The sequence below is a fragment of the Catellatospora aurea genome (genome assembly GCF_042663325.1).
Lineage (GTDB): Bacteria > Actinomycetota > Actinomycetes > Mycobacteriales > Micromonosporaceae > Catellatospora > Catellatospora aurea.
The window spans coordinates 1-209,809 of record NZ_JBHTAC010000009.1 but is presented as its reverse complement, the minus strand read 5'-3'; the positions used below and the strand labels follow the sequence as shown (position 1 = coordinate 209,809).

Annotated in this window: 204 protein-coding genes and 3 pseudogenes; 104 read left to right on the top strand and 103 right to left on the bottom strand. The window is 71.5% G+C overall.

Annotation, left to right across the window (positions count from 1 at the left end):
* The first annotated feature begins 282 nt into the window (after positions 1 to 282).
* The 4 genes from ACFQO7_RS12070 to ACFQO7_RS12055 are packed head-to-tail and all read left to right on the top strand — an operon-like array spanning position 283 to position 4,193.
* Complete coding sequence (locus ACFQO7_RS12070) at positions 283 to 1,014, top strand: NUDIX hydrolase (protein ID WP_376806448.1); 732 nt, start codon at positions 283 to 285, stop codon at positions 1,012 to 1,014.
* Positions 1,011 to 1,994, top strand: coding sequence for a lipopolysaccharide kinase InaA family protein (locus tag ACFQO7_RS12065; RefSeq protein WP_376806447.1), 984 nt, complete (start codon positions 1,011 to 1,013; stop codon positions 1,992 to 1,994). Before ACFQO7_RS12070 ends, ACFQO7_RS12065 begins: the two co-directional genes overlap by 4 nt.
* A gap of 10 nt (positions 1,995 to 2,004) precedes the next feature.
* Positions 2,005 to 2,970, top strand: coding sequence for a hypothetical protein (locus tag ACFQO7_RS12060; protein ID WP_376806446.1), 966 nt, complete (start codon positions 2,005 to 2,007; stop codon positions 2,968 to 2,970).
* Positions 2,967 to 4,193, top strand: coding sequence for an adenylosuccinate synthetase (locus tag ACFQO7_RS12055; protein WP_376806445.1), 1,227 nt, complete (start codon positions 2,967 to 2,969; stop codon positions 4,191 to 4,193). The genes ACFQO7_RS12060 and ACFQO7_RS12055 overlap by 4 nt, the downstream gene beginning before the upstream one ends.
* Here the strand turns inward: ACFQO7_RS12055 and ACFQO7_RS12050 are convergent.
* A complete protein-coding gene (locus ACFQO7_RS12050) occupies positions 4,180 to 4,383 on the bottom strand; it encodes a hypothetical protein (RefSeq protein ID WP_376806444.1) in 204 nt (67 codons plus the stop codon). The two genes, ACFQO7_RS12055 and ACFQO7_RS12050, sit on opposite strands and share 14 nt — an antisense overlap.
* Before the next feature lie 114 nt (positions 4,384 to 4,497).
* Between ACFQO7_RS12050 and ACFQO7_RS12045 the strand changes: the two genes are divergently transcribed.
* From ACFQO7_RS12045 to ACFQO7_RS12020, 6 genes are all read left to right on the top strand, one after another.
* Positions 4,498 to 4,899 (top strand): VOC family protein, encoded by a 402-nt coding sequence (locus ACFQO7_RS12045; RefSeq protein WP_376806443.1) that lies wholly within the window; start codon positions 4,498 to 4,500, stop codon positions 4,897 to 4,899.
* Between the two features lie 143 nt (positions 4,900 to 5,042).
* A complete protein-coding gene (locus tag ACFQO7_RS12040; protein ID WP_376806442.1) occupies positions 5,043 to 5,693 on the top strand; it encodes a tetratricopeptide repeat protein in 651 nt (216 codons plus the stop codon).
* Between the two features lie 59 nt (positions 5,694 to 5,752).
* A complete protein-coding gene (locus ACFQO7_RS12035) occupies positions 5,753 to 6,373 on the top strand; it encodes a GNAT family N-acetyltransferase (protein ID WP_376806441.1) in 621 nt (206 codons plus the stop codon).
* A gap of 302 nt (positions 6,374 to 6,675) precedes the next feature.
* Positions 6,676 to 7,176, top strand: coding sequence for an Hsp20/alpha crystallin family protein (locus tag ACFQO7_RS12030; protein ID WP_361051162.1), 501 nt, complete (start codon positions 6,676 to 6,678; stop codon positions 7,174 to 7,176).
* Between the two features lie 76 nt (positions 7,177 to 7,252).
* Positions 7,253 to 7,594 carry a MerR family transcriptional regulator gene (locus ACFQO7_RS12025; RefSeq protein WP_360535753.1) on the top strand — a complete coding sequence of 114 codons (342 nt, stop codon included), beginning with the start codon at positions 7,253 to 7,255 and terminating at the stop codon, positions 7,592 to 7,594.
* 50 nt (positions 7,595 to 7,644) lie between these two features.
* Entirely contained in the window at positions 7,645 to 8,004 is a 360-nt protein-coding gene (locus ACFQO7_RS12020; RefSeq protein WP_376806440.1) for an STAS domain-containing protein, read from the top strand.
* A gap of 7 nt (positions 8,005 to 8,011) precedes the next feature.
* On the opposite strand, the gene ACFQO7_RS12015 is transcribed toward ACFQO7_RS12020, so the two are convergent.
* The 4 genes from ACFQO7_RS12015 to ACFQO7_RS12000 all read right to left on the bottom strand — a co-directional run bounded on the left by ACFQO7_RS12015 (position 8,012) and on the right by ACFQO7_RS12000 (position 11,571).
* A complete protein-coding gene (locus tag ACFQO7_RS12015) occupies positions 8,012 to 8,344 on the bottom strand; it encodes a YciI family protein (protein ID WP_360535757.1) in 333 nt (110 codons plus the stop codon).
* 168 nt (positions 8,345 to 8,512) lie between these two features.
* Positions 8,513 to 8,872: a gamma-glutamylcyclotransferase family protein gene (locus ACFQO7_RS12010; protein WP_376806439.1), complete on the bottom strand. Its 360-nt coding sequence runs from the start codon at positions 8,870 to 8,872 to the stop codon at positions 8,513 to 8,515.
* 9 nt (positions 8,873 to 8,881) lie between these two features.
* Positions 8,882 to 9,943: a cobalamin B12-binding domain-containing protein gene (locus ACFQO7_RS12005; RefSeq protein WP_376806438.1), complete on the bottom strand. Its 1,062-nt coding sequence runs from the start codon at positions 9,941 to 9,943 to the stop codon at positions 8,882 to 8,884.
* Positions 9,940 to 11,571: a SpoIIE family protein phosphatase gene (locus ACFQO7_RS12000; protein WP_376806437.1), complete on the bottom strand. Its 1,632-nt coding sequence runs from the start codon at positions 11,569 to 11,571 to the stop codon at positions 9,940 to 9,942. The genes ACFQO7_RS12005 and ACFQO7_RS12000 overlap by 4 nt, the downstream gene beginning before the upstream one ends.
* Positions 11,572 to 11,865: 294 nt before the next feature.
* On the opposite strand from ACFQO7_RS12000, the gene ACFQO7_RS11995 reads away from it, so the two are divergent.
* A complete protein-coding gene (locus ACFQO7_RS11995) occupies positions 11,866 to 12,000 on the top strand; it encodes a hypothetical protein (RefSeq protein WP_376806436.1) in 135 nt (44 codons plus the stop codon).
* A gap of 17 nt (positions 12,001 to 12,017) precedes the next feature.
* On the opposite strand, the gene dhaK is transcribed toward ACFQO7_RS11995, so the two are convergent.
* From dhaK to ACFQO7_RS11970, 5 genes are all read right to left on the bottom strand, one after another.
* On the bottom strand, positions 12,018 to 13,013 hold the full coding sequence (dhaK, locus tag ACFQO7_RS11990; protein WP_376806435.1) for a dihydroxyacetone kinase subunit DhaK: 996 nt from the start codon (positions 13,011 to 13,013) through the stop codon (positions 12,018 to 12,020).
* 17 nt (positions 13,014 to 13,030) lie between these two features.
* The gene (gene dhaL, locus ACFQO7_RS11985) at positions 13,031 to 13,672 is read right to left on the bottom strand and encodes a dihydroxyacetone kinase subunit DhaL (protein WP_376806434.1); all 642 of its coding nucleotides are present in this window, start codon (positions 13,670 to 13,672) and stop codon (positions 13,031 to 13,033) included.
* Entirely contained in the window at positions 13,669 to 14,454 is a 786-nt protein-coding gene (locus ACFQO7_RS11980; RefSeq protein WP_376806433.1) for an HAD-IA family hydrolase, read from the bottom strand. The genes dhaL and ACFQO7_RS11980 overlap by 4 nt, the downstream gene beginning before the upstream one ends.
* Positions 14,448 to 15,308: a class II fructose-bisphosphate aldolase gene (locus tag ACFQO7_RS11975; protein WP_376806432.1), complete on the bottom strand. Its 861-nt coding sequence runs from the start codon at positions 15,306 to 15,308 to the stop codon at positions 14,448 to 14,450. The genes ACFQO7_RS11980 and ACFQO7_RS11975 overlap by 7 nt, the downstream gene beginning before the upstream one ends.
* A 61-nt stretch (positions 15,309 to 15,369) precedes the next feature.
* Positions 15,370 to 16,428, bottom strand: coding sequence for a LacI family DNA-binding transcriptional regulator (locus ACFQO7_RS11970; protein ID WP_376806431.1), 1,059 nt, complete (start codon positions 16,426 to 16,428; stop codon positions 15,370 to 15,372).
* A gap of 83 nt (positions 16,429 to 16,511) precedes the next feature.
* Between ACFQO7_RS11970 and ACFQO7_RS11965 the strand changes: the two genes are divergently transcribed.
* Positions 16,512 to 17,729: an MFS transporter gene (locus ACFQO7_RS11965; RefSeq protein WP_376806430.1), complete on the top strand. Its 1,218-nt coding sequence runs from the start codon at positions 16,512 to 16,514 to the stop codon at positions 17,727 to 17,729.
* A 240-nt stretch (positions 17,730 to 17,969) separates the two neighbouring features.
* Here the strand turns inward: ACFQO7_RS11965 and ACFQO7_RS11960 are convergent, their stop codons facing one another.
* Both ACFQO7_RS11960 and ACFQO7_RS11955 read right to left on the bottom strand, forming a co-directional pair.
* Entirely contained in the window at positions 17,970 to 18,392 is a 423-nt protein-coding gene (locus tag ACFQO7_RS11960; protein WP_376806429.1) for a hypothetical protein, read from the bottom strand.
* A 59-nt stretch (positions 18,393 to 18,451) separates the two neighbouring features.
* Positions 18,452 to 18,682 carry a hypothetical protein gene (locus tag ACFQO7_RS11955; protein WP_376806428.1) on the bottom strand — a complete coding sequence of 77 codons (231 nt, stop codon included), beginning with the start codon at positions 18,680 to 18,682 and terminating at the stop codon, positions 18,452 to 18,454.
* A 142-nt stretch (positions 18,683 to 18,824) separates the two neighbouring features.
* On the opposite strand from ACFQO7_RS11955, the gene ACFQO7_RS11950 reads away from it, so the two are divergent.
* Positions 18,825 to 19,301 carry a hypothetical protein gene (locus tag ACFQO7_RS11950; protein ID WP_376806427.1) on the top strand — a complete coding sequence of 159 codons (477 nt, stop codon included), beginning with the start codon at positions 18,825 to 18,827 and terminating at the stop codon, positions 19,299 to 19,301.
* Between the two features lie 4 nt (positions 19,302 to 19,305).
* Here the strand turns inward: ACFQO7_RS11950 and ACFQO7_RS11945 are convergent, their stop codons facing one another.
* On the bottom strand, positions 19,306 to 20,808 hold the full coding sequence (locus ACFQO7_RS11945; protein ID WP_376806426.1) for a metallophosphoesterase family protein: 1,503 nt from the start codon (positions 20,806 to 20,808) through the stop codon (positions 19,306 to 19,308).
* Between the two features lie 173 nt (positions 20,809 to 20,981).
* Between ACFQO7_RS11945 and ACFQO7_RS11940 the strand changes: the two genes are divergently transcribed.
* Both ACFQO7_RS11940 and ACFQO7_RS11935 read left to right on the top strand, forming a co-directional pair.
* The gene (locus tag ACFQO7_RS11940; protein ID WP_376806425.1) at positions 20,982 to 21,611 is read left to right on the top strand and encodes a DUF5317 family protein; all 630 of its coding nucleotides are present in this window, start codon (positions 20,982 to 20,984) and stop codon (positions 21,609 to 21,611) included.
* Between the two features lie 89 nt (positions 21,612 to 21,700).
* Positions 21,701 to 22,567, top strand: coding sequence for a sulfotransferase domain-containing protein (locus tag ACFQO7_RS11935; RefSeq protein ID WP_376806424.1), 867 nt, complete (start codon positions 21,701 to 21,703; stop codon positions 22,565 to 22,567).
* Positions 22,568 to 22,688: 121 nt separating this feature from the next.
* On the opposite strand, the gene ACFQO7_RS11930 is transcribed toward ACFQO7_RS11935, so the two are convergent.
* Complete coding sequence (locus tag ACFQO7_RS11930) at positions 22,689 to 23,897, bottom strand: RNA-guided endonuclease InsQ/TnpB family protein (RefSeq protein WP_376806423.1); 1,209 nt, start codon at positions 23,895 to 23,897, stop codon at positions 22,689 to 22,691.
* A gap of 38 nt (positions 23,898 to 23,935) precedes the next feature.
* On the opposite strand from ACFQO7_RS11930, the gene tnpA reads away from it, so the two are divergent.
* The 4 genes from tnpA to ACFQO7_RS11910 all read left to right on the top strand — a co-directional run bounded on the left by tnpA (position 23,936) and on the right by ACFQO7_RS11910 (position 27,225).
* On the top strand, positions 23,936 to 24,352 hold the full coding sequence (tnpA, locus tag ACFQO7_RS11925; RefSeq protein ID WP_376806422.1) for an IS200/IS605 family transposase: 417 nt from the start codon (positions 23,936 to 23,938) through the stop codon (positions 24,350 to 24,352).
* 91 nt (positions 24,353 to 24,443) lie between these two features.
* Entirely contained in the window at positions 24,444 to 25,394 is a 951-nt protein-coding gene (locus ACFQO7_RS11920; RefSeq protein ID WP_376806421.1) for a hypothetical protein, read from the top strand.
* 150 nt (positions 25,395 to 25,544) lie between these two features.
* Entirely contained in the window at positions 25,545 to 26,003 is a 459-nt protein-coding gene (locus ACFQO7_RS11915) for a cupin domain-containing protein (protein WP_376806420.1), read from the top strand.
* Between the two features lie 145 nt (positions 26,004 to 26,148).
* Positions 26,149 to 27,225: a M20 family metallopeptidase gene (locus tag ACFQO7_RS11910; protein ID WP_465252383.1), complete on the top strand. Its 1,077-nt coding sequence runs from the start codon at positions 26,149 to 26,151 to the stop codon at positions 27,223 to 27,225.
* A 16-nt stretch (positions 27,226 to 27,241) separates the two neighbouring features.
* Here the strand turns inward: ACFQO7_RS11910 and ACFQO7_RS11905 are convergent, their stop codons facing one another.
* Entirely contained in the window at positions 27,242 to 28,042 is an 801-nt protein-coding gene (locus ACFQO7_RS11905; RefSeq protein WP_376806419.1) for an SDR family NAD(P)-dependent oxidoreductase, read from the bottom strand.
* Positions 28,043 to 28,123: 81 nt separating this feature from the next.
* Here ACFQO7_RS11905 and ACFQO7_RS11900 point away from each other — a divergent pair, with 81 nt between their 5' ends.
* Positions 28,124 to 28,705, top strand: a complete 582-nt coding sequence (locus tag ACFQO7_RS11900) for a TetR/AcrR family transcriptional regulator (RefSeq protein WP_376806418.1) — start codon at positions 28,124 to 28,126, stop codon at positions 28,703 to 28,705.
* A gap of 7 nt (positions 28,706 to 28,712) precedes the next feature.
* On the opposite strand, the gene ACFQO7_RS11895 is transcribed toward ACFQO7_RS11900, so the two are convergent.
* Positions 28,713 to 29,021, bottom strand: a complete 309-nt coding sequence (locus ACFQO7_RS11895) for a hypothetical protein (RefSeq protein WP_360535793.1) — start codon at positions 29,019 to 29,021, stop codon at positions 28,713 to 28,715.
* Positions 29,022 to 29,258: 237 nt separating this feature from the next.
* Between ACFQO7_RS11895 and ACFQO7_RS11890 the strand changes: the two genes are divergently transcribed.
* The 9 genes from ACFQO7_RS11890 to ACFQO7_RS11850 all read left to right on the top strand — a co-directional run bounded on the left by ACFQO7_RS11890 (position 29,259) and on the right by ACFQO7_RS11850 (position 36,562).
* Entirely contained in the window at positions 29,259 to 29,648 is a 390-nt protein-coding gene (locus ACFQO7_RS11890; protein WP_376806417.1) for a response regulator transcription factor, read from the top strand.
* A complete protein-coding gene (locus ACFQO7_RS11885) occupies positions 29,645 to 30,805 on the top strand; it encodes a sensor histidine kinase (protein WP_376806416.1) in 1,161 nt (386 codons plus the stop codon). The genes ACFQO7_RS11890 and ACFQO7_RS11885 overlap by 4 nt, the downstream gene beginning before the upstream one ends.
* A gap of 149 nt (positions 30,806 to 30,954) precedes the next feature.
* Positions 30,955 to 31,542 (top strand): hypothetical protein, encoded by a 588-nt coding sequence (locus tag ACFQO7_RS11880; RefSeq protein ID WP_376806415.1) that lies wholly within the window; start codon positions 30,955 to 30,957, stop codon positions 31,540 to 31,542.
* A complete protein-coding gene (locus tag ACFQO7_RS11875) occupies positions 31,539 to 32,591 on the top strand; it encodes a peptidoglycan-binding protein (protein WP_376806414.1) in 1,053 nt (350 codons plus the stop codon). Before ACFQO7_RS11880 ends, ACFQO7_RS11875 begins: the two co-directional genes overlap by 4 nt.
* Before the next feature lie 2 nt (positions 32,592 to 32,593).
* Positions 32,594 to 33,289, top strand: a complete 696-nt coding sequence (locus ACFQO7_RS11870) for an ABC transporter ATP-binding protein (RefSeq protein ID WP_376806413.1) — start codon at positions 32,594 to 32,596, stop codon at positions 33,287 to 33,289.
* Positions 33,286 to 34,488 (top strand): ABC transporter permease, encoded by a 1,203-nt coding sequence (locus ACFQO7_RS11865; RefSeq protein WP_376806412.1) that lies wholly within the window; start codon positions 33,286 to 33,288, stop codon positions 34,486 to 34,488. Before ACFQO7_RS11870 ends, ACFQO7_RS11865 begins: the two co-directional genes overlap by 4 nt.
* Before the next feature lie 82 nt (positions 34,489 to 34,570).
* Positions 34,571 to 34,918 carry a hypothetical protein gene (locus ACFQO7_RS11860; RefSeq protein ID WP_376806411.1) on the top strand — a complete coding sequence of 116 codons (348 nt, stop codon included), beginning with the start codon at positions 34,571 to 34,573 and terminating at the stop codon, positions 34,916 to 34,918.
* A gap of 148 nt (positions 34,919 to 35,066) precedes the next feature.
* Positions 35,067 to 35,651 carry a ribonuclease FAU-1 family protein gene (locus tag ACFQO7_RS11855; protein ID WP_376806410.1) on the top strand — a complete coding sequence of 195 codons (585 nt, stop codon included), beginning with the start codon at positions 35,067 to 35,069 and terminating at the stop codon, positions 35,649 to 35,651.
* 176 nt (positions 35,652 to 35,827) lie between these two features.
* A complete protein-coding gene (locus ACFQO7_RS11850) occupies positions 35,828 to 36,562 on the top strand; it encodes a DUF4241 domain-containing protein (RefSeq protein WP_376806409.1) in 735 nt (244 codons plus the stop codon).
* A 249-nt stretch (positions 36,563 to 36,811) separates the two neighbouring features.
* On the opposite strand, the pseudogene ACFQO7_RS11845 reads toward ACFQO7_RS11850, so the two are convergent.
* Positions 36,812 to 36,892, bottom strand: a pseudogene (locus ACFQO7_RS11845) (short-chain dehydrogenase); the annotation flags it as partial.
* Positions 36,893 to 37,006: 114 nt separating this feature from the next.
* Positions 37,007 to 37,438, bottom strand: a complete 432-nt coding sequence (locus ACFQO7_RS11840) for a glutaredoxin domain-containing protein (RefSeq protein ID WP_376806408.1) — start codon at positions 37,436 to 37,438, stop codon at positions 37,007 to 37,009.
* A 127-nt stretch (positions 37,439 to 37,565) separates the two neighbouring features.
* Here ACFQO7_RS11840 and ACFQO7_RS11835 point away from each other — a divergent pair, with 127 nt between their 5' ends.
* From ACFQO7_RS11835 to ACFQO7_RS11825, 3 genes are all read left to right on the top strand, one after another.
* Positions 37,566 to 38,360 (top strand): DUF6585 family protein, encoded by a 795-nt coding sequence (locus ACFQO7_RS11835; protein ID WP_376806407.1) that lies wholly within the window; start codon positions 37,566 to 37,568, stop codon positions 38,358 to 38,360.
* Positions 38,361 to 38,526: 166 nt separating this feature from the next.
* Positions 38,527 to 39,630 (top strand): hypothetical protein, encoded by a 1,104-nt coding sequence (locus ACFQO7_RS11830; RefSeq protein ID WP_376806406.1) that lies wholly within the window; start codon positions 38,527 to 38,529, stop codon positions 39,628 to 39,630.
* Positions 39,630 to 41,159, top strand: coding sequence for an alkaline phosphatase D family protein (locus ACFQO7_RS11825; protein WP_376806405.1), 1,530 nt, complete (start codon positions 39,630 to 39,632; stop codon positions 41,157 to 41,159). The genes ACFQO7_RS11830 and ACFQO7_RS11825 overlap by 1 nt, the downstream gene beginning before the upstream one ends.
* Before the next feature lie 15 nt (positions 41,160 to 41,174).
* Here the strand turns inward: ACFQO7_RS11825 and ACFQO7_RS11820 are convergent, their stop codons facing one another.
* Positions 41,175 to 41,816 (bottom strand): suppressor of fused domain protein, encoded by a 642-nt coding sequence (locus ACFQO7_RS11820; RefSeq protein WP_376806404.1) that lies wholly within the window; start codon positions 41,814 to 41,816, stop codon positions 41,175 to 41,177.
* A gap of 63 nt (positions 41,817 to 41,879) precedes the next feature.
* On the opposite strand from ACFQO7_RS11820, the gene ACFQO7_RS11815 reads away from it, so the two are divergent.
* The 3 genes from ACFQO7_RS11815 to ACFQO7_RS11805 all read left to right on the top strand — a co-directional run bounded on the left by ACFQO7_RS11815 (position 41,880) and on the right by ACFQO7_RS11805 (position 44,801).
* On the top strand, positions 41,880 to 42,221 hold the full coding sequence (locus ACFQO7_RS11815; RefSeq protein WP_376806403.1) for an ArsR/SmtB family transcription factor: 342 nt from the start codon (positions 41,880 to 41,882) through the stop codon (positions 42,219 to 42,221).
* Between the two features lie 3 nt (positions 42,222 to 42,224).
* Positions 42,225 to 42,710 (top strand): SRPBCC family protein, encoded by a 486-nt coding sequence (locus ACFQO7_RS11810; RefSeq protein WP_376806402.1) that lies wholly within the window; start codon positions 42,225 to 42,227, stop codon positions 42,708 to 42,710.
* Positions 42,711 to 42,782: 72 nt separating this feature from the next.
* Positions 42,783 to 44,801 (top strand): hypothetical protein, encoded by a 2,019-nt coding sequence (locus ACFQO7_RS11805; RefSeq protein WP_376806401.1) that lies wholly within the window; start codon positions 42,783 to 42,785, stop codon positions 44,799 to 44,801.
* Positions 44,802 to 44,832: 31 nt separating this feature from the next.
* On the opposite strand, the gene ACFQO7_RS11800 is transcribed toward ACFQO7_RS11805, so the two are convergent.
* Positions 44,833 to 45,267, bottom strand: coding sequence for a Rid family hydrolase (locus tag ACFQO7_RS11800; protein ID WP_376806400.1), 435 nt, complete (start codon positions 45,265 to 45,267; stop codon positions 44,833 to 44,835).
* 212 nt (positions 45,268 to 45,479) lie between these two features.
* Between ACFQO7_RS11800 and ACFQO7_RS11795 the strand changes: the two genes are divergently transcribed.
* Positions 45,480 to 46,220 carry a class I SAM-dependent methyltransferase gene (locus ACFQO7_RS11795; protein ID WP_376806399.1) on the top strand — a complete coding sequence of 247 codons (741 nt, stop codon included), beginning with the start codon at positions 45,480 to 45,482 and terminating at the stop codon, positions 46,218 to 46,220.
* A 26-nt stretch (positions 46,221 to 46,246) separates the two neighbouring features.
* Here the strand turns inward: ACFQO7_RS11795 and ACFQO7_RS11790 are convergent, their stop codons facing one another.
* From ACFQO7_RS11790 to ACFQO7_RS11775, 4 genes are all read right to left on the bottom strand, one after another.
* Entirely contained in the window at positions 46,247 to 46,873 is a 627-nt protein-coding gene (locus tag ACFQO7_RS11790; RefSeq protein ID WP_376806398.1) for a VOC family protein, read from the bottom strand.
* A gap of 57 nt (positions 46,874 to 46,930) precedes the next feature.
* On the bottom strand, positions 46,931 to 47,296 hold the full coding sequence (locus ACFQO7_RS11785) for a hypothetical protein (protein WP_376806397.1): 366 nt from the start codon (positions 47,294 to 47,296) through the stop codon (positions 46,931 to 46,933).
* A gap of 40 nt (positions 47,297 to 47,336) precedes the next feature.
* Entirely contained in the window at positions 47,337 to 47,570 is a 234-nt protein-coding gene (locus ACFQO7_RS11780; protein WP_376806396.1) for a DUF6158 family protein, read from the bottom strand.
* Between the two features lie 84 nt (positions 47,571 to 47,654).
* Positions 47,655 to 49,289, bottom strand: coding sequence for a serine/threonine-protein kinase (locus tag ACFQO7_RS11775; protein WP_376806395.1), 1,635 nt, complete (start codon positions 49,287 to 49,289; stop codon positions 47,655 to 47,657).
* 213 nt (positions 49,290 to 49,502) lie between these two features.
* On the opposite strand from ACFQO7_RS11775, the gene ACFQO7_RS11770 reads away from it, so the two are divergent.
* Positions 49,503 to 50,126: a hypothetical protein gene (locus tag ACFQO7_RS11770; protein WP_376806394.1), complete on the top strand. Its 624-nt coding sequence runs from the start codon at positions 49,503 to 49,505 to the stop codon at positions 50,124 to 50,126.
* A gap of 32 nt (positions 50,127 to 50,158) precedes the next feature.
* The gene (locus ACFQO7_RS11765; protein ID WP_376806393.1) at positions 50,159 to 51,103 is read left to right on the top strand and encodes an NAD-dependent epimerase/dehydratase family protein; all 945 of its coding nucleotides are present in this window, start codon (positions 50,159 to 50,161) and stop codon (positions 51,101 to 51,103) included.
* 15 nt (positions 51,104 to 51,118) lie between these two features.
* Here the strand turns inward: ACFQO7_RS11765 and ACFQO7_RS11760 are convergent, their stop codons facing one another.
* Entirely contained in the window at positions 51,119 to 51,901 is a 783-nt protein-coding gene (locus ACFQO7_RS11760; RefSeq protein ID WP_376806392.1) for an aminoglycoside adenylyltransferase family protein, read from the bottom strand.
* A 387-nt stretch (positions 51,902 to 52,288) separates the two neighbouring features.
* Here ACFQO7_RS11760 and ACFQO7_RS11755 point away from each other — a divergent pair, with 387 nt between their 5' ends.
* The gene (locus ACFQO7_RS11755; protein WP_376806391.1) at positions 52,289 to 54,826 is read left to right on the top strand and encodes a malectin domain-containing carbohydrate-binding protein; all 2,538 of its coding nucleotides are present in this window, start codon (positions 52,289 to 52,291) and stop codon (positions 54,824 to 54,826) included.
* Positions 54,827 to 54,898: 72 nt separating this feature from the next.
* Here the strand turns inward: ACFQO7_RS11755 and ACFQO7_RS11750 are convergent, their stop codons facing one another.
* From ACFQO7_RS11750 to ACFQO7_RS11740, 3 genes are all read right to left on the bottom strand, one after another.
* The gene (locus tag ACFQO7_RS11750) at positions 54,899 to 55,963 is read right to left on the bottom strand and encodes a WxL protein peptidoglycan domain-containing protein (protein ID WP_376806390.1); all 1,065 of its coding nucleotides are present in this window, start codon (positions 55,961 to 55,963) and stop codon (positions 54,899 to 54,901) included.
* A gap of 73 nt (positions 55,964 to 56,036) precedes the next feature.
* Positions 56,037 to 58,013 (bottom strand): purple acid phosphatase family protein, encoded by a 1,977-nt coding sequence (locus ACFQO7_RS11745; RefSeq protein WP_376806389.1) that lies wholly within the window; start codon positions 58,011 to 58,013, stop codon positions 56,037 to 56,039.
* Between the two features lie 127 nt (positions 58,014 to 58,140).
* Positions 58,141 to 59,349 carry a HupE/UreJ family protein gene (locus tag ACFQO7_RS11740; RefSeq protein WP_376806388.1) on the bottom strand — a complete coding sequence of 403 codons (1,209 nt, stop codon included), beginning with the start codon at positions 59,347 to 59,349 and terminating at the stop codon, positions 58,141 to 58,143.
* A gap of 178 nt (positions 59,350 to 59,527) precedes the next feature.
* Between ACFQO7_RS11740 and ACFQO7_RS11735 the strand changes: the two genes are divergently transcribed.
* Positions 59,528 to 60,205, top strand: a complete 678-nt coding sequence (locus tag ACFQO7_RS11735) for a type 1 periplasmic-binding domain-containing protein (protein WP_376806387.1) — start codon at positions 59,528 to 59,530, stop codon at positions 60,203 to 60,205.
* A 4-nt stretch (positions 60,206 to 60,209) separates the two neighbouring features.
* Here the strand turns inward: ACFQO7_RS11735 and ACFQO7_RS11730 are convergent, their stop codons facing one another.
* The 15 genes from ACFQO7_RS11730 to ACFQO7_RS11660 all read right to left on the bottom strand — a co-directional run bounded on the left by ACFQO7_RS11730 (position 60,210) and on the right by ACFQO7_RS11660 (position 76,643).
* On the bottom strand, positions 60,210 to 61,763 hold the full coding sequence (locus ACFQO7_RS11730; RefSeq protein ID WP_376806386.1) for an ankyrin repeat domain-containing protein: 1,554 nt from the start codon (positions 61,761 to 61,763) through the stop codon (positions 60,210 to 60,212).
* A 331-nt stretch (positions 61,764 to 62,094) separates the two neighbouring features.
* Positions 62,095 to 62,859, bottom strand: coding sequence for a hypothetical protein (locus ACFQO7_RS11725; protein WP_376806385.1), 765 nt, complete (start codon positions 62,857 to 62,859; stop codon positions 62,095 to 62,097).
* Positions 62,852 to 63,301 (bottom strand): hypothetical protein, encoded by a 450-nt coding sequence (locus ACFQO7_RS11720; protein ID WP_376806384.1) that lies wholly within the window; start codon positions 63,299 to 63,301, stop codon positions 62,852 to 62,854. The genes ACFQO7_RS11725 and ACFQO7_RS11720 overlap by 8 nt, the downstream gene beginning before the upstream one ends.
* 1 nt (position 63,302) lies before the next feature.
* Positions 63,303 to 64,412, bottom strand: a complete 1,110-nt coding sequence (locus ACFQO7_RS11715) for a PASTA domain-containing protein (protein WP_376806383.1) — start codon at positions 64,410 to 64,412, stop codon at positions 63,303 to 63,305.
* Positions 64,409 to 64,870, bottom strand: a complete 462-nt coding sequence (locus ACFQO7_RS11710) for a phage tail protein (protein WP_376806382.1) — start codon at positions 64,868 to 64,870, stop codon at positions 64,409 to 64,411. The genes ACFQO7_RS11715 and ACFQO7_RS11710 overlap by 4 nt, the downstream gene beginning before the upstream one ends.
* Positions 64,860 to 67,394 (bottom strand): putative baseplate assembly protein, encoded by a 2,535-nt coding sequence (locus tag ACFQO7_RS11705; protein WP_376806381.1) that lies wholly within the window; start codon positions 67,392 to 67,394, stop codon positions 64,860 to 64,862. The genes ACFQO7_RS11710 and ACFQO7_RS11705 overlap by 11 nt, the downstream gene beginning before the upstream one ends.
* The gene (locus ACFQO7_RS11700; protein WP_376806380.1) at positions 67,391 to 67,786 is read right to left on the bottom strand and encodes a GPW/gp25 family protein; all 396 of its coding nucleotides are present in this window, start codon (positions 67,784 to 67,786) and stop codon (positions 67,391 to 67,393) included. Before ACFQO7_RS11700 ends, ACFQO7_RS11705 begins: the two co-directional genes overlap by 4 nt.
* Positions 67,783 to 68,121 (bottom strand): hypothetical protein, encoded by a 339-nt coding sequence (locus ACFQO7_RS11695; RefSeq protein ID WP_376806379.1) that lies wholly within the window; start codon positions 68,119 to 68,121, stop codon positions 67,783 to 67,785. Before ACFQO7_RS11695 ends, ACFQO7_RS11700 begins: the two co-directional genes overlap by 4 nt.
* Positions 68,118 to 69,602 (bottom strand): phage baseplate assembly protein V, encoded by a 1,485-nt coding sequence (locus ACFQO7_RS11690; RefSeq protein ID WP_376806378.1) that lies wholly within the window; start codon positions 69,600 to 69,602, stop codon positions 68,118 to 68,120. Before ACFQO7_RS11690 ends, ACFQO7_RS11695 begins: the two co-directional genes overlap by 4 nt.
* Positions 69,599 to 70,237: a CIS tube protein gene (locus ACFQO7_RS11685; RefSeq protein WP_360532866.1), complete on the bottom strand. Its 639-nt coding sequence runs from the start codon at positions 70,235 to 70,237 to the stop codon at positions 69,599 to 69,601. Before ACFQO7_RS11685 ends, ACFQO7_RS11690 begins: the two co-directional genes overlap by 4 nt.
* Positions 70,225 to 71,580, bottom strand: coding sequence for a hypothetical protein (locus ACFQO7_RS11680; protein ID WP_376806377.1), 1,356 nt, complete (start codon positions 71,578 to 71,580; stop codon positions 70,225 to 70,227). The genes ACFQO7_RS11685 and ACFQO7_RS11680 overlap by 13 nt, the downstream gene beginning before the upstream one ends.
* Positions 71,561 to 72,049 (bottom strand): phage tail protein, encoded by a 489-nt coding sequence (locus ACFQO7_RS11675; protein WP_203691588.1) that lies wholly within the window; start codon positions 72,047 to 72,049, stop codon positions 71,561 to 71,563. Before ACFQO7_RS11675 ends, ACFQO7_RS11680 begins: the two co-directional genes overlap by 20 nt.
* 1 nt (position 72,050) lies before the next feature.
* Positions 72,051 to 73,271, bottom strand: coding sequence for a phage tail sheath family protein (locus ACFQO7_RS11670; RefSeq protein ID WP_376806376.1), 1,221 nt, complete (start codon positions 73,269 to 73,271; stop codon positions 72,051 to 72,053).
* A gap of 2 nt (positions 73,272 to 73,273) precedes the next feature.
* Complete coding sequence (locus tag ACFQO7_RS11665) at positions 73,274 to 73,966, bottom strand: hypothetical protein (protein ID WP_376806375.1); 693 nt, start codon at positions 73,964 to 73,966, stop codon at positions 73,274 to 73,276.
* A gap of 124 nt (positions 73,967 to 74,090) precedes the next feature.
* On the bottom strand, positions 74,091 to 76,643 hold the full coding sequence (locus ACFQO7_RS11660) for a CHAT domain-containing protein (RefSeq protein WP_376806453.1): 2,553 nt from the start codon (positions 76,641 to 76,643) through the stop codon (positions 74,091 to 74,093).
* Positions 76,644 to 76,790: 147 nt separating this feature from the next.
* Here ACFQO7_RS11660 and ACFQO7_RS11655 point away from each other — a divergent pair, with 147 nt between their 5' ends.
* Genes ACFQO7_RS11655 through ACFQO7_RS11645 form a run of 3 tightly spaced genes read left to right on the top strand, consistent with a single transcriptional unit; the run spans position 76,791 to position 78,975 of the window.
* Entirely contained in the window at positions 76,791 to 77,969 is a 1,179-nt protein-coding gene (locus tag ACFQO7_RS11655; RefSeq protein WP_376806374.1) for a S8 family peptidase, read from the top strand.
* Complete coding sequence (locus ACFQO7_RS11650) at positions 77,966 to 78,535, top strand: RNA polymerase sigma factor (protein ID WP_361048891.1); 570 nt, start codon at positions 77,966 to 77,968, stop codon at positions 78,533 to 78,535. Before ACFQO7_RS11655 ends, ACFQO7_RS11650 begins: the two co-directional genes overlap by 4 nt.
* Positions 78,535 to 78,975: a hypothetical protein gene (locus tag ACFQO7_RS11645; protein WP_376806373.1), complete on the top strand. Its 441-nt coding sequence runs from the start codon at positions 78,535 to 78,537 to the stop codon at positions 78,973 to 78,975. Before ACFQO7_RS11650 ends, ACFQO7_RS11645 begins: the two co-directional genes overlap by 1 nt.
* Before the next feature lie 108 nt (positions 78,976 to 79,083).
* Here ACFQO7_RS11645 and ACFQO7_RS11640 read toward each other — a convergent pair whose 3' ends face one another.
* The 4 genes and pseudogenes from ACFQO7_RS11640 to ACFQO7_RS11625 all read right to left on the bottom strand — a co-directional run bounded on the left by ACFQO7_RS11640 (position 79,084) and on the right by ACFQO7_RS11625 (position 84,778).
* Complete coding sequence (locus tag ACFQO7_RS11640; RefSeq protein WP_376806372.1) at positions 79,084 to 80,223, bottom strand: hypothetical protein; 1,140 nt, start codon at positions 80,221 to 80,223, stop codon at positions 79,084 to 79,086.
* A gap of 170 nt (positions 80,224 to 80,393) precedes the next feature.
* A complete protein-coding gene (locus ACFQO7_RS11635; protein ID WP_417281896.1) occupies positions 80,394 to 81,716 on the bottom strand; it encodes a cellulase family glycosylhydrolase in 1,323 nt (440 codons plus the stop codon).
* Positions 81,717 to 81,803: 87 nt separating this feature from the next.
* A pseudogene (locus tag ACFQO7_RS11630) lies at positions 81,804 to 82,268 on the bottom strand (CBM35 domain-containing protein); the annotation flags it as partial.
* 65 nt (positions 82,269 to 82,333) lie between these two features.
* Positions 82,334 to 84,778: a PQQ-dependent sugar dehydrogenase gene (locus ACFQO7_RS11625; protein ID WP_376806371.1), complete on the bottom strand. Its 2,445-nt coding sequence runs from the start codon at positions 84,776 to 84,778 to the stop codon at positions 82,334 to 82,336.
* Positions 84,779 to 85,124: 346 nt separating this feature from the next.
* Between ACFQO7_RS11625 and ACFQO7_RS11620 the strand changes: the two genes are divergently transcribed.
* From ACFQO7_RS11620 to ACFQO7_RS11575, 10 genes are all read left to right on the top strand, one after another.
* Positions 85,125 to 85,637 (top strand): hypothetical protein, encoded by a 513-nt coding sequence (locus ACFQO7_RS11620; protein ID WP_376806370.1) that lies wholly within the window; start codon positions 85,125 to 85,127, stop codon positions 85,635 to 85,637.
* 112 nt (positions 85,638 to 85,749) lie between these two features.
* Positions 85,750 to 87,006, top strand: coding sequence for a helix-turn-helix domain-containing protein (locus ACFQO7_RS11615; RefSeq protein WP_376806369.1), 1,257 nt, complete (start codon positions 85,750 to 85,752; stop codon positions 87,004 to 87,006).
* A 123-nt stretch (positions 87,007 to 87,129) separates the two neighbouring features.
* Entirely contained in the window at positions 87,130 to 90,561 is a 3,432-nt protein-coding gene (locus ACFQO7_RS11610; RefSeq protein WP_376806368.1) for a ThuA domain-containing protein, read from the top strand.
* Positions 90,562 to 90,697: 136 nt separating this feature from the next.
* Positions 90,698 to 91,120 carry a PH domain-containing protein gene (locus ACFQO7_RS11605; RefSeq protein ID WP_376806367.1) on the top strand — a complete coding sequence of 141 codons (423 nt, stop codon included), beginning with the start codon at positions 90,698 to 90,700 and terminating at the stop codon, positions 91,118 to 91,120.
* 46 nt (positions 91,121 to 91,166) lie between these two features.
* The gene (locus tag ACFQO7_RS11600) at positions 91,167 to 91,631 is read left to right on the top strand and encodes an SMI1/KNR4 family protein (protein ID WP_376806366.1); all 465 of its coding nucleotides are present in this window, start codon (positions 91,167 to 91,169) and stop codon (positions 91,629 to 91,631) included.
* 13 nt (positions 91,632 to 91,644) lie between these two features.
* Positions 91,645 to 92,571 carry a TolB family protein gene (locus ACFQO7_RS11595; RefSeq protein WP_376806365.1) on the top strand — a complete coding sequence of 309 codons (927 nt, stop codon included), beginning with the start codon at positions 91,645 to 91,647 and terminating at the stop codon, positions 92,569 to 92,571.
* Between the two features lie 156 nt (positions 92,572 to 92,727).
* On the top strand, positions 92,728 to 93,261 hold the full coding sequence (locus ACFQO7_RS11590; RefSeq protein ID WP_376806364.1) for a suppressor of fused domain protein: 534 nt from the start codon (positions 92,728 to 92,730) through the stop codon (positions 93,259 to 93,261).
* A gap of 41 nt (positions 93,262 to 93,302) precedes the next feature.
* Positions 93,303 to 93,725: a hypothetical protein gene (locus ACFQO7_RS11585; protein WP_376806363.1), complete on the top strand. Its 423-nt coding sequence runs from the start codon at positions 93,303 to 93,305 to the stop codon at positions 93,723 to 93,725.
* A gap of 150 nt (positions 93,726 to 93,875) precedes the next feature.
* Positions 93,876 to 94,244 carry an antibiotic biosynthesis monooxygenase family protein gene (locus ACFQO7_RS11580; protein WP_376806362.1) on the top strand — a complete coding sequence of 123 codons (369 nt, stop codon included), beginning with the start codon at positions 93,876 to 93,878 and terminating at the stop codon, positions 94,242 to 94,244.
* A gap of 179 nt (positions 94,245 to 94,423) precedes the next feature.
* Positions 94,424 to 95,080, top strand: coding sequence for a YdcF family protein (locus tag ACFQO7_RS11575; RefSeq protein WP_376806361.1), 657 nt, complete (start codon positions 94,424 to 94,426; stop codon positions 95,078 to 95,080).
* A gap of 22 nt (positions 95,081 to 95,102) precedes the next feature.
* On the opposite strand, the gene ACFQO7_RS11570 is transcribed toward ACFQO7_RS11575, so the two are convergent.
* The 11 genes from ACFQO7_RS11570 to ACFQO7_RS11520 all read right to left on the bottom strand — a co-directional run bounded on the left by ACFQO7_RS11570 (position 95,103) and on the right by ACFQO7_RS11520 (position 106,700).
* Entirely contained in the window at positions 95,103 to 95,675 is a 573-nt protein-coding gene (locus tag ACFQO7_RS11570; protein WP_376806360.1) for a hypothetical protein, read from the bottom strand.
* 47 nt (positions 95,676 to 95,722) lie between these two features.
* Complete coding sequence (locus tag ACFQO7_RS11565; RefSeq protein WP_376806359.1) at positions 95,723 to 96,235, bottom strand: PH domain-containing protein; 513 nt, start codon at positions 96,233 to 96,235, stop codon at positions 95,723 to 95,725.
* 83 nt (positions 96,236 to 96,318) lie between these two features.
* Positions 96,319 to 97,035, bottom strand: a complete 717-nt coding sequence (locus tag ACFQO7_RS11560) for a hypothetical protein (protein ID WP_376806358.1) — start codon at positions 97,033 to 97,035, stop codon at positions 96,319 to 96,321.
* 45 nt (positions 97,036 to 97,080) lie between these two features.
* Positions 97,081 to 98,508 (bottom strand): rhamnulokinase, encoded by a 1,428-nt coding sequence (locus ACFQO7_RS11555; RefSeq protein ID WP_376806357.1) that lies wholly within the window; start codon positions 98,506 to 98,508, stop codon positions 97,081 to 97,083.
* Between the two features lie 8 nt (positions 98,509 to 98,516).
* Positions 98,517 to 100,547 (bottom strand): bifunctional aldolase/short-chain dehydrogenase, encoded by a 2,031-nt coding sequence (locus tag ACFQO7_RS11550; RefSeq protein WP_376806356.1) that lies wholly within the window; start codon positions 100,545 to 100,547, stop codon positions 98,517 to 98,519.
* On the bottom strand, positions 100,547 to 101,722 hold the full coding sequence (rhaI, locus tag ACFQO7_RS11545) for an L-rhamnose isomerase (protein ID WP_376806355.1): 1,176 nt from the start codon (positions 101,720 to 101,722) through the stop codon (positions 100,547 to 100,549). Before rhaI ends, ACFQO7_RS11550 begins: the two co-directional genes overlap by 1 nt.
* The gene (locus ACFQO7_RS11540; RefSeq protein ID WP_376806354.1) at positions 101,719 to 102,051 is read right to left on the bottom strand and encodes an L-rhamnose mutarotase; all 333 of its coding nucleotides are present in this window, start codon (positions 102,049 to 102,051) and stop codon (positions 101,719 to 101,721) included. The genes rhaI and ACFQO7_RS11540 overlap by 4 nt, the downstream gene beginning before the upstream one ends.
* A 19-nt stretch (positions 102,052 to 102,070) precedes the next feature.
* Positions 102,071 to 103,123, bottom strand: coding sequence for a rhamnose ABC transporter substrate-binding protein (gene rhaS / locus ACFQO7_RS11535; protein ID WP_376806353.1), 1,053 nt, complete (start codon positions 103,121 to 103,123; stop codon positions 102,071 to 102,073).
* 46 nt (positions 103,124 to 103,169) lie between these two features.
* Positions 103,170 to 104,177 (bottom strand): ABC transporter permease, encoded by a 1,008-nt coding sequence (locus ACFQO7_RS11530; RefSeq protein ID WP_376806352.1) that lies wholly within the window; start codon positions 104,175 to 104,177, stop codon positions 103,170 to 103,172.
* A complete protein-coding gene (locus tag ACFQO7_RS11525) occupies positions 104,170 to 105,204 on the bottom strand; it encodes an ABC transporter permease (protein WP_376806351.1) in 1,035 nt (344 codons plus the stop codon). Before ACFQO7_RS11525 ends, ACFQO7_RS11530 begins: the two co-directional genes overlap by 8 nt.
* A complete protein-coding gene (locus ACFQO7_RS11520) occupies positions 105,201 to 106,700 on the bottom strand; it encodes a sugar ABC transporter ATP-binding protein (protein ID WP_376806350.1) in 1,500 nt (499 codons plus the stop codon). The genes ACFQO7_RS11525 and ACFQO7_RS11520 overlap by 4 nt, the downstream gene beginning before the upstream one ends.
* A 221-nt stretch (positions 106,701 to 106,921) precedes the next feature.
* On the opposite strand from ACFQO7_RS11520, the gene ACFQO7_RS11515 reads away from it, so the two are divergent.
* Genes ACFQO7_RS11515 through ACFQO7_RS11500 form a run of 4 tightly spaced genes read left to right on the top strand, consistent with a single transcriptional unit; the run spans position 106,922 to position 110,796 of the window.
* A complete protein-coding gene (locus tag ACFQO7_RS11515) occupies positions 106,922 to 107,662 on the top strand; it encodes a (Fe-S)-binding protein (protein ID WP_376806349.1) in 741 nt (246 codons plus the stop codon).
* The gene (locus tag ACFQO7_RS11510) at positions 107,659 to 109,128 is read left to right on the top strand and encodes a LutB/LldF family L-lactate oxidation iron-sulfur protein (protein WP_376806348.1); all 1,470 of its coding nucleotides are present in this window, start codon (positions 107,659 to 107,661) and stop codon (positions 109,126 to 109,128) included. The genes ACFQO7_RS11515 and ACFQO7_RS11510 overlap by 4 nt, the downstream gene beginning before the upstream one ends.
* Entirely contained in the window at positions 109,125 to 109,766 is a 642-nt protein-coding gene (locus tag ACFQO7_RS11505) for a LutC/YkgG family protein (protein WP_376806347.1), read from the top strand. The genes ACFQO7_RS11510 and ACFQO7_RS11505 overlap by 4 nt, the downstream gene beginning before the upstream one ends.
* 13 nt (positions 109,767 to 109,779) lie before the next feature.
* Entirely contained in the window at positions 109,780 to 110,796 is a 1,017-nt protein-coding gene (locus ACFQO7_RS11500) for a LacI family DNA-binding transcriptional regulator (protein WP_376806346.1), read from the top strand.
* A gap of 5 nt (positions 110,797 to 110,801) precedes the next feature.
* On the opposite strand, the gene ACFQO7_RS11495 is transcribed toward ACFQO7_RS11500, so the two are convergent.
* From ACFQO7_RS11495 to ACFQO7_RS11480, 4 genes are all read right to left on the bottom strand, one after another.
* Positions 110,802 to 111,716 (bottom strand): hypothetical protein, encoded by a 915-nt coding sequence (locus ACFQO7_RS11495; RefSeq protein WP_376806345.1) that lies wholly within the window; start codon positions 111,714 to 111,716, stop codon positions 110,802 to 110,804.
* Between the two features lie 95 nt (positions 111,717 to 111,811).
* Complete coding sequence (locus ACFQO7_RS11490; RefSeq protein WP_376806344.1) at positions 111,812 to 112,990, bottom strand: serpin family protein; 1,179 nt, start codon at positions 112,988 to 112,990, stop codon at positions 111,812 to 111,814.
* A 9-nt stretch (positions 112,991 to 112,999) separates the two neighbouring features.
* On the bottom strand, positions 113,000 to 113,452 hold the full coding sequence (locus tag ACFQO7_RS11485; protein WP_376806343.1) for a DUF1707 SHOCT-like domain-containing protein: 453 nt from the start codon (positions 113,450 to 113,452) through the stop codon (positions 113,000 to 113,002).
* Positions 113,453 to 113,533: 81 nt separating this feature from the next.
* Positions 113,534 to 114,796 (bottom strand): hypothetical protein, encoded by a 1,263-nt coding sequence (locus tag ACFQO7_RS11480; RefSeq protein WP_376806342.1) that lies wholly within the window; start codon positions 114,794 to 114,796, stop codon positions 113,534 to 113,536.
* Positions 114,797 to 114,991: 195 nt separating this feature from the next.
* Here ACFQO7_RS11480 and ACFQO7_RS11475 point away from each other — a divergent pair, with 195 nt between their 5' ends.
* Positions 114,992 to 115,633: an N-acetylmuramoyl-L-alanine amidase gene (locus ACFQO7_RS11475; RefSeq protein ID WP_376806341.1), complete on the top strand. Its 642-nt coding sequence runs from the start codon at positions 114,992 to 114,994 to the stop codon at positions 115,631 to 115,633.
* Between the two features lie 115 nt (positions 115,634 to 115,748).
* On the opposite strand, the gene ACFQO7_RS11470 is transcribed toward ACFQO7_RS11475, so the two are convergent.
* Together ACFQO7_RS11470 and ACFQO7_RS11465 are read right to left on the bottom strand one after the other, a co-directional pair.
* Positions 115,749 to 116,399 carry a hypothetical protein gene (locus tag ACFQO7_RS11470; RefSeq protein ID WP_376806340.1) on the bottom strand — a complete coding sequence of 217 codons (651 nt, stop codon included), beginning with the start codon at positions 116,397 to 116,399 and terminating at the stop codon, positions 115,749 to 115,751.
* Positions 116,400 to 116,566: 167 nt separating this feature from the next.
* Complete coding sequence (locus tag ACFQO7_RS11465) at positions 116,567 to 117,301, bottom strand: class I SAM-dependent methyltransferase (protein ID WP_376806339.1); 735 nt, start codon at positions 117,299 to 117,301, stop codon at positions 116,567 to 116,569.
* Between the two features lie 79 nt (positions 117,302 to 117,380).
* Between ACFQO7_RS11465 and ACFQO7_RS11460 the strand changes: the two genes are divergently transcribed.
* Positions 117,381 to 117,512, top strand: coding sequence for a DUF6924 domain-containing protein (locus tag ACFQO7_RS11460; protein WP_376806338.1), 132 nt, complete (start codon positions 117,381 to 117,383; stop codon positions 117,510 to 117,512).
* Between the two features lie 37 nt (positions 117,513 to 117,549).
* On the opposite strand, the gene ACFQO7_RS11455 is transcribed toward ACFQO7_RS11460, so the two are convergent.
* Together ACFQO7_RS11455 and ACFQO7_RS11450 are read right to left on the bottom strand one after the other, a co-directional pair.
* On the bottom strand, positions 117,550 to 118,227 hold the full coding sequence (locus ACFQO7_RS11455; protein WP_360533029.1) for a response regulator transcription factor: 678 nt from the start codon (positions 118,225 to 118,227) through the stop codon (positions 117,550 to 117,552).
* A complete protein-coding gene (locus tag ACFQO7_RS11450; RefSeq protein ID WP_376806337.1) occupies positions 118,224 to 119,519 on the bottom strand; it encodes a sensor histidine kinase in 1,296 nt (431 codons plus the stop codon). The genes ACFQO7_RS11455 and ACFQO7_RS11450 overlap by 4 nt, the downstream gene beginning before the upstream one ends.
* 173 nt (positions 119,520 to 119,692) lie before the next feature.
* On the opposite strand from ACFQO7_RS11450, the gene ACFQO7_RS11445 reads away from it, so the two are divergent.
* Complete coding sequence (locus ACFQO7_RS11445) at positions 119,693 to 120,373, top strand: ABC transporter ATP-binding protein (RefSeq protein ID WP_376806336.1); 681 nt, start codon at positions 119,693 to 119,695, stop codon at positions 120,371 to 120,373.
* Positions 120,370 to 122,781 (top strand): ABC transporter permease, encoded by a 2,412-nt coding sequence (locus ACFQO7_RS11440; RefSeq protein ID WP_376806335.1) that lies wholly within the window; start codon positions 120,370 to 120,372, stop codon positions 122,779 to 122,781. The genes ACFQO7_RS11445 and ACFQO7_RS11440 overlap by 4 nt, the downstream gene beginning before the upstream one ends.
* Before the next feature lie 99 nt (positions 122,782 to 122,880).
* Here ACFQO7_RS11440 and ACFQO7_RS11435 read toward each other — a convergent pair whose 3' ends face one another.
* Positions 122,881 to 123,450 carry a helix-turn-helix domain-containing protein gene (locus tag ACFQO7_RS11435; RefSeq protein ID WP_376806334.1) on the bottom strand — a complete coding sequence of 190 codons (570 nt, stop codon included), beginning with the start codon at positions 123,448 to 123,450 and terminating at the stop codon, positions 122,881 to 122,883.
* Between the two features lie 48 nt (positions 123,451 to 123,498).
* Here ACFQO7_RS11435 and ACFQO7_RS11430 point away from each other — a divergent pair, with 48 nt between their 5' ends.
* A complete protein-coding gene (locus ACFQO7_RS11430) occupies positions 123,499 to 124,038 on the top strand; it encodes an arsinothricin resistance N-acetyltransferase ArsN1 family B (protein WP_376806333.1) in 540 nt (179 codons plus the stop codon).
* 17 nt (positions 124,039 to 124,055) lie between these two features.
* Here ACFQO7_RS11430 and ACFQO7_RS11425 read toward each other — a convergent pair whose 3' ends face one another.
* The 5 genes from ACFQO7_RS11425 to ACFQO7_RS11405 form a co-directional block, all read right to left on the bottom strand.
* Positions 124,056 to 126,263: a xanthine dehydrogenase family protein molybdopterin-binding subunit gene (locus ACFQO7_RS11425; RefSeq protein ID WP_376806332.1), complete on the bottom strand. Its 2,208-nt coding sequence runs from the start codon at positions 126,261 to 126,263 to the stop codon at positions 124,056 to 124,058.
* A complete protein-coding gene (locus tag ACFQO7_RS11420; protein WP_376806331.1) occupies positions 126,260 to 126,733 on the bottom strand; it encodes a (2Fe-2S)-binding protein in 474 nt (157 codons plus the stop codon). The genes ACFQO7_RS11425 and ACFQO7_RS11420 overlap by 4 nt, the downstream gene beginning before the upstream one ends.
* A gap of 74 nt (positions 126,734 to 126,807) precedes the next feature.
* On the bottom strand, positions 126,808 to 127,887 hold the full coding sequence (locus ACFQO7_RS11415; protein WP_376806330.1) for a winged helix DNA-binding domain-containing protein: 1,080 nt from the start codon (positions 127,885 to 127,887) through the stop codon (positions 126,808 to 126,810).
* Between the two features lie 10 nt (positions 127,888 to 127,897).
* Entirely contained in the window at positions 127,898 to 128,761 is an 864-nt protein-coding gene (locus tag ACFQO7_RS11410; protein WP_376806329.1) for a pyridoxamine 5'-phosphate oxidase family protein, read from the bottom strand.
* A 9-nt stretch (positions 128,762 to 128,770) separates the two neighbouring features.
* Positions 128,771 to 129,220 (bottom strand): VOC family protein, encoded by a 450-nt coding sequence (locus ACFQO7_RS11405; RefSeq protein WP_376806328.1) that lies wholly within the window; start codon positions 129,218 to 129,220, stop codon positions 128,771 to 128,773.
* An 88-nt stretch (positions 129,221 to 129,308) separates the two neighbouring features.
* On the opposite strand from ACFQO7_RS11405, the gene ACFQO7_RS11400 reads away from it, so the two are divergent.
* The 4 genes from ACFQO7_RS11400 to ACFQO7_RS11385 all read left to right on the top strand — a co-directional run bounded on the left by ACFQO7_RS11400 (position 129,309) and on the right by ACFQO7_RS11385 (position 131,767).
* The gene (locus tag ACFQO7_RS11400; protein WP_376806327.1) at positions 129,309 to 129,854 is read left to right on the top strand and encodes a CGNR zinc finger domain-containing protein; all 546 of its coding nucleotides are present in this window, start codon (positions 129,309 to 129,311) and stop codon (positions 129,852 to 129,854) included.
* A 128-nt stretch (positions 129,855 to 129,982) separates the two neighbouring features.
* The gene (locus ACFQO7_RS11395; RefSeq protein WP_376806326.1) at positions 129,983 to 130,492 is read left to right on the top strand and encodes a flavin reductase family protein; all 510 of its coding nucleotides are present in this window, start codon (positions 129,983 to 129,985) and stop codon (positions 130,490 to 130,492) included.
* Positions 130,492 to 130,896, top strand: coding sequence for a superoxide dismutase, Ni (gene sodN, locus ACFQO7_RS11390; protein WP_361048980.1), 405 nt, complete (start codon positions 130,492 to 130,494; stop codon positions 130,894 to 130,896). Before ACFQO7_RS11395 ends, sodN begins: the two co-directional genes overlap by 1 nt.
* 76 nt (positions 130,897 to 130,972) lie before the next feature.
* Positions 130,973 to 131,767 carry a class I SAM-dependent methyltransferase gene (locus tag ACFQO7_RS11385; protein WP_376806325.1) on the top strand — a complete coding sequence of 265 codons (795 nt, stop codon included), beginning with the start codon at positions 130,973 to 130,975 and terminating at the stop codon, positions 131,765 to 131,767.
* 424 nt (positions 131,768 to 132,191) lie between these two features.
* Here ACFQO7_RS11385 and bluB read toward each other — a convergent pair whose 3' ends face one another.
* Positions 132,192 to 132,821, bottom strand: a complete 630-nt coding sequence (gene bluB / locus ACFQO7_RS11380) for a 5,6-dimethylbenzimidazole synthase (RefSeq protein ID WP_376806324.1) — start codon at positions 132,819 to 132,821, stop codon at positions 132,192 to 132,194.
* A 407-nt stretch (positions 132,822 to 133,228) separates the two neighbouring features.
* Entirely contained in the window at positions 133,229 to 133,852 is a 624-nt protein-coding gene (locus tag ACFQO7_RS11375; RefSeq protein WP_376806323.1) for a hypothetical protein, read from the bottom strand.
* A gap of 119 nt (positions 133,853 to 133,971) precedes the next feature.
* Between ACFQO7_RS11375 and ACFQO7_RS11370 the strand changes: the two genes are divergently transcribed.
* The 5 genes from ACFQO7_RS11370 (at position 133,972) to ACFQO7_RS11350 (ending at position 139,071) form a co-directional block, all read left to right on the top strand.
* Positions 133,972 to 134,790: a hypothetical protein gene (locus ACFQO7_RS11370; protein ID WP_376806322.1), complete on the top strand. Its 819-nt coding sequence runs from the start codon at positions 133,972 to 133,974 to the stop codon at positions 134,788 to 134,790.
* A 51-nt stretch (positions 134,791 to 134,841) separates the two neighbouring features.
* Positions 134,842 to 135,948 carry a MacS family sensor histidine kinase gene (macS, locus tag ACFQO7_RS11365; RefSeq protein WP_376806321.1) on the top strand — a complete coding sequence of 369 codons (1,107 nt, stop codon included), beginning with the start codon at positions 134,842 to 134,844 and terminating at the stop codon, positions 135,946 to 135,948.
* Positions 135,949 to 135,970: 22 nt separating this feature from the next.
* The gene (locus tag ACFQO7_RS11360) at positions 135,971 to 136,600 is read left to right on the top strand and encodes a response regulator (RefSeq protein ID WP_376806451.1); all 630 of its coding nucleotides are present in this window, start codon (positions 135,971 to 135,973) and stop codon (positions 136,598 to 136,600) included.
* A 202-nt stretch (positions 136,601 to 136,802) separates the two neighbouring features.
* The gene (rox, locus tag ACFQO7_RS11355; protein ID WP_376806320.1) at positions 136,803 to 138,230 is read left to right on the top strand and encodes a rifampin monooxygenase; all 1,428 of its coding nucleotides are present in this window, start codon (positions 136,803 to 136,805) and stop codon (positions 138,228 to 138,230) included.
* Between the two features lie 82 nt (positions 138,231 to 138,312).
* A complete protein-coding gene (locus ACFQO7_RS11350; protein ID WP_376806319.1) occupies positions 138,313 to 139,071 on the top strand; it encodes a DUF427 domain-containing protein in 759 nt (252 codons plus the stop codon).
* A gap of 4 nt (positions 139,072 to 139,075) precedes the next feature.
* Here the strand turns inward: ACFQO7_RS11350 and ACFQO7_RS11345 are convergent, their stop codons facing one another.
* Both ACFQO7_RS11345 and ACFQO7_RS11340 read right to left on the bottom strand, forming a co-directional pair.
* A complete protein-coding gene (locus ACFQO7_RS11345; protein WP_376806318.1) occupies positions 139,076 to 139,507 on the bottom strand; it encodes an STAS domain-containing protein in 432 nt (143 codons plus the stop codon).
* A 116-nt stretch (positions 139,508 to 139,623) separates the two neighbouring features.
* Positions 139,624 to 140,331, bottom strand: coding sequence for a GbsR/MarR family transcriptional regulator (locus ACFQO7_RS11340; protein ID WP_376806317.1), 708 nt, complete (start codon positions 140,329 to 140,331; stop codon positions 139,624 to 139,626).
* 211 nt (positions 140,332 to 140,542) lie between these two features.
* Here ACFQO7_RS11340 and ACFQO7_RS11335 point away from each other — a divergent pair, with 211 nt between their 5' ends.
* Positions 140,543 to 141,535, top strand: coding sequence for a hypothetical protein (locus ACFQO7_RS11335; RefSeq protein ID WP_376806316.1), 993 nt, complete (start codon positions 140,543 to 140,545; stop codon positions 141,533 to 141,535).
* 73 nt (positions 141,536 to 141,608) lie between these two features.
* Here ACFQO7_RS11335 and ACFQO7_RS11330 read toward each other — a convergent pair whose 3' ends face one another.
* Positions 141,609 to 143,885, bottom strand: coding sequence for a WD40/YVTN/BNR-like repeat-containing protein (locus ACFQO7_RS11330; protein WP_376806315.1), 2,277 nt, complete (start codon positions 143,883 to 143,885; stop codon positions 141,609 to 141,611).
* Between the two features lie 128 nt (positions 143,886 to 144,013).
* Between ACFQO7_RS11330 and ACFQO7_RS11325 the strand changes: the two genes are divergently transcribed.
* From ACFQO7_RS11325 to ACFQO7_RS11310, 4 genes are read left to right on the top strand one after another with little or no spacing between them, the layout of a single operon-like run.
* A complete protein-coding gene (locus ACFQO7_RS11325; RefSeq protein WP_376806450.1) occupies positions 144,014 to 144,835 on the top strand; it encodes a carbohydrate ABC transporter permease in 822 nt (273 codons plus the stop codon).
* A complete protein-coding gene (locus ACFQO7_RS11320) occupies positions 144,832 to 146,148 on the top strand; it encodes an ABC transporter substrate-binding protein (RefSeq protein WP_376806314.1) in 1,317 nt (438 codons plus the stop codon). The genes ACFQO7_RS11325 and ACFQO7_RS11320 overlap by 4 nt, the downstream gene beginning before the upstream one ends.
* Positions 146,145 to 147,191, top strand: a complete 1,047-nt coding sequence (locus tag ACFQO7_RS11315) for an ABC transporter ATP-binding protein (protein WP_376806313.1) — start codon at positions 146,145 to 146,147, stop codon at positions 147,189 to 147,191. Before ACFQO7_RS11320 ends, ACFQO7_RS11315 begins: the two co-directional genes overlap by 4 nt.
* Before the next feature lie 29 nt (positions 147,192 to 147,220).
* A complete protein-coding gene (locus ACFQO7_RS11310; RefSeq protein WP_376806449.1) occupies positions 147,221 to 148,111 on the top strand; it encodes a carbohydrate ABC transporter permease in 891 nt (296 codons plus the stop codon).
* A 29-nt stretch (positions 148,112 to 148,140) separates the two neighbouring features.
* Here ACFQO7_RS11310 and ACFQO7_RS11305 read toward each other — a convergent pair whose 3' ends face one another.
* Positions 148,141 to 148,266 (bottom strand): hypothetical protein, encoded by a 126-nt coding sequence (locus tag ACFQO7_RS11305; protein ID WP_376806312.1) that lies wholly within the window; start codon positions 148,264 to 148,266, stop codon positions 148,141 to 148,143.
* A gap of 423 nt (positions 148,267 to 148,689) precedes the next feature.
* On the opposite strand from ACFQO7_RS11305, the gene ACFQO7_RS11300 reads away from it, so the two are divergent.
* Complete coding sequence (locus tag ACFQO7_RS11300) at positions 148,690 to 149,865, top strand: cytochrome P450 (protein WP_376806311.1); 1,176 nt, start codon at positions 148,690 to 148,692, stop codon at positions 149,863 to 149,865.
* A gap of 12 nt (positions 149,866 to 149,877) precedes the next feature.
* On the opposite strand, the gene ACFQO7_RS11295 is transcribed toward ACFQO7_RS11300, so the two are convergent.
* Positions 149,878 to 154,575 carry a HEAT repeat domain-containing protein gene (locus ACFQO7_RS11295; RefSeq protein WP_376806310.1) on the bottom strand — a complete coding sequence of 1,566 codons (4,698 nt, stop codon included), beginning with the start codon at positions 154,573 to 154,575 and terminating at the stop codon, positions 149,878 to 149,880.
* 370 nt (positions 154,576 to 154,945) lie between these two features.
* On the opposite strand from ACFQO7_RS11295, the gene ACFQO7_RS11290 reads away from it, so the two are divergent.
* Together ACFQO7_RS11290 and ACFQO7_RS11285 are read left to right on the top strand one after the other, a co-directional pair.
* Positions 154,946 to 156,145 (top strand): low temperature requirement protein A, encoded by a 1,200-nt coding sequence (locus ACFQO7_RS11290; protein WP_376806309.1) that lies wholly within the window; start codon positions 154,946 to 154,948, stop codon positions 156,143 to 156,145.
* Between the two features lie 93 nt (positions 156,146 to 156,238).
* Entirely contained in the window at positions 156,239 to 158,425 is a 2,187-nt protein-coding gene (locus tag ACFQO7_RS11285; protein WP_376806308.1) for a DEAD/DEAH box helicase, read from the top strand.
* A gap of 13 nt (positions 158,426 to 158,438) precedes the next feature.
* Here the strand turns inward: ACFQO7_RS11285 and ACFQO7_RS11280 are convergent, their stop codons facing one another.
* The 4 genes from ACFQO7_RS11280 to ACFQO7_RS11265 all read right to left on the bottom strand — a co-directional run bounded on the left by ACFQO7_RS11280 (position 158,439) and on the right by ACFQO7_RS11265 (position 162,125).
* Positions 158,439 to 159,380 (bottom strand): hypothetical protein, encoded by a 942-nt coding sequence (locus tag ACFQO7_RS11280; protein ID WP_376806307.1) that lies wholly within the window; start codon positions 159,378 to 159,380, stop codon positions 158,439 to 158,441.
* A complete protein-coding gene (locus ACFQO7_RS11275) occupies positions 159,377 to 159,868 on the bottom strand; it encodes a hypothetical protein (protein ID WP_376806306.1) in 492 nt (163 codons plus the stop codon). The genes ACFQO7_RS11280 and ACFQO7_RS11275 overlap by 4 nt, the downstream gene beginning before the upstream one ends.
* On the bottom strand, positions 159,865 to 161,091 hold the full coding sequence (locus ACFQO7_RS11270) for a macrolide family glycosyltransferase (RefSeq protein ID WP_376806305.1): 1,227 nt from the start codon (positions 161,089 to 161,091) through the stop codon (positions 159,865 to 159,867). Before ACFQO7_RS11270 ends, ACFQO7_RS11275 begins: the two co-directional genes overlap by 4 nt.
* Positions 161,092 to 161,375: 284 nt before the next feature.
* The gene (locus ACFQO7_RS11265) at positions 161,376 to 162,125 is read right to left on the bottom strand and encodes an SDR family oxidoreductase (RefSeq protein WP_376806304.1); all 750 of its coding nucleotides are present in this window, start codon (positions 162,123 to 162,125) and stop codon (positions 161,376 to 161,378) included.
* Positions 162,126 to 162,260: 135 nt separating this feature from the next.
* On the opposite strand from ACFQO7_RS11265, the gene ACFQO7_RS11260 reads away from it, so the two are divergent.
* Together ACFQO7_RS11260 and ACFQO7_RS11255 are read left to right on the top strand one after the other, a co-directional pair.
* A complete protein-coding gene (locus ACFQO7_RS11260) occupies positions 162,261 to 162,452 on the top strand; it encodes a hypothetical protein (protein WP_376806303.1) in 192 nt (63 codons plus the stop codon).
* A gap of 88 nt (positions 162,453 to 162,540) precedes the next feature.
* The gene (locus ACFQO7_RS11255; protein ID WP_376806302.1) at positions 162,541 to 162,879 is read left to right on the top strand and encodes a hypothetical protein; all 339 of its coding nucleotides are present in this window, start codon (positions 162,541 to 162,543) and stop codon (positions 162,877 to 162,879) included.
* On the opposite strand, the gene ACFQO7_RS11250 is transcribed toward ACFQO7_RS11255, so the two are convergent.
* On the bottom strand, positions 162,861 to 163,472 hold the full coding sequence (locus ACFQO7_RS11250; RefSeq protein ID WP_376806301.1) for a hypothetical protein: 612 nt from the start codon (positions 163,470 to 163,472) through the stop codon (positions 162,861 to 162,863). The two genes, ACFQO7_RS11255 and ACFQO7_RS11250, sit on opposite strands and share 19 nt — an antisense overlap.
* Positions 163,473 to 163,582: 110 nt before the next feature.
* On the opposite strand from ACFQO7_RS11250, the gene ACFQO7_RS11245 reads away from it, so the two are divergent.
* Positions 163,583 to 164,422 carry a metallophosphoesterase gene (locus ACFQO7_RS11245; RefSeq protein WP_376806300.1) on the top strand — a complete coding sequence of 280 codons (840 nt, stop codon included), beginning with the start codon at positions 163,583 to 163,585 and terminating at the stop codon, positions 164,420 to 164,422.
* A 10-nt stretch (positions 164,423 to 164,432) separates the two neighbouring features.
* Here the strand turns inward: ACFQO7_RS11245 and ACFQO7_RS11240 are convergent, their stop codons facing one another.
* The 5 genes from ACFQO7_RS11240 to ACFQO7_RS11220 all read right to left on the bottom strand — a co-directional run bounded on the left by ACFQO7_RS11240 (position 164,433) and on the right by ACFQO7_RS11220 (position 169,871).
* Complete coding sequence (locus ACFQO7_RS11240; protein ID WP_376806299.1) at positions 164,433 to 165,107, bottom strand: CE1759 family FMN reductase; 675 nt, start codon at positions 165,105 to 165,107, stop codon at positions 164,433 to 164,435.
* Positions 165,104 to 165,577: a MarR family winged helix-turn-helix transcriptional regulator gene (locus tag ACFQO7_RS11235; RefSeq protein ID WP_361049046.1), complete on the bottom strand. Its 474-nt coding sequence runs from the start codon at positions 165,575 to 165,577 to the stop codon at positions 165,104 to 165,106. The genes ACFQO7_RS11240 and ACFQO7_RS11235 overlap by 4 nt, the downstream gene beginning before the upstream one ends.
* Positions 165,577 to 166,764 (bottom strand): LLM class flavin-dependent oxidoreductase, encoded by a 1,188-nt coding sequence (locus tag ACFQO7_RS11230; RefSeq protein WP_376806298.1) that lies wholly within the window; start codon positions 166,762 to 166,764, stop codon positions 165,577 to 165,579. Before ACFQO7_RS11230 ends, ACFQO7_RS11235 begins: the two co-directional genes overlap by 1 nt.
* A gap of 165 nt (positions 166,765 to 166,929) precedes the next feature.
* The gene (locus tag ACFQO7_RS11225) at positions 166,930 to 167,676 is read right to left on the bottom strand and encodes a winged helix-turn-helix transcriptional regulator (protein WP_360533170.1); all 747 of its coding nucleotides are present in this window, start codon (positions 167,674 to 167,676) and stop codon (positions 166,930 to 166,932) included.
* 173 nt (positions 167,677 to 167,849) lie between these two features.
* Positions 167,850 to 169,871: a toprim domain-containing protein gene (locus ACFQO7_RS11220; RefSeq protein ID WP_376806297.1), complete on the bottom strand. Its 2,022-nt coding sequence runs from the start codon at positions 169,869 to 169,871 to the stop codon at positions 167,850 to 167,852.
* A 144-nt stretch (positions 169,872 to 170,015) separates the two neighbouring features.
* Between ACFQO7_RS11220 and ACFQO7_RS11215 the strand changes: the two genes are divergently transcribed.
* The 3 genes from ACFQO7_RS11215 (at position 170,016) to ACFQO7_RS11205 (ending at position 173,255) form a co-directional block, all read left to right on the top strand.
* Positions 170,016 to 170,279 carry a dsRBD fold-containing protein gene (locus ACFQO7_RS11215; protein WP_376806296.1) on the top strand — a complete coding sequence of 88 codons (264 nt, stop codon included), beginning with the start codon at positions 170,016 to 170,018 and terminating at the stop codon, positions 170,277 to 170,279.
* Between the two features lie 89 nt (positions 170,280 to 170,368).
* Positions 170,369 to 171,820: a phytoene desaturase family protein gene (locus ACFQO7_RS11210; protein ID WP_376806295.1), complete on the top strand. Its 1,452-nt coding sequence runs from the start codon at positions 170,369 to 170,371 to the stop codon at positions 171,818 to 171,820.
* A gap of 1 nt (position 171,821) precedes the next feature.
* Entirely contained in the window at positions 171,822 to 173,255 is a 1,434-nt protein-coding gene (locus ACFQO7_RS11205) for a lipase maturation factor family protein (protein WP_376806294.1), read from the top strand.
* Between the two features lie 25 nt (positions 173,256 to 173,280).
* Here ACFQO7_RS11205 and ACFQO7_RS11200 read toward each other — a convergent pair whose 3' ends face one another.
* Together ACFQO7_RS11200 and ACFQO7_RS11195 are read right to left on the bottom strand one after the other, a co-directional pair.
* The gene (locus tag ACFQO7_RS11200; RefSeq protein WP_376806293.1) at positions 173,281 to 173,943 is read right to left on the bottom strand and encodes a response regulator; all 663 of its coding nucleotides are present in this window, start codon (positions 173,941 to 173,943) and stop codon (positions 173,281 to 173,283) included.
* Positions 173,940 to 175,070 (bottom strand): sensor histidine kinase, encoded by a 1,131-nt coding sequence (locus tag ACFQO7_RS11195; RefSeq protein WP_376806292.1) that lies wholly within the window; start codon positions 175,068 to 175,070, stop codon positions 173,940 to 173,942. The genes ACFQO7_RS11200 and ACFQO7_RS11195 overlap by 4 nt, the downstream gene beginning before the upstream one ends.
* A gap of 230 nt (positions 175,071 to 175,300) precedes the next feature.
* Between ACFQO7_RS11195 and ACFQO7_RS11190 the strand changes: the two genes are divergently transcribed.
* The 10 genes from ACFQO7_RS11190 to ACFQO7_RS11145 all read left to right on the top strand — a co-directional run bounded on the left by ACFQO7_RS11190 (position 175,301) and on the right by ACFQO7_RS11145 (position 190,213).
* Positions 175,301 to 175,732, top strand: a complete 432-nt coding sequence (locus ACFQO7_RS11190; protein WP_376806291.1) for a DUF6223 family protein — start codon at positions 175,301 to 175,303, stop codon at positions 175,730 to 175,732.
* A 374-nt stretch (positions 175,733 to 176,106) separates the two neighbouring features.
* Positions 176,107 to 177,009, top strand: coding sequence for a hypothetical protein (locus ACFQO7_RS11185; RefSeq protein WP_376806290.1), 903 nt, complete (start codon positions 176,107 to 176,109; stop codon positions 177,007 to 177,009).
* On the top strand, positions 177,002 to 182,188 hold the full coding sequence (locus ACFQO7_RS11180; RefSeq protein ID WP_376806289.1) for a caspase family protein: 5,187 nt from the start codon (positions 177,002 to 177,004) through the stop codon (positions 182,186 to 182,188). Before ACFQO7_RS11185 ends, ACFQO7_RS11180 begins: the two co-directional genes overlap by 8 nt.
* A 100-nt stretch (positions 182,189 to 182,288) precedes the next feature.
* Complete coding sequence (locus ACFQO7_RS11175) at positions 182,289 to 183,863, top strand: thymidylate synthase (RefSeq protein WP_376806288.1); 1,575 nt, start codon at positions 182,289 to 182,291, stop codon at positions 183,861 to 183,863.
* Positions 183,860 to 184,606 carry an HAD family hydrolase gene (locus ACFQO7_RS11170; RefSeq protein ID WP_376806287.1) on the top strand — a complete coding sequence of 249 codons (747 nt, stop codon included), beginning with the start codon at positions 183,860 to 183,862 and terminating at the stop codon, positions 184,604 to 184,606. The genes ACFQO7_RS11175 and ACFQO7_RS11170 overlap by 4 nt, the downstream gene beginning before the upstream one ends.
* Positions 184,606 to 185,235 carry a hypothetical protein gene (locus tag ACFQO7_RS11165; protein ID WP_376806286.1) on the top strand — a complete coding sequence of 210 codons (630 nt, stop codon included), beginning with the start codon at positions 184,606 to 184,608 and terminating at the stop codon, positions 185,233 to 185,235. The genes ACFQO7_RS11170 and ACFQO7_RS11165 overlap by 1 nt, the downstream gene beginning before the upstream one ends.
* Positions 185,236 to 185,259: 24 nt before the next feature.
* Complete coding sequence (locus ACFQO7_RS11160; protein ID WP_376806285.1) at positions 185,260 to 188,271, top strand: hypothetical protein; 3,012 nt, start codon at positions 185,260 to 185,262, stop codon at positions 188,269 to 188,271.
* 81 nt (positions 188,272 to 188,352) lie between these two features.
* The gene (thyA, locus tag ACFQO7_RS11155) at positions 188,353 to 189,246 is read left to right on the top strand and encodes a thymidylate synthase (RefSeq protein ID WP_376806284.1); all 894 of its coding nucleotides are present in this window, start codon (positions 188,353 to 188,355) and stop codon (positions 189,244 to 189,246) included.
* Complete coding sequence (locus tag ACFQO7_RS11150; RefSeq protein ID WP_376806283.1) at positions 189,243 to 189,746, top strand: dihydrofolate reductase; 504 nt, start codon at positions 189,243 to 189,245, stop codon at positions 189,744 to 189,746. Before thyA ends, ACFQO7_RS11150 begins: the two co-directional genes overlap by 4 nt.
* Positions 189,747 to 189,748: 2 nt before the next feature.
* Complete coding sequence (locus ACFQO7_RS11145) at positions 189,749 to 190,213, top strand: HIT family protein (protein WP_376806282.1); 465 nt, start codon at positions 189,749 to 189,751, stop codon at positions 190,211 to 190,213.
* Here ACFQO7_RS11145 and ACFQO7_RS11140 read toward each other — a convergent pair.
* The 3 genes from ACFQO7_RS11140 to ACFQO7_RS11130 all read right to left on the bottom strand — a co-directional run bounded on the left by ACFQO7_RS11140 (position 190,210) and on the right by ACFQO7_RS11130 (position 192,553).
* Positions 190,210 to 191,055, bottom strand: coding sequence for a deoxycytidylate deaminase (locus ACFQO7_RS11140; protein ID WP_376806281.1), 846 nt, complete (start codon positions 191,053 to 191,055; stop codon positions 190,210 to 190,212). The genes ACFQO7_RS11145 and ACFQO7_RS11140 overlap by 4 nt on opposite strands.
* Positions 191,052 to 191,747 carry an adenylyltransferase/cytidyltransferase family protein gene (locus tag ACFQO7_RS11135; protein WP_376806280.1) on the bottom strand — a complete coding sequence of 232 codons (696 nt, stop codon included), beginning with the start codon at positions 191,745 to 191,747 and terminating at the stop codon, positions 191,052 to 191,054. The genes ACFQO7_RS11140 and ACFQO7_RS11135 overlap by 4 nt, the downstream gene beginning before the upstream one ends.
* 422 nt (positions 191,748 to 192,169) lie before the next feature.
* Positions 192,170 to 192,553, bottom strand: coding sequence for a hypothetical protein (locus tag ACFQO7_RS11130; protein ID WP_376806279.1), 384 nt, complete (start codon positions 192,551 to 192,553; stop codon positions 192,170 to 192,172).
* A gap of 349 nt (positions 192,554 to 192,902) precedes the next feature.
* Here ACFQO7_RS11130 and ACFQO7_RS11125 point away from each other — a divergent pair, with 349 nt between their 5' ends.
* The gene (locus ACFQO7_RS11125; protein WP_376806278.1) at positions 192,903 to 193,379 is read left to right on the top strand and encodes a DUF5709 domain-containing protein; all 477 of its coding nucleotides are present in this window, start codon (positions 192,903 to 192,905) and stop codon (positions 193,377 to 193,379) included.
* Positions 193,380 to 193,390: 11 nt separating this feature from the next.
* Here the strand turns inward: ACFQO7_RS11125 and ACFQO7_RS11120 are convergent, their stop codons facing one another.
* Both ACFQO7_RS11120 and mddA read right to left on the bottom strand, forming a co-directional pair.
* Complete coding sequence (locus ACFQO7_RS11120) at positions 193,391 to 195,538, bottom strand: alpha/beta hydrolase (RefSeq protein ID WP_376806277.1); 2,148 nt, start codon at positions 195,536 to 195,538, stop codon at positions 193,391 to 193,393.
* Between the two features lie 2 nt (positions 195,539 to 195,540).
* Positions 195,541 to 196,293 carry a methanethiol S-methyltransferase gene (gene mddA / locus ACFQO7_RS11115; protein WP_376806276.1) on the bottom strand — a complete coding sequence of 251 codons (753 nt, stop codon included), beginning with the start codon at positions 196,291 to 196,293 and terminating at the stop codon, positions 195,541 to 195,543.
* 82 nt (positions 196,294 to 196,375) lie between these two features.
* Between mddA and ACFQO7_RS11110 the strand changes: the two genes are divergently transcribed.
* Positions 196,376 to 196,963 carry a TetR/AcrR family transcriptional regulator gene (locus tag ACFQO7_RS11110; protein WP_376806275.1) on the top strand — a complete coding sequence of 196 codons (588 nt, stop codon included), beginning with the start codon at positions 196,376 to 196,378 and terminating at the stop codon, positions 196,961 to 196,963.
* A gap of 57 nt (positions 196,964 to 197,020) precedes the next feature.
* Positions 197,021 to 197,167, top strand: a complete 147-nt coding sequence (locus ACFQO7_RS11105) for a hypothetical protein (RefSeq protein WP_376806274.1) — start codon at positions 197,021 to 197,023, stop codon at positions 197,165 to 197,167.
* A 108-nt stretch (positions 197,168 to 197,275) separates the two neighbouring features.
* Here the strand turns inward: ACFQO7_RS11105 and ACFQO7_RS11100 are convergent, their stop codons facing one another.
* A complete protein-coding gene (locus ACFQO7_RS11100; protein ID WP_376806273.1) occupies positions 197,276 to 198,433 on the bottom strand; it encodes a glycoside hydrolase family 12 protein in 1,158 nt (385 codons plus the stop codon).
* A 354-nt stretch (positions 198,434 to 198,787) separates the two neighbouring features.
* Here ACFQO7_RS11100 and ACFQO7_RS11095 point away from each other — a divergent pair, with 354 nt between their 5' ends.
* The 4 genes from ACFQO7_RS11095 (at position 198,788) to ACFQO7_RS11080 (ending at position 202,096) form a co-directional block, all read left to right on the top strand.
* Positions 198,788 to 200,407 carry an RICIN domain-containing protein gene (locus ACFQO7_RS11095; protein WP_376806272.1) on the top strand — a complete coding sequence of 540 codons (1,620 nt, stop codon included), beginning with the start codon at positions 198,788 to 198,790 and terminating at the stop codon, positions 200,405 to 200,407.
* Between the two features lie 158 nt (positions 200,408 to 200,565).
* Positions 200,566 to 201,297, top strand: a complete 732-nt coding sequence (locus tag ACFQO7_RS11090; RefSeq protein WP_376806271.1) for a hypothetical protein — start codon at positions 200,566 to 200,568, stop codon at positions 201,295 to 201,297.
* A gap of 118 nt (positions 201,298 to 201,415) precedes the next feature.
* Positions 201,416 to 201,655: a hypothetical protein gene (locus tag ACFQO7_RS11085; protein ID WP_376806270.1), complete on the top strand. Its 240-nt coding sequence runs from the start codon at positions 201,416 to 201,418 to the stop codon at positions 201,653 to 201,655.
* Between the two features lie 81 nt (positions 201,656 to 201,736).
* The gene (locus ACFQO7_RS11080; protein WP_376806269.1) at positions 201,737 to 202,096 is read left to right on the top strand and encodes a hypothetical protein; all 360 of its coding nucleotides are present in this window, start codon (positions 201,737 to 201,739) and stop codon (positions 202,094 to 202,096) included.
* 48 nt (positions 202,097 to 202,144) lie between these two features.
* Here the strand turns inward: ACFQO7_RS11080 and ACFQO7_RS11075 are convergent, their stop codons facing one another.
* Entirely contained in the window at positions 202,145 to 202,336 is a 192-nt protein-coding gene (locus ACFQO7_RS11075; RefSeq protein WP_376806268.1) for a hypothetical protein, read from the bottom strand.
* Between the two features lie 142 nt (positions 202,337 to 202,478).
* Here ACFQO7_RS11075 and ACFQO7_RS11070 point away from each other — a divergent pair, with 142 nt between their 5' ends.
* Entirely contained in the window at positions 202,479 to 202,976 is a 498-nt protein-coding gene (locus ACFQO7_RS11070) for a GNAT family N-acetyltransferase (RefSeq protein ID WP_376806267.1), read from the top strand.
* Between the two features lie 34 nt (positions 202,977 to 203,010).
* On the opposite strand, the gene ACFQO7_RS11065 is transcribed toward ACFQO7_RS11070, so the two are convergent.
* The 5 genes and pseudogenes from ACFQO7_RS11065 to ACFQO7_RS11045 all read right to left on the bottom strand — a co-directional run bounded on the left by ACFQO7_RS11065 (position 203,011) and on the right by ACFQO7_RS11045 (position 207,099).
* Positions 203,011 to 204,153: an NAD(P)/FAD-dependent oxidoreductase gene (locus tag ACFQO7_RS11065; RefSeq protein ID WP_376806266.1), complete on the bottom strand. Its 1,143-nt coding sequence runs from the start codon at positions 204,151 to 204,153 to the stop codon at positions 203,011 to 203,013.
* 76 nt (positions 204,154 to 204,229) lie between these two features.
* Positions 204,230 to 204,601 (bottom strand): cupin domain-containing protein, encoded by a 372-nt coding sequence (locus tag ACFQO7_RS11060; protein ID WP_361049109.1) that lies wholly within the window; start codon positions 204,599 to 204,601, stop codon positions 204,230 to 204,232.
* Complete coding sequence (locus tag ACFQO7_RS11055) at positions 204,598 to 204,942, bottom strand: type 2 periplasmic-binding domain-containing protein (RefSeq protein ID WP_376806455.1); 345 nt, start codon at positions 204,940 to 204,942, stop codon at positions 204,598 to 204,600. The genes ACFQO7_RS11060 and ACFQO7_RS11055 overlap by 4 nt, the downstream gene beginning before the upstream one ends.
* Positions 204,943 to 205,048: 106 nt before the next feature.
* Positions 205,049 to 205,330 (bottom strand): annotated as a pseudogene (locus ACFQO7_RS11050) (transporter substrate-binding domain-containing protein); the annotation flags it as partial.
* Positions 205,331 to 205,395: 65 nt separating this feature from the next.
* The gene (locus ACFQO7_RS11045; protein ID WP_376806265.1) at positions 205,396 to 207,099 is read right to left on the bottom strand and encodes a PQQ-dependent sugar dehydrogenase; all 1,704 of its coding nucleotides are present in this window, start codon (positions 207,097 to 207,099) and stop codon (positions 205,396 to 205,398) included.
* A 223-nt stretch (positions 207,100 to 207,322) separates the two neighbouring features.
* Between ACFQO7_RS11045 and ligA the strand changes: the two genes are divergently transcribed.
* Complete coding sequence (gene ligA, locus ACFQO7_RS11040; protein WP_376806264.1) at positions 207,323 to 209,449, top strand: NAD-dependent DNA ligase LigA; 2,127 nt, start codon at positions 207,323 to 207,325, stop codon at positions 209,447 to 209,449.
* Positions 209,450 to 209,809 lie beyond the last annotated feature (360 nt).

The window sequence follows — 209,809 nt, the reverse complement described above, 5'->3', positions numbered from 1 at the left end:
GCGAGGTGGGGACTTTCACTGGCCACCAGCGGTGACACTTCCATGGCCACGGACACGTCGCGCGGCGCAACGGTACGGCCCGCTGGCCGTGATCAGCGCGGCATCGACGTCGCCACACGTCACAACGTATTCAGGCGGCGGTGGACGCGCTCTGATCGCTGACCGCCCGCACCGGACGGTCAGCAGACCGCAGGAGGGTTGCGGTCTGCCGTTGACAGTGGGCGCACCCGGCCCTACAGTTCTCCTCAGTTCGAGTACATCTCAGATTGAGAAGGACATGGCATGGTCACCGAGCGCGAGTTCCTCGACGGCTACGACCCACGGGCCTACCCGGCGGTCGCGGTCACGGTCGACGTCGTCACGCTGACCATTCGCGACGGCGTGCTGCACGTGCTGCTGGTCGAGCGCGGCGAGCAGCCCTACGCCGGCCGCCTGGCCCTGCCCGGCGGCTTCGTCCGCGAGGAGACCCTCGACGCGGCGGCACTGCGTGAACTCGCCGAGGAGACCGGCATCCTGCCCCGCGTACACCTGGAACAGCTCGCCACGTTCGGCGACCCGGGCCGCGACCCGCGCATGCGGGTGATGTCGGTCGCCTACCTGGCCTTCGCACCGCACCTGCCCGAGCCGACCGTCGGCGGAGACGCCGCCGCCGCCCGCTGGGTCCCGGTCGCCGCCGCGACCGGCCTCGCGTTCGATCACGACACGATCCTGGCGGCCGGGCTCGAACGCGCCCGCGCCAAGATCGAGTACACGCCGCTGGCGACCGCGTTCGTCGGCGAGGAGTTCACGATCGCGCAGCTGCGCGGCGTCTACACGGCGGTCTGGGGCGAGGAGCCGCACGCCGGCAACTTCCACCGCAAGGTGCTGTCCGTGCCGGGCTTCGTCGAGGACACCGGCGCGACGACCCGGCGCGGCGGCGAGCGCGGCGGCCCCCGGGCCAGGCTCTTCCGGGCCGGCGACGCCCGCATCCTGCACCCGGCGCTGCTGCGACCGTCGGCGGAGCAACGGCGATGAGCGGCTTCGACGACGCGGTCACCCGCGTGCTGGCGGCCCGCTCCCCCGCCGACCTGTTCACCGGCGCCGACGGCGGGCACGCGTACCGGACGCTCGCCAAGATCCTGCACCCGGACGCCGCACCGGCCGGCTCGACCGCGACCGCGACGCACGCGTTCGCCCACCTGGCGGGCCTGTGGGCCGCGCACCGCGACGGCACGACCATGGCCACCCGCCGCGGCTCCTACCGCATCGGGCCACTGGCGTACGCGGGCGACATCGCCGACCTGTACACCGTCGACGGCGGCACGGCGCTGCTGAAGCTGCCCCGGCACCCGGCCGACAGCGACCTGATGCGCCGGGAGGCACGCGCCCTGACCCGGCTGCGCAGCCACGGCGAGGCACGCCACCACGGGTACGCCCCGGAGCTGATCGAGTCGTTCACCCACCGCGACCCCGCCGGCGGCACGCAGCGCGCCGCCACGATCCTCGCCCACCAGGACGGCTTCGTGAACCTCACCCGGGTGAAGCAGTCCTACCCCGACGGCGTCGACCCGCGCGACGCGGCCTGGATGTGGCGGCGGCTGCTCGTCGCCGTCGGCTACGCCCACCGCGCCGGTGTCGTGCACGGCGCGGTCGTGCCCGACCATGTGCTGATCCACCCCGACGAGCACGGCCTCGTGCTGGTCGACTGGTGCTACAGCGTCACCGAACCCGGCCAGACGGTGCCCGCGCTGGCCGCCGAGTACCTCGACCTCTACCCGCCGGAGGTGGCCGGCAAGCGCCCCGCCAGCGAGGCGACCGACATCCACCTCGCCACCCGGTGCATGACCTGGCTCATGGGCGAGCGGACACCCCCCGCCCTGGCCCGGTTCGCCCGCGGCTGCACCCTGCCCGACCCCAAAGCACGCCCGCACGACGCGTGGCGGCTGCTCGCCGAACTCGACGAGCTGCTCGCAACGCTCTACGGGCCCCGCAAATTCCGGCCCTTCACCCTCTGAGGAGCAGAACATGGGAAGCGGACGATGGTCCACCGACGTCTACGCCGCCGCCGCCGGCTACCGCGCGGCGACCGGCACCAGCGCCTTCGCCTACAGCGACTCCGGCGCGCGCACCGTGCACGACGCCCTCGACCCGCACGGCGTCCGGGTCCGCGAAAGCCGCGACAGCGACCAGCACCCGCAGTCGACGCCGATCGCGATCCTGTTCGACGTCACCGGGTCGATGGGCGCGGTGCCGCGCGTGCTGCAGACCAAACTGCCCGAACTGTTCGGCCTGCTGATCCGCAAGGGCTACTGCACCGACCCGCAGATCCTGTTCGGCGCGATCGGTGACGCCACCTGCGACCGCGCGCCGCTGCAGATCGGGCAGTTCGAGTCCGACAACCGCACCGACGACGACCTCGGCCGGATCCTGCTCGAAGGCGGCGGAGGCGGCCAGCGCCGGGAGTCCTACGAGCTGGCCATGTACTTCATGGCCCGGCACACCGACCTCGACGCCGTCGCCCGCGGCCGCCGCGGCTACCTGTTCATCATCGGCGACGAGATGGCCTACCGGAAGGTCAAGCCCGACGAGGTGGGCCGCGTCGTCGGCGCCTCGATCCCCGAACCGATCAGCACCGAGGCGATCGTCGCCGAGCTGCGGCGCAAGTACGACGTTTACTTCATCATGCCCGCGCAGGCCAGCTACACCGGCGACGCCGAGATCCTCGGCTTCTGGCGCAAGCTGCTCGGCCAGAACGTCATCGAACTCGACGACCTCGACGCCGTCTGCGAGACCATCGCCCTCACCGTCGGACTCGGCGAGGACACCACCGACCTGGACTCCGGCCTGACCGACCTCGCCGACGCCGGGTCGGCGGCCGGCCCGAGCGTCGGCAAGGCGCTCGCCCCGCTCGGCAGCACCCGCGGCGCCCTGGTGCGCTCGGCGCTGCCCGCCGGTTTCGGCGGCCGGACCGCGCCGGTGACCCGGCTGTGAACACGCCCCGCCACGTCATCGTCGTCGACCTCGGCTACGGCGACGCCGGCAAGGGCACCATCGTGGACTGGCTCTGCGCGACCCGGCCGGTGAGCACCGTGATCCGGTTCAACGGGGGCGCGCAGACCGCCCACAACGTGGTGACGCCCGACGGGCGTCACCACACCTTCGCCCAGTTCGGGTCCGGCACCCTGCACGGGGTCCGGACCCACCTGTCCCGGTACATGATGGTCGACCCCCTCGCCCTGGCCGCCGAGGCCGCACACCTGGCCGAACTGGGCGTCGCGGCACCGTTCGAGCTGCTCACCGTCGACCGCGAGGCGCTGCTGACGACACCGTGGCACCGGGCCGCCAACCGGGCCCGCGAAGCAGCGCGCGGCGACGACCGGCACGGGTCCTGCGGCATGGGCGTCGGCGAGACCGCCGCGTTCGCGCTGGCCCACCCCGACCTGGCCGTCCGCGCCGGCGACACCGGATCCCCGGCTGCGCTGGCCCGCAAGCTGGGCGCGCTCCGGGACGCGCTGACCGCCGAACTCGGCCCCCTCGACGCGCCGCCGGTCGCCGCCGTCGCCGAGGCGTTCCGGTGGTTCGGGGCCGCGGTCCGGCTGGTGCCGTCGTCGCGGCAGGCGCTGTCCGGCCCGTGCGTCTTCGAAGGAGCCCAGGGTGTACTGCTCGACGAGTGGCGCGGCTGGCACCCGTACACCACCTGGTCCACGACCACCTTCGACAACGCCGAGACGCTGCTGGCCGAACACGGCGGCGGCAACGCGATGCGCCTCGGGGTCGTGCGCACCTACACGACCCGCCACGGCGCCGGGCCCCTGGTCACCGAGGACGCGCGGCTCACGGCAGCGCTGCCGGAGCGGCACAACGGCCACGGGCCGTGGCAGGGCCCGTGGCGGGCCGGGCACTTCGACGCCGTCGCCCACCGCTACGCCGTCGAGGTCTGCGGCGGCGTCGACGCCCTCGCCGTCACCCACCTGGACGCGACCGAACGCCACGAACTGAAGATGTGCCTGTCGTACGGGACACTGGACCGGATCGTGCCCGGCGAGCGCGGCGACCTCGCATACCAGGAGAAGCTCACCCAGACGCTGAGCACCGCCACGCCGGTCTACACCCGACTCGGCGACGTCGGCGAGGTGCTCGACGCGCCGATCGCGGTCACCTCACATGGCCCGACCTGGGCGGACAAGAGGCAGCGGTCGACTACAGCGGCTTGACCAGCCATACGCAGGGATCGGCCTGGTCGTGGCGGACGCCGGCGGCGTCCAGGTAGTGCCAGCGATCCACGTAGCGGCAGTCGGTGACCGCGTAGCCCAGCCGAAGGTAGAGGGCAGCGGCCCGCGGGTTGTCGTCGGCGACGCCGAGACCGATCAGCGCGACCTCGGCGGTGCAATCGCGGATCTCCATGACGGCACGGTAGGCGTCGCGACGCCGCCCGGCGAGCAGATTCGGCGCCGGTCGCGGCATAAGCTCACCGGCTGCCGGGTTGCCATGGACAGTCACGAACAAGGGAGGTCACCTGTGGTCCGCGAGTTGCGACTGGTCGTCACCGCAACCGACTACGACGAGGCGCTGCGGCTCTACCGCGACGTGCTCGGCATGGGCGAGTTGGGCGCGTTCTCGTCTCCGGGTGGGCGCGTCACCATCCTGGACGCGGGGCGGGCGACGTTGGAGCTGGCCGATCCGCCGCATGCCGCGTACGTCGACGAGGTCGAGGTGGGCCGCCGGGTGGCCGGGCACATCCGCGTCGCGCTGCAGGTCGACGACGCGACCGCCGTGACCGCCGTGCTGGCCGGGAACGGGGCGCAGGTGATCGCGGAGCCGGTCCGCACACCGTGGAATTCGCTCAACGCCCGCCTGGACGGCCCGGCCGGACTGCAGTTGACCATCTTCGAGGAGTTGGACCGGCTCGGCCAGGGCTGACCGAGCCGACAGGAGCGAATGCCTGCAAGATGCCGGCAGACCGGAAGAGGCGGCTGCTGTCGCGACTGATACAGACGGCGACACACTGTCCCGATTAGACTGCCGGATTCGACAGGTAGCGGGGAATCGAAGCGGGGGCGGGAATGCGCATCGACGATCGGATCGAACGGGCCAGGGAGGTCTATGCGCGGGCGGTGTTCGGAGGCGATACCGGAGCGCTGGGCGAGGCCGAACGGGGCCTGGATGCGGTCGAGGCCGATACCGCGTTGGCGCGTGGGCTGATCCTGCATGCGCGGTTCCAGAGCGCGGCCGTCGGCGCCGCCGAGGATCCGGCGGAACTGCCATTGTTCGAGCGCGCGTTCGAGCTGTACCGGGCCCTGGGCGACACACGCGGCGAGGCCGAGGCGTTGTTCTGGATCGGTTGCGTCCATCAGTTCATCCGGCGTGACGACGAGACCGCGGTGCCGTACCTCGAGCGGGCCGACCGGCTGGCGGCGCAGACCGGCGACAAGCCGACCCGGGCGGAGGCGCTGCGGCACCTGGGCATCGCGGCGCACGCGGCAGGCCGGCTGGACGAGGCGCGCCAGCGGCTGGAGGAGTCGTCCCGGCTGCGGCGCGAGGTGGGGGCGCTGCCGGGCGTGGCTTCCAACATGATCGGGCTGGCCTACATCGCCGCCGCGCAGGACCGCCGCACGGACGCGCTGGCGATTCTCGACGAGGCGGACGCCATCGCCGGCGCGCACGGTGCCCACGCGATCGTGCGCCACATCGAGCAGGCCAGGATCCGGATTTAGACAATCCGGACCGCGCAGCGCCGACGTCCGTATGCCGCCATCGCCGGAGCCGTGGTGCCGTGACCGTGAACGTTCGCCGGGTCGAGGGAAACCGCGGGCCGGCGGCCTTGCGGTCGCCGCGAATCCGGTTCGACAGCCACCCGGGCGCGGCCTACGATGCGGCGGTGGGTTCCCCACCGACTGTCCGGCCGGCCCAGGTCGAGGACGTCGCCCAGATGGCGCGCGTGCATGTGCGGTGCTGGCAGGAGACGTATCGGGGACTCATGTCGGATGCGGTCCTTGATGATCCGGGTTTCCCGACTGTTCGGGAGCGGTTCTGGACTGCCGCGTTGACCGATGAGCGGTACCGCGGGAACCGGTCGGCTGTGGCCGAGCGGGACGGCGGGTTGATCGGGATCGCGATGTCAGGCCCGCCGCTGGACGTTGCGGCGGAGTGGCAGAGGCAGCTGTATGTGCTTTACGTGTACGCAGCCGACCACGGCACGGGTGTCGGGCCGGCACTGTTGCGGGCGGTGATCGACCCGGCAGAGTCGGCGGCGCTGTGGGTCGCCGATCCGAATCCTCGCGCGCAGGCGTTCTACCGCAGGCACGGCTTCGTCGCCGACGGGACGGCCCTGGTCGAAGACGGGGTGCGGGAGATCCGCATGGTCCGCGCCGCGCGGGAGCCGTCGCCGGTGTGAGCACGAGCGGTGCCGCCCGGCACGATACGCGGCCGTGCGGGACGAGAAGATTCCTGCCGTACGCAGCGCCTGACCTTCCCGGATGGACAGGTGCGCACCAGGCCTCCGAGCGGCACGCCGTATGGGGTCGGCAGTTGCTCCGGGGGCACTGGCATGCCGATCGCCGAGCCGGGTGGTGGAGCTCGACTGAGCCGGGATTCTTTATTGGTTGAGGCTTGAAATCTGACGTAGCCGGTATAGAATTTCTGCTGAGCGCGCAAGAGACAACTTGCGGCCGATATCCTTACGGAGGTGTGTTGATCATGATTATGCGGTTCGATCCGTTCCGCGACCTCGACCGGCTCGCCGGTGAGGTGTTCGGCGCGGCCCGCACGCCCGCGCTGATGCCGATGGACTGCCTGCGCACCGGCGACACGTTCGTCGTACGGTTCGACATGCCCGGCATCGACGTCGACAGCCTCGACGTGTCCGCGGAGAACAACACTCTGACCGTGCGCGGTGAGCGCCGCCGCCGCGACCCCGAGGACGCCGCCTACCTCGTGTCAGAGCTGCCTTCCGGCAGCTACAGCCGCCAGCTCGTGCTGGGCGACGGCCTCGACGTCGAGGCGATCAGCGCCGAATACCGCGACGGGGTGCTGACCCTGACGATCCCCGTGGCCGAGCGCGCCAAGCCGCGCCGCATCGAGGTCTCCCACGGGGACCAGAAGACCCTCGGCACCACCGCCGGCCAGCGGATGATCACCGTCGAGGGTGGCGACAGCCGTACCGAACGCCGCCAGGTGAGCGCGGGCGCGCACACCTGATCAACCCGGTCCGCGAGCCCGGGCGGCGCCGACTTGGTGCGCCGACCCGGGCACCGGCCCCACCATGGAGGCGACTGTGGCCGAGCAGACACCGAAACGGCTCGCGGCGGCACTGGGTGACGCCGACTTCCCCGCCTACGCGATGGGCACGGCGGCGGAGGCGATCGGCGTGACTCCCGCGTTCCTGCGCGCCGTGGAGACCGCAGGCCTGTTCGCCTCCCACCGCTCCGGTGGCGGTCACCGCCGCTACAGCCGCGACGACCTCGAACGCGCCGATCGCGCGCGGATCCTGGCCGACGAAGGCCTGCGACTCGACGCCGTCGTGCGCATCGTCGACCTGGAGTATCGGCTGGCCGCCGCCAACGCCATGATCGCGATCCTGCAGAGCCGGCTGGCAGCCCCGCCGCAGCAGCCCTGAAGCGGGACCCATCCGGCTTCCCGGGGTCGGCGATTCGCCGGGAGGTGGCCGTGTATATCGATGCCGAACACGAGCGCCGGTCAACACCGCCGGCCGCGCCGCTGGAAGTCACCGTCACGACAGGGACCGTGCGCGTGCGCGGTGAGGCGGATCTGTCCAACGAGCACCTGGTGGTCACGGCACTCGCCGACGCCATCACCGGCGGGACCCCTGACGTGCACCTGGATCTGACCGGGCTCGACTTCATCAGCTGCCGTGCCTGGCGGCTGCTTCTCCAGGCCAGCGAGCCGATGCGGCGAGCCGGCGGACGGCTTCACGTCTACCTGAGGCCGGACGGCATGGTCCGGCAGGTCGTGGACGTGCTCTCGCCCTGGGCGACGCCGGGTGTCGTGATCACCAGCAGTCGTTAGCGGCGGCCTACGCCGACTCGTCCAACGGCCACACCTCGACGACTCCGTGCGCGATCGCGCACGGAGTCGCGGACACGGCCTCGATCGCCTCCTCGATCGAGGCAGCCTCGATGAGGGCGAACCCGGCCACCGGAAGCGAGGCCGACATGAACGGGCCTTTCTCGACCACCACCCCGGCGGCGTCATGATTTCTCACCTGCACAGGTGAGCCGGCGATCCCCGACTCGGCACCGGCGTCGCGCAGCCGGGCATCATGGGCATGCGCCCGAGCGCGCAGCTCCGCAGCGGTACGGTCGTATCCGGCCTCGTCGCCGTATCCGATGGTCAAAAACTTCGCCATGACGGGTCCTTCCGTGGCAGAGGTCACCGAACCGGACCGGCCGGTGACAGCTACCAACTCACCGTTCAGGCGGGCGGGCAAACCTACGAACCATGCCCGCGAGCTCCGCCGGCCCGCTGAGCCACGGGCGTCCTGCGCGGCGGCAGCCGCGCCCCTCGCGGCCGGATCTCACGTCCCGGCTGGTGAGGCCTTCACCACGTAGATGCACGCATCGACCCCTCCGCCCGGCGTGTGCACTCGGGCGACGACTCGCTCGTACTGCGGACCTTCGAATTCGTCGAGCCTCGCCCAATGAGCGGGCAGGTCGCGGGACTCGAATACGTGGACGCCGACGCGCCCGCCGTCGGGGTCGACGGCAAGCCCGGGGAACCCGAGGGCGCTGCCCCATCCGGCGTCCACGAGCCGGCCGTGCACGTGGCCCGGGAACCAGCGGCCGGCAAGGCCGTGCAGGTGATGATGGTTCGGCTTGCCCGGCGCGAGACTTCCGTAGGTCGCCAGGCGGTGAGTCGGCCCTAGATCATCACTCACCGGACCAGACTATCCCCTACCTTCACCGCCGGCCGGCGAAGCCGCGAGCGCCTGGCGTCTGCGCCCCGCCGCAAGGTGCGCCCCGGCCCGGGGGAAGTCGTAGAGCTGCTGCTCGTACACGTCGAGCACGAGGTCCACGGTCGATGGCGGGACGCCGCGGGTGGCCAGCACGATCCGCAGCCAGTCCAGGAACGTCGTGAACAGCTCGGGGTCGTCGACGAACAGCCCCGCGCACAGGAACTCGACGATCTGGCCGAGGTCGAATTCGGTCGCCTCGCGCTGGAGCGGGGTGTAGCCGCGCAGTGCCGGGAAGCGTTGCGACAGGTCGTCCATCGCGGCGGCGACGAGCTGGGGGTTGCGCTTGGCGATCAGGATGTGCTCGTCGTCGCTGACGAACGACTCCCGCAGCGGGTGGGATCCGGCTATGGCGGGCAGCCAAGACCGCAGCAGCTCGACCGCGTCACCGGCGCCGGCTGCCACGCGGTCGGCACCGAGTTTGCGGCCCCAGCGCGCTGCCGGGCCGAACCCGCGCCCGCCGGCCAGCACGGGTATCCCGGCGGCCTGCGCCGCTTCGATGACGCGATGTGCGGCGACCAGCCGCGTCGGCACCGAGCAGCTGACCGCGACGACGTCGGGACCGTGCCGGTGCAGGTAGGAGATCAGGTGCGGGCCGGGGACGCTGGCTCCCAGGAAACGCACGTCCCAGCCGTCCCAGCGGGCGATCTCGGCGAACAGCCGGGCGGGCAGGGCGTGCCATTCGCCGTCCACGCAAGCGGTGACCAGCACACCGCGGCCGGCGGCGGTCTGCGGGCGGTGGCGGGCGGCCAGCGCGGCGACGACCTGTTCGCTGACGTGGGTCGCGGCGTGCTCCTGCGCGACGCTCCACTCGTTGCGCGCCCACAGGTCACCGATGCGGGCCTGGGTCGGCGCGACCAGGTCCAGCAGGACGGCACGGGGCGGCACGCCGCGCTCGGCCAGGGCGAGGGCGAAGTCGACCGCGCCGGCCTGGGCGCCGTCGCCGACCAGCGCGAGGTACTGCTCGCGGTCTGCGGGGGATACGGCTGCGGTCATGGCCGGGTGTCCTTTGCGCCGGTCGCGGTGTCGGGTGCGGGCTCGGCCTGGATGACGAGCACGGCGATGTCGTCCTGGAGGCGGTCGCCGACCCAGTCGGTGACGCGCTGGGCGACGCGTTCGGCGATGACGGCCGCGGGCGCGCCCTGGTATGCCTGGATCTCGGCGGCCAGCCGCTCGGGCCCGAACAGGGGGTGCCCGGTGGAGCGGCCGCGGGCTTCGGTGACCCCGTCGGTGTAGAGGACGAGTGTCTGGCCGGGCCGCAGCGTCAGCCGGGTCTCCCCGAACGGCGCGCCGGGCAGCAGCCCGATGGCGGTGCCGGACAGCTCGACCTCCGCCACGGTGCCGTCGATGTGGAGCAGCAGCGGTGGCGCGTGGCCGCCCGTGGCGAGCGTGACGGCGATCTCGCCGTCGGGTCCGGTGGCCATCGTGCCGACGACGAGGGTGGCCATGGTCGGTTCGTCGCCGGTGAGGGTGGCCTGGTTGAGCAGGTCGAGCAGCCGCAGCGGGCGGCACTCGGTCAGCCAGAGGGCGCGCAGGCTCTGCCGGGTGTTGCCGGACTGCACCGCGGCTTCGATGCCCTTGCCGCACACGTCGCCGAGGACGAACATCCAGGTGCCGCTGCCGTCGGGGGCGGGGCGTACGTCGTAGAAGTCGCCGCCGATGCGCAGCCGTTCCCAGGCGGGACGGTACGCGGCTCCGAGCGAGACGCCGGGCGCCTGCGGCAGTGCGGGCGGTTCGACGCTGCGCTGGACCGCTTCGGCGGCGTCGGCCTGCGCGGCGTACAGGGTGGCCGCGCTGATGGCCGCACCGGCGCGGGCGGCGAACTGCCGCACCAGGTGCACCTCGACGGTCTCGAACGGAGCGCGGCCGGCGTGGCGGGCGAGCACGAGTGCCCCGGCCGGGCTGGTGTGGCCCGGCAGCGGCACGACCATCGCGGAACCGACGGTGCCGAAGCCCGGTGCCAGCAGGGTGGCGATGTCGTCGCCGAGCCGGGGATCGTCGAGCACGCTGAGCCCGGTCAAAGCCTGGTCGAGCGCGCTGTCGGGGCGCAGTGTCCAGCGGGGCAGCGAGCCGGTGGTCTCCGTGCGGTCCTCGGGGCCGACGTCGACGCGGAACCAGGCCAGTTCCCGCTCGCCGTCGAGCACGACGACGGCGCAGTCGGCCAGGGCGGGCACCGCCAGCAGGGCCGTGGTCCGTGCCGCGCGGACCCGGTTCAGGCAGGAGCCCAGCCGGCGACCGGCCTCGGCCAGGAACGCCGAGCGCCACCGTTCGGCCAGCAGCGCGTCGACGCGCATGACCTGGTCGGTGACGTCGCGCACGTACCAGCGGGTCCATTCGCCGCTCGGCGCGCCCCGGCCGCGCAGGCGGCGTTCGTCGAGGTCGAGGTCGAAGGAGCCGGGCGGTCCCTGCAGGAGCCCCGCCAGCGGCAGCGCGGTCACGGTGTGCCCGACGGTGAGGCCGAGGGTGTTCACGGCGGCGGTGTTGGCGACCCGGACGACACCGGCCCGGTCCACCACGAAGATCATCTCGTCGGAGCCGTCGAGCAGTTCGGCCCAGGGCGGTCCCTGCTGCGCCTGGGCCGCCTCGGCGGCGGCGAGCTGGGCGGCATCGTGTCCGGTGAACACGTGTACATCAGAAGAGTCAACCGTGGAGGGATGAGGGGACCGCACCGTCGTGATCTCTTCTCGCATTCACCCACCCTGCCATGGCCGCCGCGACACGACGCGAGGCCGCGGAGTTTTGCGGCTCATACCCGATCCCCGACCTCGCAATCGTGACGCCGGTCACTTCCCCGGAGTGTCGGTCGGCGGTCGTACACTGCCCGCCGTCGCGCCCCCAGGAGCTTCCACAACGCTTCGCCGATGACTGAAAATCGCAGGTCAGGGGTACGTCTGCGATGCCCGAACGAGGAGGCGGCGATGAGCAAGACCCCGGAAGAGCCGGAGATCGTCCGCGAGGACGACGAGGCCGAGATCCGCGAGCAGCGCGGACGCACCCCGCACCCGATCGAACCGGCGGAAGGGCCCGACGATCCGGACTACACCGGCGGCTGAACCAAGCCCTGCGCCGGTCAGAAGGTCCGGATGGCGATCTCGGCGGGAGCCGTCAGGCCGCGCACGATCTCGTCGTCCAGTTTGACGAGGGTGAGCGAGGCGCCGGCCATGTCCAGCGACGTGCAGTACTCGCCGACGTAGTTGCGCCGGACGTTGATGCCGCGCGCCTGAAGCTGCTCGTGGGCTCGGCCGTAGAGCAGGTACAGCTCCCCGATCGGCGTACCGCCCAGGCCGTTGATCATGAGGGCGACGTCATCGCCGCGCTCGTAGGGCAGGTCGGACACGACGGCGTCGAGCAGCTCGTCGATGATCGTGTCGGCGTTGGCCAGCTTCTCGCGGCGGCGGCCGGGTTCGCCGTGGATGCCGACGCCGATCTCCATCTCGTCGGCGCCGAGTTCGAACAGCGGCGAGCCCTTGGCCGGAGGTGTGCAGGACGTCAGCGCCATGCCCATGGTCCGGGTGACAGAGTTGACCTTGTTGCCGAGGCGTACCAGCTCGTCGATGTCAGCCCCGGCCTCGGCCGCGGCGCCGACGACCTTGATGACGAAGAAGTTGCCGGCCACGCCGCGCCGGCCGATCGTGAACGTCGAGTCGGACACCGCGACGTCGTCGTCGACCATCAGGGTCTGGATCTGGACGCCTTCGGCTTCGGCCATCTCCTTGCCCATGTCGAAGGCCAGCCGGTCGCCGGTGTAGTTGTTCACGATGTGCAGCACGCCCTTGGGCGAGGCGAGCAGCTTGCTGGTCTCCAGGACGTAGTCCATGGGCGGGGCGGCGAAGACGTCGCCGGGGCAGGCGGCGTCGAGCATGCCCTTCCCGACGATCATGACGTGGGCCGGTTCGTGGCCCGAGCCCGAGCCCTGCATCACCGAGACCTTGTCGGCGCGCGGGGCGTCGGCCCGCATGATGAGGTTGTACTCCGGCACGTAGCGCAGCGTGTCCGGGTTGGCCAGGGCGACGCCTCTGAGCATCTCGGGGACGAACTGGCGGGGGTCGTTGACGAACTTCTTCATGGTGGACTCCCCTGCTCTCAGAATCTGTCGTGCCAGGTGTCGGCGAGTGCTTCGAAGATGACGGCGACGGCGGCGGCTCCGGGGTCGACGCTGCCGATGCTGCGCTCGCCGGTGTAGCTGGCCCGGCCGCGGCGGGCCTGGAGCCCGGCGGTCTGGTCGGCGGCGGTGCGGGCCACGGTCGCCGCGGCCCGCAGGGCGGAGTGCGGGTCGCTGCCCTGGCCGAGCTGGCGGGCGAGCTCGTCGGTGGCGGGCACGAGGGCGTCGAGCAGGGTCTTGTCACCCAGGTCGGCGCCGCCGCGGGCCTGGATGCCGTCCGCGGCGGCGCGCAGCATCGCGACGACGTCGTCGCCGCCGAGCCGGGTCTTGCCGGTGACGGCGGCCGCCGCGCGCAGGAACGCGGTGCCCCACAGCGGTCCGGAGGTGCCGCCGATGCGGCTGGTGATGACGACGGCGACCTTGCGCAGGAAGGTGGCGGTGTCGGTGCGGTCGAAGGTGTCCCAGTCGGCGATGACCGCTTCGAAGCCGCGGGCCAGCGAGTAGCCGAAGTCCCCGTCGCCGACGACCGCGTCGAGGTCGCCGAAGTACTTCTCGTTGGCGACGGCGGTCTGCGCGATGGTGCGTACCGTGAACTCGACCGCCGGCAGCGGGTTGTCGGTCATGCCGGATCCCTTTCCCCCAGGACTGCGGCAAGATCGGTCAGCGTCACATAGGGCCCGGGGGTGGCCGGGCTGTGGTTGGCCAGGACCGTGACGGGGTCGGCGCCGGGATCGCCGAGGGAGTCCACGACGAACGCCGCGCCGGTGAAGTCCTCGCCGGCGGTGTAGCCGTTGACCGTGACGACGCAGGCGATCCCGGCCGCGACCGCCGCGGCCAGGCCGTTGTGGGAGTCCTCGATGACGACGGCCCGCTGCGGGGCCAGCCCGAGCCGGTCGAGTGCCAGCAGGTAGATGTCGGGGGCCGGCTTCTTGCGCGGCACGATGTCTCCGGCCAGGACGGTGAAGTCGCGGGCCCGCTCGGGGCCGACGGCGTGTTCCAGCACGGCCCGCACGGACGCCTCGGCCGACGTCGACGCCACGGCCAGCGGCCAGCCGGCGGCGTGCGCCTGCTCGACGATCCGGGCGATGCCGGGCCGGGCGGGCAGGTCACCGGCGGCGACCATGGCGGTGTAGATCGCGGTCTTGCGCCGGTGCCAGGCGGCGACGGCCTCGGCCTGGCCGGCCGGATCCTCGGGCAGGCCGGCCGCGGCGACGAACTCGGGCGTCAGCAGGCTGCTCATGCGTTCCTTGCCGCCGCCGATGGCGAGCTTGCGGCCGTACTCCTGCTCGTCCCAGCGCACCGGCAGGCCGAACTCGGCGAACGTCTGGTTGAACGCGGGCAGGTGGCCGTGGCGTTCGGTGTCGGCCAGCACACCGTCGCAGTCGAAGATCAGCGCTGTCACCATGCGCGCCCAGCGCTGCCGAAGCGGTCGATGTAGCCGGCCGCCATGGCGGTGACGTCCGCCGCGACGTGTTTGAACAGCGACGGCGGGTCCCACTTGTCGTTCTCCTCGGCCTGGCGCAGGAAGGCCAGGTTCGAGGTCATGTAGGTGACCTTGAGGGCGGTGGAGACGTTCACCTTCGCGCAGCCGCGCGAGATCAGGTCGGTGAACTGCTCGTCGGTCAGCCCGGTGCCGCCGTGCAGCGCGATCGGCACCCCGGTCGCGGCGACGATGTCGCTGACCCGCTGCCCGTCCAGGTGCGGGGTGGCCGAGTACACGCCGTGCGCGTTGCCGATCGACGGGGCGAACACGTCGACGCCGGAGGTCTCGACGAACCGGACCGAGGTCTCCAGCGACTGCCGCCGGGAGTCCTCGTCGGAGCCGACGTCGTCCTCGACGCCCTTGATCGCCTCGATCTCCCCTTCGACGTGGGCCCCGTGCGCGCGGGCCTCGGCGACCACCTCGATGGTCTGGCGCAGGTTCTCCTCGACCGGCAGGAGCGAAGCGTCGAACAGCACCGAGTTCCAGCCCTTGGCGAGGCACTCGGTGATCACCGCCCGGTCCGGGCAGTGGTCGAGATGCAGGCTGACCGGGACCTCGATGCCGGCGGTCATCGCCTTCCACATGGCGATCAGCACGTCGGCCCGGATGGAGCGCACCGTCTTCACCGAGGTCTGCACGATGACGGGCGAGCGCCGTTCGACCGCGGCGGCCAGCACGCTCTCCAGCGTCAGGTCGTTGACGATGTTGATCGCGGCGACGCCGTATCGCTCGGCCATCGCCCGGTCGACGATCTCCTTGAGCGGCACCACACCCATGTCACGAACGTTACTTACGTCGCAGCCCGCCCGCTGGCGCTGCCGAGAATCCGCACCCGCGTCAGGCAGGCGGCGCCGTCGACCCGCGGATCACCAATGCGGTGGGCAGCAGCACCGGGCCGGCCGGAGGTCCCTGCTGGAACAGCAGGTGGACGGCCTGGGCGCCTTTTTCGTCGTGCGGCTGCCGCACGGTGGTCAGGGGCGGCCGCGCCGTGGCGGCGTCGGGCATGTCGTCGAAGCCGACCACGGACAGGTCGCCGGGGACCGCGATGCCTCGCGCGACCGCGGCCGAGATCGCGCCGAGGGCGAGCCGGTCCCCCATCGCGAGGATGGCCGTGGGCGGCCACGGCAGGTCGAGCAGCGCGGCGGCCGCGGCGGCACCGTGGCGTTCCTCGACCCCGGCGGCCGCGACGACGACGGCGGAGCCGCCGCCCTCGAGTGCGGACGCGATGCCGTCGCGGTATCCGGCCAGGCGGGCCCGGTTGGCGACGTAGTCGGTCGGGGCGGCCAGGCCCGCCGGGGCGATCCCGGGCGCGGACCCTCGGGCCAGCGGGAAGCTGATGACGCCGAAGTGCCGGTGGCCGAGCGCGGCAAGGTGGGCGGCCGCGGAACGGGCGGCAGCCCGGTCGTCGATGCCCACGTACGGCCGGCCTTCGGCGACCGGGGCGTCCAGGCCGATCACGGGCAGCCCGCGGGCGCGCAGCAGCTCGGTGCGCTCGGGTTCGAGCGGGTCGCAGAACGCGACGAACCCGTCGACCAGTGCCGAGGAGACGACGTCGGGCCGGCCGGGTTCGGTTCGCGGCACCAGCACCAGCGATGAGCCGTGCTCGCCGCAGGCGCGGGCGACTCCCGCCATGGTCAGCCGGGCGGTGGCGTCCTCGAACAGGTATTGCAGCGGTTCGTGGACGATGAAGCCGACGGCGCCGGTCCGCCCGCGGCGGAAGGTGTTGGCGAGCGGGTCGGGTCCGGGATATCCGGCTTCGCGCGCGGCGGCGAGGATCCTGTCGCGCAGCTCGGGCCGCAGCTGGTCGGGCCGGTTGAACGCGTTGCTGATGGTGGCCTGGCTGACGCCGAGGGCACGGGCCAGGTCGGTCATCCGGGGCCGCGGAGCTGTACCCATGTGATCACTCTCTGAGCTGCCGGTGTCTTCTTATACGTATAACTGAGCTTGTCCGCGCGTTCTGATACGTATAAGTTTACCCCGTGGCCCTCGCCTCGAGCACCACCGCCCGCAAGATCCGCCTCGCCGACTGGTCCCGGCCGGCGGCGGCGTTCGCGGTCAACGGCGTGCTCTACGGCAGCCTGCTGACGCGCTACCCCGAGATCGCGGACCGGGTGGGGGCCGGCGAGAGCGAGTTCGGCGCCGCGCTGTTCGCGGCAGCCATGGGCGGCCTGCTCGGCTCGCTCGTCGCACCGGCGCTGACCTGGGCCGTCCGGGGGTCGGGCGCGACGCTGGTCGCCGGTGCGGGATACGCCCTGTTCGCCGTCGCCGTCGTCTGGGCGCCCGACCTGTACCTGCTCGCGGCCGCGCTGCTGCTGGCCAACCTGTTCGACGGCGCGCACGACGTGACGATGAACGCCGCCGCGGTCAAGGTCCAGCAGGTCGCAGGCAGCCCGCTCATGGGCCGGATGCACGCCACCTGGTCGCTGTCGCTGACGGGGGCGGGGCTGCTCGGCGCGGCCGCGGTGGGTCTGGGCGTCCCGGTCCTGGTCCACCTCGGCGTGGTGGCGGGCGTCGTGCTCGCGGTGCAGTTCGCAGCCACCTGGTGGCGGCCACGCCCCGACGTCGCCACCACCCTGCCGTCCACGCCGACCTCGCAGCGGCCGGACGTGCCGGCGCAGCGCGGCCGGGCGGTCCGGCTGCGGCACGTGCTGCCGGTGCTGGCCGTGGCGGCGCTGGCGGCCAGCTATGTGGAGAGTCCCGGGCAGGAGTGGACGGGGTTGCTGCTCAGCCGGGGGCTGGACGCCGCACCGCAGCTGGCCGCGGTCGCACCGGTGCTGTTCGCCGCCGGGCTGGTGCTGTCCCGCCTGGTCCTCGACCCCGCCCAGCGGCGGTGGGGTGCGCGGGCGGTCGCCGCCGGCAGCGGCGTGACGATGGTCCTGGCGGTGCTCACCGGGTTCGCCGTCACCGTGGCCGAAGGACCGGCCGGCGCGGCGCTGGTCGCGATCGCCGCGGCCGGGATCGGAGCCGGACCGGTGTTCCCGCTGCTGTTCGGGGCCGGCGACCAGCTGTCGGTGCGGCACGGCATCCCCGCCGCGCGTACGGCGTCGATGGTCTCGGCCCTGTCGCGGGTCGGCGCGATCTCCGCGCCGGTCGTGGTGGGTCCGCTCACCGAGGCGTTCGGGATGGCGATGGTGTTCGCCGTCATGGCCGCAGGAGCGCTGCTGGTGCTCCTGGCGCTGCCGCGCGCGGTCCGGTGAGCACCGAAACCGACAAGGGAGGTCCACGATGGAGTACACCCGCTTGGGCGGCACGGGCCTGGTGGTGTCCCGGCTCGGCCTCGGCTGCATGGGTTTCGGCGAGCCGGACCGGGGCGCGTGTGCCGGCGGTGTCATAGGACGCCGTCGGCACGCGCGGTGGACGGACGAGCATGGCGCGCTCAGCCCGGACGGCGCGCGGCCGGCGGTGACCATCGCTACCGTGCCGTACGACCAACCAGGTCAACGCCGACCACCGCCGAGGCGCTTGCGCAGTGGGCGCCGCGCAGCATCGGCGACGTTCGCGGCGGCTTGCTCGGCCTTCGGCGGGTGGCCGCCCGGCAACCGCCGCGGCCACCACAACACGAAGAAGTCGACGAACCTGGCCAAGCTCAGCCGCTGCTCCAGCACGGCCCGCGGCCGACGTGGCCCGTCGACCTCCTCGACCGGACGAGCCGATTCGCCGTACACGTACGAGAAGAACAACAGAAGGATAAACGCGGCCAGGGCGATGAGGTGGGTCTTGGTGAAAGGGCTGTGCCTGGTGTAACCCGCCATCTCGTGGACGTTCACGGCCAGGGCGATCAGGGCGAGTCGGCCGAGATACACGCTGACCACATAGGCGGGCCTGGCCCGCATGGCTGCCACGGGATCGCTGTTCAGCATGGCCGACAGGTTAGAGCGCCGCGTCCATCCCCACCGTCCCCGAACCCCCGCCGCTGCGGCTACTCGGCGAGCAGCGCGGTCAGGCGCCCGGCGAACAGCTGCGCCTCGATGTCGCTCACCTCGATGCCCAGCTCGTGGACCAGCGTCCGCTGGGTGCACACCACCCTGTCCTGTTCCCTGACCTCGGCCTCGGGAATCACCGCGAGCTCGCCGTCGACCACGGCCAGGACGGGGTCGGTGTCCCGGGACCGCGCCAGCACCCGCACATCGTTCGCCGTCACCGTCGTCATGTGCTCACGGTACCGACGGCAGGTCACCGACCAGGGCGGAATGGCCACGATCCGGCGCTGCCGACCGGTTCGGGCGCCACCATCGGAAAGACGACGCTCCCGGCCTATGGCCCGGCCACCCGATGCCCGCCACAGTGTATGGATGTTCCGGTTGCTTCGCCGCATCGGCCAGTACGCGTTCTGCCTCATGTTCGTCGGCATCGGGCTCGTCGCGCTCGTCGTGTTCGACCGCGACGACGAGCGATGGTGGGTGAGCCCCGCGTTCGTGGGCGTGGGCGTGGTCCTGATGGTGGTGTTCTTCCTGTTCAACCGCTGGAGCGACCGGCGCGACGCCATCCTCCGGCACGGGGTCGACGGCCGCGGCCTAGTGACCGAGGTCAAGCCCACGGCCCAGTGGGACAGCAACGACGTGCGCTACTTCCGCCTGACCATGACCGTCGAGGTGCCGGGCCGCGCACCGTACCCGGCGACCGCCCGCCAGCCGTACCACCGGACGCGCTGGGACCGCATCCGTCCGGGCATCGTGGTGCCCGTGCGGGTCCATCCCCGCGATCCCAGCCGCGTCATGGTGGCGACCGACATGCTCAACAACCCGAGTCTGCGACGCGAGCCGAGCTGAACCGTCACAGGCAGTTGGGGAACCTCGCGCCGACGAGGTTGCAGTTCGTGCCCGGCACCCGGGTGCCGAACTGGTTGAAGAACCGCAGGTTCCACGTCGTGCCGGTGTCGCGCAGCACGCCGTAGCCGAACCGGTCCACCGTGATCAGCTCGCCGATGGCGACACCGTCCAGGAGCTTGCCGATCAGGGCGCTGTCCTGCCACGTCTTCGGGTCCAGCTCGGTGCCCGACGCGCCGACCGTCACCACCGGCGGGCGGTGGAACTGTGTGCTCGTCTCGAAGGTCAGCATCTGGTACAGGTGGATGTGGCCCGCCAGGACCAGGTCGATCCGCCGGTCGAGGATGCCGAGGCCGGTCGCCGCGACGGCGTCGGACAGGATCTCGTCGATCCATACCGGGTTGCCCGCCGCGGTCTCGCCGCGCACCGCCCAGATCGGCGTGTGGCTGAGCAGGAAGTTGTCGCCGTCCCGCACGAGGCTGTTGTTCACCTCGTTGAACTGCGCGGTGTACCGGGCAGGCCGCTGAGCCAGGGCGCAGGACGGCGGGTTCGCCTCGTCGGAGGCGCAGGAGGTGTCCATGAGCAGCAGCCCCAGGGTGCCCGCGTCGATGCGTACCGGCCGGCTGAAGTCCTCCGGGTTCGGCGCGCCGCACGCCGTCAGGCTCGGCGTGGGGGCCAGGTAGCGGAACCAGACCTCGCCCGAGCGGCCGCAGGTCTCGTGGTTGCCGCGCACGAACACGAACGGCGCCTGCTCCAGCAACCGCGCCGCCGGCTGGAAGAAGTCGGCGACGAGGCAGCCCCAGGTGTGCATGCTCGGGCTGGTCCCCGGTCCGCCGCAGAACGGCGACGGCGTCGGGCCGGGCCGGGACCGGTAGATGTAGTCGCCCAGGTGCACGACGAGGTTCGGCGGTGCCGGCTCGTTCGCGGCGTTGGTCGCGACACGCTGGAACGGCCAGCCCTGCGGCGTGCAGGCCTGCGGTGTGCCGGTCGCCGGGATGCGGCATCCGGTGTCGCCGATCAGGGCGATGTTCGCCGGTCGGCTGGTCGTCGAGCCGGGCTGGGTCCAGTTCGGCAGCGGCACGGCGCCGTTCGCGTTCGGCCGTAGCGGCACAGGACTGGTCGCCGCGTCGATGCGGGCTGCGGTGGCGGTGGCGGCGACCCGTCGGGTGCAGACGGTGGCGGTGGTCGGGTAGAGGGCGACGGTGCTTTCGAGGACCATCTGGTGCCGTACCGCCTGGGCGCCGGTCGTGACGACCAGGATCGGGCAGGTGGTCGCGGGGGTGGCGACCCGGACCTGGGCGCCGCCCGGGATCAGCTGGGTCCACGCCCAGGCCTCCTGCGTCGGCGTCCCCGGAGGCGGCGGGGTGGGTGGCGGGGTCGGGCCGTAGCCGCCGCCGTCCCCGCGTCCGCCACCGTCGTGTGCCGGTGACACCGTCGCCGAGGTGAGAACCGCCGCGACCAGCAGCCCGGCGATGAGCCCCCACCGCGCGACATGCCGAGGTTTCTTCACGCCGTCCCCCTTAAGCACATGTTCGACGTTCGAACTGTTCCGCACCATTCGCACCTTATCGTCACTTTTGGGTGCTATTCGAGGTTTGGCCATTCCCACGGCAGTCTCCCGCAGTCCAGCACTTGCTGGTCCGCGTGCCGGAATGCCCCATATGGACAGTGGGGGGGAGGTGGTTGAGCCTCGCGACCCTCGTTCTCCTCGACTCGCCGGCCCTTGCCGGGATCGCCGCCGGCTACGCCCTGGGCGGCCGGCTCACCCACCTGACCGCCGTCCCGCCACGTGCGCTGTGGCTGCTGTGGGTGGCAGTCGGCGTGCAGGCGGCGCAGTACTTCCTGCCCGCCGTGCGGAGATCCGTCGAGCAGGACGCCGGTATCCCCATGCTCGCGGTGACGTTCGGGACCGGCATTCTCTGGCTGACGCTCAATGTCCGGTGGTCGCGACCGGCGCTGAGCGCGGCGATCCTGGTGATCGCGCTCGGCGCCGGGCTGAACGCCGCCGTCGTGCTGCTCAACGGACGCATGCCGTACTCGGTCGAGGCTGCCCGCATCGCCGGCCTGCCACCCGGCACCGTCACCCCCAAGAACCAGCCCGCCGACGGGAACACCCGCCTGGCGGCCCTGGGCGACGTGATCCCGCTCCGGCCGATCCGGAGGGTCCTCAGCCCCGGCGACATCCTCATCATGCTCGGCGGGGCGGCAGTCATCGCCGTGGCCATGCGCAGGCCGGGATCAGCCGCGCGCCCAGCCCGTGCGACCGACCGGTCTTCATCAGGCGCTTCACGCGATCACTTGCCCGTCTGTTAACAATGTTGCAGGATTACGTCTCGATCACCCTCGATGCCCGGTGGCCGACGGCGCTGTCGGCGTGTGTGGCAGACGGCTCTGGAGGTCGCGTGCTGCTCGTCTACTCCGGCCGTCACAAGGCGGCGTCCAGCTGGTCGCGAGCCATCCTGCGGGAGGCCTGCGGCCTGCTCGGCCTGAACATGTTCACCGTCATCGCGCCCGAGCAGTGGGCCCCCTACGGATCGCTGGCCGAACTCGTCCGGCAGGAACGGGTCGACCTGCTGTCACTGACCAACATCGCGCAGCGCGACTACGAGACCCTGCCGGAGCGGCGCACCGTCAACGTCATCCGCGACCCGCGCGACATCGTGGTGTCGGGCTACTTCAGCCACCGCAACACCCACGGCGTACACGCGCTCGGGGTGACCTGGCACGAGCTCATCGACCACCGCAAGCGGCTGCTGGACCTGGACGTCCCGGACGGCCTGCTGGAGGAGATCGAGTTCAGCGGGTACTTCCTCGACCACATGGACACCTGGGACTACCACCAGCCCGAGGTGCTGGAGCTGCGGATGGAGGACCAGATCAGCGAGCAGGTGGCGACCTGGACGCAGATCTTCGACCACTACCGGCTGCTGGTGCCGCCGCGAGCGGTCGGCGAGCTGGTCCGCACCGCCGCCGTCCGGTGGCGGCTGGGTGTGCTGCGGGCCGAGCCGGGCAGGGCCAGGCTGCGCCGCGCGCTGCCCGCGTTCACCCTGGACCGGCTGCCGCGCTCGTTCCCACAGCTGGCGGTGGAGCACTACACGTTCACCCGGCTGTCGGACTCGGAGCGCAGGCCGGGTGAGGTCGACGAGATGAACCACTACCGCAAGGGCGTGCCCGGCGACTGGCGCAACCACTTCGACGAGCGCCACCGCAAGGCCTTCCGGGCCCGGTACGGCGACCTCGCCGAACGGCTGGGCTACCCCGCCGCCTAGCGCTTGCGGCCGGCGGCGGAGTTCGCCACCCTGTCCGAGTGCGCGCCCGGCTGCTGTGGAGGATCCTCGTCGTGCCGAGGTTCCTGCTCGCCGTCGGCGTCATCGTCTGGGCTGTCGTCAACTACCCGGCCCTGAAGGGCCAGGCTTGCAGATCTCTCTTCCTCGCTGGCTGCGAGATGAGGCCGCGTGCGGGCGATTGACTGGCGCCCCAGTCCTCGACACCACGTTGGGCGATGTTGAGGGCTGCATTGTGATCGGCGTGGGCAACGACCCCGCACGATCGACAGGTGAACGTTTCCTGGTCGGGACGGTTGCGCTTGTCGCGGTGCCCGCACTGGTTGCAGGTCTGGGAGGTGTAGCGCGGGTCGACCTGGACCAGCGGTACACCAGCTCGGCGTGCCTTGTAGGTCAGGAACGCCCCGAGTTGGTGGAACGACCATGAGCTGAGTGTGACCCGTTGGGGCTTTCGGAGCCGGACCCGGTCGCGGATGCCCGTCAGCTTCTCGACGGCGATACCGCGCCCGGTGCGTGCAGCCTCGGTCACGATGGTCTTGGCGATGCGGTGGTTGACGTTCGCGGAGTGGCGCGCTTCCTTCTTGCGGCGTCGGGCCAGTAGTCGCCTGGCCGACTTGGTGGCTTTGCGTTGCAGTCGGGCCCGCAGCCGTAGTTGGCGGCGGCGGTAGCCGTTAAGCCGGGTCCCGGTGTGGCGGTTGCCGTCGGAGTCGTAGGCGATGTTGGCGATGCCCATGTCCACGCCGAGAAAGCCATCGGGTTCGTACGTCGGTAGCTCGGCCACCTCGACGCCGGCGTAGAGGAACCACATGCCGTCGCGGTGGACCAGATCGCACTCCCCGACCGGCACGGTCGCGACGGCCTTGAGCTGATCTGGCGACCCGGTGATTCCCACGCCCTTGAGGCGGCCGTCGACGGTCCAGATCGACACGGTTCGGACATCATGCTGCCACGACAGCATCCGGGCGTCGTAGGGCTGTGCGGCATCCCAGCGGAAGCAGACCGGGCTGGTTTCGGCGGTGCGGCGGCGTTTCGACCCCGGTTTGCCGAGGTTCCCGGCGCGGATGTTCGCTTTCAACGTCTTGTAGGAGTCGCTGACCTTCTTGATGACGTGCTGGGCGGCTTGCGCGCAGAGCCGGTGGTCGTCCTTGATCGCCTGGTAGGTGTGTTTGCGCAGGTCGTAGTTGCGGTAGACGCCGGTACGCCGGGCCACGACGGCCACCTGCGACGCTGCGGTGTTGCACGCACGCAGTGTCGCCTCCAGGGCCGACGCCTGCTGCGGCGTGGGCTGGAGTTTGACCTGCACTACCAGCTTCACCGACCGACGGTAGCATTTGGACTGGGTCACCGCGATGGATGCCCGATCCCGACGTACGATGCGGCCGTAGCGTCGTCCATAACCTGCACGCGCATTTGGTCTTCACCACGGAGTACCGACGTGGGGCGCTCACCCACCCGATCCTCACCCGCTGCGAAGAGATCATGCGCGCGGTGTGCGCCGAGTTCGGCGCCGAGCTACGTGAGTTCAACGGCGAAACCGACCACGTCCACCTGCTCGTGCACTACCCACCCGCCGTGCCGATCTCGAAACTGGTCAACAGCCTCAAAGGCGTCTCAGCCCGCTACCTGCGACAGGAGTTCCGTGTCCACCTGTCCCGCTACCTGTGGGGCGGGCACCTCTGGTCGCCGTCGTACTTCGCCGGATCCTGTGGCGGAGCACCACTGGCCGTCGTCAAGGAGTACATCGAGAACCAGAAACGCCCGGCTGGGTGACGGCTTTCCTCCCGGCCCTGAAGGGCCGGCGTTCCAGCCTTAATCACTGCTGAAGGTCCTGCTGACGCCTCGGCGGCGCACGCCTCGACCGGTGCGGCTGACGCCCAGCTGCGACGACCCGGTCTCCGAGGCCCTCGCCGATGCCCGCCCTCTCCCCCGGCACCCGCAGGACGACGCCGGACTCGGTGTCGAAGACCTGCGCTGGATCGTCAGCGTCGCCGAGGTGGAGTCCGTCGACGAGCCCGAGTGGAACACGGTCGTCGGTCTGGACGACACGGTGTCGTCGTACGCCGACGGGCTCGCAGACGAGCTGGCCGACCAGCCCGGCATCGACGCGGCACACCACGTGGACCGCGAGGCCGTGCTGGTGCGCAGCGTGCTGTCGCTGCCGGACGTGCACGCCGCGGCGATCCGTGCGCTGCTGGCGATCAACCGCAGTCCGCGCACACCCCGGGACCGGCGGCTGCCACCGGCGGCGATGAACGCCCTGGCCGACGGCGTTGCCGCGATCCTGGCCGGCCGCGGGTTCACCGGGCGGCTCGGCGGTCCCGACGCGCACGGCACGCTGTTCTACCGGGTCCTGCCCGCCGATCGTCTCGCCCAGACGGTGGAGCTGCGCGACGGCTTCGATGCCGGCGAGCACGGCGAAGGCACCCTCATCGTCACCGTCGGCGTCGTGGAGATCGGCACGGCGGACCCCGCCGAAGCGGTCTCGTCGGGTGCGGGCCTTCGCGATGTCCTGTCACGCGAACGTGTCCTGTCGGTGTCCTACGATGCGGTGCCCGCGACCGTGGACGGTGTCGCGAACGTCCTCACCGGCCGGGCGTTCGCCATGCTGGAGTCCACCCGGACCCGGTCCGGCGTCGTCGACCGCTGGGTCGGCGGCCTGCCGTGGTCGGTGCCCGACCGGCTGTTCTGGGAGGCGGCCGACGTCGCCGCCCGCTGGGGTTTTCGCGGCCACGCCCGGGACCTGCTCAAACACGGGCCGCGAAGGTCGCCGCAGGCCCGTGCGGTGGCCGCGAGACACGGGCTGGACGGCTGACGGCGCGGGCCGGTCCGTCACGGATTACCTGTTCCGCGAGGTGATCGGTGCTCCGAAGCAGGACAATGCGACTGGACCGGCTTGCACGACGGCGTGTGTCCATCGGTCCGGCGGAGGGAGTCGATCACCGAGGGCTGAGGAGGATCAGTCATGATCGGAATGCGTGTGTCGGGGGCCCTGCTCGCCGTCGGATTGGCGGCCGGGGCCGTCGGCTGGACGACCACGGCGCAACGTCCTGCGGACCGGGTGCCGGTCGCCGCCGTGCAGCGGGAGGAACCACCACAGGAGACCGTGACGGTACTGGTCGAGCAGCCGCTTGCGAACGTGCCGGGCAAGACGTTCACCTCGGCGATCGTGGACTTCCCGCCCGGCTCGCGCGCGGTCCCGCACCGCCACGGCCAGGCGTTCGTGTACGCGTACGTCCTGAGCGGCGCGGTGCGCAGCCAGCTTGAAGGCCAGCCGGTGCAGACGTACAGCGCGGGCCAGAACTGGGTCGAGCCGCCAGGCGCCCACCACGTGCTCACCGAGAACACCAGCGCCACCGAACCGGCGAAACTGCTGGTCGTGTTCATCTCCGACACCGGCGACCCGATCCGGGTCCCGGACTGATCCGCGGCCGGCCGTGAAGCGCGTCGGATCCTGATCACGGCGCGACCCTCCTGACGTAGTGCGCCGACCGGGTGGATGGCAGTATCCGCCTGACGCACGCAGGCGGACCCGCCCTCGACCCCGGCACAGAACCAGGAGCACCCGCGTGGACCTCGACGCGATGATCGACGACCTGAGGACCCTCGTCGAGGTGGAGTCCCCCTCGCGCGACCACGAGGCCCTGACCGCCTCGGCCAAGACGCTCGTCGCCGTGATCGAGCACCGGCTCGGCGGCCGGGCCATGCTCGTCGACAGCGAAGCGGGCCCGCACGTGCACTGGAGCGGCGGCGGCGAGCCGCGGGTGCTGATCCTCGGCCACCACGACACCGTGTTCCCGATCGGCACGCTGCGGCGGCGTCCGTTCCAGGTCCGCGACGGTCGCGCCACCGGGCCCGGGGTCTTCGACATGCTCGGCGGCCTGGTGCAGGCCATCCACGGCATCGCGGCGCTGCCCGACCGGACCGGGGTGGAGATCCTGGTGAGCGCCGACGAGGAGGTCGGCTCCGGCAGCTCCCGGGCGCTCATCGAGCAGCGGGCGCTGGCCTGCGGCGCGGTGCTGGTCCTCGAAGGCGCGGCCGACGGCGGCGGCCTCAAGACCGGCCGCAAGGGCTGCGGCACGTTCCGGGTCACGGTCACCGGCCGGGCCGCGCACGCGGGCCTGGAACCCGAGTCGGGCGTCAACGCCCTGGTCGAGGCCGCCCACCAGGTGCTCGCGATCGCCGCGATCGGCCGGCCGGACCTCGGCACGACCGTCACCCCGACCGTCGCCTCGGCGGGCACCACCGACAACGTCGTGCCCGCCGAGGCGAGGATCGTCGTCGACGTGCGGGTCGAGACACCGGCCGAGGCCGACCGGGTCACGGCCGCGTTCGCGGCCCTCACCCCGCGGCTGCCCGGCGCGACGGTCACCGTCGCCGGGGGCGTCGACCGGCCGCCGATGCCCGAGTCGGCGTCGGCAGAGCTGTTCGCGCTGGCCCAGCGGCTGATGCCGGGCGTGGCGGGCCGATCCGTCGGCGGGGGCAGCGACGGCAACTTCACGGCCGCGCTGGGTGTGCCGACCCTCGACGGGCTCGGCGCGGTCGGCGGCGGCGCGCACGCCGATCATGAGTACCTGCTGATCGACGCGATGCCGCAGCGGGCGAACCTGGTCACCGGGCTGATCGCGGCGATCCGCACGTCGTAGCGCCCGAGCGGTCAGGTCACTGGACGTTGCGGACGGTGCCGCCGTCCACGCGCAGGGTCGCGCCGCTGATGTACGCGGCCAGCGGGCTGGCCAGGTATGCCACGGCGGAGGCGATCTCCTCGGGCCGGCCGAAGCGGCCCGTGTCGTTGGGCACCCAGGCCTGCGCCGCCGCCTGCTCGATCTCGGCCGGGTCGCCGGTCCAGCCCCTGCCCGGCGCGACCTTCAGCATCAGGTCGCGTACACCGTCGACCATGATCGCGCCGGGGGCGACGGTGTTGGAGGTGACGCCGCTGCCGGACAGCTCGCGGGCCAGCGACACCGCCAGGTTGTGCCGTGCGGCGAGGGTCGCCGTGTAGTGGGGCTGGTCGGCGGTGGGCTGCACGGCCAGGCCGCCGCCGATCTGGATCACCCGTCCCCAGCCGCGCTCGCGCATCGCGGGGACGAGCCGCTGGATCATCCGCACCCCGGAGATGACGTTGACGTCGTACAGGCGCGCCCAGTCGGCCGGGGTGGCCTGGCTCCAGCTGATGTGGTCGTACATGCCGGCGTTGTTGACCAGGATGTCGACCGGGCCGCCGGACAGCGCGGCCGCGGCCACGGCATCGGCTCCGGCGTCGTCGGCCAGGTCGCCGACCGCGATGTCGGCCCGGCCGCCCTCGGCCTCGATGAGGTCGGCGACCTTGCGGGCCCGCGCCTCGTCGCGGCCGTGCACGACCACGGCGGCCCCTTCGGCGGCCAGCCCCCGGGCGATCGCCTCGCCCAGGCCGGAGTTGCCGCCGGTGACCAGTGCCCGCTTGCCTGCCAGTCGCAGATCCATGATCCACCTCTTTCAGTTGCTCGGATCAGGTATGTCTACGACTGTAGACCCGCACGCCCGGGGATGTCTACACTGGTAGACATGAGTGTGACCAACCAGCCGCGCCGCCGCGACGCCGCAGCCACCCGTGAGGCGATCCTCAGCTCCGCGATCGAGGCCTTCACCCGCGCCGGCTACGACGGGGCCGGCGTACGCGAGGTCGCGGCCGCCGCGGGAGTCACCGCCATGCTGGTCAACCGCTACTTCGGCTCCAAGGAGCAGCTGTTCGCCGAAGCCGTCGACAGGTCGTTCACCGCACCCACCGTGGTCGGCGCAGACCCGGCCGAGCTGCCCGCACAGCTCGCCGCCGCGCTGGTCGCCCGCACCGATCCCGCCGCCGGGCAGCTCAGCCCGTTCCTGCTCATGCTGCGCTCGGCCAACAACCCGCGGGCCGCCGAGATCATGCGCGAGGCGATCGGCAGGCACGTCGGCTCGCGGCTGACCGGCCTGCTCACCGGCCCGGACTCCGGCGAACGCGCGGAACTGGTGCTGTCCGTGATCGCGGGCGTCTGGCTGATGCGCAGCATCCTCGCCACCCCGGCGCTGACCGGCGCGGACCCCGGGCAGCTCGACGAACAGCTGACAGCCGTCCTGCAGGTGCTGTGCCGGCCGGACCCGGCGTGAGCGGCGGCTACCAGCCCTCGATGGCCCGGTCCTCCGCGAGCTCCCGCAACCCGTCGGCGATCTCGTTGAGGTAACCGGACAGCACGTCGTTGTCCAGGGGACAGTCCCGCCAGTGCGCCTGAGCCTGGTCGAGCAGGGCCAGCAGCTTGGCGTTGCTCAGGCTCAGGCGGTCGTCGTGCAGGCTGCCGCGAACGCCGGCCCATTCCCAGTCGACCTCGCCGTCGTAGCGCTCACCTTCGCAGATGGCGCGTTGCAGCCCGTAGGCGACGTCGATGTAGGCCTGCCAAGCGGCCTGCTGACGTGTCGTGGTGTTCACGGCCCCGACTCCCCCATGGCTTCTCGGTACGAAGCGTTCCCTCCGACGGTACGCGGTCGCGGCCGCCCCGCCACTGCGCTCGGACGAGGCGAACGCCACCGGGGCGATATTGCGCCGGGAATCCCGCGTCCGGAGCACGGCGGCCGCGGATGTTAGCGGACCGTAAGCGAAAACGTTCACGATCGGCTAACGCGGCCTGCGGATACTTGCTCGGGGCGGTCCGGCGAGGGAGGTCGTGTGCGCGTACTGGTGGTCGACGACGAGGAACTGATGGCCGCGGCCATCGCCGAGGGTCTGCGGCAGGAGTCCTTCGCCGTGGACGTGGCCCACGACGGTGCGCGGGTGCCGGCCGAACTCGCCGACGGCGGACACGACGTGCTGATCCTGGGCCTGCCCCGGGCGCAAGGCGACGAGGTCTGCCGCCGGGTCGTCGCGGCCGGGACCGGCGTACGGGTGCTGATGCTCACCGTCTTCGTCGCCGAGACCGACCGGCTCGCCGCGCTCGCCGCGGGCGCCGACGACTGCCTGGGCAAGCCGTTCGTGTTCGCGGAGCTGGTGGCCCGGGTGCGGGCGCTGGGGCCGCGGCTGGTCGGGACGGGTGCCACGACGGGCCACGGGTCGCCGTGAAGGCCTCCTGGCACGGCAGCCTGCGGGTGCGCCATACCCTCATGTTCGGGCTGATGTTCCTGCTGGCGGGCAGCGTGGTGCTCGGCGGCGTGATGATCCTGGTCCAGAACAGCATGGACTACAGCCTCGCGGTGGTCTTCGCCCGCAAGATGGAGAAGTACAGCCCCGCCGACAACGTGTGGGTGTCCGACGCGATCGCCACCGACGAGGTCTCCCGGCAGATCATCATGGACTCGATGCGCGAAAACCTCCTGTTCAAGGGCGGGTTGACGCTGCTGGGGGCCAGTCTGGCAGCGACGGCCGGGGCCTGGTGGCTGTCGGGGCGGCTGCTACGCCCCCTCAACACGATCACCGAGACGGCGCACCGGATCGCCGGGCGCACCCTGCACAAGCGGATCGAATTGGACGGTCCGCACAGCGAGGTGAAGAGCCTGGCCGACTCGTTCGACAGCATGCTCGACCGGCTCGACGAGGCGTTCGCGGGGCAGGGCCGGTTCATCGCCAACGCCGCCCACGAGCTGAAGACCCCGATCGCGCTCAGCCGCACCCTGCTCGACGTGGCGATGGCCCGCCCGGACAGCACACCCCAGCTGCAGCGGCTCGGCGAGAACCTGCTCGCGGTCAACCTGCGCCACGAACGGCTGATCGACTCGCTGCTCACCCTGGCCCGGGCCGAGGACGCGGTCACCGACCGGCGGCCGGTCGACCTGGCGCAGCTGGCGGAGTACGCCCTCGACGTCACCGCGAAGGCGGCCGCGGACCAGCAGGTGCAGGTGCGGGCGCAGCTCGCGGCGGCGACGGTGGTCGGCGACCCGCTCCTGCTGGAGCAGCTGATCCGCAACCTGGTCGACAACGCGGTGCGCTACAACCACCGGCACGGCTTCGTATGGGTGCAGACGCTGGAAGAGGTCCGCCAGGCCGAGATCATCGTCACCAACACCGGCGCGCTGATCTCCCCGCACGAGGTGCCGGCGCTGTTCGAGCCGTTCCGCCGGCTCACCGACCGGGTCGGTTCGGCCAGGGGCAGCGGCCTGGGCCTGTCCATCGTGCGCGCGGTCGCCCAGGCGCACGGCGGCGACGCGCTGGCCATCCCCCGCCCCGACGGGGGCCTGTCCGTGCGGGTGATCCTCCCCCGCGGTGACGCCGCACGGGCCTGAGCCCCGGCCGCCGATCCACGTAGGATCATGTTAACGGAATGTGTACATTATCGTTAACACCCGGATAACAACCCTTTTGGTGGACTGTGTACCGCTACGCCGGCGAACCCCCTCCGGCGTCGAGTAACCCAGCACCAAAGGAGAAGTGAATGCCGATCGACGGCAGAAGTGCGAGCCGCCGTTCAGGGCGTGGCATCCGGTACGCGGCACTGGCTGCGTGCGGGCCGTTGCTGGTGGCGATGTTGGCGGCGTGCGGGTCCGGCGACCCCGAGACCACCGCCGAGGCCGACTCCGCCGCGAACTCCGGCTCTGAAGGCCTGTGGGACGCCTACGACAGGCAGAAGCAGAACCTCGCCAAGTGCCTGAACGAGAAGGGCCTGCAGGTCACCTACCTCGGTCACGACACGTTGGCGGACTTCTCGGGCATCCCCGACGGCGACCCGACCGCCGAGATGATCGAGTGCTACGAGAAGTGGCCCGCGCTGGACGCCCCGGTGCTGGAGGCGCCCGAGAAGCCGAGCGAGGAGCGGCTGCGCGAGGACCGGGAGATCGCCAAGTGCATGCGCGAGAACGGCGTGCCGGACTGGCCCGATCCCGACCCGAACCCCGCCCCGATCGACGGGGCCACGTCGCGGCAGCAGAAGGAGGATCACAAGGCGCGGATGCGGCAGCCCGCGGTCAAGGCCGCGGCGAAGATCTGCATGCCCGACACCAGTGACCTGACGGGTGTCGGATGAGCCGGCGCTCGCGCCGGGTGCTGTTCGGCGTCGTCGCCGCCGCGGTGGTCGCCGCGGCGGCGGCGATGTCCGCCGGAGTCTTCACCGGTGGCGGCGACGACAGCCCGGTCGGCGCTCCCACGGTCGACACGGTCCAGGTGACCCGGTCCACGATCACGGCGGCCACGGTCGTCGACGGCGAGATCGGCTTCGGCCTGCCGTCGGCGGTCACGTCCAAGGCGACCGGCACCCTGACCTGGCTCGCCCCGGTCGGCAGCACCGTGAAGCGGGGACAGCCCCTACTGCGGGCCGACGACAAGCCCGTCGTGCTGCTCTACGGCGGGCTGCCGTTCTACCGGGTCCTGGGCGACGGGGCCGAAGGCCCGGACGTCGCCCAGCTCGAAAAGAACCTGACCGCGCTGAAGTACACCGGATTCGAGGCCGACAAGACCTTCTCCACTTCCACGGCGGCCGCCGTCAAGCGGTGGCAGAAAGACCTCGGGCTGCCGGTCACCGGCACGGTCGCGCCGACCGACGTGATCGTGGCACCCGGTCCCCTGCGGGTCGCCACCCATACGGCCCGGCTCGGCGCACCGGCCGCCGGTGACGTCCTCACCGCCGGCCCGACCACCCGCGTGGTCACCGCGCAGGTGCCGGCCACCGCACCCGACCTGGCCAAGAAGGGCGTCAAGGCCACCGTCACGCTGCCCGACGGCACACCGGCCGAGGCGACGGTGGTCGGCGTGGTGCCGCCCTCCGAAGGCACCCCCGGGCAGACCCCCGCGGAGCAGGGCCAGCCCAAGGTCACCGTGGAGCTGGACCTGAAAGCGGCGACGGAGCCGGAGCCCGGTCCGGTGTCGGTCCGCTTCGTCACCGCCGAGCACGCCGACGTGCTCGTGGTCCCGATCCAGGCGCTGCTGGCCGTCGGCGAGCGCGGCTACGGCGTCGAGGTGCGCGACGGCACGACCAGCCGGATCGTGCCCGTGCAGACGGGGCTGTTCGCCGGCGGCAAGGTCGAGATCAGCGGCGACGGCATCGCCGAGGGCGTCACCGTGGGGGTCGCGCAGTGAACGTGGTCGAGCTGACGGACGTCACCAAGACCTACCCCGGCGGGGTACGGGCCGTGCGCGGCGTCAGCCTCGACATCGGATACGGCGAGGCGGTCGCGGTCGTCGGGCGATCCGGGTCGGGCAAGTCCAGCCTGCTCAACCTGATCGGCAGCCTGGACCGCCCGACCAGCGGGCAGGTACGCATCGGCGGATTCGACGTGGCGGCCCTGTCCGACCGGCAGCTGTCCGGGCTACGGGGGGCCACGATCGGGTTCGTGTTCCAGCAGTTCCACCTGACCCCGGGTGTCGCGGTGCGGGAGGCGGTCGCCGACGGCCTGCTGTATGCGAGCGTGACCGCCCGGGAGCGGCTGCGGCGCGCCGACGCCGCCCTGGACCGGGTCGGGCTGGGCCACCGGCTGCACCACCGCCCGCACGAGCTGTCCGGCGGGGAACGGCAGCGGGTGGCGATCGCCCGCGCGCTGATCGGCGACCCGCCGCTGCTGCTGGCCGACGAACCCACCGGCAACCTCGACTCGGCCTCCGGCGAGACGGTGCTGGGCCTGCTGACGGAGCTGAACGCGGCGGGGACCACGGTCGTGGTCATCACCCACGACCGGGACCTCGCGGCACGGCTGCCACGGCGGGTCGAGGTGTCCGACGGGCTCGTCGTGCGCGACGAGCGCGAGCCGGGCGCCGTGCGGGTCGAGGCGGGCGCATGAGCGCCCCGCCCCGCCCCGGGCGGCTGTCGCCGGGCGACGTGCTGCGGGTCGGCGCGGCCGGGCTGCGGTCACGGCGGCTGCGGGTGTTCCTGTCCGCGCTCGGCATCGCGATCGGCATCGCCGCGATGATCGCGGTGGTCGGCATCTCCAGCTCCAGCCAGGCCGAGCTGAACCGGCAGCTCGATCAGCTGGGCACCAACCTGCTGACCGTCGAACCGGGCCGGACCGCCGACGACAAACCGGCACAGCTTCCGCACGAGGCGATACCGATGATCACCAGGGTCGCCTCGGTGGAGGCGGTGTCGGCGGTCGGACTGCTGCCCGGCGTGCACGCGTACCGCAACGAGCACGTGCACCCGGCGCAGACCGGCAGCCTCACCGTGTACGCCGGACGGCTCGACCTGCCGGAGACCATCGGGTTGAGCCCGGTCAAAGGGCGCTGGCTGAGCCTGCCCACCGCCGACTTCCCGACGGCGGTGCTGGGCTGGACCGCGGCGCAGCGGCTCGGCATCGCCGACACCGCGGACCGACCACAGGTCGTGCTCGGCAGCCGGCGCTTCACCGTGGTGGGCGTGCTGCGGCCGGTGCCGCTGGCGCAGGACCTGGACCGCGCCGTGTTCGTCGGCTGGTCGGCGGCGGCCACCTACCTCGGCTTCGACGGGCACCCGACGACCGTCTACACCCGTACCGCCGAGGACGCGGTCGCCACGGTGCGCAAAGCCCTGCCGCGCACCGTGCGGCCGGGGGCGCCCAGCGAAGTCCTGGTCTCGCGGCCGTCGGACGCACTGGCCGCCAAGAAGATCACCGAGAACACGTTCGGCGGTCTACTGCTGGGCCTGGGCGCGGTGGCGCTGCTGGTCGGCGGGATCGGCGTGACGAACACGATGGTCATCTCGGTGCTCGAACGCCGGTCCGAGATCGGCCTGCGCCGGGCACTCGGAGCCACCCGCGGCCAGATCCTGCTGCAGTTCCTGGTCGAGTCGCTGCTGCTGTCCGCGCTCGGCGGCCTGGGCGGCATCCTGATCGGGGTGGCGGTCACCGGCGGCTACGCGGCCACGCAGCACTGGCCGGCCGTGGTGCCGCTGTGGGCCACGGCGGGCGGGTTCGCCGCGACGCTGCTGATCGGCGCGGTCGCGGGACTGTACCCAGCCGTACGCGCCGCCCGGCTCACCCCGACCGACGCGCTCGCGGGCGTCTGAGGTGGCCGGCGGCGAACCCGACCGGTTCGCCGCCGGCCGCCTCGGCGAGACTTGACGCGGCCGGTCGACGGGGAGGTCCATCGTGGACGACGCAGAACGCGGCTTCTGGGCTGCCTTGGAGTACCGGATCTGCCGGGAGGTCGAAGGCTTCCAGGATCCGCAGCTGCGATGGATGTGGTGCGACGGCCTGGAGCCTCAGGTCTACGACCTGCACGGTCACCCGCCGTGTATCCGGGGCGTCGCCTACTTCGGCCCGAGCGGTCAGGAGCGCTGGCAGTTCACCCTCCTGATCGGGGACGCGCTCGGTGCTGCCGGCACCATCGACTGGACCTCCCTGCTACCCGCAGACGACACGACAGGCTGGCTCTCACCGCGCATTGACGAGCGAAGACTGGTACTGGATCCGGCTGGCGCGACGCGCGAACCATAAGCCCGGTAAGCGTGTCCGCATATGGCTGGGCACTGACTGCCGGGCCTTGAGCGGGTACCGTCCTCGCATGATCTTTGAGCGGGGGCAGACGATCGTCCGCCGAAACCTGTACCCGGACGGTCGAGTCGGGTCGGTGCTGTGCGGGCGGGTGGTCAGCGACGACGAACAGGGGCTGGCGCTGTGGATCGAGGCGGGCTCACAGGTCATGCGGCGAGTTGACGGCACTGGCCGGCCGACCCGGCAGCTGTCGCTGCTCAAGTCGCTGCGGATGACAACGATGCTCAGCCCGGGTACCTGGCAGCCGTTCCGGACTCTGATGCTGATGCCGCCCGGCGCGGCCCACTGCGTCTGGTGGAGCTGGCGACCTGACGGCACGTTCGAGGGCTGGTACGTCAACCTCGAGCGTCCGGTCACCCGGTGGGCCGGCGGCGTCGACGTCTACGACCAGGAACTCGACCTGCTACTCTATCCGGACGGCCGGTGGTCATGGAAGGACGAGGACGCGTTCGCCGAATACACCGGCCATCCGGCGTTCTGGGATGAAGCCGAGGCCGCTGAGGTCCGCGACGAGGGGGAACGGCTACTTGCCCTCGCCCGCGCCGGGGCCGCACCGTTCGACGGCCGATGGATGGACTTCCGACCGGATCCGGCGTGGGGGCTGACGTCGATGCCGCACTGGTGGGAGTTGCCGGCGGACGCGACCCACTGGAGTCCCGAGTACTTCAGGCAGTGAAGCGAGTCATCCTTGCGGTCGCCGAGGGTCCAGGCCCTCTGACGAGCGAAGTGAGAGACGCCCGAATCGCCGGGCAAGGTTTCGCAATACGACCCTGTTCTTGCCTGCCCGTGCTCGGGATGGTGATGCCGCTGTTGCGGTCTGCAGCTGCTGGGGCAATCCGCTACTTTGGGCGCGTGGATCGCCGATCGTTGTTGCTGGCCGGCCTTGTCTCGCTGACGGGCTGCGTGCGCAACTCGGCCGTTGAGCCGCCCCAGTTGGTGGTTGATGCGGTGCCTGACGAGTCGATTTTGCAGGCGCTGTTCGAGCCTGGAACCGAGTTCGAGCTGACTGTCGGCGGACGGGCCGGTGTCGTTCTTCGTGACGTTGGGCTGCTGAATCTCCCCACGGGCAGTGTCATCGCTGCCGATCCGAGTTGGCTGCCAAGTTGGCAGCGGTTGGGCATCGCTCCGTATACCGCTGCTGTCCGGCCTGGCAAGTATCCGGTCGTGCTGTCGGTGATGAGCAGCCAAGGAGTCGATCTTGTGGCTGCCGCTAAACTCTCGATCATCAGCAGCTCTGTCACATCATGGTCGCTGGCGCTACGGCCAGGCGAGAATCCGCGATCGCCGCAGACAGGCGAGTACTTCGGGGTTGGCGTGGATGTCGGCAACGCCGGCTTCCTGGATGCGGCCGCCCTGAAGTACATGGCAGAACACCAGGCGGCGAGTGGCGGCGAGCTCGATGTGCTGGCAGTGCAGCTGTCGACGCAACGCACGGATCCGGTGACCGGCGCCAGTTACATCGTTTTCAACACCGGTTACGGCGATGGCCATTATCCGGTTTGGGTGGGACGGGACGCAGGCGGCGTGGTGGTTTGCTTCGTCATGGACATGCTGATCGCCCAGCTGCCGCGAACTTCCGGGTCCTGACGCCGCAAGGATCTCACCGCTGGGCGTGCCGACGGCGAGCGCCGCGCAGTCGTCGGTTCTGCGCCGGTAGCCTCTCAAGGGCTCCGCGGTGGCAAGGCGGTGGGTGGTAGGGGATCTCCCACGGGCAGGATTGCGGCACCTGCCGCGAGGGGGCCGTCGAGCCCGAGGTGGGCATGGAGACGTGTCGTGAGCGGCGCGAACTCGGGCGGGCTTGCGCCTGCCGGTGAGGTAGACGTACGCGCCTTCGTCCGCGAAGCGCGACGCGGCGGCGAATCCGATGCCGTCGCTGGCGCCGGTGACCACCGCGACCTTGCCGTCGAGCTGACCCATTCTCATCTCCCCTGGTTTCCGTGAGCGGCCGGTTGGCCGTTTCGCCAGTTCATCCCATGGGAGCTGCGCAAACAATGATCAAATAAGCAAGGACCGATACCCTGGGGGTATCGCTCAGGCGATCTGCCGGCGGAGCCAGTTCGGGTCGGGGTTGACGTGCGAGCTGTCGCCGATGACCACGGTCGGCACGGTCTCGTCGCCGCCGGTGATGGCGCGCACCGCCGCCGCGCCGTCCGGGTCGCGCCAGATGTCGACCCAGTGCGCCCGCCGCGCCCCGGACGGGCCGAGCCGGGCCCGCAGGCGCAGGCAGAACGGGCAACCGGGCCGCCAGTACACGATGGGTTTGCCGTCCTCGGCGGCGCGCCGTTGCGCTTCGGCGGTCTCGATCGACCGGGGGAAGGCCAGCGGCGACTGCGTGACGGCGAGCAGGCCGAACAGCAGTCCGAGCACCGCCCCGGCGACCGGGGACCCGGTGACGAACTGCCGTGCCGCCACCGCCGCGCCGGTGACCGCGATCAGCAGCGGGACCATCCATCTACGCACCATGCGGCCGACGGTATCGGTCACGGCCTGCGCCGGATAACCCTCGTTCGGTCGACTCGCGGCGATCACCGCGTGACCTGGCACACGCCAACCCATTGATGAGCGACCATGGACACGGCATGATCTGCCCATGGACAGTCGTGAAGGTGGACGATCCATCGAGCAGGCCGTGGCCGCAGCGGGCCTGGGTGAGCTGCACGGCCGTTACCGGCCCGCGGTGGCCGCGGAGATCGCCATCGCCGCGTGCTGCGCCACGCTGGGACTCGTCCTGCTGGCGGCCGGCGCCGCCGACGGCGCGGGCGCGGTCGTCGCGATCGGCGTGGGCGTGCTCGCACTCGCGGCGATCAGCGGCCTGGTCACCTGGCGCAAAGCCAATACGTGGCGTCACCTTTACACCGGCGGGACTCTGACCGTGGACCCCCAAGGGACGGTCACCTCGGTGGTGTCCTGGCACGACGTGGCGCACCTGCGGTACTGGACCAGGGTCACCAACCTGGGCACCGCATACGTCGAGGTGCCGATGTGCCGCCTGGACCTGAACAACGGTGAGGTCGTCGACCTGGGCAAGCCGCGCTACAAGGAGTTGCCGGAGATCGTGTCGTTCGTGGACGCGAACATCTCCGCGATCAAACTCCCTCTCAAAATCGAGGAGCTGCGCAGCACGGGGTCAGCGGCCTTCGGGCCGATCACGCTGGCCGCCGAGGGGGTGCGCTGGCGCGAGTCGCTGGTGCCGTGGCACGCCGTCACCAGGGTCGAGGCCGCCAAGACCCGCCTGAAGATCTGGACCGACGGCAGCCGGCCGGTCGTCTCGCAGCTGCTCAGCGCGGTTCCCGAACTCACCGTGCTGATCCACATGTTCGGGCACTGGCAGGAGCTGCGGCCGGACCGACCCGGCACCCAGGCCGAGCCCGAGCAGAAGTCCTGATCGCACGCAGCAGAACACGGGCACGAACATTCGAACGCGGCGCACCGTCGCGATCGCCGCACGATTATGTCCGGTGATCACCGCCGCTTCACGCGGCCGCCACGCGTCCGCCGCCGCAACGACAGGGAACGCCCGCACGCTGATGGCGATCCCGTCAGGAGGCATCGTGAAGACAGCGAACCTGATCGCCAACCCGGGCGCCGACGTCGGCACCGGCGGCGCCGGCACGCCGACCCCGGTGATCCCCGGATGGACCACCATCGAGGGCATCGCGGCCGTCATCGCGTACGGCAGCAGCGGTTATCCGAGCGCGTCCAGCCCCGGGCCGACCGATCGCGGCGCGAACTTCCTCGGCGGCGGCGACTCGCCGCGCACCCGGCTCACGCAGCAGATCACGCTGCCGATGACGGCGCAGATCGACGCGGGCACGGCGCTGTTCGACATCGGCGGCTGGCTGGGCGGCTACGCCGGCCAGGACGACGGCGTACGCCTGTCGGTCGAGTTCCTCGACGCCACCGCGCGCCCGCTCGGCGTGGTCGTGCTCGGCCCGGTCACCGCCGCCGAACGCGCGAACACGACCGGCCTGCTGCGCCGCGCCCAGACCGGCACCGTGCCGCCGGGCAGCCGCACCGCCCGGGTGCTGCTGCTGTTCACCCGCGACGGCAACGTCTCCAACGACGGCTACGCCGACAGCCTCTGGCTCATCCTGTCCACACCGGACGTGAACCTGCTCGTCAACCCGGGCGGCGACAGCGGGCCCGGCGGCAGCGGCGGCGCGACCGCGTCGATCCCCGGCTGGACGCACCTGGAGGGCGGCACCGCCGTCATCGCGTACGGCACCAGCGGCTACCCGACCGCGTCGAGCCCCGGGCCGGGCGACCGCGGCGTCAACTTCCTCGGCGGCGGCACCTCGGCCCGCAGCCGCATCGGGCAGAGCGTGACGCTGCCGGGCACCGCCGCGATCGACGCCGGCACCGCCCGCTACGACGTGGCCGCCTGGCTCGGCGGGTACGCCGACCAGAACGACACCGCGCAGCTGTCCGTGGCGTTCCGCGACGCGGCCGGGCAGACCCTGTCCACCGTGGTCCTCGGCCCGGTCACCGCCGCGCAGCGCGCGAACACCACCGGGATGCTGTCGCGCACCACCGCCGGCACCGTGCCCGTGGGCAGCCGCACCGCGCAGGTCGAGCTGCTGTTCGTGCGCGCCGGCGGCACCTCCAACGACGGCTACGCCGACTCCCTGTCCCTGAGCATCTCCGGAGGAGCCTGATGGCCCTGCACCGCCGCCAACTGCTGCAGGCCGCCGTCGGCGCGGGCGTGCTGGCCAGCGCGTGGCCACTGGCCCGGAACCTCGGCCCGCAGGCCGCCTACGCCGCCGCCGCGGCACTGGGCGCGAGCTGGGATCCGGCCCCGTTCACCCTCGGCGTCGGCTCCGGCGACCCGCTGCCGACCAGCGTCGTGCTGTGGACCCGGCTGGCCCCGGACCCCCTCGCGGACGTGCAGCCGCTGCCCGACATCGTGCAGGTCGACTGGAGCGTGGCCACCGACGCCGCGATGAGCAACGTGGTCGCGTCCGGGTCGGTCGCGGCGTCGGTGCTGCTCGGGCACAGCGTGCACGTCGTCGTCGACGGGCTGAGCGCCGGGCAGCGCTACCACTACCGGTTCCGGGCGCTGGGGCAGCACAGCCGGGTCGGGCGCACCAGGACCGCGCCGGTCGGCGCGGTGAACCTGGTCCGCTTCGCGTCGCTGAACTGCCAGAACTACCAGTCCGGCGAGTATCCGGGCATGCGTGACATCGCCGCGGACACCAACCTGGACTTCGTGGTGCACCTCGGCGACTACGTGTACGAGGGCTCCGAGCTGGGCACCGCGTACACCCTGACCGACTACCGCAAGCTGCACGCGCTGTACAAGGGCGATCCGCTGCTGCGCGACGTGCACGCCGCACACCCGTTCTACCTGACCTGGGACGACCACGAGGTCGTCAACGACTACACCGGTTCGCGCGGGGCGGCGAGTTTCGTGGCCCGCCGCTCGGCGGCCTACCAGGGCTGGTACGAACACCTGCCGCTGCGGCTGGAGGGCTCGGACACGGCGCTGCCCGACCCGCGGATCTACCGCCACCGCAGGTGGGGCGACCTACTGGAGCTGGTCATCCTCGACCTGCGGCAGTACCGGACCGAGCAGAACCTGACCGGCGGGTCGATCCTGGGCGCGACGCAGAAGCAGTGGGTCAAGGACCGGATCTCCCAGCGCGGCGGCGGCTGGCACTGCTGGGTCAACTCGATCTTCCTGAGCCAGCAGCGCAATCCCGACGGCGGCTTCATGTTCACCGACCAGTGGGACGGCTTCCGGGCCGAGCGCACCGAGCTGCTCAGCTACGCCCAGCAGCAGGGCATCGCCGACTTCGTGACGATCACCGGCGACTGGCACAGCGCGTTCGTGCAGGACGTGCGCCCCGACTTCGACAACCTGGCCGCGCCGGTCATCGGCACCGAGTTCGTGGCGCACTCGACGACGTCGGGGGCGTACTCGGCGAGCTGGAACGCCACCAACGGGCCGCGGCTCGGGCAGGTCAACCCGCATCTGCAGTACTTCGAGGGCAACCGGTACGGCTACGACCTGTACGAGGTGACACCGCAGCGCTGGACGACCCGGCTGCGGGTGGTCGGCGACCGCGCCAACCCGAACGCCACGGTCAGCACCCTCACCAGCTGGCACGTCGACCGGGGCCGCGCCGGGGCGTACGAGGACCCGGCGACGAAGGGCTCCGCGGCGCAGTACCGCCGCAATCCGTGAGGTGACGGGCGACGGTCACACCGGTCGTCGCCGCACGCGTCGCGCGATGCGTCGCAGCACGCCCACCGACGGTTCGACCACCGACCCGCGATGCGGGTCGGTAGGGATGATCTCGGCTGCTTCCAGGCGCGACTCCAGCGCCTCCAAGCCGTTGGCCCGTTTGAACCGCCGCTCGGCCTTGGTGATCGGCAGCAGCCACAGCACCCGGATGTGACCGCCGTCGGGCAGGTCGCAGAACTCCAGGCTCTCACCCCAGGGATACGGCAGGCTGACCAGCAGGTGGTCGCACGCCGACCCGGGCAGCCAGGGCCGCCCGATGGGCACGGTGTGGCCGTGATCGAGCGCAAAGCTGCCGCCTGACGCGTGGTAGTACGCCGTCATCGCCAGCGTCTGCACGTGCCGGTCGGATTCGTGCGGGGCGTGCAGCACGAACTCCAGCGCGTGACCGTGCTGCCGGGTGACCTCCCACAGGCCCGCCGTGACATAGATCCAGCCGTGCTCGCCCCGCCCCGGAGCCAGCCGGATGACATGGAAACCCGGAACCCGGCGCAGGATCGGACCGCGCGGCGCGCCCAGCACCTCGGCCCGCCGCTGCGGGAACCGAGCCTGCAGGTGGGTGAGCAGGTGTTCGGCGGACGGGGTGAGGGCGTGATCCACGAAAACATGCTGCCACGGCGGCCGCCTTGACAACGTACAACCGATTGGTTGTATATTCGAGAGGTGGCCGAGCCCAGCGAGGATCAAGCAGACGCCTTCTTCCACGCCCTGGCCGACCGGACCCGGCGCGACATCATGCGCCGCGTGCTGGCCGGGCAGCACTCGGTCTCCGCGCTCGCCGCGAAGTACGACATGAGCTTCGCGGCGGTGCAGAAACACGTCGCCGTGCTGGAGAAGGCCGGCCTGCTCACCAAGCTGCGCAGCGGACGCGAGCAGCTGGTCAGCGGCGACGTGGCGGCGGTGCGCTCGGTGGCGTCCATGCTCGCCGAGCTGGAGCAGGTCTGGCGCGGCCGCATCGCCCGCATCGACGAACTCATCGCATCCGATACCGACCAGGAGGACTGACCCATGCCGGTCACCGACGTCCAGCACGACCTCGACAACCTGACGCTGACCATCACCGCCGACTTCGCCGCCCCGGTGGCACGCGTCTGGCAGGTCTACGCCGACCCGCGCCAGCTGGAGAAGGTGTGGGGCCCGCCGACCTACCCGGCGACCGTCGTCGAGCACGACCTGCGGCCCGGCGGCCGGGTCACGTACTTCATGACCGGCCCCGAGGGCGACAAGCACGCCGGGTACTGGCTGGTCACCGCGGTTAACGAGCCGTCGGACTTCTCCTTCGAGGACGGCTTCGCCGACCTGGACTTCACCCCGAACCCGAACCTGCCCGTGTCCCAGAACGTGTACAGCTTCGCCGCACACGACGGCGGGACACGGGCGACCTACGTGGGCACCTACGCGTCCGCCGAGGCGCTGCAGCAGGTGCTCGACATGGGCGTCGTCGAAGGCGCGTCCCTGGCGATCAACCAGATCGACGAGCTGCTCGCGGCCTGAGCGCCGGGTGAACCCGCAGGACCGAGCGGCTCCGCATGAGCGGCTCGGTCCTGCTGCTCTACGCTTCCGCCCATGTTCGCGGGCCTGGACGACATCGACTGGGAATCACTGACGCACGCCTACGGCTCGGCCGCGGACGTGCCCGACTGGCTGCGCGGCCTGGCCGACCTCGACCCGGCGGTCCGGGAGCAGTCCCTCGACGCCATGTACGGCGCGGTCCACCACCAGGGCGACGTCTACGACTCCACGGTCGCCGCGGTGCCATTCCTGATCGAGGCCCTGACCGCGCCGGGCCTGCCCGGCCGGGCCGGGGTCGCCGAACTGCTCACCAGCATCGCCGACATCGACGGCTGGCGGGACGCGGCCGAACTGGACGAAGACGGGTTGGAGATGCTCCGCGAGGCCACCCGCGCCAACGCGCTCGCCTGCGCCGCGGGACCGGCCCTGGCCCGCCTCGTCGACGACCCCGACCCGGCGGTACGAGCCGCCGCGCCGAAGCTGCTCGTCACCGTGGCCGCCACCATCCCGGACCTCGCCGCGCTGCTCATCAGCCTGCTCCGCACCGAGGACGACGCCGAGGCGCGCAGAGGACTGTTCGACGCCCTGGGCAGCCTCCCACCCGACGACGACACGATCGGCGAGCTGCTCACCCTGGCCCGGTCCACGCCGGCGTCGACCGCCCTGACCGCCCTCATCGCGGTGGCCCGCAGCGACCCGCACCGGACTCCGCTGGACGGCGTCGCCGGACTCATCGACCGCGCCTACGCCGAACAGGGACCCGCCCTCGAACCAGCCGGCTTCCAGACCGACACCCTGGTCGGGGCGATCCGGGTGATGCAAGAACAGGAGCAGCAGGGCCGCCGCGCGCCGCACTGCACCCGCCTGATCGAAGAACTGACCGATCCGCTCGGCCCGCGCGTGGCCGAACGGATCGCCATCGTCACACCGCTGCTCGCGTCGCCGCACGACGACATCGCCGGTGACGCGCTGTTCGCGGCGAACAAGCTGATCGAGCGCTGGCGCGGCGACTACCACGAGACGGTGACCCGGATCGCCGGACTCATCGACCGGTCCCCGCACCTGGCCCAGCGTGCCGCGGGCATGCTCAACAGCTGGGGGCCGGTCGCCGCCCCCGCCGCCGACGCGGCCGCCCGCCGTCTGGCCACCATCGACGCCCTGCCCTGGCGGGACGGGCTGCCGGAATGGACCGTCCGGTACTCGCGCGATCTGCCCGGGTTGCACCCGTACGTCGAAATCCTCGCCGGGCTCGGCGACGAACGAGCGCTGCCGCTGCTGCTGACCGCGCTGCGGCTGCGGCGGCGACCGCAGCCCACCGGGTACCAGCTCGCCCACTATCCCGCGCACGCCGACCGGATCACCGCCGAAATCGTGCAGGTCTTCCCCGTGCTCTCGCCCGGCGACGAGACGCCCCTCGAGTGGTACGGCTTCCAGACGGCGCTGCGGGCCTTCGGCCCCGCGGCCGCTCCCGCTGTCCCCCGCCTGCTCGCCTCGCCACTGCGGGACTGGACCGCGGGCACACTCGGCCGGATCGGCCCGGCCGCGGCCGAGGCCCTACCCGCCCTCCGGGTGGCCGCGGCGAGCGACGATCCCCGGCTGGCCGTCGCGGCAGCCGGGGCGCTGTGGCACATCGACCGGTCGCCGGACGCGCTGGCCCTGCTGACCGCCCAGTTGGACCGCCCGGCGGCCGGCGCGGCGTTCGAGGCGATCACCGAGATGGGACCCGCCGCCGCCACGGCCGCGCCGCTGATCGCGACCTACCTCGACGCGCCACCGGACCGGCACTGGTGGACGCCCGCACGAGCCGCTCTCGCGTGGTGGCGGCTGACCGGTGACGCCGAACGGGTGGCGCCGGTGCTGACCGCCGCCTGGCACGGCAATCCGCAGACCCGCACGAAGATCGCGAAGGCGGCCACCGGTGCGCTGGCGGCCTTGCTGGAACCGCTGTTCCGCGCCGAGACTGAATCGAACCGCAGGCACAACGCCAGGGAGAACTCCTGGTCGAGCGGCCAGGTCACCGAGGACGAGCAGCTTCTGGACCTATGCCGGGCAGGGGCCGGAAAGTCGAGCTGATCGCCGCGGCGGCGACCGGCGGGCGGCGCGCTCAGCCGAGCCGGGCGATGAACTTGACCTCGACCACCTGGCCCGGGATCGCCAGCGCTGTCGTGCCGACCGTCGTGTTGGCCACCTGCGGTTTGGCGTCCGCGCCGTAGAACTCGTCACGGACCTCCTTCATCACCGCCAGAGCCGCCTGGATGTCGATGGCGAACACGACCTCCTCGACGACGTTGTCGAAGGTGCACCCGAAGTGTTCGAGGATCGTGCGGGCGTTGCGGTACGCCTGCGTCAGCTGGGCCTTCATCACCGCGTGCTCGACGGACTGCCGCCCGTCCAGCGCGGGCGACACCATGGTGCCGTCGGCCTCGTGGCCGAGCTGCCCGGAGATGTAGATCGTGTCGCCGACCTGCACCGCCTGGGCGTACCCGGCCGCCTTCTCCCACGGCACGCCCAGGTCGAAGGTCGATTTCTGAACACCCATCACAACCTCCTGACCATCGCTCAAGAAAGTAATATATCGGACCAATCATCCCGTCGTGCCCGCATTGCCTGGGCCGGCCCCGACCCGCTCTGCCCGCGCATCCGAGCCGTCTGCCCGGTCAGCTGACATCGGCGCTCGGGGGCAGCGAGCGGCACTGCGATCTGCCACGATCCTGAGTGGACAGGTGGTGAAGAACTCCGGCGAGGGCAGAGATGCGCGAGATCCCCCAGTGGACCAACGACATGGCCATCCGGCAGTGGGGGGCGATGCCCCGCACGGTGCTGGAGCAGACGGAGCATGGTGGTGACTTCGCCAAACGGCATCTGATCAACCCTGTGCTGCTGCGGATGCTCGGCGACCTGAACGGGCAGCGGGTGCTCGACGCGGGCTGCGGCAACGGCTACCTGAGCCGCATGCTGGCCGAACGGCACGCCCAGGTCGTGGGCGTCGAGCCCGGCCAGTCGCTGTACGAGTTCGCCGTCGAGCGGGAGACCGCCGCGCCGCTGGGCATCCGGTACGTGCAGGCCGACCTGTGCGCTCTGCCCGACCTCGGCGCACCGTTCGACGCCGTCGTCGCCAGCATGGTCCTGCCTGCCATCCCGGACTGGACCGGCGCGATGCGGGCGTGCGTGGACGCGCTCAAACCCGGCGGGCTGTTCGTGTTCACCGTCAACCACCCGTGCTTCGAGCAGCTGTGGCCGAGCTGGCGCGAGCACGGCGAGTACCGCACCCGCCGCTACCTCGCCGAGTACGAGATCCCCGGTCCCAGCGGCGTCGACTTCCACCGCACCATCGCGACCTACCTCAACCAGCTCGTCAGCCTCGGCTGCCAGATCGCGGAGATCGCCGAGCCCGGTCTCGCCCCTGAGACCGCCGCTGACGGCCCAGACGGCATCGACGCCTACGTCCACCTACCGAACTTCCTGGTCGTCGCCGCTCGACGCGGGTCCTGACCGATCGGCGCTCCTGGCCCCTCGGTCTACTCTCGACCGACCCAGGTAGCGACACAGACCTCGTTGCCTTCCTGATCGGCCAGCACCCACCACTTCGGCGCGTGCTCGTCGGTCACCAGGCGACCTCCGGCGGCGAGGGCTGCGGCGATCCGCGCCTCGGCCTGCTCGTGCGGGACGGCGATGTCGAGGTGTATGCGGTTGCGCTGCGGGCGCGGGCTGTCCATGCTCTGGAATCCGATACCCGGGCCACGACCTCGCGGGTCGAACAGGTAGTCGTCGCCGATCTGGCCGTAGCCCAGCACCGCGCGCCAGAACGGCAGCACCTCCGCGCCGACGAGTGCGTCCATCGTGACGTTGACCAGCTGGACGGCCGTCGGATCCGCGACCAGACCCAGCTCTTTCGCGGCAGCCGAGATCCCGCGGGCCAGCGCGATGTCGCGGACCGTCATGCTCACGGTGACGCCCGCCTGCCGCAGATCGACCCTGAGCTGCTGTTCGGCAGGACCAGCGAGCCGGCCGATCTCGCCGACGAGCGCGATTCCCTCGGCAAGCGAAGCGGTCCGGAAATGGGCCGACACCAGGTGGTACAGGACGCGCCAGTCCTCGACACCGTCAGCCGCGTGAAACTGCGCGGCGGTGATCCGCTCGGTCATGGCAGCCAACCTAACAGCCGGCTACCTGCCATCACCTTCGACGACTTGGTCCGATGGTCACGGACGATGGCGTACCAGTTTGACGAGCATCTCGGTGTCCTGATTGTTGCCTACGAACTCCGAGAAATCGCCCCCCGCGAAGGTCCAGCCGCCCCCGCCGATGATCGTCTGGAGCTTGTCCAAGGGCATCCGGACGGCCGCCGCGGGCATCTTCCACTCCCCCACGACGACCTGTTCGGCCCGCTCGGCGAGCGCATCGAGGCTGGCGAACTCGTCCGGCTCGGCATCGTCGACCTCGAACCAGTCACCTTCGGACGCTACCCGCAGCAGGGTCGCCTCGGCCGCCTCCGGCCCGTCGATGTCCTCCTCGATCCAGTCGTGTTCGAAGTAGGAGAACCGGAGGAGGATGCTCTGCTCAGGCATCCGTGAATGGTACAAACGCTCAGAACGGCGGCGGGGCCGCTCAGCGGTTCCACGGCCAGGTCGCGGCGGCGGCCGGGAAACGGCGCAGATATTCCCCGTCCAGTTCGTCCAGGCGGACCTGCAACATGGCCCGGTCACGAGGTATGCCGCGTTTGATGACGGTCCTGCCGACCGCGTGGGTCGTGGCCAGTTCCACCCGCAACTCCGCGTCGCTGAGCTGCGCGGCCGGAGGATAGGGGCGCACATCCTGCCGCGGCGACAGCGCGGTGGTCATGCGAGTTGCTCGACTCTGCTCGGCGACGATCACCCGAAGGCTTTTCCCGGGTCGGCTTCGCTTAAACCTCGTCCGGCCGCAGCGTCATGGCCCGGTTGGTGGCACCGGCGCCAGGACCCGGCCTTCACCTTCGCCGTCGCCCGGGTTCGCGGCGCTCGGCGACGGCTCGGCGGGAGACGGCTCCGGGGACTGCGGGGGCTCCGGAGACGGCGGCGCGGCGGTCGGTGCCTGCGGCGAGGCGGCAGGACTTGCCTGGTCGCCTGGTAGCACCGGACCGCCCGAGCCTGGCGCGACCGGCCCGGTCGCGCCGCTGGCGGCGGGCAGCGGAAGCCGGCTGCCCGAGGTGCTCAGCAGCGTCGGCGCGCAGGGCTTTCCGGCCAGCGTGAAGGCGGTGGGCAGCGGGTTGGTGCCGGTGTAGGCACCGCCGACCAGCACGACCGCCGACCTACCGGCCTCGACGGTGCCAACCGTGTTGTTGGTGACGGTGCGGTCGCGCTGCGCCCAGCCGTAGGCGGCGTCGATGCGCTGGTCACCCGGCACGGTGAACGCGACCGGCCCGGACACGGGTGTGTCCGTGGTGTTCGTGACGGTGAGGTTGGCCCGGTAGCGGCCACCGTCGTCGGACAGCAGCCGGTACACCGCGGTGCAGGCGGCGAGGCTGGCCTGCGGTGCCGGCGGCGCCGCACTGAACTGCGGCGGCTCGGTCCGCGTGGCCACTGCCCAGGCGACGCCGGCCGCGGCGAGCACGGCCGCGGCCGCCGCGGCGGTCAGGAACCGGCGGCGTCGGCGCGTGCCGGCCGGTCGCCACGGCAGGATGTGCGTGACCGCCTCGTCGTCGGCGGCCGGGACGGCGACGACGGCCGGGACCTCGTCGGGGGTGTGCGCGCGTAACGTCGCGGCGAGCTCGGCGGCGGAGGGGCGCTGGTCCGGCTGCTCGGAAAGGCACGCGGCCACCGCCGCGGCGAGCTGCGGCGGCAGACCGGGCACGGGCGGCAGCGGCGTCGGCGGGCGTAGCAGCGGCGCGGTCATCAGCGCGACGGCGTTGTCCGCCCGCCACGGCAAGGTGCCGGCCAGCATCCGGTACAGCAGCACCCCGAGGGCGTAGACGTCGGCGGCGGGCTGCACGAGCCGGCCATCGAGGCGCTCGGGTGACACGTACGCGGGTGTGCCGATGAGCTGGCCGTCGGCGTCGTACTCGTTGCTGCCCGGTGGGGCGCACAGCTCGAAGTCGATGATCTTCACGTCGCCGGCGGGGAGCAGGATGTTGCCCGGGGCTATGTCACGGTGGACGATGCCCCGCGCGTGGGCGGCCGCGAGCCCGTCGGCGATCTGCGCGCCCACCTGAGCCGCCTGTTCCCATGGCAGTCTGATCTGCTCGGTCAGCACCTGCTTGAGGGGAATGCCGTCGATGAGTTCCATCACCAGGTACGCCGCGCTCAACCGGCGACCCTGGTGGACGAGCCCGTAGTCGTAGACGTCGGCGAGGTTCGGGTGGCGCAGCCGGGCCAGAGCCTGGGCTTCGACCTGTAGCCGGTGCAGCGCCGCCTCGTCGTCGAGCAGATCGGTCTTGAGGAGCTTGACGGCGACCATCCGCCCGAGTCGCTCGTCTCGGGCGTGCCAGACGGTGGCGCTGCCGCCGCGTCCGGCCGGTTCGGTCAGCAGGTAACGGCCCTCCAGCGTGGCGCCTGCTTGCCACGGCGACGCTGCGGTGGTGGTCATGGGTGCCCTCCTTGCGGATACAGCGCGCCGATACCCCGCGGCCCGGCGCAGAAACCGGCCCGGATCGCCTGAAGTGGCCCTGAGCTGCACGGAAGGCCACATACCAAGCGATGACACCTGTTGCGGCGGTGACGCTGATACGCCGCCCGTACCGAAATCTCTGCCGAGAAGGGCTTGACCTTGCCCCTGGGTCAACCCTCGACGATGGTCGGCATGAACGAGATGACGCAGGTCAACGACAAGATCACCGCTTTCCGCGAGGCGACTGCCGGAGGCGACCCGGCCGCGTTCACCGAGGCGATCGGCGAGGTCGAACGCGACGTCCGCGACCACATCGACCGACTGCATCGCACCCTCGACCGCATCGCCCGGCTGCACGCAGGCGACCGGCTGTTCGTATCCGAACAGGTCGCCGACTACCTCGACCGCCTGCGTGCGCTGGGCGTCAGCGAGCGCTCCGTCCACCTCGAACGCGACCTGTGGATCATGATGCAGGCACTGTCGCCGCAGACCGCCGAAGGCTGGCTCACCGACAAGCTGCACGCCCTCGACCCCCCAGTTCCAGGACATCTACCGCGACTACGATGCCGCCTACGACTGGTCACCCGACGACCCGCGCCTACCGGAGCTGGCCCGCCGGTCCCGGCGCTGGTACGACAGCCGCCGGCCGACTGCCGAAGCCGGTCTCGACAGCGAACCGGAAATCGTCGCGCTGGCCGCTGCGGCGGCGTCGCCGGCCTGGGCCCGGCTGGGACAGCTGACACAGCAGGCCGACGGCCCGCTGTAGACCGCGGGCCATCTGCCTGTCCGTTGCCCGATGTCAAGGCGGCTGCTTAGGTGGAACCCATGCGGGCGGCATCGTCATGAGGGTGATCGTCTTCGGGGGGACCTGGTTCGTCGGGCGGGCCGTCGTCGCAGCGCTGGTGGCGGACGGGCACACGCCACTGGTGGTCCATCGAGGACATGCCGAGCCGACCGGCCTCGCCGACGCCGAACATCTTCATGCGGAGCGCCGGTCCTGGCCGGCTCACCGGGACGCCTTCGCGGCATTCGAGGCGGACGCGGCGATCGACGTCTCGGCCGAGAACGGGGCGGGCGCGCGAGCGGCGCTGGATGCTCTGCCCGCGGGCATCCGGCTCGTCGCCCTGTCCAGCATCGACGTCTACCGGGCCTACGAAGGGATGCTGGCTCGCCGGTACACCGACGCCGTCCCGCTGACCGAGCGCTCCGCGCTGCGCACCGCCCGCCATGTGGAGGGGCCGCACTGGGAGAACCTCGAACTGGAGGAGCAGTATCTCGCCGCCGGCGCCACGGTCCTTCGTCTCGGCGCGGTCTACGGCGAGCACGACTACCAGCGCCGCTTCGAGCCGGTCCTGCGGCGCGTCAGGGCCGGACGCGCGCAACTGCCGGTCGGCGCGGGAAACTTCCTGTTCAGCCGCGTCTACGTGGGAGACGTCGCGCAAGCAGTGCTCGCGGCCCTCGCCTCGGAGCACGCGCGCGGCGAGTGTTTCAACATCGTCGAAGCGCAGACCGCTCCGATGGGGCTGTTCTACGAGCAGGTCGTCGCCGCGGCCGACGCCGATCTCGCACCGGTCCGCGTCGGCGACGAGGTGCTGCCCGCGGATCTTCGCGCCGGCGGATTCGTCGGCCAGCACGTCCTCGCCAGCGCGCAGAAGGCGCGCGAAGTGCTCGGGTGGCGGGACACCGATCCGCATTCAGCGCTACGACGCTCCGTGCAGTGGCATGTCGAGCACCCGCCGCAGAACTGGGACACCGACTTCTCGGCCGACGACGCGGCGCTGCGTACGGCCTGAACTGGCCTGGTTGGGCTACTCCCGATGGCAGCCTGCGGGCGCGAGCCGGTCGATCTCGGCCAGGACGTGGTCGGCGAGCGGCCGGACCCCGGCGAACAGGTCGTCGTCCCAGCTCTCCTCGGCCTGCCCGAGGTAGATCGCTTTCGCGTGTGCCAGCACCGGCTGGTGTTCGGCCGGCAGGTGCGCGATCGCCCAGTCGGCGGCCGCGTCCTTGGAACGGATCTCGCCAGTGGCGAGCGTGACCCAGATCCGGGCGAAGGTGAGCAGGACGTTGCGGGTGTCGTCGGCGAGGTCGGCGAGCAGGCCGGGAATCCCGACGACGATCGCGTGGCGCAGATCGGCGGGCGGCACCGGATCGAGCAGGTCGGCCGGCGGTGGCCCGAACAGCGCGGTGTTCCCGGCGAGCGCCATCGTGAGCAGCGGAGCGAGGTCGGGGCTGGGCTCGGGCTGGGGCATCTCTCCGCGCTCGTATTGCTCGCGTAGCCATTCCCCGTACAGGAAGTCGCAGGTCGGCGGGTATCGCCACGGGCGGACGTCGTCCTGGACGACGATGATCAGCTCGACGGGCCGGTCGGGTCCGCGCCGCGCGCGGCGTCCCGAGATGTCCAGCAGGCCGTCGACGATGCGGTGCCGCTGCTCGGGGGTCGCGCTGCGGCGGGACACCGCGAGCACGTCGACGTCGCTGCGCGGCCGCAGGCCGCCCAGCACGGCGGAACCGTGGAGGTAGGCGCCGATCAGGTCCTCGCCCAGAACCGCGCGGACCAGCGAGACGACGTCGCGGGTCTGCTGACTGATCATGACCGTGCATGCTAGTCGGCCCGGGATGGCCCGGACACCGGATTACCCGCGCGTCCGGCGGCCCCCGTCATCGCGAATCGTGCAGGCGACGCGGCCGACACACCTACTCCGCTGCATCAATCGTCCGGTCCGGATTCGCCGAATCACCATTGGCAGCCGCCTTTCGTGCGGCCCGGATGGCTTTCTCGACCGCCGGGTGCGGAAGGTCGGCCGGTCCCGACGTGTGGTCGTACACAAAACGTGGTCGGCGCTGGACGGCGGGTGACGACTCCCGGAAGGGTATGGGTTGCGCCCATTCCCCCGCCGGGTCCTTTGTGGTCCGACGCGTGCCACCGCACCCGTCCCTCCACAACGGAGCCGGGCCATCCGCGCTCAACGGAGTTGTGCATGCCCCGTCGAACGACCCTGACCCGTCGCGCCCTCGCAGCGCTCGCCGCGGTCGCCCTCACCGCCGCCGGACTCGGCTCCGCCGCGCCGGCACTCGCCGCCCCGAACCACACGGCCGTGGTCGCGGCGGTGCCGTCAGCGGCTTCGCCGGACATCAAGAACGGCACCGTGTACGCGATCCACGACGCCGGCACGAAGATCATCGCGGCGGGTGACTTCACCACCGTCCGCAACCGCGGCACCGAGGTGGACATCACCCGCAACTACATCCTCGCCTTCGACAAGGCCACCGGCACGGTCGACACCGCGTTCGTCCCGACCGTCAGCGACGAGGTCTCCGCGGTCATCGCCGGCCCCACCGCGGGCACGGTCTTCATCGCCGGCAAGTTCAACACCGTCAACGGCGTGACCCGGCGCAAGGTGGCCCTGCTCAACGTCAGCACCGGCGCGCTGGTCACCGGCTTCGCCGGCCCGGCGTTCAACGGCGCGGTCAAGGACATCGCCCTGGCCGGCAGCAGGCTGCTCGTCGGCGGCATCTTCACCAACGCCGGCAACGCCAGCCTAGCCCGCGGCGGCCTCGCCTCGGTGAACGCGAGCACCGGCGCGCTGGACAGCTACCTGACCACGGCCCTGACCGAGAACCACAACTACGACGGCGTCAGCGGGGCGAGCGCCGGAGTCGGCGCGAGCAAACTGGCCCTGAACCCCAACGGCCAGCAGCTCGTCGTGGTCGGCAACTTCAAGAAGGCCGGCGGCGTGCTCCACGACCAGATCGTGAAGCTCGACCTGGGCGTGAGCTCGGCGAGCATCGCCGACTGGAACACCACCCGGTACACCCCGCGCTGTGCCTGGTGGGCGTTCGACTCCTACATGCGCGACCTCGCGTACTCCCCGGACGGCAGCTACTTCGTCGTCGTGACGACCGGCGCGCCGAACTCCGGCACGCTGTGCGACGCCGCTGCCCGCTGGGAGAACGACGCCACCGGTGCGGACCTGCAGCCGACCTGGGTCGACTACGCGGGCGGCGACACCCTGCTGTCGGTCGGCATCACCGAGCAGGCCGTCTACGTCGGCGGCCACATCCGCTGGATGAACAACAGCTTCGGTGGCGACTCCGCCGGGCCCGGTTCGGTCGGCCGGGCCAGCATCGCCGCGCTCGACCCGCTCAGCGGCCTCCCGCTGTCCTGGAACCCGGGCCGCCACCCGCGCGGTGTCGGCGTCGCCGAGATCCTGGCGACCTCGGACGGGCTCTGGCTGGGCTCGGACACCCCGTGGATCGGCAACTACCAGTACCGCCGCGAGCGGATCGCGTTCTTCCCGCTCACCGGCGGCAACGCCCCGCACCCGACCACCACGGCCACGCTGCCCGGCAACGTGTACCAGGCCGGGGTCCCGGTGCCGACGAACGTGCTCTACCGGGTCAACGCCGGTGGTTCGTCGATCGCCGCGACGGACAACGGGCCGGACTGGGCCGGTGACGACGGCGGCAGCCCGAGCGGTTACCACAACGCGGTCAGCAACACCGCCGGCTACGGCACCGTGCCCAGTGTGGACAGCACCGTCCCGGCGGGCACGCCGACGGCCCTGTACTCGTCCGAGCGCTGGGATCCGGGTTCGGCTCCCGAGATGAGCTGGCAGTTCCCGGTGACCGTCGGCACCGAGGTCGAGGTCCGGCTGTACCTGGCCAACCGGTACGGCGGCACCGCGTCGGCCGGCTCCCGGGTCTTCAACGTGACGTTGGACGGGGCCACCGTGCTGGCGAACCTGGACCTGTCCGGCTCCGTCGGGCACGACGTCGGCACGATGCGTTCGTTCACCGTCGTCAGCGACGGCACGGTGGACATCGGCTTCGGGCACGTCGTCGAGAATCCGCTGATCAACGGCATCGAGATCGTCAAGACCGGGCCGCCGCCGGCCGGCAACGGCGACGAGGTGCAGGTCCGGTCGTACGACGGCGCGACCACGGTCGGCGCGGCGAGCGCGGTGGCCAACCCGGACAGCACCGCCTGGTCGACGGCCCGCGGCGGCTTCTGGGTGGGCGGCACGCTGTTCTACGGCATGAGCGGCTCGCTGTGGCGGCGTACCTTCAACGGCTCGACGTTCGGCACGGCGACCCTGGTGGACCCTTACCACGACGCCTACTGGGACACCGTGGAGACGGACTCCGGCGACTCCACCTACGCCGGGGTGGCCTCGAACTTCTACGCCGAGATCCCGAACGTCACCGCGATGTTCTACACCGCCGGACGGCTGTACTACACCCTGTCCGGGCAGAGCGGCCTGTACTGGCGCTGGTTCACCCCGGACAGCGGGGTCGTCGGCGCGGACAAGTTCACCGTCGCCGGGGTGAGCGGCATGGCCGACGCGGGCGGACTGTTCCTGTCCGGCACCACCCTGTACAAGGTCAACCGGAGCATCGGGACCATCGCCTCCACCGCCTGGAACGGCGGGGCGCCGACCGGCTCGTTCACCGTGCTCAGCGGCCCGTCCCTGGACGGGGCCGACTGGCGGGCGAAGGTGGTCTTCGTCGGCCCGTAAGGGCCGCCGCCGCGGGTGTCCGGGCCCGCTCCGTGTGGAGCGTGCCCGGACACCCGCCGTTTAGGGACCGGTTCACCGCTGCTTGTCGCGCAGGGCCTGTTCGACGGCCTGCTCGACGCGGGCGTCCTCGCGCTGCCGCCGCCGGGCGCGGTTGCGGCGGGATCCGACCAGCCCGACGGCCATCACGGCGGCCACCACGAGGATCAGGAGCAGCAGGGCCCACGGCATCGCCCAGGCGCTGCCGGTCGCCTCGATCGGCGCGAGGTCGGTGCTGGAGCCGGAGGCGTCGGTGAGCAGCGGCGTGAGGGTCGCGGTCGCCGTCAGCCTGGTCGACGGCGCGACACCGTGCACCGGAACGGTGACCGTCCAGCTCTCGCCGGGCAGCAGCTGCGGCGGCGCGGCGACGTCCCCGGCGTCGGCGCGCAGCCAGCCGAACGGGCCGGTGATCGACACGGCCTGGCGCGCCGACAGCACCGCGTTGCCGGTGTTGTGGATCCGGTAGCTGACCGTCGCGTCGCCCTCGGCCAGCGGGTTCGCGGAGCCGGTGTAGTCGACGTGCAGGTCCTCGACCGCGAGGCCGGGTTGGAGTTCGCCGCTGATGCGCAGCTTGACGCGGATGCCGAGGCGGCGGTCGACGTTGATGTTCTGCGCCTGGTCGGTCTGGGTCAGCGAGGTGACGATGCCGCCGACGTAGTCGCCCGGGGTCGCGTTGGCGGGCACGGTGACGACGAACGGCACGGTGACGGTCCTGCCCGGCGCGACGGTGATGTTCGGGCTGGTGGTCTGCAGCCAGACGCCGACCGCGGTCGACTTCTTGTCCTTGGGGAGCAGATCGAGCTGGCCGGCGCCGGTGGTGAACCCGTCGGCGGCGTACACGGCGAGGTTCAGCGGGGTGGTGCCGCGGTTCGCGACGACGAGGGCGTCGTCGGCGCGGCCGCCGGGGTTGACCGCGTAGCTGTAGCTGGACCGGTCGGCGCCGTACCCGTTGGAGGCGGTCCGGACGGTCCAGGCGACGTCGCCGTCGGCGGCCAGCGCCGGGCCGGCACCCGGGCCGACGACCGCGCCGACGGCGAGCAGCGCCAAAGCGGTGGTGCGGAGCAGAGCGGCGACAGTCGAACGGCGGGTGGAGGTGCGCATTGCGGTGGTTCCTCGGATCGGTTCGGTGGTGGGGCGGGCGCGGGACGCCCGCCCCACCGTCAATGGTTGACGATCAGCTGCTCAGCGCGGTGATCGTGATGGTGGCCCGGTAGCTGCCCTTGTCGACGCTGTCCGGGATCTTCAGGGACAGGTCGGCGCCGAGCTTGGCCGAGCCACGCGGGTGCCCCTGCTCGGCGGCGGCCAGGCCACGGGCGACCGACAGGCCGAGACCCTGGTCGTCGTACGCCGACAGCACCGCGGCCCCCGGCTGCGCACCGGCGCCCGCGTCCAGCAGGAACGGCGTCCAGCCCAGGAACGCGCCCGAGAAGGCCTTGTCGCCGTCACGGAACGCGCCCGCGCTCGCCGAGATCGACCACGGGGCCAGCGAGCGGCGGCTGTCCGTCACGAGGATCGGGTTGATCTTCCCGGTGGCCTCGAAGAAGGTGCCGTTGCGCTCCTGCGCGGTGCCCAGGTCGACCAGGCCGTTGTAGCCGTCGATGGTCCAGCCGAACTCGCCCGGAGCCGGGTTCGGCACCGCGACCTGCACGTCCTGACCCGAGCCGTGGTACGGGCGCACGGTCACCTTGTCGACGATCGAGCCGACCGGCTGCGCCTCGCTGGTGTTGTAGCACCAGCTGCCCTTCTCCACCGACGCGTTCGGCGCGGCGCACGTGCCGCTGCGCAGGTTCTCCAGGACGAGCTTGTCGGCCCGCACCTGCACCTTGACGTAGCTGCGCACGTGCTCCTGGTTCTGCACCGAGTTGTACCAGTAGCTGTCCGGGTTCAGCGGGTCCGGGCCGTTGCCCCGGATGCCGGTGCCGGTGGCGTCGGGCTTCTTGATGTCGTAGTACTTCGAGCCCGAGGCCGAGTTCGCCGTCACGTAGATGACCCCGCCGGGGCCGGGGAACACCTCGGCCGCGCCGGGCTGCTCGTCCGGGTCGGCCTTCTGGCCGTTCTTGATGGCGTAGCTGCGGGAGTAGCTGTGGTCGTGGCCCTGCAGCACCATGTCGATGCCGAGCTGCGAGAACGCGGTCGTGAAGTGCTCGCGCCGGTCCTTGTTGTCGGTGTCGGTGGCGTGGCTGGCCGGGGAGTAGATGGAGTGGTGGTAGACCAGCACCTTCCACTTGGCCTCGGCGCCGTGCTTGTTGATGACGTCGGTGATGTAGGCGACGTGGGCCGAGTCGCCCACGTTGCCGCCACCGGCGGGCACCGCGTAGCTGTTGCTGTTGATGTCGATGAACAGCACGTCCTTGTACACGAACCAGTAGTCGCCGCCGGACTTGGTGCCGGCCGGGTTGCCGTTGTCGTAGTACGGGGCCGAGCGGTCCGTGTTCGGGGTGAAGTGGTGCTGCTCGTAGGCCTTGCCGCCGACGTCGTGGTTGCCGATCGTCGCCACCACCGGGTACTGGCGCAGCTGGTCGGGGGCCAGGAACGAGGTCCACTGGGACTCGTTGTTGGCCGACTCGACGTGGTCGCCGCCGGAGACCAGCAGCTCGGCGTTCGGGTTGGCCGCGGTGGCGACCTTGAGGGTCTCCTCCCAGCCCGCCTGGTCCTTCAGGGTGTCGCCGGACGAGCCGATCTGCGGGTCGCCGAAGAACAGGAAGTCGTAGTCGCCTTCGAAGTCCTGCGTCTGGAAGGAGTACGTCGGCGACCACGCGCCGTCGCCGCCGACCCGGTAGGAGTACCGGGTCTTCTCCTTCAGGCTGGTGATGGTCGCGTGGCGGTTGTAGCCGCCGCTGGTCGCGATGTTCGCGCCGCCGATGGCGTCGAACGCGGCGGCCGTCGCCGGGAACTCGCCGTTCACGAGCGCGGCGGTCGGGGCGAGCTGGACCTTCTGCGCGGTGTCGGCCGAGGAGTACCAGGTGAGGACGCGCTGGGACTCGTCGGCGCCGACGCCGAGGATGACGCCGGTGAGGCTCACCGGGTCGGCGGCCGAGGCGGCCGTGCCCAGTCCGCTACCGACGGCCACGGCCGCGCCGAGCAGTGCGGCGGTGGCCCCGACGGCCAGGCGGCGCCGCACAAGCCCGGGGGCCCGTGTCTTGTTGCTCAATGTTCCGTTCCTTTGCCGAGGGAGCGCTCGGAAGCGCCCCTGAACTGGTGAAGCGTCCTCACGCTCGTCCGGCGTGGTGAACCGGGAGTGAATTCGCCGCACAAGTTAGTTAGCCTTACTAATAAGATCACTGGCCGGTCAGCCGCTGCACGAACCAGATCAGACCCGTCACAGCCACCCCGCCCGAAATGAGCCCAGTCGCCCAGCGGCCCGCCATGGGACTGCGCCGGCGCAGCACCGACAGCAGCGGGAACACGACCGCGATGACCGCGAGCTGAACCACTTCGATGCCGACGTTGAACACCAGCAGCGACCACAGCAGCGTCCACGACCACGCCTCGTCGATGCCGAGCGCGCCCGCGAACCCGAGACCGTGCACCAGCCCGAACACGAACACGACACCCAGCCGCAACCGGCCAGCCCGGTCCAGGCCCAGCCGGCCACCCGACGCGGGCAGCTCCAGGACCTGACCGCCGCCGCGGCGCAGCCGCCACAGGTGCCAGCCGGCGACGACCGCGATCGACAGCGCGATCACCGGCTCCACCACGATCGCCGGAACCGCGACCACACCGAGCGCGGCCAGCATGAACGTCACCGAGTGCGCGAGGGTGAAGCTGGTCGCGGCGAGCACGATCTCGCGCACCCGCCGCGACCCGGCGATCAGCGCCAGCAGGAACAGAATGTGGTCGATGCCGCCCAGCAGGTGCTCCGCGCCGAGGCTGAAGAACTCCCAGAACCGCTCGTACCACGACTGCGCGGTGGAGAACGACGGTGTGCCCGTATCGAGCGCGGCGCTGCCGCTGTGCCCGTCGAGGTGGTAGGTGACGATCGTCTTGGTGTCCTTGACGTACTGCTCTCCGTCAGGGAACAGCGCGCTGCGCACCTCGTGGCCGTCGCCGGCGGGGCAGGCCCAGTCCAGCAGCAGCCGTGCATACGGCACCCCGTCCCGCTCCCCGATCGTGAACGCGCCCGCCTGCGTCGGCGCGCACCCTCCCCCGCCGGAGGAGACCTCGAACCGGTCCGTGACATAGCCGACGGCCGCCGCCCGGTGCGTGTCGAGCGCCGCGGCCTGCCCGGCGGCGTCACGGGCCTCGAACGCGGCGGTGCCCACCTTGAAGAGGCCGTCATCATGGCGCTCGTCGGCGGCGGAGACGACGAGCAGGTCGTACTCCAGCTCCAGCGCGGTGCGCACGTGCCCGGCGTCACCCGCCGTGACGTCGACGTACACGGTCGAGCTGAACCCGTGGGCCTGGGCGGGCGTGGCGCTCAGAAATGCGAAAGCCGCCGCGGCGATCCCGGCGGCGGCGACGATGGTCCTGCGTAAACGGCCTGACATGGTGCTCCTTCGGTGCTGGCGAGTGCACGCTGCCCGCCGACGGTGAACACCGGACCGACCGCCGGCGAACCGACCGCGAACAATCGCCCAGAACCCGACGAGACGCGCTGGCCGGCGGGCATCCCTGCGGTAGGAATACGGGGCACGAAGGCACCACCCACCCTGGAGCACGATCACCTTGCGCCCCACGTTTCGCGCGACCCTCGCCGCGGCGGCCGCCCTGGCCGTCGCCCTGACGGCCGGCTGCGGTTCCGGTGACGACTGGACACAGCCGCACCCCGCACCCCACCCCGTCGGCAGCCCCGGCCCCGGCTTTGTCGACCCGTCCGCGCGGCCCGCCCCGGAATCGACCATCACGCCACGGCCCGGCTCCTGGGCCGGGGTACACCCGTCGGAGGGCTACCGCGTGGTGCTGCTCACCAGCGGATCCGACGCACCGACCAAGGCACTGGTCACCGCGGTCCGGCAGTGGGCCGACGACGAGGCGGTCGACCTGCGCACGGTCACCGCGGCCGACGCGCACGACCTCGTGCCCAGCATCGTGCGCGCCATGGACCTGAGACCCGACCTCGTCGTCAGCGCCGGCAACGACTTGATCGACCCGCTGGCGCTGGTCACCGCGAGCCACCTCGACCAGCAGTTCCTCGTCGTCGGGGCGGAACTCGCCGAGCCCACCGGCAACGTCACCGCCGTCGACTGGTCCGGGGCGTCGTTCCGCGGGGAAGGACTCGGCATGTCCTCGACCTACGACCCGGCGACGTTCACGCCCGAGCGCTGCGCGGCCGCGATCCGCGCCGGTGTCACCGCGGTGCTGCACCAGCTGACCGGCATCGTGATCTGGCTCGACGCGATCTGACCGGTCAACCGGCCCGGTCGGGCCAGTGCTCGGGGTCCGTGAGCGACAGCTGCGGGTACGCGCCCGCGGCGTTCAACGCCACGAGCAGGTCCATCGGCGCCGAATGAACCAGCGCTTCAGCCATCGCCGTCCAGCCACGCCGGCTGAGGGCGTTCACGTCCAGCCCGGTGGCGAGCAGGCGCGGCAGCAGCTCCTCGTGCTCGAACATGTACATCCGGTGCAGCAGCGTCCGGCCCTGGCCGTCGCGCACGTGCGGGTTCATGCCCGCGTCGAGCAGCGCGCGCACGACCCGGCTGCCGCCGTGCTCCATCCGCCGCCACAGATCGTGGCGGTGCTCCCGCAGCCGCTTCGGCGCGGCGTCGTCACCGTCGAGCCAGCCGAGTTCGGCCTGGAAGCAGCCGCGCATCGCCCCGCCGAAGGCGCGAAGAGCGTGCTCGCGCCGCCGCTCGGCCCCGTCGTGGTGGAGCAGTTCGACCTGCCCGTCCCGCAGGCTGATCCAGTGCCACTGCCGGCCGCACCGCACCCGGAACCGCTCCTCCTGCCAGAACCCTGCGGGAACCATGGACGTGCCCGCAGCGGGACGGGTCTCGGCACCCGTGGCGGGGAAAAGCGCCGCTCGCACCAGGGGATGCAGGTCCAAGATGCCGATCAGGTCGTGCCGGATCAACTCCAGGTCGACGGGCGGGCGCAGCAACATGGGATGCAGGCAGAGGTCCACGCCGATCGATCCCGGCCGTGGCGGGGGCGGCTCACCGCAGGTCATCCGGTGACGATCACCAGCCGCTTCCAGGTACACCTTCCGCTGGTAGTACCGCTTCAGCCTGCCCTCGTCGCCCCGCAGCCGGTACGACCGGTGGCCGAACTGGGCCGTGAGCCGGCGCAGCTCGCGAACCGCGAACGACGGATCCGCCTTGCCCAGAACAGCGAGATCCCAGGATCCCCAGTAGCCGAGCGTCGCCGACTCGTCGATCACCCACCCGGCCGCGGCCCACTCCCCCGGCGGCCCCGACGGCTCGTCAGTGCGCACCTTGCCGCACCGTCCACACGGCACGGACGGCGGAGGTTCCGCGGGTGCGGCGAGCACGGGTGGCTCGGCCGGCTGCAGCACGTCACGCAGCTCGCCGACCCGCCGGGCGTCCCACAGATACGGCGCGAGCGGGTAGACCGGATCCTCCCGGAGGTCACCGGCGCGCCTCGCCTGCACGGTGAGCCGCTGCGAGCCGGTCACCCACTCCGGGGACCGGACCACGAGCACGGTGCTGTCCGGGGTCACCGGCCCGTCCGGTGCCAGCAGGTACGTCAACCCGGCGGACAGGCCTGCTGTCCCGCTCCCCGAACGTGGCAGATGCCACCGGAGCAGGTCGGGCGCGAACCCGGCCAGCAGGTCCGCGACCGGGCCCGCATCGTCGATGTCGACCGTCACCCGGGCCGCCTCGCACGCGGCCCGCCAGTCTCCGCGCTCGCGCGCCTCGGCACACTCGGCGATCATCCACTCGGGCACCGCGTACCGGCGGACCATCCGCCGGACGCCCAGCGCGTCGCTCGATCCGCCCACCATGTCCCCCGTACCGTCGCCGAGTGGCGCTGACCACCGCGGCCGGGCAGGTCGTCGCCGCGGCGGATCTTACGAGGGCCCTCCGATATTTCGGGCCGGTCGCCCGGGATGCCGGCACGCACCCTCCGGTCGGCTCCTCGGACGTGCCATGCAGCGAACGCGGCTACATCTATTTTGATGTGCCCACATCAAAATAGATGTAGCCGTTGTCGAACCGACCTTTGCCCGCGCGGAAGCGGTGGCGCGGCCCGCCTCCCGTCGGCGGGCCGCGGCACCGCCTCGTTCGCGTGTCGGGGCCCCGGTGTCGCCGGGCACGCGAACCCGGGTCCGCGGCTCAGGTGGCCGCGGCTGCCTTGAGCTGCTTGCTGCTCTCGACCGTCACCTGCACCGCCCGGACGATCGCCGGGACGGACCCGACGAGCAGGATGATCGCCCACACGATCCCGACGATCGCGAAGACGATGCCGGCGATGGCGTCGGTGATGCTGACCAGGATCCCGGGCACGATCCCGTGCAGGAACACGGCGACGACGTTGCCGAGCAGCGACGTGATCATCATGGCGACGAGGCCCTTGTTCTGCAGGAAGCGCTGCTGCGCGATGATCAGGCAGGCGATCGCGACCACCTTCAGGAACATGATCAGCGACAGCACCGTGGCCGCCTCACCGCGCGGGAACGATCCGAACAGGATCAGGTAGACGATCGTGCCGAACGGGAACGCCAGCAGCAGCGACACCATCAGGATCAGCTTGGCGATGGCGACGAACAGCAGCACCAGCGCCGTGACGATCAGGATGATCGCCCCGACCAGGGTGGCCACCCCCTGGGCGCGGGCGTGCAGCCGCTTGGAGGCCAGGATCGCCACCCCCATGAGCACGGCCGTGCCGAGCAGCACCACGTCGATGAGCGCGAGGTAGCTGATGGCGATGCCGCCGGGTCGTTCGGCGACGCCGGGTGGCACGTCGGCGCCGAGCTCGGCGGCGGTGCCCACCGCCGGGGTGGTGAGGCCGAGCAGCAGCGAGCTGCCGGTCTCGACGGCGACGACGAGTCCCAAGGCGACCAGTGCCACGAAGAAGAACGGCGTACGCAGCCTATCCATCGCTTCCTCCCAAGGTGACGGTGCACTTGTCGCAGGTCAGGGTGATGTCGACGCCCTGGTCGTCGACGGCGACGCGGATCGGCTCGCCCGCCGGCACGTCGCGGTCGAGGACGGTGTCGTTCTGTGGGGCGCGGGTGAGCAGCCGCAGCGGCCCGTCGGGGCGCAGTTCGACTTCGCGCAGGTCGCTGTCGGCGGCGGCGACGGTGAGCACGCAGCCGGTCTCGACGACGAGCACGCCGTCGGTCAGGCAGGGTGCGGACAGGTCCGCCGGGTCGACGGGGTCGGGGTCGCCGAACCAGTCGCCGAGGGTCTGGACCAGGGCGTTGTCGGTCGGGTCGGTCATCGTGCCGTCGTCGGCGGTGGCGACGCCGGTGACGAACAGCGCGACGATCAGCACCGCGACCGCGGCGAGGATCTTCTGTCCTCGGGTCAGGGCGGGCATGTCAGTGCTCCAGGTAGACGCGCACGGTCCCGGCCTCGGTCGCGGTGCCGTAGTCGTCGAGGACCTGGACGTTGACGAACACCCAGCCGTTGTCGCGGACGTTGTTGACGGTGTTGTAGTTGAGCGTCGGCATCGCCGGGGTGAACTCGCGCGCGGTCGCGATCTGGCTGGACACGGCGGGGGTGGGCTGGCAGACCTCGCCGAACGCGGACTTGGTGCAGCGTTCGATCTGGACGGTGACCAGCCAGCGGACCGGCCACGAGTCGGGCTGGGTCCACACCAGGGTCGGCATGCGGTTCGGCGGGACGCTGGAGTTGGTGACCGGCTGGGAGATGACGGGTTTGGCCGCGGCGGCGGAGATACCGAGGTCGACGGTGCTGCCCTTGGCCGCGGTCGCGCCGCCGGGCAGGGACTGGCGGGTGACCGCACCGGGGCCGCGGGAATTGTCCCAGCCGAACTGGACAGTGCCTGCCACGAACCCGGCCTTGGCCAGGGCGGCCTTGGCGTCGGCGGGCGGCAGCCCGATCAGTTTCGGCACGGCGACCAGTTCCACCGGGACGGGGCTGGCCGACGCAGCGGGTGTCGCCGACGCCGTGGGCTGCGGGGTCGTGGTGGCCTGCTCGCCCTCGGGCCAGACGACCCAGGTGATGACGCCGATGACGAGGACCGCGAGCGCGGCGGCGACCACGATCCACCACGGGAACGGCTTCTTCTCCGGGGCGGGCGGGGCAGGGACGACGACGGCGACGCGGCGGCTGAGGACCGAGGTCTCCTCGGGGGCGTCGGACAGTTCGGCGTCGCGCTGCGCGCCGAGGGTCAGCGGCGGGGTGAGCCGGGCCTGGAACTCGTATCGCCCGGCCGGGGCCGACTGCGGGACGTTGATCTTCACGACGAGGGGTGCGGTCGCGCCGGGCTTCGGGCGCGGGTACTCCTCCACGGTGAACCAGGACGCGTCGGTGTCCTGGCCGGTGTGGAAGTCGATGCCGGGCCGGCCGGTGCGGCGGGACTGGTTGGTGATGGTGAAGGTGACCTCGGCGGCGCGGTCCTGGCCGAGGGTCACCTCCGGGGTCGCGGTGGTGATGACCCACTTCTCGGTCTTGTCGGCGGTCATGGCAGTTCTCCCATTTCGAAGGTGGTGGCGGCGGGCTTGTCCAGCTCGACGATGTGCCGGACGCGTTCGAGCAGGTCGCTGCCCGCGGGGATGCGGACGATCAGGTGGAACGGCCGGTCGGCCGACTCCTCGATCTCGATGGCGGTCAGGCCGGTGGCCAGGGTCACCGCAGCCCGCAGTCCTTCGCGGGTGCCCCGGGACTGGGCCAGGGCGGTGCCGTGCGCGACCAGGTCCCGGCCGTGGCCGAGGTGGTCGACGGCGACCCAGCGGGCCAGGAACGGCACCAGCTGGGGCGGGCAGCGGTACGGGTGGAACAGGTCCTCGACGGTGGACAGGCGGGCCTCGCCGGATTCGTGCAGGCCCTCCATCACGTCGAGCAGCGCCCACAGCACCCCGGTCGGGTGCATGGCCCGCTGGTAGGCGGCGGGCAGCAGCGCGGCGATCGCGTCACGGCGCATCTTCGGTCACCACCTCGATGTCGTGCTCACCGGACACGAGCAGCCAGGTGGGCGGGATGGTGACGAGCTGGCGCAGCTCGATGTCGGCGGCCGAACGCCACTGGCCGGGCGCGGCGACGACGTGCGTGCCCCGGTTGCCGCCGGCGAACACGTGACTGCCGCCGGCGATGGTGCGCACGGGTTCGAATCGGGTGCGGTCGCGCAGCGGCAGGCCGCAGTTGACCGACGGGGACTCCCACTGCGGCGCGGCGGCCGTGGTGTCCAGCTGCAGCACTCCCCCGCTCTGGCTGGCGGCGTACGCGGTGCCGTCGACGAAGTCCAGGCCCCAGCAGGTGCCGCCGGTCCACCCGGCGGACAGCTCCTGCCAGCGCACGTCGGCCTCGAACAGCCGGGCCCGGTAGCAGCCCTTGCCGGGCTTGCGCGGGTCGGTGGTGCCGGTGCCGACCCACAGGATCGTGTCGGGGCCGTCGAGCTGCACGGACAGGGCGCGGGTGTCCACGCCGTTGAGCCCGACGTGGGCGAAGGTGCCCTGACGCCCGCCCGCGGTGGACAGGTAGACGCCGTAGGTGGTCTCGGCGGCCAGGGCCACGCCCCACACGCCGCGTTCGGACACGAACGTGCGCACCGAGTTGAAGCCGCGGTCCTGGTCCTTGGCGTCGACGATGATCTGCAGCGGGACCGCGCCGTCGAGCAGCGACATCTCGTACAGACCGACGTCGGTCGCCAGCAGCAGCGACACCGCCTCCTCGCGGTCGATCCACGCCGCCTCCAGCACTACGGCGTCGATCTCGGTGAGCTTGCGCCACGTCTCGCCCAGGTCCGCGGAGACGTGCACGCACGAGCCGCCCTCGTCGGAGTTCGTGACGACGGCGACCGCGCCGGGGCGGGCGACGACACCGGGGCGGTCGGACACCGGCGCGGGCACGACCTGGCGCACCACCTCGCCCGCGAACACGGTGACCAGCTCCCAGCCCTCACCGTCGTTCGTGGACCGGAACACCTGCTCGCCGCCGCCGGCGTACCAGGTGCCGGGCTGGTAGCCGTCGGCGGCGATCGAGGTGACGTCACGGCTGGGCGCGTGTTCGAGCACGAAGCGCACGTCGTCGACGTAGCGCACGCCAGGTTCGGCCTGCTCCAGGATCCGGTACACGTTGGAGGCGCGCAGCGGCTCGCCGAAGGACCAGCCCTCGACGGTCGCGGGGGCGGGCAGCGGGCTGATGGTCTGGTGCAGGCGGTCGTGGATGCGGCGGCGTACGGCGTCGACGTCCTCCTGGCGGCCGACGACCACCCGGCCCTTGACGGCGACGGACTTGTAGCGGGCCCAGGTGGTGGTCACCGACGTGCCCAGGGCGCGGCGGCGATCCAGGTCGGCCTGGGTGTCCAGGCGCACCTCGTCGAGCTGGCGTTCGGCGAGCGCGGCCACGGGCAGCCGCCAGCCGGGCCGGGCCGCCTCGGGCACGAACGGCACCAGGGTCACCTCGACCTCGCCGGGGCGCGCGAACGACCACATGGACGCGCGGGTGAACGCGCGGGCGCGGGCGACGGCCGGGGACCCGGCGGTGGCGAGCAGTTCGAAGTCGCGGGCGGTGACGGCGCGGTGCAGGCTGAACAGCTCGTACGGCCCCCGGCGCGCGGCGGCGTCGACCTGCTCGATGTCCCGGCCGCCCCGCGCGGCCTCGGCGTTGGTGACCCGTACGCCCGGGATCTGGTCGCGCAGCGCGGTGAGCGTGTTCGCGGCCACGTTGCCGGACGCGCCGCCGCCGACGCGGTACCAGAGGCGGATCTCGCGGTGGGCAGCCGGAACGGCCCCGGGCACGGTGCCGCCGTCGAGGGCGGGCGCGAACGTGACCGTCCCGGCGGCCGGGTCGAGCAGGTACGCCCGGTCGGCGGGGCCGAGGCCGGCGAACGTCTCGACGCGCTGCCAGATCTCGAAGGTGCGGCCGTCGTACTCGCGGGCCGCGCCGGTGACCGGCCCGGTCGTCTGCACGCCGAGCAGCACCTCCAGGGGCTCGCCGGTGGTCGCCAGCGGTGCCCGGTCGGCGCGCAGGACCAGGCCGGGCAGGCCGGTGCCGAGGCCGAGCAGCTCGCCGTCGACGAGTTCGCAGTGGTAGGCGCGTACCCGGGTCTCGGTCTCGCCCTCGGCGATGACGGCCGGGACGGTCGTGGTGAACAGGACCGGCTGCGGGTCTGCACCGCGCGCGGCGGCGACGCGGGTGCCCGCCGGGATGGCGATGCGGCCGGTGTCGGCGCCGGTGCGGGTGAACGCCAGCTCCGCCCAGGCGGCGGCGGGCGGGCGGCGGGTGACGCCGAGCAGGTTCAGGAACTCCAGGTACGCCTTCTCCGGCAGCCGGTTGAGCCGGTACAGCATGACCTCGGTCAGGTACGCGAACGCTTCGAGGAGGGCGACGCCGGGGTCGTGGACGGACAGGTCGGTCCAGTCCGGGCAGGAGCGGCGCACCCGGTCGCGGGCTTCGGCGACCAGGTCGTCGAAGCTGCGGTCGTCGAGGTTCGGCACGGGGATCATGACGGTTCTCCGAGGTCGATGGGGTAGTCGAGGACGCCGGCGGCCAGGGTCTGCCGGACCCGGTAGCGCAGGTGGACGTTGAGCCGGGACGCGTTGTCGGGGTCGGGGTCGGCGTCGACCTGCTCGATGTCGATGCGCGGCTCCCAGCGTTCGAGGGCGTGGCGCACGTAGTGGATGGCCAGGCCCGCGGTGGTCTGGTCGTTGGGCGCGAACAGCAGCCGGTGCAGGTGGGAGCCGTACTCGGGACGCATGAGGCGTTCGCCGGGCACGGTGCCGAGCAGCAGGATGATGGCCTGGCGGATGGCGTCGTCGCCGTGGACGAGCGCGACCCGGCCGGCGGCGGAGGTGACGATGCCGTCGCCTTCGGTGAAGCGCAGTGAGGTCGGGGTCATGGGGTCGCCTCCACGAAGGTCTGGCCGGGGATGCGTACGCGGTAGTGGACGGTGCCGGGCACGGTGCCGTCGGTGAGGCCGTCGAGGCTGTCCAGGACCACGGCGTCGCCGTCGATGCGGATCCAGTCGCTGTAGCCGGTGAACACGCGCAGGGTCTTCACACAGGGCTTCATGGTCGCGCCGATGTTCGGGCAGCGGGCGATGGCGCGGCCCTGCGGGTCGTCGTCGACCAGCACGGGGTGCCCGGCGATCTCGACCCAGTGCTGGGACGGGTTGTTGGTCACCTTGCCGTCGTGGTCGCAGCGCACGTCGGACGACGAGTCGATGAGTCTCATCCCGGGATCACCTCGGTGGGCAGGCCCGCGATCAGCGCGCGCTCGAAGTCGACGTTGGCGGCGCGGATGGTCATCCGGTGCCCGGGGGCTTCGATGACCAGGTCGGTGCGGGCCAGCAGCCGGACCTTGCCGGGCGCGAGTTCGAGGGCGCTGCCGTCGGCATTGGACAGGGTGATCGACTTGTCGCCGTCGTCGACGAGGACCTTCTGCCCTTCGGGGCTGTGCAGGGACCATCGGCGTACCCGTCCGCCGCTCACTCCGCTGTCGGGCGGCGACTGCGCGCCGAAGACCGCACCGAGCACGATCGCTTCGGCCGGGTCCTCGTGCGGCAGGGCGAGCACGACCAGGTCGTCGGGGTCGGGCAGGGCGACGATGCCCTTACCGGGCCCGGCTCCCGGGCACAGCACGGGCAGCCAGCCGAGGTCGAGGTCGCCGTGTCCGGGCAGGATCACCTGGACCCGGCCGCGGCCGTCGGGATCGTCGACGGCGGTGACCCGGCCCAGGGCGATCGCGGCCGCACTGGGCTGTGCAGGGCCTTCCGGGGGTTCGGTGCCGAACGCGGTGCGGTAGCCGTCGGCGTCGATCGTGTGCAAGGCCGTGCAGATCGGGTACGTGCCGTCGACGGCGTCGCCGACGCCCGAGAGCTCAACCGCCCGGCCGGGCCGCAGCGCCGGGTCGCCCTGCGCGGTGCCGCTGACGCACAGCACCCGCGCCGCCGCCCGGTCCAGCGCCGCCTGGGCGGCTTCGGCCTGCAGGCCGGCGGGCTGGTCGATGAGCGCCCGGTCACCGTCGCCACCGAGTCCGGGCGGAGAGACAGCAGGCCCCGGCCGGTATCCGGGCGCGCCGGCCCGGCCGGTGGGGAACTCGCCGCCGGGGTGCCAGCCGTAGGTGGCCACCGCCCCGACGGCCCGGTCGGCGTGCCCCTCGACGCGGCACTGCCAGAGCGTGTCGCCGACCTTGAGCGGCAGCGCGGGCCCCTGCGGGCGCAGCGTCTCCAGCACCAGGGTCCGCCCGTCGAGCACCGGGTATCGGCCGAGCCGGGCGGCGGTGCGGGCGAGCAGGTCCCAGTCGGTGGCGCGGTGCTGCAGCAGCCGCTCCAGCGGCGGTCCCGGGTCGGGGCAGCGCACCGTCAGGCCCAGCCCGGCGGTGAGTTCGCGGGCTAGGTCGGCCAGGGTCACGCCGGTGAAGACCCGCGGCCGCTGCTTGGCGCGCAGGCGGTGCAGCAGGTCGTGGGCGACGACGGTCCAGCCGGTCTCCGAGCCCGGCCCGCGGGTCAGTTCGACGGTGCCGATCTCGCCGTCGAACAGCGGTTCGCCGTCGACGTCGAGTTCCAGGCGTGCCCCGAACGGCCAGCCCGTAGGCGTGTGCATGGTGAGTTCGGCCTGGGCGGGCAGGCCGATGCGCTGGGTGACGCGGGCCGACAGGACCCGGCCCGGCACGGGTGCGCCGTCGAGGCGCACCGACACGACAGGAATGATCATGACGGGACCCCGAGCACGGACCCGGCGCGTACGGCCAGGGGGTTGTCGATGCCGTTGTGCTCGGCCAGTTCCCGCCACCGGGTCGGGTCGCCGAGCGCCTCGGCGGCCAGCAGGTCGAACCGTGCGCCGCCGCCGTCGGAGCCGTCGCCGGTGGCCTGCACCGCGCTCGCCGCCGTCGGGGCGGGCGGCGCGGCAGGCTCGCCCTCACTGCGGACCAGCTTGAGCCGCAGCCACGAGCGCCGCGGGGTGCCGGTAGCGTCGATGGCGTCCAGGCGCTCGGCCACGTTCACCACCACGCCGGGCAGGTTCCACGTCTTGCCCCAGACCAGGCGCACCAGCGGCGGGCGGCCCTGCCCGTTCTCGGCCAGCTGCCACAGCCGCCCGGTGAGCCGGCGTACGTCGTCGGGCCGGTGCGCCTGCTCGACCAGGTCCACATCGAACAGCAGGTCCAGGACCAGTTCGGTGCGGCCGCCGCCGGTGAACAGCAGCGCGTCGTCCACGCCGGTGCCGACCACCGCCCCGGGCAGCGCCGCGGGGCGCACCCCGGCGAGCCGCCGTACCACCAGGGTCTCGGGGTTGACCAGGCAGTCGATGCGCTCGCCGGTGGCGTCGACGAGAAAGGCTATGCGTTCCACGGCCTGCCCTCCTGTTGGCTCTGCCGCACACGGATGCGGTCGGGGTCGGTGCGGGCCGGCGCCGGGACGGCCCACAGTTCGGCGTCGTCGAGCAGCTCGGGCCAGGGACCGGGTTGCTGATCCCGGCGCGGCTCCCGGCCGGTAAGCCGGGGCCACGGCGCGGTGACCGCCTGGGCCGCAGGGGCATCGGCGGCGCTTACGCCCGCGGGTTCGTCCATTCCGGGCATGCATCGGCTGGTGGCAGTCCCGGCAGCGGGCACCGGGTGCGCCGGGGTGAAGGGCGACGTCCACGGTTCACGGCCCGCAGCCCGGTCGGCGTCGACGGGCGTCGCCGCAGTGCCTGCGTCGTGGTGCGCGGCGTGGGTCGGCTCCGCTCGCGGCGAATCCGTTCGCGCGGCGGGGTGGCCCGCCTCGATGCGCTCGGATAAAGGCCTGCCTGCCTGCTCCGGAAGCCGGGTCTCCGATGTGGTGGACCTGGCCTCCGGGGCCGTGGGAACGGTGCCGCCCTGTGCGGCCCACATCTTTTTTGATGTGGGCACATCAAAAAAGATGTGGGCGGACGGCGAAGGTGTCACTGCGGCGGGCGGTACCTCCACCGAGGCAGGCTCCTGCCCGGGTCGGTCCGGCATCGCCGCTCTCGGCGACCGCCGGTGTGCCGCGGCCCCGCTCGCCGACGCGGCGGGCTTGCCGGTCCGCGGCCGATCGGACACCGCCGGTCGGTCCACGCCCGGCCTGTCCCCTGCCGGCCGGTCCACTGCTTGTCGGTCCACTGCCTGTCGGTCCAAAGTCGGCCGGTCCGCAGGCTGGTCGCGGTTCAGGCGACGGACGGCACCGTCCGGAACGTCTGACGTGGCACCGCTCGTCACCGTGTCCGCCGAGGTCACGGCGGCCGAACCGGTCGGACCAGCCGCACGGGCCGACGCCGAGGCGACGACCGGCCGCGTTGCCTCGGTGAGGGCCGTCGCTTCCGCGCCCACGGTGGACCGGCCGGGCGAGGAAGTGCCGTTCGGCACCCGGTCGGCCAGGCCCGCCGAGCCCGACCGTCGACCGAGGTCGAACCAGGCGAGCGCCACCGGACCGCTGGGCAGCGCCGGGTCGAGGTCGGCGGCGATCCCCGCGGCCGCGGCGGCACGGCCACGGTCGACGTCAGCCGGGTAGGCAGGGGCGACCGGGTACGCGGGGGCGGCTGGGCGCAGGGGCGGGGTGGACGGGGCGTCCGGTGCTGGCGTGGGCCCGCCGAGCCGGACGGCCCCGTCCCACGGCGTCCTCGGCTGGGGAGCGGCGCCCCTCAGACCGAGGAGGCGCCGCAGCCAGCCGAGCAGGTCACGCAGCCGCGCCGACATTGCTGGTCTCCCGCTGGATGCCGTCGTGTGCCAGCACCAGGGTCTCCACCGCGAGTTCGCGGCTCATCGCGTCCAGCGGCGAGCCGTACCACTCCTGGGGCCAGGCGTTGACGAGGTTCCAGCGCAGGGCTTCGGCGGAGCCGGAGCTGTCGAGCATGACGATGGAGACGTTGCGGCGGCTGACCTTGCCCTCCACGGCGGTCATCAGCCACTCCCACAGTTCGAGGGAGGAGGTGAGCCCGAAGCGCAGGGTCACCGGGGCGTACGTGACGCGGCCCGGGATGGCGCGCACGACGGAGTTGTTGCCGGCTTCGCGGTACGAGATGGTCTCGACCTTGATGCCCAGGCCGCCGACCTCGGTGAAGTGGCCCTCGGTGACGTTGTTGATGAGCAGCTTGAAGTTGTACGCGCGGTACGGGTCCACCAGGTTGCCGGGCTGGGCGGCGGGGGTGGCGGTCACCTCGGGCATGTCAGGCTCCTGCCTGGTCGCCGCCGGCACCGGCGGACTGGCTGATCTTGAAGATGACGAACTCGGCCGGCTTGACCGGAGCGATGCCGATCATGGTCACGACCTGGCCCGCGTCGCGGACGTCGGCGGGGTTGGTCTCCTCGTCGCACTTGACGAAGAACGCCTCCTGCGGCGAGCGGCCCTGCAGCGCGCCGTCGCGCCACACGCGGGTGAGGAAGGCGCTGACGTCGCGGCGGATCGACTTCCACAACAGGGTGTCGTTGGGCTCGAACACGATCCAGCGGGTGCCGTCGCCGATGGACTCCTTGAGCATGTTGAACAGCCGCCGGACGTTCAGATAGCGCCACTCGCTGCCGGAAGCGGCCAGGGTGCGGGCGCCCCAGATGCGGATGCCCTCGGCCGGGAAGTGCCGGATGCAGTTGACCCCGGCCGGGTTGAGCACGTCCTGCTCGACCTTGGTGACCCGGTACGACAGGTCGACCGCGCCGCGCACCGGCTCGTTGGCCGGGGCCTTGTGCACGCCGCGCAGGGTGTCGGTGCGGGCCCACACCCCGGCGACGTGGCCGCTGGGCGGGGTGTTGACGACGTCGCCGGTCAGCGGGTCGCGCACGACCAGCCACGGCACGTAGAAGGTGCCGTAGTCGGACTGGCGCGGGCGCAGGCCGCTGTTGTCCTCGGCCGGGGCGGCGTCGACACTGTCGGCCGGGCCCTTCTTCGCCGGGGGCTTGGCCGGGGTCGCGCCGCCGACGCGGGTGAGCCGCTCGACGTCGCCGGTGTGCTCCGGCCCGTCGAGGATGGCCATCCGGTCGCCCATCAGCTCGCAGTGCGACAGCAGGTCCTCGTACGACAGCGCGTCGGTGTAGCCGGGCGCGGCGACGATGGCGACCTCGTCGATCGCTTCGAGCAGCCGCAGCCCGCTGCGCTGGCGGCCCTTGCCGGCCAACGGCTCACCGGGGGCGATGTTGACGACGTAGCAGCGGCCGCCGCCGTTGTCGAAGAAGCCGTACACGGCCCGCGACAGCGGGGTGCTGGCGGTGGCGTCGCCGACGAACACGCGGACGAACTCCGACCAGCTGTTGACCGCGACCGCCTCGTTGCGGCGCGCGGCGGCGTCCGGTGCGGTGCCGACGAATCCGGCGGTGCTGGTGCCGACCGACTCGATCGGCCTGCTGCCACCGGACACCTCCTCGACGTAGATGCCGGGTGAGGAGTACACAGGCATTGCTAGACCTCCTGGATCTCGCAGGTGATGACGACGGGTTCGGCCGAGACGGCCGCGACCTCGGCGGACAGCAGCAGCCCGCGACCGGCGACCGACAGGCGCACCGGCCGGTCGGCGGCGACGGGCAGCTCGAAGTGGCCCCGGGTGTCGGTGTACGACGCGGCGGTGCCGTCGGCGGCGGAGACCCGCATGCCGACCAGCGCCACCCCGCCGGGGGTCTGCACCCGGCCGGTGAGCCGCCGCAGCGACACCGTGTCCAGCCGGCCCGGCTGGGTCACCCGGGGGATGTGCGGGGCGGCCGTGGTGACGTGCACCGCGACCTCGCAGAGCAGCGCGACGCGCAGCCGTGCCCCGAGCGCGGTCCACAGCGTGTCCGGGACCGGCTCGGCGAGCAGGTACGGCACACCGCCGGTGAGGATGCGGTCGAGGGCCTCGATCGCGGTGGCCTCGGGGCCGTCGGCGTGCAGCAGGAACCGGACCCGCAGGCGCAGCGGGTCACCGGAGCGTGCGGGCAGCGTCTCGGGCAGGACCGCGTACGGCCACACGGCCACCCACGGTCCGCCGAAGGCGCCGGACTGCACTCCGGTCGCCGCGGCCGGGTGTTCGACCCGCACCGCGACGTCGACTTCGGCCAGGCTGGCCAGCAGCAGCGCGGACGCCCGGGCCAACGGCCCGTGGTCCTCGTGATACCGCATCGGAACCTCCGCCTCGTCTCGTGCCGGGGCGGCACGATCGCAGGACAGAGCGTCCGGTCACGGGCGGTGATACACCCACTGCTGTCAGCTGCGTGACGGGTCGGGCGCTGATTTCCGACGCAGGTCAGGCGGCCCCGGAGCCGAAGCAGCTGAAGCTGTACGCGGTCGCCCAGCGTTCGACGGGCGCGGCGGCCTGGGCGGCGGCAAGCGCGGCGGCCGGGTCGTGTCCGGCACGCAGCCGCTGGTGCAGGCCGAGCATCAGTTCGCGGGTGGCTTCGTCGTCGACAGGCCCGGTGCTGGCGACCAGGGTCCGGGCGCCCGCGCCGAGCAGCGCGGCGGTCAGCCCCATCAGCTCGTCGCCGGGGTGCACCGCGGACAGCCCGGTGTCGCAGGCGGACAGCACGACCAGGTCCGGGGCGCGGCGCAGCATGGTCAGGTCGTGCACGGTCAGCGGCCCGTCGGCGAGGTCGAGGTGCGAGAACAGCGGGTTGTCGGCCCGGAACTCGCCGTGCGCGGCCAGATGCACCCGGCGCGCCCCGTCGATCGCGGCGAGGGTCGCGGCGACGGTGGCCTGCGGTCCGGTGAGCTGCTGCGCGCCGGGGGCGAGCGCCGCGAGGGCCTGGACTTCGCCGATGGCGTGGTCGGGGCGGGCGGCGGCGACGAGCACGAAGCGTTCGTCGAGGTCGGCGCGGCGGTTGGCGGTGCCACGCGCCCACGCGGTCGCGGACGGGGCCACGGTGACGGGCCGCCCGCCGCAGCTCGGCATGGCCGCCCAGGGCAGCGCCTGCAGCGCTCCGGTGGGCACGACGACGAGGTCCCGGTCGCCGATCAGCGCGGCGACGGGCCGCAGCAGCCAGTCGTCGAGCTGGCGCAGGCCGTGGCGGGCGGCGGCCTCGGCGGCGGCCAGCGACGCCGGGGAGCCGTACCGCAGCACGAGGCGGCGCATCGCGAACCGCAGCGCCGCGATCTCCGGGCCGAGCGCGGCCGCGTCGACCAGCGGGCACAGCCGCACCCGGCCACCGGCGACGACGACGGCGAGCAGCCGCCCGTCCTGCTCGACGAGCTCGACCAGGGCGCGCTCACCGAGCCCAGCGGTGATCTCGTCGACGGAACCCGGGGCGTCCACGGGCGACGTCGCGGGTCCGGTGCGCCAGGTGCGGCGGCGGATCGCGTCCTCCAGAGCCCGCTGGCGCTGCAGGGGCCGGGTGCGGCGGATCGCGTCGAGGGAGTCGCCGGCCAGCTCGGCGGTGACCCGGCGCAGCTGGGCGAGTTCGCGTACCAGGTCGGGGTCGTCGGCCGGGGTGCTCGGGGGCAGGCGCAGGGTCGCGGCGCGCCAGCGTTCGGCCCAGGCCAGCACCTGCCGGGCGGAGCGCTGCGACAGCGCCAGGCGTACGCCGAGCGCGGCGAGGTCGCCGCCTTCGGCAGAGCTGAGCACCCGCAGCTCGGTCGCGCCGAGCGCGGCCCGGTACTGGTCGAGCAGCCGCAGCCCGTGGCGCAGCGCGCGCCGGGCCCCGGCGAGGTCGCCGTGGTGCAGCCGGCTGAGCGCCTGGGCGTGGCAGGCCCGGATGCGCAACCGGGCCGGGCCGTGTCCGGGCACGACACCGGCGAGGTCGGCCAGCGCGCCGGGGTCGCCGCTCTCGGCGGCGTACAGCCGTGCTTCGAGGGCCTGTTCGGGCCACCCGGCCGCGTCGAGCGCGTCGGCGAGCGCCCGCAACCGGGCGGTGCGCCGCCGCGGCGCGGCGCGGACCTGCAGGTACTCGGCGTGCACGGCCCAGCGCCCGCGCTCCTGGCGGAGGAACGCGCGCCGGGCCAGCCGGGCCGCCTCCCGTGCGCCGTCGGCGTCACCGGCCGCGAGCGCCGCCTGCGCCTGCAGCAGCCGGGCCTGCGGCAGCAGCGTGCCGAGCCGGGCCGCGGCGGCGATCTCGACAGCCTCCTGCGCCGTCTGGTGCGCCTCGGGCAGCAGCCGCGCCGCCAGCAGCAGCTCCGCCCGGTCGATCAGCGCCTCGGCGGGGCGCGAGCCGCTGCGCCGAAAGTATTCGTCGGCCTTGTCGTACCAGGTCAGCGCGGTGACGATGTCGCCGCTGGAGGCCGCCACGAACCCGAGGTTGTGCTGCGCCTGCGCCGCCGCGGCCGGCAGCGCCAGCTCGCGGTACAGCTGCTCGGCACGCCCGAGATCGGCGCGGGCCTGCGCGAACGCGCCCCGGTAGGTCTGCAGCACACCCCGGTTCGTCAGCGCCCTGGCCTGCCACAGCCGGTCGTCGTGGCGGCGGAACGCGGCCAGCGCCGACGTGTACGCGGCCAAAGCCTGCTCGTCGCGGCCCAGCCGGCGCAGCAGGATCCCGTGCTGCATCCGCGCCCTGGCCAGCGGCAGCCCGTCCAGCGCCGACAGGGCCCGGCCGATCTCGGCCAGCGCCGCGTTGGGACGGCCGAGGTCGTTGAGGACCAGCGCCAGGCTCATCCGCGACAACGCCGCCAGCTCCGGCAGGCGGGCCCGGCCCGCGACCGCGATCGAACGCCGCAGCCGCGCGGCGGCCAGAGCCGGATCCTGCAGCTCACGGGCCGCCAGGCCGAGGATTCGCAACGACATCGCCACACCGGCGGGGTCGCGGTCACGTTCGGCGCGGGCCAGCAGCCGCTCGCCGAGCACCCCGGCCCGTCGCGGGTCGGCCATGACCATCGCTAACACGCGCTCATGCTGGAAGACTCTCGCACGACCGTCCTATCGACACGGACAGTAGTGTCAGCGTTGCGACACATCCGGATGTATCAGCAGGCCGTCGGCCGCACTCTGTTGCAGGACGCAACACGAGACGGAGGAACGACGATGGCTATGCCGCAGGACCGCCTGCACCGCTGGCAGGACCGCCGAGCCCGGCGCATGGCCGGGCTGCCCTGGCTCGGCCAGGAGACCCGCGCCGACCGCAAACCGGTCTGGTACACCCGTGACGAGCTGCTGGTCCTGTCCGACCACCGGGCGTCGGCCGAACGCGTCCTCGGCGGCCTCGGGCACACCCGCGGCGTCGGCGAGACCGAACTCGCCCCCGGCCTGCTGCGGCTGCGCGCCGACGGCCTGGACGTGCCGACCGCCGCCCGCCGGGTGCGGGAGGCCGCCGCCCGGGACGGCGACGAGCGCACCGTCGTCAGCCCGAACCACGTGTTCGTGTCCACGCCGTTCGAGCACGGCGGCCCGTTCGGCCCGCCGCAGCCGGCCCCGAAGCCCGGCGACCGCCCCGGCCCGCGCAAACCCGGCCAGCAGGTCGGCGTCGCGGTCATCGACACCGGCGTGTGGCGCGACAGCCCGCTGCCCGCGCACGCCTACACTGCCGCCCCGACCGACTACGAGATCGACACCGACGTCGACGACGACGGTGTGATGGACGGCGACGTCGGGCACGCCAACTTCATCATCGGCGTCATCGGCGCCCGCACCGGCAAAGCCGACGTCCGCGCCATGCGGGTGCTGGACACGTTCGGCCTGTGCACCGAAGCCGACCTGATCCTGTCGTTCGCGCGGCTCACCGACGAGAAGCTGATCAACCTGTCGCTCGGCGGGTACACCCTCGACGACCAGCCGCCCCTGGCCCTGGCCACCGCCCTGTCGGCGCTGCTCACCGGCCGCGACCGGCTCGTCGTGGCCGCCGCGGGCAACGACGGGCTGCGTGACCGGCCGTTCTGGCCCGCCGCGTTCGCCGGTACCGACGTGCCCTGGGCCGACCAGGTCGTCGCCGTCGCCGCCCACGACGGCACGGAGCTGTGCGACTGGAGCAACGCCGGCCCGTGGGTCACCCTCACCGCGCCCGGCGCGGACATCACCAGCACGTTCGTCAAGCACGGCCAGTTCCCGACCGGCTGGGCGCTGTGGAGCGGCACCTCGTTCGCGACACCGCACGTCGTGGCGCTGCTGGCCGAGCAGACGGTCCGCAGCGGCTCGACCGAGGTCGCGCGCAAGGCCGTGCTGGCCGCCGCGACCCGCTCCTACGGCGGATACCCGGGGCTGGCATGACCCAGACGCCGCCCCACACGCTGCCCGAATCGGACACCGCCGCGCTGCTGCGCCAGGCCGCCGAGGGCAGCCAGCGCGCCTGGAACACCATCGTGGAGCGGTACTCCGGCCTGGTCTGGTCGGTGGCGCGCAGCCACCGGCTCGGCCAGGCCGACGCCGCCGACGTCTTCCAGGCCACCTGGCTGCGCCTGGTCGAGCACCTGGGCGCGATCCGCGAACCCGAGCGGCTCGGTTCGTGGCTGGCCACCACCGCCCGGCGCGAGTCCCTCGCGGTGCTGCGCCGCGCCGGACGCGACCTGCCCGTCGGTGACCTGCTCACCCTCGAACCGCAGGACCGCACCGCCCCCGAGGTCGACAGCGACCTGCTGCGCCGCGAACGCGACGGCGTGCTGTGGCGGGCGTTCGGGCAGCTGCCCGGCCAGTGCCAGTCGGTGCTGCGGCTGCTGCTGATGGACCCCGCCCCCAGTTACGCCGAGGTCAGCTCGGCCTTGGACATCCCCGTCGGCAGCATCGGCCCGACCCGTGCGCGCTGCCTCGACCAGCTTCGCCGGAGGTTGAACCCCTGATGACCGCGTACGACGACGACATGCCCGCCGAGCTGCGCGGGCTCACCACACGCATGGACCCGGTGCCGGCGCACCTGATCGCGCTCGCCAAGGAGAGCCTCGCCTGGCGCGACACCGACGCCGCGCTCGCCCAGCTGGTACGCCAGATCGACCTGGCCGGGGTGCGCGGGGAGGACCTGCCCGACCTGTTCACGTTCACCGCGGGCGAGCTGACCATCGAGATGGAGGTGGCGGTGACCGGGCTGACCGCGGCGCTGACCGGCCAGCTCGTGCCGCCGCAGCCGGCCAGCATCCGCGTCGACCATGCCGACGGCCCGACCTGGGTCGAGGCCGACCCGCTGGGCCGGTTCTCGGTGGCCTGCGTGACCCGCGGACACCTGCGCCTGCACTGCCATCCGGCGCAGGGCGGCCCGGTCCAGACGTCCTGGACCCTGATCTGAAAACGCAGGTGGGGGCGGGCCGTTGCAGTCGGCCCGCCCCCACGTACCCGATCTCACCGATCGGGTCCGGCGGGCGGTCAACGGGGGCCGCCCGCCAGTCGTCCACCGCTACAGCTGCTCCTCCTTCGGCCCCTCCACGACCAGCTCCAGGTCGATGGAACCGTCCTCGGCCGGGCTCTCCACGACGTGCGTGCCGAACCCGGACCGGGTCAGCGCCCCGAACCCGGCGAACATGTCGGCGACCGACGTCATCGCCCGGCGCGCGCCGAGCCACCGGTTCTCGTTGTACGCGTGGTACGCGTCGCCGTAGGTGATCCCGTCGGTCAGGCTCAGCAGCGGGCGCTTGCGGCCCGAATTCACCTTCATGATCGCCGCGAAGCTGACCAGCATCAGGCCGAACACGTTGCCTGCCCAGGTCAGGTTGAACTCGTCCACGCCCGGGACGCTGTTGCGGCCGCCGGCCGCCGCGGTGAAGCTCACCGTCTTGTTCTTCTTGTGGTACGACTGGATCCAGCCCGTGTGCCCGTCCAGCGGGTGCTGCGGCGTGGTGCTGGCCAGCCCGCCCCGGTGGATGTACAGCGGGGTCTCGATGATGAACGGGCGGCTGAAGTCGATGACCGCGTTGCCCAGGTGCAGCAGCCCCTGCGGCGGCGTGTTCGCCGCGATCATCTGCTCCCGGTGCTCGATGAGCTTGCGCTGGTCCTCCAGCTCGCCGAGCACGTCACCCTCGGCGAACGGGTCGCCGATCGACGGGCCGAACCGCTTCAGCGCCGGCACCGGGCCGCCGGCCGGCGAGAACATCGACAGCATCCCCCAGAACGGGGACCACGACGTGGTGTCCTCGAACTCCTTCTGGAACTCCTCCGGCACCGGCTGGGCGTAGGTGTGGTTGAGGTACGCGTGCTCCTTGCCCAGCCGGTTGTTGCGCCGCAGCACCCAGCTGAACCCGACGAAGTACGGGCTGCGCGGCCGGTACGTGCCGTCCTTCGCGTTCGACTGGACCTCGCACGCCTCGGCCAGCTTCGCCATGCCGGTGCCGCCGTTGTCGCACATCGCGATCGGGGCCAGCTCAGGCTTGTCGAGGTTGAACTCGGTGCCGGTGGTGTCCTTGGCCAGCTTCGTGAACGACTCCTCGTCGAGGTCGTTGACCTGCACGCCGACGAGCAGGTTCAGCTTCTTGAGATTGAGCCGGTACTTCATCAGCGCGCGCTGCTTGATGAGCTGCCAGGCGGTCGGGTCGGGCTGCATGCTGCCTCCTCGGGGCGGCACGCGGTCGGGGTGACCGCGTGTACCCGAGCAGATGAGCGGCGACCCGCGCCTGATACGGCCCGCGGTGGCGGGCATCGGACACCACCCGAAGGACTGACGGCGGGCCCGCACACTGGTGTGCGGGCCCGCGTTCCCCTGACCGGGCCCGCTCAGCCGGTCGGGAAGTTGTCGGCGGTGCGGATGCGGTCGCGTACCCACACCCCGGCGGCCTTGAGCCGGCTGGTCCCCGCGTACGGCCCCGTGCCGCAGGTGCCCGTGGTGAACACGGCCCCGGTGCGGAAGTCGTCGCTGTAGTTCCAGTTCGTCCAGCTGATCTTCTTGGCCGCCATCAGGTCCAGATAGGCCTGCGCCTGGGTGAAGTTGTTCAGGCCGTCGCCGGACGCCTCCTGGGTGCCGAACTCGGTGACGAACATCGGGATCTGGTCGGCCGCCCGCGACAGCGCGTTGAGGTAGCTGCTGCCGTGCGACGCGGCATAGAAGTGGAACGTGTACATGATGTTGGTCGCGTTGACCTTGTTGTTGATGACCTCGGTCTCGTTCGCGCCGTCCGACAGGCCCAGCGACGACCAGGCCCGGGTGCCGACCAGCACGACCGCGTCGGAGTCGAGGGCGCGGATGGTCGGGATGATCTGCTCGGCGTAGCTCTTGATCGCGGCCCAGCCGACGCCGTTGGGCTCGTTGGCGACCTCGTACAGGATGTTGGTCTTGCTCGCGTGCCGCTGCGCGATCGCGGTGAAGAACGTGCGCGCCCGGATCAGGTTGTAGTTCGGGTCGCCCGGGGTCAGCATGTGCCAGTCGACGATGACGTACATGCCGCGCGCGGTGGCCTGCTCGATGTAGCCGTGTACCCGGTCGGTGAACAGCTGCGGGTTGGTCTCGTAGCCGTCCTCCTGGATGTACATCGACACCCGCAGCACGTCGGCGTTCCAGTCGGTGGCCAGCGCGTTGAGCGAGGAGTCGTTGACGCACTGCGGATACCACTGGATGCCGTGCGTCGACATGCCGCGCAGCTGGATCGGCTGGTTGTACCGGTTGCACAGCTTCACGCCGCACACCCGCAACTGCCCGTTGATCGCCACCGGCGTGGTGCCGGTCGGCGGGCTCGGCGAGGCGCTCGGGCTGGGCGGCACGGACGGGCCGGTGCCGTACACGTCGAACTCCCACAGCGAGTAGCCCCACTGGGTGGCCCGCGCCGTGCCGTACACGCGAACGTAGCGGCCGTTGGCGCTCAGCCCGGTGATCGAGTCGGTGCCGCCGTTGCCGGTGGTCGTGCTGTAGACACTGGTCCAGGCGTTGCCGTCGGCGGACACCTCGATCCGGTAGCCGGTCGCGTAGGCCGCCTCCCAGTTCAGCTCGACCCGGGTGATCGCCGACGATGCGCCCAGGTCGACGCGCAGCCACTGCGGGTCGACGCCCGCCGCGCTGGCCCACCGGGTCGTCGTGCTGCCGTCGACGGCGTTGCCCGCGGGCAGGGTGGCGTCCTCGACCGAGGAGGCGGTCGCGGGCTTGCCTCGCGAGAGCAGCGTCTCGCTCGGCCCGGTGCTGACCTCGACGTCGAGGTAGTCCAGGTTCGCGGTGCCGGTCGCGGTCGTCGCGGCGACCCGGATCGTATTGGTCCCGGCGGCCAACAGCGCAGTGACGGTCTTGTTGGTCCAGGTCGTCCACGCGCTGGTGGCGTTGAAGGCGCTCGCGGCGGACACGGCGGTGCCGTTGACGATGATGTCGGCGGGGCGGTTGGCGCCGCTGCCGTTGGCGTACCGGATGGTCAGGGTGGCGTTTCCGGCGCTGGGCAAATTCACCGTCCACTGCACGGCCGAGCCGATGGCGTTGTCGGTGTTGACGAACCCGCTGCCGGAGTAACCGGCGTGGTTGGCTTCGACGACGCCCTGCGAGATGGTCGCCGACTCGGCCTCGTAGCGCGTCGGCGCAGCCCACGCCGGCAGGGTCGCACCGACCGCGAGGGCGGTCAGCGTCACCAGCGACGCGACGGCCGCCGCGCGCCACGGCCTACTGAGGATCTTCATGCACGTTCTCCAAGCTGTCGTCGGGGGTGCGGGCCCGTGGCGGTGCGGCCACGGGCCCGCGCCGGTCAGGACGCGAAACGCAGGCGCACGATGACGTTGTTGAGCACCGTCGGCGTGCCGCCGTTCATGTCGTTGTTGGTGGAGGTGAGCCACAGGCCGCCGTCGGGGGTCTTGACGACGGTGCGCAGCCGGCCCCAGGAGCCGTTGAAGAACGCCCGCGGGGTGTCGGTGGTGCTTCCGGTAATGCGCATGACCCACAGCCGGGTGCCGCGTACGGCCGCCATGTAGATCCAGTCGTTGACGATCTCGATGCCGCTGGGTGAGGCCGACGCGGTGCTCCAGGTGCGCACCGGGTTGACGAAGGCCGGGTTGCTGCAGGTGCCTTCGCAGGTCGGCCAGCCGTAGTTGGAGCCCGGGGTGATGATGTTCAGCTCGTCCCAGGTGTTGTCGCCGAACTCCGACGACCACAGCCGCCCCTGCGAATCCCAGGCCAGGCCCTGCGGGTTGCGGTGGCCGAGGCTGTAGACGCGGGTGCCGAACGGGTTGCCGGGCGCGGCCGCGCCGGTGGTGGTGACCCGCAGGATCTTGCCGTTGAGCGAGTTGAGGTTCTGCGAGCGGCTGCTGTCCTGCCCGTCGCCGGTGGTGATGTAGATGTAGCCGTCGGGTCCGAACTTGACCCGGCCGCCGTTGTGGAAGCGGTTCTTGGCGATGCCGGTGACCAGCGCCTCGCGCGGGCCGATGGCCCCGTTCTCGAACTTGAACCGGACGAGGCGGTTGTCGGAGGCGGCGGTGTGGAACGCGTACACCCAGTGGTCGGTGGCGAAGTTCGGGCCGACGGCCAGGCCGAGCAGGCCACCCTCGCCGGTGGTGGTGACGGCTTCGGTGATGGTGCCGACGACGGTCTTCTGCCCGGCCAGGGTGACCCGGACGATCTCGAACCGGTCGCGTTCGGCGACCAGGGCGCTGCCGTCGGGCAGGAACGCGATGCCCCAGGGCAGGTCCAGCTGCGTGTTGACGTTGCGGTCGAAGACGGGGTCGCCGCCGCCGGCCTGCGTGGACGTGGTCACCGGCAGCACGGCGCTGACCGGTGAGGTGTTGCCGTTGGCGTCGTAGGCCAGCACCGTGTACTGGTACGTCGTCGCGGGCGTCAGGCCGGTGTCGGACGCGGTCAGGTCGGGCACGTCGGCGATCTGGGTGCCGTTGCGCGAAACGCGGTAGCCGCGCACGCCGACGTTGTCGGTCGACGCGTTCCAGGCCAGGGTCACGGTGCTCGCGGTGACGCCGGTGGCGCGCAGGTTGCCCGGGGTGCTGGGCGGCTGGGTGTCGGTGCTCGGCGGGGTGGTGACGGGCAGGTTGTTGCTGCCCTGCGACGGGTTGCCGGCCGCGTCGTAGGCCAGCACGCTGAACACGTACGACGTGTTGGGCTGCAGGTTGTTGAGGGCGGCGGTGAGGATGTTGCCGCCGACCTCGGCCACGACGTTGCCGCCGTTGTAGACGACGTAGCGGGCGACGCCGACGTTGTCGGTGGACGCGTTCCAGGCCAGGTCGACGCCGTTGGGGCGGACCTCGCCGACGACGCGCAGGCTGCCGGGCGCGGTGGGCGGCTGGCTGTCCGACGGGGCGGTGACCCGCAGCCGGTCCAGGTTGGGGCCGCCGTTGGCGGTGGTGGCCGTCGCGCGGATGGTGTTGGTGCCGGCGGTCAGGCTCGCGGTGAGGGTCTTGTCCGCCCAGGTGGGCCACGCGCCGGTGCCGGCGAAGGACAGGCCGGGGGCGGCGGGGCTGCCGTTGACGGTGATGTCCATCGGGCGGTCGATCGTGGTGCCGTTCGCGTAGCGCAGGGTCAGCGGGTAGTTGCCGGCGGCGGTCACCGACACGGTGAACTGCACGTACGACCCGGTGACGTTGTCGTAGTTGACGAACCCGGTGCCGGTGTAGCCGGCGTGGTTGGACTCGACCAGGCCCTGCGAGATCGTCGCGCTCTCGGCCTGGTAGTCGGTGAACGCGGGCGGCGGGCCGGTGGTCAGGTTCCACTGCTGGCTGGTCAGGTTCGCGATGCAGGACCAGAGGTGCAGTTTGGCGGCGTCGGCGGTGCTGCCGCTGACGACGTCGAGGCACTTGCCGGTGACCGGGTTGACCAGGGTGCGGGCGGTGCTGCTGTACGTCCACTGCTGGTTGGGGTTGGTCGCCGAGCAGTCCCAGATCTGCACCTTGGTGCCGTTGGCGTTGACGCCGCCCGCGACGTCGAGGCACTTGTTACCCAGCGCCCGGATGGTGCCGTCGGTGCCGACGGTCCAGGTCTGGGCGGCGCTGGCGTTGCAGGTGTAGATCTGCACCTGGGTGCCGTTGACGGTGGTCGCGGACGGGATGTCGATGCACTTGCCGGACGCGACGCCGGTGATCGGGCCGACCGTGTCGGCGGCGGCCGGTGCGGCGGCGACGACCTCGATGCTCGCGGCGACGCAGATCGCCGTGGCGAGTACGGCGAGGCGGCGCAGGGGTGGGGAGTTCATACGGGGGGCTCCGTTCCTCGCGACTGGCTCCGCGAGACCGGAAACGGACGCTCGGGGCAGCGGGACGGCGGATGCCAGCCAGGAGTGTTAGTTAAGTTAACTTATAGACTGTGAACGATATTGGTCCACATCAGTGCGGTCAAGCCGATCAGTCCGAATTGGCATGCTCCCGGAGATGTCGCTTCACAGGTCCCGCGTTGGCAAGTACTTGCCAAGACTTGCCGAGACTGTGAACTTCCTTTAGGTTGAGCACTCGCAACGGCAGCTCAGAGTGGGTGCCGGTCAGCAAATCTGTGGTCCGGTGGCGACCCACGCGCCCACCGGACCACCCTTCCCGGAGGACGACATGACAACGACAAACCAGCGGCTCGGCGCGCTGGCCCTGGCCGCCGCCTTCGGCCTGGCGGGCTGCACCGGCGACAGCGGGGCCGCCCCGGCGTCGACGGCGTCGCCGACCGCCAACCCCGCGATCAGCCCCGAGCTGCCGCGCTACGTGGCCGCCGCCGACGAGGCCAACGTCCAGGGCCCGACGACGGTGATCCGGGCCGGCGCCCGGCCGACCGTCGTCGACGACAACGGCCGCGTGCAGGCGATGGTGATGCGCGACGAGAGCCGCACGACCTTCACCAAGGGCAACTACCGGCTGACCGTGTACTGCGTCGGCACCGGCACCCTGTACGCGCACTTCGCCATCGGCGGCGTATCCAAGATCGAGGAGCTGCCCACCTGCGACACGGCCCGGCCGACGGTGTCGTCGGTCGAGCTGAGCCTGCCCGCGGACGCGGCCGACCTGTCCGTGATCATCATGCCGATCGGCGACGCCCAGGCGGGGGTCGCCTACCAGGTGCAGCGGCAGTGACCCCGGCACAGGCCCGGCCCACCGGGGACCCACGGGGGGTCCTCGGTGGGCGGCCGTGACGCCGCTGCGACGCGGACTTGCCAAAACTTGGCAAGTTGCGCAGCATGGGGGCATGCCTGACCAGCGGCCCGACCAGGGGCGGGCCGAGAGCGCCGTGCCCGATCAGCCCGCCTTCGGGCGGCAACTGCGCGCCCTGCGCCAACAGCGTGGCCTGTCCCAGGCCGAGCTGGTCGGCACCGCCCTGTCCACGGCGTACCTGTCCCGGCTGGAGTCGGGCCAGCGCCCGCCGACCGCGAAAGTGATCAAGCTGCTGGCCGAGCGGCTGGGCGTGCCGGCGGACGCGTTCGCCGTCGCGCCGCCGCAGGGCCTGGGCGAGGTCGTGGCCAAGGCCGCCTCCGCGCCCCGGCCCGACGACGCGGTCCCCGCGCTGCGCCAGGCCCTGGCCGAGGCCAACGCCGCCGACGCGGGCAGCCGCTGGCACGCGCTGTGGCTGCTCGCCGAGATCCACACCCGGCGGCTGGAGCGCACCGAGGCGCTGGCCGTGCTGCACCGGCTGGTCGCCCTCGGCGACGACATCGGCGACCCCGAGCTGAGGGTGCGCGCCCGCAACCGGCTCGCACTGTGCCACCGCTCGCTCGGCGAGATCCCCGCCGCGTACGCCGTGGCCCAGCAGGCCTTGGCCCTGGCCGACGAGCACCCCGTGCCCGCCGACGACGCCGCCCGGACCCTGCTGACGCTGATCTCGGTCGAGGCCGAGCTGGGGCGGCTGCCCGACGCCCGCGCCCACGCCGACGACCTGCGCGCGCTGACCGCCGACCGGACCGGCACGCTGCCGGTCGAGGCGCTGTGGACCGCCGCGACGGTCCGCATCCGCCAGGGCGACGACGCGGCCGCGCTGGAGCTGCTGCACCAGGCACTGCACCGGCTCGACAGCCACGACGACCTGGTCCTCTGGCTGCGGCTGCGGCTCGCGGCGGCGTCGCTGTGCCTGCAGATGACGCCCCGCCAGGTCGAGGAGGCCGCCGCGCGGCTGGACGAGGTGCGCCCCGCCGTCGCGCTGGTCGGCACACCACTGCACAACCAGGAGTTCCTGCTGCTCAGCGCCCAGCTGGCGTACCAGCAGGGACGGGACGAGGCGGCCGAGGCGGCCAGCGCGGGTCTGGAACCGACCGAGCACCTGCTGACCTTCCGCGACCGGGTCCGGCTGCACCTGCTGCGCAATCAGCTCCTGCTGCGCCGGGGCGAGTCCGCCACCGCCCTGGCGAACCTGCGCGACCTGGCCCGGCAGGCACACGAGGCGGCCAACATCGACCTGGCGGCCGAGATCTGGCGAACCATCGCCGAGGCCCCGCACCAGCCCGCTTCCTGAACCACCGTCCGGCAGGCCCCGCCCCACCCATTGACGCATTCGCTGTCACCAATTTACGATGGCCACCTTCGGCGACCAGCAAGCGCTTTCCATCCTGTCCGTCCCCCATCCGGGAGCGCCCGTATGAGACGCCGTCGCACCATCCTGCCTGCCATCGTCACGCTCGCCGCCCTGGTCCTGTCGACCTCGGTCGCCGGACCCGCCTCCGCCGCACCCCGGTTCCGGGTGCTGGTCTTCTCCAAGATCACGAACTTCTACCACGACTCGATCCCCGCCGGCATCGCCGCGATCCAGCAGCTCGGAGCCGCGCACAACTTCGAGGTCGAGGCGACCACCGACGCCGCCGCGTTCACCGACGCCAACCTCGCCCGGTTCGACGCGCTGATCTTCAACAACACCAACTCGACGCCCGCCTCCGGGGCGCTGCTCAACGCGTCGCAGCGGCTCGCCCTGCAGAACTTCATCCGCGCCGGCGGCGGCTGGGCGGGCCTGCACGCCGCGTCGGCCAGCGAGCGCGACTGGGCCTGGTACGACGGCCTGGTCGGCACGATCTTCGACTACCACCCGGACTTCAGCGCGACCGGCGGGGTGTACCCCGGGCGGATCAAGGTCCTCGACCGCGCGCACCCGTCCACCCGCAACCTTCCTGAGCTGTGGGAACACAACGAGGAGTGGTACAACTGGAAAACCAATCCCACCGGCCGGGTGCACACCCTCGCCCAGATCAAGGTCCGTGACGGCATCTCCGGCCTGGACGAGGGCGTCGACCACGCGTACTCCTGGTGCCAGAACTACGACGGCGGCCGGTCCTGGTTCACCGCGGGCGGGCACAGCAGTTCCGCGTTCAGCAACACCCTGTTCCTGGAGCACCTGCGCTGGGGCATCGAGTGGGCCGCGGGCGCGGTCGCCGGTGACTGCAGCGCCACCCAGAACGGCCAGTTCCAGCGCGTGCCCCTGGTCGACCAGGACCTCGCCGACCCGTTCGAACTGGCCGTCGCCCCCGACCGGCGCGTCTTCTACATCCAGCGCACCGGCGCGGTGAAGGTCGTCGACCAGGCCACCCTCGCCGTCACCACGCTGATCGACTTCGCGTACACCCCGGCCCAGACCAGCCAGTCCGACGGCCTGCTCGGCCTGACCCTGGACAACAACTTCGCCACCAACAACTGGCTGTATCTGCTGTGGTCGGACAAGACACTGAACCAGCTCAACCTGTCCCGGTTCACCGTCACCGGCTCGACGATCGCGCTCAGCTCCGAGAAACGGCTGCTGACCATCCCGACGCTGCGCGGCGAGGCCCGCGCCAACTCGCACATGGGCGGCTCCATCGCCATGGGCAAGGACGGCAACCTGTACGCCGCGATCGGCGACAACACCGACCCGTTCGAGTCCAGCGGCTACACCCCCATCGACGAGCGGTCCGGGCGGCGCGCGTTCGACGCCCAGGGCACCTCCGGCAACACCAACGACCTGCGCGGCAAGATCCTGCGCATCCGCCCGCAGGCCGACGGCACCTACACCGTCCCGTCCGGCAACCTGTTCGCGCCGGGCACGGCCAAGACCAGGGCCGAGGTGTACGCGATGGGCTTCCGGAACCCGTTCCGCATCACCGTCGACCCGCTCACCAACGCGGTCCTGGTCGCCGACTACGGCCCCGACGCCACCGCCGCCAACGCCAACCGCGGCCCCGAGGGCACCGTGGAGTTCAACCGGGTCACCAGCGCCGGCAACTACGGCTGGCCGTACTGCATCGGCAACAACATCGCCTTCAACGACTACAACTTCGCCACCAGCACGTCCGGGGCGAAGTTCAACTGCGCGGCCCCGGTCAACAACTCCCCCAACAACACCGGCCTGACCACCCTGCCCGCCGCCCGCCCCGCCCTGGTCTGGTACGCCTACTCCGCCTCGGCGCAGTTCCCCGAGGTCGGCACCGGCGGCGGCGGCCCGATGAGCGGCCCCGTCTACGACTACGACCCCGCCAACCCCCGCATCTCGAAGTTCCCCGAATACTTCGAGGGCAAGTGGATCGTCTACGAGCTGACCAGGCAGTGGTGGAAGACCCTGTCGCTGCACAAGACCGCGCAGACGTTCACCGACCCGCGCTTCGGGCCGACCACCGTCGGCGGGCTGCAGTCCATCAACGGAATCTTCGCCGGAATGAGCTGGATCCAGCCGTTCGAGGCCGAGTTCGGGCCCGACGGGTCGCTGTACGTCATCGACTTCGGGGCCGGGTCCGGCAGCGGACGCGGCGGCTCCAACGACGGCGCGGGCATCTACCGCATCGACTACGTGGCCAACGGCGTGCCGCCCACCGCGAAGATCACCGCGAGCCGGGACAACGGCCCCGCGCCGCTCGCCGTCACGTTCTCCAGCGCCGGCTCCGTCGGGGCGACCGGCTACGCCTGGGACTTCGACGGCAACGGCACCGTCGACTCCACCGCCGCCAACCCGTCCTACACGTACACCACGAAGGGCCGGTTCAGCGCCCGCCTGACCGTCACCGGCGCGGCCGGGCTGACCGCCGTGGCCAGCACCGAGATCACCGTCGGCAACACCCGCCCGACCGTCACCATCAACGTGCCGCAGGGCGGCTTCTTCGAGTTCGGCGACCGCATCCCGTACACCGTGACCGTCACCGACCCGGAGGACACCACCATCGACTGCAACCGGGTCGTGGTGCAGACGCTGCTCGGGCACGACTCGCACGCCCACCCGCTGGACAACTACGTCGGCTGCTCCGGCACCCTGGTCACCGAGTCCGGCGGCGGTGACGGGCACGGGCCGGGCACGAACCTGTTCACGCTGATCAGCGCCCAGTACACCGACGCCGGTGCTACCGGGGTGCCCGCGCTGGTCGGCTCGCTACAGGTCGAGCTGCAGACCCGCAGCATGGAGGCGGAGCACTTCGACGCCTCCTCCGGCGTGACCGTGCTCGACCGGGCCACGGCACAGGCCGGACGCCGGATCGGCGACATCGACAACGGGGACTGGATCAACATCGGGCCGGTCAACCTGCAGAACATCAGCGGCGTCGTGGTCGGGGCCAGCTCGGCGGGCACCGGCGGGACCATCGAGTTCCGCAACGGCTCGCCCACCGGCGCGCTACTGGGCACGGCGACCATCCCGGTCACCGGCAGCTACGACTCGGTGATCTCGCCGACCGTGCCGCTGACCAACCCGGGCGGCACGTTCACGCTGTACCTGAAGTTCGTCAAGTCCGGGCAGACCGGCGACCCGGACATCATGGCCCTGGACTGGCTGCGGTTCAACGGGCGCGGCGTCAAGGCCGAGACCGGCGCGACACTGACGGTCGGGGCCACCCCGACCACCGGGACCGGACCGCTCACCGTCAACTTCACCAGCACGTCCACGGCCCCGCCCGGCCGCACGATCGTGGACCGGGAATGGCGCTTCGGCGACAACACGGCCACCGTGCACGCCGCCACGGCCAGCCACGTCTACAGCCGCAAGGGCACCTACACCGCCTGGCTGACGCTGACCGACAGCGCCGGCGCGACCCACTCCGGCAGCGTGGTGATCACCGTGAACTGACGCGGTCCCTGCGTCGGCGGCCTGCCGTGAGGTAGGCCGCCGGCGCAGGCACCGCACAGTGACTTTGACACGAGATCGGCGACTGCGGCATCCTGCCAGGATGCCCAGGTACCGACGCCCCTACCGCGAGTGGCGGGTGTTCGCCTTCTACCCGTTGGCCGTGATGCTGCCCGCGTCCGCGATCTATGCGGCGATCACGTACGACCTCAGCCGCGGCGAAGCCGTCCTGCTACCCGTGGTCGTCGGGATCGTCACGGTCTGGATGTGGCGGATAGCCCGCGAAGGCATCTACGTCGGGGCTGACGGTGTACGCATTCGAAGGTTGCTGGGCAGCACAGCACTCCGCTGGGACGAGATCCGCCAGGTCGATGACGGACTTCGCGAAGTGTACGGGGCGAACATCCGTTTCCACACCATTGACGGCCGAGTGGTCAAGAGCACCGTGCAGCCGACCGGCGCGGCCGTAGACAGGTATGCGCCGATGCTGTCCCGGGGTGCCTACCTGCACCTTGTCCAGCAGCTGCGCGACCTGCACGATGCATCGCACGCGCGACGTTGAGCGGCTGCCACTGGGCCGCGCACCCGGACTGGCCTAGCCTGACGGCGTGGAGTTCGAACAGTTCGACCGGCTCGTCGAGCCCCTGCGCGCTCGCGCGGCGACCTTCGACGTGGACGGGTTCAAGCTGATCGAGGGCCGGACCGCGGCACCGGAAGAAATCGCCGAGGCGGAGCGGGCCCTGGGTGCGACGCTGCCGGCGCAATACAAGATGTTCATGGAGCGGTACGGCGGTGGCATGTTCGGCTTCGTCGACCTGCTGCCCGTCCGTGCGGCCAGGTCAGGCAAGGACAGCGACAACATCGTCACCGTGAGCCGGGCCGAGTTCCCCGACGGGTCGGCCGTCGCCCTGGCACCTGTGGGCACCGGAGACTTCTGGGGCTTCCCGGTCGAACACGGCCGGTGTCGCGGAGAAGTGTGGTTCTACTACCACGACGACGATGAACCGACCCCCGTCGCGGAGGACTTCCTGGAGTTCGTCGCACAGCACGGCATACGGGCCGGACGCGACTAGCTAGGGTCAGCGGATGCGCGTGATCCCCTTCCGCAGCCGCGACCGAGTCGACCTGTACGACTTCGACCGCGCCGACGATCCGGTCCACTCCATCGCGGTCGTCGCACCCTACGAGTCGCTCGACGCGCATCCGAGCGATCTGGGAGTAGCCTACGCCGACCGCTGCGAACTCGTGCGGCTCGACCGTGACGGCGCGGTGACCAGCCGGGTCCGGATCAGCACTGCACCGGGGTCGCCGGGCGGCGGACACGTTTCCTGCGCCTTCTCCTACGACGGCGATCAGGTGTGGGTGTTCAGCCCGGACGCGATGCTGGATCGGGGTGAGGACCGCATCCTGGTCATCGACGACGCGACCGGCACGGTGGTGGCGGAGCATCTGACCCGAACCGCCGGGCACGGCGCTTCATTCACACCGCATCCGGACGGTTCCATGTTCGTGGAAATCGGCGAGGGCCAGGACGGAGTCCCTGTCCTGCGCTGCAGACTCGACGGCGGCATCATCGCGGTACATGACTACGGATGGATCGATCGGGTGTTCTGCGGGTTGTCTCCCGACGGGCAGATGTTCATGACCACGGACCATCAGGGAGGGACCAACGCCTTATTCCACCGGTACGACGGATCCATCGTGTGCCAGGTCGAACTCGACGCGTTCACCGGCATGGGCGGAGATGACGAGGAGGCGATGATCGAGTGGGTCGGCGGATTTCTTGACCGCCAGACCGCGGTGGTCGTGCTGTCGGGATACGACGAAGACGCTGACGAGGACTGGCATGAGCACTACCTCGTGTCGCCCTTCACCGGGAAGGTGCTCGGACGCTGGGCGGTGGAGGTCAACGACCCCCACGACGTCGACCTGCTGGGTGACGGCACCTGGCTGCATCGACGTCCGGACCGGTTCGAACGCGTTCGGGCTGACCGATCTGCGACCGCATTGTGATCACTCGACCGGCTGGCACACAGCATCAGCACCCGGTCAACGATTCACGGATGATCTACCCTGGTCAGGCCGGGTAGCAGTCACCCGGCCTGATACGGAGAGAACATGGGCGAGGTTGCGGACGAAGCTCCCGGATGGGACGCCATCGAGGCCGCGGTGGCCACCAAGGCGGCTGATCGGAACCCGCTCCACTGGGGCTCGAACAAACTCCCTGGCCAGGGCCTGTACGGCCTGAGCGCGTACCGATGCGCAGCACACTGGCTGCTGGTGACGTTCGGCCTGACCGAGCTCTTCTCCAAGGACAGTGACGACCCGGAGGTCAGCGGCTGGGGCTTCGAGCTGACGATGCGCGTTCCGCTGGACGGCGAACAGCCACCCGCGTGGTCCCTTCGCCTGCTGGAGCGACTGGTCGACTACGTGTTCACCAGCGGCAGGGCCTTCGCGGCGGATCATCGCATGGACCCGGGCGGCCCGATCACCGGCAAGGACACCACCCGCCTCCGGGCCATCGCCTTCGCCGCCGACCCGGAACTGCCGACGATCGACTCACCACACGGTTCAGCGAGGTTCCTGACCGTGGTCGGGATAACCGCCGACGAACTGGACCGCATGAAGGCGACCACGACGGCCGAGGTGCTCAGCGACCTTGGCACCCGCTCGCCGATGCTCGTGACAGACCCGAACCGCTGACGCCGGGCGGGTAGCAGCGCCCCTGACTACGCTCTCGGCACATGGACGCGATCTTCCGGCTGCCGCCTCAATCCCCGCTGGCCGCAGCTATCACCGCGGATTGGGGTCTGCTGCCGCTGCGCGTGCCCATGGGCTGGAACGTCGTCTACAACACGCTGCTGGTCCGCCGGCTGCCGGATGGAACAGTCGAGGCCAACGACTCCGAGGATCTGTATTGGGCGCGCACCGCACGACCGCCGTGGCTGACCGAGCAGGAGGCGGCACGCAAGGGCGGCCTGCAAGCTCGGGAGATCAACCTCGACGCCGGTTGGTACCGCAACTGCGGCTTCCGCATCGTCGTCCTCGACCCCGACTGGGACCACGAGCGAGCCTCCCACACCACCTCCGACCTCGAAGAATTCGTCGTCGTCCTGGAGGGATGGCTGCGAATGATCACCGAGCGTGAAGAACTTCCGGCGTCGTGAGGTCGGTGTAGGCGCACCTCGAGCCGGTCATGCGGAACGGCCGGGCACAGTGCCCGCGCAGGTCACGATGTCCGGCGATCGCGCGAGCGCGGCTCACTCGATACGTTCGCCCGGATGACCAGTTCACCGGGCGGGCAACTACCATAAGCCGTGACCACTCCTTACTGGACCCGGCCTGAGCCGCCGTACCACGTCGCCATCTTCACGATCACGCCGAGCGGAACGGATCCCGAAGGCTACGCCGCGATGAACGAGCGGATGGTCACCCTGGCCGAAGCCCAGCCCGGCTACCTGGGCCGGGAGTCGGCGATCCTGCCGGACGGCAGCGACCTCGTCGTCATCTACTACACCGACGCCGAATCGATCCATGCCTGGAAACAGAACCCCGAGCATGTGCTGGCACAACAGCTCGGTCGGCAGAAGTGGCTCGCGCGTTACCGCGTCGAGGTGGCGTATGTCGAGCGCGCGTACGAGTTCACCGCAAGCCCATGCGCGGATGCGGAACGAGCTGCCGAATAGGGCAGCGGCAGCCCTCTGAGGTCAGCTGACTCAGCGCGAAAGCATCCAGTGGCTATCAGCCTTCGATTCCGTCCACCGCGCGCGCCACCCTGCCGTGGTAGAACCGGGCTTGGCAAAGTTGGCAGCCACCGGTTGAACCCTGCCGCGTGCACGGCGACGGCGGACTGAGGGATGTTCACATGACAGCGACACGCCTGCCGCAGGCCATCCGCGATGATGTGAAGACCCTGTGGAATTACCACGACATGCACCACGATGCTCGACGATGCGATATAGGGATCGGCCTCGGCAGCCATGACCTCGGTGTGGCGATCGTGGCTGTCGAGCTGTTCAACGACGGAATGTTCCCACGGTTGATCTTCAGCGGCGCGAACGCGCCCACGACCATCGAACGGTTTCCGCAGGGCGAGGCAGTGGCTTACCGCGATTACGCGATAGCGCAGGGGGTGCCCGAGGACGCCATCCTGATCGACGCCAAGGCGACGAACACCGAACAGAACCTCAGGTTCTCCCGTGCGCTGCTGGCGGAGAGAGGCATCGAGGCGCGATCGGTGCTGCTGATGTCGCGCCCGTATCAGCAACGGCGGGCTTACGCGACGTGCAAGAAGGTGTGGCCCGAGGTCGATGTCGTCTGTCGGTCGCGGCCGCTCTTGCTTGACGACTATGTGGCGAGCATCGGCGATGCGAAGAAGGTGGTCGACATGCTGGTCGGTGACACGCAACGCATCGAGGTGTACGCCGAACGCGGGTTCGCCATCGCTCAGCCGATTCCGAGCGAGGTCAGAGCCGCATTTGTTCGTCTTGTGGCAGCGGAGTACACGAGCCGACTGGTGTAGTCACCGACGTCGACCGCGATTATCACCCGTGGCGAAGGGTGCAGGCCGGGCACACCTCGATCTCTCGGAGCCGGGCGAGTGCCCATAGGTCATGCGAGGTAAGCACCCGCTCCGCATCGCGTGGCAGACAATCCGGCGCTGTTGCTCCTCTGACCGCGTGCGCCACTGCACGATGCCCGTCCGGCACGATGAGTGAGACGTTGCTGTAGTCGTCCGCTATCGGCCCGCCGTCAACAGTGGTGCATTGGATGGGATTGATGATCTCGTACCAGATCACGAGATCGGCCTGGTGGACGGCACGCGCGATAGTCCTGGGGTCTACCTTGGTGGTGTTGAACCAAAGCGGGGGGTCATGGGCATGGTCGCGTTCATCCCCTGGCCGGTACAACTCCACTACCTGCCACTTCACATCCCGTGCCGCCGCGCGAGCGTCGTCTGCCTCGGCTCCGTCCGCGCGCCGCACGATGGGAACCTGGCCCGACACCGGCGCTGCATCATCGACCGGACAGTACCGCGGATCAAGCTCGCGCAACGCTTCCGCCACCGCATCCGCCCCCTGTCCATACAGGATGACGCCCCGCCGCTCACCGTTCATCCGCATATTCTCAGCGGGCCGATACCCGGATGCCACAACCCGGGCGTCTAGGAGCGGCGTTGTGCGGCATCCGGGTGCTCGGCGGTCCGGCTGCTCTCGCGCCAGGCCTCCAGGCAGGCGTTGAGATCCGCAACCGCTCGTTCGGTAAGGCTGGGCCCGCTCGACATCCCGTAACTTCCGAGCTCCTTGAGTTCGACTCGCTGGTCCGGCTTTCCGGGCCGCGTCCGACTCACGACCGGGGCTGACGCCCCGGCGCCACCCGGTGCGGCAGAGTTGAGACCGCCCAGCGTGATCTGCGAGATCTCACTCCAGGCAATCCTCGTCGTCTTGGTCACGCCCCTAACCGTGATGCCCTGCGGACCGGCCGATACGCCGACGAACAACGCCCGAACCGCGCCCACCACCAGAAGGCCGGTCATCACCGCGAAGCCGATGCCCGCCCACCATCCCCCCGGCTGCTCGAAGCACCCGATGGTGCTGGCGGTCGACGTCAGCGCCATCACCGACATCACCAGGCACAGGACGATGTTCCAGAACGGGGAGCGCCAGCTCTTTCGCATGGGCACACGGTAGATCACCGATGCTGCTGCCCCGGCCGTATTTTGCGGCAGGTGCCCGGCTTACGCCGGATGTCAGCCGTGGCCTACGCGAGCGCCGCCCGAACCTGGCTGAGACCGTGCTCGCCGCGTACCCACACGCGGACACCACGGGTGCGCGGTCCATCGCTGGTGTAACTCATCGTGTCACGTATGGCGACGTTCTCGCCCAAGAGCCAACGGGAACAAGGTCCCGAAGCCTCGGCCACTTCGGCGAGTCCGTCCAACTGTGCCGCCAGGTGGTCGACGAGTGCCACCCAGCCGGATCCGGCGGCGGGTTGATGCCAAGGATGCCAGGACGCGAGATGGTCCAGAACGGCATGGCTCTCGATGAGGTGGTACACCGACGGCGCGATCTCCAGGAACGGGCCGCCGTCGGTCACCCCGACCCGCCCGTCGGTGTGCACTGCATAGGCCACCGGTGACGAGATGTGCTCACCGATGAATTCGAAGTGCCAGCCCCGCACGTCGCGCCGCATCCAGTCACCCAGGTCGAAGTCCCACCAATGCTGGAACTCGCGAGCGCCGCCGGGCATGAGCACGCTCTGGCGCACCACGTATTGAAGCCCACCGAAGCGGGCCGCGAACCCTTCCCTACGGATCACGAGCTTCATCGGAGCCGGGATCAGGCTGCCCGTCCGGTCGGGCACGCGGTGAAAGTCGGTCGCCAGGCGTGGGCTGGATTCCGGTTTGCGCCAACCGGTCCGGGCCAGGAGGTCTCGGGCGCGTTCAGACAGCCCGGTCGGGTCGTCGAGGATGTGCACACATGCTTCCCACACTGCCTTGAAGTCAGGTTGCATCGTATGCGGTCAGCGATTCAGGCGAGCCGCGGCCGCCGACCAGTCCGCATCGTCGCCCTGCGGTTCGAACCGGCGTACCGGCTGCGTGTCGCGGATCAGTTTCCGAAGGTCCGCCAGCTCGCCGCCGACCACGCCGAGCGCGCGGGCCTGCACCAGGATGTTGCCGAGCGCGGTCGCCTCGACCGGCCCGGCGAGCACCGGCAGCCCGCACGCGTCGGCGGTGAGCCGGCACAGCAGCTCGTTGCGGGCTCCCCCGCCGACGATGTGCACGACGTCGACCTCCCGCCCGGACAGCCGCTGGGCGTCGAGGATCGCCGCCCGGTGGGCTAGGGCGAGGCTGTCGAGGATGCAGCGCACCGTCTCGGCCGGTGTGCCCGGCACCGGCTGCCCGGTCCGGCGGCACGCTTCGGCGATCCGCGCGGGCATGTCCCCCGGCGGCAGGAACAACGGATCGTCGGGGTCGATGACGGCACGGAAGGCAGGGCTCCGAGCCGCCGCCCGCAGCAGCGGCTCCACATCGTCGTCTCCCCAGACCCGCTGGCACTCCTGCAGCAGCCACAAACCCATGACATTGCGCAGGTATCGGACGGTGCCGTCGACGCCGATCTCGTTGGTGAAGTTCGCCGCCCGGCTCTGCTCGGTGAGCACGGGCCGGTCCAGCTCGACGCCGACCAGCGACCACGTGCCGCAGGACAGGTACGCGAACCGCTCGCCGCTCGCCGGCACCCCGACGACCGCCGACGCGGTGTCGTGTGACGCCACGGCGGTGACCTGCACAGGTCCGAGTCCGGTGTCCGCGTTCAGCACGCCGACTGCCTGGCCGGGCTCACGTAGCGGCGGCAGGATCGCCGCAGGAATGCCGACCTGCCCGGCCAGCTCCGCCGCCCACGTGCCGCTGTTCACGTCGAGCAGTTGCGTCGTCGAGGCGTTGGTGCGTTCCGCGCCGATCTCGCCGGTCAGCCAGTACGCGAGCAGGTCGGGCATCAGCAGCAGTGTCCGCGCCGCCGCGAGCTGCGCCGTATCGCGCGCGGCGACGAGCTGGAACAGCGTGTTGAACGGCTGCAGCTGCAGTCCTGTGGTCGCGTACAGCCGTTCCGGCGGCACCTGCCGCAGCACCCGCTCGATGACCCCGTCGGTGCGCGAGTCCCGGTAGTGCACCGGGTTGCCCAGCAGCCGCCCGTCGGCGTCGAGCAGGCCGTAGTCGACGGCCCACGAGTCGATGCCGATCGAGTCGAGCGGCCCGGCGTCGCGCAGCCCGTCGAGGATGTTGCGGTACAGGTTCAGCACGTCCCAGTGCAGGGTGCCGCCGGCGCGTACCGCGGTGTTGGCGAACCGCGCGACCTCGGTCAGTTCCAGCAGGTCCGGGCCGACCCGCGCGGCGATCACCCGGCCGCTGGCCGCGCCGAGGTCGACGGCGGCGACCCGGGCCGCGGTCATTCGGGCGCTCATCGCAGGAACGCCGCGGCGACCCCGGCGTCGACGGGCACGTGCAGGCCGGTGGTGTGGGACAGTTCCGCGCCCGCGAGCACGAACACCGCGTTGGCGACGTGTTCGGGCAGCACCTCCCGTTTGAGCAGGGTGCGCTGGGCGTAGTACTCCCCGAGTTTCTCCTCGGGCACCCCGTAGACGGCGGCGCGTTTGGCGCCCCAGCCGGAGGCGAAGATGCCCGAGCCGCGTACGACGCCGTCGGGGTTGACGCCGTTGACCCGGATGCCGTGCTCGCCGAGTTCGGCGGCGAGCAGCCGCACCTGGTGGGCCTGGTCGGCCTTGGCCGCGCCGTACGCGACGTTGTTCGGCCCGGCGAAGACCGCGTTCTTGCTGACGATGTAGACGATGTCGCCGCCGGAACCCTGCGCGATCATGATCCGCGCGGCCTCGCGGGAGACCAGGAACGAGCCGCGCGCCATCACGTCGTGCTGCCGGTCCCAGTCGGCGAGGGTGGTCTCCAGCAGCGGCTTGGACACCGACAGCCCGGCGTTGTTGACGACCAGGTCCACCCCGCCGAACGCGAGCGCCGCCGCGGCGAATCCGGCCTGGATCTGCTCCTCGTCGGTGACGTCGACCTCGACCGCGACGGCGGCGTCGGCCGTGCCGATCTCGGCGGCGACCTTGGCCGCCGATTCGGGGTCACGGTCGGCGACCACCACGCAGGCGCCCTCGGCGGCCAGGCGCAGCGCGACCGCCCGCCCGATGCCGGAGCCGCCGCCGGTGACCAGCGCGACCCGGGCCGCGAGCGGCTTGGGCCGGGGCATCCGGGCCAGTTTCGCCTCTTCGAGGGCCCAGTACTCGATGCGGAACTTCTCCGCCTCGGGGATCGGCTCGTAGCGGGAGACCGCCTCCGCGCCGCGCATGACGTTGATCGCGTTGACGTAGAACTCCCCCGCGACCCGGGCGGTCTGCTTGTCGCGGCCGAAGCTGAACATGCCCACGCCGGGCACCAGCACGATCGCCGGGTCCGCGCCGCGCATCGGCGGCGAGTCGGCGTCGGCGTGGCGCTGGTAGTAGGCGGCGTACTCGTCGCGGTAGGCGGCGTGCAGCTCCCGGAGGCGCGCGATCGTCTCGTCGAGATCGGCCGTGGGCGGCAGGTCGAGCACCATGGGGCGGACCTTGGTGCGCAGGAAGTGGTCGGGGCAGGAGGTGCCCAGTGCGGCCAGCCGCGGGTGCTCGGCCGCGGCTAGGAAGTCCAGCACCTCGGCGGTGTCGGTGTAGTGGCCGACCTGGCGACGGTCGGTGGAGGCCAGGCCGCGCAGCACCGGCGCGAGCGCCGCCGCGCGGGCGTGGCGTTCCGGTGCGGGCAGCGGCTCGTACTCGGGCAGCCGCGCCCCGAACGGCTCGGGGCGGCCGCGTTCGTCGAGGAACGCCTGCGCGGTGCGGATCATCTCGATCGAGCGCTGCTCGCACTCGTCGCTGGTGTCGCCCCAGGCGGTGATGCCGTGGCCGCCGAGGATCACCCCGATCGCCTGCGGGTGTGCGCGGCGAACCTCGGCGATGTCCAGGCCGAGCTGGAACCCGGGCCGCCGCCACGGCACCCACACCACCCGGTCGCCGTAGCACTCCTTGGTCAGCGCCGGCCCGTCGGCGGCCGTGGCGAGCGCGATCCCGGCGTCGGGGTGCAGGTGGTCGACGTGTTCGGCGTCGAGCAGCCCGTGCATGGCGGTGTCGATCGATGGGGCCGCGCCGCCGCGCCCGTGCAGGCAGTAGTCGAACAGGCCGACCATCTCGTCTTCGCGGTCGAGGCCCGGGTACACGTCGGCCAAAGCTCGCAGCCGGTCCAGGCGCAGGGCGGCGAGCCCGGCCTCGGTCAGGGTGCCGAGGTCGCCGCCGGAGCCCTTCACCCACATCAGCCGCACCGGCTGCCCGGTCGCCGGGTCGGTCTCCTCGCCCTTGGCGGAGGTGTTGCCACCGGCGTAGTTGGTGTAAGCCGGGTCCGCGCCGAGCCGGTGGGAGCGGGCGAGCAGTTCGTCCTTGGCGGCCATCACGCGCCCCAGCCCGCGGCCTGGCCCTGTGCGCGCTCGTCGCGGATCTTCTCGAAGTACCCCGAGCGCTTGTAGGCCGCGATCGGGTCCGGGTCCAGGCCCATGTCCTCGCGCAGCTCGCGCAGCATCGGACGCACGTCGGTGTGGTAGGCGTCCATCAGCGCGGCGTTGGCTTCGAGCACGTCACCGGCCTGCTGCGCGGCGGCCAGCGCGGCGTGGTCGACGAGCAGGGCCTTGGCGGTGGCCTCCTGCACGTTCATCACCGACCGGATCACCGCGGGGATCTTCGGTTCGATGTTGTGGCACTGGTCGAGCATGTACGCGATCCCGGCGGACTGCTCCAGCGCCCCGGCGAGCACGATCTCGTGCATGATCCGGAACAACTGGAACGGGTCGGCCGACCCGACCATCAGGTCGTCGTCGGCGTAGAAGCGGGAGTTGAAGTCGAATCCGCCGAGCCGTCCGGCGCGCAGCAGCATGGCGACGATGAACTCGATGTTGGTGCCGGGCGCGTGGTGGCCGGTGTCGATGACGACCTGGGCGCGCTCGCCGAGCTGGGTGCAGTGCAGGTAGGCGGTGCCCCAGTCGGGCACGTCGGTCATGTAGAAGGCCGGTTCGAACAGCTTGTACTCCAGCAGCATGCGCTGGTCGGGCCCGAGCCGGTCGTAGGTCTCGCGCAGCGCGGCGGCGAGCCGGTCCTGGCGGGTGCGCACGTCGTCCTGGCCGGGGTAGTTGGTGCCGTCGGAGAACCACAGCTTCAGGTCACGCGAGCCGGTGGCGTCCATGATGTCGACGCATTCGAGCAGGTGCCCGATGGCTTTGCGGCGTACGGCGGGGTCGGCGTTGGTGACGCTGCCGAGTTTGTAGTCGTCGTCCTGGAAGACGTTGGCGTTGATGGTGCCCAGCGCGATGCCCAGGTCGGCGGCGTGGCGGGCCAGGTCGGGGTAGTCGGCGACCTTGTCCCAGGGGATGTGCAGCGCGACGGTCGGGGCGACGCCGGTGAAGCGGTGCACGGTGGCGGCGTCGGCGATCTTCTCGTACGGGTCGCGGGGCACGCCCTGCTGGGCGAACACCTTGAACCGGGTGCCGGAGTTGCCGTACGCCCAGGAGGCCGTCTCGATGCGCTGCCCGCGCAGGGTCGAAAGCACGTGCGACTGCGCCGCGAGGTCGGTCATCGTGGGTCTCCTAGCTGGTCTTCAAGGTGGAACACTTCGGTGAGCACGTGCATCTGCCGGTCGGGGCGGCCGGTGTCGAAGAACTCGGCCATCTGCGCTTGCCAGCGGGCGTTGACGTCGGTGGCGTCCATCGCCGCCAGGGCCGCGTCGAAGTCGTCGGTGAGCAGGTAGCCCACCAGCAGGCCGTCCTCGCGCAGGAACAGGCTGTAGTCGGTCCAGCCGGTGTCGCGCAGCGCAGCGAGCATGTCGGGCCAGACCTGGGCATGGCGGCGCCGGTACTCCTCCAGCCGGTCGGGTCTGACCTGAAGGGTGAAGCAGATCCGGCGCACGCCATGCCTCCTCAATGGGTCAGAAGTTGAACTGGTCGACGTTGGACGCGTTGAACGTGAACGGGTCGCCGAGCAGCACCGTGGCGTCCTTGCCGACGGTGTACTCGCCGAGCTTCCCGGCGGTGAACTTGTCACCCTCCTTGCCGGTGATCAGCCCGGAGGCCAGTGCGCCACCGGCGTACGCGGCGAGGTAGCCCAGGTCGGCCGGGTTCCACAGGGCGAACGCCTTGACGGTGCCGTCCTTGACGAACGCCTTCATCTGGTTCGGCGTGCCCAGCCCGGTCAGCTGCACCTTGCCCTTGTACGTGGACCCGGACAGGTAGCGGGCGGCCGCGGCGACGCCGACGGTGGTCGGCGAGATGATGCCCTTGAGGTTGGGGTGCTTGGCCAGCAGCGCCTGGGTCTCGGTGAACGACTTCTGGTCCTGGTCGTCGCCGTAGACGGTGTCGACGAGCTTGAGCTTGGCGTACTCGGGCTTGCCGAGTTCGGTCTTCATCAGCTCGATCCAGGCGTTCTGGTTGGTGGCGTTCGCGGTCGCCGACAGGATCGCGATCTCGCCGCCGTCCGGGCCGACCGCCTCGGAGATCAGCTTCACCTGGTTGGCGGCGATGCCCTCGGCGGTGGCCTGGTTGATGAACAGGTCGCGGCAGGTCGGGTTGGTGTCGGAGTCGAAGGTGACGACCTTCGCGCCGGCCTGCCGGGCCTCGTTGAGCGCGCCGCAGATGGCGTCCTTGTCGTTGGCGGACACCACGATCACGTCGGTGTTCTGCTGCGACAGCGTGTTGATGTAGCTGACCTGCGCCGACGGGCTGGCCTCGGACGGCCCGGTCTCGCTGTAATTCCCCTTGATCTCCTCGACCGCGGCCTTGCCGCCGTTGTCGGAGGTGGTGAAGTACGGGTTGTTGACCTGCTTGGGCAGGAACGCGATCTTCAGGCCGGTCTTCATGCTGCCGGTCGACTCGCCGGGGGTGGTGCCGTCGCCGCCGTCCTCGGCGCAGGCCGCCGTGGCGAACGTAAGCGCCGCCAGCGCGGCCATCGCCACCAGGCGTATCCGCTTCGTGCCTGATCTCATGGGGGTGCTTCCTTTCATCGGGGGTGGCCGCGAGGAGCAGGCGGCGTCAGGAAGAGGGCGAAACAGTGGTGGTTCGCCGCCGGCGTAGCCGCTCGCGCAGCATCGCGGCGACATTCGGTCCGACGACCGAAGCGATCAGCAGGGAGCCGGTGATCACCGTCAACGTGTTCGCCGGCACGTACGCCAGCTGCAGCGCGTTGCGCAGCACCCCGAGCAGGGCGACGGCGGCCAGCACGCCCAGCAGCGCGCCCCGGCCGCCGAAGATGGACACCCCGCCGAGCAGGACCGCGGCGACGACGGCCAGTTCCAGGCCGCTGCCGTTGTCCGCGCGGGCGCTGGCGAAGCGCAGCGTCCAGAACACCCCGGCCAGCGCCGACATCGCGCCGGACGCGACGAACAGCCAGAACTTGGTGAGCCGCACGTTCACCCCGGAAAAGCGCGCCGCTTCGGCGTTGTTGCCCATGGCGTACAGGCCGCGGCCGATCGGCATCGCGTGCAGGACGACCGCGAACACGACGGCAAGTGCGGCGACGACCAGGATCATCCACGGGATGGTGGTGCCGGGCAGCGGCTTGATCGCCGTGGTGGTCCAGGTGGTCGGGTAGTTCGCGACGGCCCGGTCGCCGAGCACGACGTAGGCCAGGCCTCGGTAGAGGGCCAGGGTGCCGATGGTGACGGCCAGCGACGGCAGCCCGAACCCGGTGACGAACAGCCCGTTGACGGCCCCGAGCACCGCGCCCAGCAGCAGCGCGAGCGCGATCAGCAGGGGCAGCGACGTCACCCCCGACACCCACAGCTGGCCCATGACCGAGCAGGTCAGGCCGAGCACGCTGGCCACCGACAGGTCGATCTCGCCGGTGATGACGATCAGGGTCATCGGCAGGGCGATCAGGGCGATCGGGATCGCCTCCAGGACCACGAAACGCCAGAACCGCGGGCTGGCGACGCCGTCGATGGTCAGCGCGCCGATCACGGCGACGGCGACCAGCGCCAGCAGCACGACCACGTCCCAGGTGCCCAGGGCGCGGCGGATCCGGGCGACGGGCTCAGACATGGGCCTTCCTCTCTCGCAGGCTGCGCGCGACACGGGCCGACAGCGCCCGGTCCAGGCCGATCGCGGCGAGGATCAGCGCGCCGACCGCGGCGTCCTGCCAGAACGGGTTGATGCCGAGCACCGGCAGCGCGGCGCGGATCGTGGTCAGCAGGACCGCGCCCAGGGCCGCGCCGTACACCGAGCCGCTGCCGCCGAAGATCGCCACGCCGCCGACGACGACCGCGGCGACGACGTTGAGTTCGGTGCCCAGGCCCGCGTTGGCGTCGAGGGTGCCGAACCGGGCGGCGTGCAGGACTCCGGCCAGGCCCGCGAGCGCGCCGCTGGTCACGAACGCGTAGAAGACGCGGCGGCCGCTGGGGATGCCGGACAGCCGGGCCGCGGCCGGGTCGGAGCCGATGGCGTACAGCTCGCGGCCGCTGCGGTGGTAACGCAGCACGTACCCGACGGCGACCAGGACGGCGGCGGCGAACAAGGCGAGCACCGGCACACCGAGCACGGTCGCGGTGCCCATCCGCAGGAACGCGGCGGGCATGTCGGCGGCGTTGATCTGCCGTCCGGTGGCCCACATGTAGTCCACGCCCCGGAACATGTACAGCGTGCCGAGGGTGACCACGAGCGCGGGCACCCGGGCGGCGGCGATCAGCCCGCCGTTGACCGCGCCGAGCACCGCCCCCAGCGCCGTGCCGACGACCAGCATCAGCGGGATGGGCAGGCCGGGCACGGCGACGAACACCGCCCCGGTCGCGAACGCCGACAGGCCCAGGATGGAGCCGACGGACAGGTCGACGTTGCGGGTGATGACGACCACGGCCTGCCCGACGGCCAGGATCGCCAGGATCGTGGAGCCCAGCAGCAGGTCCTTGAGGCTCTGCGCGCTGAGGAAGCGCGGGTTGACGATCGTGGTGGTCACCACGAGCAGCACCAGGGCCAGGGCGATGCCGAGCTCGCGTACGGCGAAGGCGCGCCGGGTCAGCCGGGCGCCGCCGCCGGTGGCCGTCTCGGCGGGGGCGGTGCCGACGGCGGTCATGCGGCGGCCGCCTGCCCGGTCGCGGCGAGCATGACCGACTGCTCGTCGGCCCGTGCGCGGGGAATGTCGGCGGTCAGCCGTCCCTCGTGCATCACCAGGACGCGGTCTGCCATACCGAGCACCTCCGGGAGTTCGCTGGACACCATGAGCACCGCGACGCCGTCGGCGGCCAGCTGCGACAGCAGCCGGTGCACCTCGGCCTTGGTGCCGACGTCGATGCCGCGGGTGGGTTCGTCGACGATCAGCACCTTCGGCGCGGTGGCCAGCCACTTGGCCAGTACGACCTTCTGCTGGTTGCCGCCGGACAGGGTGGACACCGGGTCGGTGAGCCGGCCCGCCTTGACCTGCAGGCGCTGCGCCCAGGTCATGGCGGCGCGGCGCTCGTCGCCGCCGAACAGCAGCCCGCCGCAGGTCAGTCGCCAGCGGCGCGGCAGGTTGGTGTTGCGCTCGACGGACAGCTCCATGACCAGGCCCTGCTGGCGGCGGTCCTCGGGGACCAGGGCGAGTCCGGCGCGGATCGCGGCGGCGGTGTCGCCGTTGGGCAGGCGGGAGCCGTCGACGGCGACCTCGCCCGCGTCGTGGCGGTCGACGCCGAACACCGCCCGGCAGACCTCGCTGCGTCCCGCGCCGACGAGCCCGGCGAGCGCAACGATCTCCCCCGCGTGCACGGTGAAGGTGACGTCGTCGAACACGCCGCGCCTGGTCAGGCCGCGCACCTCCAGCCGGGGCTCGCCGGGCGTGGTGTCCTGCTTGGGGTACATGGCCGAGACCTCGCGGCCGACCATCCGGCGTACGACGTCGTCGACGGTCAGCGCCTCGGCCGGGTCGGTGGAGACCCAGCGGCCGTCGCGCATCACGGTGACGGTCTGGCACAGGGCGAAGACCTCGTCGAAGCGGTGCGAGATGAACAGCACCGCGGTGCCGGCGTCGCGCAGCGACCGGGCGACGGCGAACAGCCGCTCGACCTCGATCCCGGACAGGGCCGCGGTCGGCTCGTCCATGACCAGGACCCGCGCGTCGAGCGAGATGGCCTTGGCGATCTCGACGAGCTGCTGGTCGGCGATGGACAGCCCGCGGGCGGGCCGGTCGGGGTCGAGGCGCACGCCGAGCCGGGCGAACAGCTCGGCGGCGCGCTGGCGCATGGCGGCGTAGTCGACGCGGCGCAGGCTGCGCAGCGGCTGGCGGCCCATGAAGATGTTCTCGGCGACGCTGAGGTCGGCGAACAGGGTCGGCTCCTGGTAGATGACGGCGATCCCGGCGGCGCGCGCGTCGGCGGGGCCGTCGAGCAGCAGCGGCCTCCCGTCGAGGGTGATCGTGCCGGCGTCGGGGGCGTGCACCCCGGCGAGGATCTTCACCAGCGTCGACTTGCCCGCGCCGTTCTCGCCGACCAGCGCGTGCGCCTCGCCGGCGTGCAGCTCCAGGCGGACGTCCCGCAGTGCCGCGACGGCGCCGAAGGACTTGCTGACGCCGTCCAGCGTGAGCAGTGGTGTCGGCACGTGGACCTCTTCTCGGATCACTACCTTGTGAAACGTTTCATCCGCCCGTTAGGATGACGTTAGAAGTCAGATCCACTGCCCGTCAAGGGTTTCTCCGCAGTTACCGAGTTGTTACGTTCGATCTCCAGGGAGCGAGAGTTGATTCATTTCAACGGCGGCGCGCCCCCGCCACGGTCCGGACCCGACACTCCGATCGCGACGTTCGACAAGCCGGTGCCAGCATGCGGGTAGCCCTGTTCGCGACCTGCCTCGCCGACGCGATGTTCCCGGACGCCGCCCGGGCCACCGTGACCCTGCTCGAACGGCTCGGCCACGACGTCGCCTTCCCCGCCGCGCAGACCTGCTGCGGGCAGATGCACGTCAACACCGGCTACCGCCGCCAGGCCCGCACCCTGGTACGCCACCACACCGACGTGTTCGAGCCCTACGACGCGATCGTCGCCCCGTCCGGCTCGTGCGTCGGCTCCGTGCGCCACCAGCACACCGCCGTCGCCCGCGACGCCGGCGACGAACGCCTCGCCGACCGCACCGCGCGACTGGCCACCCGGACCTGGGAGCTGTCGGAGTTCCTGATCGACGTGCTCGGCGTCGAGGACGTCGGCGCGTTCTTCCCGCACCGGGTCACCTACCACCCCACCTGCCACAGCCTGCGCATGCTGCGCGTGGGCGACAAACCGCTGCGCCTGCTGCGGGCCGTGCGCGGCATCGACCTGGTCGAGCTGCCCGCCGCCGAGCAGTGCTGCGGCTTCGGCGGCACGTTCGCCCTCAAGAACGCCGACACCTCCGCCGCGATGCTCGCCGACAAGACCGGCCACATCCTGGCCACCGGCGCGCACGTCATCACCGCCGGAGACGCGTCCTGCCTCATGCACATCGGCGGCGGACTGTCCCGGCAGGAATCCGCCGTACGCCCCCTGCACCTGGCCCAGATCCTCGCCGCCACCGAAGGGAACAGGCCATGACCACCTTCCTCGGCATGCCGCACGCCCCGCGCGGCGTCGGACAGCTGCGCGGCGACGAACCGTTCCCCGCCGCCGCCCACAAGACCCTCGCCGACCAGCAGCTGCGCCGCAACCTCGGCCACGCCACGGCCACCATCCGCGGCAAACGCGCCCGCGCCGTCGCCGAACTCGCCGACTGGGAGCAGCTGCGCCAGGCCGGGGAGGCGATCAAGGTCGCGACCATGGCCCGCCTCGACGAACACCTCGTCGCGCTGGAGGCCGCCGTCACCGCCCGCGGCGGGCACGTGCACTGGGCCCGCGACGCCGTCGAAGCCAACCGCATCGTCACCGACCTGGTCCGCGCGACCGGCGCCACCGAGGTCGTCAAGGTCAAGTCGATGGCCACGCAGGAGATCGGCCTCAACGAAGCCCTGGAAGCCGCGGGCATCACCGCCGTCGAGACCGACCTGGCCGAACTCATCGTCCAGCTCGGACACGACAGACCCAGCCACATCCTCGTCCCGGCCATCCACCGCAACCGCACCGAGATCCGCGACATCTTCCTGCGGCACATGCCCGGCGTCGACCCCGGCCTCACCGACGAACCACGCCGCCTGGCCATGGCCGCCCGCGCCCACCTGCGCGCCAAGTTCCTCACCGCGAAGGTCGCGGTCTCCGGGGCGAACTTCGCCGTCGCCGAGACCGGCACCGTCACCGTCGTCGAGTCCGAGGGCAACGGCCGCATGTGCCTCACCCTGCCCGACACGCTCATCACCGTCATGGGCATCGAGAAGGTCGTGCCCACCTGGACCGACCTGGAGGTGTTCCTGCAACTGCTGCCCCGCTCGTCGACCGGCGAGCGGATGAACCCCTACACCTCGATGTGGACCGGCGTCACCCCCGGCGACGGCCCGCAGCAGTTCCACCTCGTCCTGCTCGACAACGGGCGCACCGCGGTGCTCGCCGACCCCGCCGGGCGCAGCGCCCTGCACTGCATCCGCTGCTCGGCCTGCCTGAACGTGTGCCCCGTCTACGAACGCACCGGCGGGCACGCCTACGGCAGCGTCTACCCCGGACCGATCGGCGCGATCCTGTCCCCCCAGCTGACCGGCATCGAGGACAACAGCTCCCTGCCGTACGCGTCCACGCTGTGCGGCGCCTGCTACGACGTCTGCCCCGTCCGCATCGACATCCCCTCGATCCTCGTCCACCTGCGCGGCGAACACGTCGAAGCGCGCCGGCGCGGGCTGCTGCCCTCGGCCGAGGCGCTCACCATGGCCGTGGCCGCCTGGACCATGGCCGGCCCGCGCCGGTTCCGGTTCGCCGAGCGCCTGCTGCGGCTCGGGCGGGTGTTCGCCCGCTCCGGGCGCATCCGGAGCCTGCCGCCGCCGCTGTCGGCCTGGACCGCCGCCCGCGACCTGCCCGCCCCGCCCGCGCGCACGTTCCGGCAGTGGTGGCGAACCCGCCCCGAGGACGGCCCCCGATGACCGCCCGCGACGAGATCCTCCACCGCATCCGCACCGCGAACGGCCCCTCCCCCGCAGCCGTCCCGGTCCCCCGCGACTACGCCACCACCGGCGCGTACGCCCCCGGCGCCCCCGAGCTGCTGGACCTGCTCGCCGACCGCCTGCGCGACTACCGGGCGGCCGTGCACCGGTGCGCACCGGCCGGCCTCGCCGCCACCCTCGCCGACCTGACCAGCGGCTGGCGGGTCGCCGTGCCGGACGGGCTCACCGTGCCGGGCGCGGTCCGCGACCGGCCCGCCCTCAGCCACACCGACCTCGACGGCGTGGACGCGGTCCTCACCGGCTGCGCGGCGGCCTGCGCCGACACCGGCACCATCGCCCTCGACGGTGGAGCGGGCCAGGGCAGGCGGGCGCTGACGCTCATCCCCGACCGGCACGTCTGCGTCATCCACGCCGAGCAGGTCGTGCAGACCGTCCCCGAACTGCTGCGCCGCCTCGACCCGACGCGGCCGCTGACCCTGATCAGCGGCCCGTCGGCAACCAGCGACATCGAGCTCGACCGCGTCGAAGGCGTGCACGGCCCGCGCACCCTCATCGTGGTCATCGTCGCCGGGGACGAACCGGCCGGTCCGATAGTGTCCACCGAAAGCACAGGATGAGGGAGCGATGGCGGTGACCGGCATCAAGGAGGTGGCGCGGCGCGCGGGGGTGTCCCTGGGCACCGTCAGCAACGTGCTCAACCGCCCCGACAGCGTCGCCCCCGCCACCCGCAAGCGGGTCCTCGACGCCATCGACGAACTCGGCTATGTCCGCAACGACTCCGCCCGCCACCTGCGCGCCGGCAGCAGCCGCACCGTCGCGATCGTGGTGCTCGACGTGTCCAACCCGTTCTTCACCGACGTCGTGCAGGGCGCCGAAGCCGTCGTCGAAGCCGCCGGCGGCATGCTCGTCGTCTGCAACAGCGGCCAGGACCCCGCCCGTGAGGGCCGCCACCTGGCCACCCTCGAAGAGCAGCGGGTCCGCGGCCTGCTCATCACCCCCGTCGAGAACGGCCGCCACGAACGCCTCGAACGCCTCGTCGACCGCGGCATCCCGGTGGTCCTCGTCGACCGCGGCTCCGGTCAGCTCAACCGCTGCTCCGTCGCCGTCGACGACGTGCTCGGCGGCCGCCTGGCCGCCGCCCACCTGGCCGAACTCGGCCACCGGCACATCGCGTTCGTCGGCGGGCCGATCAGCATCGCGCAGGTCGCCGACCGGCACGCCGGGGCGGCCGCCGCCCTCGCCGAGCACGGCGGCGGCGTCGAGCTGGAGATGTTCGAGACGAAGGCACTGTCGGTGACCGCCGGACGGCAGGCCGCCGAGGACATCTGCACCCTGCCGCGGGGCAGGCGGCCCACGGCGGTCTTCTGCGCCAACGACCTGCTCGCGCTCGGGGTGCTGCAAGGGCTGACCATCGGCGGGCTGCGGGTGCCCGAGGACATCGCCCTGGTCGGCTACGACGACATCGACTTCGCCGCCGCGGCCGCCGTGCCGCTGACGTCCGTCCGCCAACCCCGCGAGCAGCTCGGCCGCACCGCCGCACAGCTGCTGCTGGAGGAGGCCGACACCGACACCGCGCACGGCCACCGCCACGTGGTGTTCCAGCCGCAGCTGGTCGTCCGCCAGTCGACCGCCGCACCGCGTCGCTGACCCGCTCACACCCTGCCCGACGGCTGCCAGAACACCGCGGCCAGGCGCGGCACGAGCAGGCTCGGCACCGCCAGGAACACCACGTACTGCATCGGCCAGGACACGAACACCGCCGCCGGCAGCCCGTCGGACAGCACCGGGCCCGGGAAATGGGCGTACGCCCAGTGCCAGTGCACGGCGTTGGGCACCTCGAACAGCACCGACACGACCAGCGCCGCGAGCACGATCGCCGCGAACGGCACCCAGTAGCGACCCACCGCCGCCGACACCAGCGCCCCGCTGAGCAGCGCCACCCCGGTGAACGCCAGCACCGTGTACCCGAACGGCGGCGCGACCGGGCTCGGACCCGTCACGTCGAACACGAAGCCGCGCCGGGCGTACCAGGTCACCGACAGCACCACGAAGACGCCGAGCGCGACCACCCCGACCGGCCACGACCGCACGGCCCGCAGCACCGGCCGCCGCCGCACGACCATGTCCAGCACCGCCTTGGCCGCCAGATAACTCTCCACGATGAACACCCAGTACAGCGCGAACCCCGGCAGCAGCACCAGCAGGTAGAACCACGTCGTCCACCACGGGTAGTACCAGAGCCGCCCCAGCCACTGCGCCACGACTTCCAGCACGAGCCCCGCCACCACCCCGCAGCCCAGCAACCGCAACACCATCAGCGGATCCCGCACCGCCAGATCCCACAGCGACGTCCCGCCGACCGCCCCGCAGATCCCCGCACCGGCGAGGATCACCCCCACCGCGAACAGCGCCGAACTCAGCCCGAGCACGACCACCGGCGCCACCGGCAGCCCGAAGATCGCCTGCTGCGGCGGCGCGAACACCCACCCCGGCACCACCACCTGCAGACAGGACGCCGCGACGAGCACCGCCCCGATCCCAATCTTCCAGACCGCCGCCCGCCGCACCCCTCCAGTATCCCGCCCCCGACCACCCCACCAACCCCGACCTGCGGAAAGGAAGGGCACCTTCACATCGCCATACGTTGTGGAAGGTGCCCTTCCTAACCGGCGAAGCCGGGGCCCGGGCCGGTCTGCTGCTCGCCCTGGGCGACCCAGCCGGCGACGAGCACCAGGCCCGACGGGCGGTGCCGAGCGACGAACGCGAACGGCCGGTCGAGCAGCACCCGCACCTGCAGCGGGCGCTGCGACGGCGGGGCGCTGCCGGCCCGCATCGCGAACGCGGTCACCGCCGCCGCTTCGAAGCCCTCGGCGGTGAACGACGCGGTCAGGTCCTGCGCGGCCGCGCCGACGCCCAGCGGGAAGTCGCTGACCCCGGGCAGCCGCTGCGCGCGCAGGTCCGACACGGTACGCAGCCCGAACAGCTCCGCGTGGGCGAGCAGGTCGTGCGACGACGTCACCGTGAACCGGGGCAGCGCGGCCAGCAGCCGGGGCGTGTCGTCGTGCCCCGACCCGAAGCCCACCGTGACACCCGGGGCCGTGTCGCCTTCACCGAACTGTGAGCCGCGACGCGACGGCTCGACCGCCGGGGCGTCGACGGCCGCGGTCAGCACCGCGGCAGCCGGGGCGTCGGGCAGCCCGATGGCCAGGTCGACGTCGATGCCGTTGTCGCCCTCGACGGTCAGCACACTGACCGGACCGGCCGCGGTGTCGTACACGGCGAGCCGGTCGCAGTAGGTGGTGGTCCGGCGCAGGCCGGCCAGCCGCTGCCCGGCCCACGGGCCTTCAGCGGCGCTGAGCATCCCGTCGGTGAACGGCTGCGTCCAGCGGGTCCTGGCGACGAGCGCCGACGCCAGCACGAGCAGCGTCTCCGGGTCGACCTGCACCGGCATCCGGTTCAGCAGGCCGTCGGTCTGCTCGCGTACCCAGGCGTCCAGCACCGCCTGCTCGGCGGCCACACCCACCGCGCCGGGCGGCAGGCTGTCGCGCCAGTCGGCGTGCAGCTTCAGGTCAGGGCTCACCCAGGCCCCGATCGCGGCGCGCAGCCCGGGTGCCGTCCGCAGCAGGTCGACCATCGCGGCCGCACCCGCGGCAGCGTCGCCCACGGGCATGCCGACCGCTGCCGTCAGCTCGTCACGGCCGTCGCCGTCCGCCGCGGGGGCGAGGTAGGCCAGCAGCGGCCACACTCCCGCCCCGGAAACTGCCGACGACCCGCCGGACTCGATCGTGGCCACCCATCGCCGCGTCAGCGCGTTCGCGCCCGCCACCGCCGTATCGATCACGGCGACACCCTATGCCTCGTCGGCAACCACGACGCCGGTCGCCTTGCGGGTCAGCAGGTGCTCGATGTAGAGCAGCAGCACGCTCAGGGCCACGGGCACCGTGAGACTCCACCAGGCGTCGTAGACGACGCCGAGCACGATCGTCACCGGCAGTCCCAACGCGAGCAGGATGCCGAGGGCCCAGCCGAGGACGGTGACGTCGTCGTCGGCGGGTGCCGCAGGCGGCTGGTGGGAGAGCTCGGGGTGGGGTTCGGGGAGGTCGACGAACAGCCGGCGCAGCTCGGACTCGGTTCGCGCCGTCTGGCAGGCCGCGCGGCGCTGCGTGTACTCGGCCGGGTCGAGCCGCTCGTAGCCGAGATGCTCGTCGAGGGCCAGCAGCGCAGCCTCACGCTCGGGCGCGCCGACCCTCAGATCGGTGACCGGTCCCTCGGACTGCTGAAGGGTTTCGTCGGCGTTGGACACAGCAGGACGGTAGGCCGGTGCGGTCACCGACGCCACCCAATACCGTCCGGCAACGCGTACGCGAGCAGGGGCTGCGCGCGGTCAGAGCAGCTCTCGCGGCTCGACGTGCGAGGACCGCAGCGCCCCCGCCAGCGCGGACCGCAGCACGGCGGCGTCGCCGATCCCATCGCTTGCCGCGCTCAGGTGCACCGCGACCGTGCCGCCAGGCGTCTCGGCGATGACCGCATTGACCCGGTCAGGCCCGGCGACCCCGGCCGGGTGCTGCATGGCCAGGTTCATGACCACCGCGTACGCGGGTCCGGGCGCGGCGACGAGCGCCGGCGGCACGACACCGACGTGCGAAGCCGAGGTCACCGGATCGCCGCCGCCCAGGGCGGCCTGTGCCACGGCGCGCACGACCTTGCGCGGCAGGTACGGCACGAGGGGTAGCAGCGCGGTGAACGAGGCGTCCTGCTCCCGCCGGGCCGCCAGCGTGCGCTTCACCTCGGCGCGAACGAACGCGACGTCGCCGACCCGGTCGGCGGGCAGGTCGAGCTGCACGGTGGTGAGGGCATTGGCGGACACGTCGTCGCCGTCGCCGCGGCTGTTCACCGGCATGCCGATCAGCGCCCGCCCGTCGGCGGTGACCCGTCCAGCGGCTACCGCGACCTGCGCGGCGACCGACACGAAGAGCGCATTCGACGTGGCACCAGCCGCGGCCGCCGCGCTGTGCCACGCCCCCGCGTGGATCAGGGCCACCGCGGTGAGCGGACGGGCATGCGAGGTCGTCGGCGCCGGCGACACGGTCCCCCGGTCGGCCCGTGCCGCGGTGGCGGCCGCCCTGACCGCGCCAGGGAGCCCGGCGGCGGCCTGCCCGATCGCGGTGAGCAGCCCGGGGCGGCGGCCCCGGTACAGGGCGGCGGTGTCGCCGTCGGCTGCGGCGAGCACGTTCACCAGGCCGATGCCGTCGGTGAGCGCGTGCGACACCACCAGCGTCACCGCGTGACCGCCCCCAGCCAGCGGCCGTACGGCCAGGTGCCAGGGGTGCCGGCACGGGTCGACGGGCATCTGGGCGCGATCGTCCAGCCATGCCGGGACGGCGCTCCGCTCGACCGGGTCCGTCACGACGGCGACCTCGGGCACGGCGTCCAGCGGCCCCCAGTGGTCCCGGCCGCCGAACGCTGCCGCGGGCACGATGACCCGCCCGAGCTGCCGGGACCGGGCCAGGCGCGCGGCGAGCGCACGAACCCGATCGACGTCGGGCGGGCCGTCCGCCAGCCAGCTCACCTGGGCGAGCACGACGCTGTCCAGGGCGTTCTGGGCCCGGTATGCGGCCTGGTCGAGCAGGTTGAGGGGCACGGCCATGCACCGGACTGTAGGCGCGGCGGGACGGGCGCAGCATCGGCCGATGCGAGTGCGCCGGATGGCCGTTCCGCTCCGGTGCACGCGTGCGTTCGTAGAAAACATGCGCTCAACGAAGGTTTCACGTAGAACATCTTCATTGAACTATGCACATGTAATAGATTCACGCCGTCCCGTCCCTCGCCCCCAGAGGTGAACATGAACGGCAACTCCGTACTGCGCAGACGCACCCTGCTCGCCGCGGCCGCAGGCGTGGCCGCGGCCCCCTTCGCCGCCGCCGGACCCGCCTTCGCGGCCGGACCAAAGATCTACATCGACCCCGGACATGGCGGCACCGACGCCGGCGCGGTCGCCAACGGCCTGCAGGAGAAGACCCTCACCCTCAACATCGCCCTGCAGACCCGCGACATCCTCAAGGCGAGCTACACCGTCGACGTGCGTATGTCGCGCACCACCGACATCACCCGCAGCCTCGCCTACCGCACCGACGACGCCAACGCCTGGGGCGCTGCGATCTTCGTCAGCATCCACATCAACGCCGGCGGCGGCACCGGCTTCGAGAGCTACCGCTACCCGGGCGTCGGCGCCACCACCCAGCGCCTGCACAGCCTCGTGCACTCCAACGTGCTCAGCCAGATGCGCACCATCTCCTCGATCACCGACCGCGGCCAGAAGACCGCCAACCTGCACGTGCTGCGCGAGAGCAACATGCCCGCCGTGCTCACCGAGAACCTGTTCATCGACACGGTCGCCAACGCGAACCTGCTCAAGCGCGCCGACTTCATCACCGCCACGGCCCGCGGCCACGCCCGCGGCATCGCCGCCTTCCTCGGTCTCTGACGCCCCGATCAGGTGACCGGCCCGGCCTCAACCCGGGCTGCCTCTGCCGCCCACGCAGTTCCGGCGGGGCCGGGTCCGGGCGGACTCGGCCCCGCTCAAGTTCAGGACGACCGCGTCAGAACGGCGGTGACCATTTACCTGCCCAAGACGCCGGGTACCTGACCGATGGCCACACCTTGTCCTCATCTGCCAACCCTGGGGTGGGCCAGAGGTGTCCGACCCACTCGCACTCAGGGATAAAGCTTTCGTAGTCGTCGACGCATCTGTCCGCCCACTCGCGTCCCACCAGCACCGGCCTGGTCGACAGGTCGCCCGCGGAGGCCTGCGCGCGCAGGACCAGACCCAGTTCTTCGATGCCGGGGTTGCCGCGCGGACCGAACCGCAGGCCACCGACCGCATCAGGCAGTTCGGACAGCCACTGCTCCAACTCGTCCGGGTCGCCACCGGTCAGGTTCATCCCGTCGAGCACCATCCGGGGCCCGTGTACAGCGTCTGCTGCGACGCAGAACAGTCGGCCCGCCTCGTCGAAGTACTCATAGAGTGCGGGTGCCGCCGACGGGAAACCCAGCTCGATGCCCACCACCTCGGGATGGTAGGGATCAGCCTGGAACCGGCGTACCTGCTGCGCCGCCGGAAGCGCGGCGGCAGCCTCCGCCACAGTCATGCCGAACCGCAACGGCCCCGCAGCCTCCAACGGTGTGACCAGCCACCGAGGCCGGACATCGACGGCGGCTCCTGGATTGTCCGGCGGCGGCATCCCGTCCACGCCTCTCCCTTGGTCGGATCGACATCATCGACGCGAGATCATGCCACCGGCTTGTGACACCTGCGCTCGGCTGCCGAACCGCCACACGGCCTGGCCGTCCGGCGGTCGACCCTTGAGCACCTCGTTGTCGGCCAGGGCCTTGGAGCGCTCCGCAATGAACCCTGTGCTCAGACCCGGCGCGCCCGGAACACGAACAGGCGTGAGCCGTCCTCGACCGGGCCACCGCGCCAGTCGCCGTCGCAGACGACGTCGGTGAAACCGGCCGACTCCAGCGCCTGCCGGAACCGCTCGGAGCTGCGGAAGTGCAGGACGCTCGTGTAGACCCGGTCCTCGCCGTCGGGGAAGACGTTGTGCGCGTCGAACGTCACCCGCCCGTCCTCGGCCTCGGTGACGTCCAACCACTCCCGCAGCCGACCCACCGGGGTGATGCGCTCCGCGTAGGTGGCCGCCGGGCTCCAGCGTTCCCATTCGCGGTAGGCCGGGTTGCGGGCTTCGAACGCGAATACGCCACCCGCGCGCAGCGCCCTGGCCAGCGCCGACAGTGTCGCGGGCAGCTCGTCCGGGGCGAGGTGCATGATCGCGTTGCCGGTGCAGACGGCCAGGTCGGCGGTGCCGGTCGGCGAAAGCGCGGTCGCGTCGCCGAACACCCAGGTGACCGCTTCCGCCCCGGGCTGCGACCGGGCGAAGTCCAGCATGGTCCGGCTCGGGTCGACGCCGAGTACGGTCCGCCCCGGCCGCACCAGCGACCGCGTCAGCAGTCCGGTGCCGCAGCCCAGGTCGATGACCGATCGTGCGCCCAGCTCGTCGGCGAGCGCCCGGTAGTAGTCGTGGTCCTCGCCACCCGGATTGTCGAGGTCGTACAGCTGAACCAGTTCGACATCACGGTAGGGATCATCGATCACCGGTGCACCATAGCGGCCGCGCACCCCATCCAGCTCCCGATAAATGCGCCGGCCGGCTTCTTGATGGGAAGATCCGGGAGTGACCCCGCTGCCCCAGCCTGACGATCTGACCTCACTGGTCCTGCGTACCGACATCGCGAACATGGACTTCGCCGAGTTCGCCGACGCCACGGACGATTCCGGCACCTACCGCGGGTTCGCCGACGATTGACGGCTCGACCGGGAGCGCCCGGATCGCCGAGCACGGCTCAGGAACCGGGGCTGACCAGGCCGCTCTCGTACGCGAAGATGACCGCCTGCACCCGGTCGCGCAGGCCCAGCTTGGCCAGGATGCGCGCCACGTGGGTCTTCACCGTCGCCTCGCCGAGCTGCAGGTTCGCGGCCAGCTCCGCGTTGGACAGCCCGCGGGCCAGCAGCACCAGCACCTCGCGCTCGCGGGCGGTCAGCGTCGGCAGCGCGCCGTGGTCCTCGCGTACGCCCGAGGTGGAGCTGAACCGGTCGACCAGCCGCCGGGTGATCGACGGGGCGAGCAGCGCGTCGCCGTCGCGGACCAGCCGCACCGCGTGCACGAGGTGGTCCGGGGTGACGTCCTTGAGCAGGAAGCCGCTGGCCCCGGCGCGCAGCGCGGCGTAGACGTACTCGTCGAGGTCGAACGTCGTCAGGATGATCACTCGGGTCGGCTCGCCGGCGGTCGTGGTCGCCCCGGTCGCCAGCAGCCGCCGGGTCGCCTCCAGGCCGTCCATGCCGGGCATGCGGATGTCCATCAGCACCACGTCGGGGCGCAGCCGCCGCACCGCCGCGAGGGCGGCCTCGCCGTCGCCCGCCTCGCCGACCACGTCGATGCCCGACGCGGCGAGGATCATCGTGAACCCGCTGCGGACCAGCGCCTGGTCGTCGGCGACGACCACTCTCAGCTGCTCGCTCATGACGCCACCGGAAATCGGGCAGTCAGCCGGAACCCGCCGCCCGGCGCGGCCCCGGCGTGCAGGGTGCCGTCGTGCAGTTTCAGCCGCTCGCGCAGCCCCAGCAGGCCGCGGCCGGCTCCCGGGCCGCCCGGCTCCCCGGTCGGCACCTCGTTGCTCACCTCGACCAGCAGGTCACGGCCGTCGTGCCGGATCTCGACCGCGGTACGCGCGCCGGGCGCGTGCCGCAGCGCGTTGGTCAGCCCTTCCTGCACCACCCGGTACGCGGTCAGGTCCACGCCTTCGGGCACGTCGACGCCGTCGCGGCGCAGGGTCACCGGCTGCCCGGCCGCGCGCACCGCGTCGACGAGGGTGTCGAGTTCACGCAGGCCGGGCTGAGGGTGCAGGCGGTCGTCGGCGGGGGCCAGCAGGCCCAGCAGGTGGCGCAGCTCGGCCATGGCGGACCGGCCGCTGTCCTCGATCGCCGACAGCGCGTTCGCCGCCAGGTCGGGGCGCTTGTCGATGACCTTCCCGGCGGCTCCGGCCTGCACGACCATGACGCTGACGTGGTGGCTGACGACGTCGTGCAGCTCGCGGGCGATGCGGGCGCGTTCCTCGGCGATCGCGGCGCGGGCCGTGGCCGCCTGCTCCTGTTCCAGGGCTGCGGCGCGGCGGGCGGCGGCGTCGGCGCGGCCGCGGGCGTTGCGTAGCGCGAACGCGAACAGGCCCGCGGGCAGCAGCACCGCGAACGGGCTCAGCCAGCCCGGGATCTGCGGGATCGAGTTGGCGAACAGCGACGCCGCGATGATCGCGCCGACGATCAGCAGCGCTCCGGCCACGCGCACCGACCGGCCGTAGGCGACGGCCGAGTACGCGCAGATCAGCACCGCGACGAAACCCGGCCACAGCAGGCCGTCCTGGATCAGGAACACCGCCCCGGCGGCGACGGCGAACGCGCTCAGCGGCCACCGGCGGCGTGCCGCGACCGCCGCCCCGGCGATCACGTTGACGGCCAGCATGCCGCCCGCCTCGTCGCCGCCGTCGAGCGGCGGGCGCGGGTCCACGGGCCTGACCGGCACCTGCCCCAACCCGGGCACGTCCACCACGGACGGGATGTCGGGAATGTCAGGGATCTCCGGTCGGGTGGGCCGGACGCCCAGGTCGGGGAAGTCCAGGTGCACCGGTGCCGGGGCGTCGCCGCCGCCGCCGCTCGCGATCGCCCAGACGAAACCGGCCAGCACCAACACCGCCGCGAGGGCGAAGTCGGTCCGGGGCACCCCGAGGCGGTCGGGCAGGCGGCGCAGGTCTATCGGCACGCCGCCCATTGTGCCCAGGTCAGCCGCGGGCTGCGTCCGCCGTGATGACTACCCGCCTCATCATCGTGGCGGAGGACACCGCCCCAGGTTCGCTCCCGCGCCGGACGCGCCCGCACGCCGCCGCTTCCTACGGTCACCAGGTCCGATGTCCGACCCGGAAGGGGCCATTGACCATGACCGAACTGATCCGCCTGCGCGACGTCGCGAAGGCGTACGAGGCGGCCGGGCCGCCCGCCCTGGCGGGCGTCGACCTGACCGTAAACGCCGGGGAGGCCGTCGCGGTCATGGGCCCGTCCGGCAGCGGCAAGTCGACCCTGCTCAACGTCATCGCCGGGCTGGACCGGCCCACCGGCGGCACCGTCGAGGTGGCGGGGGTGCGCGTCGACAAGCTGTCGGAGACGGCGCTGGCCCGGTTCCGCAGCGCCCACGTCGGCATCATCTTCCAGTTCTTCCACCTGCTCGACGAGATGACCGTACGCGACAACGTGGTGCTGCCCGCCCGGCTGGCCGGGGCGCGTCCCGCCCAGGCCCGCTCCCGCGCCGACGAGCTGCTGGAACGGCTCGGCATCGCGGGCAAGTCCGACGACTACCCGGCGCGGCTGTCCGGCGGGCAGCGCCAGCGCGTCGCGATCGCGCGGGCGCTGATGAACCGGCCCCAGCTGCTGCTGGCCGACGAGCCCACGGGCGCGGTCGACCAGGAGGCCGCGGCGGGCGTACGCGACCTGTTGCACGAGCTGTCCGCCGACGGGTTGACCCTGCTGCTGGTGACCCACGACCCGCAGCTGGCCTCGGCCGCGGGCCGCCGGCTGATCACCATGCGCGACGGCCACGCCACCGAGGCGGTGCCCGCGTGAGCGCCGCACCGACGACCACGCGGGTCGAGGCCGCGGCCACCGCACCCGGTGTGCCACGGCGCGGCCGGGGAACCGGCGCGGTGCTGGCCGCGGCCCGCGCGGCGGTCGCGCGGCGCAGGCTGCAGACCGTGATCGTCGGCGTGGTCGTGCTGCTGTCGGCGGCGACGGCGGTGCTCGGCGTCGGCCTGCTCGTCTCTTCGCACGGGCCGTTCGACGACGCGTTCGCCACCACGCGGGGCTCCCACGCCACCGCCACGATCCGGGCCGACGTGCCCGCCGACCAGGTCGCCGCCACGGCGACCGCGTCCGGCGTCGCCGCGGCCGCGGGGCCGTTCGACCTGGTCACGGCACCCATGGACGGGATGTTCGGGCCACGTGACATGGAGTTCGTCATCGTCGGGCGCGAGCAGCAGCAGGGGCCCGTGGACCAGCTCACCCTCAGCACCGGCTCCTGGCTGAGCGGGCCGGGGCAGATCGTGCTCACCCGGCGCACCTCCGGGCCGCGCACGGCCGTGGGCAGCGAGGTGACGGTCAGCGGGGTAAAGCTGCGGGTGGTCGGAATCGCCGCGTCGGTCACCGGCACCGCCGACGCATGGGTATGGCCGACGCAGAGCGACGTGCTCGGCGGGGACACCGCCGCGCGGCAGATGCTCTACCGCTTCGCCTCCCCCGGGGTCGACGACGCTGCGGTGCGCGCCGACCTGGCCAAGGCCACCGCCGCGCTGCCCGCGGGGGCGGTCACCGGCGCGACGACGTACGTGACGATCCGGCAGTCGCTCAACCGGTCCATCTCGGCGATCGCACCGTTCGTGGTCGCGTTCGCACTGCTCGGCATCGTGCTGTCCGTGCTGATCACGGTGAACGTCGTCAACGGTGCCGTCGTCTCGGGTTTCCGCACCATCGGCATCCTCAAGACGCTCGGCTTCACCCCCGGGCAGGTCGTCGCCGTGTACGTCGCGCAGGTGCTCGCCCCGGCGCTGGTCGCGGCGGTGCTCGGTGTGGCACTGGGCGCGGGGCTGGCGGTGCCGCTGCTCGCCGAGACCGACGACGCGTACGGGCTGCCCGGCGACGGTGCGGGCGTGCCGCTGTGGGTGCTCGGGCTGGTGCTGCTCGCCGCGCCGCTGCTGGTCGTGCTGTCGGCGATCGGGCCGGCGTCGCGCGCCGGGCGGCTGGCCGCCAACCAGGCGATCAGCGTCGGCCGCGCGCCGCGTACCGGCCGGGGTTTCCGGGCCCGCCGGGCGCTGACCGCCTCGCCGCTGCCCCGGCCGGTGGCGCTGGGACTGGGCATGCCGCTGGCCCGGCCGTCGCGGGCGGTGGCGACCCTGGTCGCGCTGCTGCTCGGGGCCGTCACGCTGGTCTTCTCCAGCGGCCTGTCGGCCTCGATGACCGAGGTCAACGTCGCGTTCACCCGCCTGGACGCGGTGCCGGTGACGGTGCAGGTCTTCGTGCCGGACGCGTTCGGGCCGGTGCCGGCCCGGCCCGGCGGTGAGCCGATCACCCCACCGGACGCCGCCGACGTCGCCGCGACCGTGGCGGCGATGCCGGGCACCGCCCGCTCGACGCTGCTGAAGGAGGCCGAGATCCGGATCGCGGGCCTGTCGCAGGAGGTCAGGCTGAACGGCTACACCGGCGACGCGAGCTGGGTCGGCTACCGCATCGTGTCCGGGCGCTGGTACAGCAATGCCGATGAGGTGGTGGTCTCGTCTTATTTCCTGCGCCAGACCGGGTATGCGGTCGGCGACCGGATCACGATGCCCGGCGGCCGGGTGGTCACCATCACCGCGGAGGTCATCAACGGCAGCGACAGCTTCACGATGATCGGGGACGTGTCGCTGGTGGCCAAGCCGATGATGGCCCGGGTCGAGATCGGGCTCGCACCCGGCACGGAGGCCGCCGCGTACACGACGGCGCTGCAGGCCAAGTATCCGGAGGAGACGTCCGGGGTGTTCGTCGAGGACCAGACGGCCGGCGACGACGGCGAGACGTTCCTGATCATCCAGGCGCTGATCGGCACCCTGACGCTGCTGCTCAGCGTCGTGGCCGCACTCGGCGTGCTGAACACGGTCGTGCTCACGACCCGCGAGCGCATCCACGAGATCGGCGTGCTCAAGGCGCTGGGCATGACGCCCCGGCAGACCCGGATCATGGTCGTCACCTCGATGGTCGGGCTGGGCCTGCTGGCCGGGGTGGTCGCGGTGCCGCTGGGCGTCGCGCTGCACCACGCCGTCATCCCGGTGATGGGCGAGGCCGCCAGCACCGCGCTGCCGCAGTCGGCGATGGAGGTCTACCAGCTCGGCGACCTGCTGCTGCTCGGCGGTGCGGGCATCCTGCTGGCGGTGCTGGGGGCGCTGCTGCCCGCCGGGTGGGCGGCCCGCACCCGGGTCGCCACGGCCCTGCGTGCCGAGTAGCGGGCTCGGCTGGCGGTCGTCACGTGACGGTGGCGGAGGGGGACCACGTGGAGTGGTTCGCGGGCGACGTCCGCGAACCGCTCCACGTGTTTCGATCAGCTATCTGGGGCGGCCATGCTTGTCGAGCACGACCAGGTAGCGGCATGGGGCTGCGGTCGCGTTGACGTACACGCAGTCGGCCGGCGGGCCGAGTTGCAGGCAGTCGCCGACGTCGAGTTCATGGACCTGCTCGCCTTCGACGAAGCGCAGGTGTCCGGAGAGCACCCAGATCTGGTGGCTGATGAAGCGGTAGGCCTGCGCGGGGTAGGCGACCTCGGCACCGGGCGGCAGCTCCACCTCTACCAGTTCCAGGGCGGCGCTCCCCGGTGGCGAGACCGCGCGGCGCGTGTAGCCCGTCTCGGGGTCGGTCCACACCTGCTGCTCGTCGCGTCGCGCGACCTGCCCCGCGGTGCCCTCGGCCCGCGCGATCAGTTCCGACAGGGTGAGTCCGAGCGCGACGGACAGCTTGGCGAGCAGGGCCGCGGTCGGCTGCGCCTCGCCGTGCTCGACCTTCGAGATCATCGCGCGGGACACGCCGGAGACGTCGGCCAGGGCGGCGACCGTGAGACCACGCACCTCGCGGGCGGCGCGAACGGTCGACGCGAGCGCTCTGCCGAGATCGTCGGTCACGGTCGGGCCGTTGACACTATAGTAAACATGATGGCTACTATAGTCGGCATGAGTTGGGATGGGAACATCCGCCGCGCAACAGCGGACGACGCCGCCGCCTGCGCCGCGATCTACGCGCCGTACGTCACCGACACGACGATCACGTTCGAGACCGAGCCGCCCACCATGGCGGAGATGGCCCGCCGCATCGACGCGGCCAACGAGCGCCACGCGTGGCTGGTGCTGGAGGTGGACGGTGCGGTCGCCGGTTACGCCTACGGCACCGGGCACCGGACCCGGGCCGCGTACCGCTGGGCCTGCGACGCCAGCATCTACCTGCAGCAGGGCCGCCGCCGCACCGGCGCGGGGCGGGCGCTGTACGCCGCCCTGCTGCCCATCCTCGCCGCCCGCGGCTACCGCCGGGTGATGGGCGGCGTGACCCAACCCAACGAGGCCAGTATGGGACTGCACCACTCGTTCGGCTTCACCGACGTCGGCACCTACCGCAAGGTCGGCTGGAAGCTGGGCGCCTGGCACGACGTCACGTGGCTGCAGCTCGACCTCACGCCCGACGAGGACCCCACCGCCCCGCCGGCCGAACTACGGTGACCCGCGAAGGCGCACGGTCACAGGCGTAGCGGCAGGCTCCGCAGCCGTGGGCCGCCGGCCGCGTGGACCGCGTTCGCCACCGCGGCGGGCACCGGGCCGACGACCGGCTCGCCCATCCCGTACGGGACCTCGCCGCCGCCGACGAACGTCACCCGCACCGGTGGCGTGTCGGCCATCGCGAGGATCGGGTAGCTGTCGAAGTTGTCGGACACGACCTGCCCGTCCTCGATGCGTAGCTCCTCCCGCAGCGCCGAGCTCAGTCCCATCACCACCGAGCCCTGGGCCTGCAACTTCGCCCCGGCCGGGTTGACCACCAGGCCGCAGTCCACGGCCACGTCCACCCCGGTGACCCGCAGCCGCCCGCCCGACAGGTCCACCTCGGCGACGACCGCGACCACCGTGCGGGCGTCGCCGGAGCAGGCGATGCCCCGGCCCCGCCCGGCGGGCAGCGACTCGTGCCAGCCGGCCATCTGTGCCGCCGTGCGCAGCACCGTGCGCAGCCGCTCCCCCTGCTCACCGGATTTGCGCAGGTGCGCCAGCCGGTAGGTCAGCGGGTCGGTCCCGGCGGCCTCGGCCAGCTCGTCGAAGAAGCTCTCCAGCGCGAACGTGTTCGGCATCAGGCCCAGTCCGCGCCACGGCCCGGTCGGCACCGGCAACTGCTCACGCCGGTTGACCAGCCGGTACGCGGGCAGGTCGTACGGCAGGAACAGGCCCAGCAGGCCGCCCGGGTCGAACCCGATCAGGCTGCGCACCGGCTCGGGCAGGCCTGCGACGGCCCAGATGATGTCCCCGGCCGCGCTGACCTGCTCCACGCCCCGGATCATGCCGTCCGGCCCGACCGAGCCGCGCATCTTCGTGTGCGTAGGCGGCCGGTAGAACGCCTGCCGCAGGTCGGTGTCGCGGGTCCAGCCGACGTGCACCGGCCGGCCGGTGGCCGCGGACAGCCGCGCGGCCTCGACGGCCAAGTGCTGGCCGCCCTTGCGCCCGAAGGAGCCGCCGAGCTGCGTGACATGGACGACGACCGCGCGCTCCTCGCCGAGCGCGGCGCGCACGTCCTCCAGCACACTCTCCGGGCTCTGGGTCGGCACCCAGAGTTCGACCTTGCCGGCCGGTCCGGGCTCCACCGCGGCGAGCGCTGCCAGCGGCTCCAGGTGGGCGTGGGCGGCCATCGGCGTACGGTATTCGGCCTGCACGAGCCGGCCCCGCGACAGCGCGTCGCGGATCGAGCCGTCGCGGCGCAGCACCACGCCGTCCCCGGCGGTGACCTGCCGTTCGAGCGCGCCGGTGTCGACCCGGGTGCCCTCGCTCCAGGTGGTCCGCAGGGCGCGGGCCGCCGCCCAGGCTCGGGTCCTGGTGTCGGCGACCACGCCGGCGAACCCTGCTTCGACGTCGATGACGACCTGCAGGACGCCCGGCATCCCGGCGGCGTCGCCCGGCTCGGCGCTCTCCAGCTGCGCGCCGAAGCGCGGCGGCACCGCGAACGCGCCGTAGCCCATGCCCGGCAGCCGGGCGTCGTAGCCGTAGGTCGCCTCGCCGAGCACCTTGGCCCGGAAGTCGACCCGGGGCGCGGACCGGCCGATGCTGGTGAACTCACCGGCCGGGCGCAGCGCCGGGCGCTCCCCCGGTTCCTGCCACGGCCCCTGGTGCGCGGCGATGACCTCTCCGAAGCCGAGCACGCGGTCCGTCCCCGCGACCTGGAACGCACCGTCGGCGGCAGTCAGCTGCGCCCGGTCGACGCTCAGCTGCCGCGCCGCTTCGATCGCCAGCATCTCCCGGACGGCCGCGGCCGCTTCGCGGATCGGGGTGTACAGCGACGCGACCGACGTGGACCCGAACGTGAACAACGTCGCCGCCGGGAACCCGCGGGCGGTGTCGGCCTGGACCACGGCCAGCTGCTCCGGCCGCACCCGCAGTTCCTCGGCCGCGATCTGCGCCAGGGCGGTGTGGATGCCCTGCCCCATCTCGATCTTCGGCACGTGCACGGTGATGCCGTCACCGGTCAGCTCGAACCAGACCAGCGACGACTCGGGGATCTCGGCCGTGCCGGTGCCGCGCTCCAGCATCCACTGGGCGAGGCTCGGTCTGCCGTACTCCAGCGCGATCGGCACACCCACCAGCAGCGACCCGACCGTCGCCCCGGCCCCGATCAGCAGCCTGCGCCGGGCGACCCGCCAGCGCCGGGGACGCACGTCCGGTTCGGGCGGTGCGGTGTCGTCGGCGGTCATGCGTCGCGCGCCAGTTCGGCCGCGCGGGCCACCGCGGCCTTGATGGTGTTGTAGCCGCCGCACCGGCACAGGTTGGGGCTCGCGGCCTCGGCGATCGTGGCCTCGTCCGGGTCGGGGTCGCGGGCCAGCAGGGCGACCGCGGTCAGCACGTGGCCGGGCAGGCACCAGCCGCACTGCAGCGGCGTCTCCACGAACGCCTGCTGCACCGGGTGCAGGGCCACGACCTGGCCGTCGGGTCCGCGTTCGGCCAGACCCTCCAACGTCACCACGGGGCGGTCGCCGACCTCCGCGGCGGTGATCTGGCAGCTTCGCGTCGGCCGGCCGGCCAGCAGCACCGTGCAGCAGCCGCAGCTCCCGATCCCGCAGCCGTACCGGGTGCCGGTCAGGCCGAGCTCGTCGCGCAGCACCCACAGCAGCGGCTCGTCACCGTGCTCGATCTCGTGGTGCCGGCCGTTTATCAGCAGCCGCATCGCGTCCGCTCTCCGATGACCATGCGACGTAGTGTAGGCAGCCGCGTCCGGTACTTCCACTGCCGTCGATCGGCTCAGCCGGCCGGATGCAGGAACCCCGTGACGGCGGCCGCCTCCCGCTCGACATCGGCCTGGACCTGTTCGGACAGTGGCTCGAACAGGTCCACGGTGACCGCACGCCCGCCGGAGCCGCGCGACCAGGTGCCCGCGACCCGCCCGTCGACCAGCACGGTCGCCCGGATCACCCCGCCGCCGGGCCACACGCGCGCCTCATGGGCGGCGTCGACCGACTCCTGGCGGGTGCGGTAACCGGTCAGGTAGTTGTCGTAGGCCGGGAGCAGGCGCACGTCCGGCGTCGCAGACCCGTCCGCGGGCTCCTGCCGGGCCAGGACCGCCGCGTCGCCGTCGACGACGATCGCCCCTGATCGGGCCAGGTCCTGCCACGCCCGGCGCGACGCGGTGACGGCGATGCCCGACCAGGACGTGAAGTCGTCCATAGTCGCCGGGGCGTACGCGGCGAGGTACCGGCGGGCCAGTTCCGCGACGGCCGCATCGTCGGTCAGCATGGGCTCGGCGGGCCACGGCACCCAGTCGTCCAACGGCACATACGTCTGCTCGCCGTCGCGCACCGGCCCGTGGCACACCCGCCCGACCAGCGCCGCGTGCCGGATCAGGTGGAACGGCGCCTGGCCGGTCGGGTCGACGCCGAGGACGGTGAGGCGCTCGGCCAGCTCGTGCCGCGTGAGCGGCCCCTGCGCACCGAGCACCTCCTCGACGAGGTCGTCGGCCCGGTCGATCAGATCGTCGGTGAGACCGAGGTCGCGGTAGCGGTGCCGGGTCGCGCCGATCACCCGCGGGGCGAGCAGCCGGGTGACCCAGCGCACGTCCTCGGCGGGGATCGTGTGCAGCGTGCCGCGCATGAACCAGTTACGCGCGATCGACCTGTCCCCCTCGTACGCGGTCCGGACCGCCTGCGCGCCGAGGTCGCGCCCGCGCACCCGGATGCCGAGGGCGGCGGCGGTAGCGTCCTGGGCCTGGATCGCGAAGACCCGCCGCACGACGTCGGCGGCCGTGTCGGCGCGCCGGCCACCGGCCAGCAGCTGCGCTCGGGCACGCGTGCGACGCCAAGGCTCATGATCGGCAGGGCGGGTCACGGCGTTGAAGTTAGCTCACCGTGTCCCACGCCAGTGCGGGTCCCGGGGTCTCGACGACCCGGTCGACGACGAAGTCGATCATCCTTTCCGCGCCGGGATGTTCGGCGACCCGGCCCGGGTCCCAGTCGATGCTCGCCCGGCCGGTCAGGCGCAGCGCGGGCCGGGCACCGGTCCAGTCGACGAACAGCAGGCCGCTTCTCGGTTGCAGGTGCAGGTTGCCGAGCGTCATGTACATGGCGTTGCCGCGATACTCCGGCCACGACAGCGTGGTGGCGTCGCGGGCGAGGACGAACCCCGGGTCGCCGCCGCGGTGCGACACGTCCACCCCGTGGCCGTCGGCGCTGCTGGCGATGAAGAAGGTGTCCGCGTCGGCGATGAAACGCCGCTGCCCGGCAGAGAGCCGGTCGCCGACCGCCGCGGCCGGGCTGGCATGAACCTCGCCGCGGACCTCCCGTGGGGTGATGTGCTTCGGGCAGTTCGCGAAGATCTGGTCGGCGGTGACGACGAGTCGGTCGCCCTGGTCGTGGCCGGTGCCGTTGACGCGCATGCGCCGGCGGGTGGCCGGTTCCAACACGAGCGCGCCGATGGGGCTCGGGGCGGCGAACGCCCCGTGCAGCGGGTCGCCGGCGGCGGGCACGGTCTCGGCGATCACCTCGCGTTCGCCGTCGGCGTGCACGAACCCCGGCGGGCCGTACAGCGGACTCGCCCAGAGGGCTCCCGCAGAGTCGGCTCCGCCGATCACCAGCAGGCGCTGGTCGGTGAGGAACCGGCGGGCGACCTCCGGCAGCCGCACGCCCATGCCCGCCGAGCCGAGCCCGTCCCGGTCGAAGCCGGACCGGCGCTGGACGTACACCTCTCCTGGATGCTTGGCCATGGCGCGCGCTCAGAAGAATCCGCAGGCGGGGCCGTCGGTGGCGGCGCGTGCCGGCCGGGGCGGACGCTCGACGGCGTAGAACTCCAGGCGGATGCCGTCGGGGTCGTAGCAGAACAGCTGCCCGGCGGCGGCCGGCTCACCGGCCACCCCGCTGTCGTCGCGGATGGTCGCGCCGAGCGCGCGCAGCCGATGCTCGACCTCGGCCAGGTCCGTGCCGTCGGCGACCTGGAAGGCCAGGTGGTGCAGTCCGGCGCGGTCGGCCGCGAACGGCGCGGCGCTCTGCTGCCAGAGGGTGATCATCGGCGTGCCACCACGGCCCAGGAAGGCGTAGCGCCGGCCGTCGGCGTCCGAACGGCCGACGACCTCGACGCCGAGCGCCTGGCGGTAGAAGCCGACGGAGCGGTCGAGGTCGGTGACGTTCAGCCCGACATGGCCCGTGGTGATGTCGTGGTCGCTCATGTCCCACCCTTCTAATGGTAAATCGCCTGGTGCCCATTAAACGGTAGCACGGTGAGCTAATGGCTTCAACGAGAGATAGCATTAGGGCATGCGACTTGCGATCGAGCTGGCCAACACCCTCCACGCTCGCCAGGGCGAGATCCGCGACGAGCTTCAGGCTCCGGCGGACCTCGCCGCATGGCTCGACGCCGCCGAGCCGCTGTTCGCCGTACCCGTCGACTCGCCGCGCGTCAGCCGCACCGACCTGGCCGCCGCCCGCGACCTGCGGGATGCCCTGCGCGCCATCGCGGTCGCCGCCTCGGCCGGCCGGGCGGCAGACCGCGCGGACATCGAACGGCTGAACGCCGCCGCCCGGACGGCGCCCCGCTGGCAGGAACTCGCCTCCGACGCGAAGACGGTGACCGCCCGGCACGACGGCAAGCCCGTGCCGGGCGCGCTCGCGGAGGTCGCCGCCGACGCGGTCGACCTGCTCGCCACCGGCCGCCTCGGCGTCTGCGCCGCGCCCGGCTGCGTGCTGCTGTTCCTGCGCGACCGGCCCAACCGCGAATGGTGCGGCAACGCCTGCGGGAACCGGGCACGGGTGGCCCGCCACCACGACCGCCAGAAGCAGCCCGCATCACCGCGCGGCAAGTGACCCCGCGTACCGCGCCTACATCTATTTTGATGTGAGCACATCAAAATAGATGTAGGCGCACGGAGACGTATGCCTCGCCGGCCGGCGGGTTTGACATCAAGCGCGGTTGAGGTTTTAGCGTCGCGGCTGTGGATCACACAGCTGCCCCGCACCAGGTGGGCATCCGGTTCCGGGAGGCGTTCGGCCGTTACCCGACCGGGGTCGCGGTCATCTGCGCGGCGGGGCCGCAGGGCCCGGTCGGGCTGACCGCCTCCAGCGTCGCGTCGGTGTCGCTCACACCCCCGGCGCTGTCCTTCTCCGTCATGGGCACCCGGTCGGCGCGGCACCTGCTGCGGGCCGAAAGCTTGGTCGTCCACCTGCTGGGGCCTGCGCACGTGGCGGTGGCCCGGGACTTCTCCCGCGCGGGCGGGCCTCGTTTCACCGCCGAGCAGGGCTGGAGCACGCTGCCGACCGGCGAGCCGTTCCTGCCCGGCGCGCTGGCCGCGCTTCGGGTCAGGCCGCTGCGGCAGGTCCCGGTCGGCGACGCGACCGTCGTCGTCGCCGGTGTCCTGGACGTCTTCCACGGACCCGACGACGGGCAGCTGATCTACCACGCCAGGAAGTTCCACACCTCACCACTGTCACCGGAGGCAACCTGATGCGACTGTCCCACCTGCTGCGCCCGCGCCTGGTCGCCGGCGCCCACTGCGACCTGCCTTGCGGCGTCTACGACCCGGCCCAGGCCCGGATCGAGGCTGAGTCGATCAAGGCCATCTGCGAGAAGTACCAGGCCAACACGGACCCGGAGTTCCGCACCCGGGCTCTGATCATCAAGGAGCAGCGGTCCGAGCTGGTCAAGCACCACCTGTGGGTGCTGTGGACCGACTACTTCAAGGCCCCGCACTTCGAGAAGTACCCGAACCTGAACCAGCTGTTCAACGAGGCCACCAAGCTGTCCGGTGCCGCCGGCACCAAGGGTCAGGCCGACCCGGCCGTGGCCGAGCAGCTGCTGGGCAAGATCGAGGAGATCTCCAAGATCTTCTGGGAGACCAAGCAGGCCTGAGCCGCGGTGGGGCACCCCGCGACGACCACGAGCGAGGTGCCCCACCGCGCTACGCGACTCGATCTACGATGCGACGATGACCTCGACGCCGTCCGCGCATGCCGTCAGCCAGTACGCGACGACGACCGAAAACCTCACCGCTCGCATCGCGCTGCATGCCTACGGCACGAACCCGCAGAGTTGGTTCTCCTGGCTCGGCGAGCGGCTCCCGCTGGCCGGCGACGTACTCGAAGTCGGCGCCGGCACCGGAAAACTGTGGACCCACGTGGATCACGTCACCAGAGGGGTCCGCCTCACCCTGACGGACTTCTCCGGCGCGATGTGCGAGCAGCTGCGCACCGTCCCCGAAGCGCGTGTGCGGCAGTGCGACGCGACGGACCTGCCGTTCGGCGATGCCGCCTTCGACACCGTGATCGCCAACCACATGCTGTACCACGTCGACGACCCGGCTGCCGCGCTGCGCGAGTTCGCCCGGGTGCTGCGTCCGGGCGGGCGGCTGGCCGTCGCCGTGAACGGCCGCGACCACCTCGAAGAACTCAACGCCATCGGACCCGCGATCGGTCGCCCCGACCTGACCCTGCACGCCACCCAGAACGACTTCACCGCCGAGACCGGGCCCGCCTACCTGGCGCGCTACTTCACCGACGTCGCCGTCGAGCGATACCACGGGGATCTCGACGTCCCCAGCCCCGACCCCGTCCTCACCTATCTCGCCAGCCTGGCGTCCGAGCCGCTCACACCGGAGCAGTTCACCGCGGCCCGCGACCACGTCCAGGCCCGGATCGACACCGACGGCAGCTTCCGCGTACGCAAACACACCGTGCTCATCACGGCTTCGGCAGGGGCGGCGCAGACTGCCGATCATGTCTAGGCTGTCGCGGTGACCGGTGCCGCAGAAGAGACTCCGCTGCCGGCCGACGCCCTGGCCCGGCGAGACTCCGTCCTCCAGGTGATGCCGGAGGACGATCCGTTGTGGCCACAGCCGGGCGACCCGCGCGGTCGCGACGTCACACCCGTGCCCAGGCAGGACCCACGGCGGTCGACCGTGCTGCGGGTCGGGGCCCTCGTGCTGGTGCTGCTGGTCGTCGGCACGTGGCAGGTGGTGGCCCGGTTCTACGAGCTGGCTCCTGGCGGTCTCGACCTCGGCGACCCGCGGCCGGCCGAGCACTGGACCGGGAGCAGCGAGATGGACATGAGCCATGCCTCGGGCCCCGACGTCCGCTACCCGGGCCGGTTCCCGATGCGCAACCCGAGTGCGCTGCCGGTCACGGTGGAGGGCATCGAGACCGCCACGCTCAGCGAGGTGTCCACCGGTCCGCATGGACGGCTTCGTCCAGTGGCCGGCGGCGGCGCCAGCCGTGCCGTTCGAGGTCGGGCACGGCTTCGAGGTGGGTGACCGGGCCGAGGCAGAGCCAGGCGACCGGGCGGATCCCGGCCGGAATGGCGAGCAGCTCCCGCAGGAACTCCTCGCGGTAGAACGACACCCACCCGACGCCCAGCTGCTCCGCCGTGGCCGCCAGCCACAGGTTCTGGATGGCCAGGCAGACGGAGTACAGCCCGGCGTCGGCGATCGCGTGCCTGCCCAGCACCGCGGGAGATCCTCGGTCGGGGTCGTAGGTCACCACGACCGACAGCGTCGACTCCAGCACCCCGTCGATCTTGATCCGGGCGAACCGCTCGGCGGCCTCGGCGTCCAGCGTGGCGGCGAACACCTCGCGTTCCCGGTGTACGTGCTGATGGAACGCTTCCCGCAGCGGCCGGTCGCGCACCACGATGAAATCCCACGGCTGCGTCAGGCCCACGCTCGGCGCGGCGTGCGCCGCGTCCAGGACCCGGGCGAGCACCTCGGCCGGGATCGCGGCGCCGGTGAACTGTCCACGCACGTCCCGGCGGCGGTGGATGACGTCGTACAACTCACTGACCATGGGCAGGCTCCCGCTGCTGTCGGGCACCGGCTTCCCGATGCTCCCCGCCCAGGGCGAGGCACCTCGCAACAGTTCGTGCCACCGGACACGTTACCGCCGATGCCGAGCAGCACCGCCATCGGCGCGGCCACGCCCGGATACGCGACCAACCGCAGACCCACCGGCTCGGGTGGCCCGTTCGTCACGAATGCGCGGTCGCCTCACGTCCCGTGAGCAGGCGTCTGCCGTGGATACTGAACCGATGGACGGGGAGGAAGCACTGGTGGGCGGCCGGATGACAGCCGGCATCGTGCGCCGCGGCGGCCACGTGCACCGGCCGATGGGCTCGTGGTCGCCGGCGGTGCACGAGTTCCTCGGCCACCTGGAGTCGGTCGGATTCGCCGGTCGATCGGATCGCGGCGGAGACCTCAGCGCCCTGGTTGAGTGCCGCGCACCGACGCGGCCACCGCGATGACCACCACCGCGAGCAGCGCGACGACGGCAGACGGCACCGTCGCCAGGCAGGCCAGCCGCCAGCTCAACGACCTCGTGGCGAACCAGCCGAGCAGCGCGCCGAACGCGAGCGCCACCAACACGGCGAAGCCGAGGGCCAGCCGCACCTGTGCCCGCCGCTCGCCTGCCTGGCCCGTCGAGGCGGCGCCGGCGCCGAGCGCCGCGCCCTGACCGAGTCCGGCCGGCAGCACGGCGATCGTCAGGATCGCCGCCGAAGGCGAGAACGCGGCGACCACCGCGCCGAGCAGCATCAGCACGAGCGACGATCCGGTCACCGCCGCAGGCGCCCGCCGCCCGAGCAGGTATCCGGCCGCGAATCCCGACATCATCGCGGCCAGCTGCGCGACGACGACCATCGTCAGCCCGGTCACCGTCAGGTCGAGGGCCTGCCGGGCTGCGCCGAGCAGCGGACCGATCAGGACCGCGAGCTGGCACGCGGCGACCATCGCGCCCAGCCCCGCACCGACGAGCAGCCACGATGACCGGCCGGCAGGCGGCGGCACCACGGACGGTGTCGACTGGTGGATCTGTTCACTCATCGCGCCATATTAGGCACTTGCCACGACCCGTCGGGTGCCTCGTTATGATCACGCGGTCGTCCGAAGTGGAGGAACTGCCGATGGCGCGGCGGAACAACCCGTCCGGGTGCGGGTGTCTGATGCTCATCCTGGTGGGGCCGTTCCTCGCGAGTCTGGCGATCTCCATTCCCGGAACGATCCTCGCCTCGCCCGCGATCGTGGCGTTCCTGCTGGCCGCGGACCCCGGCCAGATCGGGGCGTACCCGTCGTGGTGGGTCGGTGTGGCGCTCGCGCCGGTCATGGCCTACCTCGTGGTCCGGTTCGCCGGACGCGGCAGGGTGCACCCCCGGCACCAGGTCCATCTCGTCCGCGCCGGCGTCCTGATCGCGCTTGCCGCAGGCACCGCGCTGCTGGCGCTGGTGCTGCACCAGCGGTATCTCGGCGGCACGGTGCCGCCGGTCACGGCCGGGAAGCAGCCGCTGACGCTGGAGACGTCGCTGCCGCTGGTCGGCCCGGTGGCCGCCGGAACGACGGCGCTGCTGTTCTACTTCGTGCTCCGGCTGCTCGACCGCAAACTGCCGCGCCGGACGCAGGCCGCGCCGCAGGGCCCGACCGCGGGGGCCGACCCGCGCCCCCAGGAGATCTGGTGGGGTGAGATCGGGTTCCGCGACGGCGACGGGTCCAAGGACCGGCCGTTCGTCGTGCTGCGCGTGCACCCGGATCACCTGGAGGTCCTGCAGATCACGTCGAAGGACAAGTCGCACCGCGGCGACCACGTTCCGTTCTGGACCGGCAGCGCCGACCCGCACGCCGTCGAGGACGGCTTCCTCGAACTCGTGGTCCGGCGGGTGAGGCGGTTCGATCTGCGACGCCGGGATGTAGCGTACTGCCCGGACGAGATCTGGCACCGGGTGCGCTCGACGCGGGCGGCCGAAACGCCGCGATCCCGGACGGCGTGATCCCGGGCGGCCGCTCGGCGCGGATCGACGGCTGCGGGAAGGGGACCGCCGGTGGGACTGCAGGCGCCGCTGTGGCGGGCCGTCACCGTGTTCCGGGTGGCCGCGCTGGTGTACGCCACGATTCTGATGCTGGCCGGGTTCCGCGACTTCACCCGGCCCTGGCTGGGCTGGGCGGTGCTCGCGGCGATGACCGCCTGGACCGCCGTCACCGGCGTGCGCTACCACGACCCCGCCGGCCGCAGCCGGGCCTGGCTGGCGGCCGACCTGGCCGTCACCCTGGCCTGCCTGCTCGTGTCCAACCTGGTCGTCTCGGCCGAACGCCTGGCCTCGGGCGGGCCGACGCTGCCGATGGCATGGGTGGCGGGCGCGGTGCTGGTGTGGGCGCTGCGCGGCGGCCGCCGGGCGGGCGGGATCGCCGCGCTGATCCTCGGCGCGGCCGACCTGTTCCTGCGCGGCGAGATCACCTCCGCGACCGCGAACGGCACGGTGCTGCTGCTGCTCGCGGGCGGGGTCATGGGGTACGTGTCCCGGCTGACCGACGACGCCGAGACCCGGATGCAGCGGGCCGTGGAGCTGGACGCCGCGACCCGCGAGCGCGAGCGGCTGGCCCGCGGCATCCACGACTCGGTGCTGCAGGTCCTCGCCCTGGTGCAGCGCCGCGGCACGGAGCTGGGCGGCGAGGCCGCGGAGCTGGGGCGGCTGGCCGGTGAGCAGGAGGCGGTGCTGCGCTCGCTGGTGGGCGTGCAGGACGAGGCGGCGGCCGCGGGCAGCGCGGACCTGCGCCTGCTGCTGGGCCGGTACGGCTCCCCGCGGGTCACCGTCGCGATGCCCGCGACGCCGGTGCTGCTGCCCGCGGCGGTCGCGGCGGAGGTCGCCGCGGCGGCCGGCAGCGCGCTGGACAACGTGGCCGTCCACTGCGGTCCCGAGACGCGGGTCTGGGTGCTGGTCGAAAAGGAACCGGATGCGGTCACGGTGTCGGTCCGCGACGACGGGCCGGGGATCGCGCCGGGCCGGCTCGCCGAGGCCGCGGCGTCGGGCAGGCTCGGGGTGGCGCAGTCGATCCAGGGCCGCATCCGCGACCTGGGCGGCGCGGTCGCCATCACCGGCGGCCCCGGCGAGGGCACCGAGGTGGAACTGCGGGTGCCGCTGCCCCGCTAGGCTGACGGCCGTGGTGGACGTGATGGTGGTCGACGACCATCCGATGTGGCGCGACGGGGTGGCCCGTGACCTGACCGACGCCGGGTACACGGTGGTGGCCGCGGTCGGCGAGGGCGGGCAGGCGGTGCGCATCGGCCCGTCGGTGCGCCCCGACGTCGTCGTGCTCGACCTGCAGTTGCCGGACCTGTCCGGGGTGGAGGTGATCCGGGGCCTGGTCGCGGCCCTGCCGCAGGTGCGGGTGCTGGTGCTGTCGGCCAGCGGCGAGCAGCAGGACGTGCTCGACGCCGTCAAGGCCGGCGCGGCGGGTTACCTGGTGAAGTCGGCGGCGCGGGAGGAGTTCCTGGACGCGGTGCGCCGGACCGCCGAGGGCGACGCGGTGTTCACCGCCGGGCTCGCGGGACTGGTGCTGGGCGAGTACCGCAGGCTTGCCGCCGCGCCCGGGGACGGCCCGGACACGCCGCGGCTCAGCGAGCGGGAGACCGAGGTGCTGCGCCTGGTCGCCAAGGGGCTGAGCTACCGGCAGATCGCCGAGCGGCTCACCCTGTCGCACCGCACGGTGCAGAACCACGTGCAGAACACGCTGGGCAAGTTGCAGCTGCACAACCGGGTGGAGCTGGTCCGCTACGCCATCGAGCAGGGCCTCGACGACTGAGCGCTGCTCTCCGGGAACAGAAAAGGCAAGGAGACCACTCTCCCTGCCACTATTAACGTATACCGCACCCCCGGTCTTGCGGCAAGACCCCCGTCATGCTGCAGAATCTCCAGCCGACACCAGAACCTGCGGAAATCAGGTATTCGCGAAGTAAGCGCGCTTTCGTCACTTGCTGCGGCGCGCGGTGCGGTAGGGGGATTTCATGATCGACGTGATCGTCGCCGGGGCGGGGCCCACCGGCCTGATGCTGGCCTGCGAGCTGCGGCTGCACGGCGTGCAGGTGCTCGTGCTGGAGAAGGAGACCGAACCGGCCGCCTACGTGCGCGCGCTCGGCCTGCACGTACGCAGCATCGAGGTCATGGACCAGCGCGGGCTGCTGGACCGGTTCCTCGAACACGGCAGGAAGTATCCGCTCGGCAGCTTCTTCGCCGGGATCGACAAGCCCTCCCCGGAGCGGCTGGACACCGCCCACGGCTACGTCCTGGGCATCCCGCAGCCCACCACCGACCGGCTGCTGGCCGAACGTGCCGCCGAGCTAGGCGCGGAGATCCGGCGCGGCAGCGAGCTGACCGGGCTGGACCAGGACGAGCGCGGGGTGACCGTCGAGCTGGCCGACGGCACACGGCTGCGCTCGCGCTACCTCGTCGGCTGCGACGGCGGCCGCAGCACGGTGCGCAGGCTGGTCGGGGTCGGCTTCCCCGGCGAGCCCGCCACGGTCGAGACGCTGCTGGGCGAGATGGCGGCGACCATGCCGGCGGACGAGGTGGCCGCCGTGGTCGCCGAGGTCCGCCAGACCCAGAAGCGGTTCGGGCTCGGACCGATCGGCGACGGGGTCTACCGGGTCGTGGTGCCCGCCGAGGGGGTGGTCGAGGACCGCACGACGGCCCCGACGCTGGACGAGTTCCGGCAGCAGCTGCGGGCCATCGCCGGCACCGACTTCGGCGTGCACTCGCCGCGCTGGCTGTCCCGGTTCGGCGACGCGACCCGGCAGGCCGAGCGTTACCAGGTCGGCCGGGTGCTGCTGGCCGGCGACGCGGCGCACATCCACCCGCCGACCGGCGGGCAGGGCCTCAACCTGGGCGTGCAGGACGCCTTCAACCTCGGCTGGAAGCTGGCCGCGGAGGTCAACGGCTGGGCCCCGGAGGGGCTGCTGGACAGCTACCACACCGAACGGCACCCGGTCGCGGCCGACGTGCTGAACAACACCCGGGCGCAGATGACGCTCATGTCCACCGAACCGGGTCCGCAGGCGGTACGCCGGCTGATATCGGAGCTGATGGACTTCGAGCAGGTGAACCGGCACCTGATCGAGAAGATCACCGCGATCGGCATCCGGTACGACTTCGGCGGCGGCCACGAGCTGCTCGGCCGGCGGCTGCGCGACGTCGAACTGAAGCGCGGGCGGCTGTACGGGCTCATGCACGCCGGCCGCGGGCTGCTGCTCGACCAGACCGGCCGGCTGTCGGTCGACGGCTGGGCGGATCTGGTCGACCACGTCGTCGACGTCAGCGAGGAGCTCGACGTGCCCGCCGTGCTGCTACGCCCGGACGGCCACGTCGCCTGGGTCGGTGACGATCAGCAGGAGCTGCTGGATCGGCTGCCGCGCTGGTTCGGCGCGCCCATCGGCTGAACATCGGCGGGGTGCCCGGTCCAGGGCACCCCGCCGATGTGCGGGTGGAATGCGCCCCGGGGACCGCCTCGTTGACCGGAGTATGAGCATCTCCACCGGCACGGGTGCCCGCACCCGGATCGAGCACGGCGGCAAGCGCGTACGCGCCTACTTCAACGGCCAGGTCGTGGCCGACACGAGCAGGCCGGTGCTCGTCTGGGAGGTGCCCTACTACCCGGCCTACTACCTGCCCGTCGAGGACGTGCACACCGAGCTGCTCCAACCGACCGGCCGGACGGCGTCGACGGGCATGGGCGAGGGCGCGCTGTACACGATGCGGGTCGGCGACCGCACGGCCGAGGACGCGGCGGTGCGGTACGAGAACTCGCCGATCCCGGAGCTGCGGGATCTGGTGCGGTTCGAGTGGGCGGCCATGGACGCCTGGTTCGAGGAGGACGAGGAGGTCTACACCCATCCCCGCGACCCGCACACCCGGGTCGACATCCTGGCCAGCTCGCGCCACGTGCGGGTCGAGGTCGACGGGGTGACGGTGGCCGAATCGCACCGCCCGATGGTCCTGTTCGAGACCGGCCTGCCGCCGCGCTTCTACCTGCCGAAGACCGACGTCCGGCTCGACCTGCTCAAGCCCACCGACACGGTCAGCCACTGCCCGTACAAGGGCCAGGCCGAGTACTGGTCGGTGCGGGCGGGCGACACGGTGCACGACGACCTCGTGTGGTCGTACCGCACGCCGCTGCACGAGAGCCGGAAGATCGAAGGGCTGGTCTCCTTCTACAACGAGAAGGTGGACCTCTATGTGGACGGTGTGCTGCAGAAACGACCCAAGACGAAGTTCAGCTGAAGGCTCATCGGGTACGGCGTGGACGCCGGGCCGCCGTCGACGGGTGCAGGCAGTGATACCGCAGCCCCCTGGAGCGGCGACCGTCGGCGGGCTGGTCGACGCCGAACAACTGCTCGTGTGGGGCGGCCGCGAGCAGTTGTTCGGCTCGCAGCGCCTCGATGGCGGCGCGGATGTGCGGCGGCGGGTCGGCGACCGTCAGGTGCACGCCCAGCCGCAGCGCACTGGTCCGGAAGAGCATCAGCACGCTGATCCCCGCGGCGTCGATCGCGTCGAGGCCCGCGCAGTCGACGGTGAGCTGGTCGGTGGGAAAGCGTTCGAGCACGACACCGATCGCCTTTCCCAGCTGGTGTGCCGCGGTCGAGTCGAGCCGCCCGCGGGCGGTCAGGTATACGCCCACCGGTGAGGTGTACAGGCGCAGCTCCAGCTTCTCGGTCATCTGTCCGCTCGCTCACGTCGCTGTGATGGTCGGGATTCGCTGACGCTTCCCCGAACGGCGGCCCGTCAATCCTCGAATCAGGTCACGATTGGACAACAACGCGGTGCGGACCCCGGTCAGGAGTCGCGGTGCCACTGCTCCGCGGCGTCGAGCATCGCCTGGCCGAGGTACTGGAGGAAGTCGCTCGTGCCGCGCAGGCGCGCGCCCGCCGGGGTGTCGGGGCCGAGGATCTGTGCCCCCTGCCCGGTGATCTGCGCCAGGGTCGTGTTCATCCGGGAGCTGGCGAGCCACGCTTTGTACCAGACATCGCCGTCGATGTGATACCGGTCCTGGCGGGACCGCGGGTCGCGTTCGCGGCGGATCAGCTGCTGCTGCTCCAGATCCCCGACCGCTTTGGACACCGACGCCGCGCTGACCTGGAGGTGCGCGACGAGTTCGGCGGCGGTGAGGCTGCCGCTGTCGGTGGTGTAGAGGTGCGCGAGGATCCTGGCCGCCATCCGAGTGAGACCGGTGCGCGCCGTCAGCTCGGTGAGCTGCTCCTCGAAGGCCCGCACGGCCTCGGCGTCGCGCCCGTAGGCGGCGGCCTCGGCCACCGGAGCCCGCTTCGCCGCCGCATCGGCCGGCATGCGCCTGGCCCTGCTCTCGCCGGCGCGGTGGGCGCGGTCGGCGCGGTAAGCCAGCGGCCCGCCGTTGCGATGCACCTCGCGGGTGATCGTCGAGGTCGGGCGCTCCAGCGTGCGGGCGATCTCGGCATACCCGAGGCGCTCGGCGAGCCCGGCCGCGATGCGCTGGCGATCCTGCAACGTCAGCCGTCCACCAGGCATCCTTCGCCCCCTTCGCTCTGTCGCCTCGCCAGTATGCGGCCGCACTCGATCTCATTGCAATCATGGGTTGCATTCGGGGTCACTGTCGTTGCAACGATTCCTGCCTATTCACCTGGCATTATGCGGTTCTAAATGTCATCCATGATTGCCGAAACCATGAACGCAACGTAGCGTTTCGAACTGTCGAAAACCTCACGACGGGGAGAACCTGATGAACCTGCTCCACCCCTGGCGCACCTGGCACCGCCCGCTCATGGCGAACGTGACCCTCATGCTCGGTCTCGTGCTGGTCTCCGTCGCCGGGCTGCTGCTCGACGACCGGCTGCTGCTGGCCGAGTCGGTGTGGGTCAAGCCGCTGAAGTTCGGCATCGCCTTCACCCTCTACAGCGGCACGCTCGCCTGGCTGCTGACGAAGCTGCGCAAAGCCCGGCGGACCGGCTGGTGGGCCGGAACGGTGTTCGCCGTCGCGGCCACGGCCGAGGTCGCCGGCATCGCCGTGCAGGCCGCCCGCGGCACCTTCAGCCACTTCAACGCCAACGTCGACGACCCGGTGACCGTCGCGATGACCCAGCTGTTCACCTACGGCGTGGCCGGCCTGCTCATCACCCAGCTGGTCATCGCCGGCGTGCTGCTGGCCCAGCGCGCCCTGGACCGCCCGTTCACCCGAGCCGTGCGCTGGGGCATCCTGCTGTCGACCGCGGGAATGCTGGTGCCGATCTGGTGGATGGCCACCAGCATCCACGAGCGCACGGTCGTCGACACCAACGGCACTTCCGTGAGGATGTACCAGGGCCACGGCATCGGCGACCCCGACGGCAACGGCATGCTCCTCACCCACTGGAGCACCACCGGCGGCGACTTCCGCGTGCCGCACTTCTTCGGGCTGCACGCGATTCACGCCCTGCTGCTCACCGCGTTCCTGCTCCAGGTGCTCGCCCGCCGCAGCCGGGTCCTGCAGGACGAGGTGGTGCGCGCCCGGCTCGTGACCGTCGCCGGCACGGCCTGCACCGGCCTGCTCGCCCTGCTCGCGTGGCAGACGGGCCGCGGGCAGCCACTGATCCACCCGGACGCCGCCACGCTGCTCGCCCTCGCCGCGCTCATCGTGGTCACCACCGGCACGGCCACCGCGGTCCTGATGGCGGGCACCGAACGACCCGACCCGGTGCATCCGCAGCCGCTGGAACACGCGGTCCACTCCCGGTGAGGCGTGGCGGATCACCGGACCTCGCGGCCGGTGATCCGCCCGACTCGCAGAAAGGTAGGCGTGGGCGGTCTGCTCACAGCACGGGCGCTCCGACGTCGAGCCGGTAGACGCCCAGGCCGTAGGTGGCCGCCGTGATCAGGGTGCGGCCGCCGGAGACCGCGGTGGCCAGGTCCATGACCGACACCACGGGCAGGCCGGTGCCCGCCGGTGACCAGGTGGCGCCGGCGTCGGTGGAGGTGAACACGCCGACGTCGGTGCCGACGTAGAGCGCGTTGCGGTTCTGCGGGTCGAGGACCAGGTCGTTGACGGGCGCGTTGGGCAGGTTGCCGGAGATCTGCTGCCAGCTGGTTCCGCCGTTGGTGGTGCGGTAGACGTGCGCGGCCGGGTCGCCCGTGGTGTATCCGGAGAAGGTCGCGTAGACGAGGTTGGCGTCGGTCGGGTCGACGGTGAGCCGGGTGACCCAGCGCTGCGGCAGCGTGGTGCCGATCTCGGTCCAGGTGCTGCCGGTGTTGCGGGTGACCCAGATGCGGCCGTCGTCGGTGCCGACGTAGATCGTCGCGGCGCTGGTCTTGGCCACGGCTATCGTCGAGATGGTGTTGTAGCTGGCGCTGCCGCTGCTGCCGCGGCTGAGGTCGCCGCTGATCGCGGTCCAGCTCTGCGCCGAGCTGGTGGAGCGGTTGAGGCGGTTGCCGCCGTAGTACATGATCGCCGGGTTCGACGGGTCGAACACCACCGGTGTCAGCCACGCCCGGCGGTCCGAGGTCGTCGAACCGAAGCCGCTCATCGAGTTGCCGCCGTTGGTGGAGCGGCCGCAGGAGCCGTTCTGCGAGCAGGCGTACACCTTCTGGTGGTTGGTGGGGTCGATGAGGTTCTGCAGGCCGTCGCCGCCGTAGTAGGAGCCCCAGGCCGACCAGGACCGGACCGAGCCGTTGTCCTGCAGGCCGCCGCTGATGCGCGAGACGTCCTGCTGGGACACCGCGACGGTGTAGAACTGCATGTTGCCCAGCCGGGTGGTCTTGGTCCAGCTGCCGCTGAGCGAGCCGTTCGCGGTGGAGCGGTAGATGCCGCCGTCGTTGCCGAAGAACACGCGGTTGGCGACCCGCGGGTCGAACGCCACGGCGTGCTGGTCGACGTGGAAGGAGCTGGAGTTGCTGGTCCAGCTGCCGCCGGCGTTGCTCGATTCGAGCATCGGCACGCCGGGCACGAAGATGTGCTGGGGCGCGACCGGGTCGACGAAGATCCGGGAGAACCACCAGCCGAAGGTGGACTGCGACGAGTTCAGCGCCGACGTGTTGGTGATCTGCGTCCAGGTGTCGCCGCGGTTGGTGGAGGTCCAGAAGCCGAGGAAGTTGCCGGTGGCGTTGGCTGCGATCGCGTACAGCCGGTTGGGGTCGCTCTTGGCGACGGCGACGCCCATCCGGCCGACGTTGGTGCCGGACGGCGGCAGCGTGCTTCCCAGGCGGGTGAAGCTGGTGCCGCCGTTGGTGGAGCGGAACAGGCCGGAGCCGACGCCGCCGTAGCGGCGGCTGCCCGGCATTCGCTGGTGGTCCCACATCGTGACGTAGATCCGGTTCGGGTCGGCCGGGTCGAGGGCGACGTCGGATGCCCCGGTGGTGGTGTTGGCTCCGGCAAGGATCTGCGTCCAGGTGGCGCCGCCGTCGGTGGTGCGGTAGAGGCCGCGGTCGCCGCCCGGCACGTACAGGTTGCCGGTGGCGGCGACCAGGATGCGGTTTTCGTTGGTGGGGTCGATGACGATCCGGCCGATCCGGTTGGTGCCGGCCAGGCCGATCGGCTGCCAGGTCGCGCCCCGGTCGGTCGAGCGGTAGACGCCCGTGCCGGGGAACGAGGCGCTGCCGCCGCCGGGGTTGGCCTCGCCGGTCCCGGCGTAGAGGACGCCCGCGCTGGTGATCGCGATCGCGCCTATGGCCTGGGTGATGGCCGCGTCCCACGCGTAGTTGAACGTGCTGCCCGAGTCCGTGCTCTTCCAGACCCCGCCCGAGGCGGTGGCCGCGTACACGGTGTTGGCGACCGACGGGTCGACGACCAGGTCGGTGACCCGCCCGCCGAGGCTCGTCGGGCCCAGCGACTGCCAGGCGGGCAGCGCCGCGAACGTGGACGCGCCGCCGCCCATCCGCTCCGCCTGCGCGCGGGCGCGCCCTGACAGTGCGACGAGGTCGCCGGTCTGGCGCGGGCCGAGTCGCTGGGCCAGGAACCACTCGTCGGCGCCGGACGGCCCGGCGGCCCCCTCCAGCGCTTCCAGGGCGGCGACGTCAGGTCCGATGACGACGTCGGCAGGCAGGCCGTGCGCGTTGGCGGATGCGGCCAGCGACAGGCTCAACAGGACGGTCAAGCTGAAACCCAGTGATGATCTCATATTCCCCACCCCGGCTAGACATGCAATGCTACGCATCCATACATCTAAAGCTCTAGAGGTGACCGGTGGCTTGGCACGTCTTCGCCGCGAGACCTCGCCGCACCATGCGCGACACGGCCGGCCGCCGCCGGGCCTACGGGGCCGTCGCCGTGACGGCGCTGTTCGCCGCGCCCCTGGTCCTGCTGGTCACCGGCTCGCTGCGCGAACCGGGCCTGCCGCCCGTCGTCGCGCCACCGCTGCTGCCCGAAGACCCCGGCTTTACCGCCTACCAGCAGGCGATCACCCACGGCGACCTGGTGCGCGCGGCCGCCAACTCGATGATCGTCGCCGCCGTCGGCGTCCCCCTGAGCCTGCTCGTGGCCTCCCTCGCCGGGTTCGCCCTGACGCAGCTCCCCCGCCGCGTCACCGGCACCGTGATCGGCCTGTCCGTGCTCGCCATGATGGTGCCCGCCACCGCGCTGCTGCTGCCGCGCTTCGTACTGTTCCGCACGCTCCACCTGACCGACACCCTCGTGCCGCTCGTCGCGCCCGCGCTGATCGCCACCTCGCCGCTCTACCCGCTGATCTACTACCTCGCCTTCCGCGCGATCCCCGCCGACAGCCACGACCTGTGCCGGCTCGCCGACCTCACCCCGATGCAGACGTGGCGGCGCATGGCGCTGCCGCAGGTCCAGCCGGTCACCGCTGGGCTGGCCGCACTCACCTTCGTGCTGACCTGGTCGAACCTGCTCGACCCGATGGTCTACCTCTACGACCGGGCCGCCTTCACGCTGCCGCTGGCACTGCGCGCCCTGGCCGCCATGGACCCGCACAACCAGCCCGTCTTCCTCGCCGGCGCCGTGCTCACCACCCTGCCGACAATGCTCGTGCTCGGGGCCGCCCAGCGCCGGTTCCTGCACTCCTACGGCCCCGAAGGAGCCCCGTGAAGCGAACAGCCGCCCTGCTGAGCCTGCTCATCATGGTCACCGCCACCGGATGCGCCACCGAGGCGGACCCGGCCGCCGACACCGTCTCACTGCTGGTCGCGGGCACCCCGGACGAGCTCGCCGCGTACCGGTCGCTGGCCGCCGAATACCAGCAGGCCACCCCCGGCGCGACGGTGAACCTGATCGAGGCGAGCAGCGCCAAGGACCTGATGACCAGGGTGTCCACGTCGGTCGCCGGAAACGCCGCACCCGACCTGTTTCTCATCAACTACCGCAACTACGGCCAGTTCGCGGTCAAGGGCGCGCTCGCACCGCTGACCGCCCGGCTGGCCGCCTCGGGCAGCCTGCGCGAGCAGGACTTCTACCCGCAGGCCATGGGCGCTTTCCGGTGGGCCGGCGAGCAGATGTGCCTGCCGCAGAACATCTCCAGCCTCGCCGTCTACTACAACCGCAGCCTGTTCAAGAAATACGAGGTCGCCGAGCCGGTGGCGGGCTGGCACTGGAACGACCTGGTCGCCACCGCGCAGGCGCTGACCCGGGACGCGGGCGGGCGGACCGTCAAGGCCGGAGACCCGGAGACCGCCGGGGTGCCGGCCGCCGTGCACGGGCTGGGCGTCACGCCCGAGCTGATCCGGCTCGCGCCGCTGATCTGGTCCAACGGCGGCGACATCGTCGACGACCCGGCCAAGCCGACCCGGCTCACCCTCGACACACCGCAGGCACGGCAGGTGATCCAGGACTTCCTGGAACTGCCGAAGCTCGGCGTCGTGCCGTCCGACGTCGAGATGGAGACCCAGGACCACGAGGCCCGGTTCGCGGCCGGCAAGCTGGCCATGTTCGTGTCCTCGCGGCGGGTCACCACCGCCTTCCGGGCGATCACCGGGTTCGACTGGGACGTCGCCCCGCTGCCGCAGTACCGCTCCCCGGCCAACATCCTGCACAGCGACGCGTACTGCATGACCAAGGCGTCGAAGCACCAGGACGCGGCGTGGCGCTTCCTCGAATACGCCCTGAGCGAGCCCGGGGCCGCCCTGATGGCCCGCACCGGGCGCACCGTGCCGTCACGCATCTCCGTGGCGACCTCGCCCGCGTTCTTGTCCCCCGGCACGCCGCCCGCCCGCTCGCAGATCTTCCTGGACACCATCCCGGTGCTGCGCCCGGTGCCGACGATCTCGACCTGGCCGGAGATCGAGGACGCGACCGGCAAGGTCCTGGAGAACGCCTTCTTCCACGGCGACCCCCTGGACCAGGTGATCGCCGACCTCGACGCGGCGACCCGGCCCGTCTTCCAGCGGGGCACGGCGGCTCGGTGAAACCCGGGCTGAACCTGCGCGGGGTGAACCTGTCGCGCGGGGCGGTCACCGCCCTGCGCGGCATCGACCTCACCGTGCCCCGCGGCGAACTGCTCGTCGTGCTCGGCCCGTCCGGCGCGGGCAAGTCCTCGCTGCTGCGGGCCATCGCCGGGCTCGACCCGGTGAGCGCCGGCACCGTCGCCATCGGCGGGCGCGACGTCACCGCGCTACGGCCCGGCCAGCGCAACGTGTCCATGGTGTTCCAGAACCACTCGCTGCTGCCGCACCTGACCGTGGCCGACAACATCGCGTTCGGCCCCCGGATCCGCGGCGCGGACCGCCGGGCCGCCGCGGCCCGCGCGGCTCAGGCCGCCGCGACGGTGAGCTGCCAGGACCTGCTGGGTCGCCGCCCGCACCAGCTGTCGGGCGGCGAGCGGCAGCGGGTGGCGCTGGCCCGCGCGCTGGTACGCGAACCCGACGTGTTCCTGCTCGACGAGCCCCTGGCCAATCTGGACGCCGAGCTGCGCCTGCGGATGCGCACCGAGATCCGGGCCGTGCACGACCGGCTCGGTGCGACGACGGTCTACGTGACCCACGACCAGTCCGAGGCGATGGCGCTCGGCGACCGGATTGCCGTGCTCCGCGACGGCCGCTTCGAGCAGGTCGGCACCCCTGACGAGGTATGGCGTCAGCCGCGCACCCGGCACGTCGCCGCCTTCGTCGGCGCGCCCGGCATGAACCTGCTCCCCGGCGACGGACCGCTGAGCCTGCCGGGCGTCCCGACGACCGGCGTCGAGCTGGGCGTACGGCCGGAGCACGTGACGCTGGACGGCACCCAGCCGGACCTGCCCGGCGACGTCGAACGGGTCGAAGTGCTCGGCGAGGACGCGCTGGTCCACCTGGACGTCGGCGGGTTTCGCCTGATCGCCCGGGTTGCCGCCGCGGCCCGGCCCGCGCCCGGTGACCGGGTCCGCGTCGGTGTCGCCGGGGAGCACCTGCACGCCTTCGACGCCGCCACCGGCGAAAGGGTCCCGCAGCCCACCGGGGCGGGACGGGCCGGGTGATGGACCGCGACCGCCGTCAGCTGCTGCTGATGCTCCTGCCGTACCTGGTCGGGCTGGTGGTGCTGGTGCTGCTGCCCGCCGCGGCGACGATGGCGATGGCGTTCACCGAAAACGACCTGATCGCGACCTCGCGGTTCATCGGCCTGGACAACTTCGCCGAACTCACCAGGGACCCGGCGGTGCGGGCCGCGGTCGGCAACTCGCTGTCCTACCTGGCCTGGTCGGTGCCGCTGCGGCTGGTCCTCGCGGTCGGGCTGGCCCTGCTCCTGCACCGGCGCGCCCGCGCCGCCGGAACGGCCCGCGTGGCGGTGCTGCTGCCCGGCGCGGTCCCGGAACTCGCGTACGGGCTGATGTGGCTCTGGCTGCTCAACCCGGTCCAGGGGCCGGTCAACCAGCTGCTCCTGCTGGGCGGCGAGGGCGGGCGGACCATGTTCGGCACCCTGCCGCCGCAGTGGCTGACCGACCCCGAGGACGCGCGCGCGGGGATCGTCCTGATGAGCCTGTTCACCATCGGGGAGACGTTCGTCATCGTGCTGACGGCCCGGCTCGCGCTGCCGCCCGAGGCGTACGAGCTGGCCGAGCTGGAGGGCGCCCGCCCAGGGCAGGTGCTGCGCCGGGTGACGCTGCCGCTGCTCGCACCGGTGCTCGCCGTGCTGGTCCTGCGGGACACGCTGATGAGCCTGCAGGCGTCGTTCGTACCGACCTTGGTCGTGACGGGCGGCGGGCCGCCGCCGTACGCGACGACGTACCTGTCCCTGGTGCTCTACCAGGACGCGTTCGAGTATCTACGGTACGGCTACGCCGCCGCGGTCGCGGCGCTGATGCTGGGCCTGACCGCCGTGGCGGTGCTGATCCAGTGGCGCCTGCTGCGCCGCTGGGCGTCATCCGGCCTCGCCGGCGCGGGCCCGGCGGCCGAGTAGCGGCCGCGGCAGGTGTCCCCGCCGCGGGATCAGCGACCAGTCGTCGGCGAGACCGCCGGTCGCGCGCGACGGGCGGCGATCGTGCCCAGGGCGGCGAACAGCGCGACCACGAGCCGGTCGAAGGCCCGGTCGGGCAGCAGCCAGCGGGCGAACACGGCGGGCCTGCTCGCCGTAGGCCCCGCCACCGGACGTGGCGAGCAGCCGCTCTCCCGCCACCTGCGGGAACTCGGTCGCGATGCCACCGGGCCGGATCACCACCACGTCGACGCCCAGCGGCCTCAGCTCGACCCGCAGGCAGTCGCTCAACCCCTCCATCCCACACCAGCGGACGGAAACGGGGATCTTCGCCAAACCGAAGCAGAGGCTCCGATCACGATGGCGACCCTGGTCATCTGCTCCCCCGCGGTGCCCGAATCGACAAGAGGCGATCACGGTACAGCGGCCGCACCGGCGGCGGCATGGGCCGATTCGCTTGAGTCGATCGCTGCTCGGCCGTTACCCCCAGTAGGGTGACCGTCGCTGTCGGGCATCTGTCGCTGCGCTGTCCACCTCCCGCAGCCAACGGCTGTAATCGATGGATGATCCCGGCCGCCGAAAGTGCCTTCGCGCAACGATCCAGCTCACCGGCAGCGCTCGGCCGCATGCTCGCGGCGCTCGGGCGGCAGGAGCCGATCGAGTACGACGAACTCATGCACGCGCCGCTGGTGCTGCGGCACCGGGACGTCAGCGCGGCCCTGCGCGACACCGACACCTTCAGCACCCGCTTCTACGGCATGGGCCCGATGAGCGAGGCGATGATCGCGCTCGACGGCCCGGCGCATCACGGGCTGCGGCGCATCCACAACCGCTTCTTCAGCGCGAGTGCGAGCGCCAAGTACGCCCAGGCCGTGCTGCCGATCGCCCGGCGCAGCTTCGGGCCGCTCGCCGCGCAGGCCGAGGTGGAGCTCGTCGAGGCGAGCATCGCCCGGTATCCGATGGAGGTGTTCCTCGCCCTGCTCGGCATCCCCGACGAACTCGGCGACCAGGGCCTGGCCTGGGTGCGCGCGATCATCACCTGGCTGGGCTCGCCGATGGACGAGTCGGTGGCCGAGGCCGGCCGGCAGGCGTACGACCGGCTCAGCGAGTACACGACCACGCTGGTGCGCCAAGAGCTGCGCGAACGTGGCGACAACATGCTCGGCGAGATCGTCCGGGCGTTCGAGGCCGACGACGCGTACTCCCTCGAAGCGGTGACGACCGCGGTGGTGAGCCTGCTGCTGGGCGGGTTCGAGACCACCATCCAGATGATGTCGGCGACGGTGTCCTCGCTGCTGCTCAACCCGGACGCGCTGGCGCGGGTGCGGGCCGAGCCCGGCCTCGCCGAGGCGGCGATCGACGAGTCCTTCCGCTGGGCCAACCCGACCGCCGGGCTCTACCGGCTGGTCATGCGCGACACCGAGCTCGCCGGGACGCCCCTGGCCGCGGGCAGCATGGTGTACCTGTGCATCGCCGCCGCGCACTTCGACGAGCAGGTGTATCCCGACGCCGAGACGTTCCGGCTGGACCGGCGCGGCGGGGCCCACCTGGGCTTCGGCATCGGCCCGCACTACTGCGTCGGGGCCCCGCTGGCCCGGATCGAGGTCACCGCGGCCCTCACCGCGCTGCTCGACGCCTGCCCCGGGCTGCGCCTGGACCCCGACGCGCCGCTGAGCTTCCACTACGGCGCACGGGGTTTCGTCCAGCACGGCACGGAGGCCTTGCCCGTCCTGACCTGACCTCGCCCGCCGTCAGGGCGCCGTGATCCGGTCCGCCGCACGCTCGGTGATCCGGTCGAGGACCGTGGTGTAGTGGTGCTGCCGGTCCGGGCGGGCGCGGCCTGCCGCGTGCCTGAGGGCCGGGATCGCCGACGGTCCGATCTGGACGAGACCGCCGATCGCGGCCCTGCGGACACCGGTGTGGGAGTGCACGAGCAGGCCCACGATCGCGGGGATGGCCGGCTGGTGGACCGCGTGGCTGAGGGTGTTGACCGCGGCCCGGACCACATCGGGTTCGGGATCGTCGAGCAGGACCATGCTGTGGCGCAGGTAGGTCGGACGATCCAGGAGCTTGCGAGCGATGCGGTGCGCGTGCAGGCGGATTCTCGGCTCGGGGTGGTGGAGCAGGTCGGCCAGCAGATTCTCCAGTTCGGCGTCCTGGTCGGCGGCGAGCCGGTCGTCGGTCGGGCGGTCGTCCTCGTGCGCCTCCGCGAGGCGGGTGAGCGCACGGCGGACCTGGTCGGTGGGACCGGTGCGGATCAGGCCGAGCAGCTCCACGCGTGATGGCGCGGGGATGGCGGGATCCGTGGGCGGTCGCTCACGGAGGGCCGCGAGCCGGGCGGGATCGCCGTCGGCGGCGTCGAGCCCCCGTAGCGGGCCGTCCACAAGGATGATCTTGTCGGCGAGGTCCTCGCGGCCTTCGGCACGCAGCCGCCGCCGGACTTCGGACAGCGCAGCGGTACGCAGCAGGGGCAGGCCGGCGATCAGGTCCAGGTAACCCCAGGCTCCGTCGGCCAGGCGGCCGCGGAGACCCTCCGCGAGGGTGTCGGCGTACTCGTCGTCCTTGCGCAGCGCGCGGGCGACCGAGGCGCGGGTGGCGGATCCGCCGTGCTCCCACCATTCGAGCAGCAGCGGGAGCAGGCGGTGCAGGTCGGACGGGCCGAGGTCATACGCCACGCGGGCCAGGCGTTCATGCACGGCCTCGCCACCGGCGGCGATCGTCCGCAGTCCGGTTTCGTCGAGGCCGTTCAACGCCCGCGCGAGGCCCGCGCCGACCGCGACGTCGACGCGTCCGTCCAGGAACGCGCGCAGCAGCTCGCGTTCGGTTTCCGGTTCGGGCCAGTCCTCGAGCGCGGCGGCTGCCGCGTTGCGCCGACCCGCGTCGGGAGCGTCGAGCATGGCGAGCAGGCGCTCGCGCAACGCCGCCGAGCGCGGCTGGTCGAGGTCGCCGTCGTGCGCGGTCCGTGGCCGGTCGGCGGGCCCGTGGAACCGCTCGGCCAGGGTCCAGGACGGTGCGTCGATCGGCTGGAGTGCCTCCAGCCAGTCCAGCATCGCGCCACGGGCCTCCGGATGCGCCGAGGGGAAGGCCTCGACCAGGGCGTCGAGGCGGTCGTGAGACGGCAGCGGGAGGTCGTCTCGTGACCGGAAGTCGCGCAGGCCGTCCGGTGTGCGTACGACGGCTTCGAGGCGGAGCCGCCATGCGGTGGCCTTCTCGGACGTCCGCGTAGCGGTGACGGCGAAAGCGTCGCGCAGCACGGCGGTCTCGGCTCGCCACGGGTCCGGGCCGAGCCGGGCCGAGGCGAGGGCGTGCTCGATGTCGGCGCGGGTCAGCACCGCGCCGCAGCGGCGCAGCAGCCCCAGCGTCGACCTCCGCCCGGCCGCGGTGGGGGCGAGCGTCCGCAGCCGCGCGGCGACGCCGAGGGCCTGGGCGGCGGGCAGCGTCGGCGCGACCGCTGCCAGCACCGTGAGCAGACCGTCCCGGTCCTCACCGGCGGCTTCACCCAGACCGCCGACCAGGGTCCCGACTGCCTGGGCGAAGGTCTTGACCTCGCCGGCCGACCAGGGAGCGGGGCAGAGCCGCAGAGTGAGCCGAAGCGTCGCCGGTGCGGGGGCCACGTCGGTGGAGGCCAGCTGAAGCCAGTCGGCCAGCAGCGGCCGCAGGCGGGCGAGCTGACCGGCACTCGGATTCCCGGGCGTGAGGTCGTGTCCGGCCACGATCCGCAGGGCGGTCTCGGCGTTCCAGCCACCGTGTACCAGCGCGTCGACGTCCTCATCCCACGGGCCGGGTGCGGCCACGACCGAACGGGCCGGTGCGGCGATGCCGTGTGCCGTGAACAGCGCCGCCAAATCCTCGACGGTTCCTTCGCCGAGCCTGACCTCGCTTGCGGCGACCAGCGCGAGCAGCGTCGGCGCGACCGGTGATCCCTGCCGGGCCAGCGCGTCGACCGCCCGCGCCGACAGCATCCGGTCCAGCCCGCCGAGCAGCAGCCCGCGGGTGCGCTCGTCGTCGGCATGCTCGGCTGCCGCGAGGACCGTGGCGGCGTGAGCGCGGCCGAGGATCGCCTGGAGCGCCGCGACGAGAGTCGCCCGCAGACCCGGGTTGTCGTGGCGGCCGAGCCAGGACAGCAGCCTCGGCACCGCGGTGGGCGCACCGGCTTGGATCAGGACCTCGGCGGCGGTCTTCTTGATGTTCATGGTGGGGTGGTCCAGGCATGCCGCGATCGCCGGGGCGGCCCAGCGGGCCCGGATCCGCCCGAGCGCGAGCAGGGCCTGCCGGACGGTCTGCGCGTCGCGGGCCGCGGTCAGCGCGATCAGGCTCGCCGACAGCGCCTCGGCGGCGTCGCCGGTGGAGTCGGCGGCCAGCGCCGCGATCACGTGTTTGCGGACGTGGCGGTCATGGTGGCGCAGCAGCCGGTGCACCCGGGCCCGGGTGCCCGCGTACGGGGCCAGGGGCAGCAGGGTGAGCAGGACGGCCTGCTCGCCGGCGGACAGGCCGGGCCGTTCCAGCAGGTCCAGCGCCATGGTCGCGACGAGCGCGTGGCCGGCCTCGGTGGCGCTGCCGACTTCACGCAGGCAGTACGGCCGCAGCTTGCCGCGGTCGTGCAGGCGGCCGCCGAGGGCGCGGATCGCGGTCACGACCTCGTCGGGCACCGCGGGCTCGCCGGGTGGAGGCCCGTCGGAACGTGCGGGGCGGGCCGGGCCGCCCGGCTCCCACGACGCCGCGAGTTCCGCCACGATCCGCGCCAGCAGGTCGGCGATGGCGGCCAGGGTGCCCGCGTCGCCGTTACGGGCCAGCACGAGCAGCGCCGACACCGGGTCGTCCGGGTCGAAGCCCGCCCGCAGCAGAGCCAGTTCCCGCTGGTCGGGTCCACCGAGGTCGACGGCGATCCGGCGGGGCACGTCACGCGGGTCGAGGCGGGCCAGGAGCGCGGCCCGCCCGTCGGGATCGTCGGTGAGGTGCCACAGCAGCTCCAGCGCGCGACGGCGCACCGGCCGCAGGTGCGGGACGACGGCCGTGGCATCGCCGCCGGTCAGGCCGAGCCCTTCCCGCAGCACAGCCACGGTCCGAGGGCCGCCGACCACCTCCAGCGTGTGCAATGCCGCAGCCGGGGCCTGCGGCAGCGCCTCGATGACCGCGTCCTCCGCCGGAGTGTGGCGCAGCGCCCGGATCGCCGCCAGGAACGGCTCCGGACGGGACGTCGCGGGCAGGACACCGGCGATCGCGTCGCCGATCGGCAGGTCACCGCCTCCCTGGCGGGCCAGCTCGACCAGCAGCGCCAGCCGCCGCGGCCACGTCGGATCCTCGGCGTCGGCGACCAGCAGCGCGTCGAACGCCGCGCGCCGGCACGTGAACAGGATCGTGGCGACCTCGGCCGCGGACACGGTGTGGTCGGCGAGCGCGAGGTCCACGATGCACGCCGCGTCGTCACCGCCCGGGAAGACGCCGCGCCGGTGCATGGCCCGCAGGCACGCCACTACGGATCCGCCGAACAGCAACGGGTCGGTGGCGGCGGCCGCCAGGAGATCGCCGAGGTCCGCGCGTCCGGCCAGGGTGCCCAGTTCCCGCAGTGCCTGCTGCCGAGCCTGCGGCGGCATCGTCTCGTCCCCGATGACGTCGTGGAGCAGGTCGGCATGCCCGTGACGGGCCGCAGCCACTATCGCGGCATCGATCACGGCAGGCCACGGTGACGGCGAATCGACCGCCTGACCCTGGCGGGCATCGGCCGGGGCAGGCCCTGGCGGAGCGGTGACGAGCAGCGGCCGAAGCCGCTCCCGGCGCAACGGGGCGAGCGCGGCCCACGGCTCGGCCAGCTCCCGCAGCGCGGCAGCGGACACATCGTCGGATGCGAGCAGCCTGCCGACGTGCTCGCGGGCACGGGCCGGGGCAAGCAGCACGCTGTGCAGCCCTTCGCGGGCCAGCCGCAGCGCCGCGTCCCGTAGCACCGGGTCACCGCCGGCGGCCAGCTCGCCGACCAGCTCATCCAGCCGGTCGGTGTCCGCGGCGGCGATCCCGGCCACGGCCTGGTAGAGCAGCTCGCCCGCCGGTTCGCTGCGGACCGTCGCGGGCCTGTCGCAGATCTCGGCACGCAGCCAGGCGATCTGCACGCTCACCGGCGACTCCGCACCAGGTCGGAGCGGCCTGCTCTCCTCGGAGACGTAGCGCCGGAGCCGCTGGTGGAGGTTAGCCACGAGGAGCGCCGTCTCCGGCAGTCCGTCCAGGATCGGCGGCAGCAGCCCGGCCAGCACGGCAAGCTCGGACTCCGCGATACCCGGGGTCGCGATCCGTGCGGCCAGCCGGTCCAGGCCGAGATGCCGCAGCAGCGGGTCCTCATGACGGATGAGCAGCTTCAGGACGGCCGGTGTGCAGTCCTCTGCTACCAGACGGGTCGACAGCCAGTCGAGGTCGCCTCGCCGCACCGCAGCCCGAACCGGCTCGCTCGCTGATGTCATGCCGCCCGATGGTAGTCGTCGCGGTGATCGCGGCAATCTTGATTCGGCCTGCCCGCGAGGCTCCTGCGCCGCCGGGACGAGGCGGCGGGACGTCCTGACCTCGAAGCTGAGCAACCAGTTCCGGCGTAAGGTCGAGGTCTCCCGCGTGGGTGACCCGGTGCTGGTGGAGCTGGTGCGGGACCGCCGGGTCGGGCCGCCGGTGAGCTGATCAAACGCGGGCCGGGTTTCTGAGCATGCCGACGGCCTGGTCCCGGCGACGGTGCAGGGCGGCGGCCGGACACCCTGCACCGTATGGGCTGACGTCACACCGAGTCCCTTGTGGGCGGGTAAGAACTTGTCGTGCGGGGCGCGGGCCCCATAGTTTTGCCGCGTGAACCCCCCACCGCTCACCGCAGACGCCGACACCGCCGCCCCGCCGCCCGCCCACCGCGAGGAGCAGCGCGTCGCCTGGGCCGAGCTGTTCTTCGACCTGATCTGGGTATTCGCGATCACGCAGATCACCTCGACGCTCGCCGGCGCGCACACCACCGGCGAAGCGGCCCGCACGGTGCTGCTGTTCCTGCCGCTGTGGTGGGGCTGGGTCGGCACCACGCTGGCGGCGAACCTCGCCGGCAGCCGCGTCGACCGGGCCGCGGGCAGGATGGTGCTGTTCGGCGCGGCCGGTTGCGGCCTGCTGATGTCGGTCGCGATCGGGCAGGCGTACGGCGGGCACGCCGTGCTGTTCGCCCTCGCCTACGCCGTGCTGCGCCTGGTGCTGTGGGCAGTCCGTAGTGGACTGGCGAGACAGTTCCGGCCGTGCCTGGACCCGTTCGCGGTCGCGCTGTTCGTCAGCGCCCCGCTGTACCTGGCCGGCGCGATACTCGGCGGGACGTGGCAGACCGTGCTCTGGGTGGCCGCCGCGCTGATCGAGCTGAGCAGCCCGCGACTGCTGCGCGGCCGCTTGAGCGGCATGCGGTACGAGACCGCGCACCTGCCCGAGCGGTTCGGGCTGGTGCTGATCATCGCGCTCGGCGAGACCGTGGTCGCCACCGGCAACCAGGCCGCCGCGGGCCTGCTCGGCACGCCGGAACTGGCCGCTATGCTGCTGGCGTTCGCCCTGATCGTGCTGCTGTGGTGGACGTACTTCCACTTCGGCGCGCCCGCGGTGCGGCACAGCCTGGAGCACACCCCCGCGCAGTCGCGCATCGTCACCGACGTGTTCAGCTACGCCCACCTCGGCTACGTCGTCGCGATCGTGCTGGTGGCGGTCGGCCTGAAGAAGCTGCTCGCCCATCCCCTGGACGTGCCGCACAGCCTGCCCGAGGTGCTGCTGGCGCCCGGCGTCGCGCTGTACCTGTGGGGCTTCTGCTACGCCCGCTGGCGCATGTTCGGCGCGGCGACGGTGCAGCGCGTCGCCGCCGCCGTGGCCTGCTGCGCGGTCGCCGCGGCCGCCGTCCAGCTCCCGATCATGGTGACGGCGGTGCTGCTGGTCGCCGTCCTGCTCGCGCTCAACGCGTTCGAGGCCTGGATCGTCCGCACCGGACGCCCGCTGCCGCTGCTCCGGGTGCCCTTGGGGCGCGAGGGGGCGTGACGGCACGGCCCGGTGGGCATGGGGATGCGGGACGCCCCGGTCGGCCCGCGTCGACGTAGGAATCCGTGATCCGTGCCCAATGCGGTGCGGCGAGTGCGAAACGAGGTAGCGATGGTCGCCGCAGCTCGCAGCTCGCAGGCGCGTGCACTGGTCACCGACGCCACGCACGCGCAGCGGGCCGCCCGCACCGTGCTCGACGCCGAGCAGCACCTCGTCGCCGAGATCCGCGGGCTCGCCACCGGTCACCGCAAGCAGTCGCTCGACGAGCGCCTGCATCAGACCGACCTAGACCGGTTGCGGGAGGCGGCGGGCGGCCGCCTGCGCCTGGGGCCGCTGCGGGCGGCCGGGTTCACCACCGTCGGCCAGCTCATGGCGAACCGGCACCGGCTCCACGAGTACCCCGGCATCGGGCCGACCACCGTCACCCAGCTCGAAGACGCCATCGCCGCCCTGGCCGAGAGCGTCGAGGCCGACACGGTGCTGCGCCCCGACCCCGACCGCCGCTCCCCGGCCGACACCCACCTGCTGCGCTCGCTGCACCGGCTGGCGGTCTTCCGCAAGCGGGTGCGGCCCGTGCTGGGGCGGGCCGGCGACCTGCACGACGCCGTCGCCGGCAGCATCGACGGCGCACGGCGCGCCAACAGCCGCTGGCGCAGCCTGTTCCGCGGCCGGCAGGGCCGCCAGGCCGACCTCGCGGCGCTGAACGCGCTGGAGACGGCGCTGCGCTCGCCGCGCCTCGAAACGGCCCGCACCAGGGTGCTCGCCGCCGCGGCGGCCCTGGCCGCCGAGCCCACCGAGAAGCAGCTGTGGCAGAAGTACCAGGCCGACGCCGCGACCTACCTGACCCTGCTGGCGGAGGCGACCGGCGAGCAGGCCGGTGAGCAGGGGCCGGCCGGGCGGCTGTCGCCCGACGACGCCGCCCGGGTCGACGAGGTGCGCCTGGACACGAGCCTGCTGGTCTCCACGTTGCGCGGTTACCAGTCCTTCGGCGCCCGGTTCATGATCGCGCAACGCCGGGTGATCATCGGTGACGAGATGGGCCTGGGCAAGACCGTCGAAACCCTCGCGGCCATGTGCCACCTGGCGGCTCACGGCCGGCGGCATTTCCTGGTGGTGTGCCCGCCGAGCCTGGCCGCCAACTGGATGCACGAGATCAAGCGGCACTGCCGGCTGACCCCCCGCCTGCTGTACGGCGGTGACGCCGCCCGGGGCACCGCCGCCTGGCGTGCCAACGGCGGCCTCGGCGTGACCACCTACACCGCCCTCGACCGGCTCGACCTCGACGGGGTCGACGTCGCCATGGCCGCGTTCGACGAGGCCCACTACATCAAGAACCCCGACGCCAAGCGCACCCTGCAGAGCCGCCGCCTCATCGAACGGGCCGAGCGCGTCGCGCTGCTGACCGGCACCCCGCTGGAGAACCGGGTCACCGAGTTCGGTGTGCTCACCGAGCACGTCAACCCCGAGGTCGCCCGGCAGGCCGCCGCCGCGCCGTCGGCCGAGGCGTTCCGCCGCGCCATCGCCCCGGCGTACCTGCGGCGCAACCAGTCCGACGTGCTCGCCGAACTGCCCGACCGGATCGAGAACGTGCAACCGGTGACCCTGTCACCGGAGGAGGCCGCCGCGTACCGCAAGACCGTCTGGGAGGGCAAGTTCATGACCATGCGCCGGGCCACCTTCGGGGACCCGGCGCGGACGTCGACCAAGCTCGACCACATCCGCGAGATCGCCGCCGAGGCGATGGCCGAGGGGCACAAGGTCGTCGTGTTCTCGTACTTCCGCGACGTGCTCGACGCGGTCGCGGACGCGCTGGGCAAGCGGGCGCACGGGCCGCTGTCCGGCTCGACCCCTCCGCTGCAGCGCCAGCAGGTCGTCGACGCGTTCACCGCGAGCCGCCGGCCGGCCGTGCTGGTCAGCCAGATCGAGGTCGGCGGGGTCGGCCTGAACCTGCAGACCGCCTCCGTGGTCGTCCTGGTCGAGCCGCAGTGGAAGCCCAGCATCGAGGAGCAGGCGATCGCGCGCTGCCACCGGATGGGTCAGGTCCGGCCGGTGCAGGTGTTCCGGCTGATCGCCGAGGACACCGTCGACACCAGCGTGCGCGAGCTGGTCGCGGGCAAGGCGGCGCTGTTCGACGAGTACGCCCGGCCCAGCGCGGCCAAGGACGACAACGCGGGAGCCGTCGACGTGACCCAGCACGACGGCAGCCGTGCCGCCGCCGAACGACAGATCATCGAGCGGGAACGGGCCCGCCTGCGCGACAGCGGCGACCAGCACGGCTGACGAGTCCGCGCGATCAGGCGGGCGGACCGTCCGGTGCCGGGGTGGCGACGCGGTCCCGGATCAGCGAGATCACGGTGTCCGCGGTCCGGTCGAGGTGGCTGCGGCCGTCGGGCAGCTTGGCCTGCGGGCTGATGTAGCTGCGCGGGCCGACGTGGGTGGCCGGGTCGAGCCAGTGCACCGTGATCTTCCCGGCGCGGACCGCACGGTTCCAGCCGCTCCGCCGGAACAGCGGCCACCGCTGCGGGAAGATCCAGATACCGGCCCGCTCGATCCAGTCGCTCGCGGCGGTGAGCCGGTCCAGGTGCTGGGCGTGGCTGAGGTCGTTGGCTCCGTTGTAGAACCCGCCGAGGGTGATCAGCGACAGCGGGCAGCGCAGCTCGGACCACAGCTCGCCGACCGCGCCGGTGGCCACCTGGGCTCCGCCGCTGTAGCTGAGCAGCACCACGGGGATGCCGCTGCCGGGCTGGTAGCCGGCCAGCCGCAGCTGAGTGGCGATCTGCGAGCCGACGGCGCGGTTGTACAGCGGACGGTAGCGGTGGTCGGCGGCGACGAAGATCTGCATCACGTTGTGCAGGAAAAGCACCAGCCCGGCCCGGCGGCGCAGCCAGATCCACAGCGGCCGGTTGGCCAGCGGGTAGGCCAGCGGCGAGTAGGGCTGAACCTGGCCCAGCACCCGCAGCTCCGGCGCCCTGGCCAGCAGGGCTTTGACCAGATGGCCGCCGTCGCGGGTGTCCTGGAAGCGGCGTTTGCCGATGCCGTCCAGGTAGACCAGGTAGGCGGCCGGGGGGCGGTCCACCTCCGCACCTCGCGCGTAGGGCACCCGCGGGGGAAGTTCGACGCCGGGGGCCCGCCAGCCTGCCGTGTAGGCCAGCAGCTCGTAGCGGGACAGCAGGGCTTCGGCGAGCAGCACCGGTCCGATGCCGAACAGCAGCAGCAGGAGCGCGAACTCGATCATCGCAGCGGCTCCGGCAGCCTGGTCCGGTTGAGCTTCGCGACGAGCCTGCGTACGCCCTCGACGGTGATGCCGAGGCCCACTCCCGCCACGGCCACGCACCCGGCGGCCTCCCACCAGCCGATCCCGGCCACCGGCACGAGCGCCGTGGCGAGGCCGGCTCCCACGCCGACCATGAGCAGCAGGTGCAGCAGCGGCCCGAGCAGCGGAAACGCCAGGATCGCGGCGAGCAGCAGCGGCGCGACCAGACCCGGTGTCCAGCGCAGCACACCCTGGTCGGTCGTCGAGGTGGGCAGGACCAGCTCCGCGAGGATCCACGCGCACAGCGGCCAGAGCGCGAACACCGCGGCGTCGACGAACGCGCCGGCCACCACCAGCCAGATCGCCCGCGTGTGCGACACCCCGGACAGGCGCGCCACCAGCGGCAGCAGCCGGCCGATGGCCTCGGACAGGCCCGCGAGCAGCAGCAGGACGGCGACGAAGAGCGTCACCGGTCGGCCTTGCGGCGCGGTGCGGCGGCGCTCGGCTCGGTGACGCCGGTCTGCCGGAGGTAGCCCTCGAGTTCGTCTGCGGCGCGCGGAGCGCCGCTCGCGTGCCGCTGGGCGGCCTGCAGGGTGGCCACGGCGGCTCGGAACCGGGGTTCGCCGAGCAGGCGCCGGCCGAGAGCGCGCACGGTCTCGACGTCGGCGGTCTCCGGGCTGGTCGCCAGACCGGCGCCCAGCTCGACGATGCGGCGGGCCACCAGCGTCTGGTCGGCGCCCTGCGGGATCACCAGCATCGGCACTCCGGCGTGCAGGGCTTCGTTGACGCTGTTGACCCCGCCGTGGGTGACGAACAGCGCCGCGTGGGCCAGCACCGCCAACTGCGGCACGGCCCTGCGGGCCAGCACGTTGTCCGGCAGCGGGCCGAGCTCGGCCGGGTCGGTGTGCCCGGTGGCGACGACCACGGTGCCGCCCAGCGGGGCGAGCGCGTCGACGAACGCGCGCAGCTGCTGCGGGCCGGCGTCGAACACCGTGCCCATGGACACGTACAGCACCGGCTCCCGCAGCCCGTCGGTCGGGAACGACGCGTCGGCCGGGCGGGAGCCGATGCTCGGCCCGACGAACCGGAAGGACTCGTCGAAGCCGGCGGCGTCGGGATGGAACGCCGGCGAGGTGTACACCAGGTTGAGCGGCTGGCGGATGTCCGCGAGGTCGATCCGGGGCACCCCGCGCATGTCGTACCGGCGGCGCAGTTCCCGGCGCGCCCGCAGATAACCCCAGGCGCTGCGGGGCATGGCCAGCGCCGCGCCGAGCAGCCCCCAGGACGCGCGTGTGGGGCTGGGCACGTGCCGGTTGAAGGCGAACGTGGTGAACGACGACGCGGCGGGCACGCCGAGCTCCCGGGCGGCCACCGGGCCCCACAGGCAGGCGGAGTCGTGCACGATCAGATCGGGCCGGGTGGCGCGCAGATCGGTGAGCACCCCGGGCAGCACCTGCACCGCTGTACGCGCCAGCTGCTCCATCAGAGTGATCGGCGTCGGCGGACCGGCCAGTGGCGGCTCGTCGCCCGAGTAGAGGAACACTCGCGCGCCGGTGGCCGAGATCTGTTCGGCGAAGGCGGGCGTCGTGTGGTAGGTGACGCTGTGGCCGCGGCGGAGGAGCTCGGTCACGAGCGGCAGTGTCGGGTTGACGTGGCCGTGCATGCCGACGTTGAGGAACGCGACCCTGCTCATCGCCCGGCTCCGGGTAGGGAGGGAGCCGACGTCGGCCACCTCTTGGCGATCATGATCCGCCCTTCCCGCCGCGACAGGAGCATCGCGTCCGTTCGCGCTCAGTATGCCAGCGGCAGATGATCCACTTGGCCGGGACCCCCGGGCGGCGGCTCCGGCGTCCCGATGCCCGACAGCGCCGTATGCAGGCATCGACAAGGCCTAATCCCGCGCTTCGTGGACACCTTGCGCAAGTGTCATTCGGCCGGCCTCGGCCCGGCTGACGGCAGAGGGCTGTCGCGCGGTGGTCAGAGGACGCCGCCGTTGACCTGGATGACCTGGCCGTTGACCCAGTGCCCGGCTGGACCGGCCAGGAACGCGACGACCTCGGCGATCTCCGCCGGTGTGCCGAGCCGGTTCATCGGAGCCCGGGCGGCCAGCCCGGCGAGGGTGGCGTCGTCCTTGCCCTCCAGGAAGAGCTCCGTCGCCGTCGGACCGGGAGCCACCGCGTTGACGGTGATGTCCCGGCCGCCCATCTCCCGCGCCAGGATCAGCGTGAACGCCTCGATCGCGCCCTTGCTGGCGCTGTAGGCCCCGTAACCCGGCATGGCCAACTGCACCACCGCGGTGGAGAAGGTGATGATCGCGCCGCCGTCGCGCACGCGGCGGGCGGCCTGCTGCGCCACCATGAACGTGCCCCGGATGTTGGTCCGGTACAGCTCGTCGAGGACCGCCAGGTCCAGCTCCGCGACCGTCGTGGTGCGCCCGAGCCCGGCATGGGCCGCGGCGTGCACGACCACGTCGACCCCGCCGTACGTCGACTCGGCCAGGTCGAACAGCGCCACGACCGAGTCCTCGTCGGAGACGTCGGCGCGCGTGCCGAGGGCCGTCCCGCCGCCGGCCGTGATCTCCTTGGCCGCCGCGTCAGCCTCGCCCTGGTTGCGCGAGCATAAGACGACGGCGAGTCCGTTGCCGGCGAGCAGGCGTGCCGATTCCAGGCCGATACCGCGCGACCCGCCGGTGACGACGGCGACGCGGCGCTGGGCGTCCTGCGTCATGGCGCTCCCCCGTTCTTCCGCCCCGCTGTGGGGCGGCAGCCTCGCTGACGGGCCGGGAGGTCCGTTATGTTGCTTTTGACCTTAACAAGCCGACCACTGGGTCCGGGCCTATGCTGCAGGAACAGGGGGTGCACGATGCCAGGAAACGGTACGCAGGGCAACGGGATGTCGACCGGCACCCGCCTGGCGGTCTTCACCGCGCTCGCGGGCGCCACGGCCGCCGCGGTGGCCGGCGCGCTGCGGCTGCGCAACCGCCGCCAGAGCGTCATCGCCGAGAAGGACCTCGGCCCCAAAGCCGGCCGGGAAGCTGCACGCGCGATGCGGTGAACTGGGCGTCCCCGCCCGGTACGCCATGCCTGGGAACCGGTGACGCGACGGGACGGTGAACGTTGCCCGGCATCGCCAGGTTGTGCCGATGCGTCGACCCGGCACCCGACTACTCACCCTGCTCGCGCTTTGGCTCATGCCCCTGTTCCTGGTGCGGACCGTCTGGCGTCTCGCGATCGATGACCAGACCAGGATCGTCGACGCGAACCTGACGCTCGGCTCGGACAACCTGGTTCTGCTGGTCGTCACCGTCGTCTGGTGCGGGCAGGCGCGCCGCGTCCCCATCCAGTTCGGCCGGCTGGGCACCAGCAACCTGCCGCGGCCGCTGCCGAGCGAGATATGGATCATGGCAGTCAACCCGGACGGGCGGGTGCTGCTGACCCGCCCGAAGTACAGCCCCAACGAGATCTATGTCGTCCGGCCCTGACGGGACCTGCTTCGCTGTGCCTCGGTGATCCGCCGCATGACACGGACGGTGAGGTAGGCCGTGACGACGATCGCCACCGCCCCTGCCGTCCACAGCGGATAGGCCACGATACGCATGTCCAGGGCCGTCTTCTCGAGCACGCCGCCGTCTGAGGTCGCCACGCCGTACAGCCGGATCAGCCCGTTGAGCAGCACGGTGATGAGCACGCTCGCCCACCACCCGGGAGCCCACTCCAGCGCCCCGCCCAGGCGTCCCGCGGCGCGCCGTGCCTGGTGCAGCCAGATGATGAAGGCGGCCGCCGCGACGAGCGATGCGAGCAGCGACAACTGTTCACCCGCGGTGCTCGCCATGCCGCGTGGCAACACGTGGTCGAGCAGTTCGTACGCCATCAAGGCGGGCAGCACCGGGTCGGTGTTGCCGTGCGCCACCACGTCGATCCGGTGCTCGTAGTGGCCCATCGCGAGAATCGCGCGCAGCACGCCGGCGATCGCCGACACCACGAGCGCGATCGTCGCCAGTCGAGCAGCGAGCCACGGCCCGCGCCGCGTCCCCGTCACCGGGCCCGGCGGCCGGTGGCCGGTCGTCGATTCCACAGGCGCTCGTCCCTTCCGAGGGTCCCGGGCAGTACGCCCGGTCCGGTGCCGCCACGCGATCATCACTGTACAGAGAACGCATGAGCGGCGAACCCCCACGACATCGACAGATGCTGTTGTTCGTGGGCGTCGGCCTGCCCGGCGTGCCACCGGATGGCCATTGGCCCTTGGTGCACGGCGCGACATACGACATGCTTCGCGATGTGATGATCATCGCGCACCTCAGTGACACCCACCTCGACGGCGGCGAGCGGGCTCTGGACCGCACCCGGCGCGTCATGAGCTACCTGCGCGGCTGCCGCGTGGACGTGATCCTCGTCAGCGGCGACCTCGCCGACCACGGCGAGATCCACGAGTACGAGCAGGTCAAGGCCGAGCTGACGGCGGACGTCCCGGTCCTGATGCTGCCGGGCAATCACGACCGCCGGTCGCCGTACCGCAAGGTGCTGCTCGACGGCGCGGGCGACGCCCCGATCAACCAGCTCCACCGGGTCGGCGGCGCGCTGTTCGCCCTGTGCGACTCCAGCATCCCCGGACGCCACGACGGCCTGCTCGCCCCGGAGACGCTGGACTGGCTGCGCGAGGTCCTCGCCACGGCCGACGCGCCGGTCTTCGTCGGCCTGCACCACCACCCGATCCCGCTGCACAACCCGCTCGTGGACAGCATCGGGCTGCTCAACGCGGGCGAACTCGCCGCGATCGTCCAGGACTGCCCGCGCGTCGTGGCGACCCTGTGCGGCCACGCGCACGCGGCCGCGGCCGGGACGTTCGGCGGGCGGCCCGTGCTCGCGGCACCCGGCGTGGTGTCCACGACCCGCCTGCCGTGGACCACCGACGACGAGCTGACCTGGGACAACACCGCCGATCTCGACGACGTGCCCGGGGTGGCGTTCCACGTGCTCGCCGACGACGGCGCGCTCACCACCCATTTCCGGGTCGTACCCGCATAGGCCGCTCCGATCAGTCCAGGGAACCGCCTGCCGCCAGCCGCATCATGTCGGAGTCCAGCTCGATGTGCGTCTCGGTGCCGCCCGCGCTGCCGAGCTCGTGCTGGTAGCTCTGCCAGGACTCGCCCCTGACCTGGTGGGCGAAGCCGCTCTCGACCAGCAGCACCAGTTCGAGCGCGGCCCGTTCGATGCGCTTGTTCAGGCCCGGGTCGGCCCAGTCCTCCGGGGCCGCGAACAGCGACGTCGGCACGACGACGGTGCGCAGGTAGCCGAACAGCGACCGCATCTGCTCGTCCACGACCAGCGAGTGCCGGGCTGTGCCCGCGGTCGCGGCGAGCACGACCGGCTTGGCGATGAGCAGGTCGTTGTCGAGCACCTGGAAGAAGGAGCTGAACAGGCCGCTGGGCGCGGCCTTGTAGACGGGTGCGGCGGCGATGACGCCGTCGGCCCGGCCGAGGAGCTCGATCGCCTGCTGCAGCTTCGGGCCCACCATCGGCGAGATCAGCGCCGTGGTCACCTCGGTCGCCAGCTCGCGCAGGTCGACGACCTGGACGGTCGCGCTGCCGCCGCGCCGGGCGACCAGCTCCGCGGCACGCTGGGCGGTCCGGTCGGCGAGCATCCGGGTCGAGGAGGGGTCGCCGACCCCGGCGGTCACGACCACGAGGGTGTACGGCTGCGTCGGGTTCACTGTTGCGGTTCCTTCTGGTCGTCGTCGGTCGTCGTGCCTGCCCGCCCGGCCAGCTTCCAGGCGATCACCGCGAGTTGCTCCAGCTCGTCGCGGCTCAGCTCGGCGGTGACCGCGCGGGCCACGTGGGCGGCGTGGCCGCGCCCGATGCTGCGCTGCTTGTCCCGCCCGGCGGCGGTCAGCGACAGCCGCACCCCACGGCCGTCGGCGGGGTCCGGGCAACGCTCCAGGAGTCCCCGCTCGGCCAGCCGGTCCACCATGCGGGACAGGGCCGGCTGGCTGAGCAGGACGTGCCGGTGCAGCTCGCCGATCCGCAGCGGCTCGCGATACTTGGACAGCGTGTAGAGCACGTCGTACTCGCGCATCGACAGGTCCTGCCACGTGTCGGCTTCCGCGAACTGCTTCATCAGCCGCGCGTGGGCGGACAGCAGCCCCTCCCACGCGTGGTTGGCCAGCCGGCCCCGGTCGGACATCAGTGGCCCGGGTACGTGGTCTGCACGGCCGGGTCGCTGTCCTGGTACGGGGACGCGCCCGTCACGTTGTCGCCGCGGTTGGCGTTCGGGCGCGGCTGGCGCGGGATCGCCTCGCCGTACTTCGCCTTGACCCGGGCGGCGTGCGTCGGCGCGTCGGGCACCTGCGGGTCGCGCTTGGCGGCCAGCTCCTTGCGCAGTGTCGGCACCACCTCGCCGCCGAGCAGTTCGAGCTGGTCCAGCACGGTCTTCAGGGGCAGCCCGGCGTGGTCGACGAGGAACAGCTGGCGCTGGTAGTCGCCGAAGTGCTCGCGGAACGTCAGGGTCTTGTCGATGACCTCCTGCGGGCTGCCCACCGACAGCGGCGTCTGCCGCATGAAGTCCTCCATCACCGGGCCGTGCCCGTAGACCGGGGCCTCGTTGAAGTACGGGCGGAACTCCTTGATCGCGTCCTGCGACCTGCGGGCGATGTAGGCCTGCCCGCCGAGCCCGACGATCGCCTGCTGCTCGGTGCCGTGGCCGTAGTGGGCGTAGCGCTGCCGGTAGAACTTGATCAGGCGCATGTAGTGCTCCTTCGGCCAGAAGATGTGGTTGGCGAAGAAGCCGTCGCCGTAGTACGCGGCCTGCTCGGCGATCTCGGGTGTGCGGATCGAGCCGTGCCACACGAACGGCGGCACGTCGTCCAGCGGGCGCGGCGTGGACGTGAAGCCCTGCAGCGGGGTGCGGAACTTGCCCTGCCAGTCGACGACGTCCTCGCGCCACAGCCGGTGCAGCAGGTTGTAGTTCTCCAGCGCGAGCGGCAGGCTCTGGCGGATGTCCTGCCCGAACCACGGGTAGACCGGCGCGGTGTTGCCGCGCCCGAGCATCAGGTCCATCCGGCCCTTCGACAGGTGCTGGAGCATCGCGTACTCCTCGGCGATGCGCACCGGGTCGTTGGTCGTGATCAGGGTCGTCGAGGTGGTCAAAATGAGCCGCTCGGTGGCGGCCGCGATGAACGCCAGCAACGTCGAGGGGGCCGAGGAGAAGAACGGCGGGTTGTGGTGCTCACCGATGGCGAACACGTCGAGCCCGACCTCTTCGGCCTTCTTCGCGATCTGCACGACCGCGTCGATGCGCTCCGCCTCGCTCGGTGTGTGCCCCGACACCGGGTCGCGGGTGATGTCGCTGACCGAGAACACGCCGAACTGCATGAGATCCCTCGTTTCCACTCGCGCCGGGCCGGCAGGCCCGAGCCAAGTCTATGCGTTTGCATGAAGGGCAACCGGCGCGGAGCCCGCTCTATTCCGTGGTGACCGGCATCACGCGAGCAGGCCGCCGGATCCGAAGATCCGACGGCCTGACGGTGCGAGCGGGTGTCAGCCGGCCAGGTTGAGGTCGACCAGGAGGGCGTCGGCGAGGCTGGACTCGCCGGCGTCGGAGAACTGGGGACGCGAGGACGGCAGCACGAACTTGTAGCCGACCTGGCGGACCGTGCCGATCATAGCTTCGTACTCCGAGCCGAGCTTGGCGCGCAGGCGCCGCACGTGCACGTCCACGGTGCGGGTGCCGCCGAAGTAGTCGTAGCCCCACACCTCGCGCAGCAGCTGGTCGCGGGTGAAGACCCGGCCCGGGTGCTGCGCCAGGAACTTCAGCAGCTCGAACTCCTTGTACGTGAGGTCCAGCGGGCGACCCTTGAGCTTCGCCGCGTACGTGTCCGGGTCGATGGTCAGCTCGCCGCCCCGGATCACGCCGCCGGCCGCGGCCGTCGCGGAGTTCAGGCGGCCGACCGCCACCCGCAGCCGCGCCTCGACCTCAGCGGGACCGGCCGTGGCCAGGATGACGTCGTCGACGCCCCAGTCGGCGTTGATCGCGACCAGGCCCGCCTCGGTCACCACCGCGAGCAGCGGCACGCCGAGGCCGGTCGCGCGCAGCATCCGGCAGGTGGCCCGCGCCTCGGACAGTTCGGTGCGCGCGTCGACCAGCACCGCGTCCGGGGTGGGCGTCGACACCAGGGTGCGCACGTCACGGGGTGCGGTGCGCACGGCGTGCGGGAGCAGGTCTATCGCGGGCAGGACGGCCGACGGTTCGCCGGCGCGTGCTGTCACCAGAAGCAGGATTTCCACGGATCGCCTCCGTCGTTGGCGGTTGACACCGAAGCGGCGGCCGCGGCGCGCACCGGGCGAGAGCCGATGTCGCGGGGGATGTGGTGCCACGTCGGTCCCGGCTTCACTGACGGGTGATTACGCATGAGCATAGTGGCGGATACGCCGAAGACCAATGATTGACTTCTTTGTCACTACCGTCTTTGCGCTGCTATTCCAGGCAGTTTTCCGGCATGTTTCCGGACGTGATCGACGGCTGTTCCGGGACCCTTCGGCGGCGCGGATCCGGGTCCGATCTGGTCGCCCCCGTACAGCTGGGCCACGCCCGCGCTCAGCTCGTGCGGTGCGACGGCGAGCTGCGCCGCGGCCGCCTGGACCAGTAGCTCGACGTCGCCGTGGCGCACCGCGTCGAGCAGGTACGGCGCGACCGTCCGGAAAGCACGGACCCGGGCCTCCGGCCAGTCGGCGTGGAAGCCCTCGGGGAACGCCTTGGCCAGCGCCCGCTCGACGCCGAGCAGCGGCAGCGGGCGTTCGGCGGCGAGCAGGTCCAGCAGGGCCTCGTCGGGGCCGCGGGCCGCCAGCAGCGCGGCGATGTCCTTGCACCCGGCGGGCGCGGTGCCCGTGACCCGGCCGTGCGGCCAGGTCACGGCCAGCGGGTAGGCCCGTTCCAGCGCCCTGGTGCCCGCGCTGTCGGCGTCGAACGACATGATCAGCGAGGTGCCCGGTGCCGCGCAGGCGGCGAGCAGCGCGAACTGGGCCGCGGTGAACGCGGTGCCGCACGGGGCGACGGCGACGGTGGTGACGCCTTCGGCGGCGAGCCCGCGGTAGGCCAAGTGTGCGGCGATGGCGTCGGTGGGCCCTTCGACCACGAGGAACTGGGTGGGTGTGCCCTGGTCGCGCAGCTGCGGGGCGAGTCCGTGGAGCAGCTCGCTCTTGCGGAAGACCGCCGTTTCGGGGGTGTTGTAGAACTTCGCCTGGCTGCGCCCGGACAGATCGCGGCCGGTGAACCCGGCGATCCGCCCGTCGCGGGCGTGGATGGGGAAGATCAGCCGGTCGCGGAAGACGTCGTACAGCGCGCCGCCGTGCAGCCGGCTGGCGGCGATGAGGCCGGCGTCGAGCATGACCCGGTGCGAGTAGCCGAGGGCCCGCAGATGGCGCAGCAAGGCGTCCCCTTGGGGCGGTGCGACGCCGAGCTGCCAGCCGCCGCCGGGTTCGGCGGCCTCGGCGATGCCCCGCGATCTGAGGTACGCGGCCGCGGGCCGGCTCGTCGGCAGCTGTGCGGCGTAGAAGGCCGCGGCGGCGGCGTTGACGGCGTACAGCGCGTCGCGCTCCGGTGCCGCTACCCGGCCCGGTCGGCGCTGCGCCGGGACGGGTAGCCCCGGCGCCGCTACCCGGTCCGGTCGGCGCTGCGTGGAGACGGGTGCGCCCGGCCGCGGTGTCGGTCTCGGCGCGGTCGCCGCGGGTCGGCTGAGCGCCCGCCGCAGCCGGGCGGTGAGAGCGTCGGCATGGGTGATGACCGCCGTGACGGTGTGCACGACGGCCCGGTCGACCGCCGCCGGATCCAGCTCGTCACGCCACCGGACCAGGGCGGTGGCCTCGGGCGGCTGCAGCCCGAAGCGCCGGGCGACGACGTGGGCCACCCCGGCGGCGCGCGCCTCGCGGGCCGGGCCCGCGGGCAGCAACCGCTGCGCCAGGCGCTGGACCAGGTGACCGGCGGTCGCGGAGATCGGCAGGTGCGCGGCCAGGTCGAGCCGGTCGCCCTCGGCCGCGACCGGAGTGGACAGCCCCCGGCGCAGTCGCACGGTCAGCCCGGCCCGCTCGGCCATCGCCGCCAGCGCCGCCATCACCGGCACCAGGTCGTGGACGGGCGGCCGGGGCGAGGGCGGCGCGTTGGTCTGCGTGACGTCGAAGACGGTGACGACGTCGAAGCTGTCACCGGTGTCGTCCAGCGGCTGCAGCAGCGCCATGCCGCGTTCGGCGCGGCGCACGTGCGCGCCGCGCTCCCGCCATCGGGCGTAGGTGGCCAGGTCGGTGGCGTCCGGGCGCTGGCGTGCGATCAGCAGGACGTCGTTGACGCCGCGGCCCGGATGGCGGGCCGCCACGTCGAACAGGCGGGACCAGGCCGACGCGCTGTCGAGGTCGGCGATCGCCAGCCGCAGGGTGAGCATGGTGGTGTGGAGCGCGGCGTGCTGGGGTGAATGCGTTCGCGTGGTCATCGTTCCCCTTCCGCTTCGGCGTTCCGACAGCAGTGCCGTGAGGCGTGGAGCATTACTCCTTTCATACCGGTGACCACTGACAACTTTCCATTTCTGCAGCCCACAGCACGCGGCAGAATGAAAGGGTGCCCCAGGAGGTGGACGATGGCGAACACGACACGGTGGATCATCGACCTGGACATCGAGGAGGTCCAGGAGGAGTGCCGCACCGTCGCGGTGGCCAGGCTGCAGCGCGACGGGACGACCCTGGAGGGCACGGGCACCGCCCACCGCCATCCGCGTGACCTCGACCTGGCCCGCGTCGGCGACGATCTCGCCGCCGCCCGGGCCCTGGTCGAACTCGCCAACCTGCTGCAGACCGACGCAGGACAGGTCCTGGAGAAGTTCGGCGCGACGCCGCCCGAGTGACCGCCCACGTGTGGCAGGCCCGGAACCCGGGTACGCACCCACCTCGGACCTTCCGGCGCAGGACGGCTGATGCGATGGCTGGTGGCGGTGTGGACGGCGTGGACGCGGTGGTGGTGGGGGCCGGACCCAACGGGCTCGCCGCGGCGGTGACCCTCGCGGAGGCCGGGCTGCGGGTGAGCGTCTTCGAGGCCGCCGGCACGGTCGGCGGTGGCGCCCGCACCGAGGAGCTGACGCTGCCGGGTTTCCGGCACGACCCGTGCTCGGCCGTGCACCCGCTGGGCGCGGGTTCACCGGTGCTGCGGTCCTGGCCGCTGGACCGCCACGGCCTGCGGTGGCTGCACCCGGACGTGGCGCTGGCACACCCGTTCCCGGACGGCACCGCGGCGACGCTGTCGCGTTCCGTGACGCAGACCACCGCGTCGCTGACCGTCGACGGCGCGCAGTACCGGCGGCTGGTGGGGCCGTTCCTGGGCCGCTGGGACGAGCTGGCCCCCGACGTGCTGCGCCCGCCGCTGGGCGCGGCACCCCGCCACCCACTGCTGCTCGCCCGCTTCGGCATCCCGGCGGCGCTGCCCGCCACGGTCCTGACGCGCTGGTTCCGCGGACCGCTCGCGCGGGCGCTGGTGGCCGGGCTGGCCGCGCACACCACCACGCCGCTGGGCTCGCCCGGCACCGGCGGGGTCGCGCTGACGTTCGCCCTGGCCGCGCACGCCGCCGGGTGGCCGGTCGCCCGCGGCGGATCCCAGTCGATCTCCGACGCCCTTGCGGGCCACCTGCGGGAGCTGGGCGGGCAGGTGCACACCGGCCACCTGGTGACCAGTCTCGACGAGCTGCCGCCCGCGCGGGCATACCTGCTGGACGTCGTGCCCCGGCACCTCGCCGAGCTGGCCGGGGCCCGGCTGCCGGAGCGCTACCGCGACCGGCTGCGCCGGACCCGGCTTGGTCCCGCCGTGTTCAAGCTCGACTACGCATTGTCGGGTCCGATGCCGTGGACCGCTCCGGCCTGCCGCCAGGCGGGCACGGTCCACCTCGGCCCGTACGACACCGACATCGGCGCGGCGCTGCAGGCCGTGCACCACGGCTCGGCTCCGGACCCGCCGTTCCTCATCGTGGCGCAGCCCAGCCTGTGCGATCCCACCCGCGCCCCGGCGGGCAAACACGTGCTGTGGGTGTACGCCCACGTGCCCAACGGCTGGACCGGCGACCTCACCCCCGTGATCGAGGCGCAGCTGGAACGGTTCGCGCCCGGTTTCCGGGACCTGGTCCTCGCGCGGGCCGTCACCGGACCGGCCGAGCTGCAGCGGCGCAACCCCAACTACCTCGGCGGCGACATCGCCGGCGGCAGCTGCGAAGGCCTGCGGCTGCTGTTCCGGCCGACCTTCGCACCGGTCCCCTACGCCACCCCGGACCCGGCCGTGTTCCTGTGCTCCTCGGCGACGCCACCCGGACCCGGCGTGCACGGCATGTGCGGCTTCCACGCCGCCCGCGTCGCGCTGCACCGGGTCTTCGGCGTGCGGGCACCCGACCCCTGGCGGGACTGACATGGACTGGTTCAGCGCGCCCGAGTACTGGTGGAGCCGGCTGCTGTTCCAGCGCGGGCTCGCCGCCGTCTACCTCATCGCGTTCCTCGTGGCCGCCAACCAGTTCCGGGCCCTGCTCGGCAAGCACGGCCTCACCCCGGCACCCCGGTTCCTGGCCCACACCCCGTGGCGGCGCGCGCCGAGCCTGTTCCACCTGCGCTACTCCGACGGCCTGTTCACCGCCGTGGCCTGGACGGGGGTGGCAGTCTCCGCGGCGCTGCTCGCCGGTGTCGGCGACGCGGTGCCGGTGTGGGCCGCGATGGCGATGTGGCTGCTGCTGTGGCTGCTCTACCTGTCGATCGTCAACGTCGGCCAGGTCTGGTACGCGTTCGGCTGGGAAAGCCTGCTGCTGGAGACCGGCTTCCTGGCGGTCTTCCTGGGCAACGCCAGGGTCGGCCCGCCGATCGTGACGCTGTTGCTGCTGCGCTGGCTGCTGTTCCGGCTGGAGTTCGGCGCGGGCCTGATAAAGCTGCGCGGCGACCGGTGCTGGCGCGACCTGACGTGCCTCTACTACCACCACGAGACCCAGCCCATGCCCGGCCCGCTGAGCTGGTGGTTCCACCACCTGCCCCGCCCGCTGCACCGCGCGGAGGTCGCGGCCAACCACGTCACGCAACTCGTCGTGCCGTTCGGCCTGTTCCTGCCGCAGCCGGTCGCGAGCGTGTCCGCCGGGTTGATCATCGTCAGCCAGCTGTGGCTGGTCGCGTCGGGCAACTTCTCGTGGCTGAACTGGATGGCGATCATCCTGGCCGTCTCGGCGCTGGACCTGTCCGCGCTACTCGGCAGCGGCACGATCGCCACCGGACCGATCTGGTACCAGGTGCTCGTGCTCGCCGCCGCCGCCCTGCTGGTCGCGCTCAGCTACCGGCCCGCCCGCAACCTGGTCTCGCGCCACCAGCTGATGAACTCCAGTTTCGACCCGCTGCGCCTGGTCAACACCTACGGCGCGTTCGGCAGCGTCACCAAGGTCCGCCACGAGATCGTCATCGAGGGCACCGACGACACCGACCCCGGCGCAGGCACGCTCTGGCGGGAGTACGCCTTCAAGGGCAAACCCGGCGACCCGCGCCGCCTGCCGCCGCAGATCGCGCCATACCACCTGCGCCTGGACTGGCTCATGTGGTTCGCCGCCATGTCCCCGCTGTACGCCCACCCGTGGCTGCTCGCCCTGCTCGGCCGCCTGCTCGCCGGCGACCGCCACGTGCTGGCGCTGCTGCGCGCCGACCCGTTCCCCGGCAAGCCACCGGCCTACGTACGCGCCCTGCTCTACCGCTACCGGTTCACCACGGTCGCCGAGCGCCGCGCCACCGGCGCCTGGTGGCACCGCACCCTGGTCGAGGAGTTTCTGCCACCCGTCGCGCTGCGGCACAGCGTCCGGTCTCCCGACGGACCGTGACGGCCCGACAGCCCTGGACCACAGGTCAACGGTCGCGCGGAGCGACCAGTCCGGACTCGTACGCGAACACCACCAGCTGGGCGCGGTCGCGGGCGTGGAGTTTCACCATGGCCCGGTTGACGTGCGTCTTGGCGGTCATCGGGCTGATCACCATCCGCTCGGCGAGCTGCTCGTTGGACAACCCCTGCGCCACCAGCGTGACGGCCTCCCGCTCGCGGTTGGTCAGCCACTTCAGGTCGGCGCCGCCGGCCCGGGGCGGCGGCTCGGTGACGTACCGGTCGATGAGCCTGCGGGTGATCGACGGTGCGAGCAGGGCGTCACCCCGTGCCGCGACCCGCACGGCGTGCAGGAAGTCCTCCGGCTCGATGTCCTTGACCAGGAACCCCGCCGCACCCGCCCGCAGCGCGTGGAAGACGTACTCGTCCAGGCCGTAGTTGGTCAGGATCACCACGTGCACCGCCGCCAGCGCCGGGTCGGCCGCGATGCGCCTGGTCGCCTCGATCCCGTCGACGACCGGCATCTGCACGTCGATCAGCACCACGTCGGGCAGGTGCGCCCGGACCGCGGCCAGGCCCTCCTCGCCGTTGCCGGCCTCCGCCACCACCTCGACGTCGTCCTCGGCGTCCAGCAGCGCCCGGAACCCGCTGCGGATCAGCGGCTGGTCGTCCACCAGCACCACCCGGATCACGACGCCTGCTCCACGGGCAGCTCGGCCTCGACGGTGAAGCCGCCCCCGCCGCGCGGCTCGGCACGCAACCGGCCGCCGAGCGCCGTGACCCGCTCGCGCATCCCGAGCAACCCGACCCCGGCGATCGCGGCCCCGCCCGGCACCGCCGCGCCGTCGTCGTCGACCCGGATCGCCAGGGCGTCCGGGCGGTAGTCGATCCGCACCGACGCCGTCATCGCGGCGGCATGGCGGGCGACGTTGGTCAGCGACTCCTGCACGATCCGGTACGCGGTCCGGTCCACCGCCGCCGGCACGTCGCGGCGACCGCCCGCGATCGTCAACGTCGCGTCCAGGCCGGTCGCGCGGGCACGGGCCACCAGTTCCGGGACGTCGTCGAGCCCGCGCGGCGGCGTGCTGCCGTCGTCGCGCAGCGCCTGCAGGGTCGCCCGCAGCTCCCGGGACGCCTCGCGACCGGCCTGCTCGATCGCCAGCAGGGCTTCGGGCACCTGCTCGCCCCGCTTGCGGGCCAGGTGCACCGCCACCCCTGCCTGCACCTTGATCACGGAGATCTGGTGGGTGAGCGAATCATGCAGTTCCCGCGCGAGGTGCAGCCGCTCCTCATCGGCGCGCCGCCGCGCCGTCTCCTCCCGGGTGCGTTCGGCCTCCTCGGCCCGCCGCTCGGCCTGCCGCAGCGCCTCCCCGGCGGCCCCGGCCGCCACCAGCCACGCTATTTCGAGCGCGCCCCGGGACCGGGCGAGCGCCTGCCCCACGGACAGGTCCGGGGACAGCGCGAAGACCGCCAGCGGCAGCGCGACGAGCATCGTCACCGCCGCCGCGACCGTGACAGCGCGGTGGTCGGCGCGCACAGCGGCGTACACCGCGAAGAGGAACGCGACCGCGGGCACGTCGAAGCCGAGCGCCTGATGGCCCACCGCGCACAGGCCGGTGACCACCAGCACGGCGACCGGGGCCCGGCGGCGCGCGACCAGCGCCAGGCCGCCGGCGACCAGCAGCGCGTACCCGAGCAGCCCGGCATCCGTGGCGGGACGCTCGCCGGACAGCCCGGCCACCAGCAGCGTCGCCGCCACACCGGCGGCGATCGCCGCATCCGTCACCCCGGCCGGAACACCGAATCGTCCCCTGCTCATCCGCCGAACTCTAACCGGACCAGGGCATGGGCCGACTCCTGCGCACGGACGAGCGGCCGGGTACCGCAGCTGCGGTACTCGTGCGCGCTCTACCGCGACCGCGGCAGCCGTCTGCGCCGGTGGCGGCAGCGTGAATTGCCTGCGGCTGTGGGACGTCCAGCGGATCGCCCGACGACATGCTCAGGTGACATCCCCTCTCGGCAACGAGACGTACCAACGAGGAGCGGAACATGAGCGCACCAGCAGCCCGCACGGCAGTCCGATCCGCCATCGTCGCCGCCACGGCGACGCTGGTCGGCGGGTTCGGGCTCGCCGCACCGGCCGCCGCAGCCCAGTCGGCCGCCAGTGTCTATACGATGAGCGCCGGGCGGTGGGGAGCCAGCGTCGGAGCCCTCATCGGGCTGGCCGGCTTGGTCATCGGCTGGCTGGCGCTGGCCCGCCCCGCCGGCCGGTTCGGCACCGGCACCGGGCGGCTCGGCGCGATCGTCGCCCTTGCCGCGGGGCTGCTCGGCCTCGCCCTCGGCGCGCTGGTCGTGGCAACCTCCGACAGCGGCATCGGCACCGGCAACGGACGCGGCGGAGCCTACGTCGCCCTGGTCGTGGGGCTGATCGCCACCGTACTCGGCGGACTGGCGCTGCGCCGCTCTCACCGCATCAGCTGACTGCCGGGGCCGGGCCGGCCGTGGCGGAACCACCCTGAGGGGTGACGTCCACCGGGGCCGGCCAGTTGGCGGGACGCGTCGGCGCGACCGCGCGTGGGCACTCGCGCCTGAAGCCCCGCGACCCAGAAGGCTCAGCAGAATCCCGATCCGTTGCGCAGGGCTACGTTGTCGATCGCATATACGCTGCGGCACGAGTGAGAGCAACAGTCCAATGTGCAGACTAGTGCGGACCGCGAGACACCTGGCACCAGCCGGGGAGGCATGCGCAGGATGCCGTACGTCCGCTCTTACGGGTGAGACGCTGGCTACCTGGGATAGCCCCAGTAGTATGTGGACGGCTCACACTTCGGCAATGGGCGACGGAGGCCGGCACAGTGGCGAAGATCGCAGTAGTCCATGGCATCGCGCAACAGCTCAAAGGCGAGGAGACCCTGCGAGACGAATGGGCGCCTGCGTTGCGTGACGGCCTGCGACGCACCGGCGCGGAAGGCAAATCCATTGCCGATGGGCTTGCCAACTCGGATATCACGTTCGCGTTTTACGGCGACACCTTCCGAGCACCTGGAAACACGATGGATGTCGGCACTCCGCTGCTGACGGCCCACGATCTCACTCCGTTTGAGGAACAACTGCTGCTGGCATGGTGGGGCGAGGCGGCGAAGGTCGACACGAAGGTCGTCCCGCAGGACGCGGAGACGATGGTGCGCACGCCCAAAGCCGTGCAGACCGCACTGCGGGTTCTCAGCGGGTCCACGTTCTTCGCCGGCCTCGGCGAACGGCTGATGATCGGCGACCTGGTCCAGGTCCGCCGCTACTTCACCGAGCCGGATGTGCGTTCCCGTGTGCAGCAGTGTCTTGCCGACGCGGTGTCCGCGGAGACCCGCGTCATAGTCGCCCATTCGCTCGGCTCGGTCGTGGCTTATGAAGCGTTGTGCGCCCATCCCGAATGGGGGGTCCACGCCCTGGTCACCCTCGGCTCACCGCTAGGTGTTCCCAATCTGGTTTTTGATCGGCTCAAGCCACCGCCCGTCCGCGGGACTGCCACGCCGCCCGGACGCTGGCCAGGGTCCGTGACCGCCTGGACAAATGTCGCCGACCAAGGCGACGTCGTGGCGCTGGTCAAGGACCTCCGGCCGCTATTCGGCGATCGGTTGGCGTCACGAGTGGTGAACAATGGCACGAAAGCGCATGGGGTACGCAATTATTTGACCGCGCCGGAGACCGGCGAAGGAATACTGGCTGGGCTGCGTTCGACCGAGACCGAGCAAGATGAGTGAACCCGGACACATCGGCTCAAGGCCGAAGCGGTACCTATTAACCGGCGTCGTGCACACTTATACCAACGCCGGCGTACGAAACCTCCCAGGCCTGGTCGAGGATAAGAAGCGGATTGTCGAGCTGTTCCAGGGCTTCGGTTATGAACATGTGACGGAAATTCCCGACAACCCGACAGCCCAGCAGCTGCGTGCCGCGCTGGATAGATTCTTCCGGCATGAAGACCGACGTTCGGACGACTACATTGTCGTCTATCTAGGTGGTCACGGTGACATCACCGAGGACGGACCAAAAGATCACGTTCTGCTTACCTCGGATTACGACGAGGGCGCGCTCAGCAGCTCGCTGAGCAGCACCGAGCTGGCAGCTCTCATGCTCTCCCGCACTCGGGTGCGCAGGTTGCTGCTGATGGTGGACGCGTGTTACTCCGGCGAGGCCGGACTACGGTTCGCGGGCGCTGCCACCTCCTATACCGGCGACCTGACCGACCTCGACACCAGAGGCGAGCAGGGCGTCATCGTGGTCAGCGCGACCTGGCCGACACAACTGGCCCTGCAAGGAGCTTTCACCAAAGGATTGAAGCGCGCGGTCGACGCGCTCACGAATGGCCACAGCGGCTCCCCACTCCGACTGGAACGCGTACTTTCGGAGCTGCAGCAGGACCCAGACATGCCCGCCAGCCAGGCCATATATCACCAAGTCCTTCGCGGAGGGCAAGGCTATATGCCGCTCTTCCTCAGCGGGCTTGAGCATGTCGACGCGGAACGCGCACGGCGGACCGCAGAGATGACCGACTACTTCATGCCGAACATCAATGCGTTCGTGGGACGCGCGTCGGCCCGGGGCAAGGCCGTCAGATGGTTGTCCGACGAGGCGGGAAAGCCGGCGTTAATCGTCACAGGCAACGCGGGGACAGGAAAGACGATGCTGCTCGGTTGGCTCGCGGTCGCGAGCGATGCAGAGCGCAGGGACGCAGCGCCTCGGAGCGGAGGTGCTCTCCCACGAGTCGGCGCGATCGATGTTGCCATCTATGCGCGCGACCGCACCCTCAGCCACATCGTCGCCGGTATAGCTGCGGCGGCCAAGTTGACAGACATCGACTTCCGGGCGACGTCGGCATTGATGGTCCAGCAGCTACTCGCTGCTCTCGCGAAGCGTGGCGGCCCGCTGTTGGTTGTGCTGATCGATGCGATCGATGAATCTCCGTACCCGGAAACACTGGTGCAAGACCTGCTGGTTCCGCTACTGAAGGATGAAGACGCCCGCATCCGGTTGATACTCGGAACTCGCCCACAGGTTGTCGCGTTCGCTCCGGAACTGGGCGATGAGGACTACGCCGACACCATAGATCTGGAAAGCCCGAAGTTCGCTGACAATGCGGCAATGACCGAGATGGTACGCCGTCGCCTGATCGCGCCGCAGCCAACAGCCGACGGCAGCCAGAGACCATCAGTCTTCGCATCCGCGCCGCCATGGTTGGTCAACGCCGTCATCGCAAAGATCCTCCAGGTTGCTCAGCAGTCGTACTGGCTGGCCGGGCAGCTCGCAGACGACCAGGCGTCGCGCGACGTGCTGCCAGATCCCGCAGCGGCCGATTGGCTTGCCAGCGTGCCCGTGGACGCAGGCCGAGCCATGCGCCAGGAGCTAGGCCGACTCGGTGCCGACGTCGACCGCGCGATTGACTTGCTCCGGCCTCTCGCCTATGCCCAAGGCGACGGCTTACCCTGGGAAAACATCTGGCTGGCGATCGCCAACTCGCTCGCCCCCGGCGTCAGGTACCAGCCGTCGGACTTGGTATGGCTGCGGCGCAATGCGGCCTCATACGTGGTCACCGTGGGCGGCCCTGCAGATCGCCAACTGTACCGGCTCTCCCACCAGGCTCTCGCCGACTCTCTGCAATCCGAGCGGGACCGAGTATCGGACGAGCGAGTCATTGTGGACGTGCTCGTGGCAGCAGTGCCCTCCCGCTCCGACGGGCAGCGCGACTGGGCAAACGCAGATGCCTACATCCGGATGCATCTGGCGGGTCACGCTGTTCGGGCCGGCTCCATCGACTCCCTGGCACAAGATCCGGATTTCCTGATCGCGGCGGAACCGGCGCGATTGCTGGCAGCGCTCGACGAGACGGCCAGTCCACCGGCCCGTGCCGCATCGAACGCCTTCCGGCGCGCTCTTCCCGCCCTGCGGAGTCAGCCCGCGGAGGAGCACATGGCCTACCTCGGGCTGGCAGCCCGTTACGCCCGAGCGGATCACCTGGCGAACCTCATACAGCACGGCCCACCCTGGCGGGCGAGATGGGCGTCCTGGCGGCAGCAACGGCCGCATATCCGGATACCGGGGCATCGGGAGGCGGTCAACGCGGTAGTGGTCACGGCGGGTGATCGCCCGGTTGTCGTGTCGGGAGGTGACGACCGCGTGCTGCGCCTGTCGGACGCACAGACCGGCGCCGCGCTACGGGAGCCGATAACAGCCCACGACGATGCTGTGACCACGCTTGCGGCCTCGCTTCTCGGCGCCACGCCGGTGGTCGTGTCGGGCAGCGCGGACCGCACGGTGCGAGTGTGGGACGTGACTACGGGTGAACCGATCGGCAGGGCCTTCACCCAGCACACCGAGGCGGTGCGTGCCGTGGCCGTGGCCGCTGTCGACGACGAGTTGCTGGTCGTGTCCGCGGGCGACGATACAAGAGTGCGGGTTTCCAGCCTGGCCACCGGCGATGCCGCAGGACCCCCCGTCGTCCATCACAAGTCGCCGGTCTTGGCGCTGGCCTGCTTCGAACTCCAGCAGCCCGGCAGGGACTCGACGGTAATGATCATCTCGGCGGACGAGGACGGCAAAGTCGTCATCTGGGAACTTAAGAGTGGGAGGATCTATTGGCGCTGGAAGCACACTCGCACTGTGCATGCCGTGGCCTTCGCAGAGGTCAGGAACCAGCCCGTTGTCATCACCGGGTGTGCGGACTCCAAAATATTTGTCCACAACCTGCAGACACGCAAACAGCCGATCGTCCATGTCGGGCACCGGCAGGCCGTACGCGCACTTGCGTCGATGAGTATCGGCGGACAACCCGTCGTCGCGGCCGCCGAAGACGACGGCTCGATCCGCTTCTACTCGCTCGAGAGCAGGGAGGCGGTCGGCGGCACGCTGGTCGGACACGACAAGGCCGTACGAGCATTGACCGCGATGCTGGCCGACGGGCGGCCGATGGTCGTGTCCGGTGGCGTCGACAAGACGGTCCGAATCTGGGATCTTGGGATCCAGAGCCGGACAGACGACCCCTTTACCGGCCACACTCTCGCGGTGACAGCCGTGGCGACAGCGATGCTTGACGGTGCCCCGGTAGTGCTGTCGGCTGGTCGTGATCGCACGATCCGAGTCTGGGATCTGGTCACAGGTTCGCCGGCTCGAGAACCGATCACCGGGCATAACGGCTCGGTTACTGCGCTACTGCCAGTAATCGCGAACGGACGGCCAGTGCTGATATCGGCGAGCACAGACCGTACCGTCCACGCTTGGGACATCGACACGGGTCGGCCGACCGGAGAGCCCTACCGCGGCCATGCCGGCCATACCAGCTCGGTGACGGTGCTCGCCTCGGCGACTCTCGGCGGGCGGCAGGTAGTGATATCCGCGGGCAGCGACAGTTCCGTACATGTCTGGGACCTGGCCACCGGAACCCGGGTCGGACGATTCACCGGCCACGGCGGCCGGGTGCGCACGCTGGCGGTCGTCCGCCTCGGCGGGCGAGATGTCGTCGTCTCCGGCGGCGAGGACCGCGCGGTCAGGCTATGGGACCTCGGCACGTGCAACCCGGTCGGACTCCCGTTCACCCGACACGGCCATCGGGTCCTGGCACTCACGGTGCTGGACCACCGAGGACGGCAGGTCGTGGTCTCCGGTGCCGAGAACTCGACGATCCGGGTCTGGGATCTGGACTCCCGCACCCTGATCGAACCGGCCTATACCGAACACGCCCAGGCGGTACGCGCGATCGTCGCGACGCGTCTGGACGACCAGCCGATAGTGATCTCCGGCGGAGATGACAGAACAGCTCGGGCCTGGCGACTCGACGATCGGTCGGCTGTCGGCCATGGACCGGTCCAACACTCCGACAGCGTGAACACGCTGGCCGTGAGCAGCGTCGGCGACCAGCCAGTGGCCGTTTCCGGCAGCGCCGACGGGAGCATCACGGTTTGGGACCTCGACACCGGCATCAACCGGTTCGCCCGCCACGCCCACTGGGTCCGCTCGGTCGAGGTGACGAGAATGGGCGGCCGCAGCGTCGTCATCTCGGGAAGCGTGGACGGTGCGGTTCGGGCCTGGGATCTGAACACCGGACGGCCACTCGCCCGCTCGGTCGTCGGGCACCATCCCGGACTGCGCACGCTGGCCGTCGCGCGGCTCGGCCGCGGCCATTCCCGAGTGGTCACCGCAGGCGATGACAACAGCATCCGGACGTGGGGGCTGGAGGGTCACGAAGGCGCCAACTCCGTGCTCGGCCACCACCGCGACTGGGTGCGCGCACTCGTCGTGGCCGATATTCAGGGCCGGCACCTGCTCGTGTCCGGCGGTGACCGCACCGTACGGGTCTGGGACCTTGCGAACGGCACTCCCACCGGGGTCGTGTACGAGGGCCACTCGCACTGGATACGCGCCTTGGCAGTGGCGCATCTCCACGGCAGGCCGGTGGTCCTCTCGGCGAGCGCCGACACCACCGTGCACGTATGGGACCCGCTGACCGGCACGCGTGTCGGCAGGCCGTTCACCAGCCACACCAATGCGGTGCGGGCGGTCGCCACCGGAGTGCTGGACGGAAGACCTATCGCGGTCAGCGCGGGCGACGACACCAAAGTCCGTGCCTGGTGCCTGGAGTCGCGGGAGCCTATCGGCGAACATTCGGTCGTCAGCCGTTCGGATGAGATCAACGCCGTGGTCGTGGCCGAGCCGGTCCCGCGTGGCTCCGACGCACAGCGCCGCAGCCTGCGTGTCGTTGTCGCGGCGGGTGAACGCGTCGACATACTCAAGCTTTCCGCAGACCGCGGCTGGGAGGCCGAGACGTCTGTCGAGGTGCGCAGCGAGGTGCTCGCGGCGGCGCTGGCGGATCAGAGCCCACTGGTGATCGGCAGCAAGCTCGGTCTGCTGGCGCTCGACGTGCACAGCGGACCGCAGAAGGGCCGATGATGATCGACCGTCCGGCGCGAGTCGCGACTAGTCTGAATCGGCAGCAAGGCAGGAGCAGCCTGGATCGCACCGCACTCGCACACCAGTATGAGGACGAGCAATGAACACGCCGCACTTCCATGCCCTCTACTACGGTGATCGACTACATGCCGTCAACCCCGCCGGAGATGTGGGGATCATCAGTCTGTGGTCTCCCCTGGCGGCCACGAGCCGCAGGCTCACCCAGATCTCACCGGACATCCTCGCCCCTGAGCAAAGCCGCGTCGCGATCATCGCGAACCTCTACGGCGACGGGATGTACGCGATGTTCTGCAATCTTCTGTTCAACCCGCAGATCCGGCACCTCATCGCGCTTGGCGAGCACTTCGATCAGCCGACGAGCCGAGAGATAGAGGCGTTCCTGCGCGACGGCCTCGAGGACTCCGAGCTGTTCGGCCGCAGGCTCAAGCGCATACGTGGCACCGACCGCCTTTTCCCGGCCATAGCCGAATTCGATGAGGCGCGACTGCGAGAAACGCTCAGCTTCCGCGGTTTCGGCAAGCTCGCAGACCCCGCGTTGGACCGCGACCTTCCCGGATACCTGAAGTCGTTGCCGCGGATCGCGCCGGAGCAGCTGCCCCCACCCGTTCAAGTGACGATGCCGGACTATGAGTCGGATGAGTACGCCCGCCGGCCGTCGAACATCGCGGCCCAGCAGGTCGAGCGCAAGCGGCCGCTCGACTGCTGGGAGGAGCTCGTCGTCCGGACGATCCGCTTCGGGCAACCGGTAGAGCTGAGCAACGGCCCACGACTCGAGCTGCTCAACGCGAAGGCGGTCATCACCGAGCCGGCGGTCGAGTCCGATGCGGTGCTGTCCAGGTACGGCTTTCGGCTGGAGCGCTTCCTCGAGTACCAGCGGAGAATCATCGACCCCAGACTGCCGGACGGGATCTCCTACACGTACGGCAACCGGCTTCGCGGTTACTTTCGCGAAGGCGACTCACTTCGCGACACCTTGGCACTCGTCGTCAAGGTGCTGCAGCGGGACCCGCAGTCCCGCCACGGCTACATCTCGCTCTGGGACACCGCGAACGACCTACCGGGGACGGCCGCCGTCGGTCACCCGTCGGTGCCGTGCCTGACCACGATCTTCTTCCGTTGTATGAACGGTCGTCTCACACTGACGGCGACGTATCGGGCGCACAACCTGCTGACCGCGTGGCTGGAGAACGTATATGGACTGATGAAGATCCAGCAGCTGGTCGCCGAGGCCCTCGGGCTGCCGATCGGGCAGATCACCGTGGTGAGCCACTCGCTCGGCATCGACCCGCGCAACCGCTCCGGCTACGAACTGGCCCAGGCCCTCTCGGAGGGCTGGAAACGCGACGAAGACGTCGACCGCCTGACCGGGCGTCCGACGCTGCGCGAGGACCCGAACGGCTACTTCACGGTCCGCGTCGACGCGGAAAAGGGCTGTATCGTCGCCGAACATCTCATCGACGGCATCGTGCTCAAGCAGTACGTGTCGAAAAGTGCCGAGGTCATTCGACGCGCGATCATCGGCGACATGGGTGTCAGCCTGGTGTCACACGCGATGTGGCTCGGCCACGAGCTGGCGGTCCACGAACACATGCTGCACGAAGGGCGCACAACACGGCCGCCGCGCCGTCGTCCGCCGGGTAAGGGGGAATCGTGACCGATCGGCCGCTCATCGTCTTCGACATCGGTTCCACGCTGGTGACCGGCCCAGCTCAAGGACCGGCCCGACGCATCGCGACGCAGGTGGGCTTGGACGCCTCCCAGAAGGCGGCATTGCATCAGGCGCTGATGACCACGGACTTCACCGGCCCCGCGGAGGTGGCTGCCTTCGTCCGGAACGGGTTCGGCGTCACCGGCCCAGGCGTCGAAGCGGCCGTCGAGCAGGTCTGGAGTGCTCAGCTCGACGAGGCTGTGCCGATTCCGGGTAGCGCCGAAGTACTGACCGCACTCGCCGAGGCCGACTTCCAGCTCGCCGTCCTGTCGAATATCTGGCCGCCGTTCCTCGACGCCGCCCGCCGGCACTTCAGCTGGTTCATTGACGACTTGGTCCCGCACGATCGACGGATCTTTTCCTTTCGGGCGGGCATCAAGAAGCCGGCCCCAGAATTGTTCCTCGGGCTGCTGCGGACTGCTGGTGTGTCCGCCGACCGTGCGGTCATGGTGGGCGACTCTTACCGGCACGACATCGCGCCCGCCGCGGCCGCGGGCATGCGGACGGTGTGGCTCCTGCACGAGCCGGTGCGGGAGGCCGCCAACGTGGTGCAAGTCCTCAACCACGGCGCGAGCGGACCGTCCCTGACACTCGGCTCGATTTCCGACCTCACCGTGACAGCCGCGGAAGCGCTGTTCGCAGAACGTGCCGGCACCGCTGCCAGTGCCGCGATGAAGGAGAAGGCATAGTGGAGATCGTTTCGGTAGAGCCAATTGATCGCCAGCAACTGCTGGCCGCCCTCGCGCGTACGCGACTGCGCGGCTTCGACGGCGTTCAGCCATACAAGAACGCAGCCATGGAACTCCTGCCCGCGGTGGAGACCGACACCCTCACACCGTCGCAGAACTACGTGCTGAAGCCGGGCGTCGACAAGATCCTCGAATTGCGGGAAGCGCTCCTGAAAACCGGCCTGGACATGTTCGCCCTCGACGGTGGGGCGTACGTGCGCACCTCGGACGACCCGGACGAGGTGATCCCGGTCATTCCGCCCGTTGTCGAGGAGTCGTTCGAACCCGACGGCCGCGTCGTCCGGATCATCAACGATGGAATTCACCGCGTCTTCGCAGCGCGCTCGCTCGGCCTCCGGATCTCGATCGTGTACGTCGAGGGTGTGCCGCCGGAGTATCCGTACTATGCGTACGCGCTGCGCGACGGCTGGTCGCAGGTGACGGTCATGGACGAGTTGCCAGACAAGCACCTGCGCAAGGAATACCGCCAGCCGACGGGCTATCGGGCACTGTATCGGGACTTCAACGAAGTGTTCCCCGGTGTCCAGAAGGAACGTAAGAAGTCCGATCCGACGCACATCACGGAATAGGCAGGGCGCCGCGTGGTCGCAGACATGTGGTTCGTGGACGACGAATTCCTCAACGGTGTGGCAACTGGTGCGCAACCATACATCGCGACCGTCACGGTGCCGCGCAAACAGCCGACCTTCGACATCGACGTGATCTCCGACGCTCGGCTGACAAGTCCCGACGCCGACGAATTCGTGGATCGCTTCCGGACCATGCGGCGGCCGTTCGATCGTGGCCGGGCCAGCCACCTGCTGGTGAGCTGCGGCGAGATGAACGCCGGTACGGCCGGGGACGGCGGCTACGGTGACTTCTGGACGCCGACACTCGACCGGGTGAGGGCGTTGACTCCCTCGATCTTGGCCATACCCGGCAACAGCGAGGCCAGAACCCAGCCCGGGGCCGACGGTTTCTACGGCCGGTTCGCCGCGAGCCTGGTCGGAAACGCCACCATGCCACCGCGGCCGCAGGATGTGCCGCTCGCCAAAGTCACCCGAGTGTGCCTGCGCGAAGACCCTGATCATTCGCGGGCGCTCGCTTACGTCGTGGTCATCGGGTTCGACTCCAACGAGGCCGCCTACAGCCATCCTCTCATCTCCGACCACGGGCAGATCAGCCGCGCTCAGATGGAGGCGGCGCAGCAACTGGTCGGGACGTTGTCGCGTACCGTGGCCCTCAACGCGCCGCTCTACGTGATCGGCGTGACTCACCACAACCTGCTGCCTGCCGATACTCGACGGCTCGCCGCGACGGCAGACGTCGACCGATTCAATCAGCATGCGCGCGGCATCGAATGTCAGGCAGGTTGCGACAACCCGGAACCGTCGCGCCTGTGCGTCACCAACCACATGCTTGTCGAGAGCAGCTCCGGCAGCACCACGAATAGTTCGGAGTTCTTGACGCTTTGCCGGGACATCCGGATGTCCATGGTCATCCACGCGGACATGCGCACGCCCGAGGTCGCCACGATGTCGAGCACGTCGCTCGCGTCCGGTGAGAGTCCGAGCGAGATCACGGTGGTGGCCTGCCCGCCGTTCGCCAGGAACTCACGGATGTCCGGTATGGCGTGGATCCGGGTCAACGTGTGGAAAGGCGAGATGGAGATCGCCTTCCGCTATGACGTCGAATCGGACGGGCATGGCGACCCGATCCAGATCGTCCGCCCGCTCGTGTCGGCGTCGCGGGTGACTCCAGCCGAACGGCGCCTCTACGACACCGTGCACAAGCTGCTGGATGACGCGGCAGCTCAACCGGATGGCGACCTGGCCGGCATCGCGTCATTTCGCGATTACGTGGAGAAGATCTGGGCCGACACCGGCTACGTCGCGCTGTGCTTTGCCGACGGGACCCTGCCGGACATCGCGCCCACCAGGCGCACGGCATACAACCTTCTACTGCTCCTTCGCGAGCGGGATGACGGCGAGTACGACATCTTGCACAGTCATCACACGGCACTGCGGCCGTCCGACGTGGGCTACTGGAACACGCTGCTGCTGCCCGCGTTCCAGAAGGTGCGAAACCTGTTGGAACACCTGCGTGACGACGTCCTGCGGCAGGTGGTCGACCAGGCGGAGGATCTGGAGAAGGCCAAGCAGGTCCGAGCCTTCGAGGCCGCGGTGGGCCGCATCCTCCTCGCCAGCGAGTCCGACGGCGACCTATGGGGTGATCAGCTCCGCGAGGTTGCCTCGCTCACCCGGCGAAAGATCTCACCGACTACCGGATGTGTCACCGAGTACGAGTATCACCTGGTCACACTGCTGCCGCTGATCCGTCGGGTCGAGCTCACCGAGGATCTGTTCTCCGATGAGGATCTCGAGCCGACGCCGGCGGAGCAGGAACGGCAGGACTACAACACCATCATGGAATGGCTCACCGAACTGCCTTCCGTGCGCCGCGAGAACGAGCATGCCCAGACCAGCGGTGTCTCGATGGATGCGCTCCGCCTCGGCGGAGGCGGGCTCCGCTGGGACCCGCAGGCCAGGTTTCCCGATGAAGCCGGCTCGCGTGCCCCCGATGTGGGCCGCCGGCTGCCGCCCGGCGCCATCTGGTTCCCGCTGCCCGACAGCCGGGACGATGTGGCGGAGGCGCCGTGGCAACAGTGCCCGGCGATCGTGTCCAGAAACGCCGACGTCATGAGATGGGTCGATCGTGAGATCGAGTCGCGCCGCAAGGTCAACGGCGGAGTGCCCCCGCGCGAACTGGTGATGGGCAAGCTCGCCCAGACATCCGACTCGATCGAAATCGTGGACATGTACAGCTTCGAGAGCGGTGGCCAGCGGTTGGCGCACGATCTGCCAGCCGGCTCGACCACGGAGGCGATCGACCGGGTGACCTTCGTGGAGGGGTTCGACCTCGACGGACAGTTTCCCTACCGGGGACTCCCGGTCAAGCGCGTGTACCTGGTGCGCCGCGACGTCCCGGTCTGGCAGGGCAGCAGATCCGTCATCCTGATCTTCTCAGCCGATCAGTATGACCAGGACTCGTGTCGCGAAGCGCCGGCCGACGACGCGCTGGGCGTGCTACGGCCGGTGCAGCGCTATGTCCTTCGCGCCGGGCTGGATCGCGCGCGGGAGATCCACGACCAGGTGCTCACCAAGTTGCCCGACCCCTGGGGCTTCGCGCGCGTTCGCAAGGGTCCCGCGCTGCAACCGGTGACGGTCACCCCGCCCATCCTCGAACGACTCCACGAGGAGGACTGGGAGAACGAACATGGCGACCGAGAGTACATAGTCTGCGACGGCACCCACCGGGTGGTCGAACTTGTCTGGACGTCCCATGTGGTGCTCCCTGCCATCGCCGTGACCGATGCACCACGTCAGCCATATTATGCAAAGCCTTTCTCGAAGTTCGAATGGGAGCACACCGCCGGAAACAAGAAGGACAGGGCTCCGGATCAGGACTCCAAGTACGCAGTCAGAAGCGTCGACATCAATCGGCTCACTCCGGCAGCGACGGCTATTCTCAGAAAGCGCAGCGAGAGTGAATGGTATCGGCGCTACTACCGGGATCTGGGAACCGGATTCGGCTACATGGGCGGCCAGGGCGGGCGGTATGTGTGACGACGAGGTTCTGACCCTACCCTGTGAGCAGCTCACGCCGTACGTGCGCTAAAGTGGCATTTCCTTCCTGGAGGTGCCACTGTGCAGTACACGCCTCATCTTCAGCGTCAACCGGACACGCAATACCGGGATCTTCTGCGGGACCTTCTCGCCCACGGCGAGAAGGTCCCGACCCGGCAGGGGCCGGCTGCGTTGACACTGATGCAGCAAACGATGCGATTCGACTTGACGAATGGCTTTCCTGTCATCACCGAGCGGAACATCGGCTCCTTCTGGCGCAAGCCTATCGGGGAACTGTGCGCCTTTATCAACGGGGCGACGACGCTGGACGAACTCGAGGCCTTCGGCTGCGACTGGTGGGGGGACTGGGCCACGCCGGCAAAGACCGCCTCGCGAGGCCTTCCGCCGGGCGACATCGGGCCGGGTTCCTACGGTGGCGCCTTCCGCCGCTTTCCGACTACGGAAGGCGAGCCCTTTGACCAGTTCAAGCACCTGGTAGAGCAGATCAATGAGTTGCCGGAGGTGAGGACACACTTCGTCTCGCCGTGGATTCCGCAGTACCAGGTGCGCGGACAGAGCAAGCGGCCGAGCACGACGATCGCGCCGTGTCATGGCTGGGTCCACGTCCGGGTGCTCAACGGACGCCTGCATGTGCACATGTACCAGCGCTCGGGAGATGTTCCCGTCGGTGTGCCGTCAAACATGATCCAGTATGCGGCGCTCGTCCTCATGCTCGAGCATCTGACCGGCTTTCCGGCGGCTGCCTACTACCACACCATCTCGGACGCCCACATCTACGAGGATCAGGTCGACCAAGCGAGGACCATGGCCGACCGGGAACCGCGGCGTCTTCCCACCGTGACACTCAACGACGCCGGCCGAGAGGTCCGAGACATCCACGACTTCCGTGCGGAGCACTTTGACCTGGCCGACTATGACCCGCACCCCGGCCTGCGCATCCCGGTGTCGCCATGACGGTGTCGCTGATCGTCGCCGCCGACGTGAACGACGTCATCGGCCTTGAGGGTGACCTGCCCTGGACCCTTCCCGCCGACCTACGTCGGTTCAAGCGTCTGACCACCGGACACGTCGTCGTCATGGGCCGACGGACCCACGAGTCGATAGTGGCGCGACTCGGCCATCCGCTCCCGGGGCGATTCAGTGTGGTGGTGTCCCGCCGTGCCGGCAGCACTGGCGACAGCAACGTGCTCTTCCAGGCGGATCTGCCTTCCGCGCTCGCTGTGGCTCGCGGCATCGAGGCGTTCACCGGCCGCGACGAAGTCTTCATCATCGGCGGAGCGCAGGTTTATGCCCAGACGCTGGACCAGGTGGACCGGGTATATCTGACCAGGGTTCATAAACACGTCGCCGGTGACGTCATGATGCCCGCCGACTGGCTGAAGCCGTTCACTCTGGTCGAAGAGGAAGCGCACTTGGATGACGGCTACTCGTTCTTGACATACGAGCGCAGCTAGCCATGCTGTACAACATCGCAAACTACCGCACGGATGAGCAACGGTCCAAGATGATCCGGCTCGAAGAGAACGGCATCTGCATCTTCTGCACCGACCATCTCGTGGGTGATCCCGCACGTATTCCGGTATGGCGGAACACGCATTGGGCGGTCGTCCCCAACGACTTCCCCTACCAAGGCACCCGCCGGCACCTGCTGCTCGTGCCGGATGAGCATGTAGCCGACCTGGTCGATCTCTCTCCGGCAGCGAAGGAGGACTTCTGGGCGGCACTGGGCTGGGTCCGTGATCACTACGAGATGACCTACTACGGCCTGGGTGTGCGCAACGGAGACTGTCGGTTCACCGGCGGAACCGTCAGTCACCTTCATGTGCACGTCGTGGTCGGTGACGTCGATAACCCTGAGCACGAGCCGGTTCGCATGAAGTTCAGTTCGCGACCGCCGGAGCAGGCCGGAAGCACTCCCTAGCGAGTGGAGGTGTCAACCCAGATCATCTCGACTCCGGCTGATCGCAATATGCTGTCGCCGTCGAGCATCGCGTACGGTCCGGAGAAATAGCAGCGGCGGAAGCCGGCCTCGGCGATCATACGGGCGCATCCCGGACACGGGAAAGTCGACACGTAGAGGTCGGCGTCTGCCAGCACGATGCCGAGTCGGGCGGCCCGAGCAACAATCATCGCCTCTGCGTGGATGGCCGTCGAAAGATCGATACGTACACCACGGCGAAAATCGTTGCGAGGGTCGCCGTCGAGGTAGGGGGTGTACTCCGTCGGCTGGTGCTGGTTGTGTTCGATGCACAGGATCTCGCCATCGCGGATCGCGAGGGCGCCGACCTGACGCCACCAGTCGGAGGATTGCGCGGCACGGTCCGTTGCCTTCCCCATCAGCACGCGACTCAGCTCATCCGCTGCGACGACGCCGTCGAAGTCCGCCGGCCGCTGCGCCAGGCTCCAGCTTCGATCCCAGCGCAAGAAGGTGCGATCGAATATCACCTTCCGCGCCTTCTCCAGGTCGTACCGATGCACCAGATCGCGCATCATCTCTTCGTCGGGGACGACCAACGTCTCGGCGACGACGGCCGCCGGCAGTTCGTGCCGTTCGACGACTCGGACCGTGCTGCCGATACCTGCCTGTCGGATGTATCGCGCGGCCGCATCCGGCGCCAACGCTCGTATCTCCTTCTTCATGACCGGATAGTCCTCGGTGAAGCTCTCACCTAGGACGAGGATCTCCGTCGCGTCTCCATGCCGGGAGAGAAGAGATTCGTAACCTGCATGGATCACCGGCAGATACAGGAGGATCTGCTTCACGACGTCGAGCCGACCTCATTGATGACCTCCTGAAGGAGGTCGGGCAGTCGCTCGGTGAGGCGCTGCGACATTCGCTCGCCGAGTGCCAGTTGCAGCAGGCGCAAGCGCGCCGATGTACTCACCGTGGCCATGCGGTCGAGGATTTCTACTCGCCCGCAGTATTTTTCCTCAAGTTCGGCGATCTCGTCCGGTTTGTAGGTCTCAGCTGTCGCCACCAGCACGTCAGGCCGCACCGCCGCGATGAGCGACCACCTCGGATCGTCGGCATTCTTCAATGTGACCACACCTACACCACGCTGATGGGTCACCATCCGCAGCCGCTCTGCCTCCGGCACTGCGGGCCGCCAGGGACCCTTTCGCCGACGCACCTTCTCGTCGCTGTCCACGCCGACTATCAGAAAGTCGCCGAACTGCCGGGCCGCCTCGAGATACATCGAGTGTCCCTCATGCAGGATGTCGAACGTGCCGCTGGTGAGAACGACCTTGAGGCCAAGGAGTCGAAGCGCGTCAACGATCGCGCCTATTGCCGCATAATCCGAGACGAACCGTTGTTCGAAATTCGATGCGTCGGCAAACATTCCGCTATTGGGAGGTAGTGCCGCATACTTGTACCGGTCGTTCTTGGGTGCGGTGCCCGGCGCTTCGTGGCGGTATGCATCCAACGGTGCTTCCGGATCTCTCTCATTCGTCATATGAGCACTTATCGCCTAAAACTCTCTCGCGGCTGTCATTCTGCCAATTCTCCGTGCGTCTCCCCACGCCGGCCGCAGCCCGCTTGGCGTGGCCCACGTCACGGTCCGCACAACGCTACCCGCCGGGGCGGCTCGCGTCTCGCATGCTACCGGTCGCGCCACCGCCGGGTTCGGCGCGGAGCAGCCCAAGGCGTCGACGCGGTCGAGGGTGGCCCGGCAGCGGCCCGGCTTGGCGAACCGGGTGGCCACGTCCACGCCGCTTCCGGATGACGATCTGGTCGTCGGGCTCCGGGATGACATCGAGGCGGAGCCGATTCGGCACGCCTGCTCGACGAGCAGTCAGTCCTCCTCGTCGCCTGGACTGCCACGCGCGCATCGCTAGCCCGCACCGTTCACCTTCGCTGTGCCCTGGCCGACTGCAATCAGTCGGGCGGCAAGAAATGTCCCAGCTCATCCGGGATCTCAACATTGTACTGATAAGCGATGATCATTATATATAAGCCAATACGGCCACGTAGTTCACCTAACGCCAAGGCAAAAGGATCAGCCCCCGGCCAACTGTGTCGCGTGAAATTGCGGGCCGCAGGGCCCGATCTGTCGATGAAGGACAGCAACGCCGCGCGCATGCCCCGAAGGGCGCCGGCGAGATCTGGGCCGTGGCTTGCTTCGTTGATCGATGTCAGATGGCCGGCTACTTGTTCGGCAAGCGCAACGCAGTGCGCTTCATCCTCCATGTGCCGGTCGGCAAACAGCATGTCCCGCTTCGCCATGAAGGCGAAGAGCAGCTGCACTGCGTCGCGGTCCACTCCCCTCGTTTCCCACGGGGCATTCATCGCCGCTACGGGTAATTTCTTTCCTCGTTGGCCCACTAATGTAGTGTGCCCCCAGCGTCAAGCCGTGGCGCACGTGCGCCGCCGTGGCGGTTCAGCCGGCGTGTCGATAGATATGGCATTGATGCGCGACTTCGAGTGCGAAGTTTGGGCCAAGAATCGATGCCGACAGGAATAAGGCCCAACCAGACGACGGGATCTTGCAATGAGTGCTGCGGCCGGGGTCCCGGAGCGCCGAGGTCCAGGGCTGTCGCCGAGTCAGAACCGGACCCGCCGCGATATACTCGCCTTTTACCGGCGATATCAGGTCGGACCGGGAGGAGCCATGAGCCAGGACGGCGGGCAGGGCGACAGCATCGACGGCGTCGGCCAGTGGGACGAGATCGAGGACGAAGGCGTGCTCGACGCCTCCGACACACTCGACGGCGATCCGGTCACCGACCCTCTCGACACGGGCGTGGTCGCCACCGATCGCTGGTCCGGGGCCAACCGCTTCGGCACGACGCCGGCCGAGGCACTGGCCGGGGAGTCCCTCGACCAGCACCTCGCCGAGGAGGAGCCGGACATCGACCCGTACGCGGACCCGGTCGACGAGGACGAGGACGACCTGATCCGGCGCGGCTACGACCGCGAACCGCGAGCCGGCCGCCTGGTCGCCGACGACCAGGGCTTCGGCGAGGACGACCAGCCCGACTCGATCGCGTGGGACGTGGGCATCGACGGCGGCGGCGCGAGCGCCGAGGAGGCCGCGATGCACATCGTGGACGATCCCGACGGCCCAGGCGACGGCCCGCTGGACTAGGCGTCCGCTCGTCAGAGCAGCTCGGCCAGCATCGCCGCCGCGCGTGCCGCGCCGTCGCTCTCGACCGGCTGGTAGGCGGCCTCGCGCCCGATCTCGTCCGCGATGGCCCTCGCCAGCACGTCGGGCGTCAGGTCGTCGTAGTCGAGCCGGCGCCCGGCGCCGTACCGGTCGAGCCGGTGTGCGACGTGGAAGTTCTGTTCGAAGTGGTGGCGCAGCGGGATGTAGATGAACGGACGCCGCGCGGCGGTCAGCTCCATGCAGGTGGTCAGACCGCCCTGCACCACCGCCAGGTCGCTCGCGGCCAGGTGCCGGTGCAGGTCCGGCACGTAGGCGCGCACATCCAGGCCCGCCCGCGCATCGATCGAGGCCGGGTCGATGCGCGGACCGGTCACGACCAGCATCCGCAGCCCCGGCACGAGCCTGGCGGCCGTGTCGTACGAGTCCACGACCCTGCGCAGCAGGTGGTGGCCGACCCCGGAGCCGCCCACGGTCACCACGCACACCCGCTCGTCCGGCCGGTACCCGAGTTCGGCGCGCAGCGCCGCCCGGTCGGCGACCGTGCCGGGATCGAACCCGGTGACGTATCCGGCGAAGTCGTAGTGCTCCCGGGTCCACTCCCGGATCATCGGCAGGTCCGGGCCGAACCGCTGGTCCACCACGTCGTCGGGGTTGCCGACGAAGATCGCCCGGTCCCTGATCCGCGGATACCGGGCGATGTGCTCGATCATCTCGGCGTTGTAGTCGGCGGTGACCAGCGCCTCCCGCGGCCCGCCGTCGGGCATCGGCAGAAAGCCCACGAAGTCGGTGAACCACGCGTACGCGAACCGCTTGAGTTCCGGGTTCTCGTGCAGGAAATGGTCGACGTCCCACGCCTCGTCCCCGACCACCAGGTCGTAGGCGGTATCCCGCACCACGTCGTGGAACACCATGAAGTTGGCCAGCAGCACCTCGTCCATGCGCCGCAGCGCCTCGAAACAGTGCAGGTCGTGCTCGCCCGCCTCCCCTTCGATGTGCGCGGACTCGTTGGCCAGCCACCGGCTCGCCGGGTGCAGCCGCTCCCCGGCCTGTTCGAGCACCCGCGTCACCGGATGCTGCGCCAGCCAGTCGATCTGCACCTCCGGATGGCGCAGCCGCAGTTCCGCGGCGATGGCCGCGTCGCGCCGGGCGTGGCCCAGGCCGATCGGCGAGCACAGGTAGAGCACCCGCTTGCGCCGGTGACCGAAGCGCGACCAGGTCTGCCGCCGCGGGGCGGGCGGGCGGAACCGCTCGGCGAACTCGTGCACGAGCAGGTTGACCTTCACCGGGTCGCGGGCGAGCGGGATGTGCCCCGCGCCTTCGAGGACCACCAGGTCGCCGCCGGTCAGCTCGGCGAGGACCCGGCTGCGGTGGACGTGGCTGATCCGGTCGTCGTCGCCGTGGATCAGCAGTACCGGGCTCTTGACACGTTCGCACCAGCCGGTCAGGGTCGGGTTGTCCGGCCACGGGGCACGGCTCTTGGCGGCGAGCACCTCCCCCGAGGTCTGCCGGCCCCAGCCGACCGCGTCCTCGATCTGCTTGGTGGAGTGCGGCTCGCTGAAGCACTGGCCCATGAAGAACCACAGGAAGTCGTCGAAGTTCTCCGTCCAGTACTCGCGGTTGTACTTCAGCCAGTGCTCGGGCGGGTCGGTGCCGAGGACCGGCACCTGCGACGGGGCGAGTGCGGGAGCGGGGCCGTCGACGCGGTTGTAGGCGGAGCGGGCCGAGTCCGGCGGGCTGGCGACGGGCACGGTCGGGCCGATCAGGACGGTCCCGTGGACCCGGTCCGGATGGTCCGCCGCGAGTTCCAGTGCCCAGTTCGCGGCCATGGACAGCGCCACCGGGACCGCCCGGTGCGTCCCGGTGGCGTCGAGGACCTTCAGCGCGTACGTCACCTGGTTCTGCTGCCCGTAGGCGGCCGGGTCGAGGGGGCGGTCGGAGCGGCCGTTGCCGGGCCCGTCGTAGACCACCACGCGGTGGTGCCGGGCCAGGTAAGGGACCTGTGCCTTCCAGAACCGCTTGTGGATGACGGTCCAGGTCGGCATGAGCAGGATGGTCGGCTCGCCGTCGCCGTACACCTCGTAATGGATCCGCACGCCGCCGTGCTCGACGAATCCCTCCGCGTCCGCCTCCCGTGCCCGCATCGTCAGGCCTCCACCTGCTCCGGCACCGCCCGCGTCCGGGGGATGAACCGGGGCACCTGCCGGGCGTAGCGCTCGTAGGGCTCGCCCAGGCTCTTGCGCAGGTCGTGCTCCTCGAACCGCACGGCGATCAGGATGTATCCGGTGGCGGCCCCGGCGAACAACAGGTGCCCGACGGTCATGTCGGGCGTGGCCCAGAAGGCGATGATGAAGCCGACCATGATCGGGTGCCGGACGACGCGGTAGAGCAGCGGCTGCCGGAATCCCGGCTCGGCGTAGTCGGCGTCCCTGGCACGGGCGAGCACCTGCCGCAGCCCGAACAGGTCGAAGTGCCCGATGAGGAAGGTGCTCAGCACGAGCACGCCCCAGCCCAGCCCGCACACCGTCCACAGCAGCACGCGCAGCCATACCGCCTCGACAGACCAGACGTCCGCGGTCAGCGGCCGCCACTGCCACAGCAGCAGGCCGACGGCGAGGCTGGAGAGCAGCACGAACGTGCTGCGTTCGACGGCTGCCGGCACGAAGCGGGTCCACCACCGCTTGAACCACGGCCGGGCCATGACGCTGTGCTGGACGGCGAAGACGCCGAGCAGGCCGGCGTCGACCGCCACGGCGAGCCACGCCGGGCCGGTCACGCCGTCGTCGACGCCCTTGGGCACCAGCGTGTTGGCCAGGAAACCGATGGTGTACATGATCGCCGCCAGGAAAGCGGCGTAGGCGAGCGCGCCGTAGCCGACCGCCAGAGTCCGCCGGATCATGGGATCCCCCTCTTCGTTCGGTCGATCGACCGAATCTGCGGTACGTTAACATTCGGTCGACCGACCGAACAAGGGGTATCGATTGAGCACGGCATCGACGAAAATCATGGAAGCCGCCCGGTCGTGCCTGCTGTCCGAGGGGTACGCCAGACTCTCCACACGCAAGGTGGCCGACCAGGCCGGCGTCCCACTCAGCCAGATCCATTACCACTTCGGCGGCAAGCAGGGCATGGTCCTCGCCCTGCTCGCCCACGAGAACGCGCGGCTCGTCGACCGGCAGCGCCAGATGTACGCCGCGTCCGAACCGCTGTGGCGGCGCTACGAGCAGGCGTGCGAGTTCCTCGACGACGACCTCGCCTCCGGTTATGTGCGCGTGCTGCAGGAGATGATCGCCGCGGGCTGGTCCGACGCCCTGGTCGCGCAGCGGGTGCTCGCCATGCTCCAGGGCTGGATGACCCTGCTCGAAGAGGTCGCCGGCGAAGCCGAAGCGCACTTCGGCTCGCTCGGCCCCTTCACCGCCGCCGACATCGCGGTCCTGGTGGGAACGTCGTTCCTGGGCGGCGAGGCGATGATCCTGCTCGGCGACGACGCCTGGACCGAGCGGGTCCGCACCGCCCTGCGCCGCGTCGGCGACCTCATCCGCGTGTGGGAGACCTCCTCGCCCGCGTAACCGCAGCTTGACCGGCGACGCCGTGCAACCGATGCTCAGCGGCCCTCATTAGGCCTGGTGTCGCTCGATGGCAGACCGCTTCCTCTCGACTACCGGCTTTCCCAACTCGACGACATCGCCGAAGCGATGAGCACACGCAGAACCTTCATCGCCGCGGGCGCCTCCGAACTCGCCGCTGACCTTGTTAGCCTGCTCGTCCACTGACCCGGACAGCCGACACCACAGACGGTGACCTACTTTGACTCGCCGATGTGCCGGTGTCCGCCCGGCGAACCGGACGGACACCGCTGTACGCGATCGGTTTGCTGCTCGTCAGCTCCAGGCGATCGAGAAGCTGTTGTCCGTGAAGGCGGCCGAGCCGCTGGTCCCGCTGATCTCGAAGCCGAACTGGGCCTCCCCCACGGTCACGTCACCCCACCAGCCCTGGGTCCGCAACCAATTCATGATGGCGCGGATGTCGACCGTGCCCGAGTTGGTCTTGCTGGTACGCAGGAACGAGAACACCGCGTTCGCCCCGTTCGAGCCCCGGTAGATGTTCCAGGTGTGCCCGCCGAGGCTGACGTTGCGGAACGCGGGCACGGCCCCGTTCGCGTCGTACTGCTCGGCGATCGGCCCGACGTTGCCGTTCCAGTTCATCCACAGCATGACCTCGTACGCCCAGTTGTCGGCCCAGATGTCATAGGTGGTGGAGTAGTCGCCGCTGCTGGGCACGCTGACGTTGAACGAGCTGGTCAACGAGGCCAGCGAGCTGACGGTGCGGTTGACCGAGCCCTTGACGGTGTGCGGGTACGACTTCACACCGGAGGTCATCGGGTGGTTGGCGATCACGCCCCAGTTGGTGCCGGAACGCGCCCACACGGTCTGCGGCCCCGCGCCGGAGCCCCAGATGTTGTTGTACACCGTGAATCCGTTGTTGTTCCAGGTGTCCCACTGGCCTGACGCCGACCATACGGCGTCGGACGGCACGCCGGGTGTGCCGCTGCTCGGCGAGGGCGTGACCGAACGCGACGGGGACGGCGAGGGCCCGGCGGTGCGGGTCGGCGTGGGTGAGCCGGAGACGCCGCCGGTGCACGTGACGCCGTTGAGGGTGAAGCTCGCGGGCACGGGGTTGCTGCCCGTCCACGAGCCGTTGAAGCCGAACGACGTGGTCGCGCCGGTGGACAGCGAGCCGTTGTAGTCGACGTTGCGGGCACTGACCGCCGCGCCGCTCTGGGTCAGCGCGGTGCTCCAGTACTGCGTCACCTGCTGGCCGGCCGAGTAGGACCAGGCGAGGGTCCAGCCGTTGATCGGGTCGCCGAGGTTGGTGACGGCGACGGAGGCGCCGAACCCGCCCGGCCACTGGTTGGTGACGGTGTAGGCGACGCGGCAGCCGGTGGCCGCGTACGAGGGAAGTGCCGTGATCACGCCCGTGCCGACGGCGGCCAGGACGGCCGCGGTGAGCGCCGCGGCGGCGGAGGTGCGTCTGCGCATGACTTGGTGACCCTTCGTGAGTCGGTCGCCGACGGGGTGTCCGGCCGGTCGGCGCGCTGGCGCTGCCCTGGGCCCGGACCGGAGCGACCTGGCGGGATCACCGTGGCGACACATTTAAGTTTATCGTATTAACAAACTTAAGGGCTCGGCTCGGCGAGGTCAACCGGCACGGCATGCCCGATCGCCCGCGCCGCAGGCCGGGGTTCGTGTCCGATGGAGACATGTGCCATGTCCGACAGTTCGGCATTGACACTTATGAGTCACCGACGTAGCCTCCGTTGCGGAAAACGCTTTCCGCGCCTGGAGCCGCCGATCACCCCGGTCGCGGGCAGTCCCCTGATGGAAGGAGGCACAATGCGACCCGAGGTGGCACACGCCCGCAACGGCCGCCGATGGCGCCTGCCGCTGGCCGGCCTCGTGACGGCGGCGCTGGTCGCCGTCGGCACGCTGGTGTCCGGCGGCACCGCGCAGGCCGCGACGATCGACACATCGGCGACCTACGTCCTGGTCAACCGGCACAGCGGCAAGGCGATGGACCTGTGGAACTGGTCCACCGCCGACGGCGCGCCGGTCAACCAGTTCACCCGCAACGACTTCGCCGTGCAGCAGTGGCGCTTCGTCGACGTCGGCAGCGGCTACTACCAGATCCGCTCCGTGCACAGCGGCAAGGTGCTGGAACTGCCCAACGCCGGCGACGGCATCCAGCTCGTCCAGAACACGGCCGCCGGCGGCAACACCCGCCAGCACTTCGGCGTCAGCGACTCCAGCGGCGGATACGTGCGGTTCGTCAACCGGCACAGCGGCAAAGCCGTGGAAGTGTGGAGCTGGTCCACCGCCGACGGCGGCATGCTCTCGCAATACCAGGACCTCGACGGCTACAACCAGCAGTGGCAGCTCGTCAAACTCGGCTCGGGCGGCGGCACCGGCTGCGGCAGCGGCTCCTTCCACGCCGAGGCGGTGCTCAGCGGCTCCACCTGGACCGCCCGCAACGGTTCGAGCACCGTCTACACCGGCTCCGACCTGCGTTCGGCCGTGCAGGCGGCGGTCAACAGCCTGACCTCGGGCCGCACGTCCAAGCAGCGCGTCGTCGTACGCGGCTCCGGGTCCATGAGCGCCAACGCGCGCATCTCGCTCCCGAGCTACACCACGATCGACGTCTGCGGCACGATCAACGTCACCGGCACGGGCAGCGGCGACCAGGCGCCCATCTACTCGCGCGGCACCACCCAGGTCGAAGTCCAGCACCTCAACCTGACCGGCACCCCGCTGTACGGCGTCTTCATGCGCAACGTCACCGACGTCGTCCTCGGGCAGCTCGACATGCGGCTGTCCGCCGGTCTCGGCGTGCGCATCGACAACCGCGGCGACACCAGCCAGTGGACCCGCAACGTGCGCATCGACAACGTGTACGTCTCCGGCGCGAGCTCACACGCCGTGGAGACGTACGGCGTCGACGGTCTCACCGTCGGCACCGTCACCGCCCGCAACGTCGGCGAGTCCGGCCTGCTGCTCAACCAGACGATCAACGCCACCGTCGGCACCGTCGACGCCGAGAACGCGGGAGCAGGCACCGGATACGCCGCGTTCCGCATGGCCAACCGCAACGGCCGCATCGGATCGGCGTACTCCACCAACATCCGGGTCGGCACCGTCCGGGCCCGGGGCGGCGGCCGGGGCATCTTCTGCGTGTCCGAGAGCGGCGGCGCGGCCATCGACCGCGTCGACATCGCCAACACCGGCAACAACGCGATCCTGATCGAGAACTGCTACAACGTGAACATCGCCGCCGACGGCGGCACCATCAGCGGCGGCGGCGAGATCCGGCTGGCCGAACGCACCGAGTTCGCCGGCAACCGCGACCTCACCCTGCGCAACTTCACCCTGGTCAACAACCGGATCGTCGAGAATCCCTGCGCCGACAACCTGACCATCACCAACATCACCCTCAACAACTCCACCATTACCCGCTGCTGAAACGAAGGAAGGGCACCTTCTACAACGCGTGGCGATGTGAAGGTGCCCTTCCTTTCCGTGGGACGGTGGCGGGTCGTGCGTCAAGCGTCGATATACGACACATCGGGCGCGGCGTGTCAGGGCGCCGCCGAGTGGGCGGCGGCGGCACCATCGAACGTGTGAGCCGCGCTGGACAACCCGCCGTCGACGTCGCCGAGCAGCTCGACTACTACCTCGTCTTCGCCAACGTCCGGGCTCGCGAACGGTCGCTGCCGCCGGAGGGCATCGTCGTGGAGGAGTTCGTGCTGCGGCCGGACGGCACGGCGTCCGCGCTGGACAGTGCGGGATGGACCGCCGTCGGGCGCAGCTGGTGGAGCGCGGCGGCGTTCAGCCGGGGCCTGCGCAGCGACACCCGCCTGCAGGCCAGGGTCACGCCCGTGGACCGGGCCGGCGCGAATGCCGCATACCGGCTGCTGGGCGGCGGCGAACTTGGCCCGGAGCCGGAACTGCGCCGCCACTTCCTCGACCGGCTCGACCTGCCCGACCTCGCCCCGCTGTCGCTGGTGCCCGCGCAGGCCACCGGAGAACGCCGCGTCTACCGGGTGCTGCTCGCCGGAGATCTACCCGACCACGGGCTCGCCGCGCTGCGCAGCGGGTGGCGGATGCAGCCGTTCGACCGCCACGACGACAGAGCCCACCGCATCGCCGGGCGCACCCGGCGCACCCTCGACGGGCAGACCGTGACCTGGACGCTGCGCCGCATCGGCGCCGGCGCTGCCTGGGCCGTCGACCTGTCCACCGACCGCGCCACGGACGCCCCGGACCCCGAGCTCACCGAGCTGCTCGGCCGCCTGCGGGCCGACGCCCGCGGACAGGGTCTGATCCCCGTCACCGTGGAACGTCTGCGCTGACCACATCGCGCGGTCTTGATCACTCCGGGTATGTTCGTCGGTGCCCTGACCGGGCGCTCAACGGCGTTCGGCAGCAGCCGGGACCACGCCGCCTGACCTGACGGCGACGGAGGACGACGTGTCGATACTCGATCACCTGGCGACGGCGGCAGGCTGCCTGGGCCAAGGTGATACCCCGAAGGACGCCTCACCCACGGAGACGGTCTGCATAGGGGCCGCCGGAATCGCCTTCTCGCTGCTGTTCTTCCTGTTCGCACCCGACGAGCGCAAGGTCGCCGGCAGAGTCCTCGGCACCGCGGTCGTGGCCATCTCGATCGGCGTACTCGTCCTCGGCATCGCACGGACCGCCATGTGCTGACCAGTGACTCACCCCAGACGACCACCTCCGAGCAGCACGAGTATCGTCTCGCCAACCCAAAGCCGTGACGGAGTGAACCCGATGCCCTTCACCAACTACTTCCCAGCCTTGATCGCGGGCCTGATCATCGGACTCGCGTACAAGAAGCGGGGCGACATCGGCCCGGCCGCGAGCAACCTCGCGCTGGCCGCGGGCATCTCGATGGTGCTGAACAGCGTGCTGGTGGCGACGGGCATCTCGTTCCTCGACGACATGGCCACCGACTGGGCTTCACTGGGCCAGGAGGTGCCGTCGGCGTGGCGGATCGCCCAGAACGCGCTCACGCCGTTCTCGGCGGTCCTGGAGGTCGTCGCCATCGCGCTCCTGGCCGCAGCCGTGTTCGTGCCGCGGTCCGCTGCGCCCGCCTCGCAGCCGACGTCGCCGGCGGCCGTCGAGCCGTAAGCGACGGCGGCGCGGTCTCAGCGGCAGTCCGGCCGCACGCACCCCGTTTCAGGCACGCGTCAGACCCGCGTCAGCGCTCGCCGCCACCGTCGTGTCCAGGTACGACACGACACCGCTGCTGACGATCTGCCCGGGGTGCAGGCCCAGCATCGCCAGCACGGCCTTGCGGCGCAGCCCCGGCACCGGCCGCACCGCGCCGGCCACGACGACCTCGACCGAGCCCAGCAGCCTCACCTGCATCCCGCCCACCTCCTGTGTCGCACCAGGAAAGCAACCCACCATGAGGGACGGCGGGCGGCAACCGGCGGCCGCGCGTTGTCGGAAACGGCACAGTCGCGGGGCGGTCCGGACGCGGCGGCGACCGGCGGTAGGCTCACGGCCCGTGAGGGAGACCGTGACCTACGTGCACATGACCGACCAGGACCAGTTCCGCCCCGCGGCCGCGGTGCCCGGCCTGGCGCTGGCACCGCTCGACCGGCGTTCGCCGCTGGTCGTCGAGCTGCAGGCCCGGATCGGCGCACCCTACGGCTGGGGAAGCGCGGTGCGCACCGCGCCCGAGTGGGAGCTGTGGTTCGCGCGGCACCCCGACCGGGCCTTCTGGCTGCTGTCCCACGACGGCAAGCCGGCGGGACTGCTCGCGTGCGATCTCCACCCCGACGACGAGGTGGAGATCGACACGTTCGGGCTGGTGCCGGAGTTCGTCGGGCGAGGGCTGGGTGGGTACGCGCTGACGCTCGCCGTCCGGCAGGCGTGGAACCTGACCCCTGCGGTGCGGCGGGTGTGGCTGCACACGTCCTCGGTCGACCACCCGGCCGCGCTGCCCAACTACCACCGCCGCGGCTTCAGCACGTTCAAGGTCGAGGAGGGCGAAGGGGCCTGAGTCACCGGCCGGGCTCGTGGAACCGTCGCAGCGGTCAGCTCGCGGCGTAGCGGTTGACCGCCGGGCGCGCGAGCCGGGGTTCGGTGTCGGGGAACGAGCCGTCGCCGAACAGCACGCGTGCCGCCGCCGCCCGGCCGGCCCGGCCGCGCAGCGCGGCCACCGCCGCCTCCGCGGCCAGCGGTGACCGCACCCCGGCGAGCATCCGGCGCAGCAGCAGCCGGCCCCGGAACCGGCCGCGCAGCGCGGTGCCGTCATACCGGCGCAGTTCCCGCTGGTCGCCAGTGCGCAGCCAGCCCGCGGCGACCGACGCGGCCAGCTCCGACATCCGCAGGCAGGGGTCGAGCCCGCCTGCCGTCAGCGGGGACACCGCACCGGCCGCGTCCCCGACGAGCAGCCCGGCCGGGTTCGCCAGGCGGCGCAGCACGCCGCCGACCGGGATCGGGCCGCCGCGCCGCTCGACCGGGCCGGTCGGCTCGGCGCGGCCGGGCGCGCCGTCGGCGAACTCCTCCAGCAGGTGGCGCACCCCGGCCCGCATGGCGTCCGGGTATCCCGCGACCCCGACGTGCGCGTGGTGGCCGTCGTCGATCACCCAGCCCAGATAGCCCGGGGCGACGCGCGGGTCCAGCACGCAGTGGAACGCCGGGGTGGTGGTGCCCGACGCGATCGGGTGAACCAGCTCCGCGCCGACGAGCAGGCTGCGGTTGACGTCCAGGCCCAGGTCACGGGCCACCCGGGAACGCGCGCCGTCCGCGCCGACGATGAACCTGGCCCGCACCGGTTCCGCACCATCCAGCCGTACGACACCCGCCGACGAGCCGTCGTAGCGCACGCCCAGCACGATCCGCGCGCCCGCGGACTCGGCCGCGCGGCGCGCGTGCTCGTAGACGCCGGGCATGTCGGCGACCCGGTACTCGTCGCGGTCGCTGGCCAGCCGGATCGGATCGCGCCGCGACGGCGGATACAGCAGCACGTCGCGAACCCCGGGGCCGAGCAGGTGGTCGGGCAGGTCGAAGTCTTCGAGGGTACGCCGCACGAAGATCCCCGTCGTGCGGATGCCCGCCGACAGCGACCTGCGGCGGTCGACCACCATCACGGTCAGCTCGTGTCGCGCGAGCAGGCGGGCGGTGTGCAGGCCGGCCAGACCGGCACCGACGACCAGGACATCCACTGTATGCATACCTAGAGAAGCTAGGTATTGAAATCGTCCCGGAACGGTCTCATCACGCTACCCGCCCGCGATCTACACAGTCTCGTCACACCTGCGCCGGATCGCTCTCCGGGAGCTGGAGATAGACCCGGGTCCAGGGCTGGTCGTCGAGCAGCCGCCAGCGGTGGCCGCCGCCCGTCGTGTCCTCGGCCAGCAGCACGTCGCCGGGGCCGAGCCGGAAGGTCTCGCCGTCGCGGGTGGTGAACTCGAGCGTTCCGGTGAGCGTGACGACGTACTGCCGCCGGGGCGCGTCGTGCCAGGTCAGCTCCGAACCCGGCGGGCTCTGCCGGAAGCGCGCCGCGGTGGTGGGCAGCCAGCCGGTGGCCGCGTCCGGCCCGAGCGCGCCGAGGCGCAGCGCCGACTCCTCGACGTGGGACCGGCCGTCCGGCCCGGTGAACAGGCGGACCAGCCGGATCATGTCAGCACCGCCGTGGCCTCAGGGTCGCTGTCGGCCAGCCACCTGCGGCCCAGCCGGGCGAGTTCGCCGCGGCGGCGCAGCGCCTGCTGGGCATAGTCGATCCGGTCGGCGAGCGCGGCGTCGTCCAGCGCGACGGCGACCGCCAGCAACTCGGAGGTGATGCCGGTCTGCACGATCCGCAGCGCCGGCCGGTCGGCGACCATCCGGCGCAGCACGGGCTCCAGCTTCATGAAAGCGCCGATCGTGCCGTGTTCGAGGTCGTCGAGCGCGGTGCGGATCTCGGAGTAGGCGTACGCCTTCACCGCCCCGACCCTGCCCGCGGCGAGCAGCCGCTCGGCCACCGGCTGCGACGTGTTGCCGCTCGGCCACCGGCTGCGACGTGTTGCCGCTCTGCACGCCCAGGGTCAGCCCGCGCAGGTCGTCGCAGCCGCGCACCCCGGCCGTGGCCGCGGCCGCCAGGCTCTGGCCGGACCGCAGATACGGCTCGCACCACCGGGCCAGCGTCTTGCGGTATTCGGTGACCGTCGCACCGGAGGCGACGACGTCGATGCTCCTGCCCAGCTCGGCGAAGATCCCGTCGAAGTCGGACCCTTCGTAGTGGCGCACCGCCGGCGGCCGCCCGAGTTCGGCCGCGACCGCCGCCATCCAGTCGAGGTCGAAGCCCGTCGGCGGCACACCCGCCACCTCGAACGGCGGATCAGGGAACGCCGACCCGACCCGCAGCGGCACACCTGGCACGTTGTCCAAGATATGCCGATCCGACCCAGAGCATCCCGCTATCGGGGTTCTCTGGGTCAAGACGCGGGCGGCAGCGTGATCCGCAGGAACTGCGTGTCGAGCGTCCCCGCCGCGCCGGTGGTGCCGCTGACGAGCCACAGCGTGCCGCCCGAACCGGGCTCGACCGTGAGCAGCTGGCCGTAGGCGCCGACGAGCACCGCCTGCACCTCGGCGAGCAGGCCGTCGCCGTCGAGAACGGCCCGGTAGAGCCGCGAACTGCCCGCACACGCCACGTAGCCGACCTCGCGCACGAAGACCAGGCCTCCGCAGCCGCCGTCGTACGCCGCGAACGTCTGCTGCGGCGCGACGAACCCCGGCGTCTCGCAGCCGGCACCGGACTTCGACTCGGTGCCCTCGCATGCCGGCCAGCCGTAGTTGCCGCCCTTGACGATCAGGTTCGTCTCGTCCGTGAGCCCGTCGCCCGACTCCTGCACCCACAACCTGCCCCGCGCGTCGAACGCGAGCCCCTGCGGGTTGCGGTGGCCGAGGCTCCAGATGTAGCCGCCGAACGGGTTCCCCGACGGCACCGTGCCGTCCGGGTTGAACCGCAGCACCTTGCCGGCCAGGCTGCGCTGGTCCTGCGCCAGCCTCGGGTTCCCGGCGTCGCCGAGGGCGGCGTACAGCTTGCCGTCGCGCCCGAACCGCAGCCGCCCGCCGTTGTGCAGCTTGCCCCGCGGGATGCCGACGACCAGCGACTGCATCGAGCCGCCGTCCAGCTCGTCGCCGCGCAGGCGCAACCGTACGATCCGGTTGTCGGTCGCGGTCGTGTACAGCACGTAGATCCAGCGGTCCCGGGCGAACGTCGACGCCACGGCCAGGCTCACCAGGCCCCCGTCGCCACCCGCGCGCACCCCGCCGGGCACCGTGCCCAGCGGTGTGACCTGTCCGGTACGCGGATCCATCCGCACGATCTCGTACGTGTCCCGCCGGCCGTAGAGCACCGACCCGTCCGGCAGCTCGGCCAGCCCCCAGACGACACCGGTGTCCTTGCCGACCGGGGTGATCGCGCACAGCAGCGTGCACGCCGCGCCCGCGGTCACGTCGACCCCGGCGCTGCGCGACGAGGAGTTGCCCTGCCCGTCACGGGCACTGACCTGGTAACGGTGGCCGGCCGACGCGGGCACCCCGAGGTCGATGAACGTGAACTGCGGGCCGCCCCCGCCCCCGACCGTGCCGACCTTCGCCCCGTCCCGGAACACGTCGTACTCCGCGACCCCGACGTCGTCGGTGGCCGCGTCCCAGGTCATGGTGACCGTGGTGCCGTCGGCGGTGGCCTTGACCCCGCCCGGCGTGCTCGGCGCCTTGGCGTCCGCGCCGCACGACGGCGGCGTCACCGAGACCGCACCGCCGGCCGGGGACACGTTGCCCGCCTCGTCCCTCGCCTTCACCGCGACGCTCCAGGTGCCGGCGGGCACCTCCGTGATGACCACCGACAGGGCCTTGCCGCCCACACTGGCGACGACCTGACCGTCGCGGTGCACCTCGTATCCGGTCACCTCGGTGTCGTCCGTGGACCCGGACCAGCTCAGCGCGATCGACTTGCAGGTCGTCTCCCCGATGCTGAGCCCGCCCGGCGCGGACGGCGGCCGCACGTCCGGCGGCGGCTCCGGCCACCGCCACACCAGCACGGCAAGACCCACGACCGCGATCAGCAACAGGCCGCTGACCAGCCGGGAGCCACCAGAAGCCGACTCGACCGGCGACGGTGCGACGGGTGTCATTGACGGAATGTACAAGCCCGACACCGCGCACACCAGACCTCGCCTACGCAGACCATCCGGCAGCGGCTCGCGCGCGGGGCCACGCGGCGCAGGCGCGGAGACCCCGACCCGGGGCCGGCCGGAACGCCACCCACCGGCGTTCGCGTGATCGGCGGGGTGTCGCACCGGGCGGCTATCCTCCGCATACCGCCTGGCCACGCAGGCCGATGAAGGAGCCCGCACCATGCAAGACGACCTCGCCGCCGACGCCACGGCAGCCGCCCCGATCGTCGACCCCGCGCACGCCCGGCCGCACACCACCCGGGACGAGTACCGGTCGGCCGTCGAGCAGGCCCGCGCCGCTGCCGCCGCGTACTACGCCGGTGAGCAGAACCTGCTCGACGACGCGGACTACGACGCGCTGTACGCCCGGATCGTGGCCAGCGAGCGGGAGCACCCGCAGTGGCGCACCGGCGACTCCCCCACCGCGGTCGTCGGGACCGTCGGCGGCGACGTCGAGCACAGCTCACCCATGCTCAGCATCGGCAACGTCTTCAACAGCGAGGGCCTGCGCGACTGGGCGGCCAAACTCGACCGGACCCTCGACCGCCCGGTGACCCGCTACACCGTCGAACCGAAGATCGACGGGCTGGCCATCGCCGTGCGCTACACCGAGGGCCGGCTCGTGCAGATCGCCACCCGCGGCAACGGCTACACCGGCGAGGACGTCACCAGCCAGGCCCGCCTGATCGCCGGCCTGCCACAGCGCCTGTCCGCGCCGGTGACCATCGAGATCCGCGGCGAGGTCTACATGACCGACACCGACTTCGCCAAGGGCTGCGACCTGCGCCTCGCCCACGGTGAGCCGGTGTTCGCCAACCCGCGCTCGGCAGCCGCCGGATCACTGCGCGCCCAGCGCGTCTACGACGTCCCGCTGTCGTTCATGGCGTACGCCGCCCACGGCGTGCCCGCCGAACACGCCCACAGCCACTCCGCGGTGATCGAGCACCTGGGCACGCTCGGCGTCGCCACGACCGCGCAGTCCTCCGCCGGGCTCGCCGTCTGCGCCGACATCGACGAGGTCACCGCCGCCGTCGCCGCGCTCGGCGCACGCCGCGGCGAACTCGGCTTCGGCATCGACGGCGTCGTCGTCAAGGCCGACCTCACCACCGACCAGGACCAGGCCGGCTACTCGACCCGGGCGCCCCGCTGGGGCATCGCCTACAAGTTCCCCGCCGACACCCGCACCACCACCCTGCTGCGCATCGACGTGCAGGTCGGCCGCACCGGCGTCATCACCCCCGTCGCCGTGCTCGAACCCGTCCAGGTCGGCGGCGTCGTGGTCACCTCAGCGACCCTGCACAACTTCACCGACCTGCAGCGCCGCGACGTACGCGCCGGCGACACCGTCTACATCCGTCGCGCCGGAGACGTCATCCCGGAGATCACCGGCGCGGTGCCCGACGCCCGGCCTGCCGACGCGGAAGCGTTCAGCCCGCCGGAGCACTGCCCGCGCTGCGGCGGCGACATCGACCGCAGCAACCTGCGCTGGCGCTGCGCCCGCGGCCGCGCCTGCGGCGAGAAGGCGACACTGCTGTACTACACCAGCCGCGACGCGATGGACATCGAAGGACTCGGCGACAAGATCCTCGACGCGCTGCTCGCCGCCGGCCACATCACCGACGCCGCCGACCTGTACGCCCTCGACGTGCCGACCCTGGCCGCGATGGACCGGCTAGGCACCGTGTCGGCCACGAACCTGGTCAACAGCATCGCCGCGACCAAGACCCGGCCGCTGTCGCGCGTGCTGACCGGGCTGGGCATCCGGATGACCGGCCGGACCCTGTCCCGCCGCATCGCCCGCCATTTCGGCACCATGGATGCCATCCTGGCCGCGACACCCGCCGAGTGGGAGCAGGTCGACGGCATCGGCAGCGAACGCGCCACCGTCATCCTCGCCGAACTCGCCGAGGTCGCCCCGCTCATCGCCAAACTCGCCGCCCACGGCGTCAACATGACTGAACCGACCGGCGCCGTCTCCACCGCTGCCACCAGCGCGGAGACGTCTCTGCCGCTCCGCCGCCCCGACGGCTCCCCGATGACCGTCGTCGTCACCGGCTCCGTCCCGGGCCTGACCCGCAACCAGGGCAACGAAGCCGTCGAAGAACTCGGCGGCAAATCCTCCGGCTCGGTCTCCTCCAAAACCGACTTCGTCGTCGTCGGCGACGGCGCCGGCTCCAAAGCCACCAAAGCCGCCGACCTCGGCCTGCCCATCCTCAACGCCGACAAGTTCGCCCAACTCCTCACCGCCCACCGCACCGGCGACCACACCACAACCACCGAAATCCTCACCACCCTCACCCCGGCCTGATCCACCCCTTCCGCGTCGATCATGAACTTATGGCACGGCTCGACGGCGAGTCGCTGCCACAACTTCATGATCGACGCGGGCACGGCAGGCGGTGTGCCATTGCCACGGTTCGTGGTTCGGTGATCGTTGTTTCTGGACATGATCTGCGGCCCTACCCCAGGTTTTTGACCAGAAACGGCGATCATCGCCGTAGCCCCGATAAGACGGCCGGCCGGGCTACAGGTAACAAAAAGGGCCCCGTGGCAGGGGCCCGAATAGACGCGGCGTTGACAAGGTGCCCTTAAACGCGTCAAGGCCCGACCATGATGGTCGGGCCTTGAACAGCGATGTTTGTCCGGCGGTGTCCTACTCTCCCACAAC

Coding starts and splice junctions, on each gene's coding strand:
- ACFQO7_RS11080 (WP_376806269.1), top strand. CDS start 201,737: ATGCCCTTCACCAACTACTTCCCAGCCTTGATCGCGGGCCTGATCATC.
- ACFQO7_RS11430 (WP_376806333.1), top strand. CDS start 123,499: ATGAGTTGGGATGGGAACATCCGCCGCGCAACAGCGGACGACGCCGCC.
- ACFQO7_RS11065 (WP_376806266.1), bottom strand. CDS start 204,153: ATGCATACAGTGGATGTCCTGGTCGTCGGTGCCGGTCTGGCCGGCCTG.
- ACFQO7_RS11420 (WP_376806331.1), bottom strand. CDS start 126,733: ATGCGGCTGCTGATAAACGGCCGGCACCACGAGATCGAGCACGGTGAC.
- ACFQO7_RS11270 (WP_376806305.1), bottom strand. CDS start 161,091: ATGAGCAGGGTCGCGTTCCTCAACGTCGGCATGCACGGCCACGTCAAC.
- ligA (WP_376806264.1), top strand. CDS start 207,323: ATGCAAGACGACCTCGCCGCCGACGCCACGGCAGCCGCCCCGATCGTC.
- ACFQO7_RS11625 (WP_376806371.1), bottom strand. CDS start 84,778: ATGAACTCCCCACCCCTGCGCCGCCTCGCCGTACTCGCCACGGCGATC.
- ACFQO7_RS11295 (WP_376806310.1), bottom strand. CDS start 154,575: ATGACATCAGCGAGCGAGCCGGTTCGGGCTGCGGTGCGGCGAGGCGAC.
- ACFQO7_RS11265 (WP_376806304.1), bottom strand. CDS start 162,125: ATGACGCAGGACGCCCAGCGCCGCGTCGCCGTCGTCACCGGCGGGTCG.
- ACFQO7_RS11400 (WP_376806327.1), top strand. CDS start 129,309: ATGCGACTTGCGATCGAGCTGGCCAACACCCTCCACGCTCGCCAGGGC.
- ACFQO7_RS11960 (WP_376806429.1), bottom strand. CDS start 18,392: ATGCTGAACAGCGATCCCGTGGCAGCCATGCGGGCCAGGCCCGCCTAT.
- ACFQO7_RS11180 (WP_376806289.1), top strand. CDS start 177,002: ATGAGTGAACCCGGACACATCGGCTCAAGGCCGAAGCGGTACCTATTA.
- ACFQO7_RS11555 (WP_376806357.1), bottom strand. CDS start 98,508: ATGACCGCGGCCCGGGTCGCCGCCGTCGACCTCGGCGCGGCCAGCGGC.
- ACFQO7_RS11145 (WP_376806282.1), top strand. CDS start 189,749: ATGCTGTACAACATCGCAAACTACCGCACGGATGAGCAACGGTCCAAG.
- ACFQO7_RS11565 (WP_376806359.1), bottom strand. CDS start 96,235: ATGCGAAAGAGCTGGCGCTCCCCGTTCTGGAACATCGTCCTGTGCCTG.
- ACFQO7_RS12065 (WP_376806447.1), top strand. CDS start 1,011: ATGAGCGGCTTCGACGACGCGGTCACCCGCGTGCTGGCGGCCCGCTCC.
- ACFQO7_RS11125 (WP_376806278.1), top strand. CDS start 192,903: ATGAGCCAGGACGGCGGGCAGGGCGACAGCATCGACGGCGTCGGCCAG.
- rhaI (WP_376806355.1), bottom strand. CDS start 101,722: ATGACCGACCTCGCGGCGCAGTCGCACGTGCTTTCGACCCTGCGCGGG.
- ACFQO7_RS11445 (WP_376806336.1), top strand. CDS start 119,693: ATGACCGAACTGATCCGCCTGCGCGACGTCGCGAAGGCGTACGAGGCG.
- ACFQO7_RS11075 (WP_376806268.1), bottom strand. CDS start 202,336: ATGCAGGTGAGGCTGCTGGGCTCGGTCGAGGTCGTCGTGGCCGGCGCG.
- sodN (WP_361048980.1), top strand. CDS start 130,492: ATGCGACTGTCCCACCTGCTGCGCCCGCGCCTGGTCGCCGGCGCCCAC.
- tnpA (WP_376806422.1), top strand. CDS start 23,936: ATGCCCGATCCCGACGTACGATGCGGCCGTAGCGTCGTCCATAACCTG.
- ACFQO7_RS11585 (WP_376806363.1), top strand. CDS start 93,303: ATGGACGCGATCTTCCGGCTGCCGCCTCAATCCCCGCTGGCCGCAGCT.
- ACFQO7_RS11730 (WP_376806386.1), bottom strand. CDS start 61,763: ATGGTGGGCGGATCGAGCGACGCGCTGGGCGTCCGGCGGATGGTCCGC.
- ACFQO7_RS11665 (WP_376806375.1), bottom strand. CDS start 73,966: ATGCGGTATCACGAGGACCACGGGCCGTTGGCCCGGGCGTCCGCGCTG.
- ACFQO7_RS11840 (WP_376806408.1), bottom strand. CDS start 37,438: ATGGTGCGTAGATGGATGGTCCCGCTGCTGATCGCGGTCACCGGCGCG.
- ACFQO7_RS11350 (WP_376806319.1), top strand. CDS start 138,313: ATGAGCATCTCCACCGGCACGGGTGCCCGCACCCGGATCGAGCACGGC.
- ACFQO7_RS11190 (WP_376806291.1), top strand. CDS start 175,301: ATGAGCGCACCAGCAGCCCGCACGGCAGTCCGATCCGCCATCGTCGCC.
- ACFQO7_RS11725 (WP_376806385.1), bottom strand. CDS start 62,859: ATGGATAGGCTGCGTACGCCGTTCTTCTTCGTGGCACTGGTCGCCTTG.
- ACFQO7_RS11160 (WP_376806285.1), top strand. CDS start 185,260: ATGTGGTTCGTGGACGACGAATTCCTCAACGGTGTGGCAACTGGTGCG.
- ACFQO7_RS11705 (WP_376806381.1), bottom strand. CDS start 67,394: ATGATCCCCGTGCCGAACCTCGACGACCGCAGCTTCGACGACCTGGTC.
- ACFQO7_RS11525 (WP_376806351.1), bottom strand. CDS start 105,204: ATGACCGCCGTCGGCACCGCCCCCGCCGAGACGGCCACCGGCGGCGGC.
- ACFQO7_RS11950 (WP_376806427.1), top strand. CDS start 18,825: ATGTTCCGGTTGCTTCGCCGCATCGGCCAGTACGCGTTCTGCCTCATG.
- ACFQO7_RS11795 (WP_376806399.1), top strand. CDS start 45,480: ATGCGCGAGATCCCCCAGTGGACCAACGACATGGCCATCCGGCAGTGG.
- ACFQO7_RS11120 (WP_376806277.1), bottom strand. CDS start 195,538: ATGCGGGCACGGGAGGCGGACGCGGAGGGATTCGTCGAGCACGGCGGC.
- ACFQO7_RS11195 (WP_376806292.1), bottom strand. CDS start 175,070: ATGAGCAGGGGACGATTCGGTGTTCCGGCCGGGGTGACGGATGCGGCG.
- ACFQO7_RS11880 (WP_376806415.1), top strand. CDS start 30,955: ATGCCGATCGACGGCAGAAGTGCGAGCCGCCGTTCAGGGCGTGGCATC.
- ACFQO7_RS11530 (WP_376806352.1), bottom strand. CDS start 104,177: ATGTCTGAGCCCGTCGCCCGGATCCGCCGCGCCCTGGGCACCTGGGAC.
- ACFQO7_RS11345 (WP_376806318.1), bottom strand. CDS start 139,507: ATGACCGAGAAGCTGGAGCTGCGCCTGTACACCTCACCGGTGGGCGTA.
- ACFQO7_RS11255 (WP_376806302.1), top strand. CDS start 162,541: ATGCGTCGACCCGGCACCCGACTACTCACCCTGCTCGCGCTTTGGCTC.
- ACFQO7_RS11615 (WP_376806369.1), top strand. CDS start 85,750: ATGCCTGACCAGCGGCCCGACCAGGGGCGGGCCGAGAGCGCCGTGCCC.
- ACFQO7_RS11670 (WP_376806376.1), bottom strand. CDS start 73,271: ATGCCTGTGTACTCCTCACCCGGCATCTACGTCGAGGAGGTGTCCGGT.
- ACFQO7_RS11970 (WP_376806431.1), bottom strand. CDS start 16,428: ATGGGTACAGCTCCGCGGCCCCGGATGACCGACCTGGCCCGTGCCCTC.
- ACFQO7_RS11780 (WP_376806396.1), bottom strand. CDS start 47,570: ATGACCACCGCGCTGTCGCCGCGGCAGGATGTGCGCCCCTATCCTCCG.
- ACFQO7_RS11325 (WP_376806450.1), top strand. CDS start 144,014: ATGCGCGACACGGCCGGCCGCCGCCGGGCCTACGGGGCCGTCGCCGTG.
- ACFQO7_RS11825 (WP_376806405.1), top strand. CDS start 39,630: ATGGCCCTGCACCGCCGCCAACTGCTGCAGGCCGCCGTCGGCGCGGGC.
- ACFQO7_RS11245 (WP_376806300.1), top strand. CDS start 163,583: ATGCTGTTGTTCGTGGGCGTCGGCCTGCCCGGCGTGCCACCGGATGGC.
- ACFQO7_RS11370 (WP_376806322.1), top strand. CDS start 133,972: ATGCTCATCCTGGTGGGGCCGTTCCTCGCGAGTCTGGCGATCTCCATT.
- ACFQO7_RS11750 (WP_376806390.1), bottom strand. CDS start 55,963: ATGCGCACCTCCACCCGCCGTTCGACTGTCGCCGCTCTGCTCCGCACC.
- ACFQO7_RS11410 (WP_376806329.1), bottom strand. CDS start 128,761: ATGGCCAAGCATCCAGGAGAGGTGTACGTCCAGCGCCGGTCCGGCTTC.
- ACFQO7_RS11595 (WP_376806365.1), top strand. CDS start 91,645: ATGCGCGTGATCCCCTTCCGCAGCCGCGACCGAGTCGACCTGTACGAC.
- ACFQO7_RS11980 (WP_376806433.1), bottom strand. CDS start 14,454: ATGGTGACAGCGCTGATCTTCGACTGCGACGGTGTGCTGGCCGACACC.
- ACFQO7_RS11790 (WP_376806398.1), bottom strand. CDS start 46,873: ATGACCGAGCGGATCACCGCCGCGCAGTTTCACGCGGCTGACGGTGTC.
- rhaS (WP_376806353.1), bottom strand. CDS start 103,123: ATGAGATCAGGCACGAAGCGGATACGCCTGGTGGCGATGGCCGCGCTG.
- ACFQO7_RS12070 (WP_376806448.1), top strand. CDS start 283: ATGGTCACCGAGCGCGAGTTCCTCGACGGCTACGACCCACGGGCCTAC.
- dhaK (WP_376806435.1), bottom strand. CDS start 13,013: ATGAAGAAGTTCGTCAACGACCCCCGCCAGTTCGTCCCCGAGATGCTC.
- ACFQO7_RS12060 (WP_376806446.1), top strand. CDS start 2,005: ATGGGAAGCGGACGATGGTCCACCGACGTCTACGCCGCCGCCGCCGGC.
- ACFQO7_RS11640 (WP_376806372.1), bottom strand. CDS start 80,223: ATGCAGCCCGACCCGACCGCCTGGCAGCTCATCAAGCAGCGCGCGCTG.
- ACFQO7_RS11785 (WP_376806397.1), bottom strand. CDS start 47,296: ATGCCTGAGCAGAGCATCCTCCTCCGGTTCTCCTACTTCGAACACGAC.
- ACFQO7_RS11375 (WP_376806323.1), bottom strand. CDS start 133,852: ATGAGTGAACAGATCCACCAGTCGACACCGTCCGTGGTGCCGCCGCCT.
- ACFQO7_RS11385 (WP_376806325.1), top strand. CDS start 130,973: ATGACCTCGACGCCGTCCGCGCATGCCGTCAGCCAGTACGCGACGACG.
- ACFQO7_RS12005 (WP_376806438.1), bottom strand. CDS start 9,943: ATGACCGCAGCCGTATCCCCCGCAGACCGCGAGCAGTACCTCGCGCTG.
- ACFQO7_RS11220 (WP_376806297.1), bottom strand. CDS start 169,871: ATGACCACGCGAACGCATTCACCCCAGCACGCCGCGCTCCACACCACC.
- ACFQO7_RS11300 (WP_376806311.1), top strand. CDS start 148,690: ATGATCCCGGCCGCCGAAAGTGCCTTCGCGCAACGATCCAGCTCACCG.
- ACFQO7_RS11310 (WP_376806449.1), top strand. CDS start 147,221: ATGCTCCTGCCGTACCTGGTCGGGCTGGTGGTGCTGGTGCTGCTGCCC.
- ACFQO7_RS11675 (WP_203691588.1), bottom strand. CDS start 72,049: ATGCCCGAGGTGACCGCCACCCCCGCCGCCCAGCCCGGCAACCTGGTG.
- ACFQO7_RS11695 (WP_376806379.1), bottom strand. CDS start 68,121: ATGAGACTCATCGACTCGTCGTCCGACGTGCGCTGCGACCACGACGGC.
- ACFQO7_RS11280 (WP_376806307.1), bottom strand. CDS start 159,380: ATGATCGAGTTCGCGCTCCTGCTGCTGCTGTTCGGCATCGGACCGGTG.
- ACFQO7_RS11260 (WP_376806303.1), top strand. CDS start 162,261: ATGCCAGGAAACGGTACGCAGGGCAACGGGATGTCGACCGGCACCCGC.
- ACFQO7_RS11915 (WP_376806420.1), top strand. CDS start 25,545: ATGATCGGAATGCGTGTGTCGGGGGCCCTGCTCGCCGTCGGATTGGCG.
- ACFQO7_RS12040 (WP_376806442.1), top strand. CDS start 5,043: ATGCGCATCGACGATCGGATCGAACGGGCCAGGGAGGTCTATGCGCGG.
- ACFQO7_RS11205 (WP_376806294.1), top strand. CDS start 171,822: ATGGACTGGTTCAGCGCGCCCGAGTACTGGTGGAGCCGGCTGCTGTTC.
- ACFQO7_RS12015 (WP_360535757.1), bottom strand. CDS start 8,344: ATGGCGAAGTTTTTGACCATCGGATACGGCGACGAGGCCGGATACGAC.
- ACFQO7_RS11340 (WP_376806317.1), bottom strand. CDS start 140,331: ATGCCTGGTGGACGGCTGACGTTGCAGGATCGCCAGCGCATCGCGGCC.
- ACFQO7_RS11720 (WP_376806384.1), bottom strand. CDS start 63,301: ATGCCCGCCCTGACCCGAGGACAGAAGATCCTCGCCGCGGTCGCGGTG.
- ACFQO7_RS11045 (WP_376806265.1), bottom strand. CDS start 207,099: ATGACACCCGTCGCACCGTCGCCGGTCGAGTCGGCTTCTGGTGGCTCC.
- ACFQO7_RS11755 (WP_376806391.1), top strand. CDS start 52,289: ATGCCCCGTCGAACGACCCTGACCCGTCGCGCCCTCGCAGCGCTCGCC.
- ACFQO7_RS11480 (WP_376806342.1), bottom strand. CDS start 114,796: ATGGCCGTGCCCCTCAACCTGCTCGACCAGGCCGCATACCGGGCCCAG.
- ACFQO7_RS11645 (WP_376806373.1), top strand. CDS start 78,535: ATGACCGCGTACGACGACGACATGCCCGCCGAGCTGCGCGGGCTCACC.
- ACFQO7_RS11995 (WP_376806436.1), top strand. CDS start 11,866: ATGAGCAAGACCCCGGAAGAGCCGGAGATCGTCCGCGAGGACGACGAG.
- ACFQO7_RS11710 (WP_376806382.1), bottom strand. CDS start 64,870: ATGCGCCGTGACGCGATCGCCGCGCTGCTGCCCGCCGCCTACCAGCGG.
- ACFQO7_RS11405 (WP_376806328.1), bottom strand. CDS start 129,220: ATGAGCGACCACGACATCACCACGGGCCATGTCGGGCTGAACGTCACC.
- ACFQO7_RS11570 (WP_376806360.1), bottom strand. CDS start 95,675: ATGAACGGTGAGCGGCGGGGCGTCATCCTGTATGGACAGGGGGCGGAT.
- ACFQO7_RS11515 (WP_376806349.1), top strand. CDS start 106,922: ATGCGGGTAGCCCTGTTCGCGACCTGCCTCGCCGACGCGATGTTCCCG.
- ACFQO7_RS11655 (WP_376806374.1), top strand. CDS start 76,791: ATGGCTATGCCGCAGGACCGCCTGCACCGCTGGCAGGACCGCCGAGCC.
- ACFQO7_RS12030 (WP_361051162.1), top strand. CDS start 6,676: ATGATTATGCGGTTCGATCCGTTCCGCGACCTCGACCGGCTCGCCGGT.
- ACFQO7_RS11715 (WP_376806383.1), bottom strand. CDS start 64,412: ATGACCGCCGACAAGACCGAGAAGTGGGTCATCACCACCGCGACCCCG.
- ACFQO7_RS11800 (WP_376806400.1), bottom strand. CDS start 45,267: ATGGGTGTTCAGAAATCGACCTTCGACCTGGGCGTGCCGTGGGAGAAG.
- ACFQO7_RS11775 (WP_376806395.1), bottom strand. CDS start 49,289: ATGACCACCACCGCAGCGTCGCCGTGGCAAGCAGGCGCCACGCTGGAG.
- ACFQO7_RS11100 (WP_376806273.1), bottom strand. CDS start 198,433: ATGCGCAGACGCACCTCCGCCGCCGCGGCGCTCACCGCGGCCGTCCTG.
- ACFQO7_RS11505 (WP_376806347.1), top strand. CDS start 109,125: ATGACCGCCCGCGACGAGATCCTCCACCGCATCCGCACCGCGAACGGC.
- ACFQO7_RS11060 (WP_361049109.1), bottom strand. CDS start 204,601: ATGATCCGGCTGGTCCGCCTGTTCACCGGGCCGGACGGCCGGTCCCAC.
- ACFQO7_RS11235 (WP_361049046.1), bottom strand. CDS start 165,577: ATGTCCGACCGGGGCCGGCTGGCCAACCACGCGTGGGAGGGGCTGCTG.
- ACFQO7_RS11660 (WP_376806453.1), bottom strand. CDS start 76,643: ATGGTCATGGCCGACCCGCGACGGGCCGGGGTGCTCGGCGAGCGGCTG.
- rox (WP_376806320.1), top strand. CDS start 136,803: ATGATCGACGTGATCGTCGCCGGGGCGGGGCCCACCGGCCTGATGCTG.
- ACFQO7_RS11905 (WP_376806419.1), bottom strand. CDS start 28,042: ATGGATCTGCGACTGGCAGGCAAGCGGGCACTGGTCACCGGCGGCAAC.
- ACFQO7_RS11865 (WP_376806412.1), top strand. CDS start 33,286: ATGAGCGCCCCGCCCCGCCCCGGGCGGCTGTCGCCGGGCGACGTGCTG.
- ACFQO7_RS11550 (WP_376806356.1), bottom strand. CDS start 100,547: ATGGCCGCCAAGGACGAACTGCTCGCCCGCTCCCACCGGCTCGGCGCG.
- ACFQO7_RS11680 (WP_376806377.1), bottom strand. CDS start 71,580: ATGTCGGCGCGGCTGCGTGACCTGCTCGGCTGGCTGCGGCGCCTCCTC.
- ACFQO7_RS11690 (WP_376806378.1), bottom strand. CDS start 69,602: ATGATCATTCCTGTCGTGTCGGTGCGCCTCGACGGCGCACCCGTGCCG.
- ACFQO7_RS11975 (WP_376806432.1), bottom strand. CDS start 15,308: ATGGGTGTGGTGCCGCTCAAGGAGATCGTCGACCGGGCGATGGCCGAG.
- ACFQO7_RS11475 (WP_376806341.1), top strand. CDS start 114,992: ATGAACGGCAACTCCGTACTGCGCAGACGCACCCTGCTCGCCGCGGCC.
- ACFQO7_RS11135 (WP_376806280.1), bottom strand. CDS start 191,747: ATGACGAATGAGAGAGATCCGGAAGCACCGTTGGATGCATACCGCCAC.
- ACFQO7_RS11215 (WP_376806296.1), top strand. CDS start 170,016: ATGGCGAACACGACACGGTGGATCATCGACCTGGACATCGAGGAGGTC.
- ACFQO7_RS11760 (WP_376806392.1), bottom strand. CDS start 51,901: ATGATCAGTCAGCAGACCCGCGACGTCGTCTCGCTGGTCCGCGCGGTT.
- ACFQO7_RS11805 (WP_376806401.1), top strand. CDS start 42,783: ATGTTCGCGGGCCTGGACGACATCGACTGGGAATCACTGACGCACGCC.
- dhaL (WP_376806434.1), bottom strand. CDS start 13,672: ATGACCGACAACCCGCTGCCGGCGGTCGAGTTCACGGTACGCACCATC.
- ACFQO7_RS11095 (WP_376806272.1), top strand. CDS start 198,788: ATGCGACCCGAGGTGGCACACGCCCGCAACGGCCGCCGATGGCGCCTG.
- ACFQO7_RS11335 (WP_376806316.1), top strand. CDS start 140,543: ATGAACCTGCTCCACCCCTGGCGCACCTGGCACCGCCCGCTCATGGCG.
- ACFQO7_RS11425 (WP_376806332.1), bottom strand. CDS start 126,263: ATGACCGCCGACGACACCGCACCGCCCGAACCGGACGTGCGTCCCCGG.
- ACFQO7_RS11835 (WP_376806407.1), top strand. CDS start 37,566: ATGGACAGTCGTGAAGGTGGACGATCCATCGAGCAGGCCGTGGCCGCA.
- ACFQO7_RS11620 (WP_376806370.1), top strand. CDS start 85,125: ATGACAACGACAAACCAGCGGCTCGGCGCGCTGGCCCTGGCCGCCGCC.
- ACFQO7_RS11455 (WP_360533029.1), bottom strand. CDS start 118,227: ATGAGCGAGCAGCTGAGAGTGGTCGTCGCCGACGACCAGGCGCTGGTC.
- ACFQO7_RS11650 (WP_361048891.1), top strand. CDS start 77,966: ATGACCCAGACGCCGCCCCACACGCTGCCCGAATCGGACACCGCCGCG.
- ACFQO7_RS11510 (WP_376806348.1), top strand. CDS start 107,659: ATGACCACCTTCCTCGGCATGCCGCACGCCCCGCGCGGCGTCGGACAG.
- ACFQO7_RS11770 (WP_376806394.1), top strand. CDS start 49,503: ATGAACGAGATGACGCAGGTCAACGACAAGATCACCGCTTTCCGCGAG.
- ACFQO7_RS11700 (WP_376806380.1), bottom strand. CDS start 67,786: ATGACCCCGACCTCACTGCGCTTCACCGAAGGCGACGGCATCGTCACC.
- ACFQO7_RS11900 (WP_376806418.1), top strand. CDS start 28,124: ATGAGTGTGACCAACCAGCCGCGCCGCCGCGACGCCGCAGCCACCCGT.
- ACFQO7_RS11230 (WP_376806298.1), bottom strand. CDS start 166,764: ATGCAGTTCGGCGTGTTCTCGGTCAGCGACATCACCCGCGACCCGGTG.
- mddA (WP_376806276.1), bottom strand. CDS start 196,293: ATGATCCGGCGGACTCTGGCGGTCGGCTACGGCGCGCTCGCCTACGCC.
- ACFQO7_RS11955 (WP_376806428.1), bottom strand. CDS start 18,682: ATGACGACGGTGACGGCGAACGATGTGCGGGTGCTGGCGCGGTCCCGG.
- ACFQO7_RS11740 (WP_376806388.1), bottom strand. CDS start 59,349: ATGTCAGGCCGTTTACGCAGGACCATCGTCGCCGCCGCCGGGATCGCC.
- ACFQO7_RS11360 (WP_376806451.1), top strand. CDS start 135,971: ATGGTGGTCGACGACCATCCGATGTGGCGCGACGGGGTGGCCCGTGAC.
- ACFQO7_RS11150 (WP_376806283.1), top strand. CDS start 189,243: ATGACGGTGTCGCTGATCGTCGCCGCCGACGTGAACGACGTCATCGGC.
- ACFQO7_RS11875 (WP_376806414.1), top strand. CDS start 31,539: ATGAGCCGGCGCTCGCGCCGGGTGCTGTTCGGCGTCGTCGCCGCCGCG.
- bluB (WP_376806324.1), bottom strand. CDS start 132,821: ATGGTCAGTGAGTTGTACGACGTCATCCACCGCCGCCGGGACGTGCGT.
- ACFQO7_RS12050 (WP_376806444.1), bottom strand. CDS start 4,383: ATGGAGATCCGCGATTGCACCGCCGAGGTCGCGCTGATCGGTCTCGGC.
- ACFQO7_RS11810 (WP_376806402.1), top strand. CDS start 42,225: ATGCCGGTCACCGACGTCCAGCACGACCTCGACAACCTGACGCTGACC.
- ACFQO7_RS11175 (WP_376806288.1), top strand. CDS start 182,289: ATGAACACGCCGCACTTCCATGCCCTCTACTACGGTGATCGACTACAT.
- ACFQO7_RS11610 (WP_376806368.1), top strand. CDS start 87,130: ATGAGACGCCGTCGCACCATCCTGCCTGCCATCGTCACGCTCGCCGCC.
- ACFQO7_RS11575 (WP_376806361.1), top strand. CDS start 94,424: ATGACAGCGACACGCCTGCCGCAGGCCATCCGCGATGATGTGAAGACC.